This window comes from Variovorax sp. PMC12 (assembly GCF_003019815.1).
GTDB lineage: Bacteria > Pseudomonadota > Gammaproteobacteria > Burkholderiales > Burkholderiaceae_C > Variovorax.
In genome coordinates, this window is the sequence record NZ_CP027773.1 from 3,029,633 (window position 1) to 3,255,815 (window position 226,183).

A 226,183-nucleotide genomic window follows, 5' to 3' on the forward strand; every position below is an offset into this window, starting at 1 on the left:
CGCTTCCAGCAGGCGCGCGCCGTCGCGAATGCCTTCCGAGTACACCGCGATCACGTCGGTGTCGCCGTCGTCCACGAAGGCCTGGACGATGTCGCCCAGGCTGATGTCGCATTCGTTGCCGCTCATGACGCAGGACGACACGCCGATGCCGAACTCGCGCGCAATGCCCAGGATGTGGCTGCCATAGGCGCCCGACTGGCTGGCGATGCCCACGCGCCCCGGCTTCGGAAAGCCCATTTCCACGACCGAGCTGAAGCTGCCGTAGAAGCCGATGCGCGGGTTGAGCACTCCCAGCGAATTGGGGCCGAGCAGCCGAACACCGTGGGCGCGCGCCGCCTCCACCATGCGCCGCTGCAGCCGCTCGCCGTCTTCGCCCATCTCGGCAAAGCCGGCCGAGAACACGATGGCCGCGGGCGTGCCGCGCGCGCCGAGGTCGGCCACCACCTGTGGCGCGAGGTGCGCCGCCACGGCCACGATGGCCACGTCGGGCGTCTCGGGCAGTGCGGCCACGCTGGCGAAGGCGGGCAGGCCCTGTATCTGCGTGCGGTTCGGGTTCACCGGCATCAGCCGGCCCGAAAAGCCCTGCGACCGCATGTAGGCGATGGGCCTGCCCCCGATGCGCAACGCATCGTCGGAGGCGCCGATCACGGCCACGGAACGGGGGTTCAGCAGGCGGCCGAGCGCGAGATCGGCGTGCATGTCCGCAAGGGATCCGGGCATCTGGTCGGCGGCGCTCATTCGGCCTTGGCACCCGAGGTCTTGACCACCTTCGACCAGCGTTCGATGTCGGCAGCGATGAGTTTGCCGAACTGCTCGGGCGTGTTTCCCGCGGGCTCGTAGCCCTGCGCGGCCAGGCGTTCCTTGAAATCGGCGCTGTCGAGTTCGTGGCGGATCTCGGTGTTGAGCCTGGCGATCACGTCTTTGGGCGTGCCGGCCGGCGCCATCAGGCCGTTCCACACGGTCACCTCGAAGCCCGGCAAGCCGGCCTCGGCCACGGTGGGCACGTCCGGCAAGGCGGGCGAGCGCTTCGCGCCGGTCTGCGCAATGGCCTTGAGCTTGCCGCCCTTCACCTGGGGCATGGCCGAATACATCATGTCCATGACGACCTGCGAGTTGCCGGCGATCACGTCCATCATGGCCGGCGCGCTGCCGTTGAACGGGATATGCGTCATCTTGATGCCGGCCTGCGAATCGAAGTACTCGGTCGCCAGATGGGTCGATGAGCCGTTGCCCGCCGACGTGAAGTTCAGCTCGCCGGGCCTGGCCTTGGCGCGTGCGATCAGGTCCTTCACGCTGTTGATGCCGAGAGCGGGATTCACCATCAGCAGCGCCGGCCCGCTGGTGAGTTCGGTGATGGGCGCCAGGTCGGTGCGGATGTCGTAGCGCAGGTTCTTGTAGAGCGACGGGTGGATGGTGTGCCCCATGGTCACCAGGACCAGCGTGTAGCCGTCGGCCGGCGAGCGCGCCACCAGCTCGGCGCCCAGGTTGCCCGACGCGCCGGGCTTGTTCTCGACGATGAAGGGCTGGCCCATGCGTTCGCCCAGGCGCTGCGCGAGCAGGCGCGCCACGCTGTCGTTGGTACCGCCCGGCGGGTAGGGCACGACGATCTTCACGGACTTGCTGGGGTAAGCGCCCTGCGCCAGAACGGCGGGGGAAATGCCGGCGAGGGCCAGCCATGCGATGCAGCAGCCCACGGCGGCGCGGCGTGTGATGGTGTTCATTTGTCTTGTCTCCTGATGGCCGGTGTGCCGCTGACCGCTCAGCGCCACCGTGATGGAGACCGAATCGTAGGGACCACGCTATATTCAATCCAATACTTTTGATGGACTCTCCTATATACGGGGTGTATGGATGGACCTGAGACAACTGCGCCAATTCCTGGCACTCGCCGAAACCGGCAGCTTCAGCGTCGCGGCCGAACGGTTGCACATGGCGCAGCCGCCGCTGTCGGTGGCCATCCGCAAGCTGGAAGAAGAACTGGGCACGCTGCTCTTCGTGCGCAGCTCGCGCGGCGTGAAGCTCACGGCCGCGGGCGACGCGGCGTTGAAGGCGGCGCGCGAATGCCTCGATGCGGCCACGCACATCAAGGCCGCGGTGCAGCTCGCGGTAGCGGGCGAGTCGGGCAAGCTGGCCATCGGATTCAGCGGTTCGGTCACGCTGCGCCTGCTGCCACGGCTGGTGCAGGCGTTCCGGCTGCGCCACCCCGCGGTTCACCTCGACCTGAAGGAAGGCACGAATCTGGAGCTGCTCTCCCGCGTGGAGGCGGGCACGCTCGACCTCGGCTTCGTGCGCGTTCCCACCAACCGGCCGCCCGAGCTACGCTTTCAGATGGTCGAGGAAGACCGCTTCTGCCTGGCGCTGCCGCGCGGCCATGCGCTCGCGCGCAAGCCTGCCGTGGCCCTGGCGGCGCTGGAGGGGCAACCCTTCATCGGCTACGCCCCCTCGCCCGTCGGCGGGCTGCATGCGGCGGTAAGCCTGGTGTTCCAGCGCGCGGGCGTGGCGCCGCGCATCACGCAGGAGGCCATTCAAGTGCAGACGGCGCTGGGACTGGTGGCCAGCGGCCTGGGAATGGCCCTGGTGCCGGCTGCCAACACGCCTTACCAGCGGTCTCTGGGAGCGGTGTTCAGGCCGATCCTCGACCTGCCGGACGACGCGCGCATCGGCATTGCGCTGGCCTACCGGGCCAACACCGAAAACCCGGCGCTGAAGCGCTTTCTGGAAATCACCGTCGAGAAGAACGAAGGAATGGCGACGCCTGTCGCCGGACCCGCGGGTACCGCCGCTAGATCAGCGGCGTAGGCCGCATCGGCCGCTCGAAGTAGTCGCCCAGCGTCTCCAGCGCATGCGGCTCCATGATGCGCAGCCAGCCGGTGTCGATCTTGTAGAACCCGAGCCGCTGCAGCCGCCGCATCGTCTTGTTGGTGTGCACCAGCGAAAGCCCCAGCGCGTCGGCGATGTGCTGCTGGTTGAACGGAAACTCGACCCAGCCGTCGCGCACCATGCCCACGCGCTCGGCGCGGCGGTACAGGTGCATCAGCAGCATCGCCACCCGCTCGCCGGCGTTGCGCCGGCCGGTGGTGACAAGGTTGTCGTCCACCATCTTTTCCTCGCGCGCGGCGAGCCAGGTGATGTCGTAGCCGAGCTTGGGCTGGGCGTGGAACAGGCCCCAGAGCCGGTCGCGCGAGAAGGCGCACAGCGTGACGTCGGTGACGGCCTCGACGCCGTGCGTCTGGCCGTCGGCGAACTCGTCCTGCAGGCCGATGAAGTCACCGGGCAGGAGAAAGCTCAGGATCTGCCGCCGGCCATCGCTCAGCGTCTTGTAGCGAAAGGCCCAGCCCGAATAGAGAGTGAAGAGCTGCGAACTGGGCCGATGCTCCTCGATGATCGAGCTTCCGGCCTCCACGCGCCGGGCCCCGACCCGGAACGACTGGATGGTCTTGAGTTCTTCGTCGGTGGCAGGAAGGAAGGCGTCGAGCTGGCGCAACGCGCACTGGTCGCACGGATTGACGCCTTGAGGCGGCGCTGCGGCGGCGGGGTAGTCCTCGAATTTCACGCTTAACTATAGGCCGTCCGGCTGTGTCTTTTGACATTTCAGGGTGTCTTTTGCGTCACTAGACTGCGCAGCGCCCTCCCTTGACAAGACGCATGACGCAAGACCAGACGCTTTACGAAATCCTTTACTGCAGCACCCTCGTGCAGGACCTGTCACCCCGAACGGTGGGCGCGATCGTCAGCCAGGCGCGTGGGCGCAACGCCGAGCATGGCATCACGGGACTGCTGGTTTTCGACGGCTTGCGGTTCTGCCAGCACCTGGAAGGGCCGCGCGAGGAGGTTCAGGCGCTGATGCAGCGGATCGAACGCGACCCGCGCCATGTCGATGTACGCATCGCCTATGAAGGCGCACTGAGCAACCGGCGCTACACCGGTTTCGGGCTGGGCCTGGCCGAAAGCGAGGGGCCGCACCTGATGTCGGGCGTGCACGCACTGGAAGGCGAAACCGCCCTGCTGCATTTCCTGGCGCTGCGGCCCAGCTTCGACATCAACGGCTGAGGAACGCCCAAGCAAAGAAAAAGGCGGCCGAAGCCGCCTCTCTCGAGCGCAGGGTTGGCGGAGGATCAGGCGTTGTCCCAGCTGTAGGTCGCGCCGTAGCCGTCCCACGCTTCCATGACGATGCGCTGGCCCGCCGCCACCGTGAGCGATTCCCCGGGTGCGAGCACCAGGTCTTCGCTGGGATTGGCGAGCGTGGCGTCGGGGGTGACCCACACGCGGCCCTGCTTGACCCGCAGCACGCTGGTCGAACGCGCCTTCAGGCTCATCGCCTCGCCGGGGGCGATCTGCCAGGCGCCGCGGCGCACGGCTGGCGGCACTGCGGCAGTGGCGGTGCGGGCGGGAACGGACAGGGACGAGAGCGATTCGGTGGTGCAGACGGCGGTGGACATGATGAGGACTCCTGGGCTTGCCGAAGCGCTTGACAGACAGAAGGCAATTGCGCAGTTCGGGAATGAATGATCGTTTCTGGCCCGTTGGCAGTCCAATGAAAAGGAGGTAGCCTACTGATGCCCGTTTCGCATCAATGCATCCGGCCGCCGGATTGCCGCCCGAAGTCATACCCATGCAACATTCGCAAACCCATTTGCGCTCCCGCCCGATCTCGGCCGGGCATCTGCGCGCCTTCGAGGCCGTCGCCCGCCACCTGAATTTCCGCGCCGCCGCCGAGGAAATGGCGCTCACCCAGTCGGCTGTCAGCCGGCAGATCCAGTCGCTGGAAGAAGAAGTGGGCGTGGCGCTGTTCCTGCGCCACACGCGGGCGGTGGAGCTCACCAGCGCCGGCGCGCAGCTGCTGCTGGCGGTGCAGCAGTCGCTGCCGCGCATCGACACGGCGGTGCGACAGATCAGGCAGAGCGCGGGGCGCAAGAGCGTGTCGCTGACCACCTTCGCCTCATTTGCGTCGATGTGGCTGATTCCCCGGCTGGAAGCCTTCCAGCGCGACAACCCCGAGATCGACATCCGCATCGACGCCAGCGACGTGGCGGTCGACCTCGAAGTGGCCGACGTCGACATCGCGCTGCGCTACGGCCCGCGCGAGGTCATGCCGGCCGGCGCGGTGCGCCTGTTCGGCGAAACGCTGACGCCGGTGGCCAGCCCCTGGCTGCTGAAGAGCAGCCCGCCCATCAGGACGCCGGCCGACATCACCCGCTTCACGCTGATCGAGGCCGGCGACGCCCACCGCACCCACCTCGAGTGGCTGACCTGGCGCCGCTGGTTCGAAGTGAACGGCCAGGAACGCGCGCAGCCCAAGCGCTGGCTCTATTTCAACTACGCCTACCAGATGGTGCAGGCCGCCCTCACGGGCCAGGGCGTGACGCTCGCGCGCAGCTCGCTGATTGCCGAGAGCCTGGCCAACGGCGACCTGGTCGAGGTGCTGCCGCAGCACCGCATGGACTCGCCGATGGCCTACTGGCTCATCGCCGGTCCGCGCAACGCGCTGCGGCCCGAGATCAAGGCCTTCTGGGACTGGCTGCAGACGCAGGCCATCACCACGCGCGAGACCATCGGCGAGGTGCCCGACCCGGACACGGTGGACAACCTCGACTGAGCCGGGGGCTCAGCTGGTCGGCCAGACCACGCCGTTGTCGTTCAGGATGGCGTCCAGCGGCAGGTCGTGCGCCTCGGGCTCGAAGTCGTCCAGGAAGCCGTGGGTGAACCCCAGCCCCACCGTGAACGGCCGCGGCTCCAGCGCCGCCAGCGTGCGGTCGTAGAAGCCGCCGCCGTAGCCCAGCCGGTACCCGCCCGCGCTGTAGCCCACGCAGGGCACGAACAGCAGGGTCGGCACGATCAGCTCGGTGTCCTTGGGCTTGGGGATGCCGTAGGCGTCTTCTTCCATCTGGCAGCCCGGATACCAGGCATGGAAGGTCAGGGTCTTGTGAACTTTGTCGATCACCGGCAGTCCGATGCGGCGGCGCTGCGGCTCTTCCATGAGCTCGCCGTCCTCCTTCCAGCGGTGCAGAGCGGGCAGCGGATCGAACTCGCCCTTGATCGGCCAGTACGCGCCGATCACGGTGTCGGGCCGGCCGACCAGCCAGATCCGCATCACGCGCTGCAGGAGATCGGCGCGCGCCAGGCGGTCGGGCATTGCCAGTCGCTGCTCGATCAGTGCTTTTCGCAGCTGATCCTTAAGAAAACTCGCGGTCGCCGAGGTGTCGGCATCCTTTGACTTGTCCATAATCCCCCGATGCAGTTCCCAAGCATTTTGGCATCCAAGCGCCGCCGCCCGCGCGGCGCAACTCCCGCACTCGTTTTTTCCGCTGTCCTGGCGCTCGCCGCGTTGCTCTCCCAGCAACCCGCCGCGGCCCAGAACAACACCAACGACGACGTGCTCATCCAGATGAAGCAGGCCTTCCAGCGCGGCGACAAGGCCCGCCTGTCGGCCCTGCTGCCGCAGGCCCGCGGGCATGCACTGGAACCTTGGGCCGCCTACTGGGAACTCAAGGCGCGCCTGCAGGAAGCCTCGCCCACCGAGGTGCAGGACTTCTTCGCGCGCTATGCCGGCACCTACCAGGAAGACCGCCTGCGCAACGACTGGCTGCTGCTCACCGGCCAGCGCCGCGACTGGGACAACTTCTCCGCCGCCATCGCCGGCTTCCGCATGGGCGACGACGCGCAGGTGCGCTGCTACGCCACGCTGGTCGACACGCTGCGCAGCGGCACCGCCACCCAGGCGCAGGCCGACGAGGTGCGCCGCAACTGGTTCGCACAGAAAGACGCCGACGACGGCTGCCTCACCGCAGCCGACCGCATGGTCGCCGCCCGCCTCATGACGCCGGCAGACGCCTGGAAGAAGGCGCGCCTGGCCATGGAGGCCAACCGCCCGCAGGCCGCGCGCGGCGCGGTCACCATCGCCGCGCCCGACGCGCTGCCGCTGTTCGAGGAGGTGAACGCCAGCGCCGCCAAGTTCCTGGCCGGGCGCGCCTTCGTGGCCGCCAAGTCGCGCAAGGAGCTGGTGGTGCTCGCGCTCATCAAGGTGGCCATCGCCGACCCCGACATGGCCGCGTCGCAGCTCGACGGCAAATGGGGCCCGATGCTCTCGGCCGAGGAGCGCAACTGGCTCTGGGGCACCATCGGCCGCCAGGCAGCGAACAAGCTGTCGCCGCAGGCCGGCACCTACTTCGCCAACGTCACCAAGAACAGCGACCTGTCGGACGACATGCTCGGCTGGCGCGTGCGCGCCGCCTTGCGCGCCGGCCAATGGAAAGAGGTGGCGCCCGCCATCAACGCCATGAGCGAAACCGCCCAGCTCGACCCCACCTGGGTCTACTGGAAGGCCCGCGCGCTGGCCAACAGCGGCAGCGAAGAGCGCCGCGCCCAGGCCCGCGAGCTCTACCAGAGCATTGCCGGCTCGCGCGGCTTCTACGAAATGCTGGCGCTCGAGGAGCTGGGCCAGCGCACCGTGGTGCCCACCCGCCCCGCCCCGCTCACGCCCGAAGAAAAAGCCGCCGCCCGCGCCAACCCGTCGCTGGCCCGCGGCCTCTATGCCATCGCGATCGGCCTGCGCCCCGAAGGCACGCGCGAGTGGAACTACGCCACCAACCTGCACGACAAGGGCGGCATGGACGACCGCGCCCTGCTGGCCGCGGCCGACTTCGCCTGCCAGCGCGAGGTGTGGGACCGCTGCATCAACACCAGCGAGCGCACCAAGGGCGTGGTCGACGTCGACCAGCGCTTCCCCATGCCCTTCCACGACACGGTGCTGCGCAAGAGCCAGGACATCGGCCTCGACCCGGCCTACGTCTACGGCCTGATCCGCCAGGAAAGCCGCTTCATCATGGATGCGCGCTCGGGCGTCGGCGCTTCGGGCCTGATGCAGGTCATGCCCGCCACCGCGCGCTGGACGGCCCGCAAGATCGGCCTGACCGACTTCTCGCCCAACCAGATCAACGACCGCGAGACCAACATCACCATCGGCACCAACTACCTGAAGCTGGCGCTCGACGACTTCGACGGCTCCATGGCGCTGGCCGCCGCCGCCTACAACGCCGGCCCGGGCCGGCCGCGCAACTGGCGCAACGGCCCGGTGCTCGACGCCGCCATCTGGGCCGAGAACGTGCCCTTCAGCGAGACGCGCGACTACGTGAAGAAGGTGCTGGCCAACACCACCAACTACGCCGCCATCATCAGCGGCCGGCCGCAGTCGCTGAAGGAGCGCCTGGGCCGCATCGGCCCGCGCGACGCCGCCGAGCCCGAACCCAACAAGGACCTGCCTTGAGGCGCTCGGCATGAGCTGGCGCGACGAGGTCCTGGACACCATCGCGTCCGAGTTCTCGGACGTGACCGACGTCGCGCAGCTCACGCGCATCGTGCTGCGCCTCACGCTGGCCGCCGCGCTGGGCTTCCTGCTCGGCTTCGAGCGCGAGCAGGCGGGCAAGGCGGCCGGCGTGCGCACCCACATGCTGGTGGCCATCGGCTCGGCGATGTTCGTGCTGATACCGCAGCAGACCGGCATCGTGCCGGCAGACATGAGCCGGGTGATCCAGGGGCTGGTGGCGGGCGTGGGCTTTCTTTGCGCCGGCACCATCCTCAAGCAGGGCAAGGACGAAAGCCACGTGCAGGGCCTGACCACCGCCGCCGGACTGTGGATGACGGCCGCCATCGGCATGGCCTGCGGCCTCGGGCGCGAAGCCACCGCGCTGCTGAGCGCACTGCTGGCGCTGGCGGTGCTGTCGCTGGTGCCGCGCCTCGTGGGGCTGATCGAGCGCGTGACCGGCCCTCAGAAGGGCGGCGAAGACGGCACCGCGCCGCGCGTCATCGCCTCGGCCGACGACACGCCCGCGCGCTGAAGGCGCCGGCGCATCAATTCGCGCCGCGTTCGTCATCAATCGGGCCGTGGCGCGCAGCTAGCATTTAGAACTTTGCACCCAACGCCCGGGAGACTCTCATGCGCAAGCTCTACATCGGCAACAAGAACTACTCGTCCTGGTCCATGCGCCCCTGGGTGCTGATGAAGCAGGCCGGCATCCCCTTCGAGGAAGTGATGGTGCGCTTCGATTCCTTCGAAGCGGACTCGAAGTTCAAGAACGCCATCGCCGCCATCAACCCGGTGGCCAAGGTGCCCGTGCTGGTCGACGGCGACCTGGTGGTCTGGGACACGCTGGCCATCGCCGAGTACCTGGCCGAGACCTTCCCTGAAAAGCAGCTCTGGCCCCGCGACGCGGCGGACCGTGCGCGCGCGCGCAGCGTCTGCGCCGAGATGCACTCGGGCTTCGGCGGCCTGCGCGGCCATTGCGGAATGAACCTCGAAGCCTCGCTGCCCGAAGTGGGCGCGCGGCTGATGAAGGAAGAGCCCACGGTCGCCAGCGACCTCGCGCGCATCGTGCAGATGTGGAGCGGCCTGCTCGACGCGCACGGCGGCCCCATGCTGTTCGGCGAGTTCGGCATCGCCGATGCCTACTTCGCGCCCGTGGGCACGCGCATCAAGACCTACGGGCTGCCGGTGCCGCCGCACATCACGGCCTACATCGAACGTGTGCAGGCATTGCCGGGCGTCAAGGCCTGGATCGACGGCGGACTGGCGGAGAAGGATTTCCTGCAGTTCGAGGAGCCCTACCGCACGGGGCGGTAAGGTCCTCGAAGAGGATGGCGGTCAGAACCGGTAGGTTGCCGCCAGGTAGGTGACGATCGGGTTCAGCTTCAGGCTGGCCTGGCTCGTGGCCACCGGCAGGCCGGTGATCGAGGTGGTCGTCAGCTTGGCCGTGGTCTTCAGCGGGATGTACGACACCGAGAACGAGATGCCCCAGTGCTTGTCGAACTGGTAGGCCACGCCGGCGTTCAGCACGGGTGCGAACTTGCTGTCGAGCTTGGCCGTGGTGTTCACGCGGAACGGCGACACGCCGAACTGCTGCGCCAGCGCACCCTGCAGGTTCGACGTGAGCTGCACGTCGCTGTACCAGACATAGGTGGCGCCCAGGCCCACGAAGGGGCGAAACGCCGAGTTGGCGTCGTTGAAGAAATACTTGCCCAGGATGGTCGGGCTCCACTGGCGGGCCTCGCCCAGCTGGCCGACGCGGCCCAGCGTGCCGGTACCGTTGAGCTTGAACTTCGGCGGCACGCCGAACACGCCTTCCACGGCCCAGTTGCTGTCGAGGAAATAGGTGGCATTGAGACCCAGGGTGTCGGAGTCGCTCACGCTGGCGCCCGAGCCGGGCAGCACCGCCGGAATCGGGGAGGTCACGGTCAGCGGCTTGCTCGAGTCCTGCGGCGAAAGATGGAACCAGCCCGTGCCGATGACCCAGTCGCCCCCCTGTTGCGCCATGGCGCTGCCGGACGCCAGGGCGCCCAGAGCGGCCAACGCAAACACTGTTTTCTTCATGATGTGAAAGCTCCTTTGATTGAAAAATCCCTCTGCGCAGCGCAGCCTCGGCTTGTAGCCGCCGCTGACATTCGCCCGCCGGACGAATGGTGGCCCGCTCCGCGCCGGAAATTATCGAACGACCGTTCTATTTTTGAGGTACGGAGTATCCCTACACTGCATTCATGAAAATTTTTCTCGTCGGCGGCGCGGTGCGCGACAGGCTGCTAGGGCGCCCCGTATCCGACCATGACTGGCTGGTGGTCGGCGCCACGCCCGAAGCCATGGTGGCCCGCGGCTACCTGCCCGTGGGGCGCGACTTTCCGGTGTTCCTGCACCCCGAGACGCGCGAGGAGTACGCGCTCGCCCGCACCGAGCGCAAGAGCGCGCCGGGCTACCGCGGCTTCACCGTGCATGCCTCGCCGGACGTCACGCTGGAACAGGACCTCGCACGCCGCGACCTGACCGTCAACGCCATCGCGCTGCCCGCCGAGCTGGTGAATGCCGACGGCAGCTTCGACCCCACGCCCGGCACGCTGGCCGACCCCTTCCACGGCCAACGCGACCTGCGCGACAAGGTGCTGCGCCACGTGACCGACGCCTTCCGCGAAGACCCGGTGCGCATCCTGCGCGTGGCGCGTTTCGCCGCGCGCTTCCACGACTTCGGCGTCGCCCCGGAGACCATGGCGCTGATGCGCGAGATGGTGGCGGCCGGCGAGGCCGACGCGCTGGTGCCCGAGCGCGTGTGGCAGGAGCTGTCGCGCGGCCTCGCCGAAACACGGCCTTCGCGCATGTTCGACGTGCTGCGCGGCTGCGGCGCGCTGGCCGTTCTGCTGCCCGAGGTCGACCGGCTCTGGGGCGTGCCGCAGCGCGCCGAGCACCACCCCGAGGTCGACACCGGCGTGCACCTGATGATGGTGCTCGACACCGCCGCGCGCCTGCAGGCCTCGCTGCCGGTGCGCTTCGCCTGCCTGATGCACGACCTGGGCAAGGGCACACCGCCGGCCGACGTCTTGCCGCGCCACACCGGCCACGAGAAGCGCAGCGCCGAACTGCTGCAGGAGGTGTGCGAACGCTGGCGCGTGCCCGTGGACGTCCGCGAGCTGGCCGAGGTGGTGGCGCGCGAGCACGGCCACATCCACGCCAGCGGCTCGCTCGATGCGGCGGAGCTGGTGCGCCTGCTGGAGCGCTGCGACGCCTTCCGCAAGCCCGCGCGCTTTGCCGAGGCGCTGCTGGCCTGCGAGTGCGACGCGCGCGGGCGGCTCGGCTTCGAGGACACGGCCTATCCGCAACGCCCCCGGCTGCTGGCCGCGCTGGCCACCGCGGCGGCCGTGCCCACCGACGTGGTGGCGCGCGCCGCCCAGCAGGCCGGCGCCACCGGCCCGAAGATCGGCGAGGCGATCCACCAGGCCCGGGTGGAGGCCGTGGCGGCCGTGGCGGCATCGGCGGGCTGAAAGCGCCCAAGGCCCTGCCGCACAGCCGGTTTTGGCCGACACGGGATGCCGGGCGCCCGTGCTATGGTTTTTCCCAATGCCAAAGTCCTCCAGCAACTTGCAGTTGCCTCCTCCGCTGGGCCGGGATTCAGCCCTCTTCCTCGACTTCGACGGGACACTCGTCGGGCTCGCGCCCACGCCTGAAGCCATCGAGATCCCGCCTGCCCTCGTTTCACTCCTGAGCGACCTGCGCGACCAGCTCGGCGGCGCGCTCGCCGTCGTGTCGGGCCGCCAGATCGACTCCATCGACCGCTTCCTGGCGCCACTGCGCCTGCCGGCGGCCGGCGAGCACGGCGTGCAGCGCCGCGACGCCAAGGGCCACATGCAGGAGCAGCGCCCGCCCGACCTTGCCTCCATCCTCGACGTTGCCAACGAGCTCGCGCGCGTACATGAAGGCCTGTTGGTGGAGCGCAAGCATGCCGCCATCGCACTGCACTACCGGCTCGCGCCGCAGCTCGAGGCGGTGTGCCGCGACGCCATGTCGCGCGCCATCGCGCACGACCCGCAGATAGAACTGATGCACGGCAAGTTCGTGTTCGAGGTGAAGCCCGCGGGCATCAACAAGGGCATTGCCATCAATGCCTTCATGGAAGAGGCGCCGTTCACCGGGCGCACGCCCGTCTTCCTTGGCGACGACACCACCGACGAGAGCGGCTTCGCGGTGGTGCAGCCGCGCGGCGGCGTCGGCGTGAAGGTGGGCTCGGGCCCCAGCCTGGCGCTGCACCGGCTCGAATCGCCGCGCGCAGTCTACGAATGGCTGGTGCAGGCACGCGACATTCTGGCGGCGCCCGCGGCACGCAAGACAACAGACACCGAATCCCCGAGGAACCCCGGATGAGCGAACAGCAACTATCGACGGCCCCCGAAGCGCACGCCGGCGCCGCCGGTCCCGACGACCGCGCACCGGTCGACTTCAAGGCTGCCGCCGCCCCTGGACCGCGCGGCTTCGCGCCGCCGGCCGAGCCGTCGCTCGATGTCGGCGTGATCGGCAACTGCGCCTACAGCGCGCTCATCGACGGACGCGGACGCGCCGTGTGGTGCTGCCTGCCGCGCTTCGACGGCGACCCGGTCTTCAATGCGCTACTGCACCCGGGCGAGGAAGCCGGCGCGTGGAGCATCGACATCGAGGACTTCGCCGAAGCCAGGCAGTGGTACGAGCCGAACACCGCCGTGCTGCGCACGCAGCTCTTCGACAGCGCGGGCCAGGGCATCGAGATCACCGACTTCGCGCCGCGCTTCTACAGCCGCTCGCGCTACTTCCGCCCGCTGATGATGGTGCGCCGCGTGCGGCCCATTGCCGGTGCGCCGCGCATCCGCGTGTCGCTCGATCCGCGTTTCCAGTGGGGCGCCTCGGCGCCGGTGGAAGTCACGCGCGGCAGCAACCACATCCGCTACGTGGGACCCGACCTCACGCTTCGGCTGAACACCGACGCATCGATCTCGCACATCCTCTCGCGCCAGCCCTTCGTGATCTCGCGCGAATACAACTTCATGTTCGGCGTGGACGAGACGCTGACGGACGGCATTGCCGACACCGCGCGCAAGTTCGAGCAGGAGACCATCGCCTACTGGCGCACCTGGACCAAGCGCCTGGCGATTCCCTTCGAGTACCAGGACGCGGTGATCCGCGCGGCCATCACGCTGAAGCTCTCGCTGTACGAGGACACCGGCGCCATCGTCGCCGCCATGACCACCAGCATTCCCGAGGCACCCGGCAGCCAGCGCAACTGGGACTACCGCTACTGCTGGCTGCGCGACGCCTTCTTCGTGGTGCGCGCGCTCAATTCGCTGAGCGAAGTGGGCACCATGGAAGACTACCTGCGCTGGCTGGGCAACGTGGTGATCGGCTCGCACGGCGAGCACATCCAGCCGCTGTACGGCATCGGGCTGGAGCGCGAGCTGCCCGAATCCTTCGTCGAAGGCCTGCCGGGCTATCGCGGCATGGGCCCGGTGCGCGTGGGCAACCAGGCGCAGGAGCACTTCCAGCACGACGTGTACGGCAACATCGTGCTCGGCGCGGCGCAGGCCTTCCACGACCACCGGCTGCTCAGCCGCGCGGGGCTGGCGGAGTTTCCGCACCTCGAGGCGGTGGGCGAACAGGCGGTGCGCGTCTACGGCACGCCCGACGCCGGCATGTGGGAGCTGCGCACGCGGGCCCGCGTGCACACCAGCTCGGCGCTGATGAGCTGGGCCGCCTGCGACCGGCTCAGCAAGATCGCCCGCGCGCTGGACCTGCCCGAACGCGCCGCCTACTGGCACGGCCACGCCGCGCGCATGAAGGAAGAGATCCTCACCAAGTCGTGGTGCGAGGAGCGGCAGGCCTTTGCCGAGAGCTTCGGCGGGCACGAGCTCGACGCGAGCATCCTGCTGATGGTGGAGGTGGGCCTGATCGACGCGCGCGACCCGCGCTTCATCTCCACCGTCGACGCCATGGAGAAGTCGCTGTGCGACGGCCCGTACATGCGCCGCTACGAGGCCGCCGACGACTTCGGCAAGCCCGAGACGGCCTTCAACATCTGCACCTTCTGGCGCATCGACGCACTCGCCAAGATCGGCCGCAAGGCCGAGGCGCGCCAGATCTTCGAGACCATGCTGGCCGCGCGCAACCCGCTGGGGCTGCTGTCGGAAGACACGCACCCGGTCACCGGCGAGATGTGGGGCAACTTTCCGCAGACCTATTCGATGGTCGGCATCATCAATGCGGCGGTGCGCCTGTCCGCTCCGTGGGACTCCGCCATATGAGCCGCCTCGTCGTCATTTCGAACCGCGTGGCCGACCCACGCAAGCCCGCGGCCGGCGGCCTGGCCGTGGCACTGGGCGAATCGCTGCAGCAAAGCGGCGGCCTCTGGTTCGGCTGGAGCGGGCAGATCATCGAAGGCGGGCCGACCGGCGAAGGCGAGCTGCACCGGCAGCAGGCCGGCAAGGTCACGCTCGCCACCATCGACCTGAGCCGCGAGGACCACGACAGCTATTACCTCGGCTACAGCAACGACGTGCTCTGGCCGGTGTTCCACAACCGGCTCGACCTGGCGCACTTCGACGCCGGCTTCATCGGCGGCTACCGGCGCGTGAACCAGCTGTTCGCGCGCAAGCTGCTGCCGCTGCTGAAGGAAGACGACATCATCTGGGTGCACGACTACCACCTGATACCGCTGGCGGCCGAGCTGCGCGCGATGGGCTGCAAGCAGCGCATCGGCTTCTTCCTGCATATTCCGCTGCCGCCGCAGATCATCATCGCGGCCATTCCGCAGCACGAGTGGCTGATGCGCTCGCTGTTCGCCTACGACCTGATCGGCTTCCAGGCCCAGCAGGACGTGCAGCACTTCGAGCACTACGTGCGCAACGAGGCGCGCGGCCAGTACCTGGGCGACGACATGTACCGCGCCTACGGGCAGACGGTGCGCTGCAGCGCGTTCCCGATCGGCATCGACGTGGACGAGTTCGCCGCGCTCACGCATGCGAAGGAATCGCGCGACATGTACGAGACCATGAAGCGCGAGTATTCGCAGCGCCGGCTGCTGCTGGGCATCGACCGGCTCGACTACTCCAAGGGCATTCCGCAGCGCGTGCGGGCGTTCCGGGAGTTGCTGGCGCACTACCCCGAGAACCGGCGCAGCGCGACGCTGATACAGATCGCCTCGCCCACGCGAGAGACGGTCGACGCCTACGCCGACATCCGCCGCGAGCTCGAGTCGCTGTGCGGCGCCATCAACGGCGACTACGGCGAACTCGACTGGATGCCGGTGCGCTACATCCACCGCATGGTGGCGCGCAAGCGCGTGCCGGGCCTGTGCCGCGCGGCGGCCGTGGGGCTGGTGACGCCGCTGCGCGACGGCATGAACCTGGTGGCCAAGGAATACATCGCGGCGCAGGACCCGGCCGACCCCGGCGTGCTGGTGCTGTCGCGCTTTGCCGGCGCGGCCGAGCAGCTGAAAGAGGCGCTGCTGGTGAACCCGTACGACACGCACGGCACGGCGGAAACCGTGCAGCAGGCGCTGCACATGCCGCTGGAAGAACGGCGCGAGCGGCACCAGAAGCTGCTGTCGCGCATCCGCGACCAGGACATCCACTGGTGGCGGCGCACCTTCCTGGATGCGCTGCGCGAGGTGGACAGCGAGCGCTGAGCTTCTGCTTTTGTTCGTCGGGCGTTTTTTGGGGCGCGCTCGCGCCGACGGTGTACCTTGCTCCGCGAATGTCCCCCGCGGCTGCGCCGCTCCTCCTTTATTTCGCTGCGCAAGGCACCCCGCCGGCGCGATCGTTCGGAGCACTGCTTGATCGGCCGAGAACCGGCAGCGTGGCCTGTGCACGCGCCATGAAGGACAGTCGCCCCAGCCTCACCAGCCCGTCAGCAGGCGCATCAGCCGCATCACGGGCCGCAGTTCCGGATCGGCCTGCACGGGCACATGCGGCTGGTACGGCGCGTGGATGCGCAGCGACACGGGTGCGTGCAGCGCCGTCACCTCGATCCAGCCGCCGCGGTCCAGCCGGTGGACATCGCCTTCGTCCAGCGCGGCTTCCGTCATGAACAGCGATTCGCCGAACCAGCTCGGGGGAGACACCAACCGCACCCGGCCCTCGGCCACTTGCAGCGACGTGCCGGCATCGACGGCGGTGCGCAGGGACTGGCCCGGCTCGAGGGTGACCAAGGCGGGGGCTGAAGAGAGCGTGGTGATCATGGCGTGCGTTTGAAAAAAGCGGTGGTCGGGCACTGATCGTAGGAATTCGGTTGCCCAAAAAACAGGCACACGCACCGGCTATTGCGGCCATAACAGCCGACGTCCGGGCGCATCTGTTATGGTGGTTTTCCCGAGCAACTGCATCTGTTTTCCAATGCCCGATCGGGGGAACATCTGCCCCATGGACTCGCTACCGCTCTACCGCCAGCTTGCCGCGCACTACGTGGACGCGATCCACACCGGCTCGCTCAAGCAGGGCGACAAGCTGCCGTCGCTGCGCAGCCTCATGCGGCTGCACGACATCAGCCTGTCGACCGCGCTGCAGGTCTGCCGCGCGATGGAAAGCGACGGCTGGGTCGAGGCGCGCGACCGTTCGGGCTACTTCGTGCGGCGGCCGCAGCGCATGGCCATCGCGCCCATGGAAGAGCCGGTGGCCGACGTGCCGCCAGACCCCGCGCGGTTCGTCAGCATGCGCGAGCGCATGGCCAACTTCATGGCGCGCGGGCGGCACACGGGCGTGAAGCTCAACTTCGCCATCGCCCGCGCGGCCCCCGAGCTGTACCCGGCCGAAGCGCTGCGCAATTCGATGACGCGCGCGCTGCGCCAGCGGCCCGAGCTGCTGACCACCGCCTCGTCGCAGAAGGGCCACCTGCAGTTCCGCGAAGCCGTGGCGCAGCGCAACCTGCGCATCGGCATGACGGTGGCGCCCGACGAGGTGCTGGTCACCAACGGCTGCATCGAGGCGCTGAACCTCGCGCTGCGCGCCATCGCCAAACCGGGCGACACGGTGGCCGTGGAGTCGCCCACCTTCTACGGCCTGCTGCAGGTGCTGGAGAGCCTGGGCATGCGCGCGCTCGAGATCCCGACCAGCCCGCAGACCGGCATCTCCATCGAGGCGCTGGAGCTGGCCATCCAGACCTACGACGACATCAAGGCCGTGGTGGTGGTGCCGCACCTGCAGAACCCCATCGGCAGCGTGATGCCCGACGCCCACAAGCAGCGGCTGGTGCACCTTTGCGAGGGCCACGGCATCGCGCTGGTCGAGGACGACACCTACAGCGACCTGGTCGAGAGCGACACGCCGCTGCGCGCGCTGAAATCATGGGACCGCACCGGCAACGTGATCTATTGCGCCTCGCTGCACAAGGTGCTGGCGCCCGGACTGCGGCTGGGCTGGATCACCGCCGGGCGCTGGCATGCGCAGGTGGAAATGCTCAAGTACGCGCAGACCCGCAACAACGAGGCGCTGGCGCAGATAGCGGCGGGCGAGTTCATCGCGGGCGGCGCCTACGACCGCCACCTGCGCCGGCTGCGCGAGCGGCTGCACGTGCAGCGCGACCAGACGGCGGACGCCATCGCCCGGTATTTTCCGCAGGGCACGCGGCTGAACCTGCCGCGCGGCGGGCTGCAGCTGTGGGTGGAACTGCCGCAGCGGCTGTCGTCGGTCTCGGTGTTCGATGCGGCGCTGCGCGAGCACATGCTGGTGGCGCCGGGCGCGCAGTTCTCGAACTCGCCGCGCTTCGACCACTACCTGCGCATCAACTGCGGCTGGCCGTATTCGGACGCGGTCGATGCCGGGCTGCGCCGGCTGGGTGCCATCGTGGCCGAGGGCTGCGGCGTGGCGCCGCCGGCCACGGCCGAGCGGCGCAAGGCGCCTTCTTCCCCGGCTCAGTCTCAGTCGAGCAGCGCCAGGGCCGCGTAGTCGCCGACCTTGTCGCCGAGGCCGGCGGGCACCAGCAGCACGCCGCGCGTGAGCGGCAGCAGCCTGCCGTCGATCTGCGCCTGCAGGCGCGGCAGCACGAAGTCGCTGTTGTGCGAGAACACGCTGCCGCCCAGGCTGATGCGCTGCAGGTCGAGCGTGATGACCATGTTGTAGAGCATGCGCCCGACGATGCGGCACAGCGCCTCGGCCGTTTCGACGGCCTTGGGCTCTCCCGCCGCGGCCGCGCTGAAAAGTTCGGCCGCCGACTGGCCGAAGCGGTGCTCGATCGAGCTGCCACTCACCAGCGCCTCGACGTCGCCGTGGTTGCCGCAGCCGCACAGCGCGCCGCTGGCGTCGTCGACCACGAAGCTGTGGCCCGCGTGGCCGGCGTTGCCGTTCTTGCCGCGCAGCGCCCGGCCGTCCACGCACAGGCCCACGCCCACGCCGGTGCTCCAGGTAGCGTAGGCGCAGTTGTCCAGGCCCTTCAGCGCGCCCCAGTGGCGCTCGGCCTCCAGCGCGGCGACGGCGTCGTTCTCGACGCGCACGCTGCCGAAGCGCTTGACCAGCGGGGCTTCGATGATGGCGGTCATCCAGGAATTGGGCAGCCCGCGCGAGGGGCCGGCGATTCCGCCGCAGATGTTGGGCGTGGCCAGCTCGACCAGGCCGTCGCGCAACTCGAACGGACCGGTGGACGACACGCCCACCCGGTCGACCGTGCCCGGATCGACGCCCTGCTCCGCGCACACCTCTTCGATCATGCGGATGATCTGCACCGCCACCGCGTCGTTGTCGCCGGTCTTGGCGGTCGGCTCGCTGCGGCGGCCGACCAGCGGCTTGTCGCTCGAGGGGGAAAGGCTCACGGCCACCTTGGTGCCACCGATGTCTACGCAGGCTCTCATTGCGGGGGTCTTCTCTCTCTCAGGTCAGGGGCGCCGCTACAGCAGGCGCGCGACCAGCGCCGCGATCATGCTGAGCACCACGGTGCTCGCTATCGGCAGCTGCCACTCGCGGCCGAAGGCGCGAAACTCGAAATCGCCGGGCAGCCGCCCGAACCCGAAGCGGCGCAGCCAGGCGGTCAGGCCGCTCATGAGCACCAGGGCAAGGACGACGACGATCAGCCAGCGGAACATGCCGGACAGTCTAGGCCGAGAGCAGGGCCATCGCTTGTCGGTGAAGTTCGGGCGTTGCGGCGGCAATGACCCTTCCGTCGGACTTCAGGCCCAGCGGCTGGCCCTGCCAGTCGGTGATGACGCCGCCGGCCGCCTCGATCAGCCCGGCCGGGCCGAGGTAGTCGTAGGGCTGCAGGCCGGTCTCGACCACCAGGTCGATGGTGCCGCCCGCCAGCTGGGCGTAGCCGTAGCAGTCGCCGCCGAAGCGGCGCATCGCGCACTGGCGGCTGAGCCTGTCGAAGGCGGCCCAGTCGGCGGGCGCGAAGATGTCGGGCGAGGTGGTGACGATGCGGGCCTTGGCCACCTCGGTGCAGTTGCTCGCGCGCACCGGCTGGCCGTCGCGCGTGGCGCCCTTGCCGCTGCCGTCGTTGCGGCCGATCCAGCGTTCCTTGAGCGCCGGCATGTCGACCATGCCGAGCACCACGCGCCCGCCTTGCAGCACGCCGATCAGCGTGCCCCACAGCGGCGAGCCGGTGATGAAGCTGCGGGTGCCGTCGATCGGGTCGAGCACCCAGACGCGCTCGGCCTCGAGCCGCTCGGGGCCGTGTTCCTCGCCGTAGATGCCGTCGGCCGGCACGCGGGCGCCGAGGATCTGGCGCATCGCCGTCTCGGCGGCGCGGTCGGCCAGCGTGACGGGGCTTTCGTCGGCCTTGGTGATGATGTCCAGCGGGGTGCGGAAGTAATGCATCGACTGGGCGGCGGCGGCATCGGCCAGCGCTTCGGCGATCGGCGAGAGGTCGGAAGAGGAAGAACTCATGGGAGAGGAGGAAACGCGTGCCAAAACCTGCGATTAGACCCGAGCCGGGGCCGCTTTGGCACGCCGGGGGCCGGCGCCTGAATCCGCCGGCTGCTAGCGCTGCTGGCCCCAGCGGCGCACCGTCAGCCGCTCCAGCGTCTTGAAGCCGAGGCTCTCCACCAGCAGCCCGATGAGCACCACCATCGCCAGGCCCGCGAACACGCGGTCGGTATAGAGCTCGTTGCGGTTCTGGAAGATGTACCAGCCCAGGCCGCCCTTGCCCGACGAGGCGCCGAACACCAGCTCGGCCGCGATCAGCGTGCGCCAGGCGAATGCCCAGCCGATCTTCAGCCCCGACAGGATCGACGGCAGCGCGGCCGGCACCAGGATCTGCAGCACGTAGCGCAGGCCCTTCAGCCCGTAGTTGCGCCCCGCCATGCGCAGGGTTTCGGGCACGCCCTGGAAGCCCGCGTAGGTATTGAGGGCCAGCGGCCACAGCACCGAATGGATCAGCACGAACACCAGGCTGCCCCGGCCCAGCCCGAACCACAGCAGCGCCAGCGGCAGCAGCGCGATGGCGGGCAGCGGGTTGAACATGGACGTGAGCGTGTCCAGCAGGTCGCGGCCGACCTGCGTCGACACGGCCAGCGTGGTGAGCGCAAAGGCCAGCAGCACGCCGGCCAGGTAGCCCTGCAGCAGCACCGCGAGCGAGATGCGCACCTTCTCGATCAGCTCGCCGCTGGCCAGCCCCTCGAACAGCGCGCGCGCCGTGGCGGTGAAAGTGGGCAGCAGCAGGTCGTTGTCCTGCCAGCGGGCGGCCAGCTCCCACAGCACGGCGATGGCGACGAGGATCAGCCCCTTGCGCAGCCAGGCCTGCGACCAGATGCGCGTGCCCAGCGGCAGCGTGCGTTCGACCGGCAGTTCGGTGAAGGGCTCGAGCGTGCGCTCGTACTCGGGGCGGATGGGAGGCGTGAGAGTGCTCATGTATTGCTCCTTCCCCCTCCGGGGGAAGGTCGGGATGGGGGCAGGCGGGGCGCGCGATGGATACGCTGCTTGCCCCCACCCCTGCCCTTCCCCGGAAGGGGAGGGAGAAAGGCGGGGCTCATGCAATGACCTCGTGCTCTTCCTCGAAAAGCATGTCGTGGATGCGCTGCGCCGTGCCCTGGAATTCGGCGCTGCCCAGGCTGTCGAGCGAGAAGCCGTGGCTGTTGATCTCCGCGCGCATGCGCCCCGGATGCGGCGACAGCAGCGCGATGCGGTTGCCCACCACCAGCGCCTCCTCGATCGAATGGGTGACGAACAGCAGCGTGAAGCGCACCTCGTCCCACAGTTCGAGCAGCTCCTGCTGCATCCTGCGGCGCGTGAGCGCGTCGAGCGCGGCGAAGGGCTCGTCCATCAGCAGCACGCGCGGCTGCATCGCCAGCGCACGCGCAATCGCCACGCGCTGCTTCATGCCGCCCGACAGCTGGTGCGGGTGCACGTCGGCGAACTTCGACAGGCCCACCTTGTCGAGGTAATGCAGCGCGCGCTCGGACGCTTCCTTCTTGCCGAGCGTGCGCGAGGCGAGCAGCGGGAACATCACGTTCTGCTTGACCGTCTTCCACGGCGGCAGCTGGTCGAACTCCTGGAACACGACGATGCGGTCGGGCCCGGGCTGCGTCACGCGCCGGTCTTCGAGGCGGATCTCGCCTTCGACCGGCGCAATGAAGCCGGCCACGGCCTTCAGCAGCGTGGACTTGCCGCAGCCCGAGGGGCCGAGCAGCACGAAGCGGTCGGCGGCATGGACGTCGAAGCTCACGCGGTGCGTGGCGCGCACCACGCGCTCGGGGGTGCGGTATTCGAGGCTGACGTTGTCGACCTGGAGCAGCGGTGCGTTGGCGTCCTGCTCCCTCCCCCGCTGGGGGAGGGCTGGGGTGGGGGCAGACAGCGCCTGCTTGGCCACCGCCCTGCCCTCCCCCATCCCTGCCTTCCCCCAGAGGGGGAACGAGTCAAACCCCGAACGCACCTTCGCCGTGCCCATCAGTTCCCCGAAACGTTCTGCGCATCGTCGAAGAAGTAGTCCTTCACCGAAGCCGGCTTGTTCCTGATCGCGCCCACCCGGTGCATGAACTCCGCCAGCGGATAGGTGTTCTGCGGCGTGGTCTTGAACTGCACCTCGGGGTTCCTGATGATCTTCAGCAGCAGCTCGCGGTCGAGCTTGGCGTTGCTCACCTTCAGGTAGATGTCCGCCGCCTTCTCCGGATTGGCGGTGACGAACTTCGCGGCCTCGTCGAGCGCATCGACGAAAGCCTTGTAGGTCTTCGGGTTCTCGCTGCGGAATTTCTCCGTCGCATAGAGCACCGTGGCCGACGACGGCCCGCCCAGCACCTGGTACGAGTTGAGCACGATGCGCGCATTCGGATTGCCCGCCAGCTCCTGCTCCTGGAACGGCGGATTGCCGAAGTGGCCCGTGATCTCGGTGCCGCCCTTGATGATGGCCGCGGCCGCGTCGGGGTGCGGCACCGCCACGCTGATCTTGTCGAGCCGGTTGAACTCCTTGTCGCCCCACAGCTTGGCCGAAGCGAACTGCAGCACGCGCGACTGCACCGACACGCCCACCGCGGGCAGCGCGATGCGGTCCTTGTCGGTGAAGTCGGCGATCGACTTCACGTTCGGATTGTTGGTCACCAGGTAGTACGGGAAGTTGCCCAGCGAGGCCACGCCCTTCACGTTCTGCTTGCCCTTGGTGCGGTCCCACAGCGTGAGCAGCGGCCCCACGCCGGCGCCGGCAATCTCGATGTTGCCGGACAGCAGCGCGTCGTTCACCGCCGAGCCGCCCGAGAGCTTGACCCATTCGACCTTGGCGTCCACACCGGCCGCCTTGGCGTGCTTCTCGATGAGCTTCTGCTCCTGCGCCACGTTGAGCAACAGGTAGACGATGCCGAACTGTTCGGCGATGCGGATCTGGCCCTCGGCATGCGCGGCCAGGCTGCCGGCCAGGAGACTGAGGCCGGCGGCGAGCGCGGCGGCTTTGCGGGTGAAGCGGTTCATTGACTGTGGTCCCGGAAGAATCAGAAAGGCGTGTCGCCGACGATGGTGGTGCGGTTGAGGCGGCGGCGCAGGTGGTCGGGCGTGCCGGCTGCGAGGTGCATCAGCGAGCGGTTGTCCCAGAACACGAGGTCGTGCGGAGCCCACTGGTGGCGGTACACGAACTCGGGCTTCACGCTGTGCGCGAAGAGCTCGGCCAGCAGTGCGTCGCTTTCGTCCTGCGGCAGGCCGACGATGCGCGTCGTGAAATGCTCGCTGACGAACAGCGCCTTGCGGCCGGTTTCAGGGTGCGTGCGCACCACGGGCTGCACGGCTGGCGCGACCTGGTCGATCTGTTCTTGCGAGAGCTTGGGCCGCCACGGGTTCTTTGCGCGCAGCTCTTCGTACTTAGCGAGGTAGCTGTGCTCGGCCTTGAGCGGCAGGATGCGCCGCTGCAACTCGGGGCTCAGCGCTTCCCAGGCCAGATGCTGGTCGGCGAACAGCGTGTCGCCGCCCTCGCTGGGCAGCTCCTGCGCATGCAGCAGCGAACCGAGGCTGGGCTTGGGCTTGTACGAGATGTCCGAATGCCAGTAGACCCCCGCGTCGCCCAGGCCGATGGGCTCGCCGTTCTCCTTGATGTTGGAGACGATCAGGATTTCCGGGTGGTTCTTCAGCTGGAACTGATGGAGCACGTGGATTTCGAGCGGGCCGAAGCGGCGGCTGAAATCTATGTGCTGCTGCGGGGTGATCTGCTGGTTGCGGAACACGACCACATGGTGATCCAGGTGCGCGCGGTGGATGCGCGCGAAGTCTTCGGCGTTGATCGGCTTCGAGATGTCGAGGCCGACGATTTCGGCGCCTACGGGGGTGTCGAAGGGGCGCACTTCGAAGTGCTGTGAAACGCCTGCGGCGTTGAAGGGAACGGCATGAGAGGTCATGGACGGCGACGCCTGAATCGATCAAGGCTCTGCGTGGGCAAGCCTGCCACTCTAGGCCTAACCGCCGCCATTGCGAAAGAACGATTCGTTGCTTGCTTATGGCCCCTCGCGCATTTACCCAGCTTCCCCCAAAAAGGCGACAAGCCGCACTGGGTCGCGCTATTTCTTCCAGAACTGCCATTTCCGCTTCACGCGGAACGGCTTGAGCGCAGTGAGGCCGGCGTCGCCCTCCAGCGTTCCGGCAACCTCCCTCAGCCTTGCACGCACGAGCGACAGCGGATGGGAGGGGAACATCGCATCGTAGGCCGCGCTGTCCGAGGGAATGACCCGCAACGGCGTGGCCCGCATCCTCTCAAACAGACTTTCACCCTCCGCCAGCTCGATCGGTTCGGCATCGGGAATGGGCCACTTGTCCCCTTCGAGGGCCATGACCGCGGCCTCGCGAATACCGGTAGTGCCGATTTCCTGTGCCTCGATATTGATCTGGTAGTTGCAATCGCCAAATGGAATCCACAGGATGCCTACGTAGTACATCGCAAGACTGCCTGGTGTCGGTGCTCGGTACTTGAACAGGCCACTCAGCACCTCGAGCCCCATCACCTTCACGACTTCCATCGACAGCATGACGCCTCGGTTGTCGATGCATTGCTGTCGGTAGAAGGCGGCCGCAGCATCGGGCATGGTCAGGTCGAATTGCCAATCGACCGGCACCGCCCTGAAGCGCATCAGATGCGCCACACCCGCTGCACTCATCCAGAAACGATGGTTCTCGCTGCTTTCGCCGAGCGTGCATTCGGCGACATCGAACGTAAGCGACTCCATACTGACCATGACACTTCCTCCCTTTTTTGACAGCGCCGACTGTAGATGGAAACAGCTAGCGCGAGAGGAGCATCCATGGCCGTGTTCACAAGGTGTGGCTGCGATCCCCCTCAACAAACCCCATCGCCTCCCAAGCCTCCCCCACGGCAAACCCGACAACCTTGAACAACTCCCCCATCTCATGCTCATGGATCAGCCGCGCAGCCATAGCCCGCTCGGCAGTGCCCCCAAGTTCCATCCTCCCCAGCAACCCGCAGTTCAGCAGAAACCGCGCCTGGCTCGCATAGCCCAGCACCTCAAGCCCCGCATCCTGACCAGCAAGCGCAATCCCCGTGAAGTCCACATGCGCTGTGATGTCCTTGTAGCCCACGTCGGACAGCGGATCGCCATCGGCCTGGTGCGCGCGGTGGCACATCACCGTGCCCATGTGGCGTTGCGGGTGGTAGTACTCGGCCTCGGGGAAGCCGTAGTCGATCAGGAAGGCCGCGCCTTTCTTCAGACGGTCCGCCAGCGTCGCGATGAAGGCCCTGGCCTGGGGATGGATCTCGGTGAGGTAGTCGTGCTCGCCGGGCACGTCGACCGGCGGCCGCAGCTCGGTCGGGCGGTCCGCCCAGGCCCAGCCGTCGTCCTGCGCGTTGCGCACCACGCCGCGCTCGAACCACTGGCCCCCCACGCGCGCCAGCAGTTGCACCGGCATCGCGTCGAGCACTTCGTTGCCGACGACCACGCCCTCCATCGACTCGGGCAGTTCATTGAGCCACTCGACGCGGTCCGCATAGCGCACCAGCGCCTGCTGCTGCCGCTCGCGCAGAGTGCCCGACAGGTCGACGATGCGGTAGCGCACGTCGGTGCGCCCCATTTCGTCGAGCGCATGCAGCAGTTGCACGGCCAGCGCGCCGGAGCCCGCGCCGAATTCCCACACCGTGGAGGTGCCGGTCTTCTCCAGCGCCTCGGCCACCTGCGCGGCCAGCGTCTGGCCGAACATCGGCGTGAGTTCGGGCGCGGTCACGAAGTCGCTGCCAGAAGACGGCATGTGGCCGAACTTGGCGGAGCTGTTGGCGTAGTAGCCGAGGCCGGGTGCGTACAGGGCCAGCGCCATGAAGCGGTCGAACCCGATCCAGCCGCCCGCGCGTTCGACGGAACGCGCGATGAGGTGATCGAGGGCGGTGGGTAAACTGCTGGGGGTTGTCGTTGTCGTCACGGCGCCATTGTCTCTCTCCTCCCATTTCCCCTCCGCATGAGCACCGCATCCTCCTCCCCCGCCCGCCGAACCGTTCTCGTCACGGGTGCCGGCCGCAGGCTGGGCCGCGACATCGCACTGGCGCTCGCCGCCAGCGGCTGGCAGGTGGCGGTGCACTACCGCAACTCGCGCGCCGAAGCCGAGCAGACGGTGGCCGACTGCGCCGCGCTTTCGGGCGACTCGGCCCTCTTCGCCGCCGACCTCGAGGACGAGGCCGCCACGCGCGCCCTGCTGCCCCGCGTGGTCGCGCGCTTTCGCAGCGTCGACGCGGTGGTGCACAGCGCCGCGCTGTTCGAGCACGACGAGGCCGCCACCTTCAGCTACGCGCTCATGGAGCGCCATGCGCGCAGCAACACCGGGGCGGCCATCCTGCTGGCGCAGGCGCTGAACGAACACGTGAGCGCGCGCGATGCGCAAGGCGCGGTGGTCCACCTGCTCGACCAGAAACTCTGGAACCCGAACCCCGACTTCCTGAGCTACACGCTCTCGAAGGCCGCGCTGGAAGCCGCCACGCCGATGCTGGCGCTGGCGCTGGCGCCGCGCGTGCGCGTGGTGGGCGTGGCGCCCGGCCTCACGCTGGCGAGCCACATGCTCGACGACGACAAGTTCGCGCAGCTGCACAAGCTGTCGCCGCTGGGCCGCTCCTCCACCCCGGCCGACGTGAGCGCCACGGTGAAGTTCGCGCTGGAAAACAGCTCCATCACCGGCACCACCCTGCTGGTGGACGGCGGCCAGCACCTGATGAAATTCGAGCGCGATTTCTCGCTCATGTGAGCACCACCACCATGTCCACCGCATCTTCCCAGCCCGCGGCCGCGCCCACGCAGGGCCGCCAGACACTCACCCTCCAGGGCCTGCGCTTCGACGCCAACCTGGGCATCCTCGACCACGAGAAGACGGCACCGCAGCCGATCCAGGTCGATGCCGAACTCAGCCTCGGCCCGCAGCCGCTGCTGCCGCAGGACGACGACATCTTCCATGTGCTCGACTACCGCAAGGTGCGCCGCATCATCATCGACGAGTGCACCGCCGAGCACGTCAACCTGCTCGAAAGCCTGATCGGCAAGCTGGTGCAGCGGCTGCTGCAGCTGCCCGGCGTGGTGGGCGTGCGCGTGAAGATCGCCAAGCTCGAAATCTTCGACGACTGCGAAGTGGCGATCCGCATGGAAGCCGGCCAGTGGTAGCGGGAAGAACCACGGCTTTTCCCGCCGCGTAGCGCGTGGCATGGGGATCGGGGACAATCACCTCCTCCCCCGACTCCCCGAAGTAGCCTGCCCATGAACGCCGTCTGGATCGACGAGGCGCCCGCCGCCGCCGACGCCACTGCCAATTCCCTCAAGATCGAACGCGAGACGCACAAGCTCGAAAAGCGCCTGTGCCGCCAGGTCGGGCAGGCCATCGTCGACTACAACATGATCGAGGAGGGCGACAAGGTCATGGTGTGCGTCTCGGGCGGAAAGGACAGCTACGCGCTGCTCGACATCCTGCTCAAGCTGAAGGCGCGCGCGCCCATTCACTTCGACATCGTGGCGGTCAACCTCGACCAGAAGCAGCCCGGCTTTCCCGAAGAAGTGCTGCCCAGGTACCTGAGCGAACTGGGCGTGGACTTCCACATCGAGAACCAGGACACCTACAGCATCGTCAAGCGCGTCATTCCCGAGGGCAAGACCACCTGCGGCCTGTGCAGCCGGCTGCGCCGCGGCATCCTGTACCGCGTGGCCGACGAGCTGGGCGCCACCAAGGTCGCGCTGGGCCACCACCGCGACGACATGCTGCAGACCTTCTTCCTCAACATGTTCTTTGCCGGCAAGCTCAAGAGCATGCCGCCCAAGCTGGTGAGCGACGACGGCAAGCACGTCGTGATCCGCCCGCTGGCCTACGTGGCCGAGAAAGACACCGTGCGCTGGGCCCAGCACCGCGAGTTCCCGATCATTCCGTGCACCCTGTGCGGCAGCCAGGAAAACCTGCAGCGCAAGCAGGTCGGCGAAATGCTGCGCGAGTGGGACAAGAAGTACCCCGGCCGCGTCGAGAACATGTTCACCGCGCTGCAGAACGTGGTGCCTTCGCACCTGCTCGACGGAACACGGCACGATTTCAAGGGTCTCAAGGCGACCGGCGTGGCGGATGACGACGGCGACAAGGCCTTCGACACGCCTTCCTTCGACTTGCTCTCCCAGGCACCCTCAGCACTGCGCATCGTCCAGGGCTGATTCGGGCAACCCAGGGGAATTTTGGGCAGCCTTGCCCGGAGACCCTCATGAAACGTGCGCTTTCAGCTCTTCTTCTCATAGCAAGCCTGACCGGCTGCGCCACCTCCTGGGTGGTCGACAGCGATGTGAAGAGCTTCTCTTCCCTCGGCCCGGTGCCACCCGGCGCCACTTACCGCTTCGACCGCCTGCCCTCGCAGCAGGCCGACGGCGCCCGGCAGGATTCGCTCGAAGCCATGGCAGCCGCGGCGCTCGACAAGGTCGGCCTGCGCCGCGACGACGCCCATCCCCAGTACAACGCGCAGATCGGCGCCCGCGTGACGGCCGGCCTCTCGCCCTGGGCCGACCCCTGGCTCTACGACGGCCCCTGGGGCTACGGATGGGGCGGCGGCTACGGCTACTACGGGCGCCGCTGGTACGGCGGCGGCTGGTACGGCGGGCCGGTGTTCGCCCAGCCGTCGAACCCCTGGTACGAGCGCGAAGTCAGCATCGTGCTGCGCGAGGCCGGCTCCAACCGCGTGGTCTACGAGACCCGCGCGCGCAACGACGGCCCCTACAGCTCGAGCGCGGCCGTGCTGCCCGTGATGTTCCAGGCCGCGCTGCAGGGCTTCCCGAACCCGCCGCAGGGCGAGCGCCGGGTGAACATCGAACTGCCGACGGCTCTAAAGTAGCGCCTTCTAGAATCCCGCGGATGGAAGAAGCCACCCGTCTGATCGCCGTTCGCCACGGCGAAACCGCCTGGAACGTCGACACCCGCATCCAGGGCCACATCGACATCGGGCTCAACGCCACGGGCCTCTGGCAGGCGCAGCGTGCAGGCGCGGCGCTGGCCGACGAGCCCATCGGCGTCGTCTACGCCAGCGACCTGTCGCGCGCCTGGCAGACCGCCCAGGCCATCGCCGAGCCCCACGGCCTGGCCGTGCAGCCCGAGCCGCGCCTGCGCGAGCGGGCCTTCGGGAACATGGAAGGCCTGAGCTTTGCCGAGATCGAGGCCACGCTGCCCGCGCAGGCCAAGCGCTGGCGCGAGCGCGACCCCGAATTCGAGCCCGAGGGCGGCGAGAGCCTGCTGACATTCCGCGACCGCGTGACCGGCGTGGCCGCCGAGCTTGCGGCACGCCATCCGGGCGAACTGGTCGTGCTGGTGGCGCACGGCGGCGTGATGGACGTGCTCTACCGCGCCGCCACCCGCCAGGGGCTGCAGGCGCCGCGCACCTGGCAGCTGGGCAACGCCGCCATCAACCGCATGCTGTGGACGCCGGAGGGCTTCAGCCTCGTGGGCTGGAGCGACACCACCCACCTCGCGGTGGGCGACACGCTCGACGAAACCACGACCTGAGCGGGCGCGCGCCTCAGGCGTGCGAGGCCGCCGAATGGCCTGGCGCGCCGCCGGCTTCGACCTTGGCCTCGCCCGGCAGATCGACCATCGGCCCGGTGCCGCTGTAGCGGTCCAGCGCCAGGTAGATGGCCGGCGTGATGTACAGCGTGATCACCTGCGAGAAGATCAGCCCGCCCACCACCGCCACGCCCAGCGGCTGGCGCAGTTCGGCGCCGGCGCCCAGGCCCAGCGCGAGCGGCAGCGCGCCCATCAGCGCGGCCAGCGTGGTCATCAGGATCGGGCGGAAGCGCAGCCGGCAGGCTTCGCGGATCGCCTCCACCGGGCTCAGGCCTTCGGTGCGCTGCGCGTCGAGCGCGAAGTCGATCAGCATGATGGCGTTCTTCTTCACGATGCCGATCAGCAGCAGGATGCCGATGGTGGCGATCAGCGTCAGGTCGAAGCCGAAGATCTTCAGCGAAATCAGCGCGCCCACCGCCGCCGAGGGCAGCCCCGCCAGGATGGTGATCGGGTGGATGTAGCTCTCGTACAGCACGCCCAGCAGCACGTAGATGACCAGCACCGCCAGCACCAGCAGCACCGCCTGGCTCGACTGCGAGCTCTGGAACACCGCCGCGTCGCCGCCGTAGGTGGTGATGATCGACTGCGGCATCTTCAGCTCGTCCTTGAACTGGTCGATCTTGGCGGTCGCGTTGCCCAGCGGAACGTCGGGGCCGAGGTTGAACGACACCGTCACCGCCTGCAGCTGCCCCTGGTGGTTGACCGAGGTCGGCCCCACGGTGCGCTTCACGGTCGAGAAGGCAGAAAGCGGCACCAGCTTGCCGGTGGTGCTGCGCACCGACAGGCGCGCCACGTCTTCCTCGAACTGGCGGTCGCTGTCGGCGGCCGAAAGAATCACCTGGTAGGTGTTGCTGGCGCCGTAGATGCTGCCGATCTGGCGGTCGCCGTACGCGTTGTAGAGGGCGGTGCGCAGGTCGCCCACCGCCACGCCCAGCACGCCGGCCTTGTCGCGGTCGATGTCGAGCGTGGCCTGCAGGCCGCGGTTCTGCGAGTCGCTGGTGACGTCGCGGAAAGCCGGGTCGGCGCGCATGCGCTCCATGAGCCTGGTGGCCCAGGGCACCATCTCGCCCGCGTTCACGCTCTGCAGCGTGTACTGGAAGCGCGCCTTGCTCTGGCGGCCGCCCAGGCGCAGGTTCTGCACCGGCTGCATGTAGACGGCGATGCCCGGGATCTCGCGGAAGCGCTGGCGCAGCGACTCGAGCACCTTGCCCATGGCCGGACGCTCGCCGCGCGCCTTGAGCACGGCGAACAGGCGGCCCGAGTTCTGCGTGGCCGTGGGGCCGCCCACGCCGACGAAGGAGCTGACGTAGTCGACGCTCGGGTCGGCCTGCAGCGCCTCGGCCACGCGGTCCTGCAGTGCCTTCATGGCGGTGAACGAAATGTCCTCGGCCGCCTCGGTCGTGATCTGGATCTGGCCGATGTCTTCTTCCGGGAAGAAGCCCTTGGGGATGGTCGCGAACAGCCAGCCGGTGACGACGAAGGTCAGCCCCGCCATCAGCAGCATCAGCTTGCGGTGGCCCAGCGTCCAGTCGAGCGAGCGCATGTAGCTGCCGTGCACCGAGCGGTAGCCGCGCTCGAAGGCACGGCCGATGGCGGTGCCGGGCTCGGGGTGCTCTTCCTCGTGGTCGATCGCGCCTTCCTTGCGCGGCACCTGCTTGAGCAGCCGGCTCGCGAGCATCGGCACCAGCGTGAGCGACACCACGGCGGACACCAGCACCGCCAGCGCCACCACCACCGCGAACTCGTGGAACAGCAGGCCGATGACGCCGGGCATGAAAAAGATCGGGATGAACACGGCCACCAGCGAGATCGAGATCGACACGATAGTGAAGCCCACCTCGCGCGCGCCGCGCAGCGCCGCGGCGAACGGGTCCATGCCCTTTTCGACGTAGCGCATGATGTTCTCGAGCACCACGATGGCGTCGTCCACCACCAGGCCCACGGCCAGCGTGATGCCCAGCAGCGAGATGTTGTCCAGGCTGTAGCCGAAGGCGTAGAGCAGCGCCACCGCGCCGATCAGCGAGATGGGAATGGTGGCCGCCGGAATCAGCGTGGCCACAAGCCGGTGCAGGAACAGGAAGATCACCAGCACCACCAGCGCGATGGTGCCCAGCAGCGTGAGCTGCACGTCGTGCACGGCTTCGCGGATCGACAGCGAGCGGTCGTTCACCATCTGGATCTCGACCGACTGCGGCAGCTCGGCCTTGAAGCGCGGAATGAGCGCGCGCACCGCGTCCACCACCTGCACCGTGTTGGCATTGGGCTGGCGCTGCACGGCGAGCGAAATCGAGTCTTGCCCGTTGAAGCTGCTGGCGGTCTTGACCGACTCGAAGCTGTCTTCGATGGTCGCCACTTCATCGAGCCGCACCGGCGAGCCGTTGCGCTGGCCGACGATGAGCTTGGCGAAGTCGGCCGCCTTCATGAGCTGGCGGTTGGCCTGGATGGTGAGCGTTTGGCGCGGGCCGTCGAGGGTGCCGACCGGCGTGTTGGCGTTGGCGGAGTTCACCGCCTTGGCCAGCTCGTCGAGCGTGATGCCGCGCGCGTTGAGCAGGTCGGCATTGGCCTTGATGCGCACGGCAAAGGCCTTGCGCCCGTACACGCCCACCTGCGCCACGCCGTCGATGGTCGAGAGCGTGGGCGAGATCAGGTTCTCGGCGTAGTCGTTGAGCTCCGACGGGTTCATCGACGGCGAGATCAGCGCGATGAACAGCACCGGCGCGTCCGCCGGGTTGACCTTGCGGTACGAGGGCAGCTGCGTCAGTTCCTGCGGCAACTGGCGCTGCGCGCGCAGCAGTGCGGCCTGCACGTCGACGGCGGCGGCATCGATGTCGCGGCTGCTGACGAATTCGAGCGTGAGCGATGTCACGCCCTGCGTGTTCACCGAGCTGATGGTCTGCAGGCCCGGGATGGTCGAGAACTGCTTTTCCAGCGGCAGCGCGACCGACGACGCCATGGTGTCCGGACTCGCGCCCGGCAGTTGCGCATTGACGTTGATGACCGGCGTGTTGTAGCTGGGCAGCGCGGCAACGGGGATGCTGAAGTACGCAAAGATGCCGATGACCACCACGGCGGCGGACAGCAGCACCGTCATCGCGGGACGACGGATGCAGAGCTCCGAGATGTTCATTTGGCAACCTCCGCGCTTCGCGCTGCGGTATTCGCCTTGGGAGCGGCCCGGCGGCTCATGCCCGTCCCTGCTTCGGCGGCTTGATGTCGGTGCCGTCCGAAGACGCGGCGCTGCCGGGCGTGACGCCCGTGGTGCCCTTGGCCGGAGACTCGGGAGCCCCGGGCGCAGCGGCCGGCGGCTTCACGTCGACGCGGACCTTGCCGCCTGGGCGCACGTTCTGGCTGCCCTCGATCACCACCTGCTCGCCGGGCTCCACGCCGCTGACGGCCACCTTCGTGCCGAAGGTGTGCAGCGCCTTCACCTTGCGGCGCGTGGCGGTCTTGGCTTCATCCACCACGTAGAGCGACGTGCCGTCGGCCAGCATCATCAGCGCCGCGGCGGGCACCACCGTGACGCCGTTGAGCGTGCGCACCGTGATGCGCGTGCCGACGAACTGCCCGGGCCACAGGCCCTGGTCGGCGTTGGCGAACACCGCCTTGGCGCGCACCGTGCCGATCAGCGGATCGACCGTGTTGTCGACGAAATCGAGCGTGCCGGCCAGCGGCTCCTTGCGGCCGGTGACGACCGCCTCGACTTTCGAGCGCGAGCGCGCGGCCTCCAGCAGGTCCTGCAGGTTGCCTTCGGGCACCGGGAAGCTCACCGCGATCGGGTCGAGCTGCGTGACCGTGACCAGCGACAGCGTCGGCTGCACCAGCGTGCCCGGATAGATGTTGACGGCGCCGATGCGCCCGGCAATGGGCGCGCGCAAGGTGGCGTAGCCCAGCGCCACCTGGGCCGACTGCACGGCGGCGCGGTCGGCGGCCACGGCGGCGCGCTGCGCCTCGAGCTGCGACAGCGTGGCGTCGGCGGCGCTCTTGGCGATGAAGTTCTGCGCCACCAGGTCCTGGCTGCGCTTGTACTGGCGTTCGAGGTCGGCCAGCGTGGCCTCGTCCTTCTGCTGCTGGGCCCTGGCGCGCGCCAGGTTGGCCTGGTCGTTGCGGTCGTCGAGCGTGAAGAGCAGTTGTCCCGCCTTGACGAACTGGCCTTCCTTCACGTGCACCGCGCTCACCGTGTTCGTTACCTGCGGGCGCAGGTCGACGCTGTTGAGCGAGACCACGCTGCCGTTGACCTGCACCGTCACCGGCACGTCCTGCTTCTGCGCGGTGGCCAGCGTCACGAGCGCCGGTGCACCGTTCCCGCCGCTGCCGCCGGGCGCGCCGCCGGCACCCGGGGCCTTGGCGCTCTTCGCGGCCGGCTTGTCTGCGGACATGCTCCACCAGCCGCCCGCGACGGCTACGATCAACACGCCCGCAAGGGCGACAGCGACATTTTTTTTCATGGGGTTCTTGTGCACTTTGGGCTGACAGCGACTATTGGATCAGCGGTCGTGCCACGGTGGTCACGGGCACCGTAAAGAAATGTAAAGCAAGTCAACCCGAAGCCCGAACACCCACCTGCCGTCGACCGGTCGGACGAACACCCCCTCGTTAAAATCCCCGGTCCACAGCCTCTGGATAAACCCCATGAACCGCTGCAAGAACCCCACGAATGCTCTCACTTTCATAGCGCTCTGCGCACTCGTCGCAGGCGCTGCCGGCGTTTTCCCGCTCGCGGCCAGCGCCCAGGACGAAGTCCCCCGGCCGCAGACGCAGAACGAATCGCTGGTCGGCGGCCGCAACTTCCCCATCGGCACGCTGCGCGGCAAGTTCATGGTCACCAATGCGCCCGACGTCGAACTCGACGGCAGGCCCGACCGCCTGGGCGCCGGCGCGCGCATCCGCAGCGCGCAGAACATGCTGGTCATGCCCGGCGCCATCATTGGCCAGAAGTACCTGGTCAACTACACGCGCGACGCCGCCGGGCTGCTGCGCGAGGTCTGGATCCTCACGCCCGACGAAGCCTCGGCCAGCCGCGAATCCCTGAACAAGCCGTTCCTGAACATCTGGCCGTTCACCTCGAACGACACCGTCAACACGCAATAAGCCCGGGCGGCGCGACGCCTTTTTTCTTCTTCGCGCGCCCGCACCGCCCCGCCCCGCCCTGCGCAAGAAGCGCGCAGGGCCACGAGAGATTTCCCATGAAAAAAGTATTCATCAAGACCTTCGGCTGCCAGATGAACGAGTACGACTCGGACAAGATGGCCGACGTGCTCAACGCCGCGCAGGGCTACGAGCCCACGCAGAACGTGGATGAGGCCGACCTCATCCTGTTCAATACCTGCTCGGTGCGCGAGAAGGCCCAGGAGAAGGTGTTCTCCGACCTCGGCCGCGTGAAGCACCTGAAGGCCAAGGGCGTGAAGATCGGCGTGGGCGGCTGCGTGGCCAGCCAGGAGGGCCAGGCCATCATCGCGCGCGCGCCGTATGTCGACATCGTGTTCGGCCCGCAGACGCTGCACCGCCTGCCCGAGATGCTGAACGACCGCGAGCGCCTGGACCGCCCGCAGGTGGACATCAGCTTCCCCGAGATCGAGAAGTTCGACCACCTGCCGCCCGCGCGCGTGGAAGGCGCCACCGCCTTCGTGTCGATCATGGAAGGCTGCTCCAAGTACTGCAGCTACTGCGTGGTGCCCTACACCCGCGGCGAGGAAGTGAACCGCCCGCTCGACGACGTGCTCGTCGAGATCGCCGGCCTGGCCGACCAGGGCGTGCGCGAGATCACACTGCTGGGCCAGAACGTGAATGCCTACCGCGGCAGGATGGGCGACACCGCCGAAATTGCCGACTTCGCGCTGCTGATCGAATACGTCGCCGAGATCCCCGGCATCGAGCGCATCCGCTACACCACCAGCCACCCCAACGAGTTCACGCCCCGCCTGATCGAGGCCTACGCCAAGGTGCCGCAGCTCGTGAGCCACCTGCACCTGCCGGTGCAGCACGGCAGCGACCGCATCCTGATGGCCATGAAGCGCGGCTACACCGCCATGGAATACAAGAGCACGATACGCAAGCTGCGCGCCATCCGGCCCGAACTTACCCTGAGCAGCGACTTCATCGTCGGCTTCCCCGGCGAGACCGACGACGACTTCAACAAGATGATGAAGCTGATCGACGACTGCCAGTTCGATGCCAGCTTCAGCTTCATCTTCAGCCCGCGCCCCGGCACGCCGGCCGCCGCGCTGCACGACGACACGCCGCATGAAGTGAAGCTCGCGCGCCTGCACACGCTGCAGTCGGTCATCGATGCCAACGTCAAGCGCTTCGGCCAGGCGCTGGTCGGCACCACGCAGCGCGTGCTGGTGGAAGGCGCGTCGCGCAAGGACGCGAACGAACTCATGGGCCGCACCGCCTGCAACCGCGTCGTCAACTTCGAGGGCGACGCGCGCCTGGTCGGCCAGATGACCGACCTGCGCATCACCCGCTCGCTGGCCTACACGCTGCGCGGCGAGGTGCTGACGAGCGAGTCGCCCATGTCCCCAGCCCCCACGGCGCTCGCCCACTGATGGCGAAGCGGCCATCCATCCGGGGTTCGTTCCAGCAGCTGCTGCTGTTCGCGTTCCTGCTGATCACCGCGCTGCTGGTCGGCGTGGCGCTGCGCTCGGTGCTGCAGTACGACGCGCTGATGACGCAAAGCCGGGACGCCGCCGCCCGCGCGCTGCGCCTGTCGGGCGCGTCGCAGTCGCTGGCGGAGCGCAGCGCGGCCATGGAGCGCGCCGGGCGCCAGTCGCTGGTGCTGAACGATGCGGTGCTGCGCCGGCGCTTCGACGACGCGGCGCGCGAGGCGCACCAGGTGCTCGAGCGGCTCGAGAAGAACGGACTGCCGCCCGCCGGCATCGAGATGTGGCGCACCCAGCTCGGCGTGATCGAGGGCCTGATGAGCGGCAGCGCCGACAGCGCCCTCGCCCGCGAAAGCACGATGGCGATGCAGTTCCGCGAGCTCGACGCGCTCAACACCAACATCGCGCAGCAGGCGCAGTTCCTGATCGAAACGCAGAACGACGCGCTGGCCCAGCGCATCGAGAACGCCCGCCGCCGGCTGATGCGCGAGGTGGTGGCCGCCAGCGTGCTGGCGGTGTCGCTGGCGCTGGCCTTCGGCATCTGGCTGGCGCGGCCTTTCAAGCGGCTGGAGCACGCCATCGTCGGCCTCGGGCAGAACCGGCTCGACGAACCCATCGACATCCGCGGCCCGGCCGACATACGGCGCGTGTCGCAGCAGCTCGAATGGCTGCGGCTGCGCCTGACCGAGCTCGACGCCGACAAGGCGCGCTTCCTGCGGCACGTGTCGCACGAGCTGAAGACGCCGCTGGCGGCGCTGCGAGAAGGCGTGTCGCTGCTGGAAGACGGCGTGACCGGGCCGCTGAACCCGGCGCAGCTCGAGGTGGCGCAGATCCTGCAGCAGAACACGGTGGCGCTGCAGGGGCAGATCGAGGCGCTGCTGCGCTTCAACGCCGCCGCCTTCGAGGCGCGCGAACTGCGCCGCGAGCGCACCGAGCTGCTGCCGCTGATCGAGGAACAGATCGAGGCGCAGCGGCTGCAATGGCAGTCGCACGGCCTGCGCGTGCGCGCCGAGGGCGAGCCGATCGCCATCACGGTGGACCGCACCAAGCTCGGCACGGCCATCGCCAACCTGCTGTCCAACGCGATCCGCTTCTCGCTGCCCGGCGGCGTGATCACGCTGGCGGTGTCGGGCACGCCGGAGGCGGTGCACATCGACGTGAACGACGCCGGCCCGGGCATCGCCGAGGGCGACCGCGACCGGATCTTCGAGCCCTTCTTCCGCGGCGAACGCCAGCCGGAGCACACGGTGAAAGGCACCGGCATCGGACTTTCCATCGTGCAGGAGTACATTGCAGCCCACGGGGGCCGCATCACCCTGCAGCCCGGCGGTCCCGGTGCTCGCTTTCGCATCGAACTGCCGCGCACGGCTTGACACCGCGGGCCCCACTCCAACACTGCCTGACCGCCCCGCGTCCTCTTTTTCGACCCATGTCTTTTTCGTTCGTCCGCAGTTCCATCTTCGCCGGGGCCATGGCCGTGCCATTCGCCCTGCTGCTGACCGCCTGCTCCACGCAACCCAAGCCGCCGCCGGAAGCCGATGCGCTGCCGCCGCCCGTGGTCCTGCCGCGCGTGATGCCGGTCGAGGCCGAACCCAAGGCGCCCGCCACGCAGCCGGCCTCGCTCTTCACGCTGATGACGCAGGGGCCCGTGGCCGCCATGCTGTCGTATGCCGACAAGGTGCGCCCGCTGAACGGCGCCGACCTGAGCGCCGAGATCGCGCGCATCGGCGACCCCGGCGATTCGCCCACCACCCAGATGCAGCTGGCGCTGCTGCTTTCGCAGACGCGAACGCCGGCCGACCTGGCGCGCGCCCTGGGCCTGCTGCAGCGCGTGAACGCCAACCCGTCGCCCGAGGCGCAGGCCCTGCAGCCGCTGTCGCGCGCCCTGGCCGCGCGCTACGTGGAACAGCGCCGCGTCGAGGACGACCGCGACAAGCAGGCGCAGCAGCTGCGCGACAGCCAGCGCCGCATCGACCAGTTGAACGACCGCATCGAGGCGCTGCGCGCCATCGAACGCAGCTTCGCCCGGCCCAACACGCTGCCGGCCAACCCACCTCCCAACGGAAGCAGATCCAGCCAATGAGCACTACCGGCGCCCGCCTCCTCGTGGTCGACGACGACCCGGACATGCTGCGGCTGCTCTCGATGCGGCTGAGCTCGGCGGGTTACCAGGTCACGGCCGTGACCTCGGCCGAAACCGCGCTCACCCAGCTCGAGATCGAGCATCCGCAACTGGTGCTGAGCGACGTGCGCCTGCCCGGGCGCGACGGCCTCCAGCTGTTCGACGAGATCCGCAAGCGCCATCCGTCGCTGCCCGTCATCCTGCTGACCGCGCACGGCACCATCCCCGACGCGGTCGAGGCCACGGCGCGCGGCGTGTTCACCTACCTCACCAAGCCCTACGACGGCCGCGAGCTGCTCGACAAGATCTCCCAGGCGCTGGCCCTCGGCGCGCCGACCACCACGCCGAGCAAGACCGGCGACGACAGCTGGCGCTCCGAGATCGTGAGCCGCAGCAACCGCATGGCCGAGCTGCTGGCCGAGGCGCGCATGGTGGCCAAGTCGGATGCTTCGGTGCTGCTGCGCGGCGACTCCGGCGCCGGCAAGGAACTGCTGGCGCGTGCCATCCACAAGGCCAGCGCGCGCGCCGACAAGCCTTTCGTGGCGGTCAATTGCGGCGCCATCCCCGAGGCGCTGCTCGAGTCGGAGCTGTTCGGCCACATGAAGGGCGCCTTCACCGACGCCCATGCCAACCACAAGGGCCTGTTCCAGCAGGCCGACGGCGGCACGCTGCTGCTCGACGAAATCGGGGACATGCCGCCCGCCCTGCAGGTCAAGCTGCTGCGCGTGCTGCAGGAGCGCGCGGTGCGCCCGCTGGGCGCGAGCCAGTCGATCCAGGTCGACGTGCGCATCGTCTCGGCCACCCATCGCGACCTCGACGCCGCGATGGAAGCCGGGCAGTTCCGCGAAGACCTCTATTACCGCCTGAACGTGGTGACGCTCACGCTGCCGCCGCTGTCGGCGCGGCGCGAAGACATCCCGCTGCTGGCCAACCACTTCCTGCAGCGGCTGTCGACCAAGTACGGCAAGCGGCTGTCGGGTTTCGCGCCCGAGGCGCTGAAGGCGCTGACCACGGCCGCCTGGCCGGGCAACGTGCGCCAGCTGTTCAACGTGGTGGAGCAGGTGTGCGCGCTGTCGAGCTCGCCGCTGATCCCGCTGGCGCTGGTGCAGCGCGCGCTGCGCGTGCCCAGCGTCGAGGTCCAGACCTATGCCGAGGCCAAGCAGCGCTTCGAGCGCGACTACCTTGTCGGCCTGCTCAAGCTGACGGACGGCAACGTGGCCGACGCAGCCCGCCTGGCCGACCGGAATCGCACGGAGTTCTACCGGCTGTTGCAGAAGCACGAGCTCACGCCCGGGCACTTCAAGGCCGACGCTGTCGCTGGGGGTAGCGACCCTGTCGCCGAGTAGCGACGCAGCTAAGTCGTTGATTTGTATAGCCAAACCGCACGAGCCCGGCAGGCTTGTCGGGATTCAGCGACAAATTCGGGGGTTTTGGGGGCCGCCAGCCCGCCTCCACCGTCAAAACGGCATCCAGATCGGCCCAAGTCGTTGATCTGAAAGCGTTTTTCCAGCCTGGCACAGGGTTTGCCCCTGTACAGGCATGACAGCACTCACCAGCCCATCTTTCGCACTGCGCCAGCAGCGCGACGGCCTGCGTCAAAAGCAGTTTTCCCCCTCGCGGCCCCGCGCCGCGGGTCATTCGCTGGCCGCGCTCGCAAGCGCAGGCGGCGCCGCTACCGATTGCGTCTTCAAGCGCCTTCCGGCCATTGGCGACACCCCTTCCCTCGACAAGCAACGTTGGTAAATCACATGAAGCCAAACGACTTTTCGCATCTGAATGTTCTGGCGGAGACCGACTTCGCACACCGCAGCCCGGTGCGCGAGGAACGCCACCCCAACGCCGTCACCGCGCCCCCCATCAACCGCGGCTCGATGGTGCCCCGCCCCTGGCGCGGTTTCTGGAACAGCCTCGGCACCGCCGCGCTCGTGAAGCTGGGCGCCGGCCGCGACGCCGAAACCCAGGCCGCCACTGAAACCAAGCAACCCTGGCAACGTGCCGCCGCCCGGCGCCGCCTCGCCTTCATGATGCTCATCCTGCTGAGCACCGTGATCGCGTCGTCGCTGTTCGCCAGCGTGCAACCCGACTACGACAACGTCTGGCTCGAATACGGCCAGATCGGCCTCTACGGCCTGCTGTCCGGCTGGGTCGTCACCGGCTTCGTGACCGCCCTCATGGGCTTCTACGTTTCGGTGCGCGGTGACAAGCACGCGCTGTCGGCCAAGCAGGTCGCCAACCATCCGATGAACCCCGAGGCACGCACGGCGATCATCATGCCGATCTGCAACGAGGACGTGGCCACCGTATTCGCCGGCCTGCGCGCCACCTGCGAATCCGTCGCTGCCACCGGCCACGCCAAGCAGTTCGACGTGTTCGTGCTGTCCGACAGCTACAACCCCGAGACCGCCGCCGCCGAACGCGCCGCCTGGGAAGACCTACGCGCCGCGCTGGCCGAAAGCCCGAACCAGCCGCAGGTCGAGGTGTACTACCGCCTGCGCACCCGCCGCACGCACCGCAAGGCCGGCAACGTGGCCGACTTCTGCCGCCGCTGGGGCAAGGACTACCGCTACATGGTCGTGCTCGACGCCGACTCGGTGATGAGCGGCGACTGCCTGACCTCGATGGTCAAGCTGATGGAAGCCAACCCGAGCGCCGGCATCATCCAGACCGCGACGCAGGCCATCGGCCACGTCACGCTGCACGCCCGCGCACAGCAATTCGCTTCCCGTGTGACGGGCCGCCTGTTCACGCTGGGCATGCAGTTCTGGCAACTGGGCGAATCGCACTACTGGGGCCACAACGCCATCATCCGCGTCGAGCCCTTCATGAAGCATTGCGCGCTGGCCCCGATCAAGGGCACCGGCGGCATGTCGGGCGGCATCATGTCGCACGACTTCGTGGAAGCCGCGCTGATGCGCCGTGCCGGCTACAACGTGTGGCTGGTGTCCGACCTGGTCGGCAGCTACGAGCAGCAACCGCCGGACCTGCTGGCCGAGCTGCAACGCGACCGCCGCTGGTGCCAGGGCAACCTGCAGAACGCCCGCCTGATGGCCGAACCCGGCATCCACTCGGTGCACCGCGCAATGTTCGTGACCGGCACCATGGCTTATGTCTCGGCTCCGCTGTGGCTTGCCTTCCTGACGCTGGGCACCGCCCTGTGGCTGAGCGGTTCGAGCATCGTGTCGAGCTGGAACGTGCTGCCCGCCGAACTGGCCGGCCTGTGGGTCTGGACCCTGTGCCTGCTGTTCCTGCCGCGCGTGCTGGGCATCGCCGCCGTGCTGATGCGCGGTGAACAACGCCAGTACGGCGGTGTGTGGGGCCTGGTGAAGAGCTCCGCGCTCGAAAGCTTCCTGGCCATCGTGCAGGCTCCGGTCCGCATGCTCGCGCACTCGCTGTTCGTGGTGGTGGCCCTCACCGGCATCAAGCTCGACTGGAAGTCGCCCCCGCGTGAAGCCGCCGCCGTGCCGTGGAAGATCGCCGCCTCGCAGCTGGCTCCCATGACGCTGGTGATCGCCGCCCTGGCCGTCGGCGTCGCCCTGATCGACCCGAGCGCGCTGATCTGGCTCATGCCGGTCGGCCTGCCGCTGCTGCTGGCGATTCCGCTGACCGTGCTGACCAGCCAGATCGCGCTGGGTACCACGCTGCGCGACCGCGGCTTCCTGCTGATTCCCGAGGAATCGCGCTCGCCGGCCGTGCTGCGCCGCGCCTGGATGCACGCGGTGCGCCTGGCCCGTCCGGCCGCACTGGCGACCGCATGATGCGCTGAAGCATCCAAGCCTCCCCCCAAGAAGCCGGCCATTGCGCCGGCTTTTTTCATGGCAGACTGGAACGTCAGGCCAGCACAAGGGGTTCGGTTCCATGGAACAAAGACGAAGGCCGCTCGCGGTGTCGATCGGGCTGATCGCGCTCGGTGCGCTCACGATGCTGATGGGCGCCTTCCTCGCGGTCGGCGGCGCCTACCTCGCGGCCCTGGGCGGCAGTTGGTACTTCGTGCTGGCCGGCCTTGCGCTGCTGGTTTCGGGCCTGCTCGTTGCCAGGCACCGGCCGACCGGCGCCTGGCTCTTCGCATTGACGCTGGTGGGCACTGCGGTGTGGGCCGTGCGGGATGCGGGTTGGAATTTCTGGCCGCTGGTGTCGCGGCTGGTGGCGTTCGGCGTGCTGGGCGTGCTGGTGGCGCTGGCCTACCCGGCGCTGGTGCGCGTGCCAGGCGCCAGGGTCGTGCGCGGGGCGCGCGTCGTTGCGGCGCTGCTGGCTGTTGCCCTGGTGCTGGTCGGCGGCTATGCCTTCGTGCCGGCCGCGGTGGTCGTCGCGCAAGGCCCCGTGCCTGCGGTCGTGCCGGTCAAGCCCGAAGCCGCGCAGAAGGAATGGCGCCACTGGGGCAACACCACGGCGGGCGACCGCTTCGCGGCGCTCGACCAGATCACCAGGGACAACGTCGACCAGTTGAAGGTCGCATGGACCGCCCACACCGGCGACGTGCCGCAGAGCAACGGCTCGGGCGCGGAAGACCAGAACACGCCACTGCAGATCGGCACCACCGTGTACGTGTGCACGGCCTACAGCAAGATCGTCGCGCTCGACGCGGACACCGGCGCCGAACTCTGGCGCTACGACCCCAAGGCCGCCGCCCCCAACTGGCAGCGCTGCCGCGGGCTCGGCTATCACGACCAGGACGGGCTCGCGGCAGGCGCGACGCCCACGCCCGGCAGCACGCCGGGTGCCTGCCGCCAGCGCCTGCTGCTGCCCACCATCGACGCCCGCCTGATCGCCGTCGATGCCGTCACCGGCAAGCCCTGCGCCGATTTCGGCAGACAGGGCGTCGTCGATCTCAAGGCCGGCATGGGCGAAGTGAAGGACGGCTACTACCAGCAGACATCGACACCGCTGGTCGCTGGCGACCTGGTGGTGGTGGGCGGCCGCGTGGCCGACAACTTCTCGACCGACGAGCCGCCCGGCGTGGTGCGGGCCTACAACGCCGTCAGCGGCGAACTCGCCTGGGCCTGGGACCCGGGCAACCCGGCGGTCACGCGCCTGCCTCCGCCGGGCCAGACCTACACGCGCGGCACGCCCAATGTGTGGTCGGCCATGTCGTACGACCCGAAGCTCGGGCTCGTCTACCTGCCCACCGGCAACGCCACGCCCGACTTCTGGGCCGGCGAGCGCACGCCGTTCGACGACAAGTACAGCTCGTCGGTGGTCGCGCTCGACGCGAAGACGGGCAAGGTGCGCTGGAGCTTCCAGACCACCCACCACGACCTCTGGGACTTCGACCTGCCCGCGCAGCCGTTGCTCTACGACATTCCCGACGGCAAGGGCGGCACGCAGCCCGCGCTCGTGCAGGTCACCAAGCAGGGCGAGATCTTCATGCTCGACCGCGAGACCGGAAAGCCCATCGCCGAAGTGCAGGAGCGCCCCGTGCCGCAGGGCAACGTGCCCGGCGAGCGCTATTCGCCGACGCAGCCCTATTCGGTGGGCATGCCCTCGATCGGCAACAAGACACTGGCCGAATCCGATATGTGGGGCGCCACGCCCTTCGACCAGCTGCTGTGCCGCATCGCCTTCAAGGGCATGCGCCACGAAGGCGTCTACACGCCGCCCGGCCTCGACCACGCGCTGCAGTTCCCGGGTTCGCTGGGCGGCATGAACTGGGGCAGCGTGTCGGTCGACCCGACCAGCAGCTACATGTTCGTGAACGACATGCGCCTCGGCCTCGCCAACTACCTGGTGCCGCGCGCGCAGATTCCGGCCGGCGCCAGCGGCATCGAGATGGGCGTGGTGCCGCAGGAAGGCACGCCCTTCGGCGCGATGCGCGAACGCTTCCTGTCGCAGCTGGGCATACCATGCCAGGCACCGCCCTTCGGCACGATGTCGGCCATCGACCTGAAGACACGCAAGCTGGTGTGGCAGGTGCCGGTGGGCACCGTGCGCGACACCGGCCCGCTCGGCATCCGCATGCACCTGCTGATACCGATCGGCATGCCGACGCTGGGCGCGTCGCTGGCCACGCAGTCGGGCCTGCTGTTCTTCGCGGGAACGCAGGACTTCTACCTGCGCGCATTCGACACCGCGACCGGCAAGGAAATCTGGAAGGCTCGCCTGCCGGTGGGCAGCCAGTCGGGGCCGATGACCTATGTGTCGCCCAAGACCGGCCGGCAGTATGTCGTGGTGGGCGCGGGCGGCGCGCGGCAGTCGCCGGACCGCGGCGACTATGTCATCGCCTACGCGCTGCCGGAAAAGAGCAAGGGCAAGTAAACAACAGGCCGCTTCACCGGCGGCGCTGTGTGCTTATAGAATCCGCGCCTTCCTTCAACCTCAGCCTTCACTGGAGCGCCAAGTGCCCCGATTCGCCGTCATCACCCTCTGACGCCGACAACACCACTTCATTGCTGGTCATGTCGGGCGCCAAGCTGCGTACCCGCTGACCAGACACGGCATCTTCACCGCCGTGGAAGTCGCTCCCGATCCCCCGGTCTCTTCCAGCTTCGCTCCCGCACGTTGTCGGTCCTTCCTGATTCGCATCCGGAGAACCAACGTGTTTACTCTCTCTTCCCTTTCATCGATCCCACTGCTCAAGTACCCGCGTACTGCGCACCTGGAAGGCTCCCGCCTGCAGGCGGGCGACACCGACGACGGCCAGACGCCGCTGTCCGGACTGCACGGCATGCACGTCGTCATCGAGGAAAAACTCGATGGCGCCAATGCCGCCGTGTCGTTCACCCCGGCGGGCGAACTGCTGCTGCAGTCGCGCGGCCACTACCTCGCGGGCGGCGCCGGCGAGCGCCAGTTCAACCTGTTCAAGCACTGGGCCGCGGCGCATGAAGCCGCATTGCTCGAGCGGCTCGAAGACCGCTACGTGATGTACGGCGAATGGTGCTTTGCCAAGCACAGCTGCTGGTACGACCGGCTGCCGGCGTTCTTCCTGGAGTTCGACCTCTACGACCGGCAGGCGCAGTGCTTTCTGTCGACGCCGGCACGGCATGCGCTGCTCGATGGCAGTCCGGTACTGCCGGTTCCTGTGCTCTACGAAGGCGAGATGCCGCGCCATGCAAAGGCACTGCAAGCGCTCGTGCGGCCTTCGCTGGCGCGCAGCGCACACTGGAAGACGGCATTCGAACAGGCAGTGGCGCATGAAGGCCAGCCGCTCGATCTCGTGCGCCAGCAGACCGACCTGTCCGAGCTCGCAGAGGGCCTGTATCTCAAGACGGAATCGGACGGCCGGGTGACGGGCCGCTACAAGTGGGTCCGCCCGGACTTCGTGCAGACCATCCTGGACTCGGGCTCGCACCACAGCCGCAGGCCGGTGCTGCCGAACAAACTGGCGCCGGGCGCCGACCTCTACGCGCCGACGCCGCAAATGACGTGGCAAGACCTGGGCCTGCGCACCTTGCGCGACCCCGCCGAACTCGCAACCGCAAGGAGGACGCGATGACTCACGACGACCTGCGCGCCCTGGTGCCCGCGCCCGGCAACGGCGCCGACTGGGCGCAATGCTGCGAACTGCTGCCGGCCTTGCTGCGCCTCGAAGAGACGCCGCAAGACCCGTACTACCACGCCGAAGGCAACGTCGGCATCCACACGCGCATGGTGCTCGACGCCCTGATGCAGGACGCGCACTACCGGCGCGCCGATGCCGACGGCCGCTTCGTGCTGTTCATGGCCTGCCTGCTGCACGACATTGCCAAGCCCGACACCACGGTGATCGACGAAGCCAGCGGCCGCATCGGCCAGCCGGGCCATTCGCGGCGCGGCTCGGTCGATGTGCGCGTGCTGATGTGGAAGGCCCGCGTGCCGTTCGCGTTGCGCGAAGCCGTCTGCCGGATCATCGCCGTGCACCAGCTGCCGTTCCATGCCTTCGCCTCGCGCAAGGGCGTGCGGCCTGAATGGCTGGTCCACAAGCTTTCGTGGGAGCTGAGCCTGCCCGACCTGTGCTGCGTGGCGCGCTGCGACATGCTGGGGCGCCACTATGAAAAGCGTGCCGACAGCATGGCCGACATCGCGCTGTTCGAAGAACTCGCGCAGGAAGAAGGCTGCTGGAAAGGCCCGCGCCAGATGGCCGACGCCCACACGCGCCTGGCCTACTTCCGCGGCGCCGACACCAGCCCCGACTACCCGCTGTTCCAGAACCCGGGCTCCCGGGTGACGGTGATGTGCGGCCTGCCGGCCAGCGGCAAGAACCACTGGGTGGCGCAGCACCGCAAGGGATGGCCGGTGGTTTCCTTCGACGATGCGCGGACCGAACTGGGCCTCAGGCACGGCGAGAACGACGGCATGGCGGCGCACCATGCGGTCGACCAGGCCAAGGCGCTGCTGCGCAGGCACGAGCGCTTCGTCTGGAACGCCACGCACCTGAGCCAGCAGATGCGCACCAAGACGCTCGATCTGCTGTGGGCCTACCACGCGCAGATCGAGCTGGTGTACCTGGAGGTGCCGCACGCCGAGCTGATGCGCCGCAACCGAGAGCGCGACACGACGCTGTCGAACGCGGGCATCGAGCGCATGCTGCACCGCTGGGAGCTGCCGGCCCCGGTGGAAACGCACGAGACGGTCTACGAGGTACAGACCTGAAATGCAGACCTGAAAGACAGAGGGCCCGCCGGTGCGAACCGGCGGGCCCTCTTATATATATGTGCGTGCGTGGAGTGCGCCGCTCAGAACGGCAGCTTCGGCCCGCCGGGACCACCCATCCCGCCCATGCCCTTCATGCCGCCCATGCGCTTCATCATCTTCATGAGGCCGCCGCCCTTCATCTTCTTCATCATTCCCTGCATCTGCTCGAACTCGTTGAGCAGGCGGTTCACTTCCTGGACCTGCACGCCGGCACCGGCGGCGATGCGGCGCTTGCGTGTGGCCTTCAGCAGCTCGGGCTTGCGGCGCTCCAGCGGCGTCATGCTGTTGATGATGCCTTCCTTGCGGCGGATGTCGCGCTCGGCGCGGGTCATGTCGGCTTCGGTGGCCTTGGCGGCCATCTGCGCGGGCAGCTTGTCCATCAGGCTGGAGAGGCCGCCCATCTGCTTCATCTGCTGCAGCTGGCCGAGGAAGTCGTTCAGGTCGAAGCCCGCGCCGCTCTTGACCTTGGCCGCGAGCTTCTGCGCCGCCGCCACGTCCACGCCGGCCGTGACCTGCTCGACCAGCGCGACGATGTCGCCCATGCCCAGGATGCGGCCCGCGTGGCGCTCGGCGTCGAACACTTCCAGGCCGTCGATCTTCTCGCTCACGCCGGCGAACTTGATCGGCACGCCCGTGACCTGGCGCACCGACAGCGCCGCACCGCCGCGCGAATCGCCGTCGGTCTTGGTCAGGATGATGCCGGTGAGCGGCAGCGCCTCCTTGAAGGCCTTGGCGGTGTTGATCGCGTCCTGGCCCTGCATGGCGTCAACCACGAACAGGGTTTCGACCGGGTCGAGCGCCGCGTGCAGCTGCTTGATTTCGGCCATCAGCACTTCGTCGATGGCCAGGCGGCCGGCCGTGTCGACCAGCAGCACGTCGAAATAGTGGCGCTTGGCGTGGTCGAGCGCGGCGCGCGCGATGTCCAGCGGCTTCTGGTCGGGCGTGCTCGGGAACCACTCGGCGCCGGCCTGCTTGGTCACGGTCTTGAGCTGCTCGATGGCGGCGGGGCGATACACGTCGCCCGACACGGTGAGCACCTTCTTCTTGCGCTTCTCGATCAGGTGCTTGGCCAGCTTGGCGGTGGTGGTCGTCTTGCCGGCGCCCTGCAGGCCGGCCATGAGGATCACCGCCGGCGGCTGGGCCGCGAGGTTGATGTCGGACACGCCCTCGCCCATGGTGGCGGCAAGCTCGCGGTTGACGATGCCGACCAGCGCCTGGCCCGGCTTGAGCGAACCCAGCACTTCCTGGCCGAGCGCCTTTTCCTTCACGCGGGCGACGAAGTCGCGCACCACGGGCAGCGCCACGTCGGCTTCCAGCAGCGCCATGCGCACTTCGCGCAGCATGTCCTGCACGTTGCTTTCGGTGATGCGCGCCTGGCCGCTCATCGTCTTGACGAGGCGGGAGAACTTTTCTGTGAGGGCGGTGGCCATGAAAGAAATACCTTGTTGTCCGCTAGCGCGAACCGATGAAAAGTCGGGGAATCTGAAGCCGGTCGCGGGCGCTGCCCATTCGCGAAACACCGCAGAACCGGCTTCGCCGGGCCGCTGGTGTTGCCCCCGGTAGGGGGAGGCGCAGCAACGCGAAGCCTGGGGGCGAGCCATTACACTTCACCGATGATTTTAGCGATCCCCTCTCCACTCGGCGTGGCGCTGGGCATCGCCACCGCCGTGGCCTACGGATTTGTCGCCGCCGCCGGGGCCCGGATGAGCCGCCAGGCGACCCAATGGGCCCTCGGCATTGCGTGGCTTTTACACGCCCTGGCACTGGCTCACGGCCTCATGGGCAGCGAGCCGCGCTTCGGTTTCGCGCCCGCGCTGTCGGTCACGGCGTGGCTGGTGCTCACCGTCTATGCGATCGAAAGCCGCATGTATCCCCAGCTCAAGGTGCGGCGCGCGCTTGCCTGGCTGGGCGCGGCCGCGGTGCTGCTGGCCATACTGTTCGCGGGCACGCCGCTGCACGTCTCGGCCTCGCCATGGCTGCCGCTGCACCTGGCGCTGGGCATCGCCTCGTACGGCCTGTTCGGCGCCGCGGTCGTGCATGCCTGGCTGATCACCCGCGCCGAAAAGCAGATCCGCCTGGCCACCGCCGAACCCCATCAGGGTGGCGTGCCGCTGCTCACGCTCGAACGCCTCACCTTCCGTTTCGTCACCGCCGGCTTCGTGCTGCTCTCGGCCACGCTGCTGGCCGGCCTGCTGTTCAGCGAGCAGCTCTACGGCACCGCCGGCCGCTTCTGGAAGTGGGACCACAAGACCACCTTCTCGGTGCTCGCCTGGCTCACCTTCGCCGTCCTGCTGATCGGCCGGGTCCGCTTCGGCTGGCGCGGCCGCACCGCGCGCCGCGTGCTGTATGCCGGCTCCGCCCTGCTGCTGCTGGCCTACGTGGGCTCGCGCTTCGTGCTCGAAGTGGTGCTCGCTCGTCCTCCTGTATGAAATACCTCCTCGTCCTCGCGGTGCTCTGGGTCGCGATCTGGCTTTGGCGCAAGAACCGGCGCGAAGAAATGCGCGACGCGATGCGCGAGCGCGCGGCCAAGGCGCAGCAGCGCCCGCCCACCCCGGTCGGACCGCCCCAGGCCATGGTGCGCTGCGCCCATTGCGGACTGCACCTGCCCGCGACCGACGCCATCGCCGGGCCGGGCGGCGCTGTCTACTGCAGCACCGCGCACCGCGACGCCGCCACCGTGAGCCGCTGACCACGCGGCGCCTTCGCCAATGAGTTCTCCCCTCTGGTCGCGCGGCGAGCCTGTCACCGACTGGGACGTGCTCGAGCTCGGCGGCAGCGAAAGCACCGCCCTCATCCGGCTGTGGCGCGGCTTCATGGCCGCGCGTTGCTTCGTCGCGCTGGTGCTGGTGCTGCTTCAGGGCGTGGCCTTTGCGCTCGGGCAGACGATGCAGCCGCTGGCCATCGGGATTTCCGCCGTCTACCTGGTCACTGCCTGGCTGACCATGCGCTACACGCGCCTGCAGCCGCCGATCCGGGGCTTCACCGCGCCGTGGCTGCTCACCGTCGGCGTCGACCTGGCCGCCTTCACCACGCTGCAGGTGATGCAGGGCGGCAACGTCAACTACACGCCGCTGTTCGCGCTGCCGGTGCTCATGAGCGCGGTGCTCGGCACGGTGGTGGTGGGCCTGGGCACCACGTCCACCGTCACGCTGCTGCTGCTGGCCGACGCGGGCTGGCACTGGCTGCAGCAGCCCGTCGACTCGTCGGGCCGCTTCGTGCAGGCGGCGCTCACCGGCACCGGGCTTTTCGTGGTGGCCCTGCTGGCGCACGAACTGGCACGCCGGCTCGCGCGCGAAGAGGCGGTGGCGCAGCGCAACCGCAGCAGCGCGCAGATGCAGGCGCAGGTCAACGACCTGGTGATCGAGACGCTGAGCGAAGGCGTGCTGGTGATCGACGCCGAAGGGCTGGTGCACGCGGCCAACCCGGCGGCCGACGCGATCCTCGGGCAGGGGCTGGCGAAGCTGACGCTGCCTTTCCCCCTGCACGCACAGCCCGCCTGGCATGCGCTGGCCGCGCTGGCGCGCCAGACCTTCGCGCGCCGGGCGCCCCAGTCGGAAGAAATTCCGGTGGCGCAGGCGCGCGGCGCGGCCCGCGAGGTGCGCGTGCGCACCCGGCTCACACCCGCCGACGACAAGCGGCTCGACAGCCTGTGCGTGATGTTCCTGCAGGACTTACGTGAACTCGAGGCCCGCATCCGCACCGAGAAGCTGGCGGCGATGGGCCGCATGTCCGCCGCGGTCGCCCATGAAATCCGCAATCCGCTGGCCGCCATCACGCAGGCCAGCGCGCTGCTCAACGAAGACCTGACCGACCCCGCGCACCGCAAGCTCACGAGCATGGTGCAGCACAACGCGCAGCGGCTCGCGCGCATCGTGGACGACGTGCTCGACGTTTCCCGGGCGCGCCAGCAGCGCGTGCTGTCGCTGGGCGAGCAGGTCGTGCTCGACCCCGCGGTGCAGGTGCTGGCCGAGGAATGGATCCGCCAGACGCAGCGCAAGGGCGTGCAGGTGTCGCTCGATGCGGCTGGCAGCGACGTGCGTTTCGACGCCGAGCACCTGCGCCGGCTGCTGGTGAACCTGCTCGACAACGCATCGCGCTACGCCGGCAAGCGCGAAGGCTCGATCCAGGTGCTGACCAGCCTTCAGCGCGGCACCTCGGGCCGCCCCGCCCTGATGGTGTGGAGCGACGGCGCGCCGCTGGAGCCCGCGGTGCAGCGGCACCTGTTCGAGCCGTTTTTCTCGTCGGAAAGCCGCTCCAGCGGACTCGGCCTGTTCCTGTGCCGCGAGCTGTGCCGGCGCCACGGCGCCACCATCGGCTACGAGCGGCGCGCGATGGTCCAGGGCGGCCCGGAGGGCAACGAATTCTTCGTGAGCTTCGCCGCCAGCGAAAACCGGCTGACACAATAGCGCCGTGAGCATTCCCACCCCTTCCACTCAGCGGCCGGCGCAGATCCTGGTCATCGACGACGAACCCGACCTGCGCACGCTTTACGAGCTGACGCTGCTGCGCGAGGGCTATCGCGTCGAGGCCGCGGGCAGCGTGTCCGAGGCATGGCAGCACCTGGAGGCGGGCCGCTTCGACGCGGTCATCACCGACATGCGGCTGCCCGACGGACAGGGCATGGAAATCATCCACCGCATACAGAAGGAGCAGCGCAGCGAGCGCTGCGTGGTGATGACGGCCTACGGCTCGGCCGAGAATGCGGTCGAGGCGCTGAAGGCAGGCGCCTTCGACTACCTCACGAAGCCCGTCGATCTCAAGCAGTTCCGCGCCGTGGTCGCTTCCGCCGTGCAGGCGCGCAATGCCGCGCAGCAGCCGGCCAGGTCGGCGCCTGCCGCGGCGGCGGGCAACAACAACGATGCGCCGGTGGCCATGTCGGACAGCGGCGCCGCCGCGCTCGAGCGCCTCGTCGGCGATTCGGAGCCCATGCGCCTCGTCAAGTCGCGCATCGCAAAGGTGGCGCGCGGCATGGCGCCGGTGCTGGTGCGCGGCGAGTCCGGCACCGGCAAGGAACTGGTGGCGCGCGCGGTGCACGCCTGCAGCCAGCGCAGCGACGGCCCGTTCGTGGCCGTCAACTGCGGCGCGATTCCCGAGAACCTGCTCGAGGCCGAATTCTTCGGCGCCCGCAAGGGCTCCTACACCGGCTCGGCGCAAGACCGCGACGGCTACTTCCAGGCAGCGCGAGGCGGCACGCTGTTCCTCGACGAAATCGGCGACCTGCCGCTGGCCATGCAGTCGAAGCTGCTGCGCGCGATCCAGGAGCGCAGCGTGCGTTCGATCGGCTCCACGCAGGAAGACGCGGTCGACGTGCGCATCGTCAGCGCCACCCACAAGGACCTTCATTCAGAGGTGCAGGCCGGCCGCTTCCGGCAAGACCTGTTCTACCGGCTCAACGTGATCGAGATCGCGGTGCCCGCGCTGCGTGACCGCCGCGAAGACCTGCCCGCGCTGTGCGCCGCACTGCTGTCGCGCATTGCGCACGAGGCCGGAATGCCGGTGCCGCACCTGTCGGACGACCTGCTGCGCCGGCTCGGCATGCACCCGCTCGACGGCAACGTGCGCGAACTCGAGAACCTGCTGCACCGCGCGGTCGCGCTGAACGACGGCGACGAGCTGCACCTCGACCTGATGGGCGGCTTCACCGCCTCCGCCGAAGCCGCCGCGTCCGCGCCGGCGCCGCTGATGCCGGAGATCACGACGCCCGCCATGCTCATGCCGGCTCCCGCGCCGGTTGCGCCGCCCAAGCCCGCGCCGCCGCCGCTGCCGTCCGACCTGCAGGCCTACCTCGACCAGCAGGAGCGCGAGATTCTCGTGCGCGCGCTGCACGACAGCGGCTTCAACCGCACCGCCGCCGCCGCGCGGCTCGGCATGAGCCTGCGCCAGATCCGCTACCGCATCGCGCGCCTGGGCATCACCACGCCCAACGGCGACGATGGCGCGAGCAGCCATGCCGACGACTGAAGGCACCGCAGGCGGCAACGACGACGGTGCGCTCTGGCAGGCCGGCTGGTACCGCTTCGCGAAGGCGCTGCCCTCTCCGAACTTCGGCCCCCGCCCCGCGGGCGCGAATACCGACCTCGTCGTGATCCATTCGATCAGCCTGCCGCCCGGCGAGTACGGCGGCGACGCTGTGCAGCGGCTCTTCACCAACCGGCTCGACTGGGACGCGCACCCCTACTTCCAGTCGATCCGCGGGCTCGAGGTGTCCTCGCATTTCTACGTGCGCCGCAACGGCGAGCTCTGGCAGTTCGTGAGCTGCGACGACCGCGCCTGGCATGCCGGCGTGTCGTCGTGGCGCGGCCGCGGCAACTGCAACGACGACTCGGTCGGCATCGAGCTCGAAGGCCTCGAGGGCCAGTTGTTCGACGCGCCGCAATACGAGACGCTCGCGAGCCTGTGCGCCGCGATCGCGCAGCACTATCCCATCGCCCACATCGCCGGCCACGAGCACATCGCGCCGGGCCGCAAGCAAGACCCCGGCGCCGGTTTCGACTGGCGCCTGCTGCGCGAGCAATTGGGCTGGAGTCCACAAATGTTTCCTGCACAGGTGGTGCAGCGCTAATTTTTTCAATCGCGCGGCGGCTCGCGATGCGCGGATCGTGCGTCGCGGCAATGCGAAAATGTCTGTCGCTCGATCAAGCAACCATGCGCCTTGCAGGCCCAAATCGGCTCGCAAGCCAAGCCCCATGCGGCTTGCGCGACCATAGCCCAGTATTCACGCGGCATCTCTGCTGTTGTCCTACGCCGAAAGAGATGCCGGCAAGGCTTGTATCGAGACGAAAACGCTACATCTAGTGGGTTGTACACCCCTCGCACCCTAGATATAGTGTCCAACGTCCGGTCATCAACACCGGCGCGACGCCCGGCCCAGGCGTCGCCATCCAACAAGAATTGCCAACCGAGAGGAAGCGAATGCAAACTGCCCTGACCCCCCAATCGACCCCGCGTGCCGTTCCCTCGACGCCACCGCAGCAGCAGCGAGACACTGCCGGCTCCCCCAACGTCCAGAACCTGGCCCACTACCAGATCATCCGCCGCAACGGCGCCGTGGTGCCCTTCGAGCCGAACAAGATCGCCATCGCGATGATGAAGGCCTTCCTCGCCGTGCACGGCACGCAGGGCGCGGCTTCGGCCAGCGTTCGCGAGACGGTCGACGTGCTCACGCAAGGCGTGATCCGCGCGCTGGTGCGCTCGCGTCCGGGCGGCGGCACCTTCCACATCGAAGACGTGCAGGACCAGGTCGAACTCGGCCTGATGCGCGGCGGCCATCATGAAATCGCGCGCGCCTACGTGCTGTACCGCGAGCGCCGCACGCAGGAGCGTTCGAAGCAGGGCGAACAACAAGCGCCGGCCACGCCCGCGCTGCACGTGCTGGACAACGGCGAGCTGGTCGCGCTCGACATCAACGAGCTCAAGGGCCTGATCGAATCCGCCTGCGAGAACCTGGGCGAGAGCATCACCGCCGCGCCAATCGTCGCCGAGACGATGCGCAACCTGTACGACGGCGTGCCGCTCGACGAGGTCTACAAGGCCTCGATCCTGGCCGCCCGCACGCTGATCGAGAAGGACCCCGACTACACCTTCGCCACCGCGCGCCTGCTGCTGCACACGATCTTCAAGGAAATCATCGGCCGCGAAGTGATGCCCGCCGAGCGCGCCACCGCCTATGCCGACTACTTCCCGCAGTTCATCAAGAAGGGCGTGGACAACGACCTGCTCGACGAAAAGCTGCTGCAGTACGACCTGCCCCGCCTGGGCGCCGCCCTGAAGGCCGAACGCGACAACCAGTTCGACTACCTCGGCCTGCAGACCCTGTACGACCGCTACTTCCTGCACGTGCGCAAGACCCGCATCGAGCTGCCGCAGGCCTTCTTCATGCGCGTGGCCATGGGCCTGTCGCTGAACGAAATCGACCGCGAAGCCCGCGCCATCGAGTTCTATGAAGTGCTGTCGTCGTTCGACTTCATGTCGAGCACGCCCACGCTGTTCAACGCCGGCACGCTGCGCTCGCAGCTGTCGAGCTGCTACCTGACCACCGTGCCAGACGACCTGGACGGCATCTACGAGTCGATCAAGGAAAACGCGCTGCTGTCGAAGTTCGCCGGCGGCCTGGGCAACGACTGGACCCGCGTTCGCGCACTCGGCAGCCACATCAAGGGCACCAACGGCGAATCGCAGGGCGTGGTGCCGTTCCTGAAGGTGGTGAACGACACGGCCGTGGCCGTGAACCAGGGCGGCAAGCGCAAGGGCGCCGTCTGCACCTACCTGGAAACCTGGCACCTCGACATCGAGGAGTTCCTGGAGCTGCGCAAGAACACCGGCGACGACCGCCGCCGCACGCACGACATGAACACCGCCAACTGGATCCCCGACCTGTTCATGCGCCGCGTGATGGAAAAGGGCACCTGGACGCTGTTCTCGCCCTCCAACGTGCCCGACCTGCACGACCTGTTCGGCGCCGAATTCGAGAAGGCCTACGTCGCCTACGAAGAGAAGGCTGCCCGTGGCGACATCAAGCCCGCGCGCACCATCCAGGCGACCGACCTGTGGCGCAAGATGCTCACGATGCTGTTCGAGACCGGCCACCCCTGGATCACGTTCAAGGACGCCTGCAACGTGCGCTCGCCCCAGCAGCACGCCGGCGTCGTGCACTCGTCGAACCTGTGCACCGAGATCACGCTGAACACCAGCGACACCGAAACCGCCGTGTGCAACCTCGGCTCGGTGAACCTGCTGCAGCATCTGAAGGACGGCAAGGTCGACCAGGAAAAGCTCAAGAAGACGATCTCCACGGCGATGCGCATGCTCGACAACGTGATCGACATCAACTACTACGCCGTGAAGAAGGCGCGCGACTCGAACCTGCGCCACCGTCCGGTCGGCCTGGGCCTGATGGGCTTCCAGGACGCGCTGTACGAACTGCGCATTCCCTACGCCTCGCAAGAAGCCGTGCAGTTCGCCGACGAGTCGATGGAAGCCATCTGCTACCACGCCTACTGGGCATCGACCGAGCTTGCCCGCGAACGCGGCAAGTACTCGAGCTACAAGGGCTCGCTGTGGGACAAGGGCATCCTGCCGATCGACTCGCTCGACCTGCTGGAAAAGGCACGCGGCGGCTACGTCGAGGTCGACCGCTCGGCCACCCTCGACTGGGACGCGCTGCGCCAGAAGATCAAGGCCGACGGCATGCGCAATTCGAACTGCGTGGCCATCGCTCCGACCGCGACCATCTCGAACATCATCGGCGTGGACGCATCGATCGAACCCTGCTTCGGCAACCTGTCGGTCAAGTCGAACCTGTCGGGCGAATTCACCGTGATCAACCACTACCTGGTGCGCGACCTGAAGCGCCTGGGCCTGTGGGACGACGTGATGGTCATGGACCTGAAGCACTTCGACGGCTCGCTGCGTCCGATCGACCGCGTGCCGCAGGACGTGAAGGCGCTCTACGCCACCGCGTTCGAAGTGGAAACCACGTGGCTGGTGGAAGCCGCCGCGCGTCGCCAGAAGTGGATCGACCAGGCGCAGTCGCTGAACATCTACATGGCCGGCGCATCGGGCAAGAAGCTCGACGACACGTACAAGCTCGCATGGCTGCGCGGCCTGAAGACGACCTACTACCTGCGCACGCAGAGCGCGACGCACGCCGAGAAGTCGACGGTGCAGTCGGGCCGGCTCAACGCAGTGTCGTCGGGCAGCGATGCACCTTCGGGCATGAGCGCGCTCGAAGCCGCTGCAGCAGCGGCGAAGGCGCAGATGAACGCGATTCCCGCCACCGACATCGCGTTCTGCGGCGTGGACGATCCGACCTGCGAAGCCTGCCAGTGATGAGTGAATCGAAGCGCCGTCCGGCGCTTCGTTGAATCAGCGAGGCGCATGCGAAAGTCGTGCGACGGTCACTCGATGAAGCCATTGACTGACATCGCACGATGCATGCGAGCAACATAACAACCACATAAATGGCGTGCGATGTGAACGAGCACTTTGCAACTCACATCGTTACTCCGATAATTTGAGCATTGGATTTTTCTATGTTGACCTGGGACGAAGAAGTCAAGCCCTCCTTACCAAAGGATATGCAACAAGGATTGCAGCAGCACCACGCATCGACCGGCGGTTTTTCCGCGGGCCGTTCGGTGGATGCTCCGACTTCGTCGATTGCACAGCCCGCAGCAGCAACGCCCGCGGCCACCCAGCGCGTCAAGGCCTCCGACAAGCGCATCATCAACGGTCAGACCGACGTCAACCAGCTGGTGCCCTTCAAGTACAAGTGGGCGTGGGAAAAGTACCTCGCCACCTGCGCCAACCACTGGATGCCGCAGGAAGTGAACATGACGCGCGACATCGCGCTCTGGAAAGACCCGAACGGCCTGACCGAAGACGAGCGCCGCATCGTCAAGCGCAACCTTGGCTTCTTCGTGACCGCCGACTCGCTGGCCGCCAACAACATCGTGCTGGGCACCTATCGCCACATCACGGCCCCCGAATGCCGCCAGTTCCTGCTTCGCCAGGCCTTCGAGGAAGCGATCCACACGCACGCGTACCAGTACATCGTCGAGTCGCTCGGCCTGGACGAGAGCGAGATCTTCAACGCCTACAACGAAGTGCCGTCGATCCGTGAGAAGGACCAGTTCCTGATCCCGTTCATCGACGCCATCAGCGACCCCAACTTCAAGACCGGCACCCACGAGACCGACCAGACGCTGCTCAAGTCGCTCATCGTGTTCGCCTGCCTCATGGAAGGGCTGTTCTTCTACGTCGGCTTCACGCAGATCCTCGCGCTGGGCCGCCAGAACAAGATGACCGGCGCCGCCGAGCAGTACCAGTACATCCTGCGCGACGAGTCGATGCACTGCAACTTCGGCATCGACCTGATCAACCAGCTCAAGCTCGAGAACCCCGGCCTCTGGACCCCCGAGTTCAAGGCGGAGATCAAGGCCCTCTTCATGAAGGCCGTCGAGCTCGAATACAAATACGCCGAAGACACCATGCCTCGCGGCGTGCTCGGCATGAATGCCTCCATGTTCAAGGGCTACCTGCGCTACATCGCCAATCGGCGTGCACAGCAGATCGGCCTCGAAACGCTCTTCCCGAACGAGGAAAACCCGTTCCCCTGGATGAGCGAAATGATTGACCTGAAGAAAGAGCGCAACTTTTTCGAAACCCGCGTGATCGAGTACCAGTCGGGTGGTGCGCTCTCCTGGGATTGAATCTTTCGACAAGAATTAATGAATTCAAGAATTGCCCTTGCCACCGATCGCGCCATAGAGCGCGGCATGGACGAGGGCTCAGGTGTTCATGGTGCTGGGGCTCAGATTCCAACGCCATGAATCGCTTCACGCTACCCAACGTGCGTGGAGTGCTTCAATAGGTTGATTTTTTCAACTTGATCAAGGAGAAATAGAAATGGCAACTGCAAAGAAAGCGCCGGCTAAGAAAGCCGCTGCAAAGAAGGCTCCGGCAAAGAAGGTCGTGGCTGCAAAGAAGGCTCCGGCAAAGAAGGTAGCCGCCAAGAAGGCACCGGCCAAGAAGGTCGCTGCCAAGAAGGTAGCCGCCAAGAAGGCGCCGGCGAAGAAGGTAGCGGCCAAGAAGGCAGCACCTGCCAAGAAGGCCGCCGCCAAGAAGGCGCCTGCCAAGAAGGCCGTAGCGAAGAAGGCCCCGGCCAAGAAGGCTGCTGCGAAGAAGGCGCCTGCCAAGAAGGCCGCCGCCAAGAAGGCGCCTGCGAAGAAGGCTGCTGCCAAGAAGGCGCCTGCGAAAAAGGCCGCGGCCAAGAAAGCCGCGAAAAAGCCCGCTGCCAAGCCTGCCGCTGCTGCCAAGAAGCCTGCTGCGAAGAAGGCTGCCAAGGCAGCAGCGCCCGCCAAGGCTGCCGTAGCACCCGCTGCTGCTCCTGCTGCACAGACGACGCTGAATCCTCAAGCTGCATGGCCGTTTCCCACGGCCAGCAAGCCCTGAGTCTTTTCAGCGGCCCTGAAGGCGCAAAAGCCCGACACCTCACGGTGTCGGGCTTTTTTATTGGGCGAATCAGAGGCCCAGGGCCTTGCGATCGACCTGGTAGTTCTGCGGGCCGCGCTGCGCGATCTTGAGCGCGCCGATGCGATTGCCAAGGGCCGCGCACTGCGCCAGCGGCCATTCCTTTTCCAGGCCGAACAGCAGCGCACCGCGCCATGCATCGCCGCAGCCGGTGGGCTCGACCACCTCCGTCGGCACCACGCCGGGCACGTGTTCGCGCACACCGTCGGTCCACACTTCGCAGCCGTCGGCCGCCAGCGTGACCACGAGGCCGCGCACGCGCTGCGAGATCTCGGCCAGGCTCCAGCCGGTGCGTTGCGACAGCATCTTGCCTTCGTAGTCGTTCACCACCACCCAGCTCGCAAGCTCGACGAAGTGGCGCAGCGCCTCGCCGTCGAACATCGGCAGGCCCTGGCCCGGATCGAAGACGAACGGAATGCCGGCGGCGGCAAACTGCTCCGCGTGCTGCAGCATGGCGTCACGGCCGTCCGGCGCGATGATGCCGAGCTTGATGTCCTCGCGCGCCGCCACCTTGGTGACATGCGCCTGCTGCATCGCGCCGGGGTGGAAAGCGGTGATCTGGTTGTTGTCGATGTCGCTCATGATCATCGCCTGAGCGGTGAAGGTGTCGTCGAGCTGGCGCACGAACTCCGTGCTGATGCCCAGCGAGCGCATGCGCTCGAGGTACGTAGCACCGTCGCTGCCCAACGTGGCCATCGGCAGGGCCGTGCCGCCGAGCGCATTGAGGCTGTAGGCGATGTTGCCGGCGCAGCCGCCGAAGTCGCGCCGCAGGGTCGGCACCAGGAACGACACATTCAGGATGTGCAACTGGTCGGGAAGAATCTGGTCGGCGAACCGCCCCTCGAAAGTCATGATCGTGTCGAACGCGAGGGAACCGCAAATTACTGCTGCCATGGGTGAGCCGTTGGTTGAAGGAATGAAAAAAGCAGAGGACGCGTGCGAGCGCCCTGCTCAAGGATAGAAGGCCTCGACGCGGTAGCCCGCGATGGGCGGCAGGGCCGCTGCTTCCGAGGCCGACAGCGTCAGCGGCAGCGAAGCCGCCCTGTCGGACCGCGCAGCCAGCACGGAAGGAGCACCGTAGTCGGCCGGCATGAGCACGCGGCGCACCACGGCACGTTCCTGCGTATCGAGCAGCGACAGCTCCACGGCAGGCATCGCGAGCGGCACCGTCGCGCCGTTGCGCAAGGTGAAGCTCAGGCGGTAGTCGTTGCTGCCGCTCTTCTCGCGCGCGAAGGCGGCGCCCTCGATCACGATGTCGCCGATCTGGCGCAGCGCCGCGAGCTCGCAGCCGGTGTATTGGCACAACGCCGCCAGCGCGGGACGCAGATTGGGTTGGCGCGCGGCGATGCCGTCACGCTCATGGCGGATGACCTGCACCACGAGCAGCAGCACGGCGAGCACCGCCAGCAGCGCAAGCACTGCACGCACGCCCCTGCGCTGCCAGAAGCCCGGCGATGCGTCGTCGGCCGGATCGTCTTCTTCGGACAGCGGATGCCCCGGCGGCGGCTCGAAGGTGGAAGACAAAGAGAAGTCGGGCTCGGTCTCGGTCTCGGTCTCCACGGCCTGCACCACGGCAGCCGAGCTCGCAGCCTTCGCGGCCGCGCGCTCCTCGCGGGCCTTGGCGCTCGCGATCTTGGCCGACTTGATGCGGGCGCGGCGCAGCGCCTTCTGCATCTGTACCTGGTCGTGGTCTTTTTCTTCCTGCTCGCGCTCGCCCTCCCCGTCGTCGCTGGCGCGCTCGACCAGCGTGCGCATCCTGGCCTGCGGCTTCACGGGCAGCGGCGGCGCCGGCGGAGGTGGAGGCGGCGGCGCAGACGCGAGGTTGAGATCGATGCTGGGGAACGGAGGCAGCGTGCTCTGCGGCGGCTTCCACGCGGGCTCGGTGATGTCGAGGTCGGACCAGGGCTCGTCCGCGGCGATGCCGTGTTCGGGAAGCTCCAGGGAAAAGTCGAGCGGCGACGGCAGCGGAGGCATGACGGCCGGCGGCGGGGAACGCTCATGCCGCGACTGGTGCTCGGGCTCGTCGTCGAAGAAATCGGCGTCTTCCGCCGGCTGGACGGGCGCAGGGGCCGGCGGCGGAGGCACCGGCACCGGCACCGGTGACGGCGCAGTCTTCGGCTCGCTCGACGATTCGACCAAGCCAGGCATGTAGCCACCCTGCATCGCAGGCGACGAACCCGCCGATGCGCCATCGGGCGCTTCGTGCAGGTCGAGCGTGGCGTCGAACACATGGCTGCAGCGTCCGCAGCGCACCCAGCCGTCGGAGATGCGAAGCTGGTCGCGCACAACCTTGAAGGTGGTGGTACAGGCGGGGCAGCGCGTGACGAGGCTCATGACGGGGCGATTGTAGGGTCGGGCCCTCGCCGCGTGAGGGGCGCGAAGCGGCGGTTCAGCAGCGCGCGGTCATGAGGATCCAGCCATCCTCGGTGTCGCTGACTTCGAGCGCGGCGTACGGTGCGTAGGCCTCTTTCAATTCGTCCGCCTGGCGCTCGAGGATGCCGGCCAGCACCAGCGATCCACCGGCCTTCACATGGCTGCGCAGCAGCGGCGCGAGCACCTTGAGCGGCGTGGCCAGGATGTTCGCGAGCACGGTGTCGTAGGAGCCCTTGGCTGCATCGGGCAGTCCGGCCTTCAGCTGGACGCCGTTGGCCTCGGCATTGAGCCGGGTCGACGAAACCGCGGCTTCGTCGATGTCGACGGCGTCGATGTCGCTCGCGCCGAACTTCGCCGCACCGATGGCCAGGATGCCGGAGCCGCAGCCGTAGTCGAGCACGCGCTGGCCGCCCAGGCCGCCCTGCCGCGTGGCGATCCAGCGCAGACACATGCGGGTGGTGGGATGCGTACCGGTACCGAAAGCGAGCCCCGGGTCCAGCCGGATCACTTCCCTGGCCTGTTCGGGGGGCTCGTGCCAGGTGGGCACGATCCAGAACTCGGGCGTGATCTCGACCGGCGCGAACTGCGACTGCGTGAGCCGCACCCAGTCCTGCTCGGGAACGACGCCGATGCCGAGCACCTCGCAGCCTTCGAAGAAGTCCTGCAGCGCCAGCACGGAAGCGGCATCCTTCGCGGCCGCCTCGTCGGGAAACAGCGCGATCACGCGCGAACGCTGCCAGCCATCCTTGGGCGGCGGCATGCCGGGTTCGCCGAACAGCGCCTGCTCGGCGTCGGTCTGCGCGTCGGCGTCTTCCACCGACACGCTCAGTGCATCGAGTGCATCGAGCGCATCGCTGAGCGTTTCGACCCGGTCTTCCGGCGCCATCAGGCGGAGTTCAAACATCGCGGTCTTTCCAGTTCAGCGCTTGTGTGCAGCCAGCCACTCTTCCAGGTAGTGGATGTTGGTGCCACCGGTCATGAACTTGGAATCGACCATCAGCTCGCGGTGCAGCGGGATGTTGGTCTGGATGCCTTCGATCACGGTTTCGTTGAGCGCCGTGCGCATGCGGGCCATGGCCTGCTCGCGCGTGTCGCCGTACACGATGATCTTGCCGATCATCGAGTCGTAGTTCGGCGGCACGAAGTAGTTGGTGTACGCATGCGAATCGACGCGCACGCCAGGGCCGCCCGGCGGGTGCCACATGGTGATGCGGCCCGGCGACGGCGTGAACTTCCAGGCGTCTTCGGCGTTGATGCGGCACTCGATGGCGTGGCCGTGCATCTGGATCTGGCGCTGCGTGAACGGCAGCTTCTCGCCGGCGGCGACCATGATCTGCGTCTTGACGATGTCGATGCCCGTGGTGAACTCCGTCACCGGGTGCTCCACCTGCACGCGCGTGTTCATTTCGATGAAATAGAACTCGCCGTTCTCGTACAGGAACTCGAAGGTGCCGGCACCGCGGTAGTTGATCTTCTTGCAGGCGGCCGCGCAGCGTTCGCCGATCTTTTCGATCAGCTTGCGCGGAATGCCAGGCGCGGGCGATTCCTCGATCACCTTCTGGTGGCGGCGCTGCATGGAGCAGTCGCGCTCGCCCAGGTAGACGGCGTTCTTGTGCTTGTCCGCGAGGATCTGGATCTCGATGTGGCGCGGGTTCTGGAGAAACTTCTCCATGTACACGGCCGGATTGTTGAAGGCCGCGCCGGCTTCCGCCTTGGTCATCTGGATCGCGTTGACCAGTGCCGCCTCGGTGTGCACCACGCGCATGCCGCGGCCACCGCCGCCGCCCGCCGCCTTGATGATGACCGGGTAGCCGATGGCACGCGCGATGCGCTTGTTGGTGGCCGCGTCGTCCGACAGCTCGCCTTCGGAGCCGGGCACGCAAGGCACGCCGGCCTTGATCATGGCCTGCTTGGCCGAGACCTTGTCGCCCATCGTGCGGATGTTGTCGGGCGTCGGGCCGATGAACTGGAAACCGCTCTGCTCCACGCGTTCGGCGAAGTTGGCGTTCTCGCTGAGGAAGCCGTAGCCGGGGTGGATGGCCTCGGCGTCGGTCACTTCGGCGGCCGAAATGATCGCCGGCATGTTGAGATAGCTCTGCGCCGACGGGGCCGGGCCGATGCACACCGCTTCTTCGGCCAGCTTGATGTACTTGGCGTCGCGGTCGGCCTCGGAATAAACCATCACGGCCTTGATGCCGAGTTCGCTGCAGGCGCGCTGGATCCGGAGGGCAATCTCCCCCCGGTTTGCAACCAGGATCTTCTTGAACATGGTCACTCGATGATGAACAGCGGCTGGCCGTATTCGACCGCCTGCCCGTTTTCGCCGAGGATCTGGGTGATCGTGCCGGACTTGTCGGCCTCGATTTCGTTGAGGATCTTCATCGCTTCGATGATGCAGACCGTGTCACCCTCGTTCACCTTGCTGCCGACTTCGACGAAAGCCGGTGCGCCGGGGCTGGACGAACGGTAGAAGGTGCCGACCATCGGCGACTTCACCGCGTGGCCTGCACGGGCCGCTTCGGCGGCCGGCGCTGCGGCCGCTGCGGGAGCCGGGGCTGCACCCGCGGCCGGCGCGGCTGCCGCCGCGGCAGGCGCCGCCAGCGTTTGCACGTACTGCACCGGGGCGGCGCCGCCGCCCTTGACGATGCGAACCTTGCCTTCGGTCTCGGTGATTTCCAGTTCGGAAATATTCGATTCGGACACCAGATCGATCAGTGTCTTGAGTTTGCGCAGATCCATGAGACTCCAGTGCCGGCTTTGCCGGTCTTTGGGATATAACTTGTCCGAAAATCGGCGATTTTCGGCGTTTGGCGGCTAACGCCAGCGGAGGGACGGGATTCTAACCACGAACCAGTTCGCGCCGCCAAGTGTCCAGATCGGTGGTTTCCAGCTTGCCCATTTTACGAGCAGCCACCGAACCGCTCGAATTCAGGACCAGCGTGAAGGGCAGCCCGCCGCCCGTATTGCCCAGGTTCTTGACCAGTTCCGTCCCCTGAAGGCCGGCCAGGCCTGTGGGGTAGGTGACAGGCGTCCGCTGCAGGAACTTGCGCACGGCGCTGGGCTGATCGATGGCCAATCCCACCACTTGCCAGCCGTTAGCGCCATGTTCGCGGAAAAAAGCGTCGATCATGGGCATTTCCTCCACACAGGGAGGACACCAGGTCGCCCAGAAGTTCAGCAGCAGCGGCTTGCCGCGCAGGCTCGACAGGACGAGGTCACCGCCCTCCGGCCGCTCGAAGCTTTGCCCCCAGAACGCGGCATCCAGCTGCTCGCCGCCGGCCGAACCGCTGCCTCGCTCCTTCCACCAGGCACCGCCGAGACCGGCGGCTGCCGCGGCAGCCGCCACGCCGGCATAGAGCATGCCGCGTCGGGTGGGCGAAGAAGTCATTCACTTGTCCTTTTCTCGTTCAATCAGCCGTCGCAATGCCGGCAGGTCCCCGCGCGGCGTGCGCCCCTGGGCGTCGGGCTTCAAGGCCCCGCGCAGGTCGTCGAGGTCGTAGACCAGCAGATGCACGCCGATTTCCTCGCCGAGCGCCCGGCTCGGGGCATGCACGCTCAGCGCCTCGACCTGCTCGCCATGAAAGCCGGTCACCATGCGGGGTTCGTAATCCACGTGGTGATCGATCAAGGCGATTTCGGCCGACTTGGAATCATCGCAGAACAATTGAATATAAATGTCTGACAGCCGGGTGGCCGTTCCGTGCCACACGGCGCCACCGACATGCGGGCGGAAAGCGGCCATGCGCTCCATCCATTCGAGCGCCAGCAGGCGCAGCGCGTGCAGCTCTCGCGGCTGGGTGTCGGCGCAGAACAGCTCGATGTACTCGCGCACCTCGGCCTCGACTTCGTCGTTGTTCGGCAGCGGTGTACGCGCCGACAGGCCGAGGTCGCGCAGTGCGCGGCGCTTGGCGGGGCCGTACTCCAGCCCTTCCTCGACGACGAGACGGGCTGCGGAAGCGGCGATTTCACGCTTGGACGTGTCCATTCGGGCATTTTGCCCCCAGTGGGCTGCCCTTGGATGAACATCAGTACGAAGCGCAGGCCAAAGGCACCGCAGCCGGCCAGGCACCGCACCTCGCTTCCCTAGAATCGACCGATGCACATTCATATCCTGGGTATCTGCGGCACGTTCATGGGCGGACTCGCCGCCCTGGCGCGCGAGGCAGGCCACCGGGTCACGGGCTGCGACGCCGGCGTGTACCCGCCCATGAGCGACCAGTTGCGCTCGCTCGGCATCGACCTGATCGAAGGCTTCGGCGCCGACCAGCTTGAACTTTCGCCCGACATGTTCGTGGTCGGCAACGTGGTGTCCCGCGCCAGGCTGCCCGACGGGAGCCCCAAGTTCCCCCTGATGGAAGCGATCCTCGACGCCGGCAGGCCCTACACCAGCGGCCCCCAATGGCTGGCCGAGCACGTGCTGCAGGGCCGCCACGTGCTGGCCGTCGCTGGCACACATGGCAAGACGACGACCACTTCGATGCTGGCCTGGGTGCTCGAAAAAGGCGGCAAGGCGCCAGGCTTCCTGGTGGGCGGTGTGCCGCTGGACTTTGGTGTATCAGCCCGGCTGGGCGACGGCACGGCCTTCGTGATCGAGGCCGATGAATATGACACCGCCTTCTTCGACAAGCGCAGCAAGTTCGTTCACTACAGGCCGCGCACCGCGGTGCTGAACAACCTGGAGTTCGATCACGCGGACATCTTCGATGATCTTGCCGCCATCGAACGGCAATTCCATCACCTTGTGCGCACGGTGCCCGGCACCGGCCGGCTGGTGGTGAACGCCACTGAAGAGAGCCTGCGGCATGTGCTGAGCCAGGGCTGCTGGAGCGAGCTCGCGCGCTTCGGCGCCGGCGGTGAGTGGCAGGCACGCGGCTCGCACGACGCCTTCGACGTGTTGCGCCAAGGCGAAGTGGTCGGGCGGGTCGAGTGGGAGCTCTCCGGACTGCACAACCAGATGAACGCGCTCGCTGCCATCGCCGCGGCCGACCATGTGGGCGTGCCGCCCGCCGAAGCGGCGCGCGCGCTCGGCAGCTTCCGCAACGTGCGCCGGCGCATGGAACTGCGGGGCACCGTCGAACGCGAGGGCGGAGCCATCGCCGTCTACGACGACTTTGCCCATCACCCGACGGCCATCCGCACGACGCTCGACGGCCTGCGCAACAAGCTCGATGCCGCCGGCAAGAAGAGCGAGCGCATCCTCGCGGCCTTCGAACCGCGCAGCAACACGATGAAGCTGGGCGTCATGGCGGCGCAGTTGCCCTGGAGCCTGGAGTCGGCCGACCTGTCGTTCTGCCATACGGCCGGGCTCGACTGGGACGTCGCCGCCGCGCTGGCGCCGATAGGCGAGCGCGCCCGGCTGGCAGGAGCCATCGAACCGCTGGTGAAGCAGATCGTGGCCGAGGCGCGGCCGGGCGATCACATCGTCTGCATGAGCAACGGCGGTTTCGGCGGTGTGCACGACAAACTGCTTGCGGCGCTGAAGGCCGCGGCGGCATCATGAGCCCATGGCCCTCACCGCTCCTCCGTCCCGCGCGCAAGAACTGATCGAGACCCTGAAGCTTCAGCCGCACCCCGAAGGCGGCTGGTACAAGGAAGTGTTCCGCTCGGCGGCGATGGTGTCGCCAGCCGACGGCCGTGCAGCCCGCAATGCGCTGACCAGCATCTACTTCCTGCTGGAAGCCAACCAGCAGTCACGCTGGCACCGGGTGCTGTCGGACGAGGCCTGGGTGTATCTGGAAGGGGTACCGCTGGCGCTCTGGACCTGCGACGCCGAGATGCGGACCGCACCGGCCCACGTGAAGCTGGGCCCGGTCGATGCCCACGGCACGCGGCCGCAGCACGTGGTGCTTGCCGGCCAGTGGCAGGCCGCGCGCCCGATCCAGAGCCACTCGGCGGGCGACTGCACGCTGGTTGCGTGCATGGTCGGACCGGGCTTCGACTTTGCCGATTTCTCGATGGTGCCGCCCGACAGCGACGAGGCTGCGTCGATGCGGCACCACTGGCCCGACCTGGCCGGCATGCTCTAGCAGAGCGCGGCGCCCCTCAGCCCCGGCGCCGCTTGACCGCCTGCGACAGCGTGTCGAGCACCTGCATCGAATCTTCCCAGCCCAGGCACGCATCGGTGATGCTCTTGCCGTATTCGAGGCCCGACAGCTCGTCCTTGCCCGGCGTGAACTTCTGGGCACCGGCCTGCAGGTGGCTTTCGACCATCACGCCGAACACGCGATTCGAACCGCCGGCGATCTGCGCGGCGACTTCCTTCGCCACGTCGATCTGCTTCTGGTGCTGCTTCGAGCTGTTGGCGTGGCTGCAGTCGACCATCAGTGTGGGCGGCAGCTTGGCGGCCTGGAGGTCCTTGCAGGCGGCCTCGACGCTGGCGGCGTCGTAGTTGGGCGCCTTGCCGCCGCGCAGGATGACGTGGCAGTCGGGGTTGCCGTTGGTCTGCACGATCGCGACCTGGCCGTTCTTGTGCACCGACAGGAAGTGATGGCCGCGCGCCGCCGCCTGGATGGCGTCGGTGGCGATGCGGATGTTGCCGTCGGTGCCGTTCTTGAAGCCGATCGGCGCCGACAGGCCCGAGGCCAGCTCGCGGTGCACCTGGCTTTCGGTGGTGCGCGCGCCGATGGCGCCCCAGGCGATCAGGTCGCCGATGTACTGCGGCGAGATCACGTCGAGGAACTCGCTGCCCGCCGGCAGGCCCATGCGGTTGATGTCGATCAGCAGCTGGCGCGCGATGCGCAGGCCTTCGTCGATGCGGAAGCTTTCGTCGAGGTACGGGTCGTTGATCAGGCCCTTCCAGCCGACCGTGGTGCGCGGCTTCTCGAAGTACACGCGCATCACGATTTCCAGCGTGCCGGCGTATTTTTCGCGCTCGACCTTCAGGCGGCGGGCGTATTCGAGCGCCGCGGCCGGGTCGTGGATGGAGCACGGCCCCATGATCACCAGCAGCCGATCGTCCTTGCCCGCCATGATGTTGTGGATGCTGCGGCGGGTGCCTTCGATCAGGGTTTCGACAGGCGTGCCGCGGATCGGGAAGAAGCGGATCAGATGTTCGGGAGGGGGCAGCACGTTGATGTCCTTGATGCGTTCGTCGTCGGTCTTGCTGGTTTTTTCGACGCTCGCATACCAGCTGTCGCTGGCGGGGGCAGTGTTCGTGCTCATGGGTGCTTCCTTGTTGGAGTGGGTTTCGTCAGGCCATAAAAAAACCGCCGGGGGCTTGAGGCCACCGGCGGTTTTGGGAGGGTGTTCGTTTGCTTTACGCGCTCGCCTCTCGTCCGCCGGAAACCGGGAACCAAAAGTAGGCAAAAAAGTAAGCGCGGAGGGCGGACATGTGGGCGAAATGTAGCACGGAAAGCAAAAACCGGGTCAAGCGGGCGGGCCCAGCCTTGCTTACCGGTAGCCCGATTCGTTGGGGTTGTGGATGATCCAGATCAGGTTGCCACTGGAGAAATCGCCCATGCCGCCGCCCGCGAAGATCAGCCGGCCCTGGCCCTTGTAGGTCATCTCGAAGCGATGGCGGTCACTGCCGAAATAGAACGGAATGAAGGCCTTGCCGGTCACGTAGGCGCCCTGGTCGGTCGGCTGGCCGGCAAGGTCGGTGACCTGCCGCGCGCTCATGCCGATCTGCAGCCGCGCGAACTTGCTGTTGCGCGCCGGATTGCCGGTGATCTCGCCTTCGTAGCCGTTCAGGCCCTTGACCGTCTTGCCGCTGCCGGCCTCGACCTTCGACGAGTCGACGACGTTGCCCTGGGCGTCCATGCCGGCCCTGGCGCCGCCGCGTGCCGCAGCGGCTGCGGCCGCGGGCGCTGCCTCGGGCTGGCTGCCCGAACCACCGCGCGATGCGCAACCAGCGCAGGCCAGCGCCACCACGGCGGTCGCGGCCCACAGCACGGCGGATGAATTGATCCTGCTCCCCATCGAGTTGCTCCTTGTGTTCTGTCGTTCGCAAAAGGGACGCAGCTTAGCAACCGGAGGAAGCAGTCCACAAGTGACGAAAGGCCTAAGCCGTTCCACCTACCGTCAGGCCGTCGATGCGCAGGGTGGGCTGGCCCACGCCCACCGGCACGCTCTGGCCTTCCTTGCCGCAGGTGCCCACGCCGGAGTCGAGCGCCATGTCGTTGCCGATCATGGTCACGCGGGTGAGCGCGTCGGGGCCGTTGCCCACGATGGTCGCGCCCTTCACCGGGTATTGGATCTTGCCGTTCTCGACCCAGTAGGCCTCGCTGGCCGAGAACACGAACTTGCCGCTCGTGATGTCGACCTGCCCGCCGCCGAAGTTGGTGGCGTACAGGCCCTTCTTGATGCTCGCGACGATTTCCTTCGGGTCCTTGTCGCCGCCGAGCATGTAGGTGTTGGTCATGCGCGGCATCGGCACGTGGGCGTAGCTCTCGCGGCGGCCGTTGCCGGTGGGCTTGACCTTCATGAGGCGGGCGTTGAGCGAGTCCTGGATGTAGCCCTTGAGGATACCGTCCTCGATCAGCACGTTGCGCTGGCTGGCGTTGCCCTCGTCGTCGACGTTGAGCGAGCCGCGGCGGTCGGCGATGGTGCCGTCGTCGAGCACCGTCACGCCCTTGGCGGCCACGCGCTGGCCGATGCGGCCCGAGAACGCGCTCGAGCCCTTGCGGTTGAAGTCGCCCTCGAGGCCGTGGCCGATGGCTTCGTGCAGCAGGATGCCGGGCCAGCCGGAGCCGAGCACCACGGTCATTTCGCCGGCGGGTGCCGGACGCGCGTCGAGGTTGGTCAGGGCGGCCTTCACGGCGTGGTCCACGTACTCGGCGATCTGCTCGTCGGAGAAGTAGGCCAGGCCGAAGCGCCCGCCGCCGCCGCCGGAGCCGATTTCGCGGCGGCCGTTCTGCTCGGCGATCACCGTGACCGAAAGCCGCACCAGCGGACGTACGTCGGCGGCCAGGGTGCCGTCAGCGCGCGCCACCAGCACCACGTCGTATTCGCTCGCGAGGCCGGCCATGACCTGCGCCACGCGCGGATCGCGCGAACGCGCCAGTTTCTCGACCTTCTCGAGCAGCTTGACCTTGGCGGTGCTGTCGAGCGTGGAGATGGGGTCGATGCCGTCGTAGAGCGAACGGCTCGAAGCGATCTTGCGGGTCGCCGTCTTCACGCGGCCGGTGCGGCCCGCCGAAGAAATCGAGCGCACCGTGCGCGCCGCGTCGAGCAGCGAGGCTTCGGAAATGTCGTCGGAGTAGGCAAAGGCGGTCTTCTCGCCGCTGACCGCGCGCACGCCGACGCCCTGGTCGATGCTGAAGCTGCCGGTCTTGACGATGCCCTCTTCGAGGCTCCAGCCTTCGCTTCGGGTGTACTGGAAGTACAGGTCGGCGTCGTCCACCCGGTGCGCGGTGATCTCGGCCAAGGCCTTGCTCAGGTGCGATTCGTCGAGCCCGAACGGCGTGAGAAGGAGCTGTTGCGCCGTGGCGAGGCGCTCGATGGTGGGTTCGCGAGAGATCATCGTCGGATTCTATGGCTCGCCCCCAGGCTGCGCGCACTTCGTGTCGCTTCGCCTTCCCCCTACCGGGGGCAACACCAGCGGCCCGGCAACGCCGGTTCCGCGGTGTTCCCGGCATCCTCAGTTCTGCGCCAGCTTCCTGGCCCGGGCGATCGACATCAGGATGCCCAGCCCCAGCCCCAGCGTCACCATGGCCGTGCCGCCGTAGCTGATGAACGGCAGCGGCACGCCCACCACCGGCAGGATGCCGCTGACCATGCCCATGTTCACGAAGGCGTAGGTGAAGAAGATCATCGTCACCGCCCCCGCCAGCAGGCGCGAGAACAGCGTGGTGGCGTTGGTCGCGATGGCCAGCCCGCGGAAGATCAGCAGGATGAAGGCCGCAATGAGCGCCAGGTTGCCCATGAGCCCGAATTCCTCGGAATAGGCCGCGAAGATGAAGTCGGTGGTGCGCTCGGGAATGAATTCGAGGTGCGTCTGCGTGCCCTGCATGAAGCCCTTGCCGCCCACGCCGCCGGAGCCGATGGCGATCATGCCCTGGATGATGTGGAAGCCCTTGCCCAGCGGGTCCTTGCTGGGGTCGAGCAGCGTGCACACGCGCTGCTTCTGGTAGTCGTGCAGCACGCGCCAGTCGACGCCGTCGGCGCACAGCCGCGATTCGAAACTCACGATCAGCGTGATGGCCACCGCACCGATCACTACCGGCGGCACGATCAGCTTCCAGGGCAGCCCCGCGAAGAAGATCACCGCCAGGCCGGCCGCCAGCACCAGCAGCGATGTGCCCAGGTCGGGCTGCTTCATGATGAGCCCGACCGGCACCGCCAGCAGCACCGTCGCCACCACGAAATCGAGCGGCCGCAACTGGCCTTCGCGGCGCTGGAACCACCACGCCAGCATCAGCGGCATCGCGATCTTCAAAATTTCGCTGGGCTGGATCACCATGCCCAGGTTGATCCAGCGCTGGGCGCCCTTCTTGGTGATGCCAAAGAGCGCCACCGCCACCAGCAGCGCCACCCCTGTCGCATAGAGCGGCACGGCCGCCAGCATTAGCTTCTGCGGCGGCACCTGCGCCACCACGAACATGATGAAACCGGCGAGCAGCATGTTGCGGCCATGGTCGACGAAACGGGAACCATGGTCGTAACCGGACGAATACATGGTCAGCAATCCGGCGAACGCGAGCAGCAGCACGGCAAAGGCCAGAAAGCCGTCGAAGCCCTGGAAGATGGGCGCGATGCGACGCGCCAGGGAGGGCTGATTGAACACGGCAGACATGGGGGCGGATTATCCCCGCCCCGGCGTCCGCCTCAATCGAAAGCCAGCTGAACGACCGTGCGGCCCGGTCGGCTTTCGACCGCCAGGCGCGCGCCGATGGCCCCGGCGCGCTCCGCCAGCGCCCTCGGCACCTGGGAGGCGTCATAGCCCTTGCCGTTGTCGATCACCCGCACCTGCACCGTCTTGCCGCGCATGTCGGCCTCGAGCCGCAGCACCGTGGCCTGGGCGTGCTGCAGGACGTTCGATATGGCCTCGAACAGCAGGAACTGCAGTTGCCGCATGGTCTGGGCGTCGAGCCGGTCCACGGGGTCCACCTCGTCCACCGCCCATTCGAACTCGATGCCGGCGGCCGCCAGCCGGGGCTCCAGCCGGTAGCGCAGTGCCGCGAGCAAGGCGCCGACGTCGCCAGGCGGCAGGTGGATGGAGTCGATCGACAGCTTGAGCTGGTCGAGCGAATCGCGCAGCGTGCGCAGCAGGTCGCCCGGGCTGGTCTGGCCCGACTGAAGCTGGCGGATCGCCGAGCTGATGTGCGAGCCCACGCCGTCGTGCATGTCGCGCAGGATTCGCTCGCGCTCGTGGGTGCGCGCCTGGTCGCGCGCCGCGGCTTCGAGCTCCGCATAGGTCGCGGCCAGTTCGCGTTCGCGCTGGGCCACCTGCTCGGCCAGCGCCGCCACGGAACCGCGCGCCTGCGCCGTCGCCGCATGGAAGCGCCGCAGCACGATCAGCAGCAGGGCCACGCCGAAGAACACCGACGAATAGCGCACCCACGTGGTCTCGCCGTAGGCGTCGCTCAGCCGTATGACCAGCCAGTCGCGCGCGGCGAACGCCACCGTCACCAGCGCGGCGCCGGCCACCAGCAGTTGCTCGGTGTTCGGGCGGCGCACGGTCGCGATGGCGAAGGCGCTCACCAGCGCGACGACCAGCACGATTTCCACCGCGAGCCAGCCGGTGAGCCACATCGGCTCCTCGCGCTGCAGCGCCAGCGTCGTGAAAATCGCCGTGCCGGCCACGATGGCGGCCATTGGCCAGCGCACCCAGCGGAAGCGGCGGTCGCTGCCCCAGCCGGCGATGTGGCAGCCGAACATCATCACCGAGACCACCCAGCCCGCATAGCAGATGGCCATCAGCACGCCCCAGACGCCCCAGGTCAGCGGCGGCTCGGCGATCACGCCGTCGGCCACCCGGACGGCCCAGCAGAACTCGGCCAGCGCGGCCCAGAAATAAATGCCTTCGCGGCGCGGCCGGCCGTCCGCACCGGTCTCGACCTGCGTGAGCCAGAGCGCCAGCGCGATGCCGCCGACGATCAGGCTGAACGCGGCCAGCAGCACCGAGCCGGTGAAGCGCCAGGCGTAGGCGCTTTCGAACAGCTCCGTGCGCACCTGCGCGGCCGGGCCGATGGTCACGTGCGAGAGGCCCGCGCGCCGGCCGCTGTCGGCGCGAAGGCGGATCTGCAGGTGGTTCTCGCCCGGCTTCAGCAGGCGGCCCGGCACGGGGATGTAGATCGGCGCCTTCGCGTAGTCGGCATCGTTGCCGCGGTCCAGGTCGCCGTAGACCTGCAGCAGCGCGTCGTTGAGCTGCACTTCGAACACATTGCCCACGCGCGGAATGAAGATGCCCCACGGGGTCTGGGGCGCGGCCTCGAGCGTGAACGGCAGGTCGAAGGTCGCGAAGCCAGGGCGTCCGATGTGCTGCCGGTCCCAGTGGTAGGAAAGCTCGACCGGCCCGGTGCGCTTGACGCCGTCCACCGAGGTCGTGACCGAGCCTTGCGTCAGTTCCAGCGGCTGCTCCGGCGCGCTCGCGGCCACCACCGTGGCGATGCCCGACAGGAGCAGCGCCAGGAGAAACGAAAGCAGCGACGACACCAGCTTCGGCACCATCCGCGCTCAGCCCGGATGAGACAGCAGACCGAGGCGCGTCGCTTCGAAGACGGCCTCGCTCTTGGAATGCACCGCAAGCTTTCCGTAGAGGTTCTTGATGTGAGTCTGCACCGTATGGACGCTCAGCCCCTTGAGCCGGGCGATCTCCGCATAAGAGAAGCCGCGCGCGATCAGCGTCAGCACCTCGTGTTCACGTCCCGACAGCAAGCCGCGGTCGGACTCCTCGGCGGGCGCCTCGGGCGCGCCGCCCGGGACCTCGGCGCCGCCGACGGCGCTCGCCGCCGACGACTGCAGGCTGCGGTACTTGGCCAGCACGCGCCGCGCGATCATGGGCGAGATCGGCGACGCGCCGGCCTTCATTTCGACGATGGTCTGCGCGATGTCCTCGGGCGCGGCGTCCTTGTGGATGTAGCCCACAGCACCGGCCTCGATGCTGGCGAGCACGTTCTCCTCGTCGCCGAAGACCGACACCACCAGCGGCTCGCAGCCGGGAAAGCGCGCGACGGCGTCGCGGATCACGTCCAGCCCGGTGCCGTCGGGCATGCCGAGGTCGACCAGCAGCACGTCGGGAATCGTCGCGGTGCGCGCCAGCCAGGCCCGCGCCTCCTGCACGCTACCTGCGCTGCCGAGCCAGAAAAGGCGTGGGCTGCGCTGCACGCTGGCCTCGAAAAAAGCGCGCGCGCGGCTGTCGTCTTCGACGACGAGCACGCCCCACCGGCGTAGCGCCCCGTCGTCCTGAGCCTCGATGTTCATATGTCGAGCATAAGGCTCGGCGCAAACTGTTAATTCAACAACGCCTACCCAGTTCATGGGATGCGCCCGGGCAGCCGCCCCCACGACACTTGCGCCGCTTTTTTGCCCTGGGCGCCGCATGTCGAGTTAACCCGAACGTAGCCATTCGCATCGCGGCAAAGAGCAACATGAATACTTTAAGTATCGATTCGTGCAAGCCCTTGTGCGCAGGGGCGGCCAAGAGGTTTGCACACGTCCGGGCACGACAGGCCGAAGGACTCCGCTGGCGGGGTTTTTTGTATGTTGGAAGCGGCCTCGCAAGAACAGACCTCATGCAAAATTACCCGGTCACGGCAAGCGTGGCGCGCCGCACGCCCCTCCCGAATCTTCATCGCATGGATCCGCAAACCACTCACCTGCTGTATCTGCACGGCTTCCGCTCCTCGCCTCAGTCCACGAAGGCCCGGATCATGGCGGACCGCGTGGCGCGGCGCCACCCGAACCTGCAGTGGTGGTGCCCGCAGCTGCCGCCTTCTCCGCACGATGCGATCGACATGGTGATGAAGGGCATCGCGCACTGGCCGCGCAAGTCGATGGCGGTGGTGGGCTCTTCGCTCGGCGGCTTCTATGCCACGTACGTGGCCGGCATGACGCGCTGCCGCGCCGTGCTGCTCAATCCGGCGGTACACCCCGCGCGCGACCTCACGCGCTACATCGGCGACCAGACTGTCTGGCACGACCCGGCCGAGCACTTCTACTTCCGCCCCGAATACATCCACGAGCTGCGCGCCATGGAAGTCGGCCAGCTCACGCGGCCCGAACGCGTGTTCGCGATCATCGCCAAGGGCGACGAAGCCCTCGACTGGCACGAGATGTCCGCGCGCTACCCGGACAGCAACATCAAGCTGCTCGAGGGCAGCGACCATGCGCTGTCGGACTTCGAGAAGGCGCATCTCGACGACGTGATGGCTTTCATCAATCCGGTCTAGGCACACCCCCAGACTTCGCGCACTTCGTGTCGCTTCGCCAACCCCCTTGCAGGGGGCGATGCATGCGGCCCGGCGAAGCCGGTTCCGCGGCATCCTGGTATTGGATCGCGTCGGTTTTCCGCGTGGGAGAATCGGGGACTATGTTTGTATTGTTTGAAGAAGCCGGCAAGTACCTCGGCGGCCGCGTGCTGTCGGAGGCCGAAGCATCGGCACAGGTCGAGCTCGACACCGGCAAGCGCGTCAAGGTCAAGGGCGCCAACATCGTGCTGCGTTTCGAGAAGCCCGCGCCCGCCGAGCTGATCGCCGAGGCGCGCACGCTCGCCGCCACCATCGACCTCGACCTCGCCTGGGAATTCGCGGCCGAAGGCGAATTCGGCTTCGGCGAACTCGCAGCCGACTATTTCAGCGACAAGCCCTCGCTCGCGCAGCAGGCCGCGGCGCTGTTCGCGCTGTTCGAGGCGCCGCACTACTTCCGCCGCGCCGGCAAGGGCCGCTTCAAGAAGGCGCCCGCCGAAATCGTGCAGCAGGCGCTGGCCGCCATCGAGAAGAAGAAGGCCGTCCAGGCGCAGATCACCGAGTGGGCCGGACAGCTGGCCGAGGGCGTTTGCCCCGCGCCGGTGCGCGAGCAGCTCTACAAGATCCTGTTCAAGCCCGACAAGAACGCACCCGAATACAAGGCCGTGGTCGACGCGGCGCGCGCCACGCAGCGCCCGCCGCTCGACCTGTTGGAGCGTGCCGGCGCCATCGATTCGCCCTACCAGTTCCACTGGCGGCGCTTCCTGTTCGAGAACTTCCCCAAGGGCACCGGCTTTCCCGCACTCGCGGCGCCCGCCATCGTGGACGACCTGCCCGTGGCGTCCGGCGTGCAGGCTTTCTCGATCGACGATTCGCAGACCACCGAAATCGACGATGCGCTCTCGGTGCAGGGCCTGGGCAGCGGCACCGTCACCGTGGGCATCCACATCGCGGCGCCGGCACTCGCACTGACGCCGGGCAGCGCCATCGACAACGTGGCGCGCGCGCGCATGTCGACGGTCTACATGCCCGGCTACAAGATCACGATGCTGCCCGATGACGTGGTCAACACCTACACGCTGCTCGAAGGCGGCGACCGCCCGGCGGTGTCGCTCTATGCGCGCTTCGACGAAGCCACGCTGGAGCTGCAAGGCACCGAGACCAGGCTGGAGCGCGTGCCCATCGTCGCCAACCTGCGCCACGACCAGCTCGACACCGTCGTCACCCATCCCTGGCTCGAAGACGCCTCGTTCCAGAGCGACAACACGCCCGAAGCCGCGGCCACGCTGCGCGCCCCGCTCTCCTTCCTGTTCCGCCTCGCGAAGCAGCTGAAGGCGCAGCGCGAAGTGGTGCGCGGCAAGCCGGAGAACTTCAACCGGCCCGACTACAACTTCCGCCTCGTCGGCAACGAGGGCAACGAGCCCACCGGCAACGAGCAGGTGCAGATCAGCACGCGCCAGCGCGGCGCGCCGCTCGACCTGATCGTGTCCGAAGCCATGATCCTGGCCAACAGCAGCTGGGGCGGCTGGCTCGGCGAACTCGGCGTGCCCGGGCTGTACCGCAGCCAGGCCAGCCTCGCGCCGGGCATCAAGGTGCGCATGGGCACGCGCGCGCTGCCGCACGCGGGCCTGGGCGTGAAGAGCTACGCCTGGAGCACCTCGCCGCTGCGCCGCTACACCGACCTGGTGAACCAGTGGCAGATCATTGCCGCCGCGCGCCACGGCAAGACCGCCGCGCTGGCCGCGCCCTTCAAGCCGAAGGACGCCGACCTGTTCTCCATTCTCTCGGGCTTCGACGCGGCCTATGCCACGTACAACGCCTACCAGGGCGGCATGGAACGCTTCTGGACGCTGAAGTACCTGCAGCAGCAGGGCATCACCGAGCTCGAAGCCACCGTCATCAAGGACCTGCCCAACGGCGCGCTGGTGCGTGCCGAGACGCTGCCGCTGGTGTTCCCCGTGGCCGGCCAGCAGGAGCGCGGGGCGCGCCTGCGCGTGAAGCTCGGCGAAATCGACGAGATCGCGCTCGACGTGACGGGCACCGTGCTCGAGCGCCTCGACACGCCGAAGGCCGATGCGGCCGCCGACGAGGAAAGCGACGAAGAAGAAGTGGTTGCAGGCCCGATCGCCATCGCGGTCGACCTGACGGACAGCGAGGCCGCGCCCGAGAACACGCCCGCATGAGCCACGGGCCGGTCACATGCGCCCCTCTGGAGGAGTTTAGAGAATGAACTTCAAGGACCTCAGCACGCTGCAGATCGCCCTGGGCGTGTCGGTCATCGCGCATGCAGCGCTGCTCGCGGTGCGCTTCGTCGACCCCGAGTCGTTCAACAAGGTCTTCAGCGAAACGCCGCTCGAAGTGATCCTGGTCAACAGCAAGACGCAGGACAAGCCCGACCCGAAGGCCAAGGTCATGGCGCAGACCTCGCTCGCGGGCGGCGGCGACCTGGAGCAGGGCCGCGCCACCAGCCCGCTGCCGCCTTCGAGCTTCACCTCGGTGGGCGACTCCTTCGAGGACTCGCGCCGCCAGGTCGAGGCCATGCAGGCCCAGCAGATGCAGATGCTCGCGCAGCTCAAGCGCGAACTGGCCGCCATGCCGGTGCCGGACCCGCGCAATCCGGGCGACCCGACCGAAGCGGCCGCGCAAGAGGAAAAGCGGCGCCAGATGGTCGAGATCCTCGCCCAGATCGAACGCCGCGTGAACGAAGAAAACGCGCGCCCCAAGAAGCGCTACATCAGCCCGACCACGCGCGAAGCCGCCTTCGCCGTCTACGTCGACAAGATGCTTCGCCGCATCGAGGCGCGCGCCGCCGAGAACTTCCCCCAGATCGCCGGCCAGAAGCTGTACGGCGAACTCAAGATGACCATGACCGTCAACTTCGACGGCAAGGTGCTCGCGGTCGACGTCGACCAGAGTTCGGGCAACATCGCGCTCGACCGCCGGGCGCAGGCCATCGTGCGCAGCGTCGGCAGCTTCGGCAAGTTCACCGACGCCATGCGCCGCGAACAGGCCGACCAGATGGTGATCCAGGGCCTGTTCCGCTTCGCGCGCGACGGCACGATGGAAATCACCTCCCAATAGCCCGGAGACCCGAGACGGCCGCGCCGCCCCACACCATGGACCTGTACTGCGTCATAGGCAACCCCGTCGAGCACAGCCGCTCGCCGCACATCCACGCCCGCTTCGCCGAACTCTGCGGCCAGCGGATGGACTACGGCCGCAGGCTCGTTCCCATCGGCGCCTTTTCCGAGGGCATCGCGGCCTTTCGCGCCGAGGCAGCGGAACGCGGCGACACCGCGCGCGGCTGCAACATCACCGTGCCCTTCAAGTTCGAAGCCGCCGCGCTGGCGCAGCACACCAGCGAACGCGCCACGCTCGCGCAGGCGGTGAACACGCTGCGCTTCGACGCCGACGGCAGCATCCATGCCGACAACACCGACGGCATCGGCCTGGTCAACGACATCGTGCGCAACGCGGGCGTGCCGCTGCAGGGCAAGGCGCTGCTGCTGATCGGCGCGGGCGGTGCGTCGGCCGGCGTGCTGGGCCCGCTGCTCGACGCGGGCGCGTCGCGCGTCGTGGTGGCCAACCGCACCGTCGACAAGGCCATCGAACTGGTGCGCCGCCATGCGGCGATTGCGCTGCGCCACGGGGCCTCGCTCGAAGCCTGGGCGCTCGACAAGGTGCCGGGCACCTTCGACGTGGTGGTCAACGCCACGGCCTCCAGCCTCGCGGGCGATGCGGTGCCGGTGAGCGCCGGCGTGCTGCGCCCCGGGGGCCTCGCGGTCGACATGATGTACGGCCCCGCCGCCGCCGGCTTCATGGCCTGGGCCGAGGCGCACGGCGCGGTCGCGCGCGACGGGCTGGGCATGCTGGTCGAACAGGCGGCGGAGGCGTTCGAGATCTGGCGCGGCGTGCGCCCGCCCTCGGCCCAGGTGCTGGCCGAACTCCGAAGCTCGCTCGCCTCCTCGAAAGCATGAAAGCCGTGCTGCGCCTGATCGCCTGCCTCGTGGTGGCGGGCGTGGCACTCGAGCTCTTCTTCGTCGCGCGCATCGCGGCCATGGCCGTGGTCAACCCCGAAAGCACGGCGTTCCAGCGCTCCGAGGCCTTCCAGATCGCCATTCACAAGGGCAGCGGCGGCGGCTGGCGACAGGAGTGGGTTCCGTATGCGCAGATCAGCGACAACCTCAAGCGCGCCGTCATCGCGAGCGAGGACGCGGGCTTCGTCGACCACAACGGCGTGGAGTGGGAGGCCATCGAACGCGCGCGCCAGCGCAACGCCAAGGCCGAAGAGCTGGCGGCCAAGCGCTCCGCCCGTGCGGTGGCGCGCGGCAAGCCGATGCAGCCCGTGCGGCTGCGCGGCGGCTCGACCATCACGCAGCAACTCGCGAAGAACCTGCTGCTGTCCGGCGAGCGCACCATGCTGCGCAAGGGCCAGGAGCTGGTGCTCGCCACGCTGCTGGAACTGGTGCTCGACAAGCAGCGCATCCTGGAGATCTACCTCAACAACGTCGAATGGGGCGAAGGCGTGTTCGGCGCGGAGGCCGCTTCGCAGTACTACTTCCGCAAGCCGGCTTCGCGCCTGAGCGCCAACGAGGCCGCGCGCCTGGCCGTGATGCTGCCGAGCCCCAAGTTCTTCGAGCGCCGTCCCGGCTCGCCTTACCTGAGCGGCCGGGCCTCGACGGTCATGGCGCGGATGCCCGCGGCCGCGCTGCCCTGAAACCGCTGCGCAGCCGCTCGATGCCGAGCACGCCGAAGAAGCCGAGCACGTAGGCCGCCACGTCCCACCAGTCGGCCGTGCTGCCGAGCACGATGCGCAGGGCCCGGTTCGGAATGCGCAGGTGCCATGCCGACGCGAGGTACTGCCCCAGCTCCACCGCGCAACCCACCGCCAGCGCGGCCAGCGCCAGCGGCAGCACGCGCGCGCTGACGGCCGTCCTGAACACGAAGTACACCCACACCACCGCCAGCACGTCGCCGAAGAAACTGCGCACCCAGCCCCAGCGCGCGCCGACGGTGGCCAGCAGCACGAGGACGAAGAACAGGGCCACCGCCCACGCCATAGAAAGAGGATCGAAACGCCATCGCATGGCCCGTATCATCGCGCCCTATGCTGGCAAAGCTCACGGGTTGGTTGTTGTTGGGAATCGTCCGGTTGCTCACTGGCGCGCAGGCGCGCTGGTACGGCTGTCCGCCGAAGGCCGAGCAGCGCATCTATTTCGCCAACCACCAGAGCCACGCCGACCTCGTGATGATCTGGGCCGCGCTGCCGGAGGAGCTGCGCAGCATCACCCGGCCGATCGCAGCGCGCGACTACTGGGCCAACACGCCGGTCAAGCGCTGGATCACGACCGAGGTGTTCAACGCGGTGTACGTGGAGCGCGCGGCGACGACAGCGCCCGCCCCCGCAGCATCCGTGGAAGTACCGCCGCCAGTGGCCGCCGAACCGGCACCGCCGGCCGAGCGCATCGAGCCTTCGATGGAGCCGCTGCTGCCGATGTCCCTGCCTTTCGCCGATACCTCGGCGGAGGTCTTGCGCGAGGCCCAGGGCCAACTCGATCTCCCGGCCCCGCCACCGCCTCCACCGGCGCCTCCCCCTGCTGCCCCGGAACCCGAGACCTCTGCGGCCGCGCCCGCAACCGATCCGCTGGCCCCGCTCATCGAAGCCCTGCGCAGCGGCGACTCGATCATCATCTTCCCCGAGGGCACGCGCGGCCACACCGGCGAGCCGCAGAAGTTCAAGTCGGGCCTCTACGCGCTCGCCACCATGTTCCCCGAGGTGGTGCTGGTGCCGGCCTGGATCGACAACGTGCAGCGCGTCATGCCCAAGGGCGAGATCGTGCCCGTGCCCATTCTTTGCTCCGTCACCTTCGGCGCGCCGATCCGCGTCGAGGAAGGCGAGGAGCGCCGTCCCTTCCTCGACCGTGCACGCGCCGCGGTGATCGCTTTGCGCGATGTCTGACATGAAGCACTTCTCGATCGGCCTGCACAACAGCCGCGCCCATTGTGTGAAGGGCGCCGGGTGGCTCCCGCAGCGAAATAAAGGAGGAGGCCGCAGGCCGGGGGACATTCGCGGAGGGAGCTACCCGGTGGCCTTCACACACGCCCTGAACAAACCCGAAGCGCAGTAAAAAATGAACCAGTTCCTGCGCAACCTGACCCCGACCCAGCAGGTCGCCGCCCTCTTCCTCATCGTCTTCGGCGTGCTCGCGATCGTGAGCGCCACCGCGTTCTTCCTCACCTTCAGGGAACGCCGCAACCCCGTGCACGACGCCGCCTGGCAGGCCGAGCTGGCCCACTTCCGCGGACTGCTCGGCACCACCTGGTTCATGGCCGTGATCTTCTGGATCGGCTGGGCGCTGGGCGAGACGGTGGCCACCGTGCTCTTCGCGCTGATCGCCTTCTTCTCGCTGCGCGAATTCATCACCCTCTCGCCCACGCGGCGCGGCGACCACCGCAGCCTCATCCTCGCCTTCTTCGTCGTGCTGCCGATCCAGTTCTGGCTCGTCGCCACCGCGCGCTTCGACCTTTTCACCGTCTTCATCCCGGTCTACGTGTTCCTCGCCATTCCGGTGGCGAGCGCGCTGGCCAACGACCCGAGCCAATTCCTCGAACGCAACGCCAAGCTGCAGTGGGGCATCATGGTCTGCGTCTACGGCATGAGCCACGTGCCCGCGCTGCTGCTGCTGAGCTTCCCCGGCTACGAATGCAAGAGCGCCTTCCTCGTGTTCTTCCTAGTGTTCGTGGTGCAGACCTCGGTGCTGGTGCAGCACCTCATCTCGCGCCGCACCCAGCGCGCGCCCTTCGCGCCCAACGTGAGCCGCAGCTTCAACTGGACCAGCTGGGGCATCGGCATCGTGGTGGCGAGCCTGGTGGGCGCGCTGTTCTCCTTCATCACGCCGTTCAAGTTCGCCCAGGCGCTCGCGGTGTCGGTCATCGCATGCATCGCCGGGTCGATGGGGCACCTGGTGATGAAGGCGCTAAAGCGCGACCGCGGCATTCCCAACTGGGGCAAGAAGGGCGTGGGCGTGACCGGGGCCAACGGGCTGCTCGACCGCGTCGACGCGCTGTGCTTCGCGGCGCCGATCTTCTTCCACTCGATCCGCTGGTACTTCAACGCCTGAGGCAGCAAAGGCCTCCTTCCTGTTCATGCGAATTCTCGGCATCGACCCCGGCTTGCAGACCACCGGCTTCGGCGTGGTCGACGCGGACGGCCATGCGCTGCGCTACGTGGCCAGCGGCACCATCAGCACGCGGCACCTGGGCACCGGCAACCTGCCGGCACGGCTCAAGGTGCTGTTCGACGGCATTGCGGAAATCACGGCGCGCTACCAGCCCGATGCGTCGGCGGTGGAAATCATCTTCGTCAACGTCAACCCGCAGTCGACCCTGCTGCTGGGGCAGGCGCGCGGCGCGTGCGTGACCTCGCTGGTCAACAGCAACCTCTCGGTGGCCGAATACACGGCGCTGCAGATGAAGAAGGCCGTGGCCGGGCACGGGCAGGCCGCCAAGGCGCAGGTGCAGGAGATGGTGAAGCGCCTGCTCGACCTGCCGGGCCTGCCCGGCGCCGACGCGGCCGATGCGCTGGGCATCGCCATCACGCATGCGCAGGTGGGGCGTTCGATGGCGCGGCTCGCGCAGGCGGCCGAGCTTTCGAAGACGCATGCCGGCACCTACCGGCAAGGCCGCTCGCGCTGACTCAGCGCACGATGTAACGCAGCTCGCCCAGGCGCTTGCGGCGCTCGCGCACTTCGGCCGCCACCGAGGCGGCGTCGCCTTGCAGGGCGCGCGAGATCCACGACGCCAGCTGCGGCATGTCCTCGGCCGTGAAGCCGAGGCGCACGATCTCCGGCACGCCGAGCCGCAGGCCGTTGATGTCGCCATCGACCGGCGAAATGGGCAGCCCGATGCCGCAGGCCAGCAGGCCGCCTTGCGCGAGCAGCTTCGCGGCGCGCTGCCCGCCGCCCCAGCGCGCGGCCTCGACCGCCAGCTGGTGCGACTGCGTGAAGCCGCGCGCCTTGGCGAACACCGGCAGCCCCTGGGCATCGAGCGCGCGCGCCAGTGCCTGCGCGGTCTCGCGCATCGCAACCGCATAGGCCTTGCCGTGAACCTTCCAGTCGAGCAGCCCGCGGGCCAGCGCGGCGGTGCGGCCCGCGTCCGAATTGGCCGTGAGGCCGGGATAGGCGATGGCGTCGATGCGCTCCATCAGCGCCGCGTCGTTCGACACGATCAGCCCGCCCGCCGGTCCGCCCAGGCTCTTGTAGGTGCTCATGGTGATGGCATGCGCGCCCTCTTCGAGCGGCTGCGGCCATGCCTTGCCGGCCACCATGCCCGACAGGTGCGCGGCGTCGAACAGCAGCTTCGCGCCCACGCTGTCGGCAATCTCGCGGATGGCGGGCACGGGGTGCGGAAAGAGATTGAGGCTGCCGCCGATGGTGATGAGCTTCGGTTTCACCTCGCGCGCCAGCCGGGCCAGCGCGGCCACGTCGACGGTGTAGCCGTCGGCATCGACGGGCGCCGGCACGGTCTTCAGGCCGTAGAGCCCGGCCGCGCCCGCCGCATGGTGCGTGACGTGGCCTCCGATGGTGGCGGGTGGCGCGATGATGGTGTCGCCGGGCTGGCAAGTGGCCATGAACACATAGAGATTCGACAGCGCGCCGGAGCCCACGCGCACCTCAGCGAACTTGGCGCCGAACACCTCGGCCGCCAGCTCGGCGGCGACCACCTCGATGCGCTCGATGGCTTCCAGCCCCATCTCGTATTTGTCGCCGGGATAGCCGAGCGACGGGCGCGAGCCGAGCCCGCGCGACAGCAGGGCCTCGGCCGCCGGGTTCATGACGTTGGTGGCGGGGTTGAGGTTCAGGCCGTCGACATCGTGGATGCGGTGGTTGTCGGCCACCAGCCGCTCGATCTCGGCGGCGACACCGGCCGCATCGCGCACTGCGGCATCGGCGGCGATGGAGAGCACGTGGTCTTCGCTGGCGGCGGGAACCCAGGGGCGGCGTTGCAGGGCGGCTGGCATGCGGCGTATCTCGCTGGAAGTGGTGTGTGGCCGCATCGTCGCGCGCCGCACGGCAGCGGGCAAACCGGATAATCTGTGCCCCAGCCTTAGAAAAACTTGGCCTGATCTTCCTTGTTCTCGATGCCGCTCGCACCGCCCCACCCCCGCCTGCCTCCGCACACCGCCGTGCGTGCCTTCGAAGCGGCCGCGCGCCATGGCAGCTTCGCGCGGGCGGCGGAAGAGCTGTTCGTCACCCCGGCCGCCGTCGCGCAGCAGATCAAGGCGCTGGAGAGCTGGGCCGGCGGCGCGCTGTTCGAACGGCACAGCCAGGGCATACGCCTGAGCGCGCACGGGCGGCGCGCCCTGCCTGCCCTCAGCGCCGCCGTCGACCAGCTCGGCCTCGCGGTGCAGGCGCTGCGCCACGAGACCCAGACCGCCGCTCGCCGCAGCACGCTGCAAGTGGCGGCCCTGCCTGCCGTGGCGCAGCTGTGGCTGTCGCCCCGGCTCTCGCGATTGAAGGCCGCGCTGCCCGGCGTGCAGGTGTCGGTGACGGCGCTCGAGCAGCCGCCGAACTTTCGCCGCGAGCCCTTCGACCTGGGGTTGTTCTATGCGCGGGCCGGTGAGCACATCGAGACGGCAGTCGGCGCGCAAGCCATTCCTCTGGCGCGAGACCGGCTGCTTCCGGTCTGCAGTCCACGCCTGCAGCAGCCGTTGCCCAGCGGCCGGCCCCGATCGCTCGACGACCTGGCGGAACTGCTGGCCCGCTGTGGCGGCCTGCACGACACCGTGTGGCAAGACGACTGGCGGCGCTGGCTGCAAGCCACGCGCGCCGGCACCACGGCGGCCGAAGCCGATGCGCTGGCCGCGGGGCCGGACTTCTCGCTCTACAGCCTCGCGCTGCAGGCCGCGGTCGACGGCGAAGGTGTGCTGATGGGCCGTGAACAGCTCGTCGCGCCGCTGCTCGCCCAAGGCAGGCTGCATGCGCCATGGGGACGGCCTAAGACACTGGGAGATACCGTCATGCTGCTGGTGCCGGCCCATCGCAAGGGGCCGCTGCTGGCGCAGCAGGTGCAGGCGCTGCAGGCGTTGGCCGCCTTGAGTGCCAGGGCCTGCGGCGTCGGCTAGGCCACGCGCTCGGCGATCAGCACCGCGAAGAAACCGAACGCCGCCAGCAGCGTCCACTTCAGTACGATCCAGCCGAAGCGCCGGTACTTGACCTGCCCGGTGCCCGCATAGAACGCAAAGGACACGCCCGCCACCAGCAGAAGCAGCAGGATGGCCCAGCGGAAAAGAAGCATGTGTGAACGTGGCCTGCGCCGGGTCTACCAGGCGCGGGCGACTTCGCCGAAGCCGCGCGGTGCGCGCTTCTCGTCTTCGAAGGTCACGACTTCGTAGGCGTCGCTGTGCGAGAGCAGCTCGCGCAGCAGCTTGTTGTTCAGCGCATGGCCCGAGCGGAACGCGGTGTACGCGGCCAGCAGCGGCTTGCCGATGATGTACAGGTCGCCCATGGCGTCGAGGATCTTGTGCTTCACGAACTCGTCGTCGTAGCGCAGGCCGCCTGCATTGAGCACCTTGGTGTCGTCCATCACGATGGCGTTGTCCAGGCCACCGCCGAGCGCGAGGCCCTTGCTGCGCATGTACTCGACCTCTTTCGTGAAGCCGAAGGTGCGGGCGCGCGCGATGTCGCGGCTGTAGGAGTCGGTGCCCAGGTCGAACTCCACGCGCTGGCCGGTGGAATTGACGACGCGGTGGTCGAAGTCGATCTCGAAGCTCAGCTTGAAGCCGTGGTACGGCTCCAGCCGCGCCCACTTCTCGTTGGCGCCCTCGCCCTCGCGCACCTCGACCTTGCGGGTCACGCGAATGAAGCGGCGCGGCGCCTTCTGCAGCGCGATGCCCGCGCTCTGCAGCAGGAACACGAACGAAGAGGCCGACCCGTCGAGGATCGGCACTTCGTCGGCCGTGATGTCGATGTAGAGGTTGTCGATGCCGAGGCCCGCGCAGGCCGACATGATGTGCTCGACGGTCTGCACCTTGGCGCCACCGGTGGAGACCGTGGACGCCAGTCGCGTGTCGGTGACCGACTCGGCGGTCATGCGGATGTCGACAGGCTCCGGCAGGTCGACGCGGCGGAACACGATGCCCGTGTCGGCCGGGGCCGGTCGCAGGGTCAGTTCCACGCGTTGGCCGCTGTGGAGCCCCACGCCCACGGCGCGGCTGATCGACTTGAGGGTTCGTTGTTGCAGCACGCCGGCGATTTTAGGCGCGCCACGGGGGTGGCGGCCTATGCCCCTGGCTATGGCACCGATAGACATGGGTTCTATGCAATCCCGCCGGATGCGCGCGAAATGGACGCAACGGGCACGAAGCGAACGCAGTGTGCAGAGCCGGTGAACGTCCCTTTCAGGTCGTCACCGTGGCCCCTTGCGAACCCTCGTGCCCGCTGCGTCCGGTCCGTCGATTCGCGGGACACCGCGGAACCGGCTTTGCCGGGCCGCAGGTGTCGCCCCCGGCAGGGGGTTGGCGAAGCGACACGAAGTGCGCGCAGCCTGGGGGCGAGCCAGGTTCAGTCGGCCTGGCGGCGCAGGAAGGCCGGGATCTCGAAGTCGTCCATGCCGCCCGACGACAGCGCGTCCACCTTGGCGGCGGCCATCGTGCGGTTGGTGCGCCACACGCTGGGCACGGCCATGCCGTCGTAGTTCGGCTGGCTGCCGCTGCTGTGCGCGTGGCCGGTGCCGCCCAGCGTGGGCACGGTGAAGCCGATGTTGTCGGTGCCGGTGCGGATGACTTCCAGCGTCGGGGCCTGGCGGCGTGCGTCGGCGCGCGACAGGCCGGTGGCCACCACGGTGACGCGCATCTCGTCGCCGAGGCTGTCGTCGTAGGCGGCGCCGTAGATCACGTGCGCGTCCGGCGAAGCGTAGGCGCGGATGGTGTTCATCGCCAGCTTCGACTCGTTCAGCTTCAGCGAGCCCTTCGATGCCGTCACCAGCACCAGCACGCCCTTGGCGCCCGACAGGTCGATGCCTTCGAGCAGCGGGCAGGCCACGGCCTGTTCGGCGGCGATGCGCGCGCGGTCGGGGCCCGCGGCCGCGGCCGTGCCCATCATGGCCTTGCCGGGTTCGCCCATCACGGTGCGCACGTCTTCGAAGTCGACGTTCACGCCACCGTACTCGTTGATGATTTCCGAGATGCCGCCCACGGCGTTCTTCAGCACGTCGTTGGCTTGCGCGAAGGCTTCGTCCTGCGTGACGTCTTCGCCCAGCACGTCGAGCAGCTTCTCGTTGAGCACCACGATCAGCGAGTCGACGTTGGCTTCGAGCTCGGCCAGGCCGGCGTCGGCGTTGGTCATGCGGCGGCCGCCTTCCCAGTCGAAGGGCTTGGTCACCACGCCCACGGTCAGGATGCCCATTTCCTTGGCGACGCGCGCGATCACGGGAGCCGCGCCGGTGCCGGTGCCGCCGCCCATGCCGGCGGTGATGAACAGCATGTGCGCGCCGTCGATGGCCGCGCGGATGTCGTCCACCGCCGCTTCGGCCGCGTCACGGCCCTTCTCGGGCTTGCTGCCGGCGCCCAGGCCGCTGGTGCCGAGCTGGATGATCTTGTGCGCGCTGCTGCGCTGCAGTGCCTGGGCGTCGGTGTTCGCGCAGACGAACTGAACGCCCTGCACGCCGCGCTCCATCATGTGGGCGACCGCATTGCCGCCGCCACCGCCGACGCCGATCACCTTGATCTGCGTGCCCTGATTGAACTCTTCGACTTCGATCATTTCGATGGTCATTTCTAACTCCTTGAATCTTGCAGTTGCCGTTATGTGTCTATGAATATTTCTTGTGCCGCGACTGGAACAACGATGCGCTCGTCATGGCGGTGGACCTGTTCGTCGCCATCGCTCGTTGAAGTGCAATGGAGGGCTGCCGCGCGCGAGCCAGAGTGGAGACTTGATCATCGTCAGAAATTCCCCACTATGAAGTCCTTGAAGCGCCCGAATGCGGTTTTCACCGACCCGTTCTTCTGCGCGACCTTGAAGCCGCGCATGCGCGCGAAGCGTGCCTCTTCGAGAAGGCCCATGACTGTAGCGGCGCGAGGCTGCGCGACCATGTCAGACAACGCGCTGGAATACTTTGGAATGCCGCGTCGCACCGGCTTGAGGAAGATGTCCTCGCCGAGTTCGACCATGCCGGGCATCACCGCGCTGCCGCCCGTGAGCACCACGCCCGACGACAGCACTTCTTCATAGCCCGACTCGCGCACCACCTGCTGCACCAGCGAGAAGATTTCCTCGATGCGCGGCTCGATCACGCCGGCCAACGCCTGCTTGCTCAGCATGCGCGGGCCGCGGTCGCCGAGTCCCGGCACTTCGACCTGCGTGTCGGGGTCGGCCAGCAGCTGCTTGGCGAAGCCGTTCTCGACCTTGATGTCTTCCGCGTCCTTGGTCGGCGTGCGCAGCGCCATCGCGATGTCGCTCGTGATGAGGTCACCGGCGATCGGGATCACGGCCGTATGGCGGATCGCGCCGTTGGTGAAGATCGCCACGTCGGTGGTGCCCGCGCCGATGTCGACCAGCACCACGCCCAGTTCGCGCTCGTCCTCGGTCAGCACCGCCTGGCTGGAGGCCAGCGGGTTCAGCATCAGCTGGTCGACCTCCAGGCCGCAGCGGCGCACGCACTTGATGATGTTCTCGGCCGCGCTCTGCGCGCCGGTCACGATGTGCACCTTGGCCTCGAGCCGCATGCCGCTCATGCCGATCGGCTCCTTCACGTCCTGGCCGTCGATCACGAACTCCTGCGGCTCCACCAGCAGCAGGCGCTGGTCGCTGGAGATGTTGATGGCGCGCGCCGTCTCCACCACGCGGGCCACGTCGGCGGGCGTCACTTCCTTGTCCTTCACCGCCACCATGCCGCTCGAGTTGATGCCCCGGATGTGGCTGCCGGTGATGCCGGTGTAGACCCGGCTGATCTTGCAGTCGGCCATCAGCTCGGCCTCTTTCAGCGCCTGCTGGATGCTCTGCACCGTGGCGTCGATGTTCACCACCACGCCGCGCTTGAGCCCGTTGCTCGGCGCGATGCCGAGGCCGGCCAGCTTGAGCTCGCCGCCGGGCAGCACCTCGGCCACCACCACCATCACTTTGGCGGTGCCGATGTCGAGTCCTACGACCAGGTCTTTGTATTCTTTGGGCATTGATATGTCCTCGATTCCTCGGTATTCGCTACTTGATTTTTCTTGGGGCCTCTGGCGAGACCGTGGTGACGCCGCGCAGCCGCAATGCATACGCGTCGTTGTGGCGCAGATCGGCGCCTTCGACATCCGCCACCGTGCGGTGGTACTGGCCCGCGACCTGGGTCACGGTCTTCAGGAAGCGCTGCAGGCGGGCCGACACTTCCTCGCCCTGGCCTCGGCCCAGCTCGATCTCGGCGCCGGTGTCCAGCACGACCTTCCAGCTGCCCCGGCTCGACAGCGTGAGCTCGTCGATGCTGAAGTCATACGGCTTGAACTGCGGCTGCAGCACGCGGTACATGCCCAGCACCTGGCCGGCCTGCTCGATCGGGCCGTCCAGGCGCGGCAGGTTGTCGTCCACCTCGGCCACATTGGCCTCGAACACGTCGCCGAAGCCGTTGATCAGCTTCGAGCCCGCTTCGTCGCCCCAGATGGCCACCGGCACCTGCTCGGTCAGCGTCACGCGCAGCTTGTTCGGGAACTCGCGCCGCACCACCGCGCTGCGCACCCACGGCACCGACTCGAAGGCCGCGCGCGCGCGCAGCAGGTCGATGGTGAAGAAGTTGCCCTTGAGCTGCGGCGCCACGTTGGCGCGCAGCGTGACCGCGTTGTTGTGCGTGACCTCGCCGTCCACCTTGATGCCGACGATCGGGAAGAACGGCTGGCGCAGCACCCACCAGGCGCCCGCCGCAAGCAGCATGAGCGCCACCGCCGCGAACGCAAGGTTGGCGACGATGTTCATGAGCTTGACGTCGAAGGGCGCGGGGATGCTGTCAGCCATGGCTATAACGAGCCTCCCGTGGCGTCGAGCGTGGCCGAGGCCAGCACCCGCACGCAGAGTTCTTCGTAGGCGATGCCCGCGGCGCGGGCCGACATCGGCACCAGCGAGTGGCTGGTCATGCCGGGCGAGGTGTTCATCTCGAGCAGGAAGGGCTTGCGGTCGCTGGCGCGGATCATCACGTCGGCACGGCCCCAGCCGCGGCAGCCGAGCGTGCGGTAGGCGGCCAGCGTAATGCGCTGGATCTCGTGCTCTTCCGCCTCGGGCAGGCCACTCGGGCACTGGTACTTCACGTCGTCGGTGAAGTACTTGTTCTGGTAGTCGTAGGCGCCTTCGGGCGCGGCGATGCGCACCACAGGCAGCGCACGCGCGTCGAGCCCGTGGCCAAGCACGGCGCAGGTCACTTCCTCGCCTTCGATGAACTCTTCGCAGAGCACGTCTGCGTCGTACTTGGCCGAGAGCGTGATCGCGTCCTGCATCTGGGAGTAGCCCTCGACCTTGGTCACGCCGATGGACGAGCCCTCGCGCGGCGGCTTCACGATCAGCGGCAGGCCGAGCACGTCAGGCACGGCCATGACCTGCTCGCGGCTTTGCTGGTCGAAGGCCAGGCGCACGTACTTGGGCGTGGGCAGGCCGTCGGCCTGCCAGATGCGCTTGGTCATGACCTTGTCCATGGCCACGCTGGAAGCCATCACGCCCGAGCCGGTGTAGGGAATGCCGAGCAGCTCGAGCGCGCCCTGCACCGTGCCGTCCTCGCCGTGGCGGCCGTGCAGCGCGACGAAGCAGCGCGCGAAGCCTTCGCGCTTGAGATCGGCCAGCTCGCGCTGCGAGGGGTCGAAGGCATGCGCGTCGACGCCGCGCGAGCGCAGGGCTTCGAGCACGCCAGTGCCCGACATCAACGAGATTTCGCGTTCGGCGGAACTGCCGCCGAACAGCACGGCGACCTTGCCGAAGAGTTTGGGATCCTGAAGGCTCATGCGGCCCTCCCTTGGCGCGAATCGCGCTGCGATGTTGAGGGCGTGGCGCCCAGTTCGACCACCTTGGCCGGCACCGCGCCGATGGACCCGGCGCCCATCGAGAGCACCACGTCGCCCGGGCGGGCGTTGTCGAGAATGGCTTGCGGCATGGCGGCGATGTCGTCGACGAACACCGGCTCGACCTTGCCCGCCACGCGCAGCGCGCGTGCCAGCGTGCGGCCGTCCGCGGCCACGATGGGCGCCTCGCCGGCGGCATAGACCTCGCCGAGCAGCACCGCGTCGGCCGTGCCGATGACCTTGACGAAGTCCTCGAAGCAGTCGCGCGTGCGGGTGTAGCGGTGCGGCTGGAAGGCCAGCACCAGCCGGCGCCCCGGGAAGGCGCCGCGCGCGGCCGCGATGGTGGCCGCCATTTCCACGGGGTGATGGCCGTAGTCGTCGATGACGGTGAAGGTGCCGGCAGCAGCGGCGTCGCCGCCCTGCACCGCCACGTCGCCGTAGCTCTGGAAGCGGCGGCCCACGCCCTTGAAGCCCGCCAGGCCGCGCTGCACGGCCTCGTCGGGAATGCCGAGTTCCACCGCCACCGCGATCACCGACAGCGCATTGCGCACGTTGTGCTCGCCAGGCAGGTTCAGCACGATGGGCAGGTCGGGCAGCGTCACGCCGTTGCGGCGCTGCGCGGTGAAATGCATCTGGCCGCCGACGGCGCGCACGTCGATGGCGCGCACCTGGGCGTCTTCGCCGAAGCCGTAGCTGGTCACCGGGCAGGTCACGCTGGCGACGATCTCGCGCACCGCGGGGTCGTCGGTGCACAAGATGGCCACCCCATAGAACGGCATGCGGTGCAGGAAGTCGACGAACGCCTTCTTCAACTTCGCGAAGTCGTGCCCGTAGGTCTCCATGTGGTCGGCATCGATGTTCGTGACCACCGCCATCACGGGCAGCAGGTTCAGGAACGAGGCGTCCGATTCATCGGCCTCGACCACGATGTAGTCGCCGCTGCCGAGCTGCGCATTCGCGCCCGCGCTGTTCAGGCGGCCGCCGATCACGAAGGTCGGGTCCAGGCCGGCGGCGTCGAGCACGCTCGCCACCAGGCTGGTGGTGGTGGTCTTGCCGTGCGTGCCGGCGATGGCAATGCCCTGCTTCAGGCGCATCAGCTCGGCCAGCATCAGCGCGCGCGGCACCACCGGAATGCGTTTCTCGCGCGCGGCCAGCACTTCGGGGTTGTCCGGCTGCACTGCGGTGGAGGTGACGACCGCGTCCGCGCCGTCGATGTGCGCAGCGGCATGGCCCACGAAGGTGCCGATGCCCAGGCCCGCGAGCCGGCGCAGCGTGGCGCTGTCGGCCAGGTCGGAGCCGGTGATCTTGTAGCCCAGGTTCAGCAGCACTTCGGCGATGCCGCTCATGCCCGAGCCGCCGATGCCGACGAAATGGATGTGACGGATCGCGTGCTTCATTTGGCAAGCTCCTCGCAGGCGCGGACGACCGCCTCGACGGCTTCGGTCTTCTGCATGGTCTTGGCCTTCGCGGCCTTGTCGATCAGCGCGGTGCGCTCTGTGTTCTGTAGCAAGTCAGCCAGCAATTCAGGAGTGAGGTCGGCCTGCTGCACCAGCCAGCCGCCGCCCGCGTCCACGAGGAAGCGCGCGTTGGTGGTCTGGTGGTCGTCGACCGCCGAAGGGAAAGGCACGAACAGCGCTGCTGCGCCGACGGCCGCGATTTCTGTGACGGTGCTGGCACCTGCGCGCGCGACGATGATGTCGGCGTCCGCATAGGCCTGCGCCGTGTCTTCGATGAAGGGCGTGAGTTCGCCTTCGACGCCGGCCGCCGTGTAGTTGGCGCGCAGCTCGTCGATCTGCTTGGCGCCGCTCTGGTGCAGCACCTGCGGGCGCACGGCCGGCTCGATGCGGGCCAGCGCCTTGGGCACCACGGTGTTGAGGCCGCGCGCGCCCAGGCTGCCGCCCACCACCAGCAGCTTCAGCGGGCCGGTGCGGCCCGCGAAACGCGTGGCCGGATCGGCCTTGGAGGTGAATGCCTCGCGCAGCGGATTGCCCACCCATTGCGCCTTCTTCAGCACATTGGGGAAGGCGGTGAACACGCGGTCGGCCACGCCCGCCAGCACCTTGTTGGCGAGGCCGGCGACCGAGTTCTGCTCGTGCAGCACCAGCGGCTTGCCCATCAGCACGCCCATCATTCCGCCGGGGAAGGTGATGTAGCCGCCCAGGCCCACCAGCACGTCGGGCTTCACGCGGCGCACCACGCCCAGGCTCTGCCAGAAGGCGCGCAGCAGATTCAGCGGCAGCAGGAACAGCGTGAGCGGACCCTTGCCGCGCACGCCGCCGAACTGCACCGGCTCGAAGGCGAAGCCACGCGGCGGCACGAGTTTTTCTTCCATGCTGCCGGGCGCGCCCAGCCAGTGCACCTGCCAGCCGCGCTCGCGCAGGGCCTCGGCCACCGCGAGTCCGGGGAAGATGTGGCCGCCGGTGCCGCCTGCCATGACGAGTGCGGTACGGCCGGTCATACGCGGCCCCCTCTCATCAGCACGCGGTTCTCGTAGTCGATGCGCAGCACCACGGCCAGCGCCACGAGGTTCATCAGGATGGCCGAGCCGCCGAAGCTCATCAGCGGCAGGGTCAGGCCCTTGGTCGGCAGCGCGCCCAGGTTCACGCCCATGTTGATGAACGCCTGGAAGCCGAGCCACACGCCCACGCCCTGCGCCACGAGGCCGGAGAACACGCGGTCCAGCGCGATCGCCTGGCGGCCGATGTGCATGATGCGGCGCGTGAGCCAGAGGAACAGGCCGATGATCAGCAGCACGCCGATCAGGCCGAACTCCTCGCCGATCACGGCGAGCAGGAAGTCGGTGTGCGCCTCGGGCAGCCAGTGCAGCTTCTCGACGCTGCCGCCCAGGCCCACGCCGAAAATTTCGCCGCGCCCGATGGCGATCAGCGAGTGCGACAGCTGGTAGCCCTTGCCCAGCGCATGCTCTTCGCTCCACGGATCGAGGTACGCAAAGATGCGCTCGCGGCGCCACGGGCTGGTCGCGACGATGGTGCCGAAGGCCACCACCACCAGCGCGGCGATCACGAAGAACATGCGCGCGTTCACGCCGCCCAGGAACAGGATGCCCATGGCGATCACCGCGATCACCATGAACGCGCCCATGTCGGGCTCGGCCATCACCAGCATGCCGACCACCACCACCGCGATGCCCATCGGCAGCACGGCGCGGAAGAAGCGCTCCTTGATCTCCATCTTGCGCACCATGTAGCTGGCGGCGTAGAGCACCATCGCGAGCTTGGCCAGCTCCGAGGGCTGGAAGCGCATGAAGCCCATCGGCAGCCAGCGGCGCGCGCCGTTCACGTTGATGCCGATGTGCGGAATGAGCACGGCCACCAGCAGCAGCAGCGACGCGACGAAGAGCCAGGGCGCGGCGCGCTCCCAGGTCTTCATCGGGATCTGGAAGGTCAGCAGCGCGGCGACGAACGCGAACACCACCGAGGCCGCGTGCCGCGTGAGGAAGTAGGAAGCGCTGTAGCCGGCGCGCGCGAAGCGCGGGTTGTCGGGCAGCGCGATGGAGGCCGAATACACCATGATCAGGCCCCAGGTCAGCAGCGCGACCGTGACCCAGACCAGCGCCTGGTCGAAGCCCAGCACGCGCATGGGCGTGGCCTTGGTCTGTGCGATGCCGGCGCCGCCCAGCCGCACGGGCAGGTGCACCGGCAGCGCGTCGATGCCGCTGCGGGCGCGCCTGAACCAGCCGCCGAAGCGGCTGGTGCGTGCGTTGGGCGTGGCGCCCGATGCGGCAGAGTTCAAAGCTGCTCCTCCGTCGTCGAAGAATCGCCCAGTCCGCGCGGGCTGTCCGCCCAGGCCAGCACGGCCTCGCGGAAAACGTCGGCGCGGTGCTCGTAGTCCCTGAACATGTCGAAGCTCGCGCAGGCCGGTGACAGCAGCACTGCATCACCCGGATTGGCGCGGGCGGCGGCGGCCTGCACGGCTTCGTCCATGGAGCCCGCGTGCATCAGCGAGACGCCGGTGGAAGCCAGCGCGGCCTCGATGATGGGTGCGTCGCGGCCGATGAGCACCACGGCGCGCGCGTACTGGCGCACGGGCGCGGCGAGCGGCTCGAAGTCCTGTCCCTTGCCTTCGCCGCCGAGGATCACGACCACGCGTCGCTCTTCGCCCAGGCCGGCCAGCGCGGCCACGGTGGCACCGACGTTGGTGCCCTTGCTGTCGTCGAAGTACTCGACCTCGTCGACGATGGCGATGGGTTCCACGCGGTGCGGCTCGCCGTGGTATTCGCGCAGGCCGTAGAGCATGGGGCCGAGCGGGCAGCCGGCGGCGCTCGCCAGCGCGAGGGCGGCCAGCGCGTTCATGGCGTTATGGCGGCCGCGGATGCGCAGCGCATCGGCCGGCATCAGGCGCTGCAGGAAGATTTCTTCCTCGACCACGGCGCCGCGCTTGCGCTTCTGGGTTTCGTCGGCTTCCAGCGCGCGCACCAGCCAGGCCATGCCGTTGACGCGCTCGATGCCGTAGTCGCCCGGGCGCAGCGGCATCGCGGCGCCGAAGGTGACGTGCGCGCGGATCTGCGGACGCTGCAGCTTGACCTTGACGGGCGCGGGCAGCATCGCCATCACGCCGGCGTCGTCGCGGTTGAGGATCATCAGCCCGCGCGCGCCGAAGATGCGCGCCTTGGCCGCCGCGTAGGCCGGCATGTCGCCGTGCCAGTCGAGGTGGTCCTGCGTGAGGTTGAGCACGGTGGCGGCGGTCGGCTCGAAGTCCTGCACGCCGTCGAGCTGGAAGCTGGAGAGCTCGAGCACCCACACGTCGGGCAGCGTGCCGGCGTCGATGCGGGCCCAGAGCGTGTCGAGCAGCGTCGGGCCGATGTTGCCGGCCACGGCCACGGTCTTGCCCGCGCGCTCGACCAGTTGGCCGGTGAGCGAGGTGACGGTGGTCTTGCCGTTGGTGCCGGTGATGGCGAGCACCGCGGGCGTGTAGCCCTTGGGCGCCTCGGGCTCGACCGGCGGGGCCAGTTCGAGCTGCGGCGATTCTTCCTCGACGGCGGCGGAGGCCGGGTTGGTGGCGGAAAGCTCGGCGATCTTGGCGACGAACTCCGCGGCTTCCTTGGCGGCCGTGGGAACGTAAGGCTTGCCGGTGGCGGGCAGGCGGGAAACGGTGGCGGGCGCCGGCGCCGGGATGGCGACGGGAAGCTCGGCGGCAGCAGTTTCGACAGTTTCTGCGCTTGCCTCAGGGGCGGCAGCAGGTGCGTCGGCTTCCGGAGGCTGCGGCACGGCAACGCTGAGCGAAGGATCGCGCGGCATGGCCTCGGCTTGCGCGGGAACGATCGGCTCGGGCTCCGGCTCTGGCTCCGGCGCGGGTTCGGGCTGCTGCACAGGCTCTGCCACGGCATCTGCCGGCTCGGCGGGCGCCGGCTCTTCCAGCGGCAGCTCTGCCTGCGGCTGCGGCTCGGCGGCTTCCACGGGCGCTTCGGGCACGGCTTCGGGTTCGGGCTCGGCTTCCGCCACAGGCACCTCGACCGTCCGCAGGTCCAGCAGCGCGCGCGCGAACAGGTCGAGTTCGCCGCCGACCGGCAGGCCCATGGCGCGTGCGGCATCGGCCACCGGCGCGATGGTCGCGGGCGACAGCCCCGGCGAGCGATAGACCGCGCGGATCGGCGTGCCTTCGACCAGCGCGGCCGTGAACGGACCGCCGACGAAAGCAACCTCGGGCCATTCCGCCTTCAGCGTCGCCAGCGAGGCGGGCGCCTCGCGGGTGTCGGCCACGGTCACGACGGCGCCGTGCCGCGCGCACCAGCGCGCCATCGCCAGCCCGGACGCGCCGAGGCCGAGGATGAGAACGTGGAGGTCTTTCAGGTGCCGCATGTGTCCGTTACCGCAGCTTCAGCGTCGAAAGGCCCACGAGGCACAGCAGCATCGTGATGATCCAGAAGCGCACCACGACCTGCGTCTCGCGCCAGCCGCTCTTCTCGAAGTGATGGTGCAGCGGCGCCATCTTCAGCACGCGCCGGCCTTCGCCGTAGCGCTTCTTGGTGTACTTGAAGTACATCACCTGCGCCATCACCGAGATCGCCTCGACCACGAAGATGCCGCCCATGATGAAGAACACGATCTCCTGGCGCACGATGACCGCGATGGTGCCCAGCGCGCCGCCGAGCGCCAGCGCGCCCACGTCGCCCATGAAGACCTGCGCCGGGTGCGTGTTGAACCACAGGAACGCGAGCCCCGCGCCCGCCATGGCGGAGCAGAACACCAGCAGCTCGCCCGAGCCCGGGATGTTGGGGAACAGCAGGTACTTGGAATACACCGCGCTGCCGGTGACGTAGGCGAACACGCCCAGCGCCGAGCCGACCATCACCACCGGCATGATGGCCAGGCCGTCGAGGCCGTCGGTCAGGTTCACCGCGTTGCTCGCGCCCACGATCACCAGGTAGGTCAACACCACGAAGCCGATGCCGCCCAGCGGATAGCTCACTTCCTTGAAGAAAGGCACCAGCAGGTTGATCTTGGGCGGGAAGCTGAGGTCGAAGCCCGACTGCACCCACGCGAAGAACAGCTGCAGCACGCGCCAGTTGGAGCTTTCCGAAATGCTGAACAGCAGGTAGAAGCCGGCGAGCAGGCCGACCACCGACTGCCAGAAATACTTCTCGCGCGAGCGCATGCCTTCCGGGTCCTTGCGCACCACCTTGCGCCAGTCGTCGACCCAGCCGATGGCGCCGAAGCCCATCGTGACCCACAGCACGATCCACACGAAGCGGTTCGACACGTCGAACCACAGCAGCGTCGACAGCGCGATGGAGAACAGCACGAGCACGCCGCCCATGGTCGGCGTGCCGCTCTTGGTCAGGTGCGTCTCCATGCCGTAGCCGCGCACCGGCTGGCCGATCTTGAGCGCGGCCAGGCGGCGAATGACGTACGGCCCCGCCACCAGGCCGACCACCAGCGCGGTCAGCGCGGCCATCAGCGCGCGGAAAGTCAGGTACTGGAAAACGCGCAGGAACCCGAATTCGGGCGAGAGCGTCTGCAGCCATTGGGCCAGGGTCATCAGCATGTGGTTTCGCGCGGCTCATGCGTCATGACCGGCCTCCTTTTGTTGTTGTGGTTGTCGTGCCTGGGCCGCGATGGCCTGGACCACGCGTTCCATCTTCATGGAGCGCGAGCCCTTGACGAGCACGCTGCCGACATGCGGCAGCCGGGCGAGCACGGCGGCGCCGAGCGCGTCGAACTCGTTGAAATGGCGGCCGTCGGCATCGCCCCGGAACGCGGCGACGGTGTGGGCCGTGGCGCTGCCGAGGGTGTAGACGGCCTCGATGCCGCGGTGGCGCGCCCAGTCGCCGACCTCGGCGTGGAACTCGGTCGAGCGCTCGCCCACCTCGGCCATGTCGCCGAGCACCAGCAGGCGCGGGCCCGGCAGGGCGGCGAGCACGTCGATGGCGGCAATCACGGAATCGGGATTGGCGTTGTAGCTGTCGTCGACCAGCGTGACCGCGCGGCCGCCGTCCACCACGATCTCGCTGGCGCGCGAACGGCCCTTGACCGGCTCGAAGGCGCTCAGGCCCGCGGCGATGATGTCGGTGGACACGCCGGCCGCGAGCGCGCAGGCCGTGGCCGCGAGCGCGTTGACGACGTTGTGGCGGCCCGCGATGTGCAGGCGCGCGTCGAAGCCGCCGATGGGCGTGCGGATGCGCACGGCCCAGGCGCCCTGCTTCCATTCGGCGCTGTCGAGCGAGATGTCGGCGTCTTCCGATTCGCCGAAGGTCATGCAGCGGCGCGAGCCGCCGGCGTGCGCCATGTCGGTCCACAGCGAGGTGAAGGCGTCGCCGTGCGGAAAGACGGCCGTGCCGTCGTCGGGCAGCACCGCGAACACCGAGGCGTTCTCGATGGCCACCGCCTCGACGGTGGCCATGAACTCCTGGTGCTCGCGCTGCGCGTTGTTGACCAGCGCGATGGTCGGGCGCGAAATGGCGGCCAGCCGCGCGATCTCGCCCGGATGGTTCATGCCCAGTTCGAGCACCGCGCGCTGGTGCTGCGCGCGCAGGCGCAGCAGCGTGAGCGGCACGCCGATCTCGTTGTTGAAGTTGCCGGCCGTGGCCAGCGCGCGCTCGGCCCGGAAGGCGAACAGGATCGCCGCGATCATCTGCGTGACCGTGGTCTTGCCGTTGCTGCCGGTCACGGCGATCAGCGGCAGGTCGAACTGTGCACGCCAGCCAGCGCCGAGCGCGCCCAGCGCTGCCAGCGTGTCGGGCACCTCCAGGCCGGCCAGGCCCGCGGCCTCAAGGCCGTGGTGGGCGATGGCGGCGACGGCGCCCTGCTTCTTCGCCTCGGCGAGAAATTCGTTGGCGTCGAAGCGCTCGCCCTTGAGCGCGACGAACAGGTCGCCGGCCGCGAGCGTGCGGGTGTCGGTGTGCACGCGGGCGACGACGGTCGAGGCGTCGCCCACCAGGCGCGCGCCGGGAATCCATTGCTGCACCTGTGCCAGCGTGATGCCGAGCGGCGTGGTATCGGTCATGCGCCACCTCGCTTTGCCAGCGCCTGCAGCGCATGCGCCTTGTCGGAGAACTCGATGCGCTGCCCGGCGATTTCCTGCCACGCCTCGTGGCCCTTGCCGGCGATCAGCACCACGTCCTGCGGGGCGGCCTGCGCGATCGCGTCGGCGATGGCGATGGCGCGATCCGGCTGCACCTGCGCGCCCTCAGGGCGCGAGAAGCCGAGCAGCACCTGGCTGATGATGGCGTCGGGCTTTTCGCTGCGCGGGTTGTCGCTGGTGACGATCACGCGGTCGGCCTGGCGCTCGGCGACGGCGGCCATCATCGGGCGCTTGATCGGGTCGCGGTCGCCGCCGCAGCCGAACAGGCACCACAGTGCACCGCCGCGCTGCCTTGCCAGCGGGCGCAGGCCGGTCAGGGCCTTGTCCAGCGCGTCGGGCGTGTGCGCGTAGTCGACCACGGCCAGCGGCGCGCCTTCGCCGGTGCCGGCGCGGTCCATGCGGCCCGGCACGCTGGTGAGGTTGGCGCAGGCGGCCACGGCCTGCGCCAGCGTGAGGCCCAGCGCGCGCAGGGTGCCGAGCACGCCGAGCAGGTTGGCCACGTTGTACTGGCCGATCAGGCCGGTCGACAGGCGCTCGACGGCGTCGGTGCCGTGCTCGGCCACCGAGAACTGCAGGCCCTGCGCGTCGTAGCCGATGTCGCGCGCCACCAGTCGCGCCGGCTTGCCGCCGGCCGAGACGGTCCAGACGTCGAGCGCGCCGATGCCGGCGTCGATCAGGTTCGCGCACAGGCTGGCGCCGTGCGTGTCGTCGATGTTGATCACCGCCGCGCGCAGGCCCGGCCAGCGGAACAGCTCGGCCTTGGCCTGCCAGTAGGCGTCCATGCTGCCGTGGTAGTCGAGGTGGTCCTGCGTGAAATTGGTGAACACGGCCACCGCGATCCGCGCGCCGTCGAGCCGGCGCTCGGCGATGCCGATGGACGAGGCCTCGATGGCGCAGGCGCCGAAGCCGCGCTCGACCAGCGCGCGCAGCTCGCGCTGCATCATCACCGGGTCGGGTGTGGTCAGGCCGGTGTAGGTCAGCTCGGGCGGCACGCCGATGCCGAGCGTGCCCATCACGGCGCAGGGCGAAGGCGCGTCGCGCTGCATGGTGCCGTCGGGCTTCATGGCGCGCACGCCGCCCGCCGCCCGCAGCGTGGAGAGCGATTCGGCCAGCCACCAGGCGGTGGAGGTCTTGCCGTTGGTGCCGGTCACGGCCAGCACGTCGAGCAAGGCCGAGGGGTTGTCGTAGAAGGCCGAGGCGATCGGGCCGGTGGCGGCCTTGAGGCCGGGGTAGCTCACGATGCGTTCATCGCCATCGAAACCGAAGGGCTCGACGCCCTCGTGCTCGACCAGGCAGACCGCGGCGCCCTGCGCCAGCGCGGATGCCACGTGCTTGCGGCCGTCGGTGGCGGCGCCGGGCCAGGCGACGAAGATGTCGCCCGCGCCCACGGCACGGCTGTCGGCATGCATCGCGCCCTGCGGTGCACGCTCCTTCAGCCAGGCGGCCACCAGTTGGGGGGAAGTGAAGGTCAGCATGTTCAGAAACTCTCGTCGACGCCCTGCGTCATCACAAGCGGTTTGACCGCCAGGTCGGGCGGTACGTTCATCATGCGCAGGGTCTGCTGCACGACTTCGCTGAACACGGGAGCCGCTGCCAGGCCGCCGAAATACTGGCCGTCGCTGGGCTCGTCGATCATCACGGCGACGATGATGCGCGGCTTCTCGATCGGCGCCATGCCGGTGAACCACGCACGGTATTTGTTGCTGGCGTAACCCTTGCCGACCTGCTTGTGGGCGGTGCCCGACTTGCCGCCGACCGAGTAACCCACCGTCTGCGCGCGCGTGCCGGTGCCGCCGGGGCCGGCGGCCATCTGCAGCATCTTGCGAACGGCCAGCGCGTTCGACGGCGAGAACACCCGCACGCCGGCCGGCGGCTCGGAGTTCTTGAGGATGGTGACCGGAATGAGCGAGCCGTCGTGCGCGAACGAGGTGTACGAATGCGCCATCTGGAACAGCGAAGCCGACAGGCCGTAGCCGTAGGCCATGGTGGCCTGCTCGACCGGCTTCCAGGTCTTCCACGGGCGCAGGCGGCCCGTCACCGCGCCGGGGAACTGGATCTGCGGCTTCTGGCCGTAGCCGAGCGCGGTGTAGGTGTCCCACATCTCGTGCGGGGTCATCTTCTGTGCGATCTTGAGCGCGCCCACGTTGCTCGACTTCTGGATCACACCCTCGACCGTCAGCGCGCCGTAGTTGTGGGTGTCGCTGATGGTGAAGCCGCCGATCTGGTAGCGCCCGGGCGCGGTGTCGATCACCGTCGACGGCTTCACGCGGCCGGCTTCCAGGGCCATGCCGACCGTGATGGGCTTCATGGTCGAGCCGGGCTCGAAGGTGTCGGTGAGCGCGCGGTTGCGCAGCTGCTCGCCGGTGAGGTTCTGGCGCTTGTCGGGCACGTAGCTCGGGTAGTTGGCCAGCGCCAGCACCTCCCCGGTGGTGGAGTCGAGCACCACCACGCTGCCGGCCTTGGCCTTGCGCGCAATCACGGCGTCGCGCAGCTTCTGGTAGGCGAAGAACTGCACCTTGCTGTCGACGCTGAGCTGGATGTCCTGGCCGTCGAGCGGCGGCACCAGTTCGCCCACGCCCTCGACCACGCGGCCCAGGCGGTCCTTGATGACGCGGCGCGAGCCGGCCTTGCCCGCCAGTTCCTTGTTGAACGCGAGCTCGATGCCTTCCTGGCCGCTGTCTTCCACGTTGGTGAAGCCCACCACGTGCGCCGCGGCCTCGCCCTCGGGGTACTGGCGCTTGTATTCCTTGCGCTGGTAGAGGCCCTTGATGTTCATCGCGGCGATCTGCTTGGCGATGGGTTCGTCGACCTGGCGCTTCACCCAGACGAAGGTCTTGTCCTCGTCCTCGAGCTTCTTGTCGAAATCCTTCTGCGGCATCTCGAGCAGCTTGGCCACCTGCTTGAGCTTGGCGCGCACCTCGGGGTCGTCGCGCTCGATGTCTTCGGGAATGGCCCAGATGCTGGGCGCCACCACGCTGGACGCGAGGATGAGGCCGTTGCGGTCGAGGATGCGGCCGCGGTTGGCCGGCATCTCGAGCGTGCGCGCGAAGCGCACCTCGCCCTGCCGCTGGAAGAAGCTGTTGTTGAACACCTGCACGTACGCGGCGCGGGCGGCCAGCATGACGAAGCCGAAGGCGATGCCGGCCACGATGAACTTGCTGCGCCAGACCGGCGTCTTGCTCGCGAGCAAGGGACTGGTGGTGTAGCGCACGCTGCGGTTGCCCCGGGTCATCGTGCGGCCCTCGCTGCGGTGGCGGGCTTGGCGGCCGGCTTGGCGCCCGCGGGCGTGGCCGGCGGCAGCGGCGCCACGGCCGGGATCACCGAGCCGTCGGGCCGCACGTACTGCGTGATGGCCGGGGAGGTGGTGCGCATCTGCAACTGCTCCTTGGCAAGCTTCTCGACGCGCAGCGGCGTGGCCTGTGCGCGCTTCTCGACCTGCAGGCGATCGCGGTCCAGCTCCAGGCGGCGGGCTTCCTGCTGCACGCGGTCGAGCTCGGTGTAGAGCTGGCGCGACTGGTACTGCGTGTGAACGAGGTACAGCGCCGTGGCAATCACAGCCAGCAGCAGAAGCAGGTTGATGCGGGCCATGATTAAAGAAGCTCCCCCAGGCTGCGCCACTGCGTGGCTGCGCCTTCCCCCTCGCGAGCGAGGGGGCGAGCGCCTTCGGGCGGCCGGGCGGCGCTCATGCGGCCTCCGTGCGCTCGGCCACGCGCAGGATGGCGCTGCGCGAGCGCGGGTTGCCGCTCACCTCGGCCTGGGACGGCTTGATGCGCTCGAGCGCGTTCAGCTTCATCACCTTGGGGGCGGCGAAGGGCGCGCGGCGGTCGTAGACCTCCTTCGAGTGCTTGGCGATGAACTGCTTGACGATGCGGTCTTCCAGCGAGTGGAAGCTGATCACCGCCAGCCGGCCGCCGGGCTTCAGCACGGAAAGGCTCGCTTCTAGCGCCTGTTGCAGCTCTTCAAGCTCGGCGTTGATGAAAATCCGAAAAGCCTGAAATGTGCGCGTTGCAGGGTTCTGGCCCTGCTCGCGGGTTTTGACCGTGCCAGCCACGAGCTCGGCCAGTTCGGTGGTGGTTGAAATTGGGCCCCGTTCTTGTCGGCGAGCAACAATCGCCTTTGCAATCTGAACAGCAAACCGTTCTTCGCCATAGTCACGGATCACCTCTGCAATCTGCTGGAGTTTGGCCGTTGCCAGCCACTCGGCCACGCTCTCGCCGCGCGTGGTGTCCATGCGCATGTCGAGCGGGCCGTCGAAACGAAAACTGAAACCTCGCACCGGGTTGTCGATCTGGGGCGAGCTCACGCCCAGGTCCATCAGCAAGCCGTCGACGCTCGCGTCGGGCAGTTCGCCCAGCGAGCGGAATCCCTGGTGGCGGATAGAAAAACGCGCATCGGAGATGCGCGCTGCTTCGGCCACTGCTTCCGCATCCTTGTCGAATGCGATCAGCCTGCCTTCCGGCGCCAGCCTGGAGAGGATTGCACGCGCATGCCCTCCCCGCCCGAAGGTGGCGTCCACGTATTTGCCGGTTGCCGCCGTGCTGCCGGAAAGAAGGGCTTCCACCGCTTCGTTCAGCAAGACGGTCGTATGGGTCCATGGGGTAGTCACGTGAATCCTCAGAACGCGAAGTCCTGAAACACATCCGGCATCTCGCCCTGGGTGGCCTCGGCCTCCTTGGCCTCGTACGTGGCCTTGTCCCAGAGTTCGAAGTGGTTGCCCATGCCCAGCAGCAGCGTCTCGCGCGTGATGCCGGTGGCCGCGCGCAGCTCGGGCGACACCAGGATGCGGCCGGTGCCGTCCATCTCGACGTCCATGGCGTTGCCCAGGAAGACACGCTTCCACCACTGCGCCGACATCGGCAGCGCGGCGATGCGCTCGCGGAATTTTTCCCATTCGGGACGGGGGAACACCATCAGGCATCCGTGCGGATGCTTGGTGATCGTGAGCTGGCCCCCTGCCGTGGCGCTCAGGACGTCACGATGCCGGGTCGGCACGGAGAGCCGCCCCTTGGCATCCAGACTGAGCGATGAAGCGCCTTGAAACACGACCACGAAACCCCTGTGTTGGGAGTGCTGCGGCACCCGAAGGGGGCACTACCCGCACTTTTTCCCACTTAACTGCACTTTTTTGCACTGTAGCAGGAAACACTTCGGACGCAACTGGCCGTTCGGGGTATTTTTTGTAATGGAATCAACGACTTAGCACCGATTCCAAATCCGTGGAATCGGTGAATTTCGTTGAGAATTAAGTACTTAGCCCACGCAGTGAAAGTGATGCGTGAAGGATTCCCCCGTTACAGGGGGAACCAAAGGGCGGCTTCAGAGGATGAAGCGCGAAAGATCTTCGTCGTGACTTAGTGCCGCGAGGCGCTGGTCGACATAGGCGGCATCGATGCGGATCGACTGGCCTTCGAGGCGGGTCGCGTCGAAGCTTACCTCATCCAGCAGGCGCTCCATCACCGTCGACAGGCGGCGCGCGCCGATGTTCTCGGTGCGCTCGTTCACCTCGAAGGCGATGGTGGCCAGCCGGTTCACGCCCTCGGGGGTGAAGTCGAGCGTCACGCCCTCGGTGGCGAGCAGCGCCTGGTACTGCTTCACGAGCGACGCGCGGGTCTGCGTGAGGATGCTCTCGAAGTCCGACACCGAGAGCGACTGCAGCTCGACGCGAATGGGAAAGCGACCCTGCAGCTCCGGGATCAGGTCGCTCGGCTTGCTCAGGTGGAACGCGCCGCTCGCAATGAACAGCATGTGGTCGGTGCGCACCACGCCGTACTTGGTGGTGACGGCCGTGCCCTCCACCAGCGGCAGCAGGTCGCGCTGCACGCCCTGGCGGGACACGTCGGAGCCCTGCGCTTCGCTGCGCGTGGCGACCTTGTCGATCTCGTCGATGAAGACGATGCCGTTCTGCTCCGCATTGGCGATAGCCTGCGTGCGGATCTCGTCCTCGTTGACGAGCTTGGCGGCCTCTTCGTCGATCAGCAGGCGCATCGCCTCGCCGATCTTGAGCTTGCGGGTCTTGCGCTTGCCCTGCCCCAGCTGGCCGAACATGCCGCGCAGCTGCTCGGTCATTTCCTCCATGCCGGCGGGGCCCATGATTTCCAGCGGCGTGCGCGTCTCGGCGAGATCGAGCTCGATCTCCTTGTCGTCGAGCTGGTGCTCGCGCAGCTTCTTGCGGAAGGCCTGGCGCGTGGGATTGGGAGCGTCAATCGCCGGGGTCGTGCCGTCGGCGCCGCGCGCCGGGGGCAGCAGCACGTCGAGGATGCGCTCCTCGGCGGCATCCTCGGCACGCACGCGCACCTTGGCGCTCTCGGATTCGCGCGTCTGCTTGACGGCGATCTCGGCGAGGTCGCGGATGATGGAATCGACGTCCTTGCCCACGTAGCCCACTTCGGTGAACTTGGTGGCCTCGACCTTGATGAAGGGCGCATCGGCCAGCCGCGCAAGGCGGCGCGCGATCTCGGTCTTGCCCACGCCCGTGGGGCCGATCATGAGGATGTTCTTGGGCGTGATCTCGTGGCGCAGCTTGTCGTCGACCTGCTGGCGGCGCCAGCGGTTGCGCAGGGCGATGGCCACCGCGCGCTTGGCCGCCGGCTGGCCGACGATGTGGTTGTCGAGCTCGGAGACGATTTCCTGGGGGGTCATGGACATGGTCAGAGCGCTTCCACGGTGTGGTTCATGTTCGTGTAAATGCAGATTTCTCCGGCGATCGCCAGCGATTTGCGCACGATCTGCTCGGCCGAAAGCTCGGTGTTCTCGATCAGCGCCTTGGCCGCCGACTGGGCATACGCGCCGCCGGAACCGATGGCGATCACGCCGTCCTCGGGCTCCAGAACGTCGCCGTTGCCGGTGATGATGAGAGAAGTGGTGGCGTCGGCCACCGCCAGCATGGCCTCGAGCTTGCGCAGCACGCGGTCGGTGCGCCAGTCCTTGGTGAGCTCGACGGCCGCGCGGGTCAGGTGGCCCTGGTGCTTTTCGAGCTTGGCCTCGAAGCGCTCGAAGAGCGTGAAGGCGTCGGCGGTGGCGCCGGCAAAGCCGGCCAGCACCTTGCCGTGATAAAGCCGGCGCACCTTGCGCGCCGTGCCCTTGATGACGATATTGCCGAGAGTGACCTGCCCGTCCCCGCCGATGGCGACCTGGTCGCCTTGGGGGGTCTTGCGGCGCACGCTCACGATGGTGGTGCCGTGAAACTGTTCCATCGAAGCCATCTGGGGATGGCAAGAGGCAATGCAACCCGCGGCAAGGCCGCCCGGCGCCTTAGTTTTTCCTAACCGCGACCGTGGCGTGATCGGTAATGCCTACCAGCGTGAACAGCGCGGCGATGAGCCGGTGCGCATCGACGAACTGCACGCGTTCGCCATTGGCGTCGCGCGTGCGCACCCAGCTCAGCAGCGCGCCGGCGGCGGCCAGGTCCATGCGCAGCAGCGCGGCACAGGAAATGACGGGCGCCGAGGTGTGGCGCAGGTCGTTGTCGAGCCGCTCCCAGCTCGACAGGGACTCGCCCCGCAGGTCGCCCGCCAGCGCGGCGAAACCGCTGTCGGTGGACGGAAAGCTCTCGGAATCGCCACCGACCGACAGCAGCGACCACACCGAGCTGGGGCGGCTCGCCGGCGGCGCGGCCAGCGAGGCGCATTCACCGCGCGGGTCTTGCCAGGAGGGCGGCGACACCTCGTAGGTGATGCAGTAGTTGAGCGCGACCAGCTCGAAGTCGTCGGGCAGGTGCATCATGCGCAGCGCCGCGAGGTGCAGCTGCCACCAGACGTCTTCGGTGCTGCGGTCGTTGTTGGGCGCGGCCTCGGACAGCACCGCCAGCAACTGGGCGGAGCCCATGAAGCGCAGTTGCACCGGCGAATCGGCCCAGTGGGTGAACAGCACCCGCAGCGGCGCGGCGGCATCGGCGCCAATGGTGTTCAGGGCGCGCCAGTCGAGCGTCCAGACCGAGCCGGCCTTCGAGAGTGCGCGCGTGAGCTCCACCAGGCCTTCGCGCCCCAGGTGCGTGGGCGACACCCAGTCGGCGTGCGCGGTGGCTTCGGAGACGGCGCCTGCCTCTTCGCTGGCGGCCACGGCCTTGACGCTGCGGGCCAGTTCTTCGAACGAAACCCAGTCGGGCCCCATGCGCCGCATGCGATGCGCATAGCGCATGCGGGCGGCGGCGAACTTGGCGGCATCGCCGGTTGCGCGGTACAGGTCGAACAGGGCACGCCAGCGGCTGTCGTCACGCTCGGCGGCGGGGCTGCCCTCGGCTTCCGTGGCGGGGGCGCTCTCGGAGGCCAGGGCCTGCAGCAGGATGGCTTCGGCGCCGGTGTCGTCGCCATGCGCGAAGCGGATGACGGCCTCTTCGAGCGCGCCGTCGTGCGCCAGCCGCGACAGGGGCGCTGGCGCCGCGCCCGCGGCCATCGCCGGCGCCTCCCCGGCCGGCGCCGCCGCGACGGGCGCGCCACCGCTGTCGGGCCGGTCGGTCTGCGTATCGGGCGCGTCGGAACCGACGGGCGGCAGGGTCTCGGCGCCGGCGTCGGGCGGCTGGTTGACCAGCGGCTCGCCGTTCGGGCCGCGCCCCTTCCACCACTGCTGCGACATCTGCTGCTCGATCTCGTCGATCTTCTTGAGCGTGAGCGCGCGGCCTTCGAGCTTTTCCGAAGAGCTGTTGAGATTGAACGACGACGGCGTGACGGTCGGGTCGAAGGCGTGGGCTGCAGCCTCGCGCTGGCGCAGCTTGCGCAGCATGTCGAACTCGCGGCGGCGCACGAAGTCGTTGCGCTGGCGCCGTTCGATCATCTCCTTGAGCATTTCCCTGTTGTAGGCCTGCTCGGGCAACGAAGAGTCCGACTGGGCGGGCTCGTCCAGTTCCGACCAATCCTTCAGCGGATTGCGGACAAACTTGGCCACCTTCGAAAAAAGGCGGCCCGACTCTTCCTTTGCCATTCGACGAAAGCTTGCGGACGGGGGGTTCTTGCGACCTTGTTCCCGATCAATCCCCGAACATCTTCTGCTTGAGTTCCCGGCGCTGCTGCGCTTCGAGCGACAGCGTGGCCGTCGGGCGGGCGAGCAGGCGGCCGACGCCGATGGGTTCGCCGGTTTCGTCGCAGTAGCCGTAGTCGCCGGCGTCGATGCGCTGGATCGACTGCTCGATCTTCTTGAGCAGCTTGCGCTCGCGGTCGCGGGTGCGCAGTTCGAGGGCGTGTTCTTCCTCGATGGTGGCGCGGTCGGCCGGGTCGGGCACGACCACGGTGTCCTCACGCAGGTGCTCGGTGGTCTCGCCGGCGTTCTCGAGGATGCCGCGCTTGAGTTCTTCGAGCTTCAGGCGGAAGAACGCCATCTGCTTTTCGTTCATGTACTCGTCGTCGGGCATGGCGATGACTTCGGCGTCGCTCAGCTCGTTGGCGGACTTGGTCTTCCAGTTGTTGACCAGCTTCGGGTCCTTCTTCACGGCCAGGGGCGGCGGCGGCACCAGCGCGGTGGAGGGCGCCTGCGAGAAGCTGGACTTGGCGGCGGTCGATGCCACCGATTGCGGCATCGAGGGAACGGTCAATTGCGACAGCCGGGACACGCGGCCACCACGCGCAGCGGGAGCGGGCGTGGCGGTTTGGGCGGGAATCGAGGGTGTCGCCGGGGCGGAAGTGGAGGCGGCAGCCGTTTTTTTCATGGGGATCGGGGAAGCAGAAGGAACGGCAGCAGGGCGGCCGACGGGTTTGGATGACGAGGTACCCGCGCCTGCGCTCTTGGTCGCGGCAGTTGCAGGCTTGGCGGATTTCTTGGCAGCGGTCACGGCTTTGGCCGGTGCTGCCGCGGTCTTTTTGGTCGGCGCGCTTTTCTCTTTCGCCGTGGGGTCCGGCACTGCGGCGGAAACCTTTTTTGCCGCAGGTGCAGCCTGCTTCGCAGCCGCCACCTTCTTTGCGGCGGGCTTGGTTGCTGGCGTGGCCTTGGCGGCGGGTTTCTTCACGGTGACTGGCTCCTTGGTCGAACTGGAACGCGCTTTCACTGGGTGTCTCCTCCCATGGGAACCGATTGCGGCTTTCAGGCCGCGCCGGCTCCACGTTGTCGGGGTGCCCGCCAACGGCGAACCCCGGGGTTATACCCCCGAAAGCCCACCAGAAACGTGCGGCGCCCCGTGCCGGATGCCACATCCCGTCCGCTGGGACGGGGTGTGGCTGCCGGAACAGGCGCGCGATTGTATAGAGAACTCGAAAGCGCGGGCGATGTGTCCGGCTGCCGGTCGCGTCCATTAGCATCGCGCGGCGCCGCTGGAGGGGGTGGCGCTGGCCGGCCATTGCCCTTTTGGCGGCGCGGGCCATCCGATCATTCGACAAAAGAAAGCAAGTCTTGAGCAAAAAAGCAGCAGTATTGGGCGTCCTGGCCGCAGCCATCGCGGTCGCCTACGGTGGCAGCACCTGGTGGGCCGGTTCGCAGGTCAAGTCGCGTTACGACACCGCATTCGAAGAACTTCCGAAGCAGACCGCGCTGGTGCGGGTGGTCGAGCGCAGCTACGAGCGCGGCTTCCTCGGTGCCGTGAGCACCGTGACCCTCGAAATCGGCTGCGCGCCCGACGCCGCAGCGGCCGCCGCCGCGCAGAAACCCGCCGCCGGCGAGGAACCCGAGGAAGAGCCGGAGGAAGAAGCCGAAGCCGCGCCGCCCAAGCCGCTGCGCTTCACCATCCGCGACACCATCCACCACGGCCCGCTGGCCGGCGGCACGCTTGCCGCGGCCACCATCGACAGCGAACTGGTGCTCGACGCCAAGACCCAGGCCGACGCGAAGAAGCTGTTCGGCGAGGCCAAGCCGCTCACGGCCCGCACCAAGGTCGCCTTCAGCGGCGCCTTCACCAGCGACCTGAACGTGGCGCCCGCCAGGCTCGCCGAAGACGGCAAGGGCCAGATGGCATGGCAGGGCGCGCAGCTGCGCATGGACGTGAACGCCGCGCGCACCCAGGTGCGCTACGACCTGACGATGCCCGGCTTCGACTTCAACGACACCCGCAGCGGCCTGACCATGAAGATGGGCAAGCTCACGGCCAAGGCCGACATGGACAGCAGCGCCGGCTGGTTCCTGGCCACCGGCAAGACCGAGGGCCGCCTCGACACGCTCGAATTCGCCGCGCCCAAGGGCCTGGGCGCCGGCGACGGCGACGACACCACGCCGCGCAAGCCGCTGCCGACCGTGCTGCTGCAGGGCATCGACCTGGTGGGCGGCGCGAGCATCAAGGACGGGCTCTACGCGTCCGAAGGCACCCTCAAGGGCGCCGGCAAGATCGGCGCCACCAGGATCGACAGGTTCGAGCTGACCAGCAGCGCGCGCCGCATCCATGCCGCCGGCTACAAGAAGCTGGCCGACGCCTGGATGCAGTCGAGCGCCGCCAACGGCTGCGGCAAGGGCGGCAGCAAGGCTTCACAGGCCGCCATGAGCGCGCTGGTGGAACAGCTCTCGCCGGACCTCAAGGCCATGGCCAAGTACGGCCCCGAAGCCGGCATCGACAAGATGCTGGTCGAAATCGACGGCAAGCGCGGCGAACTCGGCTACACCGCCAGCATGGCCGGCGTGACCGACGAGGACCTGCAGCTGCCCGGCACCGCGCTCCTGCTCAAGCGCGGCGTGCTCAAGGCCAATGCGCGCCTGCCGATGCAGTGGATCGAGAAACTGGCCGCAACCGGTGCCGAGAGCGGCCAGACGCCCCCGCCCGAAACCGTGGCGCTGCTGGTCACCCAGGGCGAGCAGAGCGGCTTCGTGAAGCGCGACGGCGACGACGTGACCGCCCAGGTCGAGTTCAGCGACGGCAACCTGAAGGTCAACGGCAAGCCGCTGGGCGGGCTGGGCAAGTAGCAGGGTATGTCTCCTTCCCCCCAGCGGGGGAAGGAGCAAGTCAGGGCTTCAGACCAGGCACTGCTCCAGGCCCTGCTCCAGGATCTCGCGCGGCAGCTCGATGCCGATGAACACCATGCGGCTCTGGCGCGCCTCGTCCTTGCCCCACTCGGGGCCCAGGTCGCTGCCCATGAGCTGATGCACGCCCTGGAAGATCACCTTGCGCTCGGTGCCCTTCATGTTCAGCACGCCCTTGTAGCGCAGCATGCGAGGGCCGTAGATGTTGACGATGGCGCCCAGGAAGTCTTCCAGCTTGGCCGGGTCGAACGCACGGTCGGCCTTGTAGACGAAGCTCTTCACGTCGTCGTCCGTGTGGTGATGGTGGCCGTGCCCGCCTTCGTGCTTGTGCGAGGGATGGTCGCAGTGCTCGCCATGCGCGTGGTCATGGTCGTGATGGTCGTGGTCGTCTTCCTTGAGGAAGTCGGGGTCGATGTCGAGCTTGGCGTTCAGGTTGAAGCCGCGCAGGTCGAAGATGTCCTTCAGCGGCACGTCGCCGAAGTGCGCCTTCTGCTGCGGCGCGCGCGGGTTCATGTGCTTGAGGCGGTGGATGAGCGCCTCGGTCTCCTCGGCCGACACCAGCTCGCTCTTGCTGATGAAGATCTGGTCGGCAAAGCCCACCTGGCGGCGCGCTTCCTGGCGGTCGTTGAGCTGCTGCGGCGCATGCTTGGCGTCGACCAGCGTCAGGATCGAGTCGAGCAGGTAGCTCTCGGCGATCTCGTCGTCCATGAAGAAGGTCTGCGCCACCGGGCCGGGATCGGCCAGGCCGGTGGTCTCGATCACCACGCGGTCGAAGTCCAGCAGGCCCTGGCGCTTCTTGGCGGCCAGCAGCTGCAGCGCCTCGCGCAGGTCTTCGCGGATGGTGCAGCAGACGCAGCCGTTGCTCATCTGCACGATCTGCTCCTTCGACTCGGTCACCAGGATGTCGCTGTCGATGTTCTCTTCGCCGAACTCGTTCTCGATGACCGCGATCTTCTGGCCGTGGGCCTCGGTCAGGATGCGCTTGAGCAGCGTGGTTTTGCCAGAGCCGAGAAAGCCGGTGAGGATGGTCGCGGGAATGAGGGCCATGTGGGAGTGCTCCGGAAGCGGAAAACAGGAAAAGGGGCGGAAAAAGACTTGGCAGGCAGTTTAGCCAATGCCACTGAGTTGCGTTGCCGGCAGGGTCAAGCCGGCTTGCGGACCACCACCAGGCCCTTCAGGTACTCCCCTTCCGGGAACTCGATGGTCATCGGATGGTCGGGCGCCGCGCCCAGCCGCTCGGCGATGTAGCCGTCCACGCCCGCGTCGATCCCGGCCGAGGCCACGATCTTGTGGAACAGGTCGGCGCTGATGCCGCCCGAGCAGGAGAACGTGAGCAGCACGCCGCCCGGCTCCAGCAGCTTGAGCGCCAGCCGGTTGATGTCCTTGTAGGCCCGCGCCGCGCGCTCGGCATGCGCCGCCGTGGGCGCGAACTTGGGCGGGTCGAGCACGATGGCGTCGAAGGTGCGGCCCTGGTCGATGAACTCGCGCAGCACCGTGTTCACGTTGGCGTCGAGGAATTCGGTCTCGATGCCCTGCCCCTCGAAGCCGTTCAGCGCCAGGTGGCCGCGCGCGCGCTCCAGCGCCGGCAGCGACGAATCGGCCGACACCAGCTGCGCGCCCTGCAGCGCGTTTGCGGCCTTCAAGCCCGAGAGCGCCGCGACGGTGAAGCCGCCCGTGTAGCAGAAGCAGTTCAGCACGCGCCGGAAGCGCCGGTGCTGCGCCAGCTCGGCAAAACGCTGGCGGCTGTCGCGCTGGTCGAGGTAGAAGCCGGTCTTGTGGCCGGTCGCGATGTCCAGCGACAGCTGCCAGCCGTGCTCGCGAATGACGATCTCGGTCGGCCCGTCGCCGCGCAGCCAGCCGGTGACGGGCTTCAGGCCTTCGCGCTCGCGGCCGCTGGCGTCGGAGCGCTCGTAGAGCCTGGAAAGGCCCGTGGCCTTGAGCAGCGCGTCGGCCAGCACGTCTTTCCAGCGCTCCACGCCGGCCGACAGAAACTGCGCCACCAGCGTGTCGCCGTAGCGGTCGACGATCAGCCCCGGCAGGCCGTCGGCCTCGCCGTGCACCAGCCGCACGCCATCGCTCTGCAGGTCGAACAGGCCGCGCGCGGCCACCGCGCGGGCGCACACCGACGCGAGGAAGGCGGCGTCGATGCGCTGCGTCTCGACGAAGCTCCAGGCCCGCGCGCGGATCTTCGAGACCGGGCTGAACGCGGCCCACGCCAGGAAGGCGCCGTCGTGCGACTCGACGCGCACCGTCTCGCCGGAATCGGCACCGCCGCGCGCGATGGCGGATTCGAAGACCCAGGGGTGGCGGCGCTGCATCGAGCGCTCTTTGCCGGGTTTGAGGCGAAGGGTTTTCATTGGTTGTTGTTGCTTACTTGTCGTTCTCCGGCCTGGCCTTGGCGCGCGGATGCGCGGCGTCGTAGGCCTTGGCCAGATGCTGGAAATCCAGCCGCGTGTAGACCTGCGTGGTCGAGATGTTGGCGTGGCCGAGCAGCTCCTGCACCGCGCGCAGGTCGCTGCTCGACTGCAGCACGTGGCTGGCGAAGGAATGCCGCAGCATGTGCGGATGCACCGGCGCAGCGAGGCCGGCCTTGAGGCTGCGTTCGCGCAGCAGCTTCCACACCGCCTGCGACGACATCCGCACGCCCTTGGCGCTGATGAAGAGCGCGGCGGCGGCCTGCGGGTCGCGCAGGTGCGAGGTGGCCAGCGCGGCGCAGTCGCCGCGCACCGCGAGCCAGTCGCGCACCGCCTCGGCCGCCTTGCTGCCCATCGGCACGATGCGGCGCTTGCTGCCCTTGCCGAGCACGTTGGCGTCGCCCGCATCCAGGTCGACCCAGCCGCGCGCCGTGCTGCTCGCCTGCGCGTCGAGCCCCGTGAGCTCGCTCACGCGCAGGCCGCAGCCGTAGAGCATTTCGACGATGGCGCTGTCGCGCGCCTCGGTCCAGGGGTCGGCCTCGGGGTCGTACAGCTCGGCCAGGCGCACCGCGTCGTCCACGCCCAGCGCCTTGGGCAAGGGCTTGCCGGCCTTGGGCGCATGCACGTCCTGCACCGGGTTGAAGCCGACCAGCCCTTCATGGCCGAGCCAGCGGTAGAAGCTGCGCCAGCACGACAGCACCAGCGCAATGCCGCGCGGCTCGCGCCCCGCGCCGTGCAGCTGCGCCATCCAGCGGCGGATGTGGGCGGTCTGCACGCGGTCCAGCGGCAGCTTCGCCTCGGCGGCGTGGTTGGTCAGCGACTTCAGGTGGAAGGCGTACAGCTCGACAGTGCGCGCCGCGAGCCGGCGCTCGACGCGCACATGCTCGAGGTATTTTTCGACCCAGCCGGAATCTGCGGAAACGGCCGGCGTCGCGGGCCCGGAGGGCTCAGAAGAGGAAGCCACGGAAGACATTGTTCACGATGGCCGCCGGCTCGCGCAACGCGCCCTTCGAAAACGGCCCCAGCGCGTTCCAGCAGGACGTGGGCGCCGCCGCGTACTGCACGTCGAAGATCCGGTCGAAACCGCTCATCTTCACCAGGCGCTCGACGCGCCACATGTGGAACGGCTCCGACACGATGACCACGCTGCGCACGCCGGCCGCCTCCAGCAGCGGGCGCGACAGCGAAAGATTCAGGCGCGTGGAGGTGGAAGCGGGCTCCAGCAGCACCGGCCCGGCGTAGCCCGCGGCCACGGCGCGCTCCTGCATCGCGATGGCCTCCGTGCGGCCGTCTTCGGAATCCACGCCGCCCGAGAAGGCGAGCTGCTTCACGAGGCCGGTCCTGGCCATCGCCACCGCGGTGTCGACCCGCCCCGAGAGGCAGGGGTGGGGCTTGCCGTCCAGGTAGGCGCGGCTGCCGAGCACCAGGGCGGCGTCGGCCGCGCGCTGCGGCGGGTTGGCCAGCAGCGCTTCGGCCTGCCGCCAGATGAACGCGCCGATGGCCGCGTACACCAGCGCCCCGGCCAGCAGCCCGCCGAACAGCAGGACCTGCCAGGGCCGCCGCAACCAGCGCGGGCGGCTCAAGGACGCAGCCGCGACAGCCCGCCCGACGCCAGCTCGGCGATGCGCTCGAGGAAGTCGGTGCCCATTTCGGAGTTGAAGCGCTGCGCGTCGGGCGACGCCAGCACCAGCATCCCGAAGGCCGGCGACTCGGCGTCGGCGCGCAGCGGGATCAGCGCGATCGACATGGCCGACTGCGGCTCCGGCAGCCAGTTGGCCGCCTCGAAGCCCGAATTGAGCCCGCAGTACGGCGAAGTCAGCGAGGTGGCCAGCGCCTTCACGTCGTCGCTCACCCACTGGGCATAGGCCTCGTTGAGGTATTCGCTGCTGCAGTCCCACACCTTGATGGCCGTCTGCGGCACCAGGAACAGCGACTGCAGGTCGACCGCGATGCGGTACGGCAGGCTGCGCGGGTCGCGCGTGGTCAGCAGGCCGCTGGTCCAGCGCTGCAGGCGGTCGGCGATGACGACGTTCTCGGTGCCGTGGCGCACCATGTCCATCAGGCGATGCTCCAGCGCCTTGATCTTTTCGCGCAGCATCTCGGCCTGGCGCTCCTGCAGGCTCACGGCGCGGTTGCCGTGCGGGCTGGTGAGCTGCACCTGCGCCAGCAGCTGGGCATGGCGCTCGAAGAAGTCCGGCGTGTTCGCCAGGTAGTTGGCGATGTCGTCTTCGGTGATCGGGTTCATGGCGTTGGCGTCGTTGTTGTTCGTGAAGTTGGTCGTCATGGCAGCTCCGGCACCTCGATGTCGCCCTCGAACACCGTGGTGGCCGGCCCCGTCATGAGCACCGGCTGGCCTTCGCCCTGCCATTCGATGGTGAGAATGCCGCCGTGCGTCTGCACGTCGACCCGGCGGTCCAGCAGCCCCAGCCGGATGCCCGCCACCACCGCCGCGCAGGCGCCGGTGCCGCAGGCCAGCGTTTCGCCGGCGCCGCGCTCGAACACCCGCAGCTTGATGTGCGCGCGGTCGACCACCTGCATGAAGCCCGCGTTCACCCGCTGCGGAAAGCGCGGGTGGTGCTCGATCTTCGGGCCCTGCTCGGCCACGGGAGCGGTGTCGACGTTGTCGACCACCTGCACCGCGTGCGGGTTGCCCATCGACAGCACCGCCAGCGCGACGATGGCGCTGTCGGCGTGCGTGCCGAGCGCGAGGTGCCAGGTTTGCCAGCCGCCGTCGGGTTGCGGGTCGAGCCCGGCCGTGTCGAACGGCACGCGCGCGGTGTCGAAGACCGGGGCGCCCATGTCGACCGTCACGCGGCCGTCGGCGCCCATGCGCGGCTCGATGACGCCGGCCAGCGTCTGCACGCGCACGGAGTCTTTTTCGGTCAGCTTGTGTTCGCTGACGAAGCGCATGAAGCAGCGCGCGCCGTTGCCGCACTGCTCCACTTCGCCGCCGTCGGCGTTGTGAATGACATATTGGAAGTCGACCCCCTCGGCCGGCGAAGGCCGCACCGTGAGGATCTGGTCGGCGCCGACGCCGAAGTGGCGGTCGGCCAGAAAGCGGTATTGCGCGGCGCTGAGGCCCAGCGTGCCGCGCGTTTCGTCCAGCACGACGAAATCGTTGCCGGCTCCCTGCATCTTGGTAAAGCGGATTCGCATCCGGGGATTATCGCCACCGGCACTGTCCCTGACGACCGCGGGCCCAAGCCGCCCGCGCTACAGCGCCAGGAAGTGATGCACCTCGGGCTTCCCCGGCCCGATGTGAAAGCGCAGCGCCTCGCCCTGCAGGTCGGCGTCGGCCTGCGACACCCGGTGGTGCTGGCGCAGGTGCTCCGCCCAGGATTCGACGAGGAACCACTCCATCACCCGTTCGGCGTCGGCCGTGTGCTCGTGCAGGCCCCAGGCGTAGGCGCCGTCGCGGCGGCGTTCGAGAGACAGGCGCTTCATCGTCTGCAGGAAGGCCAGACGGTCGTCCTTGCGGATGCGGTATTCGATCTGGATCATCACCGGCCCGCGGTCGTGCGCCACCGGCTCGGCGAGCAAAGGCTCGGGCCAGTGGTTCGACGCCTGCAGGTCGGCCTCGCCGGAGGGCAGCCGCACGCGGTGGAACACCAGCCCGACCACCACCAGCCCCACGGCCCCCGCCACCAGCGTGGCCGGCACGCCGACCTGCTGGGCCACCAGGCCCCAGCCCAGGCTGCCCGCCGCCATCGCGCCGTTGAACACCGTGAGGTACACGGCCAGCCCGCGTCCGCGCACCCAGTTGGGCAGGATCGACTGGGCCACGCCGTTGAGCGTGGTCAGCGCAATGATCCAGCCCAGGCCCAGCAGCAACAGCAGCAGCACCGCCAGCCACTTCGGCGGCGCGAAGACCAGGCTGCCCATCACGGCGGCCGTGAGCAGCGCCGCCAGCAGCAGCATGCCGTCGGCGTCGAGCCGGGCACGCAGGCGCGGCATCACCAGCGCGCCGCCGATGGCGCCCGCCCCCACGGCGCCGAGCAGCACGCCGTAGAAGCCGGCGCTGCCGCCGAGCATCTGGCGCGCCACCAGCGGCAGCAGCGCCCACACCGAACTGGCGAACAGGAAGAACACCGCCGCGCGCAGCAGCACCACGTGCAGCTCCTTGCTGGCCCGCGTGTAGCGCAGGCCGGCGCGGAAGGCGCCGAGAAAGTTCTCCGACAGCCCGCTGTCGGCAGGCGCCGGGCGCTTCCACCACAGCAGCGCGGCGATCACGAACACATAGCTCAGCACGTCCACGCCGTAGGTGGCCGCCGCGCCGAAGCTGGCAAGGATCAGCCCGCCAGCCGCCGGCCCGATGGAGCGCGCGATGTTGATGCCCAGCGAGTTCAGCGCCACCGCGCCCTTGAGGTCCGAACGCGGCACCAGCTCCGGCACGATCGATTGCCAGGTCGGCCCCATCAGCGCCGCACCGATGCCGCCCACGAAGGTCAGCACGATCAGGTATTCGACCGTGAGCGCGCCGGTGTGCGAGAGCACCAGCAGCGTGCCGCTGACCGCCGCCAGCACCAGCTGCACGAAGATCAGGAAGCGCCGCCGGTCGAGGATGTCCGAGAGCACCCCCGCCGGAATGGCGAGCAGGAACACCGGCAGCGTGGCCGCCGTCTGGATGAGCGCCACCGCCGTCGGGTTGGCCGACAGGTCGGTCACCAGCCACGAGCTGGCCACGTCGCGCATGAAGCTGCCGATGTTGCCGAGCACGGTGGCGGCCCAGAGCACCGCGAACACCGGCTGGCGCAACGGCGCGAAGGCGCCGGACCGGGCCGCCGGCGCAACCGCGCCGTGAGAGTTGTCAGACATGGGCACGCTCCTTCAGGTCATGCCAGGCAACCAGCAGGAAACCGCCGGCCAGGCCCAGGTGTTCGAAGAAGGCGTTGGCCGCCATGAAGCGCTCCTGCCCGAGCGGCATCTGCCAGAAGCGCAGCGCCACGAAGGTCGCCATCAGCGTGAAGCCGCCGAGCGCCAGCGCGCCCAGCCAGCGCAACCGTCCCGCGAGGATCAGCGCCGAGGCGCCCAGCTCCAGCACGATGACCGCCACGGCCAGCGGGCCGGCGGGCGACAGGCCGAAGTGGTTCATCTCGGCGAGGGCCGCATCGAAGTCCATCGCCTTGTTCAGTCCGCCCTGCAGGTAGGCGGCGCACAGCAGCAGCAACGCGATCCAGCGCAGCGCGGGCGAGGTGGTCCAGCGCGTCGCCATCACACCGCCCAGCAGGCGCAGCCTAGCGCGCCCCAGAAGCTCTTGAGGTCGGCCACGGGCAGCTTGCTGCTCCAGGCCGTGGCGTGGCCGTGGCCGTGCACGTTGCAGTTGTTGGCGCAGCCGCAGGACATGGCCGCGTTGCGCAGAACCTTCTGCAGCGGCGCGCCCTCCTTCTTGTCGGCCCAGCCGGCGTAGCCGCCGAAAGTGCGCGCGGGCGACCAGTCGGGCATGGCCGGGGGCACCGAGCCTTCGTCGTGCGCTGCGAACACCCCGGCGCCGTAGACCACCTTGCCGCCCACCATCGTGAGCAGCGCCGTGGTGTCGGCGATGTCCGATTCGGCGCAGGCGAAGAAATCGCGGTCGGGCACCACCAGGTCGGCGAGCTGGCCGGCCTGGATGCGGCCCTTCTTGCCCTCCTCGTTCGAGAACCAGGTGACGTTCTCGGTCCACATGCGCAGCGCCTGTTCGCGGTCGAGCAGGTTGCGCTGCGGCGTGATCTGCAGGCCGCCCACGGTCTTGCCCGTGACCAGCCACGACAGCGACACCCACGGGTTGTACGAAGCCACGCGCGTCGCGTCGGTGCCGGCCGAGACCTTCAGGCCGCGCTCCAGCATGCGCTTGACCGGCGGCGTGGCCTCGGCCGCGGCGGCGCCATAGCGCTCCACGAAGTATTCGCCCTGGTAGGCCATGCGGTGCTGCACCGCCACGCCGCCGCCCAGCGCGGCAATGCGGTCCATCGACTTCTCCGAAATGGTCTCGGCATGGTCGAAGAACCAGTTCAGGCCGGCCAGCGGCGTGTCCTTGTTGACCTTCTCGAACACGTCGAGCGAGCGGCTGATGGTCTCGTCGTAGGTGGCGTGCATGCGCCAGGGCCAGCGGTTCTGCGCCAGGATGCGCACCACGCCCTCCAGGTCGCCTTCCATCTCGGGCGCCATCTCCGGACGCGGCTGGCGGAAGTCCTCGAAGTCGGCGGCCGAGAACACCAGCATCTCGCCGGCGCCGTTGTGGCGGAAGTAGTCGTCGCCCTGCTTGTATGTGGAGTTGGCAGTCCAGTTGAGGAAGTCTTCCTTTTCCTGCCTGGGCTTCTGCGTGAACAGGTTGTAGGCCAGGCGGATGGTGAGCTGGCCGTCGTCGGCGAGCTTCTGGATCACTTCGTAGTCGTCCGGGTAGTTCTGGTTGCCGCCGCCCGCGTCGATGGCGCCGGTCACGCCCAGGCGGTTGAGCTCGCGCATGAAATGGCGCGTGGAATTGAGCTGGTAGTCGAAGGGCAGCTTCGGGCCCTTGGCCAGCGTGGCGTAGAGGATGGCCGCGTTCGGCTTGGCCAGCAGCAGGCCGGTGGGGTTGCCGGCGCTGTCGCGCACGATCTCGCCGCCGGGTGGCGCGGGCGTGTCCTTGGTGTATCCCACGGCGCGCAGCGCGGCGCCGTTGAGCAGCGCGCGGTCGTACAGGTGCAGGATGAACACCGGCGTATCGGGTGCGACCGCATTCAGTTCCTCGATGGTCGGCAGGCGCTTTTCCGCGAACTGGTGCTCGGTGAAGCCGCCCACCACGCGCACCCACTGCGGCGCGGGGGTGATGGCCACCTGCCGCTTGAGCATGCCCATGGCGTCGGCCAGGCTGCGCACGCCGTCCCAGCGCAGCTCCAGGTTGAAGTTCAGGCCGCCGCGAATGATGTGCAGGTGGTTGTCGATCAGCCCTGGCAGCACGCGCTTGCCCTGCAGGTCGATCACGCGGGTGGCGCCACCGGCCAGCGGCAGCACGTCTTCGGCGCGGCCGACACGGGTGAAGCGGCCGTCCTTGACGGCCACGGCGTCGGCCACCGGGTTGGCGCGGTCCAGCGTGGTGAAGCGGCCGTTGTGCAGGATCAGGTCGGGCGGGGTCGTCATGTTCTCAGCCATGGCGGGTTTCCTTGTTGGGGGTTTCGGCGGCAGTCTGGGCGGGCAGGCACTTCGGCAGTTCGCCGAACACGTGCGGCTTGACCTGGTGGTGCAGCCACGAGGTGGCCACGGCGTCGGGCTTGAACACGCTCTTGATGAGCGGAGGGATCTGCTCGCCGAGCAGTATCCCCAGAAGCCCCACCAGGGCGATGACCGGCGGCGCCGGCGAGCGCACCTGGAACAGTGCGTAGATCACGCCGACCAAGAGGCCGAGTGCAAGCGACAGGACATAGGGCTTCATCTGGTTCACCCCGGCTTTCAACCCTCGTGCGCGCCGAACATGGTCTTGGCGTAGGTCACGCCCAGGCCGTAGGCGCCGCCCACCTTCTTCGCGATGCCGGTGGTCAGCTCATAGGTGTCGCCGCGGGCCCAGTCGCGCTGCAGCTCGAGCAGGTATTGCAGCGAGGTCATCGGCTGCGCGCCGGCCTGCACCATGCGCTCCATCGCGCGGTTGTGCGCCTCGGCCGACACGTCGCCGCAGGCGTCGGCGATCACGTACACCTCGAAGCCCTGGTCCAGCGCCGACAGCGCCGGCCCGACGATGCACACGCTGGTCCACAGGCCCGACAGCACGATGCGCGGCTTGCCGATCTGGTTGACGCGGTCGATCACGGCGGCGTCTTCCCAGGTGTTCATCGAGGTGCGGTCGAGCATCTTCTGGCCGGGGAAGGCGTCGGTGATCTCGCTGAACATCGGGCCCGAGAAGCTCTTCTCGGCCACGGTCGTGAGGATGGTCGACACGCCGAAGCCGGCCGCCGCCTGCGCCACCAGCGCGGCGTTGTTGCGCAGGTTCACGGCGTCGATGGAATGCGTGGCAAAGGCCATCTGCGACTGGAAGTCGATCATCACCAGCGTGTGATCGGTGGGCGTGAGCAGCTTGGAACCGGCGGTGGGGATGGCTTTGATGGACATGGAAAAAGCTCCTGGGCTTGAGTTGACGTTCGATTGAATTCACAATTGCGTTCGGAGGGAATCTCCTTGGCATGGGCTGAATCATCGGGCTCCCACTCACTGTCATCGACGAAACTTTTCACCGTCAATGATCGAATTTTTCGATCTTTCTTTTTCGACAAGGACCGCCGCATGCTCAAACTCAGCCTGGAAGCCATCGAGGTGGTGGACGCCATCGCGCGCCACGGCTCCTTCACCGCCGCCGCCACGCGCCTGAACAAGGTGCCCTCCACGATCTCGTATGCCGTGGGCAAGCTCGAGGAGCAGCTCGGCATGCTGCTGTTCGAGCGCAACGGCCCGCGCGTCACGCTCACCGCCGCCGGCGAGGAAATGCTCAAGGAGGGCCGCTGGCTGCTCAGCGCCGCGAACGACCTCGAATCGCGCATGCGGCAGATCGCCACCGGCTACGAGTCGGAGCTGCGGCTGGTGCACGACTCGCTCATTCCCACGCACGCGCTCATCGACGACATCCGCGCCTTCGAGGACCTGCGCTGCGGCACGCGGCTGCGCATCGGCTGCGAGGCGCTCACCGGCAGCTGGGAGGCGCTGCGCGAGGGGCGGGCCGACATCGTCATCGCCGCGGGCGACGGGCCGGCCGGCGGCGGCTACCAGGCGGTGACCGTGGGCAGCCTCGACTTCGCGTTCTGCGTGGCGCCCTCGCACCCGCTCACGCGGCTGGGCCGCCCGCTGCAGCGCGGCGACCTGCTGGAGTGCAACGCCATCGTGGTGGGCGACAGCGCGCGCACGCTGTCGGAGCGCACCGTCGGCCTGCTGGCCGGCCAGCCGCGCATCACCGTGCCGTCGATGCCCGCGAAGATCGCCTGCCAGGTCGCCGGCCTGGGCCACGGCTTCCTGCCGCGCGCCTGCATCCTGGGCGAGCTCAAGCGCGGCACGCTGGTCGAACTGCCCACCGAGGAACCGCGCCCGCCCGAAGCCTTCTGGCTGGCCTGGAAGACCGGCGCGCAAGGCCAGGCGCTGCGCTGGTGGCGCGAGCGGATGAACCGCACGCTGGTGCCGGCGCTGCTGCCGCGCTCGGCGTTCTGAGGATGAAGCCGATCGGCCCGCGGCGCGCGGCTCGTCAGTTCCCGGCCTTTCTTTTCTCGCTGCTCGTCTCCAAGCTGGCCGACCAGATCCTGCTGTTCCTGGTGCCGCTGGTGGTGTTCCAGGTGACGCAGGACGTGGCGTGGTCCGGTTATGCATTCGCGGCCGAGACCTTTCCGCGCTTCCTGTCGTTCCCCGTCTGCGGCGCGCTGTGCGACCGGATCTCGCCGATCAGGCTGCTGCGCGGCAGCCAGGTCTTTCGCGCGCTGGTCTGCGTGCTCGGCGTGCTGGGCAACGAGGCGCTGGGCGGCATCGGCTGGCTGGTGGGCCTGTCTGCCGTGTGCGGCGTGCTGACCACGCAGGGCGTCATGGCGCGCGAGGTGATGCTGCCGCAGATTGCCGGCAACGGCCACGGCTTCGACAAGGTGCTGGCCTATGCGCAGACGGCCGAGCAGACCGGCATGGTGCTCGGGCCGCTCGTTGCGGCGGCGCTCTTTGCGTTCTTGCCCTGGCAGGCGGTGGTGGGCGCGGCGGCCGCCCTCTTCCTGCTGGCGGATGTCGCCACCGCGTACTGGCGGCGCGGCAACCCCATGCAGCTGCACGAACCGCAGGCCGCCAAGGGCCACTTGCTGCAGCCGATCAAGACCGCGCTCGGCCATCTGCTGCACCTGCCGGGCCTGCTGCGGCTGACCGGGCTCACGGCCGGCGTGAACCTGATGCTCGGCACCACGCTCGCTTCTTCCGCCGCGATGGTCACCGGGCTGCACCATCGCTCGGCCACCTACTACGCGTGGCTGCAGACGCTGGGCGCCGTCGCCACCATCGCGATCCTGCTGAGCATCATCCGGGGGTCGTTCGCGCTGAAGAAGATGGGGCTGACCGCCTACCTGCTGATCTTCGGCGGCGGCCTGCTCACCGCCGTGAGCACCAGCCACTGGGGCTATGCGGCCGGCTTCCTGCTGGTGATCGGGTTCGACAAGATGTTCAGCATCTACATCCGCATCCACCGCCAGCGGATCATTCCGGCGCACGACTACGGCAAGACCACCGGCGTGATCGTGCTGCTGAACAACCTGACGCAGCCGCTGGCAGGCCTGCTGGTCGGCGCCTTCGCCGACGCGGCGCAGACGCGCATGGTGATCTTCGGGCTGTGCATGCTGGTGGGCGCCATCGGCATCGCGGCCGCCCTTGCCAGCCGGAGCAGCAGCGCTACAGCACCTTGACCGCGCGGCCGATGAACTGGATCGGCCCGGTCGGACGGTCGATGGGCGAGCCGTTCTCGGGCTCCAGCGTGAGCTCGAACAGCTGGTTCGGTTCCAGCGGCGGCAGCTTGTCGATGGGAATGCGCAGCGTCTGGCCCTGCTTGACCAGCCCCAGCGACACCGGGCCGCGCCACTGGTCGGCCTTGGTCCAGAACTGCAGCGTCTTCTGCGGCGGCACTTCGACGGTGCCCAGCGGCACCAGGCTCAGCTGGCGCGACGACGTGGTCTGGATCACCCAGCCCGGCGACTTGTCTTGCGGGGCGACCAGCACCACCATGTACTGCGGCGTGGGCGCCGGCCGGGTGACCAGCACGGCCACCATCAGCGCCGCGGCTGCAAAGCCGCCGGCGGCAAGGCCGCGCCAGAGCTGCAGGTTGTTCCACCAGCTCGCGAAGCCCGATGCGCGCGCCGGCTGCCCGGCCTTCGGTGCGGCTGCGCCAGCAGCACCAGCACTGCCCAGCGTGCGCTCGATGCGCGACCACAGCGCGGGCGACGGATCTGCCGGCGGCGCCAGCGAGGCCAGCGGCAGCAGCCGGGCTTCCCACGCCTGCACCGCATCGCGCAGCGCGGGCTCGTCGCGCATGCGGGCTTCCACCGCCGCGCGTGCGTTGGCCGACAGCGTGCCCAGCACGTATTCGCCCGCCAGCGCGTCGATGTCTTCGAAATTGCCGAAACTGGAAGAAGCGGTGCCGCTGCTCATGCCATGCACTCCCGCAGCGCGCGCATGCCGCGCTGGATCCAGGCCTTGACCGTGCCCAGCGGCGTCTGCAGCCGCTCGGCAATTTCGCCGTGCGAGCAGCCTTCCACATACGCATAGAGGATGCAGTCGCGCCGCGCCGGCTCCAGGCCGCCCAGGCAGCCTTCGAGCCTGCCGAGGTCCGCGCGCAGCTCGAACGGGTCGGCGGCGGTGGCATAGGCCGCGAGCGCGGCCTGGTCGTCGATGGCCTCGGCCGCGTCTTCGCTCACGTCCACCTGGCGTGCGCCGCTGCGCACCATGTTCAGCGCGGCGTTGCGCACCACGCTGTAGATCCAGCCCCGGCCTTCGCCGCGCGCCGGGTTGAAGGTTTCCGCGCGCTGCCAGATGCTGATGAAGGCGTCGTGCAGCACGTCTTCGGCCTGCTGGCGCTGGCGCACGATGCGCAGCGCCACGCCCAGCAGGTAGCGGCTTTCGCGCTGGTAGAGCTGTTGCAGGGCCTGACGGTCACCGCGTGCGCAGGCCATGAGGGTGGCGTCGTAGTCGAAGGGCGAGGTGGGTGGCGGGTTCTGCACGGCCCGATGGTAGTGGAGCCGGCGGCCCCGCCGCCGAATCGCCCCCCGATCAGGACGCCTTCCAGAAGATGTAGTCGGCTTGGTACTGCACCACCTGCTTCTGGCCCTTGGTGGCCGGCGTGCACGGCACGGCCGCCGGCGCCACGCCGCCTTGCAGCGCCACGCGCTGGATGTACGTGACGCCCGTCATGGCGCCGCTGCCCGTGGCCGGGTTGGCCTTCACCAGCTGGTACGGCAGGCTGGTCGGGCCCGAGGGCGCGACCGCCAGCTGCGTGGCCGTGAGCTTGGAGCCGTCCATCGACTCCCAGGTGGCCGGCGGGCCGTAGTACTTGCCGACCTGCTTGCCGCTGCGGTCCAGCAGCCTGGCGTCGGGGCCGACGAACACCCATTCCGTCTGGCCCGGGGCATTGGCCTTGTCGCGGCATTCGTAGGTGATGTCGCCCTTGCCCACCGTTTCCATCGCGACCTTGTTGCCGGCCGGCACCTGGATGGTGGGGGGCAGGCTGGACTGGTTGAAAGCGGGCGTCATCGACATCGAACCGCAGGCGGTGAGCACCGCGGCAGCGGCGGAAACAGCGCCGAGAACGGCGAGCGAACGGGCGGGACGGGAGGTGTGCATGGAATTTCTCCTGGGGTTGTAGAGGGTCAGCAGCTCCTCGCTGCTGAGGGGTCTACACGCCAGGGGCGGGTTTGGATGCAGCCTCGCGGAAAAAAATTTTTCCGACGCGCCAACCCCACCCCATCCCGGCCCTCCGAGCGGCCGGCGCACGTTCAGCGTTCTTTCAGCATCGCTTCAGCTTGTGCCAAGCCTGGGTTTCTATCGTGCCCCGAGGGCTGCTGCGTGGTGCGGCAGCCGACTTCGATCAGGGACGACATGAACTCTCGGCATTTGCATTCCTCGCCTCCGGCTTCCAACCGTCCATGCGGGCTGCGGCGGGCCTGGCGGCTGGGCCTTTGCGCCAGCGCCACCGCGGCGTTGGCGGCATGCGGCGGCAGCAACAGCGGCGGCGACATTGGCATCGGCAACTGGCTCGGCGGCAGCGGCAGCAACAGCGGCAATGTCAGCAGCGCGGGCGGCGGGCCGGAAAGCATCGCCCCTGGCGATAGCTACAAGGCCGAGATCCGCCGCACCGCCCATGGCATTCCGCACATCGAGGCCAGCGACGAGAAGGGCATCGGCTACGGCGTGGGCTATTCGTACGCGCAGGACAACTTCTGCGTGCTCGCAGGGCATTTCGTCACCGTGCGGGGCGAACGGTCCCGCTACTTCGGCGAAGGGGCCTTGCCCGCATCGGGACAGGGCACCCTGCCCGCCAATGTGACCTCCGACCTGTTCTATCGCCATCACAACGACGAGGCCAAGGTGCGCGCGGCCTGGAACGCCTACAGCGAACCGGTCAAGGCGATGTTCAAGGGATTTGCCGCGGGCTTCAACCGCTACCTGCGAGAAACCGGGGCACAGGCATTGCCGTCGAGCTGCAAGGGCGCAACCTGGGTGCGTGCGGTGGAAGAAGCCGACCTCGTGCGGCTGATGCGCGACTACGCGGCGCTCAATGGACTGGCCGACACCGCGCCACTGCTGGCCCAGGCTTCGCCGCCGCAGCGCGGCGGCAATGCCGCACAAGGCGCGCCGCAGATTTCCGGGGCGAGCGCGCTCAAGGCACTGGTGCAAAAGCCCAGCACGGGCAGCAATGCCATGGCATTGGGCAGCGAAGCCACCGCCAACGGTCGCGGCATGGTGCTGGGCAACCCGCACTTTCCCTGGGCCGGCGTGCTGCGCCTGTACCAGTTGCACCTGACCATTCCCGGCCGCATGGACGTGATGGGCGCCAGCCTGCCCGGACTGCCGATCGTGGGCATCGGCTTCACGCGCGACTTTGCCTGGACGCACACCACGAACACGGCGGCGCGCCTCACCTTCCACCAGTTGCGCCTGGACCCCGCGGACCCCACGCGCTACATGGTGGATGGGCAAAGCAGGCCCATGGAGCGCAAGGTATTCAAGATCGACGTACGGGAGCCCGACGGGCGCATCGCGGCACGCGAACACGCCTACTACACCACCGACTTCGGCACTGTCATCGCCCATGGGCCGCTGCGCTGGGACAGCCAGCACGCCTACACCGTGCGCGATACCAACACGGACAACCACCGCCTGGCCGACCAGTGGCTGGCCATGAACCGGGCCCGCTCGCTCGACGAGATGAAAGACGCGGTGCTGCGCATCGTGGGCAACCCGTGGAACAACACCCTGGCGGCGGATGCCTCCGGGCGCACGCTTTTCATGAGCGCAACGCCCACGCCGAATGTCTCCGCGCAAATGCTGGCCGACTGCCAGCCCACCGGCTCCGAGGCGTTGAAGGACCTCCCCGCCCCCGTGCTGCGAGGCGACACGACGCGCTGCCAATGGGCGAACGACCCTGCCGCGCCGCAGGCCGGCATCTTTGCAGGCAAGGCTCTGCCGCTGCTGGAGCGCCACGACTACGTCCACAACTCGAACGACAGCGCCTGGCTGACCAACCCCCAGGCTCCGCTCGAGGGCTTCTCTCCGCTGGTGAGCATTGCGGGCTCCCGGCAAGGCTTGCGCACACGTCAGGGCCTGTCGTGGCTGCACACCGCCCTGCAGCCGCGCAACGGGGTGCCCACCCGACGCGTATCGCAGGACCAGGTCGAGGCCATGGTGCTGGACAACCGCGTGTACCTGGCGGAGCTGGTGCTCGACGACATGCTCTCGCTATGCCCGGGCGGCAGCAGGTCGCCCGAAGCCACTGCCGAGATGCGCCAGGCATGCGCGGCGCTCAAGTCATGGGACCGCACGGCAGGCCTGGATGCCGGCATCGGCTATGGGTACATGGAAGATTTCGCGCTGTCGTTCCTGCAGCAGGGCCCGGACGTCTGGCGCGTGGCGTTCGATCCCTCCGACCCGGTGAACACGCCGCGCGGCCTGCGCGTGGAACAGCCCGAGGTGGCGGCCCAGGTGCGTGCGGCCATGGAGGCCGCGGTGCGCAACGTCGCAGCCAGGGGCTGGACTGCGGGCCGGCGCTGGGGAGACATCCAGGGCGCCACGCGGGGCGGGCGGCGCATCCCCGTTCCCGGCGGACATGAGGAACTGGGCGTGTACAACATGATGATGAGCGTCGATGCCACCGGAAGCGGCCTGCGCGAAGCCGTGCATGGGACCAGCTACCTGCAGTCGGTAGGGTTCACGGCGGAGGGGCCGCGCGCCAGGGCATTCCTCGCCTACTCCCAGTCGACCGACCCCGGCTCCCCCTGGTTCGCCGACCAGACCGAGCGGTTTGCCCGCCGCGAATGGGTGGAACTGCCCTTCACGCGTGCGGAGATCGACGCGCAAAGAGATGTGACACTCAAAGTGATCGCCGAGTGAGCCTGCGACCGTGGCCGGCCGGCTCGAGCGAACACGGCGACGACGCAGTCCCATAACGATAGAAGGAGGAGCAGTCTTGACTCGACGAATATTCGCGGCAACCTTTTGCGCAGGCCTTCCCGGGGTGATCGCCGTCGCATGGCTCGCAGTACCCGAGATCCTGGCGGGCAAGGTGCTGCCGCTGCCGATGTGGGTCGTGAGCGTGGCCTCGGGCATGCAGAGCGCCATGCTGCTGGCACTGGCGGCATACGCCGGTGCCAGGCTGGCACCCGGGGTCGGTCTGCAGGCGCCGGCATTGGCGGCGCTGGCCGGGTCGAGGCCGGCGTGGGGCATGCTTCGCGCACAGTGCCTTCCAGGCATCGTTGGCGGCCTGCTTGGCGCCGCGCTCCTCTGGTCCACCACGCGCCTCGCGGCCGATGCCGCCGAAGCGCTGCAGGGCGTGACGCTGCCGCCCGTCGTGCGCTTTCTCTACGGCGGCATCACGGAAGAAGTCCTCGTGCGCTGGGGCCTCATGAGCGCGATGGCCTGGGCCCTGTGGCGCGCTGCTGCACGGCGAGGGCGCGGCACGCCACCCGCGTGGATCTTCTGGGTCGCCATCGCGGGCAGCGCGCTGTTGTTCGGCGTGGGGCACCTGCCGGCCGCCTTTGCCATGGCGGGCGCGCCGAGTGCCGGCCTCGTGGCCTACATCGTCGGGGCCAACGCTGCATTCGGCCTGGTGGCCGGATACCTTTTCTGGCGGCATGGCCTGGAGGCGGCAATGATTGCCCACGTGCTGACGCACGCCGTGCTCCTGGCTGTGCAGCCGTAGTGGCCTGCGCGACAGGCCGTCACTACCGAACCGACCTGGCCTGCAATGCGCAGGCCTTCCTTCGCTGACTCCGCGCCACTCCAAGCGTCGAAAACCAAGGCCCGCGTGAAGAATTTCTAGCCAGTTGACAGTGGGCAACAGTGTCAACGCGCGCTTCCTCCTACAACTCCCGCACACAACAGGGAGGTTTGATGATGCGCAGAGTTGTCTTGGTCGGTGATCCACCGGCCGCCGGTGGAAGGGTGCTGCCGTACGACGGCCCGATGGTCGACTTCTTCGGGCACCGGCCCGCGCTGGTCGGCGGCAGGGCGTACTGCGAGGGATGCAACAGCGTCGGCATCATCGCCAAGGCAGGAGGGCCGCGGCGACCGCAGTTCATATCAGAGATGGCGCTGGAGGGGGATGTGGTGGTGTGCCACTGCCCGGTGCCGCAGCCGCTGCTGTCGGTGTTGCGGCAGTCGGCGGAATATGACGATGACGATTGGCATGCGGGCGGCGTGACACCGAGTCAGACTGCGCCACCCGCTACAACGGCCGTGGCAAAAGCTGCGGAGATGGCAGCCTTCAAGAAGACCGTCGACGCTCACGTCACACATCCTCCGGAAGCCGAGCAGACCGAGAACATCTGTCCGAATATGACAAACAAGGAATTTGCAACGCTGGCAATGAAGTTGCGCGACATGGCGCTCGACTACATCACGAAGAAGCGCTTGCCCGAACTGGAGCGTTGGGACAAAGCGGCGCAGGCTCATGTCAAAGCGTGGTTTGCCATCGCCGATCAGTACACCCGGGGGCACTTGCAGAAAGGCTTGGTCGAATGCGTGCGAGTGCTGAAATCTCTTGAGCCCAAGAATTTCGTCCGCTTTGTTGCGGGCGGCAAGCTGGCCACCTGCGTCATGGGCAGCACCTTCGGGGCGGATGCTGCCGCATGCAAATCGGACACGACAACTCACACCATCGCGATCGCCCTTCCCTTCTGCTACTACGAAGACAACGTGGTCAACTTTGACACCGGTGTAGTCATGGATGCCAACTCGCAGCTCGTGGTGCTGCTTCACGAAGTGACCCACTTCAACGACACCTTCGGATCGAATGACACCTGGAACGGGACGGCAAACTCAAGGCGGCGCGTGACCAGCGAAAACCACGCCGCCCTTCTTTCCAATGCCGACAGCATCGTGGCTTACACACTTGGAGTGCCATGAAAAGATATCGCCCAGCCATTTGGCGTATGACCGCAATCTTCTTGTCATTGGTTTCCACGCCCTCAGTTCACGCCTGCAGTCCGATGAAGGTCATTGGTGTGTACTTCGATCGCGACTCCGCGACCGTATCCGCAGCGCAGGTGTCGAGGCTTGCTAGCTGGATGGCCGACCTGCATGCGAGATATCCGAACCATGAATCTATCGACATCAGCGCTTCGGCAGAACCTGGCGAAAACTCTCCAAGCAACCTTGCAATGGCGCGAGCACGCAATGTTGCTCGTGTTCTCCGGGAAAACCTTCTGTTCGATGGAGCAAAGATCTATCTGCCGGAGCGAGGCCATGTACAAAAGTCTGCGTCCGCGTACCTCAAGGAGTTGGAGAAGAGCCAAGGCGTCAGGGCCGTGCAACTCGACTTTCTTCCTGCTTGTCCGCACGAATGTTCATGTCAGATAGGCGCCTTCGGAGAGCCGACAACACGACGCACGCGTTGAAAGGTCTTTTTCCCTTGCCCACCGAAGCCGAGCGGTTTGCACTTAGCTACCGAGAGAGGAAAAGTGCAGACCTCGTAGTCAACGACTTTGCGGCCATAAAGCTATGTCCGAACCTGAAGACCTCGAAACTGCCGGGCTGCAATCCCGGTCGGCCCGATGGTTGGAGCGTTGATGCGAGTGCAGCCCTACCTGGCTTCACACCGAGCACGGCGCCGAGCCGAGGCTTGAAAATGAAAGACTGCTGGCAATCCTTTCCGAGATGCCTCCTTGCATCTCTTGCTGTTCTGCTTGCGCCGACCACATGGGCTTGCAGCCCGATCAGAACCATCGGCATCGTGTTTGAGAGGAACTCGGCGACCGTTCCGGCCAAGGAGGTTCTCAAGCTCGCCAATTGGACGGCCATGCTCAGATTGCAATATCCGAATCGAGAGTCGCTTTTTCTTTCGACGCAAGCGGCATTCGGCGAGCGCGACGCGAGCAATCTAGGTGTGAAGCGCGCCAGGAACGTCGCGAGAGTCCTCAGGGAAGACCTGTAATTCGACGTGCGCGAAGTCGACTTGCCCAGCAAAGGGTATGTCGCCGCCATCCCGGCCCCAGAAGGAAGCGACTTGTTGAAGCGCGTCGATATCGACTTCCTTCCAGCCTGCCCGCACGAGTGCCCGTGTCAAAACGGCGACCCGCTCTACCAGCCGCCGGTTCCACGGTGACGCGGATGGATTCGAGCACCCTCGAATTTGGTCGCAAGGTGCGGATGCTCGGCGCTCGCCTCGACGACCGTGCCGAGGCACGCAACCTCGGCCCCGGCACCAGGCACTGCGTGGCGCCGTAGTCGAGCGAACGACGGTCGCCGAGGTGCGCGGTCTTGCGGCCCTGCAGGACCACTACCCCCCCGGCGTGAGGCGCTGGGTTTTCTCGTAACGCGCCGGGCGCGAGAACCGGTAGCAGCGCAGCCTCGGGTACAGCGCATTGGTACGGCCGTCCGCAGGGGTTCGCGCCGCGACCATGTTGCGCAGACGGGCCCAGGCGGCGGTGGGAATGGCCTCGGGCTTGTTGTCGGCGACGGGCGTAACTGGCATCGGTTTTGTCGTGGAGAAAAGAGGAAAAGCGCGATGCGCAGCGTAGCCGGTGGGCGCGTGCCCGTTGTCAGGGCACGCGCCCGGTGCTACTGGGTGCTGCCGATGTTTTGTTGCAGCGCTTCACGCACTGCGCTGGTGGCGCTATTGACGGTATCGATACGGACCAGCAGCGCGTCGTTGAGCAAGCCGAGCAAGGCGCTCAGTTCGGTGCGGCTGGGAGTGAGCACCTCGCTGTCGTTCAGGGCGCTGGTGTCGACGAGCTTCTTGAGTGCGCTGTAGGCGCGCATCACGTCGTTGAGAGTGTCGGCGTCGTCGCAGGCTTGTAAGGCAAGGTCGTCGAGAACACATGACTCGGGATTTAGAGAAGCGGAAGGAATGCGAGGTTGCGCGCGGGTACGAGCGGATTCAGCCATGAAATGGACTCCAAGATTCGCAGGGGCTTCATCAGGCTTCCAAACCCGGTCGCGCCACCTAGCGCGACGGGCGCAGTATATCGATGAGATCGTTGCCCTAAAGCTCAACGATGTTCCGCGAATAATGAATGGAAACTTTCTTCAGAGTTCCTACTTTGTCTCGCGCCATCATTCCAACTCCGAGTTTGTAAAGGGCACCAAATAATCCAGGAGGGCTGATGGACCTCGATTCGCGTACTTATCCCAATGCATTTTCGGGCGAAGATATTGCAGGCCAGCGAAGTAAAACCCAGAAGGATCGACAGAGGGGTCAACTGACTCTTGGCCGGGGTATGCCTCTCGGAACGCACAGTAGTAGGCAACTCGAGGTTCGATGTTCATGAACCTCATGGGCAATGCAAGTGACGTGATATGTGCGAAATGCTCGTCGTACAAAATTCCGAGGGCAGTGAGCCCGATTCGGGAGTAGGTATCGCCCCGCAAAACTATCCGATCAATCGTAGGAGCCGTAACCACTCCGCCTATACGTCGCACCATCTCGAGCAGCTGCGCAAACACCACATTGCCTTCGAGACTTCCCCGCAAACGCTCTCCAAGCCTGACAGCTTGGTCAATCAGAGCGTTCAGACCAGCTTGCCCCAGCCCGCCCGAACTGCCGGCGACTGCATCTGCGAGCAACCGCATCGTCGAAAAATCGTTTATTGCTGCTGCGGCTCGCATTGTTCCCATCAAACTCAACGCAAGCTGTGCCTTCCCCTCCCATCGGGCAATCGCCTTAAGGTCGCCCGATAGACCTGCATGCACTGTCTGGCGCTGTGGCACCCAAATTGCCCAAGACTGCTGACCTTCCATCAGCGAGTTGTCAGAGGCTCGCTGTTGTAGAAGCCAATCCTGAAGCCAAAGATACCAAGCTTGGCGAGTCTCAAGATCAACTCGTATGAATATCACCGGAATTCGGCACACGTCTGCGTACTCGAAGTACCGCCGTTCGATGATGAACTTCACACCTGCATCACTGCATTCCACCCTCTCCGACGTCTTGATCTGCACCTTCAAGATATCTCCACGCAGTCCGTTTTCCGTGAGCTCAAACTCCGCGTCAATCCCGAAATCCTCTCCCAGGTCTCGCGACAACCAGTGGGGATGTTCCTCCACATGCGCGAAGAGCCATTTATGCCCCTGCGCGCCGATTTTTTGAGCCTTGGTTCTGGTATTCACTTCTTTGAGAGGAGTCGGATTCTTGTATCGGGGTTCTCAGACTGACAGCGAAGGCAAACGGCTCAATCGCAAAGTGCTCGCGCAGTACACGTCTACAACACCTGCTTAAGCGCCTCATCGAACTCATCTGTCGAAGGGGAATTCAGCTCGATCAACCGGATTCGAAGCGAACTCGCAACAGACTCAGCATGTTCAGCCTCGGCCCTAGCGAAGGAGGTCATCTCGGCCTCATCCCAGCTGCTATCCCCTCTGGCCAAAAGTCGCTCCAAGACAACGGGAGTCGCGCACGCTAGCAAGATGATGGAGGTGCAGCCGAGATCGCGAAAGACCGAATCAGGCAGTCGCTGGTGTTGCCCGACTTCTTTTCTCAGAACGAGGTGACCGTCCAGCACTAATGCATGTTTATCAGCCTTGATTCGAGCCACCGCAGCGACCAGCGCTGCCTGATTGGCCGCGACTTCATCGACCCGCTTGCTGGAATTCCAAGAGGTGTGCCCTCGCTCCTCTCTAATCAATTGACTAGCAGTCGCGTACTTCAGGCCGAGTCGAAAAGTGGCCTGTTTTGCTAAGTACGTCTTGCCGACACCGTGGACACCCGCGATAAAAATCGTCATGCTGGGCCTTTATCAGTTGCAGTCTTTTTCTCGATTTTCTCGAGCTCGGTCGATGTGAGATATCGGAAAGATTGCGGCGGTGTAAATTCCTTGAACAGTGATCTGGGGTCGAGAGGTCTGTTCAGCTTTCGTAGCGCACCCAACAGAATCGCACATCCCTGCTTTTTCCCCTCGAAATAGTCGAAGAGTTCACGCCGAGTCAACGCCCCTCCTCTCTCTATACAGTAGCTCCATAGCGCAGTGGATGATCCCCTAATCACTTCTTCAACTTCGACAAGAGCAACAATTCGCTGTACTGGAGAACTCGCATAAATAGCGATGAGTTTTACCTCCTCCGCGGCCCATGCGCGCCGAAACTCAACGCGCTTCTTGCCAGACAGAATGAGATCTGAATATTTTGGTTTGATCGACAACAAGATGGCCCTACCGACCTGCGGCGGCGAGCACTCGAGAAAAAGCGACATCGGAGACTTTACGAATGGATTGAATCGGGCTAGTGACTACGCGCTCATGGATGAGACGGTCATAGGAAACAGAATGCGGTAGGTGCTCCACCAGCCGGAAGAGGATTACTTTGGTTTTTCGATTTGCCATTGCCTCGATCTCGTCGAGCGCGTAGACAGTACGACGGCTAACCAAGCTAGCGATTTTCGCCGCGTCACTCAAGATTTCGAACCGATCTACCACTCCGATGGATGTCACAGCTTTCTCGTCTTCCGTGCGATAGAAAAGTACAACATCCCCTGGATGGATCGCATTAGTTTGCGCATGGCAAAGGTAAGCCAGCTTGATCGCATTGCCTACGTTGCCTATGACGCCAAAGAGCCGCTGCTGCTGAGACTTGTAGTCTGGAAAAAGGGTTTCGTGAAATGGTGGTTGGATCGGAATCAGGAACTTCTGAACCGAGCCATCTTTTCGGAAATGAGGAAAGAAGCGGCGCGTGTAATCGAGTGGTGGCAGTGTGTCCCAAGTAGGAGCAACTTGGGGATGTGGTTTAACCAGCACGAGATCGCCAGCATACTGTCCACGCTCTGCAAAACCAAAGTCTTGTAGCAGGCGAATCAGGTAGTCGTGCCGCTCCGGATCAGCATGGATAAATACATGCTCACAGGCATTCTCCGTGGCGAACCGGAACGCCGCCTTGAGAAAAAGCTCACCGATTTTTCGACCTCTGACAGCCTCCCCTACCTTGAAGGTACAGAGCTTCAACGCGTGGCCAGCCAGTTGCTCACCGGCTTCATTGATCCGCTCATCGGTTTGCGAGGCGTAAACGCATATCGCAGCCAGGGTTTCACTTTCGTCTCGATAGACCCAAGCCATGCGATTCTCTCGTGCTTTGCGGCGAAACCAATCATCAAATCCGTCGTAGCCTTCTCGCAGACTATCGAAGAACGTGGATGCCAATAGTGGCGTCAGACTGTGGAGAGGCACATCTTGGATGTTCGGCAGAGAGACTTGGCGGGGTTCATGCAAGCGCCGAAGCCAGTCCTCCGCTGTCTGGATCGTGTAGACACGATCACTAAGGCCACGAACTCTGGCCTTGGCATGGATGCGTCGATCCTCCGTGACAAGTGCATGCACAGCATCGCACTCAAGCGCGTACAGAATTTCGTTATCGCATGCGTCGTTTGCGTTTGTGGTGGGTGTATTCCAAGGACAGGGAGCCACACACTCCAACGCTGGGTACTGCTTGATGCGCTGCAGACTGCGCTCACGGCGACGTTCGTCGACATCACGTTCGAGATCGGTGATTGTTGCGGGGTGGTAGAGCAACGGATGCCCCCCCACACTCGCCAAGCGAACGAAGTTCGCGAGGTTCTGTTCTAAAACTTGAAACGAGTCCTGCAGCGGTATCAACACGTTCGTGTCGAGCAAGAAGCGCAATCGTTGGGTCAAGAAGCCCTCCTGCGCAAAGGTTTTGGCTCGTGCGAGAACAGCAAATCGGGCTCGAAGGAGAGAAACCCACATAGTCCGAACGTGCGGCAGGCCATTCGCGATCCTGCGTCCAGTGACGGCGGCATCACTGGGCATAGCGCTGCACTATTGCATCGTCGCCCCGAACGAAAGGTGGGGTGGCGGGATGATTCCAACTGGATCTCCTCCTAGACTTTGTGTCCGGATGTTAGACCAGATTGTTTCAGCATCCTCAAACGGTCTCTCTCGCGCAACCCGTGCCGCCCCAAGCCTTCCTCCCATTTCTCACGACTATGCGAGCACTGGATAAGACGACTCTCCACGCTGGCAGGAGGTCCAATTCGGCAACCATCGGAGGCAAAAATCATCTTTGACTAGGAGGCAACTATCTTCTGCCCCAACCCTCATTTATCCGCAAAGGTAACCGCAAGACACTCCTCCCCATCCAAGAAGGAGTGCCCTCATGCCAATCGCCCTACTAGCGCTAACCCTCAGCGCCTTCGCCATCGGAACGACAGAGTTCGTCATCGTTGGCCTCATCCCCACAGTCGCAGCCGATCTCCACATCGGCCTCCCCTCCGCCGGCTTGCTGGTCAGCCTCTACGCGCTGGGCGTCGCCATCGGTGCGCCGGTGCTCACGGCCCTCACGGGCAAGCTGCCGCGCAAGGCGCTGCTGCTCGGGCTGATGGCGCTGTTCACGCTCGGCAATCTGCTGGCGTGGAAGGCGCCGAGCTATGAATCGCTGATTGCCGCCCGCGTGCTCACGGGGCTGGCGCACGGGGTTTTCTTCTCCATCGGCTCGACGATTGCCACCGGCCTGGTGCCGAAGGAAAAGGCGGCGAGCGCCATCGCGATCATGTTCACGGGCCTCACGGTGGCGCTGGTCACGGGCGTGCCGCTGGGCACGTTCATCGGGCAGCACTTCGGCTGGCGCGAGACTTTCCTGGCCGTGTCGGCGCTGGGCGTTGTCGCGTTCATCGGCAGCTGGGTCTTCGTGCCCTCCAACATCCGCCACACGCCGCCGGCCTCGCTGGCGCAGCAGGCCAAGGTGCTGGCCGAGCCGCGCCTGTTGCTGGTGTATGCGAAGACGGCCATCGGCTATGGCGGCTCGTTCATTCCGTTCACGTTCCTGGCGCCCATCCTCACTGACGTGTCGGGCTTCAGCGCGGGCGCCGTGGGCTGGGTGATGCTGGTGTACGGTGTGTCGGTGGCGGTGGGCAACATCTGGGGCGGCAAGCTGGCCGACCGCATGGGCCCTATTCCGGCGCTGAAGGTCATCTTCGCGTTGCTGGCCGCCGTGCTGCTGGTGTTCAACTTCGCGGCGCCGCACAAGTGGCTGGCGCTGCTGGCGGTGCTGATGTGGGGCGCGGTGGCGTTCGGCAATGTGCCGGGGCTGCAGGTGTACGTGGTGAAGCAGGCCGAGCGCTTCACGCCGCAGGCGGTGGATGTGGCATCGGGCCTGAACATCGCGGCCTTCAACCTGGGCATTGCCGGCGCGGCCTGGGCCGGTGGGCTGATCGTGACGCACCTGGGGCTGATGCACACGCCGTGGATTGGCGCGCTTGTTGTGCTCGTGTCGCTGGCCCTCACGCAATGGAGCGGCGTGCTGGATCGTCGTGCCGGCATTCCGGTTCGCGCTTCGGGGCCGGTGCCGGCCGGCCACTGAACTTCTTTTTTTTCTTCTTCTCTTTTTTCAACGCACAAGGACAACACATGAATACGAACAACAGCCACAGCAACCCCATTCCCGCCTTCGGCCTCGGCACTTTCCGCCTGAAGGGCCAGGTGGTCATCGACTCGGTGAAGAACGGCCTCGACGTGGGCTACCGCGTGATCGACACGGCGCAGATCTACGGCAATGAAGCCGAGGTGGGCCAGGCCATTGCAGAAAGCGGCGTGGCGCGCAAAGACCTGTTCATCACCACCAAGATCTGGACCGACAACTACGCCAAGAGCAAGCTGGTGCCCAGCCTGAAAGACAGCCTCGCCAAGCTGCGCACGGACCACGTCGACCTGACGCTGATCCACTGGCCCTCGCCCGGCAACGCGGTGCCGGTGGCGGAGTTCATGGGCGCGCTGGCCGAGGCCAAGGCGCAGGGGCTCACCAGGCACATCGGCGTGTCCAACTTCAACATCGCGCTCATGAAGGAAGCCATCGCGGCCGTGGACGCGCAGAACATCGCCACCAACCAGATCGAGCTGCACCCGTACCTGCAGAACCGCAAGGTGGCGGAGTTCGCGAAGAGCCAGGGCATCCACATCACTTCTTACATGACGCTGGCCTACGGCAAGGTGCTGAACGATACGGTGATCGAGTCGATTGCCAAGGCGCACGGCGCGACCACCGCGCAGGTCACGCTGGCATGGGCGATGCAGATGGGCTACGCGGTGATTCCGTCGTCCACCAAGCGCACGAACCTCGAAGGCAACCTCCGCGCGCAGCAGCTGAAGCTGACGGATGCAGAGATGGCGCAGATCGCCGCGCTCGACCGTGGCGAGCGCCTGACCGACCCGGCTGGCCTGTCGCCGGCCTGGGACTGATCGTAGAAGCTCAACGGCACACCGACTCTTCCGGCGTCTCCACCGCGTTCACGACAAAGAAGCGGTTCATGCCGTCCATGGTGTCAAAAAAGCCCCGCTTCGAGCGGCGCAGGGGTGTGCCGTCGAGCAGCTTGTAGCTCACCGCGCCCTTGATGGTGGGATAGCGCTTGGAGATGCTCACGCGCACCAGGCACTCCGTGCTCTCGATGACCGTGTGCGAACGCTCGCGCGCATCCACGACCTCGAAGCGGCCGGTCTCCTGCAGGACGGACTCGTAGGTAGCCATGACGCGGTTTTTCTGCGCAATCGCGACGCTGGATGCCGAACAAGACGCAAATCGTGGGTAGGACGGTTCCTGCACCACGCCGTTGCGGCGCGACGCGCTAGTGGCCGGGGAGGCGCTCCGACTCCAGCACGAGGGCGCTGGCCTGCTCGGCGGCGCTGGCGGCCAGGCAATCGGCTCTCAGCGCAGCGGCGACTTTCTCGGGCGCCTCCTGCAGCTCGGCAATGTCGCGCTCGCCGACGCAGTAGCCGTCGAGCCGCACATAGATGCGATGGAAGTTGCCGCCCAGCGCCCGCGCCACGTCGAGCAGGGAATCGGCAAGCGTCGGAAAGCCGCCGTTGCTGTATGAGCTGGGCGGTATCACGCCCTTGTAGCGGGGAGCGCGAACCGAATAGGCATAGAAAGCGCCCTCCTTGCGGAGTTCAACCACGGGCTGGAGGCTGCGCGGAGCTTCCTTCTTTGCTTGCATGGCCGCAGTGTAGTGCGATGCATCGGCCCGCTACAGAGACCGGAGGTTCGCATGGACCGGGGCATGCCGAATACGTTTGCTCTACCTTGCCCGCCGCGTCGCAGCCCACTCCGCAAGGATGCGAACGGCCTCGCCATCGAGCTTCTGCTCGGCGGGCACGCGGCGTTCGTCGAGCGGCGCACCGGCCTCGGCGCGCAGCGCCTCCACGTCGATGGGGTGCCGCGCCTCGACGGTCACGCCCTCGAAGGCCTGGCCGGACTGCGCCAGCGACGCCGCGTAATACAGCCTGGCGATGCCCGCGATGTGCATGGCCGCCGCGCACATGGCGCAGGGCTCGCACGATGTGTAGAGCTCGCAGCCCGACAGGTCGACGGTGCCCAGCCTGCGGCAGGCGTCGCGAATGGCTTCCACCTCGCCGTGCGAGGTCGGGTCCGAGTGCGCGACGGAATGATTGAAGCCTTCGCCGACGATCGCGCCGTCTTTCACGACGACGGCGCCGAAGGGCTCGGTGCCGGGCTGGGTCAATGCCTGTGCCGACAGGGCCAGTGCCCGTTGCATGAATTTTTGTTGGTACATGGTGGTGCTCAGGTCTTTCCGGTCGTGGCGCTGTCGAGTGCGGCAATTGGATGGGCAGCGCCGTGGCGCGGCTGCGGCTGCGGGCCGAACAGCCCGGCTGTGGCAGCGGCATAGCGGCGTGGATCGAAGCGCAGCATCAGCGGCAGCAGCACCACGACCACGGCGGCCAGGTAGGCCCACGCCATCGTGAAGCCGCCGGTGTGCTCGCGCACCCAGCCGGTAACGAAGGGCGCGAGCGCCGCGATCATGAAGCCCACGCCCTGCATGAAGGCGGCGAGCGCGCCGGCCTGCGCGGGGTCGGCCAGGTGGTCGAGCGCCAGCACCATGCACAGCGAGAAGGCACCGCCCAGGCCGAAGCCCAGCACCACCGCGATGGCGGCGGCCGGCACGGGCGCACCGAAGGTCAGCGCGCAAAAGCCCGCCAGCTGCGCGGCGAGCGTGAGCGCCAGCCAGGGCCGCAGATCGCGCCCCCGGCTGCGCGCGATGGCGGGCATGGCAAGCGCGGCAATCACCTGTGCGGCCGTCATCAGCGCGAGGACCGAGCCGCCCTGCTGGGCGGTCCAGCCCTGCTGTGCGTAGAAGTGCGGCAACCATGCGACGAGGCTGGTGTAGCCGCCGTTGATGAAGCCGAAGCACGCAGCCAGAAGCCAAGCGCGGCGGCTTGCGAAGCAGCGCAGCCACGAGAGGTTCTGGCGCGGCGCGTCGGCAACGGTGAATTCCATGCGCCGCATGTTCAGCCAATACAGCAGCGCGAAGGTCGCGAGCAGGGCCCATATGGCAAGGCCCGCGTGCCAGTCGGGCCGTGCGCCGCCGATTGCATGCGCCACCCACGGGCTGGCGATGGCGCCGAGCCCGCCGCCGCCCATGATGGCGGCGGAGTACAGCCCGGTCATCACACCGATGCGCGCCGGGTAGGCCTGCTTCACCACGCCGGGCATCAGCGCCTGCACCAGCCCGACACCCGCGCCCGCGAGCGCCGCACTCCACAGCAGCGCAGCCGCGCCGCCCGCCACATAGCGGCTCGCGCAAGCCAGCGCGATGGCTCCGAGCCCGAGCGCGACACCGCCGCGCGGGCCGATGCGCTGGCCGACCGCCGCGCCGCACAGCGACGTGGCCCCCATCGCGAACATCGGCAGCACGGTGAGCAGCGCCACCGCATGAAAACCGATGCCGGTGGCAAGGCGGATGGGCTCGAGCAGCGGGCTGCTCGACGTGAGAAAGGCGCGCAGGTTGAGCGCCACCAGCACGATCACTACCGCAAAGGCGACGCCTGCGTCACGACTTCGCGCTGCCCTCACAAGGCTGCCACGTCGGCCTGCAGCACGCCGTTGCGCGCCACGATGTGGCCGCCCGCCACCACCAGCTTGCGCACGGGCCGCGAGACCACGGCGTGCGCGACGGTCTGCGCATCGACCAGCACCAGGTCGGCGCGGTTGCCGGGCACCAGCCCATAGGCCTCGAAGCCGCAGCCGCGCGCGCCGGCGTGCGTGACGGTGTCGAGCGCCGCTTCGATCTCGTCGTCGCGGCGCAGGTTGTAGCGCAGGCCGATGATCATGGCGCGCTCCAGCATGTCGGGGTTGCCGTAGGGCGACCAGGTGTCGCGGATGCCGTCGTTGCCGCCGACCACCGTCACGCCGGCCTGACGGCAGGCCATGAGCGGCGGCACGGTGCGCGAGGGCGGCGCGCTGGTGACCAGCACCACGCCCAGCCTGGCCATGCGCGCGAGCAGCGCGTCGCGCTCGCGTTCGCTCACGTCGCCGAGGCAGAAGCCGTGGCTGATGGCCACCTTGCCCTGCATGCCTAGCGCCTCGGTGCGCTGCAGGATCAGGTCGAGCGAGAAGGCGCCCATGGCGCCGGGCTCGTGCAGGTGGATGTCGACGGGGCGCTGGTGCCTGTGGGCAATGCCGAACAGCACGTCGAGCGACTTCACCGGGTCGCCGTCGATGGCGCAGGGGTCGAGGCCGCCGAGCACGTCGGCGCCCATCGCCAATGACTGGTCGAGCAGTTCGGCCGTGCCCGCCCGGCCCAGCAGGCCCGACTGCGGGAAGGCGACGACCTGGATCTGCTGCACGTCGCGCAGCGCCTCGCGCGTACGCAGGGTGCCTTCCAGGTGGCGCAGGCCGGCCTGCGTGTCGACGTCGACGTGCGTGCGCAGCCGCGTGGTGCCGAGCGCGAGAAAGGCCTTGGCCAGCACCAGCGACTGCGCGGCGGCGTCGTGCCCGCTCGCGTGGCGGAAGGCGCGCTCGTTCTCGATCTTGTCGGTGAGGTTGGTGCCGACCTCGTTGCGGTACCAGTCCATGCCCCACATGGTCTTGTCGAGGTGGGTGTGGCCTTCGACGAGGCCGGGCAGCAGCAAGGCGCCGCCGCCCTCTTCGACGGCAACGCCTGCGGGCGCGGCCAGCGCGGGCCCGGCACCGGCAATGCGCCCTTCCTGCACCAGCACGTCGACCGGGGAAGCGCCCATGGGGCGCACATTGCGAATCAGCAGCGAAGACATGGCGACGGGTTCCTTGAAAGTCATCAGGCGGGCTGCGGCGCGGCGCCGCGCGGCAGGATGCGCGGCGTGCACAGCGCCACCAGCACGAACACCAGCGCGTTGGTCGCCAGCGCCACGAGCCCCGTGTTGAGCGACTTGAACACGACCGGCGCCGCGGGGAACAGCGTACCCAGGTTCGAGCCCGTGGTCATCATGAAGCCCAGCACCGCGCCGCCCGCCAGGATGCCCGCGAAGGCTGCATGCTTGTTGCCGAAGGGCTTCTTCATGAGGCTGAACAGCAGCGAGGGCAGCAGCTGCGTGAGCAGGCTGGACGCGAAGATGGCCACCGCCACGATGGTGGTGCCGCCGCGCAGCACGAAGTACACCGCCACCAGCGCAAACACCGGCAGCACGCCGCGCGCCACGCGCGACACCTGCTTGTCGGTGGCATGGGGCGCGAAGCCTTCCTTGTAGACGTTCTTGCCGATCACGGTGGAAGCCGTGAGCAGGATCATCGAGCCCGGCACCAGCGCGGTGAGCACGCCTGTGCCGCCGATGACGCCGACGAACCACGGGTCGAAGGTGTGCTTCACCAGGCCGAACAGCGCCAGGTCGACCTCCGAGCCCTTGAGCCCCGGCACCTGCAGGATGGCCGCGAAGCCGACCAGGAACAGGAAGGCGATGACCACCTGGTACAGCGGCATCAGGATGGTGTTGCGCCGCACAGCGCTGGCGCTCTTGGCCGCATACACCGAGGTCAGGTTGAACGGATACAGGTAGTAGCCCAGCGCCGTCAGCAGGATGGTCGAGTTGTACCAGGTGAGGTTCAGGCCCTCCTTGGGAAACTCGAAGAAAGTGGGGTTGGCCGCGTGGATGGCGGTGAACATGGGCGTGACGCCGCCGTAGTAGTGCCACGGCAGGTAGATGCCGAGGAACACCGCCAGCGCAAGGATCAGCACGTCCTTCACGATGGCGATGCTGGCCGAGCCGTGGATGCCCGAGAACAGGATGTAGCTCACCATCACCACCGTGCCGATCCAGATCGCCACCTGCGGCGCGATGGAGCCGTATGAAGCTTCCGACACGATGATGCCCAGGCCGCGCAGCTGGATGGTCAAGAGCGCCACCATGCCCATGAGCGCGACGACGGACACCAGCACGCCGAGCGGCCGGCTGTCGTACTTGTGCGCGAAGAAGTCCGAGAACGACACCAGCTTGTGCGTGGTGGCGTAGCGCCACACCGCCGGCAGCATCCAGAAGGCCATGAGGTAGGCCAGCCCGCCGTAGGCCAGGATGTAGAAGGCCGGCGTGCCCTTGCTGTAAGACCAGCCGCTCGCGCCCAGGAAGGTGAAGGTGGAGAACGACTCGCCCGCCATCAGCAGGAACACCATGATGGCGCCCAGCCCGCGACCGCCGAGCGCCCATTGCTCCAGGCTCATGGTGCGCCCGCGCCGCGCCAGCACCGCCAGGCCCAGCGCGCCGATCACGAACAGCGCAATGACTGCCAGCGCGGCGTTCATGGCGTGCCTCCGGCAGCGGGTGCGTCGATGTCGCCTTCGGCGCGGTCGATGACCACCATGATCAGCGAGGTCAGCACCAGCCAGCTGACGTTCCACACCATCAAGAAGGGCATGCCGAGCACGAAGGTGGGCGCGACGGACGACAGCCATCCGCCGCTGAAGAAGGCGAGCACCGGCAGCGCTGCCAGCCATTTGACGGATTTCATCGGGAGCCTCGAATCATGGTTTGGTTGGGAATGTTGATTAATTTTGGTCAACCATACATATTTATTTTGGTTAACCAAACGGAGCGAATGGTAGGGAGGCGGGCCGGCCGAGTCAATCCGGGGGCTTTCCCGTAGGCGCGGGCCGCAGGCAATAATCCGGTGCCCATGCCTGCCGCCACCCGCCGAACCCCAGCGCCCTCCCCCGCCCCGGAACCCATCGACGCCGAAGACGCGAACGTGGACGAACGCGTCTACGCCGCCGTTTCCAAGGCCCTGCTCAGCGGCAAGCTGCGCCCCGGCACCCCCCTGCGCGAGCGCGCGCTGGCCGAGGCTTTGGGCTGCACGCGCGGCGCGGTGCGCAAGGTGCTGGCGCGGCTGGGCTCCGAAAAGCGGCTGGTGCTGGAGCACAACCGCGGTGCCTTCGTGCCCAACCCGTCGATCGACGACATGCGCGGCATCTACCGCGCGCGCCGCATCGTGGAGGCGGGGCTGATCACCACGCTGTTCGGCAACCTCGAGCGCGATCAGGTGGCCGCCCTGCGCAAGCACGTGCAGGCGGAGCAGAAGGCGTTCAAGGAAGGCCGGCGCGAAGACTCGATACGGCTGGCCGGCGACTTCCACCTGCTGCTGGCGCAGATGGCGGGCAGCGACGAGCTGCTCTCATACATACAGCGGCTGATTTCGAACACCGAGCTGTACAAGGCGCTCTACGACTCCGCCGAGGCCGCGAGCTGCGCGCCCCGGGAGCACGAGCAGATCATCGAGGCGCTGACCACCGGCAAGTCGCTCGACAAGGCGCTGGCCGTGGCGATGGAGCATCTGGACGAGCTGGAGCAGCGCGTGATCGCCGGCGCGGCGGCCGAACAGGAAGTGGACCTGGCGACGCTGCTGAACGGCGGCGGCAAGCCGCACGACCACCCGCACTGACAGCGACATCCACGCTTCGCCCGCGGGCGAAGTGCCGGTGCGCCGCCGCCGGGATGATCGGCGCACCATGCACGCATCGACGCCCTCTTCCGCCACCCACGCCCCGGTCAACCCCGCCTTCGAATGGGCGCTGCTCGCGGTGCTCGCCACCTGCTGGGGCGCTTCGTACACCTTCATCAAGATCGGCGTGGCAACCATCCCGCCGGTCACGCTGATCGCGGCGCGCACGCTGGTTGCCGGTGCGCTGCTGCTCGCGGTGCTGCGCATGCGCGGCGTGAAGCTGCCGAAGGAGCCGGCGATGTGGGCCCGCTTCGCGGCGCAGGCCTGCCTGAACAGCGTGCTGCCGTTCACGCTGATTGCCTGGGCCGAGCGCAGCGTGGACGCGGGCCTGGCGACCATCCTGAACTCGACCTCGCCGATCTTCATCTTCCTGCTGGGGCTGGGCCTGGGCAGCGCGGGCAGGCCGACGCTGCAGCGCTTCTTCGGCGTGGGCGCCGGGCTGGCGGGCATCTGCCTGATCGTCGGCCTGGAAGCACTGAACGGGCTCGGGCGTTCGCTGCTCGCGCAATTCGCGCTGGTGGCGGCGGCCGTGTGCTACGGCTGCGCCGCGATGTTCGGCCGCGTGTTCAAGGGCCTGGACCCGATGGTGCCGGCAGCCGGCTCGCTGCTGAGCGGCACCGCGATGCTGCTGCCCGCGAGCCTCGCCATCGACCGGCCCTGGACGCTGGCGCCTTCGGCCACATCAATGGCGGCAGTGCTGGCGCTGGCGGTGCTGTCGACGGCGCTGGCCTTCACCATCTACTTCCGCCTCATCAGGACGCTGGGGCCGATGTCGACTTCCGCGCAGGCCTACATGCGCGTGCCCATCGGCGTGGCGGTCGGCGTGCTGTTCCTCGGCGAAACGCTCGCGCCCACGGCGTGGATCGGGCTGGGGTGCGTGGTGGCCGGCGTGATCGCGATGACGATGCCCGAGGCGAAACTTTTGCGCCGCGGCCTGCATTTTTTACGCGGCTTTTAGACGCCCGCTCCTACGCTGCCGGCTCCTCCACAAGTTGGCTTTTTCCAGCAATGAAACATCTGATCCGCATCGCCCTGCCGGTGCTCGTTCTCCCCACCCTGGCCGCCCTGCCGATGCTTGCGAACGCGCAGCTCTCGGGCAACGTGGCGTTCACCACCGACTACAAGTTCCGTGGTCAAGACCAGGACATGCTGGGCAAGAACGACTACGCCAAGACCAAGGCCTTCAAGCCGGCCATACAGGGCGGCTTCGACTACGCCTTCGGCGACAGCGGCTTCTATGTGGGCAACTGGAATTCGAGCGTGAACTGGCTCAAGGGCAACAGCATCGAGAGCGACATCTACGGCGGCTACAAGTTCAAGGCCGGCGTGTTCGACATGGACGTGGGCGCGCTCACATACATCTACCCTGGCAATTCGTCGGGCAACACGACGGAGATCTACGGCAGCGCGGGCTACACCGACGAGGCCATCGGCTCGTTCACGCTGAAGTATTCGCACACGGTGTCGAAGGACTACTTCGGCTATGCGGGCAACAAGGCCGGCTCGGGCCTGAAGGGCACGAACACGGGTTACCTGAACCTGGCCTACAGCAAGGAGATTGTTCCGAAGGTCACGCTGAAGGCGGCGGTGGGCTACACCAACATGTCGAGCGACATCCGAAGCCTGGGCTACAAGAGCTATGTGGACTACAACGTGGGCGCAAGCTACGACTTCGGCAACGGGTTGTCGCTGGCGGGCTCCGTGCAGGGAGCGAACAAGCAGAGCTCTTATCTTGCGGTGAGCAATCCGGGAGTCGACTTGGGCTTTGGTGCGTTCGGCAGGCAGACCTACTCGCCCAACAAGGCGCGCTTCGTCGTTACTCTGACCAAGACGTTGTAGGCGGCGTTGTTCGGGGCGCGTTCACGCCGCCGGGGTACCTTGCTCCGCGAATGTCCCCCGGCCTTCGGCCTCCTCCTTTATTTCGCTGCGCAAGGCACCCCGCCGTCGTGACCGTTCAGAGCACCGGTTGATCGGCCGCAAACCGGCAGCGTGCCCTGTGCACAGGGCGTCGGGTGCTCCCCGCAGCGAAGTAAAGGAGGAGGGGCGAAGCCCCGGGGGACATTCGCGGAGGGGAGTACCCGGCGGCGTGAGCGAGCCCCGAAACAGCAGCGCTCAATCGATGCTGATATTCGCCGCCTTGGCAACTTCGGCCCACTTCACGCGATTCGCGTGCACGGTCTTCTTGAACTCGGCTGGCGTCTCGATGCGCACCGTGTTGCCCTGGCTCTCGAAACGCTCGCGAATCTCCGGCGTTTCCAGCACCGCCTTCACCGCTGCGTTGAGCTTGTCGACGATCTGCGGGTCCGTGCCCTTGGGCGCGAAGATGCCGAACCAGATCGAGCTGTCGAAACCCTTGGTGCCCGGCAGGCCGCTCGATGCAATGGTGGGCACCTCCTTCACCGCCGGCACCGGCGTGGCGGTGGTCACGCCCAGCAGCCGCACCTTGCCGGCCTTGTAGTGCGGAAGCACCGTCTGCACCTGGTTCATGATGCAGCAGGTCTCTCCGCGCACCACCGACGTGATCGCCTCCGGCCCGCCCTTGTACGGCACGTGCACCATGTTCAGGCCCAGGCGCGAGTTGAACTCGGCAAACGCCATGTGCGTGCCCGCGCCGTTGCCTGTAGACGCATAGTTGTACTTGCCGGGATTGGCCTTGACCAGTTCGACAAACTCCTTCAAGGTCCTGACGTTGATCACGTCGGGATTGATGGTGAGCACGTTCGACACGTCGAGCACCGGCGCCACCGCAATGAAGTCGGCCTCCACGTCGAAGGGCAGCTTCTTGTAGAGCGCGGCATTGCTGCCGTGCGTGGCGGCGGTGCCGAAGGCGAGCGTGTAGCCATCGGGCTTGGCGTGGGCCACGTAGTCGCTGGCGATGTTGCCGGCGGCGCCGGACTTGTAGTCGATGATGACGGGGCGGCCCAGCTGTTTCGACAGCGGCTCCTGGATGGTGCGCGCGACAACGTCGACGCCCGAGCCGGCCGGGAAGCCCATGATCAATGTGACGGGCTGTTGCGGCCAGTCCGACTGGGCCGGGGCCGTGGCGGAAATGAGCGTGGCGGCGGCGGCCACCAGAAGCGAACGACGCGAAAAGGGAGAATGAGCCATGACAGTCTTTCTTCGAGGCAAGCGGTGCATGCGCGAATTGTGGCGCGGCACTCATGCCCGAATCCACATGAGCTTATGCGCGACACACGCGCACGGCACCTGCTCCCGATAATCCCCCCATGGTCCGTTCCTCCCAACAAATTCACCCCGCACGCGAGCCCGCGCCCGTGCGCGCGGCGGCCACCGTGCTGCTGCTGCGCGACACCGCCGCCGGCATCGAAGTGCTGATGACGCGCCGCTCGGCCACCGCCAGCTTCGCACCCGGCGCCTATGTGTTCCCCGGCGGCCACATCGACGCAGCCGACGAAGCCGCCAAGCGCATCGCCACCCGCCGCCCCACGCAGAGCCGGGTGCAGCGCACGCAGGCCATCGCAGCCATTCGCGAAGCCTTCGAAGAGCTCGGCATCCTGCTCGCGCACCATGCTGCAGACGGCCGCCCCGTGAGCGCCGCGGACATCGCCGCGATGGACCGCGCCGATACGGCCGGCACCGCCTTCGCCGACCAGTGCGCCGCGCGCGGCCTGGTGCTCGACTCCGACCGCGTGTTCACCTTCGCGCACTGGATCACCGACCGCGACCTGCCCAAGCGCTTCGACGTGCCCTTCCTGGTGGCGCGCATGCCCGAGGGCCAGACGCCCACGGCCGACGAGAGCGAGCAGTTCGAGCCCTGCTGGGTGCGCCCGGCCGATGCGCTCGCGCGCCACGCGGCAGGCAGCTTCTTCATGATCTTCCCGACCGTGCGCACGCTGCAGCGCATGGCCGCCTACGCCAGCGTCGATGCGGTGCTCGCGGCCTGCGCTCCGGGCGGTGCCGGCGAGGCGCCGCTTTGGACCAGCTGCCCGCGCGCCGGCCTGCTCAAGGGCGAGGACGCGCGCTACATGGAGCACGAGTCGCCCTTCGGCGAGCTCGCGCTGGTGTGCCCAGACGGCCAGATCGCGCATGCGCTCGACTGGCAGAGCGAGCACCCGGTCGCGCTGCTGAAGAACGTGATGCGCCTCACCGCGCCCAACCCCAGCGCCATGACCGGCCCCGGCACCAACAGCTACATCGTGGGCGACGCGGCCACCGGCTACATCGTCATCGACCCGGGCCCGAACGACTTCGACCACATCGGCCGCCTGTGGCGCGCCACGCATGGCGACATCCGCATGATCGTGTGCACGCATTCGCATGCCGACCATTCGCCCGGTGCCGCGCCGCTGCAGGCGCTGTGCAAGGAAACGAGGCCGCCGATCCTCGGGCTGGCATCGCGGCCGACCGCCCGGGCCACGGCGCGCTTCACGCCCGAGCGCGAACTGGCCGACGGCGAGCGCCTCGCGCTCTCCGGCACATCGCCCGAAGGCGCGGCCATCACCCACACGCTGCGCGTGATCCACACGCCCGGCCATGCGGCCAACCACCTGTGCCTGCTGCTCGAAGAAGACGGCCTGCTGTTCTCCGGCGACCACATTCTGAACGGCAGCACCACGGTGGTCGACCCGCCCGACGGCGACATGACGGCCTACCTCGAATCGCTCGACAAGCTCGACGCGGCCTGCGAGGCCGGCGGCGTCGAATTCATCCTGCCCGCGCACGGCTACGTGATCGGCTTCGCGCGCACCGCCATCTCGATGCTGAAGGCGCACCGCCTGAAGCGCGAGGCCAGGATCGCCGCCGCCATGCAGAAGCTGCCCGACGGCACGCCCGAGCAATGGCTCCCCATCGCCTATGACGACGTGCCCGAGCGCATGTGGCCGGTGGCGGCACGCTCGCTGGCCGCGCATGTGGCGCGCATCCAGCAACTGAATGCGGCCCGATGAACAGAAGCGCCCCTGAAAAAGACGACGGCGAAGGCATCCGCCTGGCCAAGCGCGTGGCGGCCATGGCCGGCGTGTCGCGCCGCGAGGCCGAGCTGCTGATAGAAAACGGCGCCGTGCGCGTGGACGGCGTGCAGCAGATGCTGCCGCAGTCGCGCGTGCTGCCGCGCCAGCAGGTCGAGATCGAGGCCGGCGCCAGGCCGCAGCCCATCCTTCCGGTCACGCTGCTGCTCTACAAGCCCGCCGGCATGCCGACCGACAAGGCGCACAGCCTGCTGGTGGCCGCGAACCACCACGAGCCCGAGCGCGCCGGGCAGCGCTTTCTGCCGGCCCATGCAAAGGGGCAGCAATGCATGACGCCGCTGGAGACCGGCGCCAGCGGGCTGGTCGCGTACACGCAGGAGTTCCGCATCGAACGCAAGCTGCACGAAGACGCCGGCATCCTCGAGCACGAGGTGATGGTCGACGTGGCCGGCCCGGTGGCCCCCGAGGTGCTGGCGCGGCTGGAGCGCTCGCCCGCGCGGGTGAGCATCGGCCGCCAGAGCGACGAACAGACCGGCCTGCGCTTCGCGCTCAAGGGCGCGCAGCCGGGGCAGATCGCCCACATCTGCGACAACGTGGGCCTGCGGATTCTGGCGATGCGGCGCATACGCATCGGCCGCGTGCCGCTGGCGGGGCTGCAGCCCGGCCAGTGGCGCTACCTGGCACCCCAGGAACGCTTCTGAACGACGACAAGAACCACAACCACGAGACAAAGACGATCGAACGGAAGAGGACGACCCCCGACGATGCACCGCATGTTCGCGGCCTGCAATTTTCAGCCTGCGGCCTTGAAGCGCCGCCGACAGGAGACTCAGCCATGAAGTTCGGATCACCGAGCGCCGCCCTTGCCCTCACCGTGCCGCTGGCACTGGTGACGGGCTGCAGTTACTTCTCACCCGCCCCGCCGCCCGCGCCGGCGGCCCCGCCACCGCCGCCCGTGATCTCGAAGGACGGCCTCGCACCGATCACCGGCGAACAGGTCGAGCGCATCCGCGAGGCCATCGGCGGCAAGGCGCCGAGCCCCGCCGTCAGCAAGGTGGTGCGCAGCGCGTCGCCGACCATCGAGTCCTTCGTGCGGACCGAGGGTTGCATCACCGCGCACAACGGCGCGGTGCTCAACCCCTTTGCCGCGCCGGGCCGCCTGTTCGACGGCAACGGCTTCCAGGGCGGCCCGATGACGGAGATGCAGTTCCACGACAAGACCTCCTGCGTGACGGTCAAGCGCATCCAGAACTGGAAGATGGTCTCGCCGAAGCTGCTGCGCTTCGAGGTGGTCTACGTGGGCGACGACGGCGAGGAACACGCCGTGAAGCGGCACGAGCTGATGCGCCAGCCCAAGGGCGGCTGGCTCTTCACGCGCTGAGCGTCTCGGCGGCGGCGGCATCGGCGCGCCGCTGCGCGCGCAGCGCCACCGCAAACGACAGCTGCGCCACGATGCCAGCCCCCGCCAGCACGATGGCCGATGCCAGCGCGGGGTTGCGGTGGCCCATGCCCGCGAGCGCGGTGCACAGCGCGCCCACGGCCATCTGCGTGAAGCCGTAGAGGCCCGAGGCCGAGCCGATCACCTGCGGGTTCACGCTGATCGCCTGCGTGAGCGCGGCCGGCGACGCCATGCCGACGCCCACCGTGAACATGAACATGGAAGCGACGATGAGCGGCACCGACAGATGGCCGCTCAACGCCGCGCCGAGCAGCACGAAGGCCGCGGCCACGCTCAGCGCGTTGGAGCGGATCATGAGCCGGTCGACCCGCACGCGCGAGATCAGGCGGCTGGTGAGAAAGCTGCCGAGCCACACGCCCGACACCAGGATGGCGAGGTAGATGCCCGCCTCGTGCGCGGGCCGGTGCAACTGGTCCACGAAGATGAAGGGCGCCGAGGCGATGAAGGCGTACATCGACGTGGTGGCGCAGCCGCCGCCCACCGAAAAGCCCAGGAACGCGGGCGAGCGCAGCAGCTTGCCGTAGTTGCGCGCGAGGTCTCGCGCGCTCACCGCAGACCCGGGCGCACCGGGCGCACCCGTCTCGGGCAGCATGCGCCAGGTGAAGAGAAAGCCCACCACGCCCAGGCCGAAGAGCGCATGGAAGATCGATCGCCAGCCCAGCGCGGTGGCCAGCGCGCCGCCGATCAGCGGTGCCAGGCTGGGGCCGATGGTGACCATGAGGTTCATCAGCGCAAGGCGGCGCGTGGCCTCCTGCGGCCCGGCGGTGTCGCGCACGATGCTGCGGCCCAGCACCAGGCCGGCGCAGCCGCCCATGGCCTGGAACAGCCGCGCGGCGATGAGCGAATGCACCTCCGGCGCGAGCGCGGCGGCCAGGCCCGAGACACAGTAGATGCCGAGCCCCCACAGCAGCACCGGCCGCCTGCCGAAGCGGTCGGCCAGCGGGCCGTACACCAGCTGCCCCACCGCGAGGCCGAAGATGTAGAGGCTCACCGTCATCTGCATGGCGCCGACGCTGGCACCCAGGCTCGCCGCGGCGATCGGAAGCGCGGGCACGAAGATGTGCATGGCCAGCGTGCCGCTGAAGGTCACCAGCGCGAGCAGCCACAGCGGCGCGTGCGCCCGGTGCTGCGGCTCGGGTGACGCGGCGGCGGTCATTGCTTCGCGGTCGCGGTGTCGGGCTCCCAGCCGCCGCCCAGCGCCATGAACAGCACCACCTGGTCGTCGGAAAGCTGCGCCTCGCTGGCCGCGAGCGCGGCTTCGCTGGCGGCCAGCGAGCGCTCGGCGTCGAGCGAATCGAGGTAGCCGGTGCGGCCGTTCTGGTAGAGCTGGCGCGCCTGCGCGGCGACCTTGGCGCTTTCGTCGCGCGAGGCCTGCAGCGCGGTGCGGCGGTCGAGTTCGCGGGCGTAGGTGGCCAGCGCGGTCTCGGTCTCGCGCAGCGCGGTGAGCACGGTGCCGTCGAACCTGGCGAGCGCGGCGCGCGTGCCGGCCTCGGCCTGCGCGATGTGCGACTGAACGACGCCGGTGTTGGGCACCGTCCACGAGATCAGCGGACCCAGGCTCCAGGCGAAGGTGTCCTTGCGGCCGAAGCCGTCGGCGTGGCCGACGGAGGAGCCCGAGAGCCCCAGCGTGATCTTCGGATAGAGGTCGGCCGTGGCCACGCCGATGCGCGCGGTCGATGCGGCGAGGCTGCGCTCGGCCTGGCGGATGTCGGGGCGGCGGCGCAGCAGCGCGGCGCCGTCGCCCACCGGCAGCACGCCGGCCACGCGCGGCGGCACGGTGCAGTCGGCCACCTCGCGCGGAAAGTCCTGCGGCAGCGCGCCGGTGAGCGTGGCAAGGCGGTAGAGCGCGCCCTGGCGCTCGGCCTTCAGCGGCGGCAGCGCGGCATTGAGCTGCTGCAGCTGCGAACGCGCGCGGCCCGCGTCGATGGCGCCGGCGCGGCCGGCGCGCTGCAGGCGATCGGTGACGTTCACCGCGTCCTGCTGCAGCGACACCGACTTCTGCGCGATCTGCAGGCGCAGGCCGGTCGAGCAGGCTTCGGCATAGGCGCGCGCGGTGCCGGCGGCGACGTTCACGCGCACCAGGTCGAGCGCGGCTTCGGCCGCCTGCGTGCCGGCCTGCGAGGCCTCGATGGCGCGGCGGATCTGGCCGAACAGGTCGACCTGGTACGACAGCGAAGCGCCCGCGCTGTAGTTGAAGGTGTTCGGCGGCTCATAGCCCTTCTGCAGCAGCGACAGGCCCGACACGTGGCCGTAGGAAGGCCCGCCGTTCACGCCGATGCTGGGGTACCTGGCGCCGGCCACTTCGTCTTCGATGGCGCGTTCGCGCTCGAGGTTGGCCACGGCCTGGCGCAGGTCGGTGTTGTGCGCGAGCGCCTGCTCTACGAGCTTGTCGAGCAGCGGGTCGTGGTACAGGCGCCACCAGTGCGGCGGCAGCGGCGCGGCGTCGGCCGGTGCCTCGGCGAAGGGCTTGCCGGCGGCGCTCTGGCTGGCCAGCGCCTCGGGCGGCTGGTGGTAGTCGGGGCCGACCGCCGCGCAGGCCGCGAGCCCGGCGGCGACGGCCAGCGATGCGAGGCGGAATGCGAAGCTGGTCATGTCGTTCATCCCTTGTGCTGCGGCGCGGTGGCCGATGCGGCTGCGTTGTGCGCCGGCTTGTTCTCCAGCACCTGCACCGTGACGGTCTGGCCCGCGACGAGGCGCGCGCCCTGCGGCAGCGGATCGAGCTTGATGCGCACCGGAATGCGCTGCGCGAGCCGCACCCAGTTGAAGGTCGGGTTCACGCTGGGCAGCAGGTTGGCGCTGGTGGAGCGGTCGTGGTCGGCAATGCCGGCGGCCACGCTGTCGACCGCGCCTTCGAGCACCGCGCCGCCGCCCATGGGCGTGACGCGCACGCGGTCGCCGAGGTGGATGCGCGGCAGCTTCGTTTCCTCGAAATAGCCTTCGACGTAGAACGACTGCGCATCGACCAGCGCGAGCACCGGGCGGCCCGCCGCGGCGTAGCTGCCCTGGCGCAGGTCGAGGTTGGTGACGAGGCCGCCGGTGGGCGCGCGCACTTCGGCGCGCTGCAGGTTGAGCTTGGCCGAATCGAGCGCCACCTCGGCCTGCGCGACGGCGGCCTGCATCTGCTCGACACGAGAGCGGGTCTGCTCGCGCGACTCCTTCGAGATGAGGTCGTCGAGGCCGACGTTGCGCGCGTTCTCGCGCTGCACCTGCGCGCTCATGGCGCGCTGCGCGGCAAGCGCGGCCTGCGCCTGGCGCACGGCGAGGTCGTAGCGCGCGCGGTCCACCTCGAACAGCAGCGTGCCGGCGGCCACCGGTTGGTTGTCGCGGATCGGCACCGAGGTGACTAGGCCCGACACGTCGGGCGCGATCTGCACGACGTTGGCACGCACGCGGCCGTCGCGCGTCCACGGCGCAAGCTCGTAGTGGTCCCACAGTCGCAGGCCGGCCCAGACGGCGGCGGCCACCACCAGCACGGTGAAGAGAACGCGCCCCAGACGCGGGGCCCAGGGGTTGTCGGAGGAAGAACGTACGGCTTTCATTGGAATCTCGTTTCTTATTGGAAGCAGGAGGAGACGCGGCTCAGCGCGTAGAGCAGCAGCAGGTACAGCGCCATGTCGAACAGCGCCGGGTGCCACACCCAGCGGTAGGCGCCGGTGGCGGCCAGCAGGCGGCGCACCGCCCACAGCGCCAGCAGCGCGCCGAGGGCCAGCACCATGATCCAGGGCAGGTACAGGCCGTAGAAACTTGCTTCGCCGATCATGCGGAAGCTCCTTGAATGGGTGCGCCGGCCAGCACGGGCGGCGCGTCGGGGAACAGGTTGCGGCGCAGGCCGACCAGCGCGGTGACGGCGGAGCGCGAAGCGGCGGGCGCACCGGATGCCGGCGCGTCGGGCACGGCGTCGAGCACCGCGTTGAGCGCCTCGTCGATCTGCGGCAGCAACTCGGCCGGACGCGGGTTCATGCGGCCTTCGCCGCGCTGGCGGAAGAAGCGCGCGATGCCGCCCAGCAGCGCGGCCGAGGTGCTCATCGGCAGTTGCGCGCGCACGCGCTGCAGCACCGCGATGTCGGCGCCCATGCGCAGGTCGCGCAGCGCGTCGTTCGCGGCCACGCCTTCGACGGTGCCGCCGGCCTGCGCGATGCGCGGCGCCAGCAGGCCGATGCGGTCGAGCATGCGCACGGCATAGGCGTCGCTCTGCGCGTACTGCGGCTGCGAAGACGCGGCCATGTCGCCCAGTTCTCGCCAGGTGGCGCGCTGGATGCGCCGCGCGCTCCAGTCGGCGCCCACGGAGCGAACCAGCCGCGTGACGCGCGCCGCGACCACCACGCCGACGATCTGGCCGATCATGCTGTTGATGAAGCTCACGAGGTCGGAGCTGGCGGTGTCGTGCAGCGCGAGCGTGCCGCACACGCCGAAGATCAGCGCCATCGCGGCCATGAAATGCGTGGGGCGCGGCAGGTACAGGCCCAGCAGCAGGAAGAGCGGCGCGCAGATCAGCACCAGCATGCCGAAGTCCTGCACCAGCGGCATGAGCACCAGCACGTAGAGCGCCGAGATCGGAACGGACCACAGCGTCCACTTCAGGAAGCCGTGGATGGCCGGCACCGGGTCGTCCATGGTGGCGAAGAAGCAGCAGAAGACGGCGGCCATCATGGTCGCGGCCGAGCCCATGGGCCAGCCGGTGAGGATCCAGAACGCGCCGCACAGGCAGATGGCGATGACGGCGGCCAGCGCCGACAGCAGCGCCATGCCGTAGTCGCGGTGCAGCACGCGGCTGCCGAGCGCGGCGGTGCGGCGCAGCGGCGCGGCGCCCTTCAGGCCATCGTCGATGTCCTGGCGCAATTGCGCGCAGGCGGTCCAGCCGTCGACGAGTTCTTCGAGCCGCCCCGCGAGTCCGATGCGCAGCGCGCGGCACCATGAAGTCTGCTGCTGCGCGTTCGCGGGCGTGGCGCTCAGCGTGTCGAGGGCGCGGCGCAGGGCCTGCAGGCGCCCGGCGCGGGTTGCCGCATCGGCGGCGGGCTCGGCTTCTTCGCGCAGCCATTCGGCGGCCTGCGCGAGCACGGCGGTCACGTCGGGAGCGAGCCGGCCTTCGGCCTGCACCAGCGCCTGCAGCCGGTCTTCGACGGCGGACAGCGCGGGCGTGAGCGCGGCGACGCGGTCCTGCATCGCGCGGATGGCGCCGGCCGTCCAGCGCAGGTGCGTGGTGTCGAAGGGCACGTGGGTGGAAAGCAGGCGCAGCTGCGTGATGTCGCCGGCGAGGCGGCGGCGGTCGTCGTCCAGGCGCTTGGGGTCGCCGCCGTTACCGCCATTGCCGCCGCTGCGCGCGGCGGGCTGCAGCAGGTCGCCCAGCCACTTGCGCGCGTCGAGCAGCGTGCGGTCGAGCAGGCCCAGCACGGTCGGCGCGAGCCCCGCCGGCAGCACCAGGCTGTGGACCAGCGTGGCGCAGAAGATGCCCAGGCCGATTTCCTCGACGCGCGCCACGGCGGTGTCGAACAGCGCGAGCGGCGTCTGCACGGAAGGAAAGCCGATGAGCGCGGCCGTGTAGCCCGCGAGCATGAACACGTATGAGCGCGGCGTGCGGTCGAACAGCGAGATGCACAGGCACAGCCCGACCCACAGCGCGAGCACCAGCGTCAGCAGTTCGGGCGCGTTGGACAGCGCGGGCACCAGCAGCACCGTGGCGGTGCTGCCGATGAGCGTGCCGCAGAAGCGGTACACCGCCTTGGAGCGCACCGCGCCGGCCAGCGGATGGGCGACGACATAGGTGGTCATGAGCGCCCAGAACGGGCGCGGCAGGCCGGCGCGGCTGGCGAGGTACATCGCCAGCATGGCGGCAACGAAGCTCTTGGCGGAAAAGAGAAGCTCCGCGCGGCTGAAGCGCGGCAGGCTGAACGCGGACATCGACTACCTGCGCCCTTCCTGAGACGGCTGCTGCTGCGGCGGCAGGCTCTGCACGGCGCGGACGCCCATGCGCTCTTCGAGCACCGAGAACACGCGCAGGCAGGCGGCGACGTCCTCGTCGGGTACGCCGTCGAACAGCGACACCCGCATCAGCGCCAGCGCCGCCTCGATGGGCTCGCAGACGGCCTTGCCGGCCTCGGTGAGATGCAGCGTCTTGGCGCGGCGGTCGGCCGGGTCTTCGCGGCGTTCGACGAGGCCGGCTTCCACCAGCTGGTCGACCGAGCGCACCAGCGACGGCCCTTCGATGCCCAGCGCCTCGGCCAGCACGCCCTGGCGCACTTCGCCGTTCATGCGCCCGAGCATCACGATCGGGTAGGCCAGCGTCTGCGACACGCCGACGTGCGCCACCGCCTTGTCGGCCGCGGCGCGGTAGCCGCGCTGCAGCACCGCGAGCGACGTGCCGAGGCGCATGAGCGATTGTTCGCGCGTCGGTTCAATCGCCTGTTCAGGCGCTGTTCGGGGGGTGGTCGGGTTGGTCACGATAGCCGGCTATTAATTAGCATGCTATCGATTGTACGGGTAACTACCAATCCCTGCTGGCGGCAAGGCTTACGCCCGCCTTGGCCGGGGCCGAGGGCGCGAGAACGCGGAAAAGGGGAAGGAAAGAAAAGTGTGAAGCTCGCCGATAAGCCGGATTCTGTGCACCGGAGGCCTCTTGCGAAACCTCCGGCGTGACCGCCATTACTCTGGGCCGTTTGTCGCCAAACGGCTCGATGCCACCTACCCGCCAGCTCAGCGGAACCACCTCAATACTGGCCTACTTGGTGTTGCTGCGCGCAGAGATTGCCCGTTTCACCCGAACTCAATCGGCTCGTCTCTGTTGCTCTGATCCTCACCTCACGGTGGAGAGTCGTTAACTCCTGCGCTGTCCTGTGCAGTCCGGACGTTCCTCCAGTGCGGCCTTTCGGCACTTGCACCAGCGGCGGTCTGGCGTGCTTCACGGGGTGGATTATCGCCTGTGCCCGGGCGTGCCTTCGGGCTGGTCTCACAATGCGCGCTGTCCGTCCGACAAACGCATCGATCCAAGGAGATTCCCATGAAGGCCCAGAACATCCTCCAGACCATCGGCAACACGCCGCACGTGCGCATCAACCGCCTGTTCGGCAATGCCAGGCAGCAGGTGTGGATCAAGTCCGAGCGCGCCAATCCCGGCGGCTCCATCAAGGACCGCATCGCGCTCGCGATGGTCGAAGACGCCGAGAAGAGCGGCGCGCTCAAGCCCGGCGGCACCATCGTCGAGCCGACCTCGGGCAACACCGGCATCGGCCTGGCCATGGTGGCGGCCGTCAAGGGCTACAAGCTGATCCTGGTGATGCCCGACAGCATGTCCGTCGAACGCCGCCGCCTGATGCTGGCCTACGGCGCCACCTTCGACCTGACGCCGCGCGCCAACGGCATGAAGGGCTCCATCGCACGCGCCGAGGAAATCGTGGCCGGCACGCCCGGCGCGTGGATGCCGCAGCAGTTCAACAACCCCGCCAACGTCGACGTGCACGTGCGCACCACGGCCGAGGAAATCGCGGCCGATTTTCCTGACGGCATCGACGTGATCATCACCGGCGTGGGTACGGGCGGCCACATCACCGGCGTGGCGAAGGTGCTGAAGAAGAAGTGGCCGAAGCTGCAGGTGTTCGCGGTGGAACCGGTGGCCTCGCCTGTCATTTCGGGCGGCGCTCCTGCGCCGCATCCCATCCAGGGCATCGGCGCGGGCTTCATCCCGAAGAACCTCGACACCTCGCTGCTCGACGGCGTGCTGCAGGTCGACGCCGAACCGGCGCGCGAAATGGCCCGCCGCTGCGCGCAGGAGGAAGGCATCCTGGTCGGCATCTCGTCGGGCGCCACGCTCGCGGCCATCGCGCAGAAACTGCCCTCGCTGGCACCCGATGCGGTGGTGCTGGGCTTCAACTACGACACCGGCGAGCGCTATCTGTCGGTCGAAGGCTTCCTGCCCGCCTGACCCGCTATCCCTTTCATAGCGCCCCGGGCGCTTAAAATGCGCGGCCTGCTTGATAACCACAAGCCCCACGCCGCCATGCTGAGAATCTCCGAACTCAAACTCCCGCTCGACCACGCGCCCGACGCGCTGGCCGCACTGATCGCCAAAACGCTCGACATTCCGCTCGACGCGATCGCCTCCCACAACGTCTACAAGCGCAGCTTCGACGCGCGCAAGGCCGAGCTGCTCACGGTCTACATCTGCGACGTGCAGCTGGCAGACGCGAAGCTCGAAGCCGGGCTGCTCGCCAAGCATGCGGGCCATCCGCATATCCAAAAAGCGCCCGACATGCGCTACACGCCGCCTGCCAATGCCCCCGAGGGCACGTCGCGGCCGGTGGTCATCGGCTTCGGCCCCTGCGGCATCTTCGCGGCGCTGATGCTCGCGAAGATGGGCTTCAGGCCCATCGTGCTCGAACGCGGCAAGACCGTGCGCCAGCGCACCCGCGACACCTGGGGCCTGTGGCGCAAGAGCGTGCTCAACCCGGAGTCGAACGTGCAGTTCGGCGAAGGCGGCGCCGGCACCTTCTCGGACGGCAAGCTCTACAGCCAGATCAAGGATCCGCGCTTCCTCGGCCGCAAGGTGATGGAAGAGTTCGTGAAGGCCGGCGCGCCGCCGGAAATTCTCTACGTCGCGCATCCGCACATCGGCACCTTCAAGCTGGTGAAGGTGGTGGAGAACATCCGCGAGCAGATCGTGGCGCTGGGCGGCGAGATCCGCTTCGAGCAGCGCGTGACCGACGTGCGCATCGAAAACGGCCACCTGCGCGGCCTCACCGTGCTCGACCAGACCACGGGCACCAGCAGCGAACTGCGCGCCGACCACGTCGTGATGGCGCTGGGCCACAGCTCGCGCGACACCTTCGAGATGCTGCACAAGCGCGGCGTGCACATCGAGGCCAAGCCGTTTTCCATCGGCTTCCGCGTGGAGCATCCGCAGGGCCTGATCGACCGCGCGCGCTGGGGCCGCCATGCGGGCCACCCGCTGCTGGGCGCGGCCGACTACAAGCTGGTGCACCACGCGAGCAACGGCCGCTCGGTCTACAGCTTCTGCATGTGCCCCGGCGGCACCGTGGTCGCGGCCACCAGCGAGCCGGGCCGCGTGGTCACCAACGGCATGAGCCAGTATTCGCGCAACGAGCGCAACGCCAACGCGGGCATCGTGGTGGGCATCGACCCGCGCGACTATCCCGGAGATGCGCTCGCCGGCATCGCGCTGCAACGCGAACTGGAGAGCAACGCCTTCGTGCTCGGCGGCGGCGACTACCGCGCGCCGGGCCAGCTGGTGGGCGACTTCGTCGCCGGCAAGCCGTCCACCGCGCTGGGCAGCGTGATCCCTTCGTACAAGCCGGGCGTCACGCCGACCGACCTGCACAAGGCCCTGCCCGCCTACGCCATCGAGGCGATGCGCGAGGCCTTTCCCGCCTTCGGCCGCAAGATCAAGGGCTTCGACACGCACGACGCGGTGCTCACCGGCGTGGAAACGCGCACGTCCTCGCCCATCAAGATCACGCGCGGCGACGACTTCCAGAGCCTGAACGTGCGCGGCCTCTACCCCGCCGGCGAAGGCGCGAGCTACGCGGGCGGCATCCTGTCGGCCGGCGTGGACGGCATCAAGGTGGCCGAGGCCGTGGCGCACAGCGTGCTGGTCGAAGCCGAACGCGAACGCACCGCCAGCGTCTGATGCCGGCCATGCACTTCGAACGCCCCACCTTCGGCCAACTGACAGCGGCCACGCTGGCCATGGCCGCGGTGGTGCTGGCCTCCAACATCCTGGTGCAGTTCGCCATCAACGACTGGCTGACCTGGGGCGCCTTCACCTATCCGGTGGCCTACCTCGTGAGCGACCTGGTCAACCGGCGCTTCGGTCCCGGCATGGCGCGGCGCGTGGCGTGGGTGGGCTTTGCGGTTGCCGTGGGCGTGTCGCTGCTGCTCGCGCCGGTGCGCATCGCGGCGGCCTCGGGGCTGGCCTTCATCGCTTCGCAGCTGCTGGACATCGGCGTGTTCGACCGGCTACGGCGCGGCCTCTGGTGGCGTGCGCCGCTGGTGGCCACGGTGATCGCCGCGGTGCTCGACAGCATCGTGTTCTGGGGCATCGCCTTCGCGGGCACCGACGGCCCCTGGCTCACCTGGGCGCTCGGCGACCTGGCGGTGAAGCTGGGCGTCGGCGTGCTCATGCTGCTGCCGTTCCGGCTGCTGATCGGCCGGCAGGCCGCGCGGGCATCGGCCCTGAGCCACTGAGGACATCGATGGCGAACGACGACTTCCACTTCTACGAACCCGCCAAGGGCCACGGCCTGCCGCACGATCCGTTCAACGCGATGGTCGGGCCGCGCCCCATCGGCTGGATCTCGTCGCAGGACGAGCACGGCGTGCTCAACCTCGCGCCCTACAGCTTCTTCAACGCCTTCAACTACACGCCGCCCATCGTCGGCTTCGCGAGCATCGGCGCCAAGGACAGCCTGCACAACATCCGCCAGACGCGGGAGTTCGGCTGGAACCTGGCCACGCGCCCGCTGGCCGAGCAGATGAACCGTTCCTGCGCGGCCGTGCCGCCCGAGGTGAACGAGTTCGAGCTGGCCGGCCTGCAGACCGCCGCCTCGCGGACCATCGCGGTACCGCGCGTGGCCGAAAGCCCCGTGTCCTTCGAATGCCGGCTCACGCAGATCCTGCAGCTCGAAGGCGTGGACGGCGTGCCGGTGCAGACCTGGCTGGTCCTTGGCGAAGTGGTGGGCGTGCACATCGCGCGCCGCCTGCTGAAGGACGGCATCTACGACACCGCCGCGGCGCAGCCCATCCTGCGCGGCGGCGGGCCGGCCGACTATTTCGAAGTCGGCCCCGACAATCTCTTCAGGATGTTCCGGCCGCGCTGAACGCGCACCGCCGGCATTCTTTTTTCCATTTCATTCCACCGCGCCCCCGCATGACCGACGCTTCCACCGCCACCCCGAAGACGAACGCACGCCCTCCCCGGCGCCAGCAACTGGACATGGCCGACCAGCTGAAGCAGCTGAAGGCCGGAGCAGACACGGACACCGGCACCGACGAGGCGCCCGCTCAACAGCAACCTCAGCAGCAGCAGCGCCAGGACGCGCGCCCGCCCCGGCAGAAGAACGGCGGCGGCCGCAACAACCAGCGGCGCCCCCAGCAGCCACGCCAGGAGCAGCAACAGAAGGCGCAGGCGCCGCAGCAGCAACAGCCGCAGCGCGCCCCGCGCAAGGTCAACCCGGTGCTGGAACGCCTGTTCGAGCTGTATCCGCAACTCTTCGGCGCGCGCTTCGTGCCGCTGAAGCTCGGCGTCTACGAGGAATTGCTGGCGCGCCACCCCGAGGACTTCAAGGCCGAAGACCTGAAGATCGCAATGGGCCAGCACGCGCGTTCCACCCGCTACCTCGAGGCCGTGGCCGCCGGCCTGGCCCGCCACGACCTCGACGGCAACGCGCTCGACCCGGTCGCGCCCGAGCATGTGCACCACGCCATCCTCGAGCTGCACCGCCGCCGCCAGCAGCGCAACCCCGGCGGTGAAGACCTGCGCCCGCAACTGGTGGCGCGCATCGCCAAGGCCATCGAAGCATCGGGCCTCGACCGCGAGGCCTATGCGGTGCTGGTGCGTTCGCGCGACCAGAACAACAACGCCGTGGTCGACGAAGCCCTGGCAGAACTCGCCCAGCAGGCCGCCAAGCGCGAAGCGCTGCTGCGCGCCTTCGAGGCCAGCGGCCGCACCGAGCAGGAGTTCGCCGACATGTACGGCATGAAGCACGGCGAGGTGACGCGCACGCTGCAACGCGTGCGCAACGACCAGAAGGCGGCGCAGGCGGCTGCGGAAGCGGCTGCTGCAGCAGCGGCAGCGGCACCCGTGGAAGCCGCGGAACCCGCCGCGGAGGAGCCCGCCGCCGCCCCGGCCCCCGCCAGCGACTGACCGGGCGCGCCAAAAAAAAACGCCACCCGGAGGTGGCGCTACAAAGCAGTAATGGCGGGTTTCAGCGCTGCGCGTTCTGCAGTGCGGCAATGCGCTCTTCGATCGGCGGGTGCGTGGCGAACAGCTTGCCCATGCTGCCGGTGATGCCCATGGCTTCCACGGCCTTCGGCAGTTCGCCGGCCGGCAGGCCGCCCAGGCGCGCGAGCGCATTGATCATCGGCTGCTTCTGGCCCATGAGCGCGGCGGCGCCGGCGTCTGCACGGAACTCGCGGTGGCGCGAGAACCAGGCCACCACCATCGCGGCGGCAAAGCCCAGCACGATGTCGAGCACGATGGTGCTCACGTAGTAGCCGATGCCGGGGCCCGAGCTGCGGTCGTCGCCGCGGCGCAGGAAGCTGTCGACCGCATAGCCGATCACGCGCGACAGGAACACGACGAAGGTGTTCATCACGCCCTGGATGAGCGTCATGGTGACCATGTCGCCGTTAGCGATGTGCGCCACCTCGTGGCCGATGACGGCCTCGACCTCTTCGCGCGTCATGTTCTGCAGCAGGCCGGTGGACACCGCCACCAGCGACGAATTCTTGAACGCGCCGGTGGCGAAGGCATTGGGCTCGCCTTCGAAGATGCCGACCTCGGGCATGCCGATGCCGGCCTTGTCGGCGAACTTGCGCACCGTGCCGACGATCCAGGCCTCGTCGGGCGTCTGGGGGTTGTCGATCATGTGCAGGCCGCTGGTCCACTTGGCCATGGGCTTGCTGATGAGCAGCGAGATGATCGCGCCGCCGAAACCCATCACCAGCGCAAAGCCGAGCAGCGCCGTGAGGTTGAGCCCGTTGGCCGTGAGGAAGCGATTGACGCCGAGCAGGCTGGCGACCACGCCGAGCACCGCGACGACCATCACGTTGGTCAGGACGAACAGAAGGATACGTTTCAAGTTGAATTCTCCGTGGGGAACGCTTCCATCCAGATAAGGGCCGCGGGGCTCACTTCAACCCGTGCGCTGCATGGAGGTGGCAACCATGATAGGAGCAAAAGTTCTAGCGCCCGTGTATTCCCCGCTGCGGCAAAGGCCTGAAAACCTGCGGGTCGTCATAGAAAGACGCGGCCTCGTTATCGGGCCACCAGCCGGGCACGCCGAGCAACGGCAGCGGCACGAAGGGCTTGCGCTCCAGACGCGCCGGGTCGAGCGCCTGCGCCATGCGCGCGTCGTCGAAGGCCACGGCGCCCACCGCCTCGTGCGTCAGCAGCACGTGCGCGGTGATCGGCTTGCGCGGCGCGGCGAGCTTTTCGAGCAGCGCATGGCCGAACACCAGCAGCCGCGCCTGCGCCCACCACTCGCGCCGCTCGACGAACAGCGTGTGCCAGTCGCGCGCGACTAGCGCCTGCCACAGCGCGGGCGGCGCGTCGAGCACGGCGCCGTTCTCGTCGAACAGCGTGAGCGCGTCGCGCAAGGGGCCGCGCACCGCCGCGACGCCGTGGCGCGCGATCTCGCCCGCCTGCAATTCGTTGAGCCGGCGCTTGGCCAGCGGAAACGCGAGCCACACGAGTCCGTTGAAGAAGTCGTGCAGGTTGTCGCGCGTGGGCACCGTGCGGGTCTGGAAGATGTGGGCCTCGTAGGCCTGGCCGGCGGGCAGCGCGTGCTGCTGCACGAAGTCGGGCACGGGTGCGTGGGCCGGCCTGGCGCCCTGCAGCGCTTCGGCGACCGAGCCGTGCACGGAGGCGGCCTGCGCCACGGCTCGGCCATGGGCGCGGTAGGGCGCGAGCCAAGGCTGCGCCCAGTCGACCGCCGGCAGGGTCAAGACGCGGGCGCGTCCGTCCAGCGGATGCGGTCGGGGTGCTGCATCACCGCGAATTCCGCCGTGAGCTTGTCGAACAGCTTGAGCGAGCTGCCGTGCTTGCCCAGCAGCCCCGCCGCGCGCAGTGCCTGCGCCACGTCGTTGAGCGGCACGTCCTTGCCGCTGCGCAGCGCGGGCACGGCCTGCAGGATGAACTCGGCCGCCTCGGAGGTCTGCGGTTGCGGCGCAGGTGCGGGCTTGGCCGCCTTGGTGCTGCTCTTGCGGGCCGCCGTCTTGGTGGCGGCCTTCTTCGCAGCCGTTTTCTTGGCGGCTGGCGCTGCCTTGGCCGCGGCCGTCTTCTTCGCGGCGGCGGTGCGGGCCGCGGGCTTCGCGCTGGCGTGGTGCTCGAGGTCCATGAACGCGTCGTAGATTCCGACCGTCTCTTCGCCCGTCTTGCCCCGCTGGCCGATGCCGCAGACGCGGCAGCCCTTTTCGCGCAGCCGGATCACCAGCGGCGCGAAGTCGGAGTCGGAGGACACCAGCACCACCACGTCCGGCCGCTCGTCGATGACGAGGTCGATGGCATCGACCGCGAGCGCGATGTCGGTGCTGTTCTTGCCGGTCGAGAGATTGACCATCGGCCGCACCGACAGCCGCTTGAACATCGCCTGCCGGTTGACGGCCATCTCGGCGTTGCAATAGGCGCGGCGCACGTGGATGGCGCCGTATTCGTCCATGGTGCGCTGCACGGCCTGCTCGATCACGTCGGCCGAGACGTTGTCGGCGTCGATCAGCAGCATCACGCGCGGTGTGGGCGTCATGCCAGCTTCCAGTGGATGGTTTCGCCGCCGCGCAGCGGCTTGAGCGTGGCGTCGCCGTAGGGCACGGTCTCCGGCACGGTCCAGCTTTCGCGCTTGAGCGTGACGGTGTCGGCGTGGCGCGGCAGGTTGTAGAAGTCGGGGCCGTTGAAGCTGGCGAAGGCTTCGAGCTTGTCGAGCGCGCCCGCGTTGTCGAAGGCCTCCGCGTACAGCTCGATGGCGGTGAGCGCGGTGTAGCAGCCGGCGCAGCCGAGTGCGTGTTCCTTCAGGTGGGCCGGGTGCGGCGCGCTGTCGGTGCCCAGGAAGAAGCGGTCGCTGCCGCTGGTGGCGGCCTCCATCAGCGCCACGCGGTGCGTCTCGCGCTTGAGCACGGGCAGGCAGTAGTAGTGCGGGCGGATGCCGCCGGTGAAGATGGCGTTGCGGTTGTAGAGCAGGTGATGCGCCGTGATGGTGGCTGCCGTGAAGGGCCCTGCGTCGCGCACGTAGTGGGCGCCTTCCTTGGTGGTCAGGTGTTCGAACACCACCTTGAGCTCGGGGAAGTCGCGGCGCAGCGGAATCATCACGCGGTCGACGAACACGGCTTCGCGGTCGAACAGGTCGATGGCGGGGTCGGTCACTTCGCCGTGCACCAGCAGCAGCAGGCCGTGCTTCTGCATGGCCTCGAGCGTCTTGTAGGTGTGGCGGATGTCGGTCACGCCGGCATCGCTGTTGGTGGTGGCGCCGGCCGGGTACAGCTTGAGCGCGCGCACGCCGGCTTCGGCGGCCAGCGCGATTTCTTCGGGCGGCAGCTTGTCGGTCAGGTAGAGCGACATCACGGGCTCGAAGGCCACGCCCTGGGGCACGGCGGCGCGGATGCGGTCGCGGTACGCCACGGCCTGCGCGGCGGTGGTCAAGGGGGGGCGGAGGTTCGGCATGATCAGCGCGCGGCCGAACTGGCGCGCGCTGTGGGGAACGACGGCTTCGAGGGCGGCGCCGTCGCGCACGTGCAGGTGCCAGTCGTCGGGGCGGGTGATCGTGAGGGTGTCTGTCATGGCGGGGCGATTGTCGCATCGCCCCCTGGAAGGCAAGGAGGCGGCGAACCCGCCGAACGGTTCGCGGAACTCCGCAAATCTCTTTCTACTTGTGGAACACCCGGCAGGTGCGCGAGGCGGCGCCCTGCAGCCACTTGACGAAATTGACCGATGTGCGCGCGCCCTTGTGCGGCGGCCAGGGATCGAGGATGCGCAGCGTGGTGCCCCGCCCGCTCGGGTCGTCGTCGCCGCGGATGCCGGCGATGACGACCATGTGCCCTGGCCGGCCGGCGCCGGCCGCGTAGCCGCCGCGGTTGGTACCCCACAGCATGTCGAACATGAGCGGGCCGTCCTGCAGCGCCGCGCGCAGCGCCTTCAGCGACCATGCCGACGGCGGGTGCACTTCCAGGCCGTGCGCGGCGGCCACGCGCTGGCCGACTTTCATTTGCGCGTCGTGCGTGTCGACGCTCTCCTGCAGCCCGCCGTCGGCCGCGACCAGTTCGGCCGGGGTGCGCGCGAGCACCGCCTGCACGGTGGAGCGCGTCATCATCGCGACGCCGGCGGCCCAGCACAGCGCGGCGGCCGGGGGCGGGATCAGCGCGACGGGATGCAGGATGGGCGCGTCGCGCTCGCCGTCGAACGCGACGTTCTGGGTGCAGGGGCCGGCCTCGCCGTCTTCCACCAGCCAGTGCGCGGCCTGCAGGCGCAGCACGGCCGCGCGGGTGAGCGGGCCGAAATCGCCGTCGGTGGCGAGCCGCGGGCTGGGCTGCAGCTTGCGGTTCAGCGCTTCCTGCAGGCGGCGGACGTCGGCTCCTCGCCAACCCTGTTTGAGCGTGGTCATCGGCATGCTTTCCTTCACCCCTCGGTGGAATCGCGGACTTTGGAATACGGGCGTCGGAATTGTCAAAACCGCGGCCGCGGGCGTCTACTCGCCGTATGGCGTAGTCGGCGGCGCCCGATCAGGGCGCCTGCCTGCTACTAAAGTACGCGCGCCGGAGTCGATTGGATTTCGCCGCTGTCGCCTTGGAGACTCTGGGGACTCTCGAACGCACCCGCCAGGTCGGCCAGCCAGCGGTCGTAGGCGGTGGCGCGCTCGGCGTCGGGCAGGCGCAGCAGCGCGGACGGATGCAGCGTGACGAACACGGGCCGGCCATCGGCGCGCTCGTGCAGCCACGCGCCGCGCTCGGCCTGCACCGCCACCGGCCGGCCGAGCAGGGCGCGGGCGGCGGTCGCGCCCAGCGCCACCAGCGCCTGCGGACGCACCAGCGCGATTTCGCTGTCGAGCCAGTGCGCGCAGGCTTCGGCCTCCCGCTGGCCCGCCGTCTTGTGGATGCGGCGCTTGCCGCGCAGCTCGTACTTGAAATGCTTCACGGCATTGGCCAGGTACACCGTGTCGCGCGGCCGGCCCAGTTGCGCCATCGCGCGGTCGAGCAGCTGGCCGGCCGGCCCGACGAAGGGCCGCCCGGCCAAGTCTTCCTGGTCTCCGGGCTGCTCGCCGACCAGCATGCGCTGCGCGCCCACGGGCCCTTCGCCGCACACGGCCTGCGTGGCAAGCGCACCGATGGGACAGTCGCGGCATGCATGCGTGGCCGCGCGCAGTTCGTCGAGGCTGGCGGGCGCCGCGCGGTCGGCCGGCAGCGGGTGCAGCGGCACCGGGGCGCGGATACGGCGCGCGGGCGTGGCCGGCGCGTCGATCATCGACTGGCTGCGCGCCTGCGCCGCTTCGGCCAGCGGCTGGATCAGCGCGGCCTCGGGCAGGTTGTGCCAGTAGCGGGCCGGCATCTCGCGGCGCATCATCGCGAGCTTCAGGCGCGCGGGGTTGAAGATGTTCTCGTAATAGACCAGCCAGAGCTGCTCGCCGGCATCGGGCGGCGGCTTCTCGCGCCGGTCGGCGCCTTCGCGGAAAGTGAGCGCCTGCCCGTCCCACGCCACGCAGCGCTCGGGCGTGAGGATGGCCCAGTTCATCTGCGCGAAGCGGCGCGCGAAGAAGGGCGCGTTGGCTTCCACGATGCGGTGGTCGGGCTCGAACCATGCCACGTGACGCTCGCCCTGCTCGCCTTCCACGCGGGTGAAGCGCACGAAGGCGCGCATCTTGTGGATGTCGCGGTGCACGGCCTTGGCCATCTGCCGGGCCTGCAGCATGTCGGGGTCGAGCGGGTCGTGACGCAGGGCCGGTTCGTGCACCAGGCGCCAGAGCAGCCGGTACAGGAGCGCCAGGCGGCCCGCGTCGCGGTGCAGGATCACGTCGGCGCACAGCGCGAGGAACGACGCGGGCACCGGCTGGCGCGCGGCGCCGGCGGGCGGCGGCAAAGGCGCAGGCTCGAACAGGCCGCCGGCGGGCGCGTCCGCGAACAGGTCGGAACCGCCTTCGCCCTGCGTGCCGTCGCTCCATTCGACATGGTCGGGCGGCACGCCATTCGCCAGCAACCGGCGCGCCTCGCGGCGGAAGGCGTCGAGGTCGACCGGGTTCCCTAGCCGTACGCGCATGGCGGCTTGCTCCCGGCTCAGCTCAGAACAGCGCCGCCTGCGCCGGCCGGGCTGCCGGAACTGCGGCGGCCATGGCGCCCGCCGCCGGCCGGTGCCCGTCGGCCACCACGAACGGCAGCACCTTGCGCGAGGGCACGTGCAGCCGGCGCAGATCGTCGGCGCGCACACGGCGCACACGGCGCGCCTGCAGCAGGCGCTCGACCGCCTTCACGCCCAGGCCCGGCACGCGCAGCAGCATCTCGCGCGGGGCGTGGTTCAGGTCGACGGGAAAACGCTCGGCGTGCGCCAGCGCCCAGGCCAGCTTGGGGTCGACGTCCAGCCGCAGCAGGCCGTCGGGCGCGGCCACGATCTCCTGGTGCTCGAAGCCGTAGAAGCGCATGAGCCAGTCGGCCTGGTAGAGCCGGTGCTCGCGCATCAGCGGCGGCGCCACCAGCGGCAGCGCGCGGGCGGCATCGGGAATGGGGCTGAAGGCCGAGTAGTACACGCGCTTGAGCTTGTAGGCGCCGTACAGCGTGGCGCTCGACGCGAGGATGTGGCGGTCGTCGGTGGCGTCGGCGCCCACGATCATCTGCGTGCTCTGGCCGGCGGGCGCGAACGGCGGCGGCTTGGCGGCGGCAGGGGCCGCGCCGGGCAGCGCGCGGATCGGCACCACGCGGCGCGCCTCCTCGCGCGTGTCGTCGATGCGCAGGCGCAACCGCGCCATGGAGCGGCGGATGGCGCTTTCGTTCTTCTCGGGCGCCAGCGCCTGCAGGCCCTCGGTGGTGGGCATCTCGACGTTGATGCTGAGCCGGTCGGCATAGCGGCCGGCGCGCGCCAGCAGCTCGTCGCTGGCGTCGGGGATGGTCTTCAGGTGGATGTAGCCGCGGAAGTCGTGCTCCTCGCGCAGCACACGCGCCACCTCGACCACCTGCTCCATGGTGTGGTCGGGCGACTTGATGATGCCGCTCGACAGGAACAGGCCCTCGATGCAGTTGCGCCGGTAGAAGTCGAGCGTGAGCTGCACCACCTCTTCGACGCGGAAGCGCGCACGCGGCACGTTGCTCGAAGCGCGGTTCACGCAATACAGGCAGTCGTACTGGCAGTGGTTGGTCAGCAGCACCTTCAGCAGCGAGATGCAGCGGCCGTCGGGCGCGTAGCTGTGGCAGATGCCCGCGCCCTCGGTGGAGCCGATGCCGCGGCCGCCCACCGAGTCGCGCGGCTGCGAGCCGCTGGATGCGCAGGAGGCGTCGTACTTGGCGGCGTCGGCCAGGATGGCGAGTTTGCGATGGATGTCCACGGGAGACCTCTTGGTTACTGTATGAATATACAGTCATCGGCCATCCCAAAGGCTGCGATTTGTAAGCGGGCCGGCCGCACCGGCGCGGCGTTGCGCCGCCCACCAACCTTGGCTACCCTCGCTGCCAGATGACCGACGACCCGACAGCACCCGCCTCCACCCCCGCGCCCTCCCCCGCTCCCACGCCAATTTCCACCGCGCTTGCCGCCGATCGCATCGCGGTCAAGTTCACCGCACCGGACGGCACCCCCGCCTTTGCCGTGCGCTGGCAAGACGGCGTGTACGCCTACATCAACCAGTGCCCCCACGCGGGCGGGCCGCTCGACTTCGAAGGGCAGATCATCGAGAGCTCGGGTCGCTTCCTGATGTGCGCGCGGCACGGCGCGATCTTCGAGCCCGACACCGGCAGGTGCGTGGGCGGCCCGTGCAAGGGCGCCAGCCTCGTGCCGGTGGCGGTTCACGAGCGGCCCGACGGCAGCATCTGGCCGGGCCAGGCCGAATGAACACAACCTTCAAGGAGAACCCTATGCGCAAGAACACCCGGCCTCACCCCCTCGCCCTGTCGGTCGCGGCGCTGGCCCTCGCCGGCGTGCTGGCGGGCTGCACCGGCATGGCGGCCGGCACCGGCGGCAAGGCTTCCACGGGCATGAGAGTGACGTCCGCAGCGTTTGCCGACAACGGCGTGATCCCGGCCGAGCATGCCGGCGCGGGCGAGTGCGGCGGCAGGAACATCTCTCCGCCGGTGGCCTGGAGCAACCTGCCGGCCAAGACCCGGTCGGTCGCCGTGCTGGTGTTCGACCCCGACGGCGCGGCCGGCCTCGGCGTGTCGCACTGGGTGGCCTACAACATCGCGGCCGAGCGCGGCGAGCTCAAGGCGGGCGAAGGCCAGGCGGGCTCGAACTTCAACTTCACCATGGGCCCGAACGTGGCCGGTGCGCCGGCCTATCGCGGCATGTGCCCGCCGGTGGGCGACCGGCCGCACCATTACGTGCTGACCGTGGTCGCCACCGACCTGGCGCCCGGCAGCCTGCCGGCCGGTCTCGGGCGCGACGCGCTGCTGGCCGCGCTCAAGGGTCATGCACTCGGCGGACAGAGCGTGGTGGGCCTCTACAGCCGCTAAAGCCCTCGGGCTGCCGGGTAATAATCAGGCTCCCGATCTGCCGGCGGCCCGTCAGCCATGGCTGCAGCCGCTTTTCCGAAAGCCCATCGATGGCCCTGACCGCCGCCGCGTCCGACGTTGCCCCGTCATCCGAACTCGACGCCATGTTCGACCTGGCGCCCGTCTCCCTCTGGATCGAAGACTACAGCGGCCTCAAGCGCAGGCTCGACGGCTGGCGCGCCGAAGGCGTGACCGACCTGGTGGCGTACCTGTCGGAAGAGCCGGGCCGCGTGAGCGAATGCATGGCGCTGCTGAAGGTGCTGCGGGTCAACCAGCACACCCTGAAGCTCTTTGCCGCCGACAGCCAGCAGACCCTGCTCGACTCGCTCGACCGCGTGTTCCGCGGCGACATGTCGGCCACCGTGGTGCACGAGCTCGACCAGCTATGGCGCGGCCAGCTCACCTTCGAGAGCGAAACTGTCAACTACGCCCTGGACGGCCGGCGGCTCGACGTGCGCGTACGCGCCCGCGTGCTGCCCGGCCATGAAGCCACCTGGGAGCGCGTGCTGGTCTCGCTCGACGACGTGACCGAGCGCGTGGCCGCGCAGCGCCTGCGCGACGAAAGCGCCACCTACGCGCGCAGCCTGTTCGAGCGCTCGCCGGTGTCGCTGTGGGTGGAAGACTTCAGCGCCGTGCGCGCGCTGCTGCAGAGCATCCGCGCGCGCGGCATCACCGACTTCGCCACCTTCATCAAGGTGCACCCCGAGTTCGTCACCCGCTGCATGCAGGAGATCCGCGTCATCGACGTGAACCGCGAAACGCTGCGCATGTTCGGCGCGCCCGACCTGCAGACCCTGCTGGGCAGCCTCTCGCGCATCTTCCGTGACGAGATGCGGGAATCCTTCGCCGAGCAGCTGCAGGACCTGTGGAACGGCAAGACCGTGCAGCACCGCGAGGTGCTCAACTACTCGCTGTCGGGCGAGGTGCTGAACATCCACATGCAGTTCGCGGTGCAGGACGACCGGCTCGACACCTGGGACCTGGTGCTGGTGTCGCTGGTCGACATTACCGCGCGCAAGAAGGCCGAGGCCTACCTGGAATACCTGGGCAAGCACGACGTGCTCACGCAGCTGTGCAACCGCACCTACTTCACCGAGGAGCTCACCCGCCTCGCGCGCAAGGGTCCGTGGCCGGTGTCGATCGTGGCCATCGACCTGAACGGGCTGAAGCAGCTCAACGACCAGGAAGGCCACGCCGCCGGCGACTCGCTGCTGCGCCGCATGGGCGAGGTGCTGGACAAGGCCGTCGACCCGCCGGCCTGGCCCGCGCGCATCGGCGGCGACGAGTTCGCGGTGCTGCTGCCCATGACCGACGAGCGCGGCGCCGAGGCCATGCGCGAGCGCATCCTCACGCTGCTGGAAATGAACAACCAGTTCCACGCCGGCCAGAGCGGCCATGCGCTGAGCCTCGCGATGGGCCTGGCGACCTGCCACGCGGGCGAGTCGCTCGAATCGGCGCTGCAGCGCGCGGACCGGGCGATGTATGTCGACAAGGCGCGGCACTACGAAGGCTCGCCGGGGGATCGGCGGCGGGCGTAGCTACTCCGGCACCCGCACCCGCTCCAGCACGAAATCGATGAACGTCCGGATCGCCCGCGTGTGCTGGCGGTTGGGCATGTAGAGCATGAACATCTGCGTGCCGAAGATGGACAGGCGCCAGTCGTCGAGCGTGGTCACGACGTCGCCGCGGCGCACATCCTCCTGCACCACGTAGTCGGGCACGAGGCCGATGCCCAGGCCGGCGAGGATGGCCTGGCGCAGGAACAAGAAGTTTTCCGAGATCAGCGTCGGCTCCAGGATCACCTCGCGACGGGTCTCGCCCTGGTAAGCCGACACGCGCAGCTGCCGCCCGATGACGGCGGCAGTGACCACCGGTGCGCCCTGCAATGCGTCGAGCTGCACCGGCAGCGGATTCTTCGCCGCGTATTCCGCCGAGGCGCAGGCCACGTAGCGCACCGGCCCCATCGCGCGCGCCACCAGGTTCTGCGGCGGCTCGGGGATCACGCGGATGGCGATGTCGACCTCGTCGCGCAGCAGGTCCTCGATGCGGTTCTCGAACACCACGTCGAGCACGATGCCGGGGTACTGGCGCTTGAAGTCGATGAGCCAGTCGGCCATGACCAGTTGCCCGTAGCCGCTGGGCACGCTCAGCCGCACGCGGCCCTGCAGGCCCTGGCCCAGCGTGGTGACCGACTCGCGCGCCGCCAGCAGTTCGCCCTGGATCGCCACGCCGTGCTGGTAGAGCCGCAGGCCGATCTCGGTCGGCTCGGCGCGCCGGGTGGTGCGCCGCACCAGCTGCGCGCCCACCGAGCGCTCCAGCTGGTTCAGGTGGTAGCTGACGTTGGCGCGCGTCATCTTGAGGCGGCGGGCCGCCGCGCTCAGGTTGCCGGCATCGAGGATTTCCACCAGCAGGGTGAGCGATTGCAGGTCCATGCCCCCGATTGTGTCAAAAATCCTTTGACAGTCTGTCAACCGCCTATGCAATTGTCAAAGCGGGGATACCGGCCAAGAATGCTTGGTTCACCCCAGAGCCTCGAACCCGCACGGTTCGCAACGCACGAGACAAGCAAGCACATGGCCACCAACACTCCCAGCCCTTCCACGTCCACCGGTCCCGTCACCTTCGAGCGTCGAGGCGACGTTTTCGTGGTGACCATCGACAACCCGCCCGTCAACGCCCTGGGCGTGGATGTGCGCCGCGGCCTCGTGGCCGCCATCGACGCGGCGGAGGCCGACGGCGCCGCCAAGGCGGTGCTGATCGCCGGCGCGGGCCGCAACTTCATCGCGGGCGCCGACATCCGCGAATTCGGCAAGACGCCGCAGCCGCCGTCGCTGCCGGAGGCCTGCCTGAAGATCGAGAACTGCACCAAGCCGGTGGTTGCCGCCATTCACGGCGCCGCGCTGGGCGGCGGGCTCGAAGTGGCCCTGTCGGCGCACTACCGCATCGCCTCGCCGACCGCCAAGCTGGGATTGCCCGAAGTGGCGCTGGGCCTCTTGCCCGGCTCGGGCGGCACGCAGCGCGCGCCACGCCTCATCGGCGTGAAGCCTGCGCTCGAACTCATGCTCAGCGGCCGCCATGCGGGCGCCAAGGAAGCGCTGTCGCTCGGCCTCGTCGACCGCCTCGGCACCGACGCCGACGCACTGGCCGAAGGCCTGGCCTATGCGCAGGAACTGGTGGCCGCCAAGGCCCCGGTGCGCCGCACCCGCGACGCCGGCGCGCTGGCCGACAAGGAAGCCAGCCGCGCCGCGCTCGAAGCCGCGCGCGCCGACACCGCCAAGAAGAGCCGTGGCCTGTTCTCGCCGATGAAGATCATCGAAGCCGTCGAGGCCGCGCTCACGCTGCCTTTCGACGAAGGCATGGCGCTGGAGCGCAAGCTGTTCCTGCAGTGCATCGACAGCCCGCAGCGCGCCGGCCTGATCCACGCCTTCTTCGCCGAGCGCGAAGTGCTGAAGGCGCCCGAGACCAAGTCGGCCAAGCCGCGCGCGCTGGAGTCGGCCGGCATCGTCGGCGGCGGCACCATGGGCGCGGGCATCGCGGTGGCCATGCTCGACGCCGGCATGCCGGTGACCATGATCGAGCGCGACGACACGCAACTCGCACGCGGCCGCGCCAACGTGGAGAAGGTGTACGACGGCTTGATCAAGAAGGGCCGCATGACGCCCGAGGCCAAGGTAGCCGTGATGGCGCGCTTCTCCGGCTCCACCAGCTACGACGCGCTCGCGCAGGTCGACATCGTGGTCGAAGCCGTGTTCGAAGACATGTCGGTCAAGAAGGCCGTGTTCGCCGAACTCGACCGCGTGTGCAAGCGCGGCGCGGTGCTGGCCACCAACACCTCGTACCTGGACATCGACGAGATCGCCGCCAGCATCTCGCGCCCGCAGGACGTGGTGGGCCTGCACTTCTTCTCGCCCGCCAACATCATGAAGCTGCTGGAGATCGTGGTGCCCGCCAAGGTGAGCGCCGACGTGGTCGCCACCGGCTTCGAGCTGGCGAAGAAGCTCAAGAAGGTGCCGGTGCGCGCCGGCGTGTGCGACGGCTTCATCGGCAACCGCATCCTGGCCGTGTACCGCCAGGCCGCCGACCACATGATGGAAGACGGCGCCTCGCCCTACCAGATCGACGAAGCGGTGCGCAACTTCGGCTACCCGATGGGCCCGTTCCAGGTGTCCGACCTGGCCGGCGGCGACATCGGCTGGGCCACGCGCAAGCGCAAGGCCGCCACGCGCGACCCCGAGGCGCGCTACGTGCAGATCGCCGACCGCATCTGCGAGCGCGGCTGGTTCGGCCAGAAGACGCAGCGCGGCTACTACCTGTACCCCGAAGGCGCGCGCACCGGCGTGCCCGACCCCGAGGTGCTGGCCATCATCGACGCCGAGCGCGAGCGCGCCGGCATCAAGCCGCGCACCTTCACCGAAGAAGAAATCATGCGCCGCTACATGGCCGCGATGGTCAACGAAGGCGCCAACGTGGTGCTGCAGCGCATCGCGCTGCGCCCGCTGGACGTGGACGTGACCTTCCTCTACGGCTACGGCTTCCCGCGCCACCGCGGCGGCCCGATGAAATACGCCGACACCGTGGGCCTGCCCAAGGTGCTGGCCGACATCCGCGAATTTGCCAAGGAAGACCCGATCTTCTGGAAGCCGTCGCCGCTGCTGGTGCAGCTGGTCGAACGCGGCGCCGATTTCGCCAGCCTCAATCAATCCGAGTAACCACAGAGCCAGCCCTCCAGGAGACACACCCCATGCGTGAAGCCGTCATAGTTTCCACCGCCCGCACCCCGCTCACCAAGGCGCACCGCGGCGAATTCAACATCACCCCCGGCCCCACGCTGGCGGCCTTCGCCGTGAAGGCGGCGGTGGAACGCTCGGGCCTCGACCCCGCGCTGATCGAGGACGCGATCCTCGGCTGCGGCTACCCGGAAGGCACCACCGGCCGCAACATCGCGCGCCAGGCCATCATCCGCGCGGGCCTGCCGATCGGCATTGCCGGCACCACGGTGAACCGCTTCTGCGCCTCGGGCCTGCAGGCGATTGCCATGGCCGCGGGCCGCATCGTGGTGGACGGCGCGCCGGCCATGATCGCGGGCGGCGTGGAAAGCATCTCGCAGATCCGCTCGCGCAGCGCCACCGACAGCGGCGACAGCGGCATGGACCCGTGGATCGTCGAGCACAAGCCCGAGCTGTACATGGCGATGATCGAAACCGCCGACATCGTGGCCAAGCGCTACAACATCAGCCGCGAGTCGCAGGACCGCTTCTCCGCCGAGAGCCAGCGCCGCACCGAAGAAGCGCAGATCGCCGGCCGCTACAAGGACGAGATCGTCGCCTGCACCACCACCATGGCCGTGACCGACAAGGAGACCAAGGAAGTCACCTACCGCGAAGTGACGGCCACCGAGGACAACTGCAACCGCCGCGGCACCACCTACGAGGCGCTCGCCAAGCTGAAGCCCGTGATGGGCGAGGACAAGTTCGTCACCGCCGGCAATGCCTCGCAGCTGTCCGATGGCGCATCGGCCTGCGTGCTGATGGAAGCCAAGGACGCGGAGCGCGCCAACATCAAGGCGCTGGGCGCCTTCCGCGGCCTGGCCGTGGCCGGCTGCGAGCCCGACGAAATGGGCATCGGCCCGGTGTTCGCGGTGCCCAAGCTGCTCGCGCGCCACGGCCTCAAGGTGCAGGACATCGGCCTGTGGGAACTCAACGAAGCCTTCGCCTCGCAGTCGATCTACTGCCAGGACAAGCTGGGCATTCCGTCGGAGCTGCTCAACGTGAACGGCGGCGCCATCTCCATCGGCCATCCCTTCGGCATGACCGGCGCGCGCCTCGCGGGCCATGTGCTCATCGAAGGCAAGCGCCGCGGCGCGAAGTACGCCGTGGTCACGATGTGCATCGCCGGCGGCATGGGCGCTGCCGGTCTCTTTGAAATCTATTGAGGAGCCCGCGATGGACCTGAACTTCACGACCGAAGAAGAAGCCTTCCGCAGCGAAGTGCGCGCCTTCCTGGCCGCCAAGCTGCCGGTGCGGCTGTCCGAGAAAGTGCGCAGCGGCAAGATCCTCGAGAAGGCCGACATGCAGGAATGGCACGCCATCCTCAACGAGCGCGGCTGGCTCGCCAACCACTGGCCCGAGCAGTACGGCGGCCCGGGCTGGACGGCGGTCGAGAAGTTCATCTTCGAGAACGAATGCGCGCTGGCCTTCGCACCGCGCATCGTGCCCTTCGGCGTGAACATGCTCGGCCCGGTGCTCATCAAGTACGGCAACGAGGCGCAGAAGCAGCATTGGCTGCCGCGCATCCTGAACGGCGCCGACTGGTGGTGCCAGGGCTATTCGGAACCCGGCGCGGGCTCGGACCTGGCGGCGGTGAAGACCTCGGCCGTGCGCGGCATCGACGCGCAGGGCGACCACTACATCGTGAACGGCCAGAAGACCTGGACCACGCTGGGCCAGCACGCCAACATGATCTTCTGCCTGGTGCGCACCAACCGCGAGGCGAAGAAGCAGGAAGGCATCAGCTTCCTGCTGATCGACATGACATCGCCCGGCGTGGAAGTGCGCCCGATCATCACGCTCGACGGCGAGCATGAGGTGAACGAGGTGTTCTTCTCCGACGTGCGCGTGCCCGCCGAGAACCTCGTGGGCGAGGAGAACAAGGGCTGGACCTGCGCCAAGTACCTGCTGACCTACGAGCGCACCAACATCGCGGGCGTGGGCTTCTCGGTGGCCGCGCTCGAACAGCTGAAGGGCATTGCCGCCACGCAGACGAAGAACGGCAAGCCGCTGGCGGAAGACCCGGCCTTCGCTGCGCGCATGGCGCGCGTCGAGATCGACCTGGAGAACATGAAGACCACCAACCTGCGCGTGATCGCGGCGGTGGCAGGCGGCGGCGTGCCGGGCGCGGAAAGCTCGATGCTGAAGATCCGCGGCACCGAGATCCGCCAGGAGATTTCTTCGCTGGCCCGCCGCGCGATGGGCGTGTACGGCCGCCCCTTCATCGCCGAGGCGCTGAAGGACGGGTTCACCGGCGAGACCTTCGGCCCCGACTACGCATCGGCCGCCGCCTCGCGCTACTTCAACAACCGCAAGCTGTCGATCTTCGGCGGCTCCAACGAAATCCAGAAGAACATCATCTCCAAGATGATCCTGGGCCTGTAAGGAGAACGGCATGAACTTCGAACACACCGAAGACCGGCGCATGCTCGCCGACAGCCTGAACCGCTTCATCAGCGAGCAGTACGCGTTCGACGCGCGCGACCGCATCGCGAAGTCGGAGCACGGGTTCAGCAAGGAAATCTTCCAGCAGTTCGCCGAACTGGGCGTGATCGGCGCGCTGTTCAGCGAGGCCGATGGCGGCTTCGGCGGCGGCGGTTTCGACATTGCCGTGGTCTTCGAGGCACTGGGCCGCGGCCTGGTGGTCGAGCCGCTGCTCGGCGCGGTGATGGTCGGCGAGGCGCTCAGCGCCGCCGGCACCGATGCGCAGAAAGAAAAGCTCGCGGACATCATCAACGGCGTGACCGTGGCGGCCTTCGCGCACGACGAGGCCGACACGCACTACGAACGCACGCGCGTGGCCACCAAGGCCGAACGCTCCGGCGAGGGCTGGGTGCTGCACGGCGCCAAGGCCGTGGTGCCGCAGGGCGAGCAGGCCGACCTGTTCCTGGTCTCGGCCCGCACCTCGGGCAATGTGGACGACGAAGCCGGCATCTCGCTGTTCCTCGTGCCCGCGAAGACCGCTGGCCTCACGGTGCGCGGCTGCCCCGCCATCGACGGCGGCCGCGTGGCCGAACTTGCATTCGACGGCGTGAAGCTGGGCGCCGACGCACTCCTCGGCGCCGAAGGCCAGGGCCATGCGACGCTGGAACGCGCCATCGGCCGCGGCGTGCTCGCGCTGTGCGCCGAGGCACTGGGCGCGATGGAAGCAGCGAAGACTGCCACGCTGGAATACCTGCGCACGCGCAAGCAGTTCGGCACGCTGATCGGCAGCTTCCAGGCGCTGCAGCACCGCATGGCCGACCTGCTGCTGGAGATCGAGCAGGCCCGCTCGGCCGTCATCAACGCGGCCGCCGCCATCGACACCGGCGAGCGCCTGGCGCGCGAGCGCGCGCTGTCGGCCGCCAAGTTCAGCATCGGCCGCATCGGCGCGCTGGTGGCGCAGGAAAGCATCCAGATGCACGGCGGCATCGGCATGACCTGGGAACTGCCCCTGCCCCACTACGCCAAGCGCCTGGTGATGATCGACCACCAGCTGGGCGACGAAGACCACCACCTGCAGCGCTACATCGCCCTGGGCCAAGAGTGCGGCAAGGAGGTGGCGGCATGAGCGACACGACCAACAAGACAGTGCTGATCTCGCAGGAAGGCGCCGTGCGCATCCTGACCAACAGCAACCCCGCCGCGCGCAACGCGATCACGCCCACGCTGTACGCCGAGCTGAGCGCCGCGCTGGCCGACGCCGAGAAAGACCCCGAGGTGGGCGCCATCGTGTTCACCGGCGCGGGCGATTTCTTCTGCTCCGGCGGTGACCTGAACCTGCTGGCCAAGCGCCGCGAGCTGCCGGTGGCCGAGCGCCGCCAGATCCTCGAAGGCCTCAACAACCTGATCCGCGCGCTGCGCGATTGCGGCAAGCCGGTGATCGCGGCGGTCGAAGGCGGCGCCGCGGGCGCGGGCTTGTCGATGGCGCTGGCCTGCGACATGCTGGTGTCGGCGCGCGACGCCTTCTTCACCGTGGCCTACGTCAAGGTCGGCCTCACGCCGGACGGCGGCGCCACGGCCTTCCTGGCGGAGTTCGTCTCGCGCCAGGTGCTGACCGAGATGTGCCTGACCGGCGACCGCATGCCGGCCGAGCGCCTGCATGCGCTGGGCGCCGTCAACCGCCTGACCGACAAGGGCGCCGCGCTGGCCGAAGCCATCGCGCTCGCGGCCAAGGTGGCCAGCGGCCCGCAACGCGCCGGCGCGCGCATCAAGACGCTGTGCCGCCAGGCGCACCACGCCACGCTGGAAGAGCAGCTCGACGCCGAGGCCGTGTTCATGGTCGAGTCGCAGGGCGATGCCGAAGCAGCCGAAGGCATCGGCGCTTTCCTCGGCAAGCGCAAGGCCGACTTCGTGGCGCTGCGCCATGCCGGCGGCAAGGCGGACGCGTCCTGACACCCGCCCTGCCCGCCCCGTGCGCATGCGCACGGGGCTTTTCGTTTTTCCTGGAGTAGCCATGTCCTCGCTGAATTCCTCGCTGCCGCTTGCCGGCGTGCGCGTCCTCGATCTGTCCCGCATCCTGGCGGGCCCCTGGTGCGGCATGGTGCTGGCCGACATGGGCGCCGAGGTCATCAAGGTGGAGCACCCGGGCCGCGGCGACGACACCCGCGACTGGGGCCTGCGCGTGGGCAAGACCGAGACCGCCTACTTCAACAGCGTGAACCGCAACAAGCGCTCGGTCACGCTCGACCTGCAGACGCCCGAAGGCCAGCAGCTCGCGCGCGACCTTGCCAGGCAGTGCGACGTGGTGATCCAGAACTTCAAGTTCGGCGGCATCGACAAGCTGGGCCTGGGCTACGAGCAGCTGCGCAAGGAGAACCCGGGTCTCATCTACTGCTCGATCTCCGGCTACGACCGCACCGGCCCCGAAGCAGCGCGCCCCGGCTACGACCTCGTCGTTCAAGGCGAAGCCGGCCTGATGGCGCTGAACGGCGAAGCCGACCAGCCGCCGCTGAAGTTCGGCGTGGCGGCTGTCGACCTGTTCACCGGCATGTACTCGGCGCAGGCCATCCTGGCCGCGCTGTACCAGCGCGAGAAGACCGGCAAGGGCCGGCACGTGGAAATGGCGCTGTTCGACTGCGGCCTGATGATCACCGCCTACTACGGCCTCGAGGCGCTGCTGATGGGCGAAGACCCGCCGCGCTACGGCAACTCGCATCCGTCGATCGTGCCGTACGGCGTGTTCGACGCGGCCGACGGCCCGCTGGTCATCACCGTGGGCAACAACGCGCAGTTCGCGCGCTTCTGCACCGAGGTGATCGGCCGGCCCGACCTCGCGGCCGACGAGCGCTTCAAGACCAACATCCTGCGCTCGGCCAACCGCGCGGTGCTGCTGCCCGAGCTGCACGCCGAACTGGCGAAGCGCCAGCGCGCCGACCTGCTCGAGAAGCTCACCGCCGCCGGCATTCCGTGCGGCGAGGTGCTGGGCCTGCTGGAGGCGCTGCAATCCAAGCGCGCCACCGACGCCGGCCTGGTCACCACGCAGCCGCACCCGGTGGCCGGCACGGTCAACGTGCTGGCACCGCCCTACCGTTTCGATGGCGAGCGCCTGCCGGTGCGCAGCGCGCCGCCCACCCTGGGCGAAGGCACGCACGACGTGCTGAAGTCCCTGCTCGGCCTGTCGGATGAAAAGCTGGCGGCGCTGAAAACGAGTGGCGTCGTCTGAAGAAGACAGGCGTCCGAATTTCCCAAGTAGACAAGACCCAATGGCATCCCTTTCCCTTCGCAGTCCCGTTCGCCGCGCCCTTCTCGCCCTCGCCCTGCCCCTGGTGGCCGGCACCGCCTTCGCACAGGCGTGGCCCGCCAAGCCGATCACGCTGATCGTGCCCTTCCCGCCGGGCGGCCCGACCGACGTGGCCTCGCGCATCGTGGCGCAGAAGATGTCGGTCGCGCTCAAGCAGAACATCGTGATCGACAACCGCAGCGGCGCATCGGGCACCGTGGGCGCCGCCGCGGCCGCGCGGGCCGCGCCCGACGGCTACACCTTCGTGATGCTGGCCACGCCCACGCTGCTGGCCTCGCACCTGTACGGCCCCACCGGCTACGACATCTTCAAGAACTTCACGCCCGTGGGCTCGGTGTACGACCTGCCGATCGTGCTGGTGGTGAACCCCAAGTCGCTGCCCGACGTGAACGGCGTGCAGGACCTCATCGCCAAGGCCAAGGCCGAGGGCGGCAAGCTCAACTACACCACCGCCGGCGCCGGCAGCTTCGGCCACCTGACGACCGAGCAGCTCAAGACCATCGGCAAGTTCGACATGCAGCACGTGCCCTACCGCGGCAGCGCGCCGGCCGTGACCGACCTGATCGGCGGCCAGGTGCCCGCGATGTTCTCGGACCTGGTGGGCGTGCTGCCGCACATCAAGGCCGGCAAGCTGCGCGCCATTGCCGTGGGCTCGGGCAAGCGCGTGAGCCTGCTGCCCGACGTGAAGACGGTGGCCGAGCAAGGCTTCCCCGGCTTCGACGCCACCTCGTGGGGCGGCCTGCTCGCCCCGGCCGGCACGCCCAAGGAAGTGATCGACCGCATGAGCGTCGAGCTGAAGACCGCGCTGGCCGACAAGCAGGTGCAGGAGAAGCTGGAGAGCGTGGGCTCCTTCGCGGCCTACCGCACGCCGGCGCAGACGGGTGTGCGCATGCACGAAGACTTCGAGCGCTGGGGCAAGGTCATTCGAGACAACCACATCACGAACCAGTAAAACGAACCGGGCCGGCAGGGCCCGGCACTGCGGCGGCACCAAGGAGACAAAAGACATGACAGGCAAGCACGAAAACAACTACGGCACCCCGGTCGGCGCACCGTTTCGCCCGGCCCTTCCCGTGCGCAGCCTCGCGGACATCCGCAAGCTCGAAGAAACGCCGCTCGCGCAGGCGCTCACGGTGCGCAGCACCTACGAGATCTTCCGCAACGCCGGCCATGCCTTCGGCGGCAAGACGGCGCTGACCTTCCTGCGCACCGGCAACCCGGCCGACGAACCCATCCGCTGGTCGTATGCCGAACTGCTCGCGCGCATCCACCAGACCGCGAACATGCTGCACACGCTGGGCGTCGGCCCGCAGGACGCCGTGGCCGTGCTGCTGCCCGGCTGCCTGGAGTACCACCTGGCGCTGTGGGGCGGCGAGGCGGCCGGCATCGTGCAGCCGCTGAACCCGCTGCTCACCGACGAGAAGCTGGTGGCGCTGATGACTGCCGCGCGTGCCAAGGTGCTGATCGCCTACGGCTCGGACAGCGAATCGGGCATGTGGTCGAAGGCCATGCGCCTGCGCGGCCAGGTGCCCACGCTGACCACGGTGCTGCGCGTCGCGCCGCATGACGAGGCGCCGGGCGCGGCCGGCCAGTTGCCTGAAGGGGTCGCCGAGTTCGACGCGCTGCGCGCCGCGCAACCCGACGACCACCTCGTGAGCGGCCGCGACATCGCGCCGACCGACATCGCCGCGTACTTCCACACCGGCGGTACCACCGGCGCGCCCAAGCTCGCGCGCCACAGCCACGGCGCGCAGGTATTCACCGCCTGGGCCAGCGTGCAGGTCGCGGGCATGAACGAGCAGGGCATCTCCATCAACGGCTACCCGCTGTTCCATGTGGCGGGCGTGCTGCCGGCTTCGCTGTCGTCGCTGTCGGCGGGCGTGGAGGTGATCATTCCCACCACCTCGCTGCTGCGCAACAAGGAGGTGCTGGCCAACTACTGGAAGCTGGTGGCGCGCTACCGCCCGACTTCGCTGTCGGCCGTGCCCACGGTGCTCGCGGCGCTGGCCAACGTGCCGCTGGACGGCGCGGACATTTCCTCCATCACTTACTGCCGCACCGGCGCCGCCGTGCTCGCGCCCGAGCTGGCCGCGCGCTTCGAGCGGCTCTTCGGCCTGCACGTGCATGAAAGCCTGGGCATGACCGAGATGGCCGGCATCTCGACCATCACGCCGCCCGGCGTGAACGGGCCCGCGGGCTGCGTGGGTTTTCGGCTGCCGTACATGCAGATGCGCGTGGTGGCGCTCGACGAGAACGGCAACGCCACCGACCGCGAGATGCCGCCCGGCGAACAGGGCATGGTGCTGTTCAAGTCGCCCAACGTGTTCTCGGGCTTCGTGGACCCGGCCGACAACGCCAAGGCCTTCACTGCCGATGGCTGGCTCGCCACCGGCGACCTGGGCTGGATCGACAGCGAGGAACGGCTCAACCTCACGGGCCGCTCGAAGGACCTGATCATCCGCAGCGGCCACAACATCGACCCCAAGACCATCGAGGACGCGCTGGGCGCCCACCCCGCCGTGCAGCTGTGCGCCGCCGTGGGAGCGCCCGATGCCTACGCAGGCGAGCTGCCGGTGATCTTCGCGACGCTGGTGCCCGGCGCATCCGCAACGGAAGAAGAACTGCTGGCCTTCACCGCCGCGCGCGTGGACGAAGCGCCCGCCCGGCCCAAGTGGGTGTCGGTGATCGAGACCATGCCGATGACCAACGTCGGAAAAATCTACAAGCCCGAGCTGCGCGCAATGGCCGCGCGGCACGTGGTGGCCGCGACGGTGGCCGAGGCCTGCGCCGCGCTCGGCGTGCCGGAGGCGGCCCGCCCGGTGGTGAAGACCGAAGGCGAGAGCCTGGTGCGCGTGCTGGTCGACGAGGCAGCGGCCGGCGCGCTGGCCGCGCCGCTGCGCGAGCGGCTGCAGGCGGCGCTGGAGCCGCTGCCCTTCAAGACGCGCATCGCGCCGCAATGACCCTTTTCAAAACCAAGACCGAGAGACAGAGACAAGTGACGACCTTCCGCCTTCCGACCCGCCGCGCCCTGCTGTGCGCCGCCGCTTCCGCCGCCACGCTGTGCGCGCTGTCCCATGCGCAGGCACAGGGCACGTACCCGAACAAGCCGATCCGCATGGTCGTGCCCTTCGCCGCGGGCGGCGCCACCGACGTGCTGGCGCGCGTGATCGGCCAGAAGATGTCGGCCGGCATGGGCCAGCCCGTCGTCATCGACAACAAGCCGGGCGCGGCAGGCATCATCGGCACCGACGCCGTCGCCAAGTCGCCGGCCGACGGCTACACCATCGTGCTGGGCCTGAGCAACTCGCTCATGACCAACGAGTTCCTCTATGACAAGCTGCCCTACGACACGCAGCGCGACCTCACGCTGGTCTACCAGATCGCGATGGCGCCGCTGGTGCTGGTGGTGCACCCGAGCGTGCCGGTGAAGACCGGGCCCGAGCTGCTGAAGTACGTCACCGCCAACAAGGGCAAGGTGGCCTACGGCTCCTACGGCGTGGGCGCATACCCGCACCTGGCCGGCGCGCACATGAGCCTTGCCACGCACGCCGACATGAACCACGTCGCCTACAAGGGCGAGGCGCCGATGATGCAGGACCTGATCGGCGGCCAGATCCAGATGGCCTACGCCAGCGCGCTGGTGGCCAAGCCGCACATCGACTCCGGGAAGATCCGCGCCATCGGCGTGAGCGGCGAGCGCCGCATGAGCACCCTGCCCGACGTGCCCACGCTGGCCGAACAAGGCCTAAAGGACGAGGCCTACCGCGTGACCGGCTGGCTCGCCATTGCGGTGCCCGCCAGGACGCCCAAGCCCATCGTGGACCGCATCGCCGAAGAAGTGCGCAAGGCCACGCAACAGCCCGACGTGCGCGAGCGCGTGGCGGCCATGGGCTTCGAGATCAAGGACAGCTCGCCCGAGCTCTTCGCCAACGCCTGGAAGGCGGAGCGCCCGGTGTGGGAGCGGCTCATCAAGCAGTCGGGCGCCAAGCTCGAGTAACCCATTCTTTCATTCATTCGTTCATTTCTTCGTCATTCAAAGGAACAGCCATGAAGGTTCTGGTACCTGTCAAACGGGTCGTCGATTACAACGTGAAGGTGCGCGTGAAGAGCGACGGCACCGGGGTGGACATTGCCAACGTCAAGATGAGCATGAACCCCTTCGACGAGATCGCTGTCGAAGAGGCCGTGCGGCTGAAGGAAAAGGGCGTGGTCACCGAAGTGATCGCCGTCTCGTGCGGTGACGCCAAGTGCCAGGAAACCCTGCGCACCGCGATGGCCATCGGCGCCGACCGCGGCATCCTGGTCGAGACCACCGAAGAGCTGCAGCCCCTGGCCGTCGCCAAGCTGCTGAAGGCGCTGGTCGACAAGGAACAGCCCCAGCTGATCATCCTGGGCAAGCAGGCCATCGACGACGACGCCAACCAGACCGGCCAGATGCTGGCTGCCCTGGCCGACCTGCCGCAGGCCACCTTCGCCTCCAAGGTCGAAGTCGCAGGCGACAAGGCCACCGTGACCCGCGAAGTCGACGGCGGCCTGGAAACCATCTCCCTGAGCCTGCCCGCAGTCATCACCACCGACCTGCGCCTGAACGAGCCGCGCTACGTGACGCTGCCGAACATCATGAAGGCCAAGAAGAAGCAACTGGACACGGTCAAGCCCGAAGACCTGGGTGTGGATGTGAAGCCGCGCCTGAAGACGCTGAAGGTCGCGGAGCCGCCGAAGCGCGGCGCCGGCATCAAGGTGCCCGACGTTGCAACGCTGGTGGACAAACTGAAGAACGAAGCGAAGGTGATCTGAACATGACCGCACTTGTTATTGCCGAACACGACCACGCCAGCATCAAGCCGGCGACCCTGAACACCGTGACCGCAGCGCTGGCTTGCGGCGGTGAAGTGCACGTGCTGGTGGCAGGCGCCAATGCCGCCGAAGCCGCCAAGGCCGCCGCCCAGATCGCAGGCGTGACCAAGGTCATCGCCGCAGACAGCCCCAGCCTGGCCGAGAACCTCGCCGAGAACGTCGCAGCCCAGGTGCTGGCGATCGCATCCAACTACAGCCACATCCTGTTCCCCTCGACCGCCAACGGCAAGAACGTCGCACCGCGCGTGGCCGCCAAGCTGGACGTGGCCCAGATCAGCGACATCACCAAGGTCGACAGCCCCGACACCTTCGAGCGCCCGATCTACGCCGGCAACGCGATTGCCACGGTGCAGAGCAGCGACGCCACCAAGGTGATCACCGTGCGCACGACCGGCTTCGACGCCGCAGCCGCCACCGGTGGCAGCGCAACCGTCGAAACCGCTGAAGGCGTGGCAGACAGCGGCAAGAGCAGCTTCGTTGGCCGTGAAGTGACCAAGAGCGACCGCCCCGAGCTGACGGCCGCCAAGATCATCGTCTCCGGTGGCCGTGCGCTGGGCAGCGCCGAGAAGTTCACCGAAGTGATGACGCCGCTGGCCGACAAGCTGAACGCGGGCCTGGGCGCCAGCCGCGCGGCGGTGGATGCGGGCTACGCACCGAACGACTGGCAAGTGGGCCAGACGGGCAAGATCGTCGCGCCGCAGCTGTACATCGCGGCGGGCATCTCGGGCGCGATCCAGCATCTGGCCGGCATGAAGGACTCGAAGGTCATCGTCGCGATCAACAAGGACGAAGAGGCGCCGATCTTCTCGGTGGCCGACTACGGCCTGGTGGCCGACCTGTTCGTGGCAGTGCCCGAACTGGTGAAGGCGCTGTAAGAAAGAGGCCGCCGCAAGATGAAGACCCGCATCACCGAACTGCTCGGCATTCGCTACCCCATCATCCAGGGCGGCATGCAATGGGTGGGCCGTGCCGAGCTGGCCGCGGCCGTGTCGAACGCCGGCGGCCTGGGCATCGTGACCGCGCTCACGCAGCCCACGCCCGACGACCTGCGCAACGAGATCGCGCGCACGCGCGCGCTCACGGACAAGCCCTTCGGCGTGAACCTCACGATCCTGCCGGCGGTGAAGCCGCCGCCGTATGCGGAGTACGTGCAGGCCATCATCGACAGCGGCGTGAAGATCGTGGAGACCGCGGGCAACAGCCCGAAGGACTTCATCGAAGCGCTGAAGCGGCATGACGTGAAGATCGTGCACAAGTGCACCTCGGTGCGCCATGCGCTGTCGGCGGAGCGCAATGGCGTGGACGCGGTGTCGGTGGACGGTTTCGAATGCGCGGGCCATCCCGGCGAAGACGACGTGCCCGGCCTGGTGCTGCTGCCGATTGCGGCGCGCAAGCTGCGCATTCCGATCATCGCGTCGGGCGGCATCGCCGATGGTCGCGGCATGGCCGCGGCGCTGGCGCTGGGCGCCGAGGGCATCAACATGGGCACGCGCTTCTGCGTGACCAAGGAAGCGCCCATTCACGACAACATCAAGCAGGCGCTGGTGGATGCGACCGAGCGCGACACGAAGCTGATGTTCCGCACGATGCGCAACACCGCGCGCGTGTTCCGCAACGCGATTTCCGAAGAGGTGGTGGCCACGGAGAACCGGCCCGGCGGTTGCGAGTTCGAGGAAGTGCGGCCGCTGGTGGCCGGTGCGCGCGGCCGTGCGGCGCTGGAGTCTGGCGAGGTGCAGAACGGTGTGGTGTCTGCGGGGCAGTGCATCGGGCTGATCGACGACATTCCTACCTGCGCCGAGTTGCTGGAGCGCATGGTGCGTGAGTGCCGGGAGCATCTGGAGCGGGCGCGGTCCTTGATGGGCTGATTCCGTTTGGGTTGCATTCGGGGGGCGCTCACGCCGACGGGGTACCTTGCTCCGCGAATGTCCCCCGGCCTTCGGCCTCCTCCTTTATTTCGCTGCGCAAGGCACCCCGCCGGCGTGAACGTTCAGTGCTGCTGTGGAAGCTGCATTTGTTGGCGCTCTGCGGGACTTCTTGCCGCTTCGGGCGGCTGCTTTGCGCAGTTCTTCTCTAGAGTGGATGCCCCTGTCACTCCATACCCCACCAAGGGAAGCAACACACCCCACCACTTAGATGTTTGAAGGCTGCTTGCCTCGCGGCAGGTCGTCGGTGCGAAAGCAGCGATGCAGATGCGAGGTATCAAAAGGCGACGGCCGAGGTGTTCTCAGCACCCCGACCGTCTAACCAAGTTCGTGCAATCACCTTGGAAGGAGCGCACAAAAATGGCTACCACGACTATAGCCCGGCCTCGCACGCCGGTAGCTTCCGAAGACAACGCCCAAGACGCGGCGGATCTTCTCGAAAACACCCTCTCTCAGCTCGAAGCCCTCCTGTGGGTCTGCCACGGGGAAGACATCGACTGGTGCAGCGGGGATGGGCCTCGACGATTGGACAACCTGCTTTGGCTTGCGGCTGAGCTGGCTCGCAAGGCTGGGGAGCTGTTTCAGGTGAGCGAGAAGGCGCGACGTGGAGCGCCTGAGACCAGCAGTTAGCAGCTGGTCTGCGGGCTGCTAGGTTCGCGGCCCGCCTGGGCAGACCGTCAACTGCCTGAAGAAGTCACAGTACCCATCGCACGGCCCTCATACGCCAACAGGATCAGCGGCTTCGCTGCATCCAGATCCGACTGCGATGCGAGGGACAGTTCCAGGTCACCCGTTCCCCAATGCCCTTGCTGCCTGACATCCCGCCCGTTCGACGGTAGCGGCAGCACCTGGGCTGGGTCGACGTGCAGGTACAGAAGCAAGCGCGCCTTCTGCGGCACCACGGTGGCAAAGTTCTTCAAGCGCTTGAAGGCCACGTACAACTTCAGCTCTTTACGTTGCACGTCGTCGCCCAGCGAAAGCACATGCCCCTCCAGCGACGCCATCAACTCGCTCAAGTGGGGCGTAAGCAAGGGCAGCCATTCGGCAAACGACCGGTCTCCCGTCACCGGCTTCGCCGCAACGGCCTCCGTAAGCGCAGACTTTGGCGATTTCGCGGTCTTGGCCACCGACGCACGGCCGCCGTTCGCGCTGGTGGCGTTGGCCTGCTCCAGCAGTAGCAGTTCTTCGCCAAAGCGCCGGTAGCGGATCAGCTCGATATTGCGATTGATCTGCTGCACCGCATGGCCGTCGTACTTGGTGAAGTCAGCCGCGATGCAAACCAGGCGCGGCGCCGTCCAGTCGATGGCATCGGCCGCCGGATTGCCCAGCTTGTCCATCACCAACAGCTTGAACTCGGCCTGATGGTCCATCAGCCAGTCCAGGTAGAACAGGCCCTGGTTGATGACGTTCTCGCCGACCGACCGCTTGTATTCCAGGATTACCGGGCAGTTGTTCTCGTCCAGACCCAGCGAGTCGATGCGGCCAGCGTGCGTCTTCCCGGTGGAGTATTCGGTGGCCAGGAAACGAATGCCGAGCAGGGTGTCGAGGTTGGCCTCGATCAGAGTCTGGAGCGGCTTCTCGAGGTCGGAGGCGTCGCCTTGCAGCTCGAAGGCGCGGCCGGAGTTGAGGCGGAAGAGTTTGATGTCGCTCACGCAGCCGCTCCCATCTGCTCGATCGGTGCACACAGGTCGGCGTAGCCCAGGAATCGAAGCTGTGCCCGGACTGCCGCGGCGTATGGCTGGCTGGGCTCTGTCATCCGCTGCAGGAAGTTGACCTGCCCGTCGATCGGCATGTGATTGGCTACAAATGCGGAAGCCTCTGCATCTGAGTCCGCAGCGACCAGTGCTTTTTCAACCTGCTCCACCAGCTCCTGTACCAGCCGCATCGCGCGCTGTCTCGCTGACACTAGTCCAGGAAGATCTAGCCCCAGCAACTTGACGGTGTTGCTGACGCGCGTTCGCTCGTAGTCACCCAGGCAAAGCTTGGTCGCACCCATCTTCCCGGCGGCGGTGACCTCGATCAGCCGAACGTCGGCTAGCCTTGCGGGATCGAGCAGAACGGGTCGCTCGTCATCGAGGCAGCGGTCATCCCACGTAGCGCGCTTACCTCCCTGCATCAGCGGGAACCATGCGCCCTTACCGACCGACTCTTCTGCATCGTCCTCCGTGTTGATCTGGTTCGATCGCTGCGCCGCAAGCCTAAAGTTGTCCCATGAGAACGCGAGCCAAGGGTAGCCATCGTCGCTTTCGGTGCTGGTGCGTTTGGCCTGCTTCTTGGGGCGGTAGTGGTCCACGTCCATGAAAGACTGAACGCAGTCGCTCTCGGAGTACCAGCACTTGCCGTATGACATCTTGGCCAGGTAACGAGCGAACGCCCGCCAGATTCGCCGCTTCTTATCAATGAATTCAGCGCGCTGGTCTGGCGCCAGGGCTTCAAGCTGGGCCTGCGCGCGCTCGGCGACGCGCAGCACCTTCTCCGGAATCAGCGCCGGGTCTCGACGGACGTAGATCACTGCTTGGCCTCCGAAATTGTCAGCTTCTGGATCAACGTCTTCATGGCTCGCTGCCTTGCCTCCACGTCGGCGGGGCTGAGTGGTGGCCTGTCTGCGTACCGCAGATCGTGCCAGGCGCGCAGGAAGTCCTGATACAGCGGTTCGCGGTCTTCGTTCAGGAAGCCAAGTCGTGCGAGCTGATCGTTTAACGCGATGAGCCTACGCTGCTGCTCATCGCCACGCTCGACCAACTGAACCAACTCGTTGCGCTCATCCACCAGACGCTGGGTCTCGACATCCAGACTCGTCGCCAAGCCGAAGATCTCGGTGAGTGTCGCTGTGAAGCCCATGCCGCGCGGGTCTGCATACGGTGCGGCGGCAGTAACGCGGCCGTCGTCAGCCTGAACGATCACACGTACTTCATCGCGCGACAGCGCCGAAACTGTCAACGGGTTATGCGAAGTCAGCACGATGTGGCAGTGCTCTTTCTCCGCGGCGATGTCCGTCCAGTCTTCGATCAGCTTCAAGTAACTGTGCTGCCAATGCGGGTTGAGGTGCGTATCAGGCTCGTCCAGCAGGAACAGCGAACGCTTGCCGCGCGAGACCCGGATCAGGCCCAGCACCATTAGCAACTGCCGCTCTCCGTCAGACAGGTCGGCAAAGCCCACATCGCCGCTGACGTCGTTGCTGCGCGTCACCCACACCTGGATCTCGCGCACCAGGTCAGAGATGTCCATCGCCTCCAGAGCGTAGAACGTCTCGCGTTCGTCCTTGAACTGCTGGGCAAGTTGCTTCAGCCGCTCGATCGATGGCAGGAAGGCTGCGAACTGCGGCTCGACCTGCTTCTTGTCGCGGTAGTCGTCCACAGCATTGCCGTCGAGCGCGAACGGGTGGAAGGCTAGCTCCTTGAAGCGGTGCGCCGCCCGACCGGCAGGCCCACCGGCCCCCCACAGATCTTCGGCGCTGGCGCGCTTGCCCTTGGCAAACCAGGGTTCACGAAACAGGGCCAGAAGCGAATGGAACCCGGTGATGCCCAGCCTGTCGGCCAACTCGGCTTTGACCTTTGGGGCCGGGAAAGCGAACAGTGCCAGCAGCGCCAGAACGCCGTGGATGGGCCGGCAATAGAACAGGCGCCGGGCCACCTGCGCCTGCGCCACCTTTGCCGGGTCATCTTCGAGCTTAATGTCGTCGTAGTAGCGTCGCTGGTGGCTGTCAAACAACGCCTCCAGCCGTCGGCTGCCGCCGGAGTAGTAGCCAAACACCAGGTCTGGAAACAATTCGACCTTGCGCTTCTCGAATTCGGAACGCTTGACTTCGCGGCCATCTACGCGCACGGGCGGCTCGCCCGGCACATTGCTCAGGCATACGCGCGGCGGTTCGGCAACGGTTCGGCCTGGGGGCTGAATGCGGTATTCCACCCGGTAGCGAAAGCGCGGCTCGTGGCGCCGCAGGTCCATCCAACGAAAGACCTGCGCGATGGCCTCGATGAGGTTGGATTTTCCAGCGCCGTTCTGGCCGATAAGCACCGTGGTGAGATGGCTCTCGTCGAAGTCCACCTCCAACTGCTTCAGGTTCTTGAAGCCATCAATGAAAACCTTATCCAGCCGCATGGCTGGGCTCCAGGGTGGTCTGGTTGTCCTTTACGTGGCCCTCTGCAACCTCCCAAGCCAGTTGCTTGTAAAAGTCGGCCACCGGCAGCTCGGCCAACTTAAACAGCACCTCGGCGCTGGCGGGCGAACCGATGCGCCGGAGGTGCCCGGCGAGGTAAGGCTGATTCATCACATCATCGTCCTGGCGGCTCTTGGTCATGGCGGCGGCTTCCTTTGGAGCGCGTGGCGGGCGGCCACGGCGCGGTGCTCGGGTCTCAGTAACCGGCGCTGTTGCGCTGTGGGCAGTAATTCGCGCTAGCAGCGCGCTGGCAGGTTCGTCATACGAGTCTTGCTGCACCAACTCGCCACGGAAGGCCTTGGCGAGGGTCAGCGGGGTGAGACGCTGGACAAGTGCAATGGCAGCGGCATGGCGAGCTTCGATCGCGTCGGCGAGTGCAAAGAGTGCCAGAACCCGATTGACGATCAGCGCCTGCTCTTCTGGACTCGGTAAAGCCAAGGGGATACGAGCCAGATCAGCAAGATTCAACGTTTTCCTTGCAACCTCCTTCGCACTGCGGAGTAAGTGCCATTGAATTGACTCGGTCGAAAGCCAATAGTGAAGCCATAGATTCAGTACTCCATCTCGACAAGCGAGGCGCGCTACTGCACGTGCAATGTTCGCTTTCATACCCGCTGGGACGACGGCAGTTCTTCCAATAGTTCCCACTACCGAAATCAAGACTTCTCCGCCTACCACACGAGATCGTCTGTACTCTCGGTCGACTTCTGACGAAACCGTTCTAAGCTGACTCTCCAGTACAGACCCAGCTTCCATGTCCTGGACGCGAATCAGCGGAACACCTTTTGATACCTCTGCGCCAGGTTGAACAACGCCGTAGCAGAGCGGCCGCGCCGGATCGATTGCTTGCCCAAGGTCAATGACCTGCCATGAACTAGGAATCCGCAGAGTTTCTTCGCCTAGCGTAACCAATTGGTGCGTTGTCGCAGCAGTCCCCACTTCCTTTCCTATAGTCATCTCTCCGCTGACTGCCGCTTGCAGAACCGCCTGCCGAAACCGGTTGAGCAACGCCGGAATGGCATCCAGGCTGTCATTGCAGGCTTGGATGCGGGCCAGCAGGGTGTCGAGTTGGTCGGCGATGCGGGTTTGCTCTCTTCGTGGCGCCACCACGAGGGGCGCGGACCTACCCGCTTCGGTGCCAAGCCGCGGCATATTCATACCATGACTGGCGGCCTCCACGTATTTCAGGAACGCCGGATGTTTGAGCCAGTGGAAGAGGTAGCGATTGTCCAGTGCTGGATTTGCCGACAGGGGCACGATCTCAGTGCTGCAGAAGCCCGGCTCGTCCGCGATGACCACTTTGTTGAGGTAAGGGCGCAACTTGCCGTACAGCACATCCCCGGCATTGAATCGATTCTTGGTGCTTCGGGACTGGCGTTGGGATTGGGTGACTCGGCCCAGGATGCGCGAGCTGTCCTTCTCGATGTCTTCCAGTTCCAACACCCAGGCATCGCCGGGGATTTCCGAAGGCTCAGCTTTCGCAGTCTTGCCATAGTCGACAACTGAGCCCAGGTTTGTAACTACCCAAGAAGACGGCAAGCTTTCCGGCGTGATCTCGAACTCACTCATCGCCACTCTCCAACAAAACTCCCCGCCGCGCCAACCGCTCCCGCGCCTCCACCAGCGCCGCATGCAACTGCTGCTCCAGTTCCGCCTTGGGCGGCAGCTCCGTCCAGTACTCGGCCACGGTGATGCCGTCTTTGTGCATCTGCAACAGCTCCACCTGCTCGCGGCTGGACTCGGCACACAGGATCAGGCCAATGGGCGCTTCTTCACCGGTCTGGCGCTCGTGCTTGTCGAGCCATTTGAGATACAGCTCCATCTGACCCTTGTGCGCGGCCTTGAAGCGGCCGAGCTTGAGTTCGATGGCCACGAGGCGGCGCAGCCGGCGGTGGAAGAACAGCAGGTCGAGGTAGAAATCTTCCCCATCGATGACCATGCGTTTTTGCCGTTCGACAAACGCAAAGCCGCGCCCCAGTTCCAGGATGAAGGCTTCGAGCTGGCGCAGGATCGCGGCTTCGAGGTCGGCTTCGTCATGGCCCTGGTGCAAGCCCAGGAAGTCCAGAAAGTACGGGTCCTTGAAGACCAGCGCAGGCGTTGCGGCCAGCACGGGGGTCTGGGCGGCGGCGATTTCCGTGCGCTCGAAGGCCTTGCGCTCGATCTGGTGGTTCAGCTCCCGCACACTCCATCCATCTTGCGCGGCGCGCTGGGCATAGAAGGCGCGAGCCTCGGGCGTCTTGAGCGCCACGATGGCTACCAGGTGGCTCCAGCTCAATTGTGTCGACAGCGTCGACACAATCTCCGCGTCAGGGAAAGCCTCTGCGAACTTCACCATGCGGCGCAGGTTGCGGGATTCGAACCCGCGGCCGAATTCCTGCGCCAGCTGCTGGCCCAACTGGTCGAGCAAGCGGGCGCCGTAGCCGGCACGCTCGCCGCCCAGCACTTCGGAGGCCAGGCGCTGCCCGACGGTCCAGTACAGCCGGGTCAACTCGGCATTGACCGCACCGGCCAGGCGCTGGCGGCTGGCGGTGATCAGCGCGCGCAGCTCGGCGTGCAGGTTGTCTGGTGGTGCACCGGCTACTGATGTTGTCACCGTGTTCATGCCTGGGTCTCGACGGCCTGCGGTTCGTCCAAGGGCAGGTCGTCCAGCGCCGCATCGGGGTCTTCGCCCAATTCCTCCAGCAAGGCCCGCAATTCGGCCATGGCGTCGCCCAACTCGCGCTGCAGCAGGCGAGCCACCATGGCCGGGTCGTCGCGCTGGGCGTCGGCGGCTTCGGCGCTGTCGTCCTTGAGCCAGCTGATGTCGAGGTTGTCGCCACGTTGCGCGATCTGTTCGCGCGTGAAGCGGCGCCAGCGGCCGGTCGCGCCGGCGTCCTGGCGTGCGGCCAACGCAGCAGGACCGCCAGCGGGGTCGTCGCCAAACACGTCTTCGAACTTGTCGCGCGAGCGCTCGGCGGGGGTGTCGGGCAATGTGCGGAAGTAGTCACGCGTGAAGGGCGTGCGCTTGCCGAACTGCGGCATGTTGGCGCGCATGTCGTAGACCCACACTTCCTTGGTGTTGCCCTTGTCGGTCTTGCCGCGGGTGAAGAACAGCACGTTGGTCTTCACGCCCTGGGCGTAGAAGATGCCAGTAGGCAGGCGCAGGATGGTGTGCAGGTTGCACTTGTCCATCAGGTCGCGGCGGATCTCGGTACCGATGTTGCTTTCGAACAGCACGTTGTCGGGCAGCACCACGGCGGCGCGCCCACCCGGCTTCAGCGCACGGTAAATGTGCTGCAGGAAGGCGAACTGCTTGTTGCTGGTCTCAAAGGTGAGGTCGCCACGTGTCGGCAGGCCGCCGCCTTTCTTGGTGCCAAAGGGTGGGTTGGAGAGGATCAGCGTGGCGTTCGGCAACTGGTTGTGGTCATCGCTGAGCGTGTCGCCATAGGTCACTCCGCCTTCGATGCCGTGCAGCAGCATGTTCATCAGTGCCAGGCGGTGCGTGTCCTGCACCAGCTCCATGCCGAAGAAGGTGTCCTTGGCGTAGCGGCGCTGATGAGCATCCGTCAGGCTGTCGAAGTCATTGTGATGACGCAGGTAGTTGTTGGCAGCGATCAGGAAGCCGCAGGTGCCGGCCGCCGGATCCTGGATCACGTCGCCCAGCTGCGGCTGCATCACCGCAACGATGCTGTCGATCAGATGCCTTGGCGTGAAGTACTGGCCGGCGCCGCTCTTTTTCTCGCCGGCGTTCCGCTCCAGCAGGTCTTCGTACATGTCGCCCAGGTCGTCGCGGTCCACGCTGTACCAGTCCAGACTGTCGATGTCGATGACCAGCTTGCTCAGTGTGGCGGGCTTGGTGATGAAGGTGTTGGCGTTGGCGTAGATTTCCTGCACGGCGCCGCGGCCGCGCAGGCCGTAGTCGAGCAGCATCTCCTTGTAAAGGTCGAGCCGTTCGGGCGTGGAGGCGTTGAGCAGGTCGTCCCAGCGGGTGCCGGGTTGTTCGACCGGGGGCTCGGACTTCTTGGGTCGCTTCCACACCTTGAGCCGGTCTTCCTGTCCGGTCTCCTTCATCATCTTCAGGAACAGCAGGTAGGTCAGTTCGCTCAGGTACTGGTGGTACGTGACGCCGTCGTCACGCAGCACGTGGCACAGCGACCAAAGCTTGGCGCCGATGTCGAGCGCGGCAGAGTGGTTGGTCATGAGATAGCAGGGGGTCAGTAGAGAGGTCAGCGGTTGGCCGATGATGGTGGGGACCACAGCGCGTCGTTGAAGGCCTCCAGCACGGGCTGGAGCCGGCCATTGAAGACTTTGTCGAGGCGGTTGAAGCCGCCGCCTTCGCGCTTGAAGATGAGGTCGGGGTCGTCGAGAGCGGCGCGGTCTACCAGCACGTTGGCCTTGGTCTGCGCCGCAATGCGTTTGAGCCAGTCGCGCTGCGGTGTGCTCCAAGGCTTGCCGCCGGGCGGGTGCGCCAGCAGGTTTTGCAACGCATGGTCCACCCGCTCGGCGTAGGGTACCAGCGCGTCGCCGATGGCGGCCTGGCGGATATAGCCGACGATGCGCGCGGCGATGTCCTGATTGGTCAGCTCGCGCCAAGCCGAGGCCAGATTGGTTTCGGTGAAGCCGGCACGGTCCAGGGTCAGCACCAGCTCGCGCAGCTGGGCGCGGGTCAGCTCGCGCGGGCGGGTGAGCACGGTCACCAAGGCCGGAATCTGGTTGCCTTGGTCCCGGATGAAATCGCCGAACGCGCGGAGGTAGTCGTCTGGCTTCTGGGCCTTGCCGTAGCCGCGATCGGCACGTTCAAAGCGGTCGGCATGCTCTGACACATACATCTCGCGTTCGGGGCCATCGCCGCGGCGGTCCAGCAGTTCGCCCAGCTCCGGGTTTTGAACGAACCATGCGGCCACATCGGTCGGGGACATAGCCTTCAGTTTCTGGATGAAGGCCTGCACGGGCATGCCGGCTTTGGCTTCGAAGTCTTGTCGGTCGTTGTCAGACAGGTGACGCTTCTTGCGCTGCAGCTTAGCCAGGAACTGGTCACGCACCAGGGCGGTGGCGGCATCGTCCTTGAGCGTTGCCAGCTCCTGGGCCAGTTGGCTGAAGCTGATTTTCGGATTCACGACCACGGGCTGCATGGCCGTCATGTCGCCGATAGCCTCGAAGATGCGCACGGCGTCGAACACGCGGAACGCGTCCTTTACGTCGGTACCGCCGAAGTCGCACAGCCGCGTAGCGCGGCCCAGCATCTGATCGAACAGGATGCGGCTATTCACCTGTCGCAGGAAGACCAGGTTGCAGATCTCGGGCACGTCAATGCCGGTGGTCAGCAGGTCCACCGTCACCGCAACGTTGGGGAGGCGTTCGTTCCTGTAGCGGCGGATCAACTGCAGCGGCCTGTCGGCCGCGCCGGTGATCTTGATGACGGCGTCATCTTCCACAGAACCGTACTGGGTGGCGAAAGCCTGCTTGAGCAAGTCCACCACCATGTCGGCATGACTGTCGCTGACGCAGAAGATCAGCGTCTTGCGGCGCGACGCGGGGTCCAGCTCCTGCGCCAAATAGTTGCAAACAACCTCGTTGAACGGTCGTGTGATGACCTTGCGGTTGAAATCGTCGACCTTGAGCTTGATCTCGTCCGGCGCCTTGAACAGGTCGATCTGCTGGCGGCCCGTGTTGTAAACCTTGACTTCCTCGCCAGCCTTCCAGGCGATGCCTTCGCTGGACAAGTGGGTGTGCACCTGGATGGGCGGTTCGTAGTCCACCAGCCAGCCATCGACGACGGCCTCACGGTACCCGTAAGTGAACACCGGCGGTCCGAAGATCTGAGTGGTGTGCAGCGCAGGCGTGGCGGTGAGGCCGACCTTCACAGCGTCGAAGTGGTCCAGCACGCGCCGGTATTTGGAAACGTAGTCGTCGTAGCCACGGAAACTGAGTTCGGTGTCCGACAACTCACGGTCAAGCAGGTAGCCGCGATGGCATTCGTCGACGACGATGCAGTCGTACTGGTCGACGGGAGGTGGAAGCTCACCTTCGGCGGTGTACAGAACACGTTGCACCATGCCCTGGATCGTGGCCAGATGGACGGCCGTGTCGGCGTCGGGCCGTGGGGCATCCAGTTCCTTGATGCCGAAAATGTCGGCGAAGGTCTGCAAACGCTCCATCCGCGTGTCCTTGAAGGCATTCGCGGCCTGCTCGCCCAGGGCTGAGCGGTCGACCAAAAATAAGATGCGGCGAAAGCGCTTGGCATTGAGCAGGCGGTAGATGAGGGCAATGCAGGTCTTGGTCTTGCCGGTGCCAGTGGCCATGGCCAGCAAGATGGCACGCTGGCCCTCGTGAATACTGGCCTCGGTCGCCCGGATGGCGTTCTGCTGGTAGGGGCGTAGCGGAAAACCGTATTCGAATGGCGCATTGGCGAGTTCGGTGTGCGCGCGGTCTTCGTCCCGCTCCATCAGCGCGCTCAGGCCTTCGGGCGTGTACCAACCGTCTAGTGCATGGCCGAGGTTTTCTGGGCGCCGCAGGTCACAGAACCAGACGCCGCTTTTCTCAGCTAACTGCCGCAAGTAGGGACGACCGTTGGTGGAAAACACAAAGGGAATACGGAACTCGGCGTTGGCTCCGAAGTTGTCGGCAGGAAGCTCCACCTCGGGTGATGCACGGAAGCCGCGGCTGTAGCGCTTGGCTTGTTGCAATGCAGCCGAGACGTCGATGTTCTTGCGCTTGGCCTCCACGATGGCGACCGGCGTGAGGCCGATGAACAGCGCGTAGTCGGCAGGCCCCGTCTCGGTGGGCCATTCGGCGATAGCGAGGTTCTGGCCACGTTGGGGCCTGGCACCTTTGGAGAACGTCAGCCGCGCCGAGTCGACCGTCCAGCCCGCGCTGGCAAGTTGTTCGTCGATGAGCTTGCGCGTGTCGTCTTCGCTGATCTGGATGACTGCTGCCGCCGAATTTGCGGCTGCTACAAGTCTCGCGATGGCCTGTGGTGGCTCCGCACCGGCTTGGGCCTGAAGCAACTCCATACGCTGGAGTAGTGCGGCTTTTGCCGATTCGGCCTCCGTGGCCATGTTCTCCCAGAACGCGCGATCTTCTTCGGCGCGCCTGATCTGTGCCTGCGCCTGATCGAGCACCTGGGCCGCATCCTGATGCGTAGCTCGGTACTGGGCCAACTCAACCCGAAGTGCGTTGAGTTCGGTTGTGAGTTCGACGCTTTCGTTCGCCGGCGGCACTGGAGGCAGGAACGGGCCGGACTTGAAGGCGGGATCCTTAAAGGTCCGGTGGAACCACACGCCTAATTGCCACGTAAGCCGGAGGCTGAGCAACGCGGTGCGGTGGTCGCCGCCAAAACTGTGGTTCGCGTTGTTGCCCGACCTACGGACCTGCGCGAACAACGCCCCGACCTCTCGCGGGATGATGCCCTGGTCCTGCAGACGGCGAAGCAGGTCGACCTGCTTTTCTTCGGAAGAGGTGAAAACCCCGACGTTCGAAGCTGCGAGTTGTGCGAGCAATTCCGTCAATTGGCGAAGCTTCAGGAGGCAAGTATTCGGATCGTCCGCAAAGTAGCGCTCAGCAAGCATCCCGAGGCGCACGAGTTGCTCATCGTGCGCCTTGAGGTGTCCAAAATTCGATGCCTTATCGCCCTGCATGTCAGGCCATTTCAGCTCGACGGCTGGCGTTGCTTTCGCGATGCCTTGCCAGGCGCCCTGTCGATAGAGCCGGCACGCAATGCGGCGATGCCATGATCACGGCAGTAGCTGAGAACCATGACTTCGAGCATGGACGCAACGCTGCGTCTCTCCGCCTCTGCGGCAGCGGACAGGGCGGCCTTCACATCGGGAGGCACTCTCGCACTGACCACCTCTGTCTTCGTTACGGCCAATGCAGAACTCCTGTGTGAAAAACGCTAGCGTTCTGCAATGGTAGCTCAACCCATATCGAGACTTTCCTAGGGGATCGACCCAGGCAGTCGATTGCGCCTCCGAGCCTAGTTGCGACCACGAAAAATCTCGATGTATGAGCGCAGCCGACACCAGTCTTTGAGACCTCTGCCTATCCACTACCCCCCAGCCACACTCCCCGTGCGCAGGGCGCCGGGTGCTCCCCGCAGCGAAATAAAGGAGGAGCCCGAAGGGCGGGGGACATTCGCGGAGGGGAGTACCCGGCGGCCTGCGCACACGCCCTGGAAAGGCAAGGCAGCTAAGGAAACCCCCGATACATGAGTGGTCATCGACCACCTAGCATCGACGGCTGTTTCCCTGTCGAGGTGTACGGAACGCGTCCCGGCGTCCGCCCGGTGACATGGCTTTTGGCCTCACTGACCTTCCTGCGATGACAACTCCACCCGAGTCCGGCCCCACGCTGGACGCCGCCAGCCCCATCCCCCCCGACATCGAAGCCGCCGACGAACCCACCAAGGTGCCACTGGCCATCGAAGACTGGCTCACCGTCATCATCATGGGCGCCCTGGCGCTCATTACCTTTGCCAACGTGCTGGTGCGCTACTTCACCGATTCGTCCTTCGCGTGGACCGAAGAGTTCTCGGTGTTCCTCATGATCATGCTGGCGCTGGTGGCCGGCTCGGCCGCCGTGGCGCGCGACCGGCATATTCGCATCGAGTACTTCTCCGAAAGCGGCTCGATGGCGCGGCGCAAGCGGCTCGCGCAGTTTGGCGCGCTGATGATCGCCATTCTGTTCACCCTCATCGGCGCGCTCAGCATCCGCATGGTGTGGGACGACTACCGCTTTGAAGAAACGACGCCGGGCATCGGGCTGCCGGCGTGGTGGTATTCGATCTGGCTGCCTATCGTGTCCTTCGCGATCGCGCTGCGCGCCATCGGCCTCATGGTCCGCCGCGGCCGCAAGAAAAACTACAAGTCAGAAGACACCAAGTGATCGCTACCCTGCTCTTTGTCGCCTTCGTCGTGATGATGCTGGTGGGCGTGCCCATCGGCGCCGCACTGGGACTGGCGGGCGCCGCCTGCATCGCGCTGGCCAACAGCGACGCCCAGTGGTTCGGCTTGCTCGCCGTGCCGCAGAACTTCTATGCCGGCCTGGGCAAGTATCCGCTGCTGGCCATTCCGATGTTCGTGCTGGTCGGCTCCATCTTCGACCGCTCCGGCGTGGCGCTGCGTCTCGTCAACTTTGCCATTGCCATCGTGGGCCGCGGCCCCGGCATGCTGCCGCTGGTGGCGATTGCCGTGGCGATGTTCCTCGGCGGCATCTCCGGCTCCGGCCCGGCCAACGCGGCGGCCGTGGGCGCGGTGATGATCGCGGCCATGTCGCGCGCCGGCTACCCGGCGGCGTTCTCCGCCAGCGTGGTGGGCGCGGCGGCGGCCACCGACATCCTGATTCCGCCTTCGGTCGCGTTCATCGTGTATTCGGTGCTGGTGCCGGGCGCCTCGGTGCCGGCGCTGTTTGCGGCCGGCATGATCCCGGGCGTGATGGCCGGCCTGGCGCTGATGATTCCGGCCGTGCTGCTGGCCCGCAAGCACAAGATGGGCGCGCTCGAATCGACGCTGCCGCGCCCGCCTTTCTGGAAGAGCTTTCGCGAAGCGACCTGGGGGCTGGCGGCGCCGGTGCTCATTCTGGGCGGCATGCGCGCCGGCTGGTTCACGCCGACCGAAGCGGCGGTGGTGGCGGTGTTCTACGGCCTGTTCGTGGGCATGTGCATTCACCGGACCATCAAGGTGCGCGACCTGTTCGTGATCTTGCGCGAGTCGGGCGAACTCTCTGCGGTGATTCTGCTGGTGGTGTCGCTGGCGGGCATCTTCGCTTATTCGCTGTCGACGCTGGGCGTGATCGACCCGGTGACGCGCGCCATCGTGAACTCGGGCCTGGGCGAATACGGCATCCTGGCGCTGCTGATATTGCTGCTGATCACTGTCGGCATGTTCCTGGACGGCGTGTCGATTTTCCTGATCTTCGTGCCGCTGCTGCTGCCGATCGTGCAGTACTACAAGTGGGACCCGGTCTGGTTCGGCGTGATCCTCACGCTGAAGGTGGCGCTGGGCCAGTTCACGCCGCCGCTCGCGGTCAACCTGATGGTGTCGTGCCGCATCGCGAATGTGCGCATGGAAGAGACGGTGCGATGGGTGGGGTGGATGCTGTTCTCGATGTTCGTGGTGATGGTGCTGGTCATCGTCTTCCCGGAGCTGGCTTTGTGGTTGCCTCGCAAGTTGGGGTACTGATGCTTGTCTTGCGTGGCGGCCGCTGTTCGGGGTGCGCTCACGCCGACGGGGTACCTTGCTCCGCGAATGTCCCCCGCCCTTCGGGCTCCTCCTTTATTTCGCTGCGCAAGGCACCCCGCCAGCGTGAGCGTTGGACAGGGCGTCGGTTGATCGGCCGAGCACGAGCAGCGTGCCTCGTGCACAGGGCGTCGGGTGCTCCCCGCAGCGAAATAAAGGAGGAGGCCGCAGGCCGGGGGACATTCGCGGAGGGGAGTACCCGATGGCCTGTGCACGCGCCCTGAACGTACAAGCCCCTTCAGTAAAGTTTTCAGTACCAGTAAGTGTTTCGAACAATAAGGAGACCTCTCATGAAATTCCGCCGCACCCTGCTCGGGCTCGCCGCAGCAACCACCGCCCTCGGCATGTTCTCGACCGGCGCAATGGCGCAGGCCGCCTACAAGCCCGAATACAAGATGTCCCTCGTGCTCGGCCCGCCCACCCCCTGGGGCCAGGCCGGGAAAATCTGGGCCGACATGGTCAAAGAGCGCACTCAGGGCCGCATCAACATCAAGCTCTACCCCGGCGTCTCGCTCATCCAGGGCGACCAGACCCGCGAGTTCAGCGCACTGCGCCAGGGCGTCATCGACATGGCAGTCGGCTCCACCATCAACTGGTCGCCGCAGGTCAAGCAGCTCAACCTGTTCTCCATGCCCTTCCTGATGCCCGACTACGCGGCCATCGACGCGCTCACGCAGGGCGAGGTCGGCAAGGAAATGTTCAAGACGCTCGACAAGGCCGGCGTGGTGCCGCTCGCGTGGGGCGAAAACGGCTTCCGCGAAATCACCAACTCCAAGAAGCCCATCAGGTCGCCGGCAGACATCAAGGGCATGAAGATCCGCGTGGTCGGCTCGCCCATCTACTCCGACATGTTCACCGCGCTCGGCGCCAACCCCACGCAGATGAGCTGGGCCGACGCACAGCCGGCCCTCGCGAGCGGCGCGGTCGACGGCCAGGAGAACCCGCTGTTCCTGTTCACCGTGCTCAAGATGCAGACCGTGGGCCAGAAGTTCGTCACCACCTGGGGCTACGTGGCCGACCCGCTGGTGTTCGTGGTCAACAAGGAAATCTGGGCTTCGTGGACCCCTGCCGACCAGGCCATCGTGCGGCAGGCCGCCATCGACGCGGGCAAGGAAGAGATCGCCATCGCGCGCAAGGGCCTGGTGGAGGCCGACAAGCCGGTGCTGAAAGACATCGCGGGCATGGGCGTGACGGTGACGAGCCTCACGCCGGCGGAGCGCGAAGCCTTCGTGAAGGCGACGCGGCCGGTGTACGACAAGTGGAAGTCGACCGTGGGCACGGACCTGGTGGCGAAGGCCGAGCAGGCGATTGCCGCGCGCAAGAAGTAAGCGTAAAAAAAACGAGGGGCGGTGGCCGCGGCCGCATCAGCTGCGATAGCGGCTCGGGTTGGCCCCCGCCATCTTCTTCATCAGGCGCCGCAACGCGGTGGCGTCCTGGTAGCCCACCGCGCCGGCCACCTGCTCGACCGTCATGCGGCTGGTTTCGAGCAGCGCGCGGGCGCGCCGCAGCCGCACGCTCTGCACCAGCGCCTGCGTGCTCTTGCCGGTGGCCTTGCGGATGTGGCGTGACAGCGTGCGCTCCGACATGCAGAACTCGCGCGCCAGCGCACTGACGGCCGGTGCGTCTGGCAGCGCCGACTCGACGCGCGCGGCCAGCCGCGCCACCAGGTCGTTGCCGTTGGCCAGCACTTCCGGCACCACGAACGGCGCCTGTGCCTGGCGCCCATCGATCAGCAGCATGCGCGAGACCAGGTCGGTGAGCGCGCTGCCGCAGCGCTCGCGCAGCAGGTGCAGCATCAGGTCGGTCTGCGCGAACGCGGCGCCGGCCGTGACCACCGGGCCGTCGGCGCACACCATGCGGTCGGCATCGACGGTGCAGCCGGGCGCCATGCGCGCGAGCAGCGGCGCATACCACCACGAGGTGGTCGCGCGCCGGCCCTGAAGCAGCCCGGCCGCGTTGAGCAAAAACACGGCCGAGCACGAGGCCGCGACCTGCCCGCCGGCCTTTGCGTGCCGCACCAGGCCCGCGATTGCCTTGGCTGCGTCATCGCTCTCGAGGCAGCCGCGGATGTCGCCCGGCGTGTTGAGGCCGAGCCCCGGCACCACCCAGGCCGAGCGGTCGTCGCGCGGCCGTACGGGCAGGCGCGCGGTGTCGATGGCCATGCCGGCCTGCAGCGGCACCGGGCCGCCCTGCACCGAACACAGCCGCCAGCGCGGCGGCGCCACGCCGGCACGCGGAGCCAAGGCCTGCGCGGCGCCGAGCATGTCGAGCGTGACCGCGACGCTCGAATTGAAGGCGCCGGGCAGCACCAGGATCGTGAAGTCGTGCATTCTTGGGGCTGTCTGATTCAGCTTCTAAACAGTCAAATTGGACACTGCCATTCTGGCGGCGCGAAGGGCCCAATACAACCATGCCCAACATCCTCGTGAAGATTCCCCAAGGCGCCTTTCCCGGCGAGAGCCGCGCCACGCTGGTTCGCAAGATCAATGAAGCGGCCGCGGCCGTCGAGCAGATGCCGGACGAGCCCCGTGCGCGTTTCATGTGCTGGGTGCTGGTGGACGAGGTCGCTGCCGGCGGCTGGACCTGCGGCGGCGCCGACGCCACCGCGCAATACCTGCCGTGCATGGCGCGGGTGCTGCTGCCGGCCGGCGTGCTCGACGACGAATCGCGCAGCCTCTATGCCGCGCGCATGCATGCAGCCTTCGCAGAAGCCATGCCGGCGGACGACCGGCGGCGCCTCATGACCTCCGTGGTGCTCGACGAAGTGCCCGACGGCGCCTGGGGCGTGGGCGGCCAGATATGGACGCTGCCCGACTTCGCTCGCAACGCGGGCTATGCCCATCTGCAGCACCTGGCGCGCAGCCCTGCATGAGCAACACGGAGAAACGCATGACGACGACGCCCCGCCCCCTGACCGAAGACGACCCGCTCGACGATTTCACCGCGCGCCGGATCACGCTCGACGGCGTGGAAAAGAAGGTCTACGTGCTCGGCGAGGGCCCGGCCGTGATCGTGATGACCGAGATGCCCGGCATCAGTCCGCATGTGGCGCGCTTTGCACGCTGGGTGCGCGACGCGGGCTTCACCGTCTACATGCCGTCGCTGTTCGGCCGCGACGGTGCCGTGCCCGGCGCGGAAGAAGGCGTGGCCGTGTTCAGGCGCACCTGCGTGAGCGCGGAGTTCCGCGCCTTCGCCGCCAATGAATCGAGCCCGGTCACGCAATGGCTGCGCGCGCTTGCGCGGCTCGCGCATGCAGAGTGCGGCGGCCCCGGCGTGGGCGCCATCGGCATGTGCTTCACCGGCAACTTCGCGCTGTCGATGATGCTGGAGCCCGCGATGCTGGCGCCGGTGGTGTGCCAGCCTTCGCTGCCGATGGACAACCCCGCCGCCACGAACATGGCGCCGGAGGAACTGGCCGCGGTCCGCGAGCGGCTGGAGCGCGAAGACCTGACGGTCATGGCTTACCGCTTCGAAGGCGACAAGCATTGCCGGGCGCAGCGCTTTGCCGCCTTCTCCGAGGCGCTGGGCGAACGCTTCGTGGCCCGTGTGCTGCCGGACAGCGCGGCCAACACCGACACCCCGCCCTTCTTCGCGCAGGTGGTGGCGAGCCCGCACAGCGTGGTGACGGCGCACCTGATCGACGAGGCGGGCCAGCCGACGCTGGCGGCGCGTGACGAGATCCTGGCGTTCTTCGCCGGGCGGCTGCGGCAGGGCTGAGCGGCGCCCGCGCTCTGGCAGACTGGCGCCGCAGGGGCGCGCCGTTCGCGCCCGCCAGGAGCCCTTTTCATGCCGCCGCCGAATTCCATAAACACTGCACGTCACACGCTCATCATCGACACGGACCCCGGCGCCGACGACGTGATCGCGCTGCTCTTCGCGATGGCCGCGCCCGAGCGGCTGAACATCCAGGCGCTGACCACCGTGGCCGGCAACGTGCCGCTGGCCAAGACTTCGCGCAATGCGCGCTTGGCGTGCGAGTGGGCCGGGCGGCCGGACATTGCGGTCTACGCGGGCGCGCAGCGGCCGCTGAAGCGCACGCCGATCTACGCGGCCAACATCCACGGGCGCGAAGGCCTCACCGGCGTCGACGTGTACGAGCCCGCGGCGCCGCTGGCGGAAGGCAGCGCGGTCGACTACCTCGTTCGCACCTTGCGCGCCGCGCCGGAGAAAAGCGTGACGCTGGTCATGCTCGGCCCGCAGACCAACCTTGCGCTGGCGCTGGAACAGGCACCCGACATCGTGCGCGGCCTGCGCGAACTGGTGCTGATGGCCGGCGCGCATTTCAATGGCGGCAACATCACGCCCGTGGCCGAGTTCAACGTGTTCGCCGACCCGCACGCGGCCGAGGCGGTGCTCGCGAGCGGCGTGCCGATCACCATGCTGCCGCTGGACGTGACGCACAAGATCCTCACGAGCGACGAGCGCATCGCGCGGCTGCGCAAGCTGGGCAACCGCGCCGGCGCGATCGTCGCGGACATCCTGGACGCCTACGCGCCGCAGGAAATGAAGCACTACGACATGCCCGGCGGACCGGTGCACGATGCCACGGTCACGGCCTACCTGCTGCAGCCTTCGCTGTTCAGGGGCCGGCGCATCCACGTGGAGATCGACAGCCGCGAGGGCATGGGCTTCGGGCAAACGGTGGCCGACTGGCATGGCAGCCTGCGCCGGCCGGCCAACGCGAACTGGATCATCGACGGCGATGCGCAGGGCTTCTTCGACCTGCTGACGGAACACATCGCGCGGCTGCCTTGAGTCCGGTCAGTTCGCGGTGATCTTGCGGTCGCGCACGATCGCGCTCCATTTGGAATCCTCTTTCCTCATGAAGTCGGTGAGCTCGGCGCGGGTGGTCGGCTGCGGGGTCAGGCCGTGCTTGTTCAGCGCTTCCTTCACGCCAGGATCGGCCAGCACCTTGACGATGGCATGGTTCCAGCGATCCAGCAGGGCCGCGGGCGTCTTGCCGGGTGCCATGAAGGCATACCAGTTGAGGGCTTCGAAGCCGGGGTAGCCCGACTCCGCCACCGTCGGGATGTTGGGCATGTAGGCCGGGCGGCTCAGGCCCGTGCTGGCCAGCGGAACCAGATTGCCGGCCTCGATCTGCGGCAATGCAGTCGGCGGCGCCGAAAAATACGAGGCGATGCGCTGGCCCAGCAAGTCTTGCAGGGCCGGGGCGCCGCCTTTGTAAGGCACATGCACCATGTCGATGCCGGCTCGCTGGTTGAACAGTTCTCCGGCCAGATGGGACGCGGAGCCGGCACCGGTCGAGGCGAAGTCGACGCTGCCGGGTTTCTTCTTCGACAGGGCCACGAACTCGGCCAGGGTCTTCACGCCCAGGCCCTTGTGCACCACCAGCACGTTGGGAAAGTTGACGCCGCCGGAAACCGCGGCCAGGTCCTTGAACGGGTCGTAGCTCACCTTCATGACATGCGGGGCGATGGTCAGCGGCCCGACGGAGCCGAGCAGCAGCATCGAGCCGTCGGCGGGCCCCGTGGCCACGTACTGGTGGGCGATGTTGCCGCCCGCGCCCGCCTTGTTGTCGACGATCACCGTCTGGCCGATGTCTTCGCCGAGCTTCCTGGCGATCAGGCGTGCGGCGGCGTCCGCCGCGCCGCCCGGTGCGAAGCCGACCACCAGGGTGACTGGCTTCTTCGGCGGAAAGTCTTGTGCCTGCGCATGCCCTGCCAGGAAGAAGGTGGCGGCCAGGGCCGCGAGGTGCAGAAGTTGTCGCTTTTTCATCGGAGTCTCCTTGGGGTTGTCGTGTTGTCGTTTTGTCGTGTTGCCCGTCAGTCCGAGCCGAGGCCGACGGGGTTTGGCAGGCGCTTCTCGACGGCATGGCGCAGCAAGGCGGCGCTGCGGAAGATGCCGTGGCCGAACTTGCCGTAGGGCATGGTGGCGAACAGCGCCATCACGGCACCCAGATGCACGCACAGCAGCAGGGCCAGGGCGGGGGTGCCGCGGCCGAGCCACAGGGCCAGGCCACTGGCGCTGGTGAGGAACAACAGCGCAATGAAGCCCAGGTCCATGGGCTTTTGAGCCGGGTCGCCGTGCAGCGGATGCCGCTTGCGGTTCAGGTGCCACAAGCCGGCGGTGCCGAGCATCAGGCTGATGCCGCCGGCAACGCCCAGCAGCTTCGGCGGGCTGGGCAAGGCGTAGGGGGCGGCCCAGCCGAAGGCGTAGTGATACAGCGTGGCCACGCCGGTGGCCGCGAAGCACAGCATGAAGCCGTAGAAGGTGAGATGGTGAAAGCGCCTGCGTGCCAGCGTGTAGGCGTCGTCTTCGTTGTGGCAACCGTCGCCGTGGCCGCCGTCCAGATACCTGAGGCGCAGTGCCGCGTCGGCGGCTTCCGCCGCGGCGGGCCCGTTCAGCGGCGCGCCGCTGGTGGCGGGCGTGATGTCGCGCCAGAAGCGCCGCACGCCCATGGCCAGCGCCAGGGTTGCGAACAGGAACACCGGGGCGAACAGGGCGACCAGCAGGTTGTGCGGAAACACGCTGTAGAAGTTTTCGCCCGGCGCCGTTCCCCACAGCCCGCCCTTCATTGCCACGGCGAGCGCCAGGAACAGCGCCAGCGCGCCGGCCAGGGCCAGCGAAAGCGTGAGCCCGTTGCGTTGGTAGAGCGCGCCGAGCGCGGGCGGCCAGGCGTAGTCCATGTAGGTCTGGCCGCGGACCTCGGCCATGGCCCTTGGCACGTTGACGGCAAACTCGTGCGGCGGCGCGTACTGGCAGGCATGCAGGCAGGCGCCGCAGTTGTGGCAGAGGTTGGCCAGGAAGTGGATGTCGGCCTTGCCGAATTCGAGCCGGCGCGTCATGGCCGGGAACACGGCACAGAAGCCCTCGCAGTAGCGGCAGGCATTGCAGATCTGCATCTGCCGGCCGACCTCGCTCTCAGCGCCCGAAAGAATGGGAATGACACGGCGCGGACCTTCCGCGAGCGACCCCGCCTCGCGTGCCAGGGCTTCAAGCGTTTGCATGGTGGATTTCTTTCTGCTTCAGGACCGCGGCCGCGGCCTGCGTGCCGGCAATGCGGCCGAAGGCGGTGCCGATGCTCATGCCGACGCCGGCGGTGTAGCCCTTGCCGAGCACGTTGCCGGCCATCATTTCGCCGGCCACGAAGAGGTTGGGGCTGGGCCGGTCGCCAAAGCGCACGGCGGCGGTGTCATCCACCTTCAGGCCCAGGTAGGTGAAGGTGATGCCGGGGCGCAGCGGGTAGGCGTGGAAGGGCGCGGTGTCGATGGGCCGCGCCCAGTGGGTCTTGGCGGGCGACAGCCCTTCGGTATGGCAGTCATCGAGGGCCGTGTGGTCGAAGCGGCCGACACGGCAGGCGGCGTTGTAGTCGGCAATGGTGCGCAGGAAGGTCGCCTCGTCCAGGCCGAGCAGGCGTGCCAGCTCGGGCAGCGTGTCGGCGACCGCGCCCGGAAACACGGGAGGCATGAAGCGGCCCACCGCCTTCTGGTCGATGATGGAATAGCCCATCTGTCCCGGCTGCTGGGCTACCAGCCGCCCCCAGATGGCATAGCGCTTGGGCCAGAAGTCTTCGCCTTCGTCGTAGAAGCGGCGGGCCTCTCGGTTGACGACCACGCCCAGCGACACGCAATCGATGCGGGTGCAGATGCCGCCGTCGTAGAGGGGCGCGCGGGCGTCGATGGCCACCATGTGGCCCTGCGAGGGATCACCGACGGAGTCCGCGCCGGCATCGATCAACTGCCTGAGCAGGACGCCCTGGTTGAAGCGGGTTCCGCGGATCAGGAAGTTGTCCGCCGGCCATTCGCCGCGTTCGTTGCGGCCCCAGGCCTCGCGCAGCCATTCACGGTTCGACTCGAACCCGCCTGCCGCGAGCACGCAGCTTCTCGCGGCGATCCGTTCACCGCCCTCGGTGCGCACCGCGGTGAAGCGCAGGCCGTCGAGCTCCACCGAAGCCACGGGCGTCTCATAGCGGATCCGCACCCCGAGGCGCTCGGCGCTGCGGTAATAGGCGTTCACCAGCGCCTTGCCGCCACCCATGAAGAAGGCGTTGGTGCGCGCCACATGCAGTGCGCCGGAGAGAGGCGGCTGGAAGTGCACGCCGTGGCTGCGCATCCAGTCGCGGCAATTCGACGAAGCACGGATGACCAGCCGGGCCAGGTGTTCGTCGGTCAGGCCGCCGGTCACCTTGAGCAGGTCCTGCCAGTATTCTTCTTCGGGGTAGGCCTCCACGAGTACGTCCTGGGGACCGTCGTGCATGCAGCGCAGGTTGCGCGTGTGCTGCGAATTGCCGCCGCGCCACGCCTTGGGCGCGGCTTCGAGCAGCAGGACGCTGGCGCCCGCCTCGCGTGCCATCAGCGCGGCGCAAAGCGCGGCATTGCCGCCGCCTACGACCAGCACATCGACCTGTTCATCGCTCACTTCTCGTCTCCTTGTGGGTCGGGAGACTGTAGGCAGGCCACCCTTCAGGCGACAGGCCGGATCGGGCAACAGGTGTTCAGTTTTCGAGAAGACTCGCGCCAGCCCAGCGGCCTTCGCGCACCAGCATGCGCGCGGTGTCGGCCATCACCACCCGGGTGGCCAGCGCGGCCGGCGACAGTTCGTCGTCCGACAGGCTGACCAGCAGGCTGCGCCGGCCCACGTGGTTGTCGGTGATCTGGCTGCTGAGCACATCGTCCGCCGGCTGCCGCGCGATGGCGGCACCGGGCTGGATGGTGGCGCCCAGGCCGGCGCGCACGGCGTCCATCAGCAGCGCCAGGCCGTCGATCTCGGCCACCACCAACGGCTCGATGCGGGCACGGGCGAAAGCGGAAGTGAGGCTGGCACGCAGGCCGTGCCCGGCGCTGGGCATGATGAGCGGGACGCCGGCCAGCTGCGCCAGCCGCACCTTCGGACCCGGCGGGCGCTGCGCCAGGCCGACGGCCGCGAGGACGAAGAGCTTTTCATCGAGCAGCGGCTCGATGCTCCAGCGGCGCGGCGTGGCGGTCTCGAACAGCACGGCCAGGTCGAGCTGGCGAGACTGCAGCATGCTGGCCAGGTTGCCCGACAGCGACTCCACCAGATGCAGCCGCACGTCGGGGTAGCGCGCACGCATTTCCCGGATCAGCGGCAACCCGAGCACGGAGGCGGTGGTTGGCGCCAGGCCCACGCTCACATGGCCGGAAAGGCGTGCCTGCTGCGCCGCGCGCACGGCCTCGTCGGCATGGCGGAGCGTGAGCTGGGCCTGCTGCAGGAAGGCCACGCCGGCGTCGGTGGGAATGACGCCGGTGCTGCTGCGTTGAAGCAGCCGGGTGCTGAGCTCGCCCTCCAGGCGGCTGATCTGCTGACTCAGCGCCGATGTCACCACGCCGAGCTCGATGGCCGCGCGGCCCATGCTGCGCAGTTCGCAGACTTTCACGAAATAGCGGAGTTGGCGGAGTTCCATCGCAAGGGGCCGGCAGTCGAGGGCCGGGCATCGAAGAAGTCATCGCGCAATGAAAAAAGCCACGCTGCGGAACAACGTGGCTTGTCTTTCCTGCGCGGCGGATCAGTGCTGCAGGATCTTGTTGAGGAAGTCCTTGGTGCGCGGCTGGCGGTTCTCCGGGTGTCCGAAGAACTCGTCCTTCGGGCAGTCTTCCAGGATGCGGCCGCCCACGTCGATGAAGATCACGCGGCTGGCCACCTTGCGGGCGAAGGCCATTTCGTGCGTGACCACCATCATGGTCATGCCTTCCTTGGCCAGGGCCACCATCACGTCGAGCACTTCGCCGACCATCTCGGGGTCGAGCGCCGAGGTGGGTTCGTCGAACAGCATCACGATCGGGTCCATCGACAGCGCGCGGGCAATGGCCACGCGCTGCTGCTGGCCGCCCGAGAGCTGGCCCGGGAACTTGTCCTTGTGCGCCATCAGGCCCACGCGGTCGAGCATCTTCAGGCCGCGGGTCTTGGCTTCGTCGGGCGAGCGGCCAAGCACCTTGATCTGCGCGATCGTGAGGTTCTCGGTCACCGACAGGTGCGGGAACAGCTCGAAGTGCTGGAACACCATGCCGACCTTGGAGCGCAGCTTGGGCAGGTTGGTCTTGGGGTCGTGCAACGGGATGCCGTTGACGGTGATCTCGCCCTTCTGGAAGGGCTCCAGCGCGTTCACGGTCTTGATGAGCGTGGACTTGCCGGACCCCGAGGGGCCGCAGACGACGACCACGTCGCCCTTGGAGATGTTGACGGAGCAGTCGTTGAGCACCTGCACCGGGCCGTACCACTTGGATACGTTCTTGATTTCGATCATTTTTTCGGACATTTTCAAACTCCTGTGAGCAGGTTCATCGCACCGAATGCAGTCGGGGAAACGCCGTGGAACCGGCTTTGCCGGGCCACCGGCGTTGCCCCCTGGAAGGGCGTTGGCGAAGCGACACGAAGTGCGCGAAGACTGGGGGTCATCTGATGATGGCGATTTTCTTGTGCAGGCGCTTCACCAGCCAGGAAAGGGCATAGCACATGACGAAATAGACGACGGCCGCCAGCAGGTAGGCCTCTTCCGGCCGCCCGAAGTTCTTGCCGGCGGTCTCGAAGCCCTTGAGCATGTCGTACGCGCCGATGGCGTAGACCAGCGACGTATCCTGGAAAAGGATGATGGTCTGCGTGAGCAGCACCGGCAGCATGTTCCGGAACGCCTGGGGCAGGATCACCAGCTTCATGTTCTGGCCGTAGGTCATGCCCACGGCCATGCCGGCGGAGACCTGACCGCGCGGGATCGACTGGATGCCGGCACGCATGATCTCGGAAAAATAGGCGGCCTCGAAGCAGACGAAGGTGATGACCGCCGAGGTCTCCGCCCCGATGGGCCGCCCGATGATGAACGGCACCAGCAGGAAGAAGCCCAGGATCACCATCACCAGCGGCACGGAGCGCATGCCGTTGACGTAGGCGGCCGCGGGAAAGTCCAGCCACTTCTTGCCCGACAGGCGCATGAGCGCAAGCAGGGTGCCGAAGAAGATGCCGCCCAGCGTGGCCACCACCGTCAGGATCACGCTGAAGTAGAAGCCCTTCAGCACATAGGTGCTGATCAGGCTCCAGTTGTAGAAGGAAAAGTCGAGATTCATCATGTCAGTGGCCTCCCGTGCCGCCGGCGGCAACGAAGCCCGGCACGCGCACCTTGCGCTCGATGAAAGTCAGGATGCGGTTCACCAGCATGGCGCTGATGACGTAGAGAGCGATCACGCCGATGTAGATCGGGATCTGCGCCGAGGTCTCTTCACCGGCCTGCAGGTAGAACTGCGTGAGCTCGGGAATGGACACCGCGAAGGCCACCGACGAGTTCTTGAAGATGTTCATCGACTCGCTGGTCAGCGGCGGCATGATGATCCGGTACGCCATCGGCAGCAGCACGAAGCGGTAGTACTGCGGCGTCGTGAAGCCCACGGCCATGCCCGCGTAGCGCTGGCCGCGCGGAAGCGCCTGGATGCCCGAGCGCAACTGCTCGGCGATACGCGCGGACGTGAAGAAGCCCAGCGCACAGACCACCAGCACGAACGGCGGCAGGTCGCGCATGGGCGGAATGATCTTCGGCAGCACGAAGTACCAGATGAACACCTGGACCAGCAACGGGATGTTGCGGAACAGCTCCACCCATGCGTTGCCGAGCCGAACCAGCCAGGGACTGTCGGGGAGCGTTCGCAGCGTGCCGATGATCGAGCCCACGACGAGCGCCACGAGCAGGGCCGAGAGCGACACGCCCACGGTCCAGCCCCAGGCGTTCAGCATCCATTGCAGATAGGTCTGGTCCGCTCCTCGCGCAAAGCAGCTTGCGACCACTTCATTGGTGAGCGTGTCCTGGCAAAAGACCGACATGTCCAGGTTCAGCATCCATCCTCCTTCGCGGGTAAGGGCCCGCGCCCATTGCATCGAAAAGCCCGCGTCGGCAGGGTGCCGCGCGGGCTTGGCTTTTTCAGGTCTGGCGCCGCCTTACTTGGGGGCGTAGGCTTCCATGGGCTTGTCGTTCGGGCTGGCCCAGGCGGCCTTGGTACCTTCCGACACCGGCATGTTCAGGTTGACGTTGTTCGGCGGGATCGGCTGGGTGAACCACTTGTCGTACAGCTTGGCGAGCGAACCGTCCTTGATCTGGCGCACGATGCTGTCGTCGACGGCCTTCTTCAGCTTGGCGTCGCCCTTGGGCAGCATGCAGGCGATGGGCTCGACCGACAGCACTTCGCCGACGATCTTGAAGTCCTTGGGGTTCTTCGACTTGGCGGCGTTGGCGGCCAGGATGGAACCGTCCATCACGAACGCGTCGGCGCGGCCCGACTCGAGCAGCAGGAAGCTGTCGGCGTGGTCCTTGCCCATGACTTCCTTGAAGTCGACGCCTTCGGCGCGCTTGTTCTTGCGCAGCGTCTGGACGGAAGTGGTGCCGGTGGTGGTGGCCACGACCTTGCCCTTCAGGTCGGCGATGCCGTTGATGCCCGAATTGGCCTTGGTGAGGATGCGCACTTCTTCCACGTAGGTGGTGTAGGCGAAGTCGACGTCCTTCTGGCGGGCCGTGTTGTTGGTGGTGGAGCCGCACTCGAAGTCGATGGTGCCGTTCTGCACCAGCGGCACGCGGTTCTGCGAGGTGATGACCTGGTAGTTGACGGTCAGCGGCTTGCCGAGGTCCTTGCTCAGGTCCTTGATGATGTTCTCGGCCATTTCAGTGTGGAAGCCGACGTACTTGCCGCCGCCCAGCGTGTAGGCCAGGCCGGACGAATCGCGAACACCCAGGTTCACTGCACCGCGCTCCTTGATCTTGGCGAGGGTATCGGTGGCCTGCGCGAAGGCGCCGGATGCCACGAATGCCGTCACGGCCAGCGCGAGCAATTGCTTTTTCATCAGAAAACTCCTTGGGAAATTGAACAGAAAGAAATACATCGAAATTCTAGACACACACTGTTGTTGGGCGCATTGGTAACCACCCCGGTGCACGGTGCACTGAACCCAGTGCTTTCGCGCAGGAGCGGGCGCCCGTCTGGTGCATGAGACCCGTCATGGCGCCGGAGGCAATTGATTAGCAGCCTCCGTGCCCGTCGGCATGGCCGCGGCGGAAACAGATGCTGACAATCTTACAGGTTGCGTCAGGTTTTCCGGCACGAGCAGCGCTTCCATCTCGGCGCGGGTCATGATGCCCAGCGACTCGGCCACCAGGTCGATAGGCCCGCCGGTGGCCAGCGCGGTCTTGGCGATGAGCGCGGCCTTCTCGTAGCCGATGAGCGGATTGAGCGCCGTGACCAGCGTGACCGACGCGCGCACCTGCCTGGCAAGGAACTCCCGGTTGGCCTCGATGCCCTCGACGCAGTTCTTCTGCAGGGTGTTGCAGGCCCGGCTCAGGTGCTGGATGCTCTTGAACAGGCTCCAGCCCATGATCGGCTCGAAGGCATTGAGCTGCAGCTGGCCGGCCTCCGAGGCCATGGTGACCGTGATGTCGTTGCCGATGACCTCGAAGGCCACCTGGTTCATGACTTCCGGGATCACCGGGTTGACCTTGCCCGGCATGATCGACGAGCCCGCCTGCCGCGCCGGCAGCCGGATCTCGCCGAAGCCGGCCTGCGGGCCGCTGGAGAGCAGGCGCAGGTCGTTACAGGTCTTGCTGAGCTTGGTGGCCACGCGCTTGAGCACGCCCGACAGCTGCACGAAGGCGCCCGTGTCCTGCGTGGCCTCGATGAGGTTGGCGGCCTGCTTGAGCGGCACGCCGGTCTGCTCGGCCAGGTACTGGCATGCGAGGTTGGCGTAGCCGTGCGGTGCGTTGATGCCGGTGCCGATGGCGGTGGCGCCGAGGTTGATTTCCTCGATGAGCGCGCGTGCCTCGCCGAGCCGCTCCTCGTCCTCGCCGATCATGATGGCGTAGGTCAGGAACTCCTGGCCCAGCGTCATGGGCACGGCGTCCTGCAGCTGGGTGCGGCCGATCTTGAGGATGTCCTTGAATTCGAGCGCCTTGGCCTCGAACGCGCGGCGCAGCGAGGCCATCGACTCCAGCAGCCTGCCGATGGCGAACCACAGCGCCAGCCGCACGGCGGTGGGGTACACGTCGTTGGTGCTCTGCGAGGCGTTGACGTGGTCGTTCGGGTGCAGCACGTCGTAGCGCGCCTTCTCGTGGCCCAGCTTTTCCAGCGCGAGGTTGCAGATGACCTCGTTGGCGTTCATGTTGGTGGAGGTGCCGGCGCCGCCCTGGATGACGTCGACCACGAACTCGTCGAGCAGCTTGCCGTCGATGACGTCCTCGCACGCCAGGATGATGGCGGCGGCGCGGTCGCGGTCGATGGCGCCGAGGTCGGCATTGGCGCGGGTGGCGGCCTTCTTCACGTAGGCCAGCGCGCGCACCAGGTCGGGCATGGCCGAGATGCGGGTGCCGGAGATGGCGAAGTTCTCGACGGCCCGCGCCGTGTGCACGCCCCAATAGGCGGCGGCTGGAATCTGCTTTTCGCCGAGGAAGTCGTGTTCGGTCCTGAAATTGGTGCTCATACAGGTTCCTCGGCTAAAAAAAAGCACGCGGGTGGCGCGTGCCGTAAAGCTTGCTTGTGACAGCGGCGTTAAAAAACTGCCGCGACTGTAGTGGCCCGGGCTCCGCCGTGCCAATGCCGTTTGCGGGGACGGTCATGCGCGTCATTTATAGATTGTGCGGTGCACAAAACGCAGTCAGTGCGGCGGCTGGGTGCCGACAAGGTAGGACCACAGCGCGTCCGCCGTGCCCTTGGGCTGCATGCTGTCGAGCGACGACGACTTGGCGGCGCGGCCGGATGCGCCCTTGACCGGCGCCGGTGCGCTCGGCCGCTCGCGGTAGGCGCGGATTTCCATCGTCGCCTCCAGGCTGTCGATCTCGGGCGGCAGCGCACTCACCAGCTTGCGCGCCTTGATCTCCTTGCGCACCGCGCTCTGCGGCAGGAAGGCGATGCCGTGGCCCTCCAGCGCCATCACCTTCAGGCCCTCGGCCATGTCGGTTTCATAGACGCGGTCGAGGTGGATGGCCGTGCCCGACTCCTTCAGCAGCTGGTCGACGACGCGCCCCAGGTAGGCGCCCGGCGCATAGCCCAGGTAAGGCAGCGGCTGGCCGGGGCGGCCCGGCAGCCGGTAGCGCGGCGCGCCGTCGGCGTCGGCCTTGACCCAGGGGGCGACGGTTTCCTCGCCCAGGCTCACCATCTCGTACTTGTTGGCGTCCAGCTGCAGCGGCTGCGAGGGGTGGTGGTAGGCGATCAGCAGGTCGCAGCTGCCCTCCACCAGCCGCAGCACCGCGTCATGCACGTTGAGCGCGATGAGCCGGCTCTTCATGGGGCCGAAGTGCTCGCGCAGCGACGTGACCCAGGCCGGGAAGAAGGTGAAGGCCAGCGTGTGCGGCACCGCGAACTCGATCACGTCCTGCCCGGCGGCCGAATGGCCGCGCAGCATGGCGCGCGTGCTCTGCAGCGACTGCAGCATCTCGATGGCCTGGCTGTAGAGCGTCTGCCCCGCGGGCGTGAGGCGCGTCGGGTACGAGCTGCGGTCGACCAGGTCGGTGCCGGCCCAGCCTTCGAGCGCCTGGATGCGGCGCGAGAACGCCGGCTGGGTTACATGCCTCAACTGGGCCGAGCGGCTGAAGCTGCGCGTTTCCGCAAGGCTGATGAAGTCTTCGAGCCACTTTGTTTCCATACGCGGCGATTATGCGAGCGCCGCGCCATACTGGGCGCCCCCTCCTTTTCCCGCACTCGCCATGCCTTCAGCCGACCTGCTCGACCTCAGCGCCACCGAACTCTCCCGCCGCATCGCCGCGCGCGACGTGTCCTGCCGCGAGCTGATGGCCGCCTCGCTGGCGCGCATCGAGGCGCTGAATCCGCGCTTCAACGCCATCGTGTCGCTGCGCGATCCGGCGCTGTCGCTGGCGGAGGCCGACGAGCGCGATGCCGAGCTGGCGCGCGGCGAACGGCGCGGCTGGATGCACGGCTTTCCGCTCGCGGTGAAGGACCTGAGCCACGCCGCCGGGCTGCCGACCTCGATGGGCTCGCCGCTGTCGCCGCGCTCGCCGGCGCGCACCGACAGCCTGCACGTGGCCCGCGCAAGGGCCGCCGGCGCCATCGTCATCGGCAAGACCAACACGCCCGAGTTCGGGCTCGGCTCGCACACCTACAACCCGGTGTTCGGCATCACGCGCAACGCCTATGCGCCCGAGCGCAGCGCGGGCGGCAGCAGCGGCGGCGCGGCCGTGGCGCTGGCCCTGGGCATGGTGCCCGTGGCCGACGGCAGCGACATGATGGGCTCGCTGCGCAACCCGGCCGCCTTCAACAACGTGATCGGCATGCGGCCTTCGCGCGGACGCGTGCCCGGCGACCCCGAGCAGGAGCTGTTCTTCCAGCAACTGGGCATCGAAGGCCCGATGGCGCGCACCGTGGAAGACGCGGCGCGCCTGCTGGCGGTGCAGTCGGGCTTCGACGGCCGGGTGCCGCTGTCGTCGCCGCACGCCCTGCCCTCGCCCGAAGCGCTGCAGCTCGACGGCGACGGCAAGGGCCTGCGCATCGGCTGGCTGGGCAGCATCTGGCCCGACCTGCCGCTGGCGCCCGGCGTGCGCGAGCTCGGCGAAAAGGCGCTCGGCACCTTCCGCGACATCGGCTGCGAGGTCGAGCCCTGCACGCTCGACGTGCCGCGCGAGCACAACTGGAGCGCCTGGCTGCGCCTGAGGCAACTGCTGGTGGGCGGCAAGCTGGGCGCCTACCTGAGCGACCCGAAGCTGTTCGCGCAGCTCAAGCCCGAGGCGCAATGGGAAATAGAGCAGAGCCGGCACCTCGACGCGGCCTCGCTCTATCAGGCCTCGAACTACCGCTCGAACGTGTACCGCGCGTTTCTCAAGCTGTTCGAGCGCTTCGACTTCGTGCTGGCGCCGACGGCGCAGGTGTTTCCGTTCGACGCCGAGCTGCACTGGCCGGCCGAGGTGGCCGGCGTGAAGAGCGACACGTACCACCGGTGGATGGAGATCGTCACGCCGTTCACGCTGGCGGGGCTGCCGACACTGAATGTGCGCGCGGGGTTCGGGGAAGGCGGGTTGCCGATGGGGCTGCAGCTTGCCGGGCCGATCCATGCGGATCTGGATGTGCTGCGGCTGGGGCATGCGTATGACCTGGCATGCGGCTGGGGCGCCAAACGCCCCCCGGTATTGGCTTGACTCCCTCCCCTTCCGGGGGAGGGCCGGGGTGGGGGCAAGCGGCACTCACCGCAGGCGCACTGCCCGCCCCCATCCCAACCTTCCCCCAGAGGGGGAAGGAGCAAGAGATCAGACTGGGGTCAGCACGCCGCGCCCCGCGAAGTGCCCTTCGGCATTCGCAAGGAAATGGTCCACCGACTTCTGAGTCGCCTCGGGCGACCATCCGGCCATGTGCGGCGTGAGCAGCACGTTGTCCAGGCCGACCAGCTGCTCCGGCCGCTTCGGCTCGCTCTCGTACACATCGAGGCCGGCTCCGGCGATGCGGTTCTCGCGCAGCGCCGCGGCCAGCGCGTCGGTGTCGACCACGCTGCCGCGGCCGATGTTCACCAGGTAGCCCTGCGGCCCCAGCGCGTCGAGCACTTCGGCATTGACCAGGTGCTTCGTTGCCGGCCCGCCGGGCGCGGCCAGCACCAGGAAGTCTGCCCATGCGGCCAGCGACTTCAGGTCGTCGAAGTAGCGCTGCGCCACGCCTTCCTTCGGCTTGCGGTTGTGATAGCCGACCTCCATGTCGAAGGCCGCGGCGCGCTTGGCGATCTGCTGGCCGATGGTGCCCATCCCCAGGATGCCCAGCTTCTTGCCCGACACTTTCGGCGGCTGCGGGATGGCTTCGCGCCACACGCCTTCGCGGCACAGCCGGTCGAGCTTGCGGAACTCGCGCACGATGCTGATCAGCAGGCCGAAGGCGTGGTCGGCCACGCAGTCGTCGTTGGTGCCGGCGCCGTTGGCCGTCACGATGCCGCGCGCGCGCGTCAGCTCGAGCGGCAAGCCTTCGTAGCCCGCGCCCATGCAGCAGATCAGCTCCACCGCCGGCATGGCCGCAATCTCCTCGGGCGTGATGCCGATGACGCCGATCGTCAGCACCGCGCGGAATTTCTTGCCGTGCTCTGCAATGGCGGCTGCGCGCTCGGCCGCGCCGAACGCGTAGGTCATTTCGTAGACCTCGCCGATCTGGGCCTGGTGGGCGCTCGAGAGGCTGCTGAGCACCAGCAGGGGAATCTTGGTCGACACGTATGAACTCCTGGAATCGATGGAAAAGTGACGAATGATCGCGCTAGAGCATCGGAACCGCTTCGCTCTTCTGCAAAGCCCACATCTGCGCGTAGCGGCCCTGCCTGGCGAGCAGCTCCGCATGCGTGCCGCGCTCGACGATCACGCCCGACTCCAGCACCAGGATCTCGTGCGCGTCCACCACCGTCGACAGGCGGTGCGCGATGACCAGCGTGGTCTTGTCCTGCGCGGCGCTCTTGAGCTCCGACTGGATGGCTCGCTCGTTGGCCGAGTCGAGCGCCGAGGTGGCCTCGTCGAAGATCACGATCGGCGGGTTCTTCAGCAGCGTGCGCGCAATGGCCACGCGCTGCTTCTCGCCGCCGGAGAGCTTGAGGCCGCGCTCGCCCACGGTGGTGTCATAGCCCTTGGGCGTGGCCACGATGAAGTCGTGGATGCGCGCGGCGCGCGCGGCGGCTTCCACTTCTTCGCGGCTCGCGCCCGGGCGGCCGTAGGCGATGTTGTATTCGACCGTGTCGTTGAAGAGCACCGTGTCCTGCGGCACGATGCCGATGGCGCGGCGCACGCTGGACTGCGTCACTTCGCGGATGTCTTCCCCGCCGATGGTGATGCGCCCCTGCTGCACGTCGTAGAAGCGGTAAAGCAGCCGCGCCAGCGTCGACTTGCCAGAGCCCGAAGGCCCGACCACAGCCACCGTCTTGCCGGCCGGGATCTCGAAGCTCACATGCTTGAGGATGGGCCGCGCGGGCTCGTAGGCAAAGCTCACGTCCTCGAAGCGCACGGTGGCGTCGGCGCCGGCAAGCGGCTGCGCACCGGGCGCGTCGCGCACCTCGCGCTCCTTTTCCATCAGCACGAACATCTTGTCGAGGTCGGTCAGGCTCTGCTTGATCTCGCGGTAGATCACGCCCAGGAAGTTCAGCGGAATGTAGAGCTGGATCATGAAGGCGTTGACCATCACCAGGTCGCCCAGCGTCATGCGCCCCTCCACCACGCCCGAGGTGGCGCGCCACAGCATCAGCACCAGGCTCACCGCGATCAGCAGCTGCTGCCCGGTGTTGAGCATGCTCAGCGTGCGCTGGCTCTTGATGGCGGCCTTGCGGTAGCGGTCGAGGCTGGCGTCGTAGCGGCCGGCCTCGAAGTCTTCGTTGTTGAAGTACTTGACGGTTTCGTAGTTCAGCAGCGAATCGACCGCGCGGCTCTGGGCCACGGAGTCGAGCTCGTTCATGGTCTTGCGGAACTTGGTGCGCCATTCGGTCACCGTCACGGTGAAGGCGATGTACAGCACCAGCGCGGCGGCCGTGATCCAGACGAACAGCGAATCGAACTTCACGCCCAGGATGGTGAGCACCAGCACCAGCTCGATGATGGTCGGCACGATGCTGTAGAGCGACATCGAGATGAGCGAATGCACGCCGCGCGTGCCGCGCTCGATGTCGCGCGTCATGCCGCCGGTCTGGCGCTCCAGGTGAAAGCGCAGGCTCAGCGCGTGCAGGTGGCGGAACACCTCCAGCGCGATCTGCCGGGCCGTGCCCTCGGTGGCCTTGGCGAAGATCAGCTCGCGCAGCTCGCCGAACAGCGAGGTCGAGAAGCGCAGCAGGCCGTAGGCCAGCAGCAGGCCGATGGGCACGATGAGCAGCGCCTGGGCCATGTCGGGCTTCGGCGTCATGGTGTCGACCAGGTTCTTCAGCAGCACCGGCACGCCGACGTTGGCCACCTTGGCGCCCACCATGAAGGCCAGCGCGGCGGCCACCCGCCACTTGTACTGCCAGAGGTAGGGAAACAGGCGGCGCAGCGTCGCCCAGTCGGAACGGTCGCTGCGCTCCGGCGGGTGGCCGGAGGCGGGGTGGGAGGGGGGAAGGGCTTCGCCGCTGCGGCGCATGGGAGACAATCGTGGTTGCTTGTTTGTTCCAGATTGTGCCCATGTCAGATACTTCCAGCGCCGCCGCTGCCGCCACCCTCAAGAGCCTGCCCACCGACATGGAGCTGGTGCTCAAGGTCATTCCGATGCCGGCCGACTGCAATGCCAACGGCGACATCTTCGGCGGCTGGGTCATGGCGCAGTGCGACCTGGCCGGCTCGGTGATCCCCGCGCGCTACGCCAAGGGCCGCCAGGCCACGGTGGCGGTGAACGAGTTCATCTTCAAGCAGCCGGTGCGGCTGGGCGACATCCTCTCGTTCTATTCGAAGCTGGTGCGCATCGGGCGCACCTCGGTCACGGTGACGGTCGAGGTGTTCGCAGAGCGCTTCCGGGCGCAGGGCGAGTACATCAAGGTGACGCAGGCGACCTTCACCTACGTGGCCATCGACGACAACGGCCGCCCGCGCCCCATCGAACAACAGCCCTGATCGGGCAGGCTCACAGGCCCGGGTCGCGCACCCGCTCGAAGCGCTCGAACTCGCGGTTGATCCAGCGCCCGTCGCGGCGCTCCACCCGGCGGATGTACACGGTCTGCACGATGTCCCTCGTATGGGCGTCGATCTCGACCGGCCCGCGCGGGCTGTCCAGCCTGAGGCCGCGAAACGCATCCACCAGCCGCTCCCCGCCCGCATTGCCGCGCGCGGCGGGCGAACTCATGGCCGCATCCACGGCCGCGAGCGCGTCGTGGGCCGCCACGGCGAAATAGCCCGGCCGCAGGTGGCTGCCGTACTCGGCTTCGAACACGCCCGTGAAGCGGCGGTTGGCCGGCGAGTCGTGCGCGAACGAATAGTGGTGGCTGGTGACCAGGCCATCGGCCAGCTCGCCGATGCCTTCGAGGTAGTGGTCGTCGGTGGCATCGCCCGTGGCAAGCAGGCGGATGCCGGTGTCGGCCATGCCGCGGTCGCGCCAGAACTTGAGGAAGGTGGCCGGCATCTGCCCCGAGGGCAGGAAGAAGAACACCGCCTGCGGCTTGAGCTCGCGCAGCCGCAGCATGTAGGCCGAGTAGTCGAGCGTGGCCAGCGGCACCCGCAGCATCGCGCCGACCCGCCCGCCGCCCGCGGTGATGCCCGAGACGAAGGCGCTCTCGGCATCGACACCCGAGGCGTAGTCGGCCACCACCGTGCACACGTCGCGCAGCCCCTGCTGGAGCGCCCATCGCGCCAGCGGCAGCGTGACCTGCGCGATGGTGAACGACACCCGCACCGCGAACGGGCAG

The 226,183-nt window shown here is 67.7% G+C and carries 207 protein-coding genes and 1 other RNA gene (2 of these 208 cut by a window edge); 89 read left to right on the plus strand and 119 right to left on the minus strand.

Annotation, left to right across the window (positions count from 1 at the left end; genetic code table 11):
* Together C4F17_RS14150 and C4F17_RS14155 are read right to left on the minus strand one after the other, a co-directional pair.
* On the minus strand, positions 1-738 hold the 5' portion of the coding sequence (locus tag C4F17_RS14150) for an acetate--CoA ligase family protein (RefSeq protein ID WP_106935652.1). 1,419 nt of this gene lie to the left of the window's left edge; 738 of the gene's 2,157 nt are visible here — the first part of the coding sequence; the start codon lies at positions 736-738; its stop codon lies beyond the left edge, outside the window.
* Complete coding sequence (locus tag C4F17_RS14155) at positions 735-1,721, minus strand: tripartite tricarboxylate transporter substrate binding protein (protein WP_081265678.1); 987 nt, start codon at positions 1,719-1,721, stop codon at positions 735-737. Before C4F17_RS14155 ends, C4F17_RS14150 begins: the two co-directional genes overlap by 4 nt.
* 130 nt (positions 1,722-1,851) lie before the next feature.
* Between C4F17_RS14155 and C4F17_RS14160 the strand changes: the two genes are divergently transcribed.
* The gene (locus C4F17_RS14160; RefSeq protein WP_081265677.1) at positions 1,852-2,799 is read left to right on the plus strand and encodes a LysR family transcriptional regulator; all 948 of its coding nucleotides are present in this window, start codon (positions 1,852-1,854) and stop codon (positions 2,797-2,799) included.
* Here C4F17_RS14160 and C4F17_RS14165 read toward each other — a convergent pair.
* Positions 2,783-3,553, minus strand: a complete 771-nt coding sequence (locus tag C4F17_RS14165; RefSeq protein WP_172839755.1) for a Crp/Fnr family transcriptional regulator — start codon at positions 3,551-3,553, stop codon at positions 2,783-2,785. The two genes, C4F17_RS14160 and C4F17_RS14165, sit on opposite strands and share 17 nt — an antisense overlap.
* A 92-nt stretch (positions 3,554-3,645) precedes the next feature.
* On the opposite strand from C4F17_RS14165, the gene C4F17_RS14170 reads away from it, so the two are divergent.
* The gene (locus tag C4F17_RS14170; protein ID WP_106935653.1) at positions 3,646-4,050 is read left to right on the plus strand and encodes a BLUF domain-containing protein; all 405 of its coding nucleotides are present in this window, start codon (positions 3,646-3,648) and stop codon (positions 4,048-4,050) included.
* A 65-nt stretch (positions 4,051-4,115) separates the two neighbouring features.
* On the opposite strand, the gene C4F17_RS14175 is transcribed toward C4F17_RS14170, so the two are convergent.
* Positions 4,116-4,439, minus strand: a complete 324-nt coding sequence (locus tag C4F17_RS14175) for a DUF2917 domain-containing protein (protein WP_106935654.1) — start codon at positions 4,437-4,439, stop codon at positions 4,116-4,118.
* A gap of 173 nt (positions 4,440-4,612) precedes the next feature.
* Between C4F17_RS14175 and C4F17_RS14180 the strand changes: the two genes are divergently transcribed.
* The gene (locus tag C4F17_RS14180; RefSeq protein WP_106935655.1) at positions 4,613-5,596 is read left to right on the plus strand and encodes a LysR substrate-binding domain-containing protein; all 984 of its coding nucleotides are present in this window, start codon (positions 4,613-4,615) and stop codon (positions 5,594-5,596) included.
* A gap of 9 nt (positions 5,597-5,605) precedes the next feature.
* On the opposite strand, the gene C4F17_RS14185 is transcribed toward C4F17_RS14180, so the two are convergent.
* Positions 5,606-6,223, minus strand: a complete 618-nt coding sequence (locus tag C4F17_RS14185; protein WP_081265672.1) for a 5-formyltetrahydrofolate cyclo-ligase — start codon at positions 6,221-6,223, stop codon at positions 5,606-5,608.
* A 9-nt stretch (positions 6,224-6,232) separates the two neighbouring features.
* On the opposite strand from C4F17_RS14185, the gene C4F17_RS14190 reads away from it, so the two are divergent.
* The 3 genes from C4F17_RS14190 to C4F17_RS14200 all read left to right on the plus strand — a co-directional run bounded on the left by C4F17_RS14190 (position 6,233) and on the right by C4F17_RS14200 (position 9,616).
* On the plus strand, positions 6,233-8,263 hold the full coding sequence (locus C4F17_RS14190) for a lytic transglycosylase domain-containing protein (RefSeq protein ID WP_106935656.1): 2,031 nt from the start codon (positions 6,233-6,235) through the stop codon (positions 8,261-8,263).
* 10 nt (positions 8,264-8,273) lie between these two features.
* Entirely contained in the window at positions 8,274-8,834 is a 561-nt protein-coding gene (locus C4F17_RS14195) for an MgtC/SapB family protein (RefSeq protein ID WP_106935657.1), read from the plus strand.
* Positions 8,835-8,932: 98 nt separating this feature from the next.
* Positions 8,933-9,616, plus strand: a complete 684-nt coding sequence (locus C4F17_RS14200; RefSeq protein ID WP_081265670.1) for a glutathione S-transferase family protein — start codon at positions 8,933-8,935, stop codon at positions 9,614-9,616.
* Between the two features lie 21 nt (positions 9,617-9,637).
* On the opposite strand, the gene C4F17_RS14205 is transcribed toward C4F17_RS14200, so the two are convergent.
* Positions 9,638-10,363, minus strand: a complete 726-nt coding sequence (locus tag C4F17_RS14205) for an OmpW/AlkL family protein (RefSeq protein WP_106935658.1) — start codon at positions 10,361-10,363, stop codon at positions 9,638-9,640.
* Positions 10,364-10,527: 164 nt separating this feature from the next.
* On the opposite strand from C4F17_RS14205, the gene C4F17_RS14210 reads away from it, so the two are divergent.
* The 4 genes from C4F17_RS14210 (at position 10,528) to otsA (ending at position 15,959) form a co-directional block, all read left to right on the plus strand.
* Positions 10,528-11,796 carry a multifunctional CCA addition/repair protein gene (locus tag C4F17_RS14210; protein WP_106935659.1) on the plus strand — a complete coding sequence of 423 codons (1,269 nt, stop codon included), beginning with the start codon at positions 10,528-10,530 and terminating at the stop codon, positions 11,794-11,796.
* Between the two features lie 76 nt (positions 11,797-11,872).
* Complete coding sequence (otsB, locus tag C4F17_RS14215) at positions 11,873-12,673, plus strand: trehalose-phosphatase (protein ID WP_106935660.1); 801 nt, start codon at positions 11,873-11,875, stop codon at positions 12,671-12,673.
* Positions 12,670-14,577: a glycoside hydrolase family 15 protein gene (locus tag C4F17_RS14220; protein WP_106935661.1), complete on the plus strand. Its 1,908-nt coding sequence runs from the start codon at positions 12,670-12,672 to the stop codon at positions 14,575-14,577. Before otsB ends, C4F17_RS14220 begins: the two co-directional genes overlap by 4 nt.
* The gene (gene otsA / locus C4F17_RS14225; protein WP_081265665.1) at positions 14,574-15,959 is read left to right on the plus strand and encodes an alpha,alpha-trehalose-phosphate synthase (UDP-forming); all 1,386 of its coding nucleotides are present in this window, start codon (positions 14,574-14,576) and stop codon (positions 15,957-15,959) included. The genes C4F17_RS14220 and otsA overlap by 4 nt, the downstream gene beginning before the upstream one ends.
* A 210-nt stretch (positions 15,960-16,169) precedes the next feature.
* Here the strand turns inward: otsA and C4F17_RS14230 are convergent, their stop codons facing one another.
* Positions 16,170-16,511 carry a hypothetical protein gene (locus C4F17_RS14230; protein WP_106935662.1) on the minus strand — a complete coding sequence of 114 codons (342 nt, stop codon included), beginning with the start codon at positions 16,509-16,511 and terminating at the stop codon, positions 16,170-16,172.
* Between the two features lie 181 nt (positions 16,512-16,692).
* On the opposite strand from C4F17_RS14230, the gene C4F17_RS14235 reads away from it, so the two are divergent.
* On the plus strand, positions 16,693-18,213 hold the full coding sequence (locus tag C4F17_RS14235; protein ID WP_234382087.1) for an aminotransferase-like domain-containing protein: 1,521 nt from the start codon (positions 16,693-16,695) through the stop codon (positions 18,211-18,213).
* Here C4F17_RS14235 and C4F17_RS14240 read toward each other — a convergent pair.
* The 9 genes from C4F17_RS14240 to C4F17_RS14280 all read right to left on the minus strand — a co-directional run bounded on the left by C4F17_RS14240 (position 18,186) and on the right by C4F17_RS14280 (position 26,085).
* Complete coding sequence (locus C4F17_RS14240) at positions 18,186-19,112, minus strand: ROK family protein (protein ID WP_106935663.1); 927 nt, start codon at positions 19,110-19,112, stop codon at positions 18,186-18,188. The two genes, C4F17_RS14235 and C4F17_RS14240, sit on opposite strands and share 28 nt — an antisense overlap.
* Before the next feature lie 36 nt (positions 19,113-19,148).
* Positions 19,149-19,343 (minus strand): DUF2905 domain-containing protein, encoded by a 195-nt coding sequence (locus C4F17_RS14245; RefSeq protein WP_056509065.1) that lies wholly within the window; start codon positions 19,341-19,343, stop codon positions 19,149-19,151.
* A 10-nt stretch (positions 19,344-19,353) separates the two neighbouring features.
* Positions 19,354-20,139 carry a histidinol-phosphatase gene (gene hisN / locus C4F17_RS14250; protein ID WP_106935664.1) on the minus strand — a complete coding sequence of 262 codons (786 nt, stop codon included), beginning with the start codon at positions 20,137-20,139 and terminating at the stop codon, positions 19,354-19,356.
* 93 nt (positions 20,140-20,232) lie between these two features.
* Positions 20,233-21,102 carry an ABC transporter permease gene (locus C4F17_RS14255; protein ID WP_081265660.1) on the minus strand — a complete coding sequence of 290 codons (870 nt, stop codon included), beginning with the start codon at positions 21,100-21,102 and terminating at the stop codon, positions 20,233-20,235.
* A 118-nt stretch (positions 21,103-21,220) separates the two neighbouring features.
* Positions 21,221-22,078: an ABC transporter ATP-binding protein gene (locus C4F17_RS14260; protein ID WP_199851854.1), complete on the minus strand. Its 858-nt coding sequence runs from the start codon at positions 22,076-22,078 to the stop codon at positions 21,221-21,223.
* 59 nt (positions 22,079-22,137) lie between these two features.
* On the minus strand, positions 22,138-23,148 hold the full coding sequence (locus tag C4F17_RS14265; RefSeq protein WP_106935665.1) for an ABC transporter substrate-binding protein: 1,011 nt from the start codon (positions 23,146-23,148) through the stop codon (positions 22,138-22,140).
* Positions 23,149-23,168: 20 nt separating this feature from the next.
* Positions 23,169-24,062: a TauD/TfdA dioxygenase family protein gene (locus C4F17_RS14270; protein ID WP_106935666.1), complete on the minus strand. Its 894-nt coding sequence runs from the start codon at positions 24,060-24,062 to the stop codon at positions 23,169-23,171.
* 159 nt (positions 24,063-24,221) lie between these two features.
* Complete coding sequence (locus C4F17_RS14275) at positions 24,222-24,893, minus strand: hypothetical protein (protein WP_159053661.1); 672 nt, start codon at positions 24,891-24,893, stop codon at positions 24,222-24,224.
* Between the two features lie 76 nt (positions 24,894-24,969).
* Positions 24,970-26,085: a class I SAM-dependent methyltransferase gene (locus C4F17_RS14280; protein WP_106935668.1), complete on the minus strand. Its 1,116-nt coding sequence runs from the start codon at positions 26,083-26,085 to the stop codon at positions 24,970-24,972.
* 36 nt (positions 26,086-26,121) lie between these two features.
* Between C4F17_RS14280 and C4F17_RS14285 the strand changes: the two genes are divergently transcribed.
* The 5 genes from C4F17_RS14285 (at position 26,122) to C4F17_RS14305 (ending at position 29,667) form a co-directional block, all read left to right on the plus strand.
* Entirely contained in the window at positions 26,122-26,898 is a 777-nt protein-coding gene (locus C4F17_RS14285) for an SDR family oxidoreductase (protein WP_106935669.1), read from the plus strand.
* Between the two features lie 11 nt (positions 26,899-26,909).
* Positions 26,910-27,308 carry a dihydroneopterin aldolase gene (locus C4F17_RS14290; RefSeq protein WP_081271445.1) on the plus strand — a complete coding sequence of 133 codons (399 nt, stop codon included), beginning with the start codon at positions 26,910-26,912 and terminating at the stop codon, positions 27,306-27,308.
* A gap of 93 nt (positions 27,309-27,401) precedes the next feature.
* Positions 27,402-28,334: a tRNA 2-thiocytidine(32) synthetase TtcA gene (gene ttcA / locus C4F17_RS14295; RefSeq protein WP_081271430.1), complete on the plus strand. Its 933-nt coding sequence runs from the start codon at positions 27,402-27,404 to the stop codon at positions 28,332-28,334.
* Positions 28,335-28,381: 47 nt separating this feature from the next.
* Positions 28,382-29,002 (plus strand): DUF4136 domain-containing protein, encoded by a 621-nt coding sequence (locus tag C4F17_RS14300; protein WP_106935670.1) that lies wholly within the window; start codon positions 28,382-28,384, stop codon positions 29,000-29,002.
* Between the two features lie 20 nt (positions 29,003-29,022).
* Positions 29,023-29,667, plus strand: coding sequence for a histidine phosphatase family protein (locus C4F17_RS14305; protein WP_106935671.1), 645 nt, complete (start codon positions 29,023-29,025; stop codon positions 29,665-29,667).
* 13 nt (positions 29,668-29,680) lie between these two features.
* Here C4F17_RS14305 and C4F17_RS14310 read toward each other — a convergent pair whose 3' ends face one another.
* Together C4F17_RS14310 and C4F17_RS14315 are read right to left on the minus strand one after the other, a co-directional pair.
* Complete coding sequence (locus tag C4F17_RS14310; protein ID WP_106935672.1) at positions 29,681-32,851, minus strand: efflux RND transporter permease subunit; 3,171 nt, start codon at positions 32,849-32,851, stop codon at positions 29,681-29,683.
* Between the two features lie 55 nt (positions 32,852-32,906).
* A complete protein-coding gene (locus C4F17_RS14315) occupies positions 32,907-34,100 on the minus strand; it encodes an efflux RND transporter periplasmic adaptor subunit (protein WP_106935673.1) in 1,194 nt (397 codons plus the stop codon).
* Positions 34,101-34,353: 253 nt separating this feature from the next.
* Here C4F17_RS14315 and C4F17_RS14320 point away from each other — a divergent pair, with 253 nt between their 5' ends.
* From C4F17_RS14320 to C4F17_RS14365, 10 genes are all read left to right on the plus strand, one after another.
* Positions 34,354-34,812 carry a hypothetical protein gene (locus C4F17_RS14320; RefSeq protein WP_081271435.1) on the plus strand — a complete coding sequence of 153 codons (459 nt, stop codon included), beginning with the start codon at positions 34,354-34,356 and terminating at the stop codon, positions 34,810-34,812.
* Between the two features lie 95 nt (positions 34,813-34,907).
* Complete coding sequence (gene miaB, locus C4F17_RS14325) at positions 34,908-36,269, plus strand: tRNA (N6-isopentenyl adenosine(37)-C2)-methylthiotransferase MiaB (protein ID WP_106935674.1); 1,362 nt, start codon at positions 34,908-34,910, stop codon at positions 36,267-36,269.
* Positions 36,269-37,696, plus strand: coding sequence for a sensor histidine kinase (locus C4F17_RS14330; protein WP_081271437.1), 1,428 nt, complete (start codon positions 36,269-36,271; stop codon positions 37,694-37,696). Before miaB ends, C4F17_RS14330 begins: the two co-directional genes overlap by 1 nt.
* A 56-nt stretch (positions 37,697-37,752) precedes the next feature.
* A complete protein-coding gene (locus C4F17_RS14335) occupies positions 37,753-38,406 on the plus strand; it encodes a hypothetical protein (RefSeq protein WP_081271438.1) in 654 nt (217 codons plus the stop codon).
* Positions 38,403-39,791 carry a sigma 54-interacting transcriptional regulator gene (locus tag C4F17_RS14340; protein ID WP_081271439.1) on the plus strand — a complete coding sequence of 463 codons (1,389 nt, stop codon included), beginning with the start codon at positions 38,403-38,405 and terminating at the stop codon, positions 39,789-39,791. The genes C4F17_RS14335 and C4F17_RS14340 overlap by 4 nt, the downstream gene beginning before the upstream one ends.
* Before the next feature lie 193 nt (positions 39,792-39,984).
* Positions 39,985-40,188: a hypothetical protein gene (locus C4F17_RS14345; RefSeq protein WP_081271440.1), complete on the plus strand. Its 204-nt coding sequence runs from the start codon at positions 39,985-39,987 to the stop codon at positions 40,186-40,188.
* 5 nt (positions 40,189-40,193) lie between these two features.
* Positions 40,194-42,200, plus strand: a complete 2,007-nt coding sequence (mdoH, locus tag C4F17_RS14350) for a glucans biosynthesis glucosyltransferase MdoH (RefSeq protein WP_106935675.1) — start codon at positions 40,194-40,196, stop codon at positions 42,198-42,200.
* A gap of 100 nt (positions 42,201-42,300) precedes the next feature.
* Positions 42,301-44,694 carry a glucose/quinate/shikimate family membrane-bound PQQ-dependent dehydrogenase gene (locus C4F17_RS14355; protein WP_106935676.1) on the plus strand — a complete coding sequence of 798 codons (2,394 nt, stop codon included), beginning with the start codon at positions 42,301-42,303 and terminating at the stop codon, positions 44,692-44,694.
* 280 nt (positions 44,695-44,974) lie between these two features.
* Positions 44,975-45,871 carry an RNA ligase family protein gene (locus C4F17_RS14360; RefSeq protein WP_106935677.1) on the plus strand — a complete coding sequence of 299 codons (897 nt, stop codon included), beginning with the start codon at positions 44,975-44,977 and terminating at the stop codon, positions 45,869-45,871.
* The gene (locus C4F17_RS14365; protein ID WP_106935678.1) at positions 45,868-47,007 is read left to right on the plus strand and encodes an AAA family ATPase; all 1,140 of its coding nucleotides are present in this window, start codon (positions 45,868-45,870) and stop codon (positions 47,005-47,007) included. The genes C4F17_RS14360 and C4F17_RS14365 overlap by 4 nt, the downstream gene beginning before the upstream one ends.
* A gap of 83 nt (positions 47,008-47,090) precedes the next feature.
* On the opposite strand, the gene ffh is transcribed toward C4F17_RS14365, so the two are convergent.
* Positions 47,091-48,479 (minus strand): signal recognition particle protein, encoded by a 1,389-nt coding sequence (ffh, locus tag C4F17_RS14370; RefSeq protein ID WP_081270256.1) that lies wholly within the window; start codon positions 48,477-48,479, stop codon positions 47,091-47,093.
* A 183-nt stretch (positions 48,480-48,662) separates the two neighbouring features.
* Here ffh and C4F17_RS14375 point away from each other — a divergent pair, with 183 nt between their 5' ends.
* The 8 genes from C4F17_RS14375 to C4F17_RS14410 all read left to right on the plus strand — a co-directional run bounded on the left by C4F17_RS14375 (position 48,663) and on the right by C4F17_RS14410 (position 59,001).
* Complete coding sequence (locus tag C4F17_RS14375) at positions 48,663-49,478, plus strand: cytochrome C assembly family protein (protein ID WP_081270255.1); 816 nt, start codon at positions 48,663-48,665, stop codon at positions 49,476-49,478.
* Positions 49,475-49,738 carry a PP0621 family protein gene (locus C4F17_RS14380; protein ID WP_081270254.1) on the plus strand — a complete coding sequence of 88 codons (264 nt, stop codon included), beginning with the start codon at positions 49,475-49,477 and terminating at the stop codon, positions 49,736-49,738. The genes C4F17_RS14375 and C4F17_RS14380 overlap by 4 nt, the downstream gene beginning before the upstream one ends.
* Before the next feature lie 19 nt (positions 49,739-49,757).
* The gene (locus C4F17_RS14385; RefSeq protein ID WP_106935679.1) at positions 49,758-51,455 is read left to right on the plus strand and encodes a two-component system sensor histidine kinase NtrB; all 1,698 of its coding nucleotides are present in this window, start codon (positions 49,758-49,760) and stop codon (positions 51,453-51,455) included.
* A gap of 4 nt (positions 51,456-51,459) precedes the next feature.
* Complete coding sequence (locus C4F17_RS14390) at positions 51,460-53,010, plus strand: sigma-54-dependent transcriptional regulator (RefSeq protein WP_106935680.1); 1,551 nt, start codon at positions 51,460-51,462, stop codon at positions 53,008-53,010.
* Positions 52,997-53,611 (plus strand): 1,6-anhydro-N-acetylmuramyl-L-alanine amidase AmpD, encoded by a 615-nt coding sequence (ampD, locus tag C4F17_RS14395; protein WP_106935681.1) that lies wholly within the window; start codon positions 52,997-52,999, stop codon positions 53,609-53,611. Before C4F17_RS14390 ends, ampD begins: the two co-directional genes overlap by 14 nt.
* A 350-nt stretch (positions 53,612-53,961) precedes the next feature.
* The gene (locus C4F17_RS14400; protein WP_081270251.1) at positions 53,962-56,877 is read left to right on the plus strand and encodes a ribonucleoside-diphosphate reductase subunit alpha; all 2,916 of its coding nucleotides are present in this window, start codon (positions 53,962-53,964) and stop codon (positions 56,875-56,877) included.
* A gap of 203 nt (positions 56,878-57,080) precedes the next feature.
* Positions 57,081-58,259, plus strand: coding sequence for a ribonucleotide-diphosphate reductase subunit beta (locus C4F17_RS14405; RefSeq protein WP_081270250.1), 1,179 nt, complete (start codon positions 57,081-57,083; stop codon positions 58,257-58,259).
* A gap of 196 nt (positions 58,260-58,455) precedes the next feature.
* Entirely contained in the window at positions 58,456-59,001 is a 546-nt protein-coding gene (locus C4F17_RS14410; RefSeq protein ID WP_081270249.1) for a histone H1-like DNA-binding protein, read from the plus strand.
* 69 nt (positions 59,002-59,070) lie between these two features.
* On the opposite strand, the gene C4F17_RS14415 is transcribed toward C4F17_RS14410, so the two are convergent.
* From C4F17_RS14415 to C4F17_RS14445, 7 genes are all read right to left on the minus strand, one after another.
* Positions 59,071-59,973, minus strand: a complete 903-nt coding sequence (locus C4F17_RS14415) for a carbohydrate kinase family protein (RefSeq protein WP_106935682.1) — start codon at positions 59,971-59,973, stop codon at positions 59,071-59,073.
* A gap of 57 nt (positions 59,974-60,030) precedes the next feature.
* Complete coding sequence (locus C4F17_RS14420) at positions 60,031-61,413, minus strand: zinc-ribbon and DUF3426 domain-containing protein (RefSeq protein WP_106935683.1); 1,383 nt, start codon at positions 61,411-61,413, stop codon at positions 60,031-60,033.
* Positions 61,414-61,468: 55 nt separating this feature from the next.
* The gene (gene prmA, locus C4F17_RS14425) at positions 61,469-62,356 is read right to left on the minus strand and encodes a 50S ribosomal protein L11 methyltransferase (RefSeq protein ID WP_081270246.1); all 888 of its coding nucleotides are present in this window, start codon (positions 62,354-62,356) and stop codon (positions 61,469-61,471) included.
* Positions 62,357-62,371: 15 nt separating this feature from the next.
* The gene (accC, locus tag C4F17_RS14430; RefSeq protein ID WP_081270245.1) at positions 62,372-63,721 is read right to left on the minus strand and encodes an acetyl-CoA carboxylase biotin carboxylase subunit; all 1,350 of its coding nucleotides are present in this window, start codon (positions 63,719-63,721) and stop codon (positions 62,372-62,374) included.
* A 2-nt stretch (positions 63,722-63,723) separates the two neighbouring features.
* Positions 63,724-64,191, minus strand: coding sequence for an acetyl-CoA carboxylase biotin carboxyl carrier protein (accB, locus tag C4F17_RS14435; protein ID WP_106935684.1), 468 nt, complete (start codon positions 64,189-64,191; stop codon positions 63,724-63,726).
* A 100-nt stretch (positions 64,192-64,291) separates the two neighbouring features.
* Positions 64,292-64,840 (minus strand): TlpA family protein disulfide reductase, encoded by a 549-nt coding sequence (locus tag C4F17_RS14440; RefSeq protein ID WP_106935685.1) that lies wholly within the window; start codon positions 64,838-64,840, stop codon positions 64,292-64,294.
* Positions 64,841-65,437: a hypothetical protein gene (locus C4F17_RS14445; RefSeq protein WP_106935686.1), complete on the minus strand. Its 597-nt coding sequence runs from the start codon at positions 65,435-65,437 to the stop codon at positions 64,841-64,843.
* Positions 65,438-65,548: 111 nt separating this feature from the next.
* On the opposite strand from C4F17_RS14445, the gene mpl reads away from it, so the two are divergent.
* Positions 65,549-66,952, plus strand: a complete 1,404-nt coding sequence (gene mpl / locus C4F17_RS14450) for a UDP-N-acetylmuramate:L-alanyl-gamma-D-glutamyl-meso-diaminopimelate ligase (RefSeq protein WP_106935687.1) — start codon at positions 65,549-65,551, stop codon at positions 66,950-66,952.
* Positions 66,953-66,956: 4 nt separating this feature from the next.
* Positions 66,957-67,478 carry a cupin domain-containing protein gene (locus C4F17_RS14455; protein WP_106935688.1) on the plus strand — a complete coding sequence of 174 codons (522 nt, stop codon included), beginning with the start codon at positions 66,957-66,959 and terminating at the stop codon, positions 67,476-67,478.
* 16 nt (positions 67,479-67,494) lie between these two features.
* Here the strand turns inward: C4F17_RS14455 and C4F17_RS14460 are convergent, their stop codons facing one another.
* The 6 genes from C4F17_RS14460 to C4F17_RS14485 form a co-directional block, all read right to left on the minus strand.
* The gene (locus C4F17_RS14460) at positions 67,495-68,613 is read right to left on the minus strand and encodes a 3-deoxy-7-phosphoheptulonate synthase (RefSeq protein ID WP_106935689.1); all 1,119 of its coding nucleotides are present in this window, start codon (positions 68,611-68,613) and stop codon (positions 67,495-67,497) included.
* Between the two features lie 228 nt (positions 68,614-68,841).
* Positions 68,842-69,369 carry a hypothetical protein gene (locus C4F17_RS14465; protein ID WP_106935690.1) on the minus strand — a complete coding sequence of 176 codons (528 nt, stop codon included), beginning with the start codon at positions 69,367-69,369 and terminating at the stop codon, positions 68,842-68,844.
* Between the two features lie 82 nt (positions 69,370-69,451).
* The gene (gene tldD, locus C4F17_RS14470) at positions 69,452-70,912 is read right to left on the minus strand and encodes a metalloprotease TldD (protein ID WP_106935691.1); all 1,461 of its coding nucleotides are present in this window, start codon (positions 70,910-70,912) and stop codon (positions 69,452-69,454) included.
* A 117-nt stretch (positions 70,913-71,029) separates the two neighbouring features.
* A complete protein-coding gene (rodA, locus tag C4F17_RS14475) occupies positions 71,030-72,184 on the minus strand; it encodes a rod shape-determining protein RodA (protein WP_081270199.1) in 1,155 nt (384 codons plus the stop codon).
* A gap of 32 nt (positions 72,185-72,216) precedes the next feature.
* Positions 72,217-74,061 (minus strand): sensor histidine kinase, encoded by a 1,845-nt coding sequence (locus tag C4F17_RS14480; RefSeq protein ID WP_106935692.1) that lies wholly within the window; start codon positions 74,059-74,061, stop codon positions 72,217-72,219.
* 6 nt (positions 74,062-74,067) lie between these two features.
* The gene (locus C4F17_RS14485) at positions 74,068-74,814 is read right to left on the minus strand and encodes a response regulator transcription factor (protein ID WP_199851855.1); all 747 of its coding nucleotides are present in this window, start codon (positions 74,812-74,814) and stop codon (positions 74,068-74,070) included.
* Between the two features lie 374 nt (positions 74,815-75,188).
* Between C4F17_RS14485 and C4F17_RS14490 the strand changes: the two genes are divergently transcribed.
* The 5 genes from C4F17_RS14490 (at position 75,189) to mtgA (ending at position 80,514) form a co-directional block, all read left to right on the plus strand.
* Complete coding sequence (locus tag C4F17_RS14490) at positions 75,189-75,782, plus strand: YqiA/YcfP family alpha/beta fold hydrolase (RefSeq protein WP_106935694.1); 594 nt, start codon at positions 75,189-75,191, stop codon at positions 75,780-75,782.
* 140 nt (positions 75,783-75,922) lie between these two features.
* Positions 75,923-77,980 carry a ribonuclease catalytic domain-containing protein gene (locus C4F17_RS14495; RefSeq protein ID WP_106935695.1) on the plus strand — a complete coding sequence of 686 codons (2,058 nt, stop codon included), beginning with the start codon at positions 75,923-75,925 and terminating at the stop codon, positions 77,978-77,980.
* A 43-nt stretch (positions 77,981-78,023) separates the two neighbouring features.
* A complete protein-coding gene (locus tag C4F17_RS14500; RefSeq protein ID WP_106935696.1) occupies positions 78,024-78,878 on the plus strand; it encodes an energy transducer TonB in 855 nt (284 codons plus the stop codon).
* 35 nt (positions 78,879-78,913) lie between these two features.
* Complete coding sequence (gene aroE / locus C4F17_RS14505) at positions 78,914-79,774, plus strand: shikimate dehydrogenase (RefSeq protein WP_106935697.1); 861 nt, start codon at positions 78,914-78,916, stop codon at positions 79,772-79,774.
* Positions 79,771-80,514, plus strand: coding sequence for a monofunctional biosynthetic peptidoglycan transglycosylase (gene mtgA, locus C4F17_RS14510; protein ID WP_106935698.1), 744 nt, complete (start codon positions 79,771-79,773; stop codon positions 80,512-80,514). Before aroE ends, mtgA begins: the two co-directional genes overlap by 4 nt.
* On the opposite strand, the gene C4F17_RS14515 is transcribed toward mtgA, so the two are convergent.
* Entirely contained in the window at positions 80,480-80,896 is a 417-nt protein-coding gene (locus tag C4F17_RS14515; protein ID WP_106935699.1) for a ribosomal maturation YjgA family protein, read from the minus strand. The two genes, mtgA and C4F17_RS14515, sit on opposite strands and share 35 nt — an antisense overlap.
* A gap of 8 nt (positions 80,897-80,904) precedes the next feature.
* On the opposite strand from C4F17_RS14515, the gene C4F17_RS14520 reads away from it, so the two are divergent.
* The 3 genes from C4F17_RS14520 (at position 80,905) to ruvC (ending at position 83,492) form a co-directional block, all read left to right on the plus strand.
* On the plus strand, positions 80,905-81,756 hold the full coding sequence (locus C4F17_RS14520; RefSeq protein WP_081270190.1) for a lysophospholipid acyltransferase family protein: 852 nt from the start codon (positions 80,905-80,907) through the stop codon (positions 81,754-81,756).
* Between the two features lie 172 nt (positions 81,757-81,928).
* The gene (locus C4F17_RS14525; RefSeq protein WP_106935700.1) at positions 81,929-82,918 is read left to right on the plus strand and encodes a phosphatidate cytidylyltransferase; all 990 of its coding nucleotides are present in this window, start codon (positions 81,929-81,931) and stop codon (positions 82,916-82,918) included.
* Between the two features lie 25 nt (positions 82,919-82,943).
* Complete coding sequence (gene ruvC / locus C4F17_RS14530) at positions 82,944-83,492, plus strand: crossover junction endodeoxyribonuclease RuvC (RefSeq protein WP_081270188.1); 549 nt, start codon at positions 82,944-82,946, stop codon at positions 83,490-83,492.
* 1 nt (position 83,493) lies between these two features.
* On the opposite strand, the gene glyA is transcribed toward ruvC, so the two are convergent.
* The gene (gene glyA, locus C4F17_RS14535) at positions 83,494-84,816 is read right to left on the minus strand and encodes a serine hydroxymethyltransferase (protein WP_106935701.1); all 1,323 of its coding nucleotides are present in this window, start codon (positions 84,814-84,816) and stop codon (positions 83,494-83,496) included.
* A gap of 165 nt (positions 84,817-84,981) precedes the next feature.
* On the opposite strand from glyA, the gene C4F17_RS14540 reads away from it, so the two are divergent.
* The gene (locus C4F17_RS14540; RefSeq protein ID WP_234382089.1) at positions 84,982-85,920 is read left to right on the plus strand and encodes a LysR family transcriptional regulator; all 939 of its coding nucleotides are present in this window, start codon (positions 84,982-84,984) and stop codon (positions 85,918-85,920) included.
* Here C4F17_RS14540 and C4F17_RS33135 read toward each other — a convergent pair.
* The 21 genes from C4F17_RS33135 to dksA all read right to left on the minus strand — a co-directional run bounded on the left by C4F17_RS33135 (position 85,917) and on the right by dksA (position 110,119).
* Entirely contained in the window at positions 85,917-86,093 is a 177-nt protein-coding gene (locus tag C4F17_RS33135) for a hypothetical protein (protein ID WP_172839926.1), read from the minus strand. The genes C4F17_RS14540 and C4F17_RS33135 overlap by 4 nt on opposite strands.
* Before the next feature lie 24 nt (positions 86,094-86,117).
* The gene (gene lpxC / locus C4F17_RS14545) at positions 86,118-87,041 is read right to left on the minus strand and encodes a UDP-3-O-acyl-N-acetylglucosamine deacetylase (protein ID WP_172839925.1); all 924 of its coding nucleotides are present in this window, start codon (positions 87,039-87,041) and stop codon (positions 86,118-86,120) included.
* A 317-nt stretch (positions 87,042-87,358) separates the two neighbouring features.
* On the minus strand, positions 87,359-88,570 hold the full coding sequence (ftsZ, locus tag C4F17_RS14550) for a cell division protein FtsZ (RefSeq protein ID WP_081270184.1): 1,212 nt from the start codon (positions 88,568-88,570) through the stop codon (positions 87,359-87,361).
* Positions 88,571-88,740: 170 nt separating this feature from the next.
* Positions 88,741-89,970: a cell division protein FtsA gene (ftsA, locus tag C4F17_RS14555; RefSeq protein ID WP_081270183.1), complete on the minus strand. Its 1,230-nt coding sequence runs from the start codon at positions 89,968-89,970 to the stop codon at positions 88,741-88,743.
* Positions 89,971-89,998: 28 nt separating this feature from the next.
* Complete coding sequence (locus C4F17_RS14560) at positions 89,999-90,787, minus strand: cell division protein FtsQ/DivIB (RefSeq protein WP_081270182.1); 789 nt, start codon at positions 90,785-90,787, stop codon at positions 89,999-90,001.
* Positions 90,788-90,789: 2 nt separating this feature from the next.
* A complete protein-coding gene (locus C4F17_RS14565; RefSeq protein ID WP_081270181.1) occupies positions 90,790-91,761 on the minus strand; it encodes a D-alanine--D-alanine ligase in 972 nt (323 codons plus the stop codon).
* Entirely contained in the window at positions 91,758-93,215 is a 1,458-nt protein-coding gene (gene murC / locus C4F17_RS14570) for a UDP-N-acetylmuramate--L-alanine ligase (protein WP_106935702.1), read from the minus strand. The genes C4F17_RS14565 and murC overlap by 4 nt, the downstream gene beginning before the upstream one ends.
* Positions 93,212-94,276, minus strand: coding sequence for an undecaprenyldiphospho-muramoylpentapeptide beta-N-acetylglucosaminyltransferase (gene murG, locus C4F17_RS14575; protein ID WP_106935703.1), 1,065 nt, complete (start codon positions 94,274-94,276; stop codon positions 93,212-93,214). The genes murC and murG overlap by 4 nt, the downstream gene beginning before the upstream one ends.
* Entirely contained in the window at positions 94,273-95,571 is a 1,299-nt protein-coding gene (gene ftsW / locus C4F17_RS14580; RefSeq protein WP_081270178.1) for a putative lipid II flippase FtsW, read from the minus strand. Before ftsW ends, murG begins: the two co-directional genes overlap by 4 nt.
* Positions 95,568-97,637, minus strand: a complete 2,070-nt coding sequence (murD, locus tag C4F17_RS14585) for a UDP-N-acetylmuramoyl-L-alanine--D-glutamate ligase (protein WP_106935704.1) — start codon at positions 97,635-97,637, stop codon at positions 95,568-95,570. Before murD ends, ftsW begins: the two co-directional genes overlap by 4 nt.
* Before the next feature lie 7 nt (positions 97,638-97,644).
* A complete protein-coding gene (gene mraY / locus C4F17_RS14590) occupies positions 97,645-98,823 on the minus strand; it encodes a phospho-N-acetylmuramoyl-pentapeptide-transferase (protein ID WP_081270177.1) in 1,179 nt (392 codons plus the stop codon).
* Between the two features lie 15 nt (positions 98,824-98,838).
* Positions 98,839-100,281 (minus strand): UDP-N-acetylmuramoyl-tripeptide--D-alanyl-D-alanine ligase, encoded by a 1,443-nt coding sequence (locus C4F17_RS14595; RefSeq protein ID WP_106935705.1) that lies wholly within the window; start codon positions 100,279-100,281, stop codon positions 98,839-98,841.
* Positions 100,278-101,834, minus strand: coding sequence for a UDP-N-acetylmuramoyl-L-alanyl-D-glutamate--2,6-diaminopimelate ligase (locus tag C4F17_RS14600; RefSeq protein WP_106935706.1), 1,557 nt, complete (start codon positions 101,832-101,834; stop codon positions 100,278-100,280). The genes C4F17_RS14595 and C4F17_RS14600 overlap by 4 nt, the downstream gene beginning before the upstream one ends.
* Positions 101,835-101,836: 2 nt before the next feature.
* Positions 101,837-103,591: a peptidoglycan D,D-transpeptidase FtsI family protein gene (locus tag C4F17_RS14605; RefSeq protein WP_081270174.1), complete on the minus strand. Its 1,755-nt coding sequence runs from the start codon at positions 103,589-103,591 to the stop codon at positions 101,837-101,839.
* A complete protein-coding gene (gene ftsL / locus C4F17_RS14610) occupies positions 103,588-103,947 on the minus strand; it encodes a cell division protein FtsL (protein ID WP_106935707.1) in 360 nt (119 codons plus the stop codon). Before ftsL ends, C4F17_RS14605 begins: the two co-directional genes overlap by 4 nt.
* Before the next feature lie 94 nt (positions 103,948-104,041).
* A complete protein-coding gene (gene rsmH, locus C4F17_RS14615) occupies positions 104,042-104,965 on the minus strand; it encodes a 16S rRNA (cytosine(1402)-N(4))-methyltransferase RsmH (RefSeq protein ID WP_106935708.1) in 924 nt (307 codons plus the stop codon).
* A gap of 8 nt (positions 104,966-104,973) precedes the next feature.
* Entirely contained in the window at positions 104,974-105,402 is a 429-nt protein-coding gene (mraZ, locus tag C4F17_RS14620) for a division/cell wall cluster transcriptional repressor MraZ (RefSeq protein ID WP_081270207.1), read from the minus strand.
* Positions 105,403-105,675: 273 nt separating this feature from the next.
* Positions 105,676-107,004: an ATP-dependent protease ATPase subunit HslU gene (gene hslU / locus C4F17_RS14625; RefSeq protein ID WP_106935709.1), complete on the minus strand. Its 1,329-nt coding sequence runs from the start codon at positions 107,002-107,004 to the stop codon at positions 105,676-105,678.
* A gap of 2 nt (positions 107,005-107,006) precedes the next feature.
* Positions 107,007-107,552, minus strand: coding sequence for an ATP-dependent protease subunit HslV (gene hslV / locus C4F17_RS14630; protein WP_007832466.1), 546 nt, complete (start codon positions 107,550-107,552; stop codon positions 107,007-107,009).
* A gap of 58 nt (positions 107,553-107,610) precedes the next feature.
* The gene (locus tag C4F17_RS14635; RefSeq protein WP_106935710.1) at positions 107,611-109,275 is read right to left on the minus strand and encodes an STAS domain-containing protein; all 1,665 of its coding nucleotides are present in this window, start codon (positions 109,273-109,275) and stop codon (positions 107,611-107,613) included.
* Positions 109,276-109,321: 46 nt separating this feature from the next.
* Positions 109,322-110,119: an RNA polymerase-binding protein DksA gene (gene dksA / locus C4F17_RS33420; protein ID WP_409196334.1), complete on the minus strand. Its 798-nt coding sequence runs from the start codon at positions 110,117-110,119 to the stop codon at positions 109,322-109,324.
* 554 nt (positions 110,120-110,673) lie between these two features.
* On the opposite strand from dksA, the gene C4F17_RS14645 reads away from it, so the two are divergent.
* A complete protein-coding gene (locus tag C4F17_RS14645; protein WP_234382090.1) occupies positions 110,674-112,167 on the plus strand; it encodes a YdgA family protein in 1,494 nt (497 codons plus the stop codon).
* Between the two features lie 48 nt (positions 112,168-112,215).
* Here the strand turns inward: C4F17_RS14645 and C4F17_RS14650 are convergent, their stop codons facing one another.
* From C4F17_RS14650 to C4F17_RS14700, 11 genes are all read right to left on the minus strand, one after another.
* Entirely contained in the window at positions 112,216-113,271 is a 1,056-nt protein-coding gene (locus tag C4F17_RS14650) for a CobW family GTP-binding protein (protein ID WP_081271346.1), read from the minus strand.
* A 95-nt stretch (positions 113,272-113,366) separates the two neighbouring features.
* On the minus strand, positions 113,367-114,581 hold the full coding sequence (locus C4F17_RS14655) for a class I SAM-dependent rRNA methyltransferase (protein WP_106935712.1): 1,215 nt from the start codon (positions 114,579-114,581) through the stop codon (positions 113,367-113,369).
* 13 nt (positions 114,582-114,594) lie between these two features.
* A complete protein-coding gene (locus C4F17_RS14660; protein ID WP_267898693.1) occupies positions 114,595-115,602 on the minus strand; it encodes a tyrosine recombinase XerC in 1,008 nt (335 codons plus the stop codon).
* Positions 115,586-116,221: a YdcF family protein gene (locus tag C4F17_RS14665; RefSeq protein WP_106935714.1), complete on the minus strand. Its 636-nt coding sequence runs from the start codon at positions 116,219-116,221 to the stop codon at positions 115,586-115,588. The genes C4F17_RS14660 and C4F17_RS14665 overlap by 17 nt, the downstream gene beginning before the upstream one ends.
* Positions 116,218-116,922 carry a DUF484 family protein gene (locus C4F17_RS14670; RefSeq protein WP_081271352.1) on the minus strand — a complete coding sequence of 235 codons (705 nt, stop codon included), beginning with the start codon at positions 116,920-116,922 and terminating at the stop codon, positions 116,218-116,220. Before C4F17_RS14670 ends, C4F17_RS14665 begins: the two co-directional genes overlap by 4 nt.
* Entirely contained in the window at positions 116,919-117,794 is an 876-nt protein-coding gene (gene dapF, locus C4F17_RS14675) for a diaminopimelate epimerase (protein ID WP_106935715.1), read from the minus strand. Before dapF ends, C4F17_RS14670 begins: the two co-directional genes overlap by 4 nt.
* A gap of 57 nt (positions 117,795-117,851) precedes the next feature.
* The gene (locus tag C4F17_RS14680; RefSeq protein WP_106937557.1) at positions 117,852-119,453 is read right to left on the minus strand and encodes an MFS transporter; all 1,602 of its coding nucleotides are present in this window, start codon (positions 119,451-119,453) and stop codon (positions 117,852-117,854) included.
* Entirely contained in the window at positions 119,446-119,850 is a 405-nt protein-coding gene (locus tag C4F17_RS14685) for a DoxX family protein (RefSeq protein ID WP_106937558.1), read from the minus strand. The genes C4F17_RS14680 and C4F17_RS14685 overlap by 8 nt, the downstream gene beginning before the upstream one ends.
* Positions 119,850-121,736, minus strand: a complete 1,887-nt coding sequence (locus C4F17_RS14690) for an amidohydrolase (protein ID WP_409196333.1) — start codon at positions 121,734-121,736, stop codon at positions 119,850-119,852. Before C4F17_RS14690 ends, C4F17_RS14685 begins: the two co-directional genes overlap by 1 nt.
* Positions 121,737-121,740: 4 nt before the next feature.
* On the minus strand, positions 121,741-122,028 hold the full coding sequence (locus tag C4F17_RS14695; RefSeq protein ID WP_081271399.1) for a DUF1427 family protein: 288 nt from the start codon (positions 122,026-122,028) through the stop codon (positions 121,741-121,743).
* A 17-nt stretch (positions 122,029-122,045) separates the two neighbouring features.
* The gene (locus C4F17_RS14700) at positions 122,046-122,699 is read right to left on the minus strand and encodes a hydrolase (protein WP_106935717.1); all 654 of its coding nucleotides are present in this window, start codon (positions 122,697-122,699) and stop codon (positions 122,046-122,048) included.
* A gap of 171 nt (positions 122,700-122,870) precedes the next feature.
* On the opposite strand from C4F17_RS14700, the gene C4F17_RS14705 reads away from it, so the two are divergent.
* Together C4F17_RS14705 and C4F17_RS14710 are read left to right on the plus strand one after the other, a co-directional pair.
* Positions 122,871-123,782 carry a LysR family transcriptional regulator gene (locus tag C4F17_RS14705; protein WP_106935718.1) on the plus strand — a complete coding sequence of 304 codons (912 nt, stop codon included), beginning with the start codon at positions 122,871-122,873 and terminating at the stop codon, positions 123,780-123,782.
* A gap of 2 nt (positions 123,783-123,784) precedes the next feature.
* Positions 123,785-125,002 carry an MFS transporter gene (locus C4F17_RS14710; protein ID WP_106935719.1) on the plus strand — a complete coding sequence of 406 codons (1,218 nt, stop codon included), beginning with the start codon at positions 123,785-123,787 and terminating at the stop codon, positions 125,000-125,002.
* Here the strand turns inward: C4F17_RS14710 and C4F17_RS14715 are convergent.
* From C4F17_RS14715 to C4F17_RS14725, 3 genes are all read right to left on the minus strand, one after another.
* Entirely contained in the window at positions 124,989-125,741 is a 753-nt protein-coding gene (locus C4F17_RS14715; protein WP_106935720.1) for an anti-sigma factor, read from the minus strand. The two genes, C4F17_RS14710 and C4F17_RS14715, sit on opposite strands and share 14 nt — an antisense overlap.
* Positions 125,738-126,262, minus strand: coding sequence for a sigma-70 family RNA polymerase sigma factor (locus C4F17_RS14720; protein WP_234382924.1), 525 nt, complete (start codon positions 126,260-126,262; stop codon positions 125,738-125,740). The genes C4F17_RS14715 and C4F17_RS14720 overlap by 4 nt, the downstream gene beginning before the upstream one ends.
* Positions 126,263-126,359: 97 nt before the next feature.
* A complete protein-coding gene (locus C4F17_RS14725) occupies positions 126,360-126,929 on the minus strand; it encodes a DUF3455 domain-containing protein (RefSeq protein ID WP_081271361.1) in 570 nt (189 codons plus the stop codon).
* 255 nt (positions 126,930-127,184) lie between these two features.
* Between C4F17_RS14725 and C4F17_RS14730 the strand changes: the two genes are divergently transcribed.
* From C4F17_RS14730 to C4F17_RS32820, 5 genes are all read left to right on the plus strand, one after another.
* Positions 127,185-129,695 (plus strand): penicillin acylase family protein, encoded by a 2,511-nt coding sequence (locus C4F17_RS14730; RefSeq protein ID WP_159053662.1) that lies wholly within the window; start codon positions 127,185-127,187, stop codon positions 129,693-129,695.
* Between the two features lie 124 nt (positions 129,696-129,819).
* Positions 129,820-130,503 carry a CPBP family glutamic-type intramembrane protease gene (locus tag C4F17_RS14735; protein WP_234382098.1) on the plus strand — a complete coding sequence of 228 codons (684 nt, stop codon included), beginning with the start codon at positions 129,820-129,822 and terminating at the stop codon, positions 130,501-130,503.
* 263 nt (positions 130,504-130,766) lie between these two features.
* The gene (locus C4F17_RS14740; protein ID WP_234382100.1) at positions 130,767-131,708 is read left to right on the plus strand and encodes a hypothetical protein; all 942 of its coding nucleotides are present in this window, start codon (positions 130,767-130,769) and stop codon (positions 131,706-131,708) included.
* 26 nt (positions 131,709-131,734) lie between these two features.
* A complete protein-coding gene (locus C4F17_RS32815; protein ID WP_159053663.1) occupies positions 131,735-132,199 on the plus strand; it encodes a hypothetical protein in 465 nt (154 codons plus the stop codon).
* Positions 132,200-132,213: 14 nt separating this feature from the next.
* Positions 132,214-132,735 (plus strand): hypothetical protein, encoded by a 522-nt coding sequence (locus C4F17_RS32820; protein ID WP_159053664.1) that lies wholly within the window; start codon positions 132,214-132,216, stop codon positions 132,733-132,735.
* Between the two features lie 345 nt (positions 132,736-133,080).
* Here the strand turns inward: C4F17_RS32820 and C4F17_RS33425 are convergent, their stop codons facing one another.
* The 6 genes from C4F17_RS33425 to C4F17_RS14770 form a co-directional block, all read right to left on the minus strand.
* A complete protein-coding gene (locus C4F17_RS33425; protein WP_234382102.1) occupies positions 133,081-133,275 on the minus strand; it encodes a hypothetical protein in 195 nt (64 codons plus the stop codon).
* A gap of 86 nt (positions 133,276-133,361) precedes the next feature.
* On the minus strand, positions 133,362-133,688 hold the full coding sequence (locus tag C4F17_RS14750) for a hypothetical protein (protein WP_234382104.1): 327 nt from the start codon (positions 133,686-133,688) through the stop codon (positions 133,362-133,364).
* A 168-nt stretch (positions 133,689-133,856) separates the two neighbouring features.
* Complete coding sequence (locus tag C4F17_RS14755) at positions 133,857-134,906, minus strand: DUF4365 domain-containing protein (RefSeq protein ID WP_106935724.1); 1,050 nt, start codon at positions 134,904-134,906, stop codon at positions 133,857-133,859.
* A gap of 92 nt (positions 134,907-134,998) precedes the next feature.
* The gene (locus C4F17_RS14760; protein WP_106935725.1) at positions 134,999-135,520 is read right to left on the minus strand and encodes an ATP-binding protein; all 522 of its coding nucleotides are present in this window, start codon (positions 135,518-135,520) and stop codon (positions 134,999-135,001) included.
* Positions 135,517-135,984, minus strand: a complete 468-nt coding sequence (locus C4F17_RS14765; RefSeq protein ID WP_106935726.1) for an ASCH domain-containing protein — start codon at positions 135,982-135,984, stop codon at positions 135,517-135,519. Before C4F17_RS14765 ends, C4F17_RS14760 begins: the two co-directional genes overlap by 4 nt.
* The gene (locus C4F17_RS14770) at positions 135,944-137,416 is read right to left on the minus strand and encodes a GNAT family N-acetyltransferase (RefSeq protein WP_106935727.1); all 1,473 of its coding nucleotides are present in this window, start codon (positions 137,414-137,416) and stop codon (positions 135,944-135,946) included. Before C4F17_RS14770 ends, C4F17_RS14765 begins: the two co-directional genes overlap by 41 nt.
* 481 nt (positions 137,417-137,897) lie before the next feature.
* Here C4F17_RS14770 and C4F17_RS14775 point away from each other — a divergent pair, with 481 nt between their 5' ends.
* Entirely contained in the window at positions 137,898-139,100 is a 1,203-nt protein-coding gene (locus C4F17_RS14775) for an MFS transporter (protein WP_106935728.1), read from the plus strand.
* Between the two features lie 47 nt (positions 139,101-139,147).
* Positions 139,148-139,975: a 2,5-didehydrogluconate reductase DkgB gene (gene dkgB, locus C4F17_RS14780; protein ID WP_106935729.1), complete on the plus strand. Its 828-nt coding sequence runs from the start codon at positions 139,148-139,150 to the stop codon at positions 139,973-139,975.
* 10 nt (positions 139,976-139,985) lie between these two features.
* Here the strand turns inward: dkgB and C4F17_RS14785 are convergent, their stop codons facing one another.
* The 7 genes from C4F17_RS14785 to C4F17_RS14815 all read right to left on the minus strand — a co-directional run bounded on the left by C4F17_RS14785 (position 139,986) and on the right by C4F17_RS14815 (position 145,505).
* Entirely contained in the window at positions 139,986-140,261 is a 276-nt protein-coding gene (locus C4F17_RS14785; RefSeq protein ID WP_081271372.1) for a hypothetical protein, read from the minus strand.
* A gap of 97 nt (positions 140,262-140,358) precedes the next feature.
* The gene (locus C4F17_RS14790; protein ID WP_106935730.1) at positions 140,359-140,727 is read right to left on the minus strand and encodes a hypothetical protein; all 369 of its coding nucleotides are present in this window, start codon (positions 140,725-140,727) and stop codon (positions 140,359-140,361) included.
* Between the two features lie 81 nt (positions 140,728-140,808).
* Complete coding sequence (locus tag C4F17_RS14795) at positions 140,809-141,303, minus strand: nucleoside deaminase (RefSeq protein WP_106935731.1); 495 nt, start codon at positions 141,301-141,303, stop codon at positions 140,809-140,811.
* 8 nt (positions 141,304-141,311) lie between these two features.
* Positions 141,312-142,556: a cyanate transporter gene (locus C4F17_RS14800; protein ID WP_234382106.1), complete on the minus strand. Its 1,245-nt coding sequence runs from the start codon at positions 142,554-142,556 to the stop codon at positions 141,312-141,314.
* Positions 142,557-142,597: 41 nt separating this feature from the next.
* Positions 142,598-143,800 carry an amidohydrolase family protein gene (locus C4F17_RS14805; RefSeq protein WP_106937561.1) on the minus strand — a complete coding sequence of 401 codons (1,203 nt, stop codon included), beginning with the start codon at positions 143,798-143,800 and terminating at the stop codon, positions 142,598-142,600.
* A 23-nt stretch (positions 143,801-143,823) separates the two neighbouring features.
* Positions 143,824-145,299, minus strand: coding sequence for a sodium:solute symporter family protein (locus tag C4F17_RS14810; RefSeq protein WP_106935732.1), 1,476 nt, complete (start codon positions 145,297-145,299; stop codon positions 143,824-143,826).
* The gene (locus C4F17_RS14815; RefSeq protein ID WP_081271377.1) at positions 145,296-145,505 is read right to left on the minus strand and encodes a DUF3311 domain-containing protein; all 210 of its coding nucleotides are present in this window, start codon (positions 145,503-145,505) and stop codon (positions 145,296-145,298) included. The genes C4F17_RS14810 and C4F17_RS14815 overlap by 4 nt, the downstream gene beginning before the upstream one ends.
* 165 nt (positions 145,506-145,670) lie before the next feature.
* Between C4F17_RS14815 and C4F17_RS14820 the strand changes: the two genes are divergently transcribed.
* The 3 genes from C4F17_RS14820 (at position 145,671) to C4F17_RS14830 (ending at position 148,331) form a co-directional block, all read left to right on the plus strand.
* Complete coding sequence (locus tag C4F17_RS14820; protein WP_106935733.1) at positions 145,671-146,432, plus strand: GntR family transcriptional regulator; 762 nt, start codon at positions 145,671-145,673, stop codon at positions 146,430-146,432.
* A gap of 67 nt (positions 146,433-146,499) precedes the next feature.
* Complete coding sequence (locus tag C4F17_RS14825; RefSeq protein WP_106935734.1) at positions 146,500-147,450, plus strand: DMT family transporter; 951 nt, start codon at positions 146,500-146,502, stop codon at positions 147,448-147,450.
* A gap of 50 nt (positions 147,451-147,500) precedes the next feature.
* Positions 147,501-148,331 (plus strand): TorF family putative porin, encoded by an 831-nt coding sequence (locus tag C4F17_RS14830; protein WP_106935735.1) that lies wholly within the window; start codon positions 147,501-147,503, stop codon positions 148,329-148,331.
* A 273-nt stretch (positions 148,332-148,604) separates the two neighbouring features.
* Here the strand turns inward: C4F17_RS14830 and C4F17_RS14835 are convergent, their stop codons facing one another.
* Positions 148,605-149,600 (minus strand): Bug family tripartite tricarboxylate transporter substrate binding protein, encoded by a 996-nt coding sequence (locus tag C4F17_RS14835; protein ID WP_106935736.1) that lies wholly within the window; start codon positions 149,598-149,600, stop codon positions 148,605-148,607.
* 119 nt (positions 149,601-149,719) lie between these two features.
* Here C4F17_RS14835 and C4F17_RS14840 point away from each other — a divergent pair, with 119 nt between their 5' ends.
* The 3 genes from C4F17_RS14840 to C4F17_RS14850 all read left to right on the plus strand — a co-directional run bounded on the left by C4F17_RS14840 (position 149,720) and on the right by C4F17_RS14850 (position 152,801).
* Positions 149,720-151,399, plus strand: a complete 1,680-nt coding sequence (locus C4F17_RS14840; RefSeq protein WP_106935737.1) for an MBL fold metallo-hydrolase — start codon at positions 149,720-149,722, stop codon at positions 151,397-151,399.
* On the plus strand, positions 151,396-152,121 hold the full coding sequence (locus tag C4F17_RS14845) for an RNA pseudouridine synthase (protein ID WP_106935738.1): 726 nt from the start codon (positions 151,396-151,398) through the stop codon (positions 152,119-152,121). The genes C4F17_RS14840 and C4F17_RS14845 overlap by 4 nt, the downstream gene beginning before the upstream one ends.
* 134 nt (positions 152,122-152,255) lie before the next feature.
* Positions 152,256-152,801: a hypothetical protein gene (locus C4F17_RS14850; RefSeq protein ID WP_106935739.1), complete on the plus strand. Its 546-nt coding sequence runs from the start codon at positions 152,256-152,258 to the stop codon at positions 152,799-152,801.
* Here C4F17_RS14850 and C4F17_RS14855 read toward each other — a convergent pair.
* From C4F17_RS14855 to rnpB, 7 genes are all read right to left on the minus strand, one after another.
* Positions 152,791-154,035: a multidrug effflux MFS transporter gene (locus C4F17_RS14855; protein WP_106935740.1), complete on the minus strand. Its 1,245-nt coding sequence runs from the start codon at positions 154,033-154,035 to the stop codon at positions 152,791-152,793. The genes C4F17_RS14850 and C4F17_RS14855 overlap by 11 nt on opposite strands.
* Entirely contained in the window at positions 154,032-155,480 is a 1,449-nt protein-coding gene (locus C4F17_RS14860) for an efflux transporter outer membrane subunit (protein ID WP_081271384.1), read from the minus strand. The genes C4F17_RS14855 and C4F17_RS14860 overlap by 4 nt, the downstream gene beginning before the upstream one ends.
* Complete coding sequence (locus tag C4F17_RS14865; protein ID WP_106935741.1) at positions 155,477-156,418, minus strand: efflux RND transporter periplasmic adaptor subunit; 942 nt, start codon at positions 156,416-156,418, stop codon at positions 155,477-155,479. Before C4F17_RS14865 ends, C4F17_RS14860 begins: the two co-directional genes overlap by 4 nt.
* A gap of 14 nt (positions 156,419-156,432) precedes the next feature.
* Positions 156,433-156,639, minus strand: a complete 207-nt coding sequence (locus tag C4F17_RS14870) for a DUF1656 domain-containing protein (RefSeq protein ID WP_081271386.1) — start codon at positions 156,637-156,639, stop codon at positions 156,433-156,435.
* Complete coding sequence (locus C4F17_RS14875) at positions 156,636-158,777, minus strand: FUSC family protein (protein WP_106935742.1); 2,142 nt, start codon at positions 158,775-158,777, stop codon at positions 156,636-156,638. Before C4F17_RS14875 ends, C4F17_RS14870 begins: the two co-directional genes overlap by 4 nt.
* Positions 158,778-158,780: 3 nt before the next feature.
* A complete protein-coding gene (locus C4F17_RS14880; protein ID WP_106935743.1) occupies positions 158,781-159,248 on the minus strand; it encodes a MarR family winged helix-turn-helix transcriptional regulator in 468 nt (155 codons plus the stop codon).
* Between the two features lie 199 nt (positions 159,249-159,447).
* Positions 159,448-159,776, minus strand: an RNA gene (gene rnpB / locus C4F17_RS14885) — RNase P RNA component class A.
* Positions 159,777-159,873: 97 nt separating this feature from the next.
* Here rnpB and cysK point away from each other — a divergent pair.
* The 5 genes from cysK to C4F17_RS14910 all read left to right on the plus strand — a co-directional run bounded on the left by cysK (position 159,874) and on the right by C4F17_RS14910 (position 164,751).
* Positions 159,874-160,794 (plus strand): cysteine synthase A, encoded by a 921-nt coding sequence (gene cysK / locus C4F17_RS14890; RefSeq protein WP_106935744.1) that lies wholly within the window; start codon positions 159,874-159,876, stop codon positions 160,792-160,794.
* 75 nt (positions 160,795-160,869) lie between these two features.
* The gene (locus C4F17_RS14895; protein WP_106937562.1) at positions 160,870-162,516 is read left to right on the plus strand and encodes an NAD(P)/FAD-dependent oxidoreductase; all 1,647 of its coding nucleotides are present in this window, start codon (positions 160,870-160,872) and stop codon (positions 162,514-162,516) included.
* On the plus strand, positions 162,516-163,073 hold the full coding sequence (locus tag C4F17_RS14900) for a VUT family protein (RefSeq protein ID WP_081271390.1): 558 nt from the start codon (positions 162,516-162,518) through the stop codon (positions 163,071-163,073). Before C4F17_RS14895 ends, C4F17_RS14900 begins: the two co-directional genes overlap by 1 nt.
* 8 nt (positions 163,074-163,081) lie before the next feature.
* Positions 163,082-163,705, plus strand: a complete 624-nt coding sequence (locus C4F17_RS14905) for a flavin reductase family protein (protein ID WP_106935745.1) — start codon at positions 163,082-163,084, stop codon at positions 163,703-163,705.
* 50 nt (positions 163,706-163,755) lie between these two features.
* A complete protein-coding gene (locus tag C4F17_RS14910) occupies positions 163,756-164,751 on the plus strand; it encodes a ProQ/FinO family protein (protein ID WP_081271392.1) in 996 nt (331 codons plus the stop codon).
* A 61-nt stretch (positions 164,752-164,812) separates the two neighbouring features.
* Here the strand turns inward: C4F17_RS14910 and htpX are convergent, their stop codons facing one another.
* From htpX to C4F17_RS14945, 7 genes are all read right to left on the minus strand, one after another.
* The gene (htpX, locus tag C4F17_RS14915) at positions 164,813-165,688 is read right to left on the minus strand and encodes a protease HtpX (protein WP_081271393.1); all 876 of its coding nucleotides are present in this window, start codon (positions 165,686-165,688) and stop codon (positions 164,813-164,815) included.
* Between the two features lie 103 nt (positions 165,689-165,791).
* Entirely contained in the window at positions 165,792-166,553 is a 762-nt protein-coding gene (locus C4F17_RS14920) for a DUF3025 domain-containing protein (RefSeq protein WP_106935746.1), read from the minus strand.
* Positions 166,550-167,350: an NYN domain-containing protein gene (locus tag C4F17_RS14925; protein ID WP_106935747.1), complete on the minus strand. Its 801-nt coding sequence runs from the start codon at positions 167,348-167,350 to the stop codon at positions 166,550-166,552. The genes C4F17_RS14920 and C4F17_RS14925 overlap by 4 nt, the downstream gene beginning before the upstream one ends.
* Complete coding sequence (pyrC, locus tag C4F17_RS14930; RefSeq protein ID WP_106935748.1) at positions 167,347-168,378, minus strand: dihydroorotase; 1,032 nt, start codon at positions 168,376-168,378, stop codon at positions 167,347-167,349. The genes C4F17_RS14925 and pyrC overlap by 4 nt, the downstream gene beginning before the upstream one ends.
* Before the next feature lie 85 nt (positions 168,379-168,463).
* On the minus strand, positions 168,464-169,198 hold the full coding sequence (locus tag C4F17_RS14935; protein WP_159053666.1) for a papain-like cysteine protease family protein: 735 nt from the start codon (positions 169,196-169,198) through the stop codon (positions 168,464-168,466).
* Positions 169,199-169,335: 137 nt separating this feature from the next.
* A complete protein-coding gene (locus tag C4F17_RS14940) occupies positions 169,336-170,844 on the minus strand; it encodes a UdgX family uracil-DNA binding protein (protein ID WP_106935750.1) in 1,509 nt (502 codons plus the stop codon).
* 22 nt (positions 170,845-170,866) lie between these two features.
* Positions 170,867-172,120 carry a putative DNA modification/repair radical SAM protein gene (locus C4F17_RS14945; RefSeq protein ID WP_106935751.1) on the minus strand — a complete coding sequence of 418 codons (1,254 nt, stop codon included), beginning with the start codon at positions 172,118-172,120 and terminating at the stop codon, positions 170,867-170,869.
* Between the two features lie 128 nt (positions 172,121-172,248).
* Here C4F17_RS14945 and C4F17_RS14950 point away from each other — a divergent pair, with 128 nt between their 5' ends.
* The 3 genes from C4F17_RS14950 to C4F17_RS14960 all read left to right on the plus strand — a co-directional run bounded on the left by C4F17_RS14950 (position 172,249) and on the right by C4F17_RS14960 (position 174,817).
* Positions 172,249-172,623, plus strand: coding sequence for a Rieske (2Fe-2S) protein (locus C4F17_RS14950; protein WP_106935752.1), 375 nt, complete (start codon positions 172,249-172,251; stop codon positions 172,621-172,623).
* A 23-nt stretch (positions 172,624-172,646) separates the two neighbouring features.
* On the plus strand, positions 172,647-173,240 hold the full coding sequence (locus C4F17_RS14955; protein WP_106935753.1) for a YbhB/YbcL family Raf kinase inhibitor-like protein: 594 nt from the start codon (positions 172,647-172,649) through the stop codon (positions 173,238-173,240).
* Between the two features lie 89 nt (positions 173,241-173,329).
* A complete protein-coding gene (locus tag C4F17_RS14960; RefSeq protein WP_199851857.1) occupies positions 173,330-174,817 on the plus strand; it encodes a sensor domain-containing diguanylate cyclase in 1,488 nt (495 codons plus the stop codon).
* Here C4F17_RS14960 and C4F17_RS14965 read toward each other — a convergent pair whose 3' ends face one another.
* Complete coding sequence (locus C4F17_RS14965) at positions 174,818-175,711, minus strand: LysR family transcriptional regulator (RefSeq protein WP_106935754.1); 894 nt, start codon at positions 175,709-175,711, stop codon at positions 174,818-174,820.
* Between the two features lie 141 nt (positions 175,712-175,852).
* Between C4F17_RS14965 and C4F17_RS14970 the strand changes: the two genes are divergently transcribed.
* From C4F17_RS14970 to C4F17_RS15025, 12 genes are all read left to right on the plus strand, one after another.
* A complete protein-coding gene (locus tag C4F17_RS14970) occupies positions 175,853-177,988 on the plus strand; it encodes a 3-hydroxyacyl-CoA dehydrogenase NAD-binding domain-containing protein (RefSeq protein ID WP_106935755.1) in 2,136 nt (711 codons plus the stop codon).
* 32 nt (positions 177,989-178,020) lie between these two features.
* Positions 178,021-179,211, plus strand: coding sequence for an acetyl-CoA C-acyltransferase (locus tag C4F17_RS14975; RefSeq protein ID WP_106935756.1), 1,191 nt, complete (start codon positions 178,021-178,023; stop codon positions 179,209-179,211).
* Positions 179,212-179,221: 10 nt separating this feature from the next.
* Positions 179,222-180,430 (plus strand): acyl-CoA dehydrogenase family protein, encoded by a 1,209-nt coding sequence (locus C4F17_RS14980; protein WP_106935757.1) that lies wholly within the window; start codon positions 179,222-179,224, stop codon positions 180,428-180,430.
* 10 nt (positions 180,431-180,440) lie between these two features.
* Entirely contained in the window at positions 180,441-181,595 is a 1,155-nt protein-coding gene (locus C4F17_RS14985; protein ID WP_106935758.1) for an acyl-CoA dehydrogenase family protein, read from the plus strand.
* A complete protein-coding gene (locus C4F17_RS14990; RefSeq protein ID WP_106935759.1) occupies positions 181,592-182,419 on the plus strand; it encodes an oxepin-CoA hydrolase, alternative type in 828 nt (275 codons plus the stop codon). Before C4F17_RS14985 ends, C4F17_RS14990 begins: the two co-directional genes overlap by 4 nt.
* A gap of 61 nt (positions 182,420-182,480) precedes the next feature.
* Positions 182,481-183,689, plus strand: coding sequence for a CaiB/BaiF CoA transferase family protein (locus tag C4F17_RS14995; RefSeq protein WP_106935760.1), 1,209 nt, complete (start codon positions 182,481-182,483; stop codon positions 183,687-183,689).
* 40 nt (positions 183,690-183,729) lie between these two features.
* On the plus strand, positions 183,730-184,719 hold the full coding sequence (locus C4F17_RS15000) for a Bug family tripartite tricarboxylate transporter substrate binding protein (RefSeq protein WP_106935761.1): 990 nt from the start codon (positions 183,730-183,732) through the stop codon (positions 184,717-184,719).
* A gap of 55 nt (positions 184,720-184,774) precedes the next feature.
* Positions 184,775-186,727, plus strand: a complete 1,953-nt coding sequence (locus tag C4F17_RS15005) for an acyl-CoA synthetase (RefSeq protein ID WP_106935762.1) — start codon at positions 184,775-184,777, stop codon at positions 186,725-186,727.
* Positions 186,724-187,764, plus strand: a complete 1,041-nt coding sequence (locus tag C4F17_RS15010) for a Bug family tripartite tricarboxylate transporter substrate binding protein (RefSeq protein ID WP_442805188.1) — start codon at positions 186,724-186,726, stop codon at positions 187,762-187,764. Before C4F17_RS15005 ends, C4F17_RS15010 begins: the two co-directional genes overlap by 4 nt.
* A 50-nt stretch (positions 187,765-187,814) precedes the next feature.
* Positions 187,815-188,564, plus strand: coding sequence for an electron transfer flavoprotein subunit beta/FixA family protein (locus C4F17_RS15015; protein ID WP_106935764.1), 750 nt, complete (start codon positions 187,815-187,817; stop codon positions 188,562-188,564).
* A gap of 2 nt (positions 188,565-188,566) precedes the next feature.
* Positions 188,567-189,499 carry an electron transfer flavoprotein subunit alpha/FixB family protein gene (locus C4F17_RS15020; protein WP_106935765.1) on the plus strand — a complete coding sequence of 311 codons (933 nt, stop codon included), beginning with the start codon at positions 188,567-188,569 and terminating at the stop codon, positions 189,497-189,499.
* 18 nt (positions 189,500-189,517) lie between these two features.
* Positions 189,518-190,489, plus strand: coding sequence for an NAD(P)H-dependent flavin oxidoreductase (locus C4F17_RS15025; protein ID WP_106935766.1), 972 nt, complete (start codon positions 189,518-189,520; stop codon positions 190,487-190,489).
* Between the two features lie 734 nt (positions 190,490-191,223).
* Here the strand turns inward: C4F17_RS15025 and C4F17_RS15035 are convergent.
* Genes C4F17_RS15035 through hsdR form a run of 7 tightly spaced genes read right to left on the minus strand, consistent with a single transcriptional unit; the run spans position 191,224 to position 202,321 of the window.
* Positions 191,224-192,198 (minus strand): DUF5655 domain-containing protein, encoded by a 975-nt coding sequence (locus C4F17_RS15035; RefSeq protein ID WP_106935768.1) that lies wholly within the window; start codon positions 192,196-192,198, stop codon positions 191,224-191,226.
* Positions 192,195-193,058 carry a hypothetical protein gene (locus C4F17_RS15040; RefSeq protein WP_106935769.1) on the minus strand — a complete coding sequence of 288 codons (864 nt, stop codon included), beginning with the start codon at positions 193,056-193,058 and terminating at the stop codon, positions 192,195-192,197. Before C4F17_RS15040 ends, C4F17_RS15035 begins: the two co-directional genes overlap by 4 nt.
* Positions 193,055-194,647, minus strand: a complete 1,593-nt coding sequence (locus tag C4F17_RS15045; protein ID WP_106935770.1) for an AAA family ATPase — start codon at positions 194,645-194,647, stop codon at positions 193,055-193,057. Before C4F17_RS15045 ends, C4F17_RS15040 begins: the two co-directional genes overlap by 4 nt.
* The gene (locus tag C4F17_RS15050; protein ID WP_159053667.1) at positions 194,634-196,274 is read right to left on the minus strand and encodes a restriction endonuclease subunit S; all 1,641 of its coding nucleotides are present in this window, start codon (positions 196,272-196,274) and stop codon (positions 194,634-194,636) included. Before C4F17_RS15050 ends, C4F17_RS15045 begins: the two co-directional genes overlap by 14 nt.
* On the minus strand, positions 196,267-197,307 hold the full coding sequence (locus C4F17_RS15055) for a PDDEXK nuclease domain-containing protein (protein ID WP_106935772.1): 1,041 nt from the start codon (positions 197,305-197,307) through the stop codon (positions 196,267-196,269). The genes C4F17_RS15050 and C4F17_RS15055 overlap by 8 nt, the downstream gene beginning before the upstream one ends.
* Positions 197,304-198,884 (minus strand): class I SAM-dependent DNA methyltransferase, encoded by a 1,581-nt coding sequence (locus tag C4F17_RS15060; protein WP_106935773.1) that lies wholly within the window; start codon positions 198,882-198,884, stop codon positions 197,304-197,306. Before C4F17_RS15060 ends, C4F17_RS15055 begins: the two co-directional genes overlap by 4 nt.
* A gap of 26 nt (positions 198,885-198,910) precedes the next feature.
* Positions 198,911-202,321, minus strand: a complete 3,411-nt coding sequence (hsdR, locus tag C4F17_RS15065) for a type I restriction-modification system endonuclease (RefSeq protein WP_106935774.1) — start codon at positions 202,319-202,321, stop codon at positions 198,911-198,913.
* Between the two features lie 682 nt (positions 202,322-203,003).
* Between hsdR and C4F17_RS15075 the strand changes: the two genes are divergently transcribed.
* The 3 genes from C4F17_RS15075 (at position 203,004) to C4F17_RS15085 (ending at position 206,247) form a co-directional block, all read left to right on the plus strand.
* Positions 203,004-203,567 carry a TRAP transporter small permease gene (locus C4F17_RS15075; protein WP_081268393.1) on the plus strand — a complete coding sequence of 188 codons (564 nt, stop codon included), beginning with the start codon at positions 203,004-203,006 and terminating at the stop codon, positions 203,565-203,567.
* Positions 203,564-204,862 carry a TRAP transporter large permease gene (locus tag C4F17_RS15080; protein WP_106935776.1) on the plus strand — a complete coding sequence of 433 codons (1,299 nt, stop codon included), beginning with the start codon at positions 203,564-203,566 and terminating at the stop codon, positions 204,860-204,862. Before C4F17_RS15075 ends, C4F17_RS15080 begins: the two co-directional genes overlap by 4 nt.
* A 347-nt stretch (positions 204,863-205,209) precedes the next feature.
* Positions 205,210-206,247 (plus strand): DctP family TRAP transporter solute-binding subunit, encoded by a 1,038-nt coding sequence (locus C4F17_RS15085; protein WP_106935777.1) that lies wholly within the window; start codon positions 205,210-205,212, stop codon positions 206,245-206,247.
* A 36-nt stretch (positions 206,248-206,283) separates the two neighbouring features.
* Here the strand turns inward: C4F17_RS15085 and C4F17_RS15090 are convergent, their stop codons facing one another.
* Positions 206,284-207,249: a GlxA family transcriptional regulator gene (locus tag C4F17_RS15090; RefSeq protein ID WP_106935778.1), complete on the minus strand. Its 966-nt coding sequence runs from the start codon at positions 207,247-207,249 to the stop codon at positions 206,284-206,286.
* 80 nt (positions 207,250-207,329) lie between these two features.
* Between C4F17_RS15090 and C4F17_RS15095 the strand changes: the two genes are divergently transcribed.
* The 3 genes from C4F17_RS15095 (at position 207,330) to C4F17_RS15105 (ending at position 209,674) form a co-directional block, all read left to right on the plus strand.
* A complete protein-coding gene (locus C4F17_RS15095) occupies positions 207,330-207,791 on the plus strand; it encodes a tautomerase family protein (protein WP_106935779.1) in 462 nt (153 codons plus the stop codon).
* 17 nt (positions 207,792-207,808) lie between these two features.
* Positions 207,809-208,636, plus strand: a complete 828-nt coding sequence (locus tag C4F17_RS15100) for a dienelactone hydrolase family protein (RefSeq protein WP_106937564.1) — start codon at positions 207,809-207,811, stop codon at positions 208,634-208,636.
* 69 nt (positions 208,637-208,705) lie between these two features.
* A complete protein-coding gene (locus tag C4F17_RS15105) occupies positions 208,706-209,674 on the plus strand; it encodes a nucleoside hydrolase (RefSeq protein ID WP_106935780.1) in 969 nt (322 codons plus the stop codon).
* 6 nt (positions 209,675-209,680) lie between these two features.
* Here the strand turns inward: C4F17_RS15105 and C4F17_RS15110 are convergent, their stop codons facing one another.
* The 10 genes from C4F17_RS15110 to C4F17_RS15160 all read right to left on the minus strand — a co-directional run bounded on the left by C4F17_RS15110 (position 209,681) and on the right by C4F17_RS15160 (position 220,501).
* Positions 209,681-210,655, minus strand: a complete 975-nt coding sequence (locus C4F17_RS15110) for a Bug family tripartite tricarboxylate transporter substrate binding protein (protein WP_106935781.1) — start codon at positions 210,653-210,655, stop codon at positions 209,681-209,683.
* A 47-nt stretch (positions 210,656-210,702) separates the two neighbouring features.
* Positions 210,703-211,887: a tricarballylate utilization 4Fe-4S protein TcuB gene (gene tcuB, locus C4F17_RS15115; protein ID WP_106935782.1), complete on the minus strand. Its 1,185-nt coding sequence runs from the start codon at positions 211,885-211,887 to the stop codon at positions 210,703-210,705.
* Positions 211,874-213,298: an FAD-dependent tricarballylate dehydrogenase TcuA gene (tcuA, locus tag C4F17_RS15120; RefSeq protein ID WP_106935783.1), complete on the minus strand. Its 1,425-nt coding sequence runs from the start codon at positions 213,296-213,298 to the stop codon at positions 211,874-211,876. The genes tcuB and tcuA overlap by 14 nt, the downstream gene beginning before the upstream one ends.
* Positions 213,299-213,374: 76 nt before the next feature.
* A complete protein-coding gene (locus C4F17_RS15125; protein WP_106935784.1) occupies positions 213,375-214,301 on the minus strand; it encodes a LysR substrate-binding domain-containing protein in 927 nt (308 codons plus the stop codon).
* Positions 214,302-214,403: 102 nt separating this feature from the next.
* Positions 214,404-215,141, minus strand: coding sequence for an amino acid ABC transporter ATP-binding protein (locus tag C4F17_RS15130; RefSeq protein ID WP_081268420.1), 738 nt, complete (start codon positions 215,139-215,141; stop codon positions 214,404-214,406).
* A gap of 148 nt (positions 215,142-215,289) precedes the next feature.
* Positions 215,290-215,958 carry an amino acid ABC transporter permease gene (locus tag C4F17_RS15140; protein WP_172839857.1) on the minus strand — a complete coding sequence of 223 codons (669 nt, stop codon included), beginning with the start codon at positions 215,956-215,958 and terminating at the stop codon, positions 215,290-215,292.
* 1 nt (position 215,959) lies between these two features.
* Entirely contained in the window at positions 215,960-216,718 is a 759-nt protein-coding gene (locus C4F17_RS15145) for an amino acid ABC transporter permease (protein WP_409194846.1), read from the minus strand.
* Between the two features lie 99 nt (positions 216,719-216,817).
* Complete coding sequence (locus C4F17_RS15150) at positions 216,818-217,714, minus strand: transporter substrate-binding domain-containing protein (protein ID WP_106935785.1); 897 nt, start codon at positions 217,712-217,714, stop codon at positions 216,818-216,820.
* A gap of 153 nt (positions 217,715-217,867) precedes the next feature.
* Entirely contained in the window at positions 217,868-219,340 is a 1,473-nt protein-coding gene (locus C4F17_RS15155; RefSeq protein WP_081268382.1) for an aspartate ammonia-lyase, read from the minus strand.
* A gap of 174 nt (positions 219,341-219,514) precedes the next feature.
* Positions 219,515-220,501 carry a LysR substrate-binding domain-containing protein gene (locus C4F17_RS15160; RefSeq protein ID WP_106935786.1) on the minus strand — a complete coding sequence of 329 codons (987 nt, stop codon included), beginning with the start codon at positions 220,499-220,501 and terminating at the stop codon, positions 219,515-219,517.
* 61 nt (positions 220,502-220,562) lie between these two features.
* On the opposite strand from C4F17_RS15160, the gene C4F17_RS15165 reads away from it, so the two are divergent.
* Entirely contained in the window at positions 220,563-222,005 is a 1,443-nt protein-coding gene (locus C4F17_RS15165; protein WP_106935787.1) for an amidase, read from the plus strand.
* A 108-nt stretch (positions 222,006-222,113) separates the two neighbouring features.
* Here the strand turns inward: C4F17_RS15165 and C4F17_RS15170 are convergent, their stop codons facing one another.
* Both C4F17_RS15170 and C4F17_RS15175 read right to left on the minus strand, forming a co-directional pair.
* Complete coding sequence (locus C4F17_RS15170; RefSeq protein WP_106935788.1) at positions 222,114-223,052, minus strand: 2-hydroxyacid dehydrogenase; 939 nt, start codon at positions 223,050-223,052, stop codon at positions 222,114-222,116.
* Positions 223,053-223,095: 43 nt separating this feature from the next.
* Positions 223,096-224,928, minus strand: coding sequence for an ABCB family ABC transporter ATP-binding protein/permease (locus tag C4F17_RS15175; RefSeq protein WP_106935789.1), 1,833 nt, complete (start codon positions 224,926-224,928; stop codon positions 223,096-223,098).
* Between the two features lie 41 nt (positions 224,929-224,969).
* Between C4F17_RS15175 and C4F17_RS15180 the strand changes: the two genes are divergently transcribed.
* Entirely contained in the window at positions 224,970-225,395 is a 426-nt protein-coding gene (locus C4F17_RS15180; RefSeq protein WP_081268377.1) for an acyl-CoA thioesterase, read from the plus strand.
* Positions 225,396-225,405: 10 nt separating this feature from the next.
* Here C4F17_RS15180 and C4F17_RS15185 read toward each other — a convergent pair whose 3' ends face one another.
* Positions 225,406-226,183, minus strand: the 3' portion of a protein-coding gene (locus C4F17_RS15185; protein WP_106937566.1) for an ABC transporter substrate-binding protein. It continues 329 nt past the right edge of the window; only the last 778 of its 1,107 coding nucleotides appear in the window; its start codon lies off the right edge, out of view; it ends in the stop codon at positions 225,406-225,408.

Excerpts from the sequence above, each read along its gene's own strand:
- C4F17_RS14155 (WP_081265678.1), bottom strand. The coding sequence starts at position 1,721 with ATGAACACCATCACACGCCGCGCCGCCGTGGGCTGCTGCATCGCATGG.
- C4F17_RS14160 (WP_081265677.1), top strand. The coding sequence starts at position 1,852 with ATGGACCTGAGACAACTGCGCCAATTCCTGGCACTCGCCGAAACCGGC.
- C4F17_RS14170 (WP_106935653.1), top strand. The coding sequence starts at position 3,646 with ATGACGCAAGACCAGACGCTTTACGAAATCCTTTACTGCAGCACCCTC.
- C4F17_RS14175 (WP_106935654.1), bottom strand. The coding sequence starts at position 4,439 with ATGTCCACCGCCGTCTGCACCACCGAATCGCTCTCGTCCCTGTCCGTT.
- C4F17_RS14180 (WP_106935655.1), top strand. The coding sequence starts at position 4,613 with ATGCAACATTCGCAAACCCATTTGCGCTCCCGCCCGATCTCGGCCGGG.
- C4F17_RS14185 (WP_081265672.1), bottom strand. The coding sequence starts at position 6,223 with ATGGACAAGTCAAAGGATGCCGACACCTCGGCGACCGCGAGTTTTCTT.
- C4F17_RS14190 (WP_106935656.1), top strand. The coding sequence starts at position 6,233 with ATGCAGTTCCCAAGCATTTTGGCATCCAAGCGCCGCCGCCCGCGCGGC.
- C4F17_RS14195 (WP_106935657.1), top strand. The coding sequence starts at position 8,274 with ATGAGCTGGCGCGACGAGGTCCTGGACACCATCGCGTCCGAGTTCTCG.
- C4F17_RS14200 (WP_081265670.1), top strand. The coding sequence starts at position 8,933 with ATGCGCAAGCTCTACATCGGCAACAAGAACTACTCGTCCTGGTCCATG.
- C4F17_RS14205 (WP_106935658.1), bottom strand. The coding sequence starts at position 10,363 with ATGAAGAAAACAGTGTTTGCGTTGGCCGCTCTGGGCGCCCTGGCGTCC.
- C4F17_RS14210 (WP_106935659.1), top strand. The coding sequence starts at position 10,528 with ATGAAAATTTTTCTCGTCGGCGGCGCGGTGCGCGACAGGCTGCTAGGG.
- otsB (WP_106935660.1), top strand. The coding sequence starts at position 11,873 with ATGCCAAAGTCCTCCAGCAACTTGCAGTTGCCTCCTCCGCTGGGCCGG.
- C4F17_RS14220 (WP_106935661.1), top strand. The coding sequence starts at position 12,670 with ATGAGCGAACAGCAACTATCGACGGCCCCCGAAGCGCACGCCGGCGCC.
- otsA (WP_081265665.1), top strand. The coding sequence starts at position 14,574 with ATGAGCCGCCTCGTCGTCATTTCGAACCGCGTGGCCGACCCACGCAAG.
- C4F17_RS14230 (WP_106935662.1), bottom strand. The coding sequence starts at position 16,511 with ATGATCACCACGCTCTCTTCAGCCCCCGCCTTGGTCACCCTCGAGCCG.
- C4F17_RS14235 (WP_234382087.1), top strand. The coding sequence starts at position 16,693 with ATGGACTCGCTACCGCTCTACCGCCAGCTTGCCGCGCACTACGTGGAC.
- C4F17_RS14240 (WP_106935663.1), bottom strand. The coding sequence starts at position 19,112 with ATGAGAGCCTGCGTAGACATCGGTGGCACCAAGGTGGCCGTGAGCCTT.
- C4F17_RS14245 (WP_056509065.1), bottom strand. The coding sequence starts at position 19,343 with ATGTTCCGCTGGCTGATCGTCGTCGTCCTTGCCCTGGTGCTCATGAGC.
- hisN (WP_106935664.1), bottom strand. The coding sequence starts at position 20,139 with ATGAGTTCTTCCTCTTCCGACCTCTCGCCGATCGCCGAAGCGCTGGCC.
- C4F17_RS14255 (WP_081265660.1), bottom strand. The coding sequence starts at position 21,102 with ATGAGCACTCTCACGCCTCCCATCCGCCCCGAGTACGAGCGCACGCTC.
- C4F17_RS14260 (WP_199851854.1), bottom strand. The coding sequence starts at position 22,078 with ATGGGGGAGGGCAGGGCGGTGGCCAAGCAGGCGCTGTCTGCCCCCACC.
- C4F17_RS14265 (WP_106935665.1), bottom strand. The coding sequence starts at position 23,148 with ATGAACCGCTTCACCCGCAAAGCCGCCGCGCTCGCCGCCGGCCTCAGT.
- C4F17_RS14270 (WP_106935666.1), bottom strand. The coding sequence starts at position 24,062 with ATGACCTCTCATGCCGTTCCCTTCAACGCCGCAGGCGTTTCACAGCAC.
- C4F17_RS14275 (WP_159053661.1), bottom strand. The coding sequence starts at position 24,893 with ATGGTCAGTATGGAGTCGCTTACGTTCGATGTCGCCGAATGCACGCTC.
- C4F17_RS14285 (WP_106935669.1), top strand. The coding sequence starts at position 26,122 with ATGAGCACCGCATCCTCCTCCCCCGCCCGCCGAACCGTTCTCGTCACG.
- C4F17_RS14290 (WP_081271445.1), top strand. The coding sequence starts at position 26,910 with ATGTCCACCGCATCTTCCCAGCCCGCGGCCGCGCCCACGCAGGGCCGC.
- ttcA (WP_081271430.1), top strand. The coding sequence starts at position 27,402 with ATGAACGCCGTCTGGATCGACGAGGCGCCCGCCGCCGCCGACGCCACT.
- C4F17_RS14300 (WP_106935670.1), top strand. The coding sequence starts at position 28,382 with ATGAAACGTGCGCTTTCAGCTCTTCTTCTCATAGCAAGCCTGACCGGC.
- C4F17_RS14305 (WP_106935671.1), top strand. The coding sequence starts at position 29,023 with ATGGAAGAAGCCACCCGTCTGATCGCCGTTCGCCACGGCGAAACCGCC.
- C4F17_RS14310 (WP_106935672.1), bottom strand. The coding sequence starts at position 32,851 with ATGAACATCTCGGAGCTCTGCATCCGTCGTCCCGCGATGACGGTGCTG.
- C4F17_RS14315 (WP_106935673.1), bottom strand. The coding sequence starts at position 34,100 with ATGTCCGCAGACAAGCCGGCCGCGAAGAGCGCCAAGGCCCCGGGTGCC.
- C4F17_RS14320 (WP_081271435.1), top strand. The coding sequence starts at position 34,354 with ATGAACCGCTGCAAGAACCCCACGAATGCTCTCACTTTCATAGCGCTC.
- miaB (WP_106935674.1), top strand. The coding sequence starts at position 34,908 with ATGAAAAAAGTATTCATCAAGACCTTCGGCTGCCAGATGAACGAGTAC.
- C4F17_RS14330 (WP_081271437.1), top strand. The coding sequence starts at position 36,269 with ATGGCGAAGCGGCCATCCATCCGGGGTTCGTTCCAGCAGCTGCTGCTG.
- C4F17_RS14335 (WP_081271438.1), top strand. The coding sequence starts at position 37,753 with ATGTCTTTTTCGTTCGTCCGCAGTTCCATCTTCGCCGGGGCCATGGCC.
- C4F17_RS14340 (WP_081271439.1), top strand. The coding sequence starts at position 38,403 with ATGAGCACTACCGGCGCCCGCCTCCTCGTGGTCGACGACGACCCGGAC.
- C4F17_RS14345 (WP_081271440.1), top strand. The coding sequence starts at position 39,985 with ATGACAGCACTCACCAGCCCATCTTTCGCACTGCGCCAGCAGCGCGAC.
- mdoH (WP_106935675.1), top strand. The coding sequence starts at position 40,194 with ATGAAGCCAAACGACTTTTCGCATCTGAATGTTCTGGCGGAGACCGAC.
- C4F17_RS14355 (WP_106935676.1), top strand. The coding sequence starts at position 42,301 with ATGGAACAAAGACGAAGGCCGCTCGCGGTGTCGATCGGGCTGATCGCG.
- C4F17_RS14365 (WP_106935678.1), top strand. The coding sequence starts at position 45,868 with ATGACTCACGACGACCTGCGCGCCCTGGTGCCCGCGCCCGGCAACGGC.
- ffh (WP_081270256.1), bottom strand. The coding sequence starts at position 48,479 with ATGGCCACCGCCCTCACAGAAAAGTTCTCCCGCCTCGTCAAGACGATG.
- C4F17_RS14375 (WP_081270255.1), top strand. The coding sequence starts at position 48,663 with ATGATTTTAGCGATCCCCTCTCCACTCGGCGTGGCGCTGGGCATCGCC.
- C4F17_RS14380 (WP_081270254.1), top strand. The coding sequence starts at position 49,475 with ATGAAATACCTCCTCGTCCTCGCGGTGCTCTGGGTCGCGATCTGGCTT.
- C4F17_RS14385 (WP_106935679.1), top strand. The coding sequence starts at position 49,758 with ATGAGTTCTCCCCTCTGGTCGCGCGGCGAGCCTGTCACCGACTGGGAC.
- ampD (WP_106935681.1), top strand. The coding sequence starts at position 52,997 with ATGCCGACGACTGAAGGCACCGCAGGCGGCAACGACGACGGTGCGCTC.
- C4F17_RS14400 (WP_081270251.1), top strand. The coding sequence starts at position 53,962 with ATGCAAACTGCCCTGACCCCCCAATCGACCCCGCGTGCCGTTCCCTCG.
- C4F17_RS14405 (WP_081270250.1), top strand. The coding sequence starts at position 57,081 with ATGTTGACCTGGGACGAAGAAGTCAAGCCCTCCTTACCAAAGGATATG.
- C4F17_RS14410 (WP_081270249.1), top strand. The coding sequence starts at position 58,456 with ATGGCAACTGCAAAGAAAGCGCCGGCTAAGAAAGCCGCTGCAAAGAAG.
- C4F17_RS14415 (WP_106935682.1), bottom strand. The coding sequence starts at position 59,973 with ATGGCAGCAGTAATTTGCGGTTCCCTCGCGTTCGACACGATCATGACT.
- C4F17_RS14420 (WP_106935683.1), bottom strand. The coding sequence starts at position 61,413 with ATGAGCCTCGTCACGCGCTGCCCCGCCTGTACCACCACCTTCAAGGTT.
- prmA (WP_081270246.1), bottom strand. The coding sequence starts at position 62,356 with ATGTTTGAACTCCGCCTGATGGCGCCGGAAGACCGGGTCGAAACGCTC.
- accC (WP_081270245.1), bottom strand. The coding sequence starts at position 63,721 with ATGTTCAAGAAGATCCTGGTTGCAAACCGGGGGGAGATTGCCCTCCGG.
- accB (WP_106935684.1), bottom strand. The coding sequence starts at position 64,191 with ATGGATCTGCGCAAACTCAAGACACTGATCGATCTGGTGTCCGAATCG.
- C4F17_RS14440 (WP_106935685.1), bottom strand. The coding sequence starts at position 64,840 with ATGACTTCTTCGCCCACCCGACGCGGCATGCTCTATGCCGGCGTGGCG.
- C4F17_RS14445 (WP_106935686.1), bottom strand. The coding sequence starts at position 65,437 with ATGGACACGTCCAAGCGTGAAATCGCCGCTTCCGCAGCCCGTCTCGTC.
- mpl (WP_106935687.1), top strand. The coding sequence starts at position 65,549 with ATGCACATTCATATCCTGGGTATCTGCGGCACGTTCATGGGCGGACTC.
- C4F17_RS14455 (WP_106935688.1), top strand. The coding sequence starts at position 66,957 with ATGGCCCTCACCGCTCCTCCGTCCCGCGCGCAAGAACTGATCGAGACC.
- C4F17_RS14460 (WP_106935689.1), bottom strand. The coding sequence starts at position 68,613 with ATGAGCACGAACACTGCCCCCGCCAGCGACAGCTGGTATGCGAGCGTC.
- C4F17_RS14465 (WP_106935690.1), bottom strand. The coding sequence starts at position 69,369 with ATGGGGAGCAGGATCAATTCATCCGCCGTGCTGTGGGCCGCGACCGCC.
- tldD (WP_106935691.1), bottom strand. The coding sequence starts at position 70,912 with ATGATCTCTCGCGAACCCACCATCGAGCGCCTCGCCACGGCGCAACAG.
- rodA (WP_081270199.1), bottom strand. The coding sequence starts at position 72,184 with ATGTCTGCCGTGTTCAATCAGCCCTCCCTGGCGCGTCGCATCGCGCCC.
- C4F17_RS14480 (WP_106935692.1), bottom strand. The coding sequence starts at position 74,061 with ATGGTGCCGAAGCTGGTGTCGTCGCTGCTTTCGTTTCTCCTGGCGCTG.
- C4F17_RS14485 (WP_199851855.1), bottom strand. The coding sequence starts at position 74,814 with ATGAACATCGAGGCTCAGGACGACGGGGCGCTACGCCGGTGGGGCGTG.
- C4F17_RS14490 (WP_106935694.1), top strand. The coding sequence starts at position 75,189 with ATGGATCCGCAAACCACTCACCTGCTGTATCTGCACGGCTTCCGCTCC.
- C4F17_RS14495 (WP_106935695.1), top strand. The coding sequence starts at position 75,923 with ATGTTTGTATTGTTTGAAGAAGCCGGCAAGTACCTCGGCGGCCGCGTG.
- C4F17_RS14500 (WP_106935696.1), top strand. The coding sequence starts at position 78,024 with ATGAACTTCAAGGACCTCAGCACGCTGCAGATCGCCCTGGGCGTGTCG.
- aroE (WP_106935697.1), top strand. The coding sequence starts at position 78,914 with ATGGACCTGTACTGCGTCATAGGCAACCCCGTCGAGCACAGCCGCTCG.
- mtgA (WP_106935698.1), top strand. The coding sequence starts at position 79,771 with ATGAAAGCCGTGCTGCGCCTGATCGCCTGCCTCGTGGTGGCGGGCGTG.
- C4F17_RS14515 (WP_106935699.1), bottom strand. The coding sequence starts at position 80,896 with ATGATACGGGCCATGCGATGGCGTTTCGATCCTCTTTCTATGGCGTGG.
- C4F17_RS14520 (WP_081270190.1), top strand. The coding sequence starts at position 80,905 with ATGCTGGCAAAGCTCACGGGTTGGTTGTTGTTGGGAATCGTCCGGTTG.
- C4F17_RS14525 (WP_106935700.1), top strand. The coding sequence starts at position 81,929 with ATGAACCAGTTCCTGCGCAACCTGACCCCGACCCAGCAGGTCGCCGCC.
- ruvC (WP_081270188.1), top strand. The coding sequence starts at position 82,944 with ATGCGAATTCTCGGCATCGACCCCGGCTTGCAGACCACCGGCTTCGGC.
- glyA (WP_106935701.1), bottom strand. The coding sequence starts at position 84,816 with ATGCCAGCCGCCCTGCAACGCCGCCCCTGGGTTCCCGCCGCCAGCGAA.
- C4F17_RS33135 (WP_172839926.1), bottom strand. The coding sequence starts at position 86,093 with ATGCTTCTTTTCCGCTGGGCCATCCTGCTGCTTCTGCTGGTGGCGGGC.
- ftsZ (WP_081270184.1), bottom strand. The coding sequence starts at position 88,570 with ATGACCATCGAAATGATCGAAGTCGAAGAGTTCAATCAGGGCACGCAG.
- ftsA (WP_081270183.1), bottom strand. The coding sequence starts at position 89,970 with ATGCCCAAAGAATACAAAGACCTGGTCGTAGGACTCGACATCGGCACC.
- C4F17_RS14560 (WP_081270182.1), bottom strand. The coding sequence starts at position 90,787 with ATGGCTGACAGCATCCCCGCGCCCTTCGACGTCAAGCTCATGAACATC.
- C4F17_RS14565 (WP_081270181.1), bottom strand. The coding sequence starts at position 91,761 with ATGAGCCTTCAGGATCCCAAACTCTTCGGCAAGGTCGCCGTGCTGTTC.
- murC (WP_106935702.1), bottom strand. The coding sequence starts at position 93,215 with ATGAAGCACGCGATCCGTCACATCCATTTCGTCGGCATCGGCGGCTCG.
- murG (WP_106935703.1), bottom strand. The coding sequence starts at position 94,276 with ATGACCGGCCGTACCGCACTCGTCATGGCAGGCGGCACCGGCGGCCAC.
- murD (WP_106935704.1), bottom strand. The coding sequence starts at position 97,637 with ATGCGGCACCTGAAAGACCTCCACGTTCTCATCCTCGGCCTCGGCGCG.
- mraY (WP_081270177.1), bottom strand. The coding sequence starts at position 98,823 with ATGCTGATGACCCTGGCCCAATGGCTGCAGACGCTCTCGCCCGAATTC.
- C4F17_RS14595 (WP_106935705.1), bottom strand. The coding sequence starts at position 100,281 with ATGACCGATACCACGCCGCTCGGCATCACGCTGGCACAGGTGCAGCAA.
- C4F17_RS14600 (WP_106935706.1), bottom strand. The coding sequence starts at position 101,834 with ATGCTGACCTTCACTTCCCCCCAACTGGTGGCCGCCTGGCTGAAGGAG.
- C4F17_RS14605 (WP_081270174.1), bottom strand. The coding sequence starts at position 103,591 with ATGACCCGGGGCAACCGCAGCGTGCGCTACACCACCAGTCCCTTGCTC.
- ftsL (WP_106935707.1), bottom strand. The coding sequence starts at position 103,947 with ATGGCCCGCATCAACCTGCTTCTGCTGCTGGCTGTGATTGCCACGGCG.
- hslU (WP_106935709.1), bottom strand. The coding sequence starts at position 107,004 with ATGTCCATGACCCCCCAGGAAATCGTCTCCGAGCTCGACAACCACATC.
- hslV (WP_007832466.1), bottom strand. The coding sequence starts at position 107,552 with ATGGAACAGTTTCACGGCACCACCATCGTGAGCGTGCGCCGCAAGACC.
- C4F17_RS14635 (WP_106935710.1), bottom strand. The coding sequence starts at position 109,275 with ATGGCAAAGGAAGAGTCGGGCCGCCTTTTTTCGAAGGTGGCCAAGTTT.
- C4F17_RS14650 (WP_081271346.1), bottom strand. The coding sequence starts at position 113,271 with ATGGCCCTCATTCCCGCGACCATCCTCACCGGCTTTCTCGGCTCTGGC.
- C4F17_RS14655 (WP_106935712.1), bottom strand. The coding sequence starts at position 114,581 with ATGAAAACCCTTCGCCTCAAACCCGGCAAAGAGCGCTCGATGCAGCGC.
- C4F17_RS14670 (WP_081271352.1), bottom strand. The coding sequence starts at position 116,922 with ATGACGACCAACTTCACGAACAACAACGACGCCAACGCCATGAACCCG.
- dapF (WP_106935715.1), bottom strand. The coding sequence starts at position 117,794 with ATGCGAATCCGCTTTACCAAGATGCAGGGAGCCGGCAACGATTTCGTC.
- C4F17_RS14680 (WP_106937557.1), bottom strand. The coding sequence starts at position 119,453 with ATGTCTGACAACTCTCACGGCGCGGTTGCGCCGGCGGCCCGGTCCGGC.
- C4F17_RS14685 (WP_106937558.1), bottom strand. The coding sequence starts at position 119,850 with ATGGCGACGCGCTGGACCACCTCGCCCGCGCTGCGCTGGATCGCGTTG.
- C4F17_RS14690 (WP_409196333.1), bottom strand. The coding sequence starts at position 121,736 with ATGACGACCCCGCCCGACCTGATCCTGCACAACGGCCGCTTCACCACG.
- C4F17_RS14695 (WP_081271399.1), bottom strand. The coding sequence starts at position 122,028 with ATGAAGCCCTATGTCCTGTCGCTTGCACTCGGCCTCTTGGTCGGCGTG.
- C4F17_RS14700 (WP_106935717.1), bottom strand. The coding sequence starts at position 122,699 with ATGTCCATCAAAGCCATCCCCACCGCCGGTTCCAAGCTGCTCACGCCC.
- C4F17_RS14705 (WP_106935718.1), top strand. The coding sequence starts at position 122,871 with ATGCTCAAACTCAGCCTGGAAGCCATCGAGGTGGTGGACGCCATCGCG.
- C4F17_RS14710 (WP_106935719.1), top strand. The coding sequence starts at position 123,785 with ATGAAGCCGATCGGCCCGCGGCGCGCGGCTCGTCAGTTCCCGGCCTTT.
- C4F17_RS14715 (WP_106935720.1), bottom strand. The coding sequence starts at position 125,741 with ATGAGCAGCGGCACCGCTTCTTCCAGTTTCGGCAATTTCGAAGACATC.
- C4F17_RS14720 (WP_234382924.1), bottom strand. The coding sequence starts at position 126,262 with ATGGCCTGCGCACGCGGTGACCGTCAGGCCCTGCAACAGCTCTACCAG.
- C4F17_RS14725 (WP_081271361.1), bottom strand. The coding sequence starts at position 126,929 with ATGCACACCTCCCGTCCCGCCCGTTCGCTCGCCGTTCTCGGCGCTGTT.
- C4F17_RS14730 (WP_159053662.1), top strand. The coding sequence starts at position 127,185 with ATGAACTCTCGGCATTTGCATTCCTCGCCTCCGGCTTCCAACCGTCCA.
- C4F17_RS14740 (WP_234382100.1), top strand. The coding sequence starts at position 130,767 with ATGGTCGACTTCTTCGGGCACCGGCCCGCGCTGGTCGGCGGCAGGGCG.
- C4F17_RS32815 (WP_159053663.1), top strand. The coding sequence starts at position 131,735 with ATGACCGCAATCTTCTTGTCATTGGTTTCCACGCCCTCAGTTCACGCC.
- C4F17_RS33425 (WP_234382102.1), bottom strand. The coding sequence starts at position 133,275 with ATGCCAGTTACGCCCGTCGCCGACAACAAGCCCGAGGCCATTCCCACC.
- C4F17_RS14750 (WP_234382104.1), bottom strand. The coding sequence starts at position 133,688 with ATGGCTGAATCCGCTCGTACCCGCGCGCAACCTCGCATTCCTTCCGCT.
- C4F17_RS14760 (WP_106935725.1), bottom strand. The coding sequence starts at position 135,520 with ATGACGATTTTTATCGCGGGTGTCCACGGTGTCGGCAAGACGTACTTA.
- C4F17_RS14765 (WP_106935726.1), bottom strand. The coding sequence starts at position 135,984 with ATGTCGCTTTTTCTCGAGTGCTCGCCGCCGCAGGTCGGTAGGGCCATC.
- C4F17_RS14775 (WP_106935728.1), top strand. The coding sequence starts at position 137,898 with ATGCCAATCGCCCTACTAGCGCTAACCCTCAGCGCCTTCGCCATCGGA.
- dkgB (WP_106935729.1), top strand. The coding sequence starts at position 139,148 with ATGAATACGAACAACAGCCACAGCAACCCCATTCCCGCCTTCGGCCTC.
- C4F17_RS14785 (WP_081271372.1), bottom strand. The coding sequence starts at position 140,261 with ATGGCTACCTACGAGTCCGTCCTGCAGGAGACCGGCCGCTTCGAGGTC.
- C4F17_RS14790 (WP_106935730.1), bottom strand. The coding sequence starts at position 140,727 with ATGCAAGCAAAGAAGGAAGCTCCGCGCAGCCTCCAGCCCGTGGTTGAA.
- C4F17_RS14795 (WP_106935731.1), bottom strand. The coding sequence starts at position 141,303 with ATGTACCAACAAAAATTCATGCAACGGGCACTGGCCCTGTCGGCACAG.
- C4F17_RS14805 (WP_106937561.1), bottom strand. The coding sequence starts at position 143,800 with ATGTCTTCGCTGCTGATTCGCAATGTGCGCCCCATGGGCGCTTCCCCG.
- C4F17_RS14810 (WP_106935732.1), bottom strand. The coding sequence starts at position 145,299 with ATGAACGCCGCGCTGGCAGTCATTGCGCTGTTCGTGATCGGCGCGCTG.
- C4F17_RS14815 (WP_081271377.1), bottom strand. The coding sequence starts at position 145,505 with ATGAAATCCGTCAAATGGCTGGCAGCGCTGCCGGTGCTCGCCTTCTTC.
- C4F17_RS14820 (WP_106935733.1), top strand. The coding sequence starts at position 145,671 with ATGCCTGCCGCCACCCGCCGAACCCCAGCGCCCTCCCCCGCCCCGGAA.
- C4F17_RS14825 (WP_106935734.1), top strand. The coding sequence starts at position 146,500 with ATGCACGCATCGACGCCCTCTTCCGCCACCCACGCCCCGGTCAACCCC.
- C4F17_RS14830 (WP_106935735.1), top strand. The coding sequence starts at position 147,501 with ATGAAACATCTGATCCGCATCGCCCTGCCGGTGCTCGTTCTCCCCACC.
- C4F17_RS14835 (WP_106935736.1), bottom strand. The coding sequence starts at position 149,600 with ATGGCTCATTCTCCCTTTTCGCGTCGTTCGCTTCTGGTGGCCGCCGCC.
- C4F17_RS14840 (WP_106935737.1), top strand. The coding sequence starts at position 149,720 with ATGGTCCGTTCCTCCCAACAAATTCACCCCGCACGCGAGCCCGCGCCC.
- C4F17_RS14845 (WP_106935738.1), top strand. The coding sequence starts at position 151,396 with ATGAACAGAAGCGCCCCTGAAAAAGACGACGGCGAAGGCATCCGCCTG.
- C4F17_RS14850 (WP_106935739.1), top strand. The coding sequence starts at position 152,256 with ATGAAGTTCGGATCACCGAGCGCCGCCCTTGCCCTCACCGTGCCGCTG.
- C4F17_RS14855 (WP_106935740.1), bottom strand. The coding sequence starts at position 154,035 with ATGACCGCCGCCGCGTCACCCGAGCCGCAGCACCGGGCGCACGCGCCG.
- C4F17_RS14860 (WP_081271384.1), bottom strand. The coding sequence starts at position 155,480 with ATGAACGACATGACCAGCTTCGCATTCCGCCTCGCATCGCTGGCCGTC.
- C4F17_RS14865 (WP_106935741.1), bottom strand. The coding sequence starts at position 156,418 with ATGAAAGCCGTACGTTCTTCCTCCGACAACCCCTGGGCCCCGCGTCTG.
- C4F17_RS14870 (WP_081271386.1), bottom strand. The coding sequence starts at position 156,639 with ATGATCGGCGAAGCAAGTTTCTACGGCCTGTACCTGCCCTGGATCATG.
- C4F17_RS14875 (WP_106935742.1), bottom strand. The coding sequence starts at position 158,777 with ATGTCCGCGTTCAGCCTGCCGCGCTTCAGCCGCGCGGAGCTTCTCTTT.
- C4F17_RS14880 (WP_106935743.1), bottom strand. The coding sequence starts at position 159,248 with ATGCGCCTCGGCACGTCGCTCGCGGTGCTGCAGCGCGGCTACCGCGCC.
- cysK (WP_106935744.1), top strand. The coding sequence starts at position 159,874 with ATGAAGGCCCAGAACATCCTCCAGACCATCGGCAACACGCCGCACGTG.
- C4F17_RS14895 (WP_106937562.1), top strand. The coding sequence starts at position 160,870 with ATGCTGAGAATCTCCGAACTCAAACTCCCGCTCGACCACGCGCCCGAC.
- C4F17_RS14900 (WP_081271390.1), top strand. The coding sequence starts at position 162,516 with ATGCCGGCCATGCACTTCGAACGCCCCACCTTCGGCCAACTGACAGCG.
- C4F17_RS14905 (WP_106935745.1), top strand. The coding sequence starts at position 163,082 with ATGGCGAACGACGACTTCCACTTCTACGAACCCGCCAAGGGCCACGGC.
- C4F17_RS14910 (WP_081271392.1), top strand. The coding sequence starts at position 163,756 with ATGACCGACGCTTCCACCGCCACCCCGAAGACGAACGCACGCCCTCCC.
- C4F17_RS14925 (WP_106935747.1), bottom strand. The coding sequence starts at position 167,350 with ATGACGCCCACACCGCGCGTGATGCTGCTGATCGACGCCGACAACGTC.
- pyrC (WP_106935748.1), bottom strand. The coding sequence starts at position 168,378 with ATGACAGACACCCTCACGATCACCCGCCCCGACGACTGGCACCTGCAC.
- C4F17_RS14935 (WP_159053666.1), bottom strand. The coding sequence starts at position 169,198 with ATGACCACGCTCAAACAGGGTTGGCGAGGAGCCGACGTCCGCCGCCTG.
- C4F17_RS14940 (WP_106935750.1), bottom strand. The coding sequence starts at position 170,844 with ATGCGCGTACGGCTAGGGAACCCGGTCGACCTCGACGCCTTCCGCCGC.
- C4F17_RS14950 (WP_106935752.1), top strand. The coding sequence starts at position 172,249 with ATGACCGACGACCCGACAGCACCCGCCTCCACCCCCGCGCCCTCCCCC.
- C4F17_RS14955 (WP_106935753.1), top strand. The coding sequence starts at position 172,647 with ATGCGCAAGAACACCCGGCCTCACCCCCTCGCCCTGTCGGTCGCGGCG.
- C4F17_RS14960 (WP_199851857.1), top strand. The coding sequence starts at position 173,330 with ATGGCCCTGACCGCCGCCGCGTCCGACGTTGCCCCGTCATCCGAACTC.
- C4F17_RS14965 (WP_106935754.1), bottom strand. The coding sequence starts at position 175,711 with ATGGACCTGCAATCGCTCACCCTGCTGGTGGAAATCCTCGATGCCGGC.
- C4F17_RS14970 (WP_106935755.1), top strand. The coding sequence starts at position 175,853 with ATGGCCACCAACACTCCCAGCCCTTCCACGTCCACCGGTCCCGTCACC.
- C4F17_RS14975 (WP_106935756.1), top strand. The coding sequence starts at position 178,021 with ATGCGTGAAGCCGTCATAGTTTCCACCGCCCGCACCCCGCTCACCAAG.
- C4F17_RS14980 (WP_106935757.1), top strand. The coding sequence starts at position 179,222 with ATGGACCTGAACTTCACGACCGAAGAAGAAGCCTTCCGCAGCGAAGTG.
- C4F17_RS14985 (WP_106935758.1), top strand. The coding sequence starts at position 180,441 with ATGAACTTCGAACACACCGAAGACCGGCGCATGCTCGCCGACAGCCTG.
- C4F17_RS14990 (WP_106935759.1), top strand. The coding sequence starts at position 181,592 with ATGAGCGACACGACCAACAAGACAGTGCTGATCTCGCAGGAAGGCGCC.
- C4F17_RS14995 (WP_106935760.1), top strand. The coding sequence starts at position 182,481 with ATGTCCTCGCTGAATTCCTCGCTGCCGCTTGCCGGCGTGCGCGTCCTC.
- C4F17_RS15000 (WP_106935761.1), top strand. The coding sequence starts at position 183,730 with ATGGCATCCCTTTCCCTTCGCAGTCCCGTTCGCCGCGCCCTTCTCGCC.
- C4F17_RS15005 (WP_106935762.1), top strand. The coding sequence starts at position 184,775 with ATGACAGGCAAGCACGAAAACAACTACGGCACCCCGGTCGGCGCACCG.
- C4F17_RS15010 (WP_442805188.1), top strand. The coding sequence starts at position 186,724 with ATGACCCTTTTCAAAACCAAGACCGAGAGACAGAGACAAGTGACGACC.
- C4F17_RS15015 (WP_106935764.1), top strand. The coding sequence starts at position 187,815 with ATGAAGGTTCTGGTACCTGTCAAACGGGTCGTCGATTACAACGTGAAG.
- C4F17_RS15020 (WP_106935765.1), top strand. The coding sequence starts at position 188,567 with ATGACCGCACTTGTTATTGCCGAACACGACCACGCCAGCATCAAGCCG.
- C4F17_RS15025 (WP_106935766.1), top strand. The coding sequence starts at position 189,518 with ATGAAGACCCGCATCACCGAACTGCTCGGCATTCGCTACCCCATCATC.
- C4F17_RS15045 (WP_106935770.1), bottom strand. The coding sequence starts at position 194,647 with ATGCGGCTGGATAAGGTTTTCATTGATGGCTTCAAGAACCTGAAGCAG.
- C4F17_RS15050 (WP_159053667.1), bottom strand. The coding sequence starts at position 196,274 with ATGAGTGAGTTCGAGATCACGCCGGAAAGCTTGCCGTCTTCTTGGGTA.
- C4F17_RS15055 (WP_106935772.1), bottom strand. The coding sequence starts at position 197,307 with ATGAACACGGTGACAACATCAGTAGCCGGTGCACCACCAGACAACCTG.
- C4F17_RS15060 (WP_106935773.1), bottom strand. The coding sequence starts at position 198,884 with ATGACCAACCACTCTGCCGCGCTCGACATCGGCGCCAAGCTTTGGTCG.
- hsdR (WP_106935774.1), bottom strand. The coding sequence starts at position 202,321 with ATGCAGGGCGATAAGGCATCGAATTTTGGACACCTCAAGGCGCACGAT.
- C4F17_RS15075 (WP_081268393.1), top strand. The coding sequence starts at position 203,004 with ATGACAACTCCACCCGAGTCCGGCCCCACGCTGGACGCCGCCAGCCCC.
- C4F17_RS15085 (WP_106935777.1), top strand. The coding sequence starts at position 205,210 with ATGAAATTCCGCCGCACCCTGCTCGGGCTCGCCGCAGCAACCACCGCC.
- C4F17_RS15090 (WP_106935778.1), bottom strand. The coding sequence starts at position 207,249 with ATGCACGACTTCACGATCCTGGTGCTGCCCGGCGCCTTCAATTCGAGC.
- C4F17_RS15095 (WP_106935779.1), top strand. The coding sequence starts at position 207,330 with ATGCCCAACATCCTCGTGAAGATTCCCCAAGGCGCCTTTCCCGGCGAG.
- C4F17_RS15100 (WP_106937564.1), top strand. The coding sequence starts at position 207,809 with ATGACGACGACGCCCCGCCCCCTGACCGAAGACGACCCGCTCGACGAT.
- C4F17_RS15105 (WP_106935780.1), top strand. The coding sequence starts at position 208,706 with ATGCCGCCGCCGAATTCCATAAACACTGCACGTCACACGCTCATCATC.
- C4F17_RS15110 (WP_106935781.1), bottom strand. The coding sequence starts at position 210,655 with ATGAAAAAGCGACAACTTCTGCACCTCGCGGCCCTGGCCGCCACCTTC.
- tcuB (WP_106935782.1), bottom strand. The coding sequence starts at position 211,887 with ATGCAAACGCTTGAAGCCCTGGCACGCGAGGCGGGGTCGCTCGCGGAA.
- C4F17_RS15125 (WP_106935784.1), bottom strand. The coding sequence starts at position 214,301 with ATGGAACTCCGCCAACTCCGCTATTTCGTGAAAGTCTGCGAACTGCGC.
- C4F17_RS15130 (WP_081268420.1), bottom strand. The coding sequence starts at position 215,141 with ATGATCGAAATCAAGAACGTATCCAAGTGGTACGGCCCGGTGCAGGTG.
- C4F17_RS15140 (WP_172839857.1), bottom strand. The coding sequence starts at position 215,958 with ATGATGAATCTCGACTTTTCCTTCTACAACTGGAGCCTGATCAGCACC.
- C4F17_RS15145 (WP_409194846.1), bottom strand. The coding sequence starts at position 216,718 with ATGCTGAACCTGGACATGTCGGTCTTTTGCCAGGACACGCTCACCAAT.
- C4F17_RS15150 (WP_106935785.1), bottom strand. The coding sequence starts at position 217,714 with ATGAAAAAGCAATTGCTCGCGCTGGCCGTGACGGCATTCGTGGCATCC.
- C4F17_RS15155 (WP_081268382.1), bottom strand. The coding sequence starts at position 219,340 with ATGAGCACCAATTTCAGGACCGAACACGACTTCCTCGGCGAAAAGCAG.
- C4F17_RS15160 (WP_106935786.1), bottom strand. The coding sequence starts at position 220,501 with ATGGAAACAAAGTGGCTCGAAGACTTCATCAGCCTTGCGGAAACGCGC.
- C4F17_RS15165 (WP_106935787.1), top strand. The coding sequence starts at position 220,563 with ATGCCTTCAGCCGACCTGCTCGACCTCAGCGCCACCGAACTCTCCCGC.
- C4F17_RS15175 (WP_106935789.1), bottom strand. The coding sequence starts at position 224,928 with ATGCGCCGCAGCGGCGAAGCCCTTCCCCCCTCCCACCCCGCCTCCGGC.
- C4F17_RS15180 (WP_081268377.1), top strand. The coding sequence starts at position 224,970 with ATGTCAGATACTTCCAGCGCCGCCGCTGCCGCCACCCTCAAGAGCCTG.